Raw genomic sequence first — 162,156 nt, forward strand, 5'->3', positions numbered from 1 at the left:
AATTATAGAGCAGTGATGCGAAAAGCAATCAGCAGAGCCGTGGGCAATGGAGTAAAACTCAAAGGGATGATTCATCATAGCGATGGAGGCAAGCAGTATGAGAGCGAGGTATACAAGAAGTTGTGTAATCGACACGGAATTCTTCAAAGTATGTGCATGTATTCTTACGAGAACCCCTATGCAGAGAAAACAAACGATCTGATAAATAGTGGATACTTGAATTACTGGAAGCCAAAGAAACTTGAAGAATTGAGAAAATGTCAGAAAAAAGCAGTCGCTGACCACAACAAGAAAAGAAGAAAGAAAGTACTCAATGGACTTTCTCCCCTCCAATATAAATCAATGTTGCAAACTCAACCTTCAATAGCATATACCTTGAAATTGAAGCCCAGAAATCCTGAACAACCAAGAAAAAGAGTACCTCAAAATGTAAATAAATTAACAATCCACAAGACAGAATTGTGACAACCAAAATCAGGCAAGGTCATGAAGCGAGAAGCGAGAGACGAGATGCTAGAGCCGAGTTGATAAGATAATTACGAGCGGAAGAGAAGATTTTATCCTCATTACACCTTTTGAAGGATTTGAACGGTGAACAGTTCTTGATTTTTTACTCAATTACCCGATTCCACAATTACTCAATAAGCTTCTAAAATTTTTAGGCAGTATTGAATGGCAATCCATGAACATTCAATTTTTTCAATTAATCAAATACACAATTACTCATTTCCGCAGTTACTCAATTCACCTAAAAATTCTACAATATTTTCTTCGATAGTCAATCCATAGAAAAAAATCTCTTCGTATATCCGAATTATTTAACAACAACTACTCATATGAATAATTTCTTAAAACGAGCGATGCTTCCTGGAATTTTTTCTGCTCTAGCCATATTTACAGGATGCGAAGAAGATCCCATGGTTCCTAGATTTGAAGCAGCTGATGCTACACCGGAAGTAAACTTCACAGCACTGACTTCCGATGGAAGGATTCTTTACTTTGAAGGAGGAAATCTGTCCAATGCTGCGAAAACACTGAACTTGAGTAATCTGGGTTCTGGAGAGCAGATTGTTTCCATAGATTACAGACCAGCTACCGGACAATTATACGGTTTGAGTTCTGCCAGCAGATTGTACCATATCAATGAAAACAGCGGAGTTGCAACTGCTTTAGGACAAGCTTCTTTTAGTCCAGCTTTTCAAGGTGCAAATCCCTCATTGGATTTCAATCCGACAGTTGACCGTATCAGATTGGTTACAGAATCTGGTCAAAACCTGAGACTACATCCAGAACTAGGAACAGTAGTGGCTACAGACGGAAATATCAATGGAGGTTTCAGGCCAAGAATTGGGGCGGTAGCCTATACCAATAGCTTTTCTGGAGCATCTTCTACTATTTTATATGATATAGATTTCGAGCAGGATAAACTTTATCAGCAAGTTCCACCGAATGATGGCGGCCTGGTCGAGGTTGGAAACCTACAGGTGGATTTCGAGGGAGAGGGTGATATGGATATTTTACCTGACAATTCTTTGGCGCTTGCAGTTACAAGATATTTAAACCAAAGCAGACTATACACCATTGATTTATCTTCAGGAAGAGCCAATTGGGTTGGGGTATTTACCGATCCAGTAATCAGCATTTCATTCAAAACAGATCCTATAGCATACGCAGCAGTAGGTGCAACTTTCTACAGATTCAATCCATTAAACCCTAGCAACCAGACTATGGCTCCATTTACTGGTTTGGCCATGGGTGAAACTATAGTAGGATTGGATTATAGACCAATCAATGGGCAGTTATTAGCTATTTCAAATAGAAGTAGACTTTACTCGGTAAACCCTTCGAATGCGGCTTTAAGCCCAATCGGACAAGCTCTAAGCCCTGCAGTTGCTGGGAATTTCGTGGGATTTGATTTCAATCCAACTGTAGATAGAATCAGATTGGTAACAGAGACAGGTCAAAATTTGAGACTACATCCAAGTTTAGGTACAGTAGTAGCAGTAGATGGGTCATTGAATCCTGGCTCTCCATTTGTGACCGGTGCTGCCTATACCAATACTTTTGCTGGTACCACTTCAACAGAACTATTTGTCATTGATAGTCAATCCAATAGATTACTAAAGCAAAGCCCTCCAAATGATGGGGTTTTGGTGGATGTTGGGCCTTTGGGAGTTGATTTTGATGCGGATAATGGCTTTGATATCGGAGGAACAAGTAATTTGGCCTATGCCGTATTAAGAGTTGGAAACGCATCTGCCGTTTACAGAATTAACTTGATGACCGGAGCAGCCACAAAAGTGTCAGACTTGAATTTCAATCCAACAGCTATGGCAGTTGGACAAGGATTCTAATAGAGTTTCGGTAAATCATAGCTCAATCCCCCTTTGCTTACTTTTGGCTTGAATATTCAACCATCTGGAAAGTAGAGGGGGATTTTTATTGGATTTAAGAAATCCAAAGAAAACTCTGTTTTTATCCAATGCACATCGTGCGGGTTCGAACGGTGAACAATGAACTCTGAACAATAACAGGTTTTAATCAATTACTCAGTTACTCAATTCCCCAGTCACTCAATTTTCCATTCCCCCAATAACTAATACCTTTGACAGATAACTCGAAAAGATTCCAATGAACTCTAAACTTTTTGATAGCACATCGGCTGCCCAAGCTGAAAAACTGGGAAGATTGCTGCCCGAGTGGATAGCTGAAATTGAAAGAGAAAAATTGTTCCAATTATTCGTGCCCAAAAGACTTGGCGGTTTGGGTTTGACCCTTTCCCAAGGACTGATGGTGGAGGAGAAATTGGCAAAACTGGACGGGAGCTTGGGTTGGACAGTAACCTTATGTGCTGGCGCACTTTGGTTTGTAGGCTTTTTAGATCAAAAACTGATTGAAGAAACTTTTCCAAACACACAATTATGTTTCGCAGGAAGTGGACATGTAGGCGGGAGAGCGGTTAAAACCGAAAAAGGATACCGCGTTTCCGGTCATTGGACTTATGCATCAGGAGCTTTGCATGCTTCTCACTTGACTGCCAATTGTGAAATATGGGACAATGGAGAGCAGGTAATGAACTCAAACGGAGAGCCATTGATCTATGCTTTTATTTTGAAGAAAGAGGAAGTTAGAATTTTGGACTCTTGGCATTATATGGGAATGATTGCTACCGGAAGTTATGCTTTCAATTGTGAAAATATAGATGTCCCATTTCAAAGGGAGTTTCAAATTTTGCCTGAATCAGCGAGCTTACCTGATCCCATTTTTCAATATCCATTTCTTCAGTTGGCCGAAGCGACTCTGGCTGTCAACATTTTAGGGATCAGCCTGCATTTACAAGAGTTGATCAGGGAGTCCTTTTGGAAAAGAATTGAGAAGAAGCATTTTTCAGAAAACCAGTTGGCTTATGCCAATCAGCTTTTTGAGGATACGGCTGTCCAATTAGGAAAGGTAAAGGTTGCTCTTTATGGGGCAGTGGAGAAATCCTGGTCTGAATTGGAAAGAAATGGAGCAATCAAGGACAATACTTTACAAGAGGTTTCCAAAATGAGTAGAGCATTGGTTCAAGTTGCTAGAACCTGTAATGCAAGTATTTATCCCTTGGCAGGCTTGGAAGCTGCAAAAAGTGATTCCGAACTGAATAGGGTTTGGAGGGATTTCAATACCGTAAGCCAGCATTCCTTATTGACCTTTCCATTTTAAATGAGTAAAAAAGCCAGATTTATAGCCGAATTGGGCTTTTTCTCTCTTAGATTTTATACTTTCAGTTTTCCAGCCTAAGTGCGTCATGAACAAATCACTTTTTGAAATTCAGAAAATAACTCAAAGTCAGAATTTTTTGGAAGAAATATTTTCCAATTGTAATTCAAAAGTTATCCCTAAGAATGAGTTTCTTCTCAAAGCAGGTGAGCATTGTACACATGCCTTTTTTGTAAAAAAGGGCGTATTGAGGCAATTTGTTCTGAGCGAAGAGGGAAAGGAAAGCATTGTGCTTTTTGCATCAGAAAACTGGATTTTAGCTGATAGGGCTAGTACCTATTTTCAGGAGCCATCCGAATTTTATATACAGGCAGTAGAGAGTAGCAAAGTATATTTTTTGGATGAAAAATTTATTCAGGAGCTATCTATGAAAAACACGGATTTTTTCGATTTGAATACCAAGATGCTACACAATCATATTCGTCATCTTCAAAATCGGATCAAACATCTGTTAAGCCTAAACTCCAGAGATAAATATCTACAGTTTGTGAAGCAATATCCGGACTTGTATGGAAGAGTTCCGCAAAGTATGATCGCTTCTTATTTAGGAATGACTCCGGAGACATTGAGCAGAATTCGAAGAGAAGTGAGCCACGAATAACTTAGGTAATTACTTATTTTAGATCAATTTCCGGATTGCTTGCCTGGGCTATTTTTGTATAAAAAAGAAAGGAATACCATGAAAACCAGATCTGTAGAATTAATTACCCAGCCCACTACTCCCCATTTTGTAGGAGATGGATTTAGGGTTCATAATTTCATCCCCAGTCAAGAGGGTTTGAGTATGCAGAGAATGGATCCATTTATCATGCTGGATTATAACTCTCCTCATCATTTTGCTCCTTCAGTCCGTCCGAAAGGTGTGGGAGTACATCCTCATAGGGGTTTTGAGACGGTGACGATTGCTTATAAAGGAAGAATAGCGCATCATGATAGCAGTGGGGGTGGTGGAATAATCGGTGAAGGAGATGTGCAATGGATGACTGCGGGGAGTGGTGTGTTGCATAAAGAATACCACGAAGAAGAATTCAGTAAAAAAGGAGGTCTGTTTCAGATGGTTCAATTGTGGGTAAACCTACCCTCAGAACATAAAATGACCAATCCGGGATATCAGGCAATCAAGAATGATAGCATCCCAAAAGTAAGCAAGGATGAAGGTAGGGTAGAAGTGGAGGTCATTGCCGGAAAGTTTGAGGAAGAGCGAGGAGTTGCTCATACTTTCTCTCCGATTTATCTGTATAATATTAGGATGAAATCCGAGGGGAAATTAGAGTTAGGGTTACCGGAAAACTTCAATACTTCCTTTTTGGTGTTGGAGGGGAAAGTCAAGTTAAATGGTCAAGAGGTGTTGGAACAAAATCAATTAGCCCTGATGAAAAATGAGGAAGGTGTAATTGAGGTACAGGCAATTGAAGACTCATTGGTTTTGCTATTGAGTGGGAAACCCTTGGCAGAGCCTATTGCTGCCCATGGCCCTTTTGTGATGAATACAAGGTCGGAATTGATGCAGGCTTTCCGAGATTTTGAGGCTGGGAAGTTTGGTTATTTGGAATAAAAAATATGGATACCCGTTTTCTTACCAGTATTGACAAAAACACGGCTTATTGTCTGCTAAAAGGATCAGAATCCGGAAGCTTCGGTCTTCGGTCATCGGTCTTCCAACCAGCCAAGCAAGGAAAATAAGGCAACTGGCATGATTGCGGATAATCAGAAAAAAAATATATGTCTTAAAAATCAGTCGTTTAGAATAAAAACTATGTTTGGGCTTTGCAAAAGTTGAGTTTCATCTTACTTTTGCAATCCCAAACAATAAGAATTGTGGGGAATATAGAGGAGTGGCAGAGTGGTCGATTGCGGCGGTCTTGAAAACCGTTGTACCGCGAGGTACCGGGGGTTCGAATCCCTCCTCCTCTGCAAAAGAAAACCAGTTCAAGAAAATGGACTGGTTTTTTTGTTTCTTCATAATCGGAAAATGGTGTGGAGGGATGAGAACCCTTGGGTTTGAAATCGACTGAAAGGAGATTCGCGAGGGGAAGTGCGGCATGCCATGCGGGTATGAGCAATCCCTCCTCCTCTGCATTCAAAAAGCCAGACGAAAGTCTAGCTTTTTTCATTTATAGTGGTCTGCTTTCTCTGGAATCTCCGCTTGATTTTAAGATTTTTATCTGGAGCTGTTTGACTTTAGGGTTTCTAAGACAGAAGTAAAAGCATCATCATCATTCTTTTTGAATTTTAAAATAAATCTAAATTGCAATATTTTTTTCAACGACAAGTTTTGACGCCAAGCCCCATATTTTTGTCTCAGAATTCAATGACAAAGTGGAAAAAAGGGAGAGACATTTGATCGTTTGTGGAAGATATGCAGATGCCTTTCTTTCAAGTTACAGGAATGAATTATCATTTGATTCCTGTATTGTAGTCAATGATTTATTTGAAGGGATTTATCCTCAAAATACGGAGTTTATCTATTTCAAAGAATATAAGCATTTCTCATCCTTAATAGCGAGGAGAAAAATGCCTGAAATTTTAAAAGAAGTATTGAAAACATTGAGGGGTGATATCATCTGCTTTGCAGCTTTGGGTCATGGAAGTGGTACAGGAATTTATCGAGCCATAGGAAATTTCTTCCGGACACTAAATGAACCGGAGAGATTAAAGTTTGTCAGTATCAGGCCATGGGAAACAGAAGGTGATTATGCTGTTTCCCAGGCGAATGAAGCTGTTTTGGAGCATACTGATATGTTCATTCAAATGTCACTTTCTATAAGCAAGGTGAAGCAATATATGAATGCTCGCAATATTGAAGAGGCATATCAAGTAGCTGATAAGTGGGCTGTAAAAATGCTACAGGTTCTTTAAAAGAAAATATTCATTTCAAAAATAAATTTAACATTCATGAAAAATCAAATTGAAATAGCGAAAGTTGAGTTTGTAAAAAAGTACAATAATGAAAAGTCTGTTGAAAGAGCGCTTTCAAGAGCATTGAATGCCTCTGTTCAGCATAACTCTCTTTATGCACCTTCTGTCTCTATGACTGAAAGAAAAGCTGTAAGAAAGGCTTGGATAGAGAAGCTGGTAGAGCTTTCGAAGGAATATCAAAATGGTGCCGATATTGAAACCTTTCATGCACAGGTATTGGAGTTGAGAGATTATATGAATAGAAATTTTTCTGAGTATTTCAGAAATGATGTACATCCTAAATATGGCTATAATCCTGGCTTTAGGATTTCTCATGCACAAAAAAGCTTGTCAGTTTTTCTGAAACACTTGTGGTGTATGGGAATGATTGATACGCCACCCATTTGTCCGGTAGATAGGGTGATTTTGGAAAAAATCGGAAAGAAAGGGAAAAGTGCTGCATGGGGTTATGTCAATACCATGGAAGAGCACAAGGAAAAATTAGGGTTTATTTTTAGTCATATTCAAAAGACTAACAACCCTAATGTTGCTGTAGCTGTTTGGGAACTCTTAGAGTTCCCAAACTAACTAAAGGGCATGCGTTAAACTTGATAATGTCTGATTAAGACAGGAATGTAGGGAGCAAGTATGTGATTGGGTGTATCTGGCCATTTTTCAGTGTTGTATTGTCCAGATATGAATTTCTCAGTTGTAGGAAGGAAATCATATCTTTCTCGAACGGCGTTGAATATATTCTCATTTATGGGATAACTACTCTTTCCTGATGTGGTGGTAATCTCAATATTTTCTCCATTCTCTGAAATTGAAAATGATACTTCACTTTTTCCTCCCAATGTCTTTAGAGTAAGTGAGGTTAAATTGTTATTGATTAACTCCTCCTTTAATCGTGATTTGATTTCTTCGTAACTCATGTTTTTCAAGTTTTTAAAGGATTTAATTTATTGGTTTTTACTATATTATTTGAAATTTCAACTATTCTTTTTTTAAGAGATTCAGGCTTGATCACTTTTACCTGGTTCCCATAAGACAAAATCTCTGAGATTAACTCATGATTGATTTTAAGCTTTAGGCCTATGAGTAGGTTCTCTTCATCTTCTTCAATTATTTCCTGACTTGGGTGAATTGGCATCGACTTGATATAGTTGCCCTGTTCAATGGTAAAGGACAGGTGTATAGTTTCAACAGGTAAATTTTTATCGTTCAGGATACCAAAGACGTTATCATAATAACTTTTCAGATTCAAATCATCAGGTCTTGTAAATTTCCTTCCTGCAAATTCCAGTTCGAAGATCCTATCTAATCCAAAATTTCGAAGTTCATCTTTTTCGTTGAGCCCTATGAGGTACCAAGAGTATTTGATTTCCTTCAAAGCCAAAGGCTTTACTTCCCGAAATTGATCTGTTTTTTTCCATCCTTTGTGATGTTTAAATCTGATGATGGAGTTGCCCTTAATTGCTTTTACCAGTTTGGACAGATGCTCGGTTCCTTCAGCTTTTCTATCATCAAAAAAGACAATTCCCTCAAGTTCACTTGAAAATTGAAAGGCATTGACCATGTTAAAAATGCCAAGCATATTCTTTTTGATGGACGAAGACTCTTCTATATTTTTTTCATAGAGATCAGTCCTTTTGTTACATCGAATATCTATACCATAGGTATCTCTGATAATTTTCAAATCTCTCTGAAAAGTTCTCTTTGAATAAGAGCCCTGAATATCTTTCCTTTCAAACAGTTGAAACATTTTTTCTTGAGCTTTCTCCCAATAAAAGGGACCTAAATTTGAAAGTTCAATGATGGTTGAAAGCCTCTCTGTTACCTCATGTTGTTTCATATCATTATATACTTGCCAAAAAAAGTAAAACAAAATATCAAAAATTTTTCTAACGACAAGATTTGGCGCTAAGTCACTTTATTTTGAGGTTCAATTAAATGGAACCACCTATGCAAAATGACATCTTACTCGCTAAACATGAAAGACTTGAAAGTGCAAGAGCTGAGCTGAAAACCAGATTTTTTGGAATAGATCTGATGATAGACCAAGTAATAGATGGATTAAAGTCTTGGTATTTTTTTCCTGATTTTCAGGTAAGGCCTGTAATTATCAATCTATGGGGAATGACAGGCGTTGGGAAATCTGATTTGATTAAAAGTTTGCCTGAATTATTAGGCTTAGAGGAAAGATTTTATTCATTTGATTGTGGTGAATTGGGACCAAAAGGGATAGGCTCATTGAAAATTATTTTGTCCAATTTGATGGAAACCGGAAAAGGAAATATGAAACCATCAATTCTCCTTTTTGATGAATTTCAGATGATGAAAAGTCTTGGAGACGAGGGGCAAGAACTGTCAATGCCTGAAAGTAGAACGGTATGGCAGATTTTAGACAGTGGCCAGGTTGAACTATTTCAAAATACTGGGCTTGAAGACATATTTGGAATTCCTGTCATTGATTTGAGTAATGCTTTGATATTTGTGGTGGGCAACTTAGATGAGGCATTTTTGGATGCTAAAAGTCAGTCCTCAGACCTTTCTCCGGACCTTTTCTATCAGAGATCAAAAAAGATTAATCTTTCTGATATTAAAAGGGCTTTATCCTATAGGTTTAGATCTGAGCAGATAGCAAGGCTTGGCAATAATCATATTATTTATCCTTCTTTGGATTCGAATGCTTATAAAAAGATCATAGCTGAAGAGCTGCGTAAAATAAAGTGTTGGATATTAGACAAAGTAGGGATTCAGGTTGAATTTGCTGAATCAGTAAATCAATGGTTGTTTGATGAAGGAGTAGTTCCAACTCAAGGTGTTCGGCCACTTAAATCTACTATTCGCTATGCTGTTGAAGACAAGATGTCCAGTTTGTTTTTTGATGCAAAAAATTGCGGGAAGTCAATCAATAGGATTGGGGTTGATTATTTCAATTCGAAATTGGTAGCAAGCTTTTATGAAAATGATGAAAAAGTAGAGGAGAAAGAATATACTGCTACGGAGAAGACTATTCCTCTAAAATCCTCAAAAAACGACGACCAGCAAGCAATTACTGCTGTGCATGAATCTGGGCATGCTATTGTTCTGATGGATTTGACGGGGAAAATCCCAAATCAATTACTTTCAGTCAGTTCTGAATCAGGAGTAGAGGGCTTACTGAATTTTGATTCTGAGTATGTTTTAAGCCCTGAAATGTTAAAAAATAGGATGGCAGTGCTTTTCGGTGGTTTTGAAGCGGAGCGCCTTGTATTTGGTATAGACAAAGTAACAGATGGATCTTCCCATGATATAGAAAGTGCTACGGAACTTGCTATGATTTGTATTAAAAGATATGGATTTGGTAGTGAATTAATCCTGTTTGCAATTTCAAAAGAGGATTTTTGTCATGGTATTCATTCTATAGAAGCTATAGAAGACCGTGTAAAAGAATTTTTGAAAAATGCTCAACAGCAAACTGTTATAATCCTTCAAAGAGAAAAGCGCCTTTTGATGGAAATGGCTGCAATACTTTGTGATAAGCCTTCTTTGACTCCTGAGGAGGTGAAAAAATTGGTTCAGCAATATGGAACAGAGGAAATTAACAATGCTATATCTAAAGAAAGGATTGGATACAGAGAATCTCTTTTGAGGAAGGTGGAAGAAAATAGAAGTACTTATGAAAAGATAAAGCCCAATTTGGACTTATCAGCTAATTAAATTGAAATAGGTATGGGCAAAGAAGAATTGGTTATAAATAGGGAGGAGCTTTATGAGAGGATCTTTGAGGTCGTTCAGGATATTGAAAATGAATTATACGACTTAAATAAATCCGGGGTGTTTTTCGCCCCGGAATTGCACATTGTATTTGAAATCGGTAAAGCATTATTTCGAAATAGAAAAGCTCTTTTTGGTGATGAAAAAATTAATTGGCTTAGAGAAAGAAACTTTGGAAATGGAGGGCCCAGTGATTTAGCTTTTGAATTAAATCCAAAATCAGAATATGTGGTGTTTGAATTTAAAGTAGCAGATAAGTGGAGTAGTTATTTAGGTGATATCCAAAAGCTCCAAAGATTAAAAAACGATGAAAATATCACCTATCATCGTTTTTTCGTTGCTTTGGTAGATTCCTTTCTAGGTAAAGTCGATCCAAGAATTTTAGAGGTTCAAAATCCGTTTGGACTCAAACCGGAATTCAAAAGATCCTTCCCGGTATCTTATTCAGGATACAAATCATCTATGGATTGTACACTGGTGATTTATGAGGTCAAGTAGAACAGAGTTTTTTTGAATGGGCAGAGTTTTGTAAGTCACTTGGATATTTTTGATAATGGTTTATCACTTGGAAGAAGGTAAAGGAAAGAAGAATTTGAAGGGGTTTCTATTGGGCTTTTCCATGAAACACTCGTAACCATTCTCTTTTCTTCGAACGGTAATCTGTTCTATTGAATGATGCATACCTGCAGCCATATGAAGTGACGGCAAGAAGTCTCCAATCAAGTGATCCATTGTATGGATTAATGGTCTAAGGCCCAAAGCTGGAATAACTCCATCGTTAAATATTTTTTCCTGAATATTTTCTTCAAAGGTCAAAAGTATCCCTGTTTCCTCTTTAAATTTTTGAGAGGTAAGATGTAAATGGTTCTTAATAAATTGAAAGTAGGCGTCTGCACTTAAGCAGGGGAATATTAAATGATGAGCGCCAAGATGAGAAAGCTGATTGAGGCTGAGGTGGGGCAGGAGCAATTTTTTAATTTTCCTACTGTCTACCTGCATGGCCTCTTGGAAAAACTGTTCTGGAGAAAGCCCTAAGGATTCGTGGGATTTGGAATAGGCTTCATCTAAAGTTCCGATCACAAAAAATACAGACTGAGAGAAATCCACATGCACTGGAGAAATAGATCTTCTCAGCATTTCATCTAAAAATAGCTTGATTTGTCCCTCATCCATGGTTCGTATATGAGATATAAAATCAGTATAGGTAGTAAAATCATGCAACTTGGATTCGTATAAAATCTTCGCTTCTCTTTTGGAGAAAATGAATTGAGGAGGTTGGGTGTTAATTAAATCAGATCGTTTGATGGCACCAGTATTCATGTTAAGAGGAATATCTCGTTCTTCATAGAAGTCGATACATTCAGTAGATACCAGACCTTTTTCGATTTTAATGCCATCATTAAACCAATTTATAAAATCCATATAAACCTCTTTGACCCGATGCAATTCATATTCCAAGGGATCCATCTCCATTTTCCCTTCACTCAAAAGTTGCCAAATAGGACTATTGCTGGAAGGGATTTCAAATACCTGAATTGGCTTCTCTTGAAATAAGTATTGAATGTCATCGATGATAAAAATGCCATTGACCTGATCATTGATAGTGGAAAGGGTCTTGAGTTTAGACAAGAAGTCGGTGATGCTACCACTTTTTCTGGCACTACATTCAACTAACAGGTTACTTAAATTAATCTCTCGGACTAATTCTTTGATGAAAGAAGTTTTACCCACCCCGCTTGGTCCCCAAAGGTTAATGATCACTGGCCTTTTCTGATTTTCCGGAGAGCAGAACCAAGCTTGAAGTCTTTGAGTGATTTCGAAAGAAAGGCTTCCTGTCCAGGGGAACAGTTTTAACAATTCATATCGAACCTCAGTAAGTTTCTCAATTTTCCGAAAATTGTCATTTTTTCTCATAGCCTGTGGATTTGATTCAGTTTGTTTAAAAAAAGCAGAATCATTTTGCTAATTGCTATGAGTAGCTCAAAATTTTTTCGGGTTTATTTTTCAAGAAATTTTGATGTTTTGGAGGCTGACAGAATTTGAAATTATCAAAATTAATTTTGTAGTTTTAATGAAATTGAAAAATCATGAATTTTGAATCTTTGTCATTTCCTGAACCTTTTGATCCTCATCCTATCAAAGTCAAACTAAATAACGGGAAGTATGCGAATCTTGAAAGTTTTCATCTAAGCTTTACTTATGCCGGATTGTTGGAAGGAACTCCAGGGAAAGAGACCAATCAAATTATTATTGATGAGATTCGAGAATTTAAGGTGTGGGGAAAGAGGAAAATATATTCAACTGTTCCCCGAGAGGAAGACTTGAAAGAAATATTACCCTTATTTTCATATTTTGCTTGGATTTCCTCTTTCGCAACCGCTAAAGATCCCCTTTCTGATGGCTCAGAATTGATAATCCATCGGTTTGAAAAGTCAATGGAGGGAAAGTCTATTCAACTAATGATTCAAAGTGTTGTTGACCAGATTGATTGGGAAAATGAGGCTGAGGATTATCTTTTTTGATTAGAAACTATTGAGTTGTTAAACCGTTTAAGAATGCCTTCAGGAATTGTACTTAAGTTGTGAAAAGAACAAAGTCACATCTATATAACCTTCCGCTAAGGAATAGAGGCTTTTCATATAAGATTTTTTAATGGTTTTACTCATGGACCTTTCTCAAATGCAGGATTAAAATGTAAAGAAGAAAATGTGCAAATCTATGTGAGTTTAAAGTGATCAAATGAATAGTGTTCTAACAATATTTTGCATCTTATATTTATCTGATTGAAAACACTTAAAAAAGTCCTTAATAAAAAAGTTCCTGCTAAAAGAAATTTGGAATCCTCTAAAGATTGATTTAGTTTTTATAGAAAAAAATATTCGAGATGTCATTATTTGAAGAGTCAATTTTAAGGAAATTAAAGGAAATAAATTTTAAGCCTCAGGGAGTTATAGGAGAAGCCCCGTCATCATGGTCTATGGAAATGGGGTTAAAACATGAATTCAGTTTGTCAGACAATATACTCGATAGGGAATCCGTCAGAAAAATTTGTTTAGATATAAATACAGACCCATTAATTGGCTATTTACATGCTATGGCTTGGGGAGGACAAGGAAAAGGGCCAGGTGGAAAAAGTGTGGTAAATCGTGCATGGAATAATAAAGAAATAATTAAAGACAAGTTATATAATCTTAGAAAGGGGAGATCTTCTCGTTTTGAAGCTTACAATCTTTTTTCAGGAAAAAATGAAGTTCCTGGTTTAGGTCCAGCTTATTTCACTAAACTATTGTATTTTTTTTCACCTGAGCCGAATATGTACATCATGGACCAATGGACTACAAAGCCTATTCTTCTATTAACAGGTAAAAATATTATCAGACATACCTCTCAGGGGCCAACAAAATTCAATACTGGTAAGAACTATGAATTATTCTGTTCGATAATTGATTATCTAGCTCCTATAATAGGTGCTCAAAATGGTGATGAAGTTGAGCAGAGACTTTTTTCTGTTGGAAGTATAAAAAAGAAACCTAGAGGAGAATTTAGACAATATGTGTTTGATCTCTGGAACAATCGCCCCAAGTTTAATAGATATCAAGAGAAAATGGTTGATGAATTATTACTAAAAATCAATGAATCTAATTGATAAAATCAGTATACGTTTGGATTTCTTTTAAGATAAGCATCCATATTATTGAGAAACAACTGAAAAGTAGAGCATTTAGATTTAAATTTTCCTATCCACTTTTTTGGTGGAGAATTTCAAAATCAATTACGATTATTTTGTTTTCAACATAATTCAATGTGGCCAAACTGGGCAGAGTTGATTTCGAATTGAGACTTAAAAATGATATTAATCAAAAGTGTCAAAATCTCGAGAAATAACTTCCTTAATCCTAGCAAGATAAAGTGAACAATGACCTTCCTTTTTTGCGGGTTTTATAATTTAAGATTTTGATGAACTATCTTTTAGATAAATGTAAATTTTATACTTTTTTTGATAAAAAAACAATCCCCCAAAATGGAGGATTGCTTTAGATTAAGATTTAATTTTCAAAGATATGGAAGCTCAAAAATCACAATTTGAAGTGATTTCTGCCTCCTATCTCCCGATTAGTTTTTGTACAGTTCATGCTGCAACTCGAATCTATCCAGCATCATGACTTTATGCCAAGCATCTACAAATTGCTTTACAAATAATTCATGACCGTCAGATGCTGCGTAGGCGAGAGATAGAGTTCGCAACTGTGGATTGGAACCAAATACCAAATCAGCACGGGTTGCAGTCCACTTGGTCTTGCCACTCGCCTTGTCCTTTCCTTCAAAGGTTTCCTTCGCATCATCTGCCGGAGTCCATTTGGTGTCTATCGCTAATAGGTTGGTGAAGAAATCATTGCTCAATACTCCAACCTTATCGGTAAATACTCCATGCTTGGAGCCATCGTAATTGGCACCTAATACTCTCAACCCTCCAACCAAGGCTGTCATCTCAGGAGCAGTTAAATCCAATAATTGAGCTCTGTCAATCAACATACGCTCTGTTTCTACAGAATACTTACCTTTTCTGTAGTTGCGGAATCCGTCTAGCATTGGCTCCAATACTGCGATATTATCAACGTCTGTTTGCTCTGCACTGGCATCCATTCTGCCTGGCACAAAAGGAACAGATACCTTCACTCCAGCATCATGGGCAGCTTTCTCTACCGCTGCACAACCTGCCAATACTATTAGGTCGGCCATGGAAATCTTTTTATTTCCGGATTGCTTTCCATTAAAGTCAGATTGAATTTTTCCCAAAGTTTCTAAAACTGAAGCCAATTGCTTAGGATTGTTTACTTCCCAATTTTTCATAGGCTCTAAACGCACTCTTGCTCCATTGGCACCTCCTCTGAAATCAGTTTTTCTGAAAGTAGAAGCAGAAGCCCAAGCAGCACTTACCAAAGCGGAAATGGATTGACCTGAGGCCAAAATGTCCTTTTTCAGTTGAACGATATCCTGCTCATTTACTACTTCATGATCCAATGCTGGAACAGGGTCTTGCCAAATCAATTCCTCTTTTGGAACCTCTGGTCCGATCAAGCGATTTTTTGGACCCATATCTCTGTGAGTTAACTTGTACCAAGCACGGGCAAAAGCATCATCCAGCAAAGTGGAATCTTCTACAAATCGCTCACATATTTTTCGGTATTCCGGATCAGTGATCAAAGCAATATCCGTGGTCATCATCATCAATGGATGACGTACTCCATCCAAATGTGCATCAGGAACAGCATCTGCAGCAGCTCCACCTTTTGGTTTCCAGGCCTTTCCACCTGCAGGGCTGACAGTTTGTTCCCACTCATATTTGAATAGGTTTTCTAAATATTCATTATCCCATCGGGTAGGGTTGGAGGTCCAAGCTCCTTCAATTCCGTTGGTGGTGGTATACTGAGCATTTCCTGTTCCATTGCTGTTGATCCAGCCCAAACCCTGATGCTCTAATTCGGCAGCATTAGGTTCAGGTCCCAAATGGGATTTTGGAGAAGCGCCATGGCTTTTTCCGAAGGCATGTCCCCCTGCGATCAAGGCAACTGTTTCCTCATCATTCATCGCCATTCTGGAGAAAGTAATTCGAATCTCCTGTGCTGCTGAAATAGGATCCATATTTCCAAAAGGTCCTTCTGGATGCACATAGATTAGGGATTGTCTGGATGCTCCTAATGGATTTTCCAAATCATAATCTTCAGTACCTGGCTTTCCTGTCCAGCGCTTGTCTTGGGTGGCCATTTCTGTTTCCGGACCCCAGTATGTGCTATCATCACCTTCCCAAGAGTCCAGTCTTCCTCCTCCGAATCCGAAGGTTTTGAATCCCATTTGCTCCAAAGCGCAGTTACCCGTTAGAATGATTAAATCCGCCCAAGATAATTTTCTGCCGTATTTCTGTTTGATGGGTTCTAAAAGTCGGATAGACTTATCGATGTTTCCATTGTCTTCCCAAGAATTGAGAGGAGCAAAACGGATCAAGCCTTCGCCAGAACCTCCTCGACCATCTGCAACTCTGTAAGTTCCGGCAGCGTGCCAAGCCATACGAACCATCTGGGGACCGTAGTTGCCATAATCAGCTGGCCAAAAATCATGGGAAGTGGTCAGCATTTCTGTGATATCTTTTTTGACAGCAGCCAAATCCAGAGAAGCGAACTCCGATGGATAGTCAAAGTCAGGACCATAAGGATTTGCTTTGGATGATGGGCTGTGAAGCAACTCAACCGGAAGGCGCTTTGGCCACCAGTCAGCATTCATAGGCTTGGTGCCGATTCCACCGCCTATTCTATCGCTTTTGATTTGATTTCTGCCTCCAGAAAAGGGGCATTTGCTTTGTTCAGTCATTTTAAAAATGTTTTATGGGTTTGATATAAATGAAATTCATTTGTACATATTTTTTAACCCCGTAGAAATGATTTTGTTGTCTGTAATTTCCCAAATGGTAGAAGAGTGGGAAGAACGGTATGCGGTGCTACCCTCAAAGGGTTTTCGCTATTCGGGATTTGCAATCCCGAATCCCTATAGCAGGATTTTCAATCCGAAAAAAAATTTTTAAGTAGGATGGGGATATTTCGCCGCAGGTGTATTTCTTTATTTCAACTGTGTTTCTCTAGAGTGCCATACCTACGGCATGGAGATAGGGTAGTGCTCAATTTTGCTACCGAGCTGAAATCCCTACGGGATAAATATCTAGCCGAAGGCATGTCTTAAAAAATATCTTTTAGGTATCTTTTAATTATTTCGCTGAAGGCTTATTTCTTTTATTTCTATTGTATTTCATCCCAATCTTGCTGGCACGGTGATTTTTTTTCCAATGGAATTCCTGCGCCAGCGCTGGGGTGGTTGCGTTTTATTTTTACCCCGAGTTGCACTCGGGCCTGTCCGACACAGGCGGGGCTAATATATTGTCGCTCCTTTGGAGCTTAGATTGGGAGGTTATTTCGCCGCAGGCGTATTTCAATTTATTTCTACCATATTTCTCTAATATATCTCACCGAAGGCTTATCTTAATTATATCTTAAATATTATCTTTTTGGTTTCTTTCAAATATTTCGCCGCAGGCGTATTTCTTTTATTTCAACTGTGTTTCTCTATAGTGCCATACTTACGGCATGGAGATGGTTTTGTGCTCTATTTTGCTACCGAGCTGAAATCCCTACGGGATAAATTTGTTGCCGAAGGCATATCTTAAAAAATATCTTTCCGACAACCTCAGGTTTGGGAATATTTCGCCGCAGGCGTATTTCAATTTATTTCTACCATATTTCTCTAAAATATCTCGCCGCAGGCCTATCTTGATTATATCTTAAAAAATATCTTTCCGACAACCTCAGGTTTGGGAATATCTCGCCGCAGGCGTATTTCTTTTATTTCTACTGTATTTCTCTTAAATATCTCGCCGAAGGCATATCTTAATTATATCATAAAAATATCTTTCCGACAACCTCATGCTTGAGAATATTTCGCCGAAGGCGTATTTCTTTATTTCAATTGTATTTCGTCCAAAATCCCCCATACCCCCTTTATTCAACGAAGTCGTCCTATACTGAATTTACGTTTCCAAAGGGGGATTAGTCTCGTATCTCGCCGCAGGTGTATTTCTTTTATTTCTACTGAATTTCTTCCCAATCTTGCTGGCACGGTGATTTTTTTTTCCAATGGAATCCTTGGGCCAGCGCTAGGATGATTATGGTTCGCATTAATACCCCTGGGCTTCACCCAGGGCTAATAAATTACGCTCCTTTGGAGCTTAGATTGGGAGGTTATTTCGCCGCAGGCGTATTTCAATTTATTTCTACCATATTTCTCTAAAATATCTCGCCGCAGGCATATCTTAAAAATTATCTTTAAGGTATCTTTCAAATATTTCGCCGCAGGCATATTTTTATTTATTTCTACTGTATTTCTCTAGAAGATATTCCCTCTGTATTTATCTTCAACCATTATCATTTTATTACCTTCCTATATCCATTTTGTTAAGTCAATTTTAATTTTTTCCTTTCTTATTATCAGTTAGTTAAGCTTATTCCCTATGTTAATTTTTAACAATTTCAAGGGACAACTCTGATCTAGTTTTGGAAATCAATTCACAAAACTATCAGAATGATGATTCAAAATTTTACCAGCAAGAATTGGATAAAAGGACTTTTATCCACCTTTTTTCTCCTTGCTTTTACTTGGCAAGTGTGGGCTCAGGCCACCAACGCGTCTATCACAGGTGTCGTCAAGGACGATCAGGGGCTACCTTTAATTGGTGCTACGGTGCAGGTTGAAAATCAATCAACGGGTTTCAAGGCTTATTCCATTACTACAGAGTCGGGAGCATTTAATTTTCAGCAACTACCATTGGGCAAACCATACACAGTGACCGTAAGCTTCATTGGATACAATACTAAATCCAGAACAGGATATGAACTAAATCAAGGCGATAGAATCAATTTGGATTTTAAACTTGATATGGGGTCCACGGAGCTTTCAGAAGTGATAGTTTCCGGTAATAATCTGGATAATGAGATTGAAAAACTGGGAGGAATTACCTCCATCAATTCAACTCAGATCAAAAACCTTCCAACTGAGGGAAGAAACTTCACAAACCTGACTGCTTTATCTCCCCTTCAAGGTGGTGGAAATAATAATTTGGCAGGTCAAAGATCCACAGGAACCAATATCACTGTGGACGGAGTAAATGCCAGAAATCAATTAACCAATGGGGAAATAGGGAGAGGCCCCTATACCGTTTCGATAGAGGCAATCCGCGAATTTGAGGTTGTGACTAATAGCTACGATGTTACCCAGGGAAGGCAGGCTGGTGGTGCCCTGAATGCGGTGACGAAAGCAGGTACCAATGAGCTCTCAGGTTCTGCATTTCTTTACCATAGAAATGACCGCTTGGCGAGTCAATTTGATATCAGAGGGAATGATAGAGAACAGGATTTCTACAATTCGCAATGGGGGTTTAGTTTAGGAGGGCCCATTATCAAAAACAAAGCTCATTTCTTCGTGACCTTTGATAGGCAAGATGCTGGAGAACCTGTATTCATTACTGACATTAATTCTGCAGATGATGAAAGAAGACTGGGAGTAACCAGGGATACACTTCAGAAAGCACTGGATATTGTCAGAAGACTTTATGGAGTTTCAGACTTACAGCAGGTAGGAGAGTTTGGAAGAAAAACAGTAGCTAATACCATTTTTGCAAGAGTTGATTGGCAACTCAATGACAGAAATAAATTAACCATTAGGAATAATTATACAGACTGGAAAAATCCTTTGAGTGTGAGTGACAACTCAAATATCAATATAGCTGAGGTTTATGGAGATTTTGAGTCAAGGGAAAATTCATTTTTGGCCTCCTTAAGATCGGTTGTAAATCCAACTACAACCAATGAATTAAAACTCCAATATCAACATGCAGAAAGAGCGTTTTTCCCAAATGCTCAATTACCTGTAAGTAATATTCCTAGAGGTATTGTAAGAATTACCTCTCCATTCCCAACAGAGTCTAATCCTAATGCTACTCAAACCCGAACCTTTCAATTTGGGGGGCAACGATTCATCCCGGAAACCAACCTGGAAAACCAGCTTCACTTGGTAAATACTACCTACATGACCAAAGGAAAATACCAATTGACTTTTGGAACCGATAACATGTTTACCTATCTGGAAACCCTACTTTCAAATGAGCAGAATGGGAGATTTTTCTTTGATAATCTACAGGACCTGGAAAATATGAAGCCAAGTCGTTTTGCGAGAGAAGTACCACTTAAAGGTTTGCCAATTGTCAAGCAAACAGTATTGGATTTATCAGCATTTGCTCAGGTGGAGTTTGAAGCTTTTAAAAATGTCCAAACGGTTTTTGGGATTCGTTATGACGTGACTGCCTTTATGAATGGAGCAGCTTATAATCCTACTTTAGAAAATGAATTGGGTATAGATTCCTCAGTAAAACCAGCAGATTGGAATAATATACAACCTAGGTTGCAAATGACTTGGAATGTAGGCGGGAAAAATAAGGATATCCTGAAATTTGGAGCTGGTCTTTTCTCTGCTCAACCCCATTATTATGCGCAGGTAAACAACATTCAAAACTCAGGAGTAATGCTAGCAGCTGTAGACGTAACAGGAGATTTGGTTCCTACTCCCGATTTCAATAGCTATAGAAATGATCCTTCAACAGTACCGGGAGTACCAGAAGGAGCCCAGACTATTTCCACTATCAATGCTGTTGCTTCTGACTTTCAAGTGCCTAGTACATTCAAGGCTAACTTGAATTACAATAAATATTTGAATGATAGGGTACGGGTAGGTTTAAATTTACTTTATACCAGAACTTTCAATAACTATGTGTACTTAGAAAGAAATTTGGTAGATGAGCCCTATTTCCGACTTTCCTATGAAGCCAATAGGGGAGTTTTTGTACCGGCGAATACCATAACTAACCGGGGTCAAACTGATTGGTTGAATTCCAGAAAAAGTGAAAACCTAGGTCGGGTATTGGAGCTTAATTCAGATGGCTTAGCTTACCAATATGCCCTTGTACTTGATTTAGGTACACGAATAGGGAAAGATGGTTACCTGAATGCTAGCTATACTTTCAATCAAGCAAGAGATAATTCATCCTACAATTGTTGCGTGGCAAATACCTCCACTTTCTTGCCTGTAGTAGATGATTCGAGGGCTTTGAATTGGGCCTATTCTGATTATCACTTCAAAGATAAGCTTGTGATCAATGCTGCTTCCCCAACCTGGAAAGGCTTTGTATTTGGTGCTTCTTTGATTGGAATTGGAGGGACTAGATATAGTTTCCTGGTAACCAATGGGAGTTTGCAGGGTGATTTTCCACTGAATAATGCACTTGCCTATGTTTTTGACCCTAATGATCCTTCGACTCCTGAAAATATCAGGCAAGGGATAAATGGAATCTTGGAAGATCCCAATACCTCAGAATCTACCAAAAAATATTTAAGAGAGTCTTTTGGGAAAGTTGCCGAAAGAAATGGTGGGGAAAACCCCTTCGCTGCAACTTTGGATTTGAGGATATTAAAACAAATTAAAATTATCAATCAGCAAAGACTGGAGCTCTCGGCGGATATTTTCAACTTTGCTAATATGCTTAATAGGGAATGGGGAGTAGATAATAATCTTAGTAGATCAAGAAATTTATTGAGAATACAGGGTTTTGATCAAGCTACACAAAACTACATTTACAATGTGGAAAGTGGAGTAGGAACTCAACCGATCAATGGTACTCCGTGGAGGGTACAAGTAGGACTTAGATATTCATTTTAAAATTTGATGATGAACAAAATACAATTAAGAATCACGGGAGCGATTTTGCTCCCAGTTCTCCTTTTTGCTTGCGAGACAAAAAAAGAAAATGTCGTTGCCGAATTTCAGGAAGAGCCCCTTACTACCATTGCATTTGGCTCTTGCAATAGACAGGATAGAGATCAGCCCCTTTGGGATCCTATCATTTCTCATCAACCTGACTTGTTTATTTGGTTGGGAGATAATATTTATGGGGATACAGATTCGATGCAGGTATTGAAGGCAAAATATGAGCTTCAAAATAGCAATCCAGGTTACCAAAGGCTAAAAGCTCAAAGTCCGATAATAGGAATTTGGGATGATCATGATTTTGGAAGAAATGATGCAGGAACGGAATATCCCCATAAAAAGGAAAGCAGGGATTTGATGTTTGAATTTTTGGACTTACCAAAAAGCAATCCGGCCTGGAATAGAGAGGGTGCTTATAATTCCTTCACTTACGGGCCGAAAGGCAAGCAAGTGAAGGTAATCCTGCTGGATGCTCGTTATTTTAGAGACAGCCTAATAATGGAAGACCGGGTGTATTTACCAAATGAATCCGGCACTGTATTGGGAGAAGAGCAGTGGGCTTGGTTGGAAAATGAGCTTAAGGAAAATCAGGCTCAGGTAACCCTGATTGGTTCGGGGATCCAAATGCTTCCAAGAGATCACCAATTCGAAAAGTGGGCTAATTTTCCATATGAAAGAGAAAGATTGCTGAACATGCTAAAAAAACACCGGGTTCAGGGAGCGATTTTATTAAGTGGAGATCGCCACATCGCTGAAATTTCACAGATTGAATTGGAGGGGATTGAGCATCCTATTTATGAAGTTACCTCTAGTGGGCTAACCCATACATGGAGAGAATATAGAGAAGAACCCAATCGCTACCGGGTAGGAGAAATGATTGCAAAATTAAATTTTGGCATTATTAATCTGGACTGGAAAGAAAAGGAAGTGAATGTCACTTTGGAGGTGAGGGGAAGAGAAGATTCCTTGTTTTTAACACAAAATTTACGTCTTCCATTGTCAATGTGAAGTTGACGTTAATCCAATATTATATTCTTTAGAAGGCATTGAAAATGGGCTAAAATTCCTCCAACTTCAACATATGATTGCGGAAGGAAAGGATTTTGGCCCATTTGATTTTTTGGCAGAAAAGGACGCAGATTTTTCTGCCCGATTTATGGAAGAACTTTTTGTGGAAAAGGGCATAAGCCTCTATCGACCTCCTGAAAAGATTACACCGATTTACCAAATAAAAAGTGGCTTGGTGAAAATTGGAGGGTACTCGGAGGATGGAAGAGAGGTTTGTTACGATGTATTGAAAGAAGGAGAATTTTTTGGGAATTTGAGATATCTGGATGGACAGTTTTCAGAGTTTGCCAAAGTATTGACGCCAGTTTATCTGAGGAAATTTGATTCAGATTATTTCAAGTATTTGATAGTTCACGAACCCGAAGTTTCCGATTGGTTTAATAAACAAGTTGTAAAAAGATGGTGCCGCGCTGAGGAAAGATTATTTGCAATCAGAAGTTTAAGCCCAGAGGAGAGAGTCAATAGGATTTGTAAATATTATAGTCAAGAGATTGTCATCGGTCAGGGGAGAAAAGTCAAAGCGATTCAAGTGATTTCTATTCAGGATATTGCGGATTTGACAGGCTTAACCCGGCAAACAGCTTCCAAAATCTTGAAAAGTATTCAATTATAAGTGAAGTGATTATATTGTTTAATTCCCAGCTATCAGCTATTCGGGATTTGTAATCCCGAATCCCTATTATAGGATTTTCAATCCGATGAAATATTTAAGAAGGATGGGAATATTTCGCCGCAGGCGTATTTCTTTTATTTCTATTGTATTTCATCCAAAAATCCCCCTAACCCCCTTTGATCAATGAAGTCGTCCTATATTGAATTTACGTTTCCAAAGGGGGATTTGTCTCGTATCTCGCCGCAGGTGTATTTCTTTTATTTCTACTGAATTTCTTCCCAATCTTGCTGGCACTGTGATTTTTTTTTTCAATGGAATTCTTGGGCCAGCGCTGGGATGATTATGGTTCGCATTAATACCCCTGGGCTTCACCCAGGGCTAATAAATTACGCTCCTTTGGAGCTTAGATTGGGAGGTTATTTCCCCCAGGCCTTTTTCCAATTATTTCCACCATATTTCTCTAAAATATCTCGCCGAAGGCATATCTTAAAAATTATCTTTTAGGGATCTTTAAATTATTTCGCCGCAGGCGTATTTCTTTTATTTCTACCGTATTTCTTTTATTAAGTATTTCTTTAAAAAATCAAGCTACCCTTGACTCTGAATGTAGGTCATAGGCAGCAACTAATAATTGTCTGCCGGGAGATTCTCCATATCGCTCATAATTATTGATTTCGCCTCTTTTCTCTGCATAAATGGGAAGGTATTTTTCATCCATTTCATCCCAAAAAACCAGCAAGTAAGAATAAGAAATCATACTCTCCCTTCCTTTTTCCATCCAGGTATTAAAAAGTTGTTCATCCAATGCACAGGGATAGTCGGGACTATCAAACATCATAAGCTATTCTTCTAAAATTTTCCGCAAGATAAGCATTCCAAAAATCGGAAAATCTCTTGATGGAACAGAATTTATACAACTTATTAAATCACTTTTCTCCTGGGAAAAGTTGAAAGACAGGATTGATTGTTCTTGCCTGACTCAAATCTTGCATCAACTCTCTGACAATTTCTGGATATTTTTCAGCCAGATTGTATTTCTCCTCTGGGTCAGTTTCCAAATCATATAACTCCAATGCTGCATCTGGATTTTTCTGCAGACCTGTTCTAACTCCCTTCCAATTTCCTTTTCGAATCGCCTGTTTGCCTCCCTGTTCGATAAATTCCCAATACAAATACTCATGTGTATTCTGTTTTCCCTGATTGATGAGTGTAGGGAACATTGACACACCATCTGTTTCCTGATCCAACTGAATTCCCAGCATTGCTGAAAAGGTGGGTAAAAAATCCCAAAATGCTGAAGCATGCTCACTGACTCTCCCTCCCGAAATCACAGAAGGCCATCTCATAATTAAGGGAACTCGAATTCCTCCTTCATTAAGGTCTCTTTTGAATCCCCTGAATGGGCCATTGCTATTAAAAAATTCCGGATCATGCCCTCCTTCCAAATGAGGCCCGTTGTCTGTTGTGAAAATGATCAGCGTATTTTCATCCAGTCCACGCTCTTTCAGTAACTGTACGATTTCTCCTATTTGCAAATCCATTTCCTCCATCATTGCGGTAAATGTTGCTCTGGGGTATGGATTGGACTGATAGCCACCTAAATTCATTTCAGGGCCGTAATCCCCTCCTTTACCAGCTATATGGGCTTTTTCAGGTCCAAATTTCTGATGGTATTTTTCAACTCTTGCATCAGAGGAAGCTGCCAGTTCTGCATGAGGAATGATCAAAGGGATATATAAAAAGAAGGGTTTACCAGAATCTTGCTTCTTGATGAAATTCAATGCCTCTTGATGGATCAGATCTGGAGCATAGGTGTTTTTCTCCGTCCAATCATTGCCTTCCAGAAATAGCTTCTCCCCGTTTTTCCACAAGTATTCTGGATAATAGCGATGAGCCAATCGCTGACAGTTGTATCCGAAAAACTCATCGATCCCTTGGTTTTCGGGTGAGCCACTGCTCTCAGGAAAGCCTAATCCCCATTTGCCGAATGCAGCCGTGGTATAACCTGCTTGTTTGAAAAGTTTGGGAATGGTCATCAAGGAATCCGGAAGTGGATATTGTCCTTCAGGCTGCATTTCTTTATTGCCACGGATTGGAGTATGACCAGTATGTAGTCCTGTCAAAAAAGCTGAACGACTGGGAGCGCAGACAGTAGATCCAGCATAATGTTGGGTAAATAGGATTCCATCCTTTGCCAATTGGTCAATATTGGGAGTTTGGAATTTTTCCTGACCTGTGATTCCCAAGTCTCCATAACCCATGTCATCTGCCAAAATAAAAATAACATTGGGTCTCTTAGATTGAGCAGATGCTAATAAATTAATTAGAAATAGAAAAAGCCAAAAGGATAATTTCTTGCACATAGTTTTTAGAGTATATAATGAAACTATAAAAGATTGAATAATAAGCCTAAACCGCCCGCCACATTTAGATAGTATTTGAACGATTTATACCCCCGCTTGCTCAATTTCACCCCAGCTTTCCTTAAAGATCAAGCTAATTTGTGCTAATTCTTTTCATTAAAACCTAAAGCTTATCAGAATGATATTAGCAAAGGATTTTAAATCAAAAAGAATAAATTGCTTTAACAAACCCAAAATAAATGAGACCACTACTGCTGTTACTAGTGGCTTCAATGATGCTGCATCAAACTTTTGCAATGCAGATTGAGCCTTCCCAAGAGGAGTTTTCGATTGATGTGTTGAATGTCCGGAGGGGATTACTGAGCAACTTTGTCACCAAGGTTGTATCAGATGAAAACAATTTGAAATTTTTCGCGACCGAGGGAGGGATTTCCAAGTTTGACGGATACAACTTCACTGATTTTAGACCTGGAGAGGAATATCCCGGACTGGAAAATGAAAACATAGAAATACTTTTTAAAGATGGGGCCAATAAAATTTGGATTGGCACCAAAGAAGGTGGCCTTTCTGTAATGGATTCCAAGAAAAATACGATTCGAAATATGAATCATGTTTTTTCATCCCTGACCACTAAAAAACTCCGGGTGATCTCAATTCAGCAAGATGGGAACGGCTACATCTGGGCGGGTACCTGGAGTAGTGGCCTATTTGTATTGGACCCTTTAAATGAAAAACTTATCCAGCACTTTGCTACCGACCAGCCTATCTACAATGTTATCCGAGATAAATATGATAATATCTGGTTTATAGCAGGAAAGGAACTTAACAAATTTGATCCTTCAGAAAGTCGAAGAATCAGGTTTCAAACCAAAAACATTTATTTCAATTTAACTGAGGACGTCAAGCGTAATAAGATTTGGCTGGTGGGCAATAAAGGAAAAAATGTTTTCTTGGCAAGTTTTGATTACGAACTCCAAAGTCTTAGCGAGGAGCTTCTGCCCATTCAAGCTACTTATGTTAAAAGTTTGGCCATAGATCAAAAAAATAGAATATGGATAGGAAGTTGGGGGGACGGGCTTTTTATAAGTGATCAGGATGCCAAGAATTTCAGAAAAATCAATACAAATCCTCAGGGTGCAGGTTTTGATAATATTAATTACTCCATCATCGTAAGTATTGATATAGATGAAAATGGGATAGCTTGGTTGGGTACATCTCATGGTGGAGTCCTGATTTTGTATCCGAATAAAGGATTCGAAATCTCAAGAAATGTGGCTTTGGAGAATATCCCGGACCATAATATCACTGCATTTTATAAGGACAGTAAGGGTTTTTTATATAAAGGGACTTTGACAGAAGGTGTCTTTTCCAATCAAGGGAAGTCGAACTTTTCAAGATTGAGTCAAGTCCTTCCCAGCCGAATCAACTGTTTCTTTGAAAAAGGAAATGATATATATGTTGGAACAGGTCAGGGGCTATATATTTTCAGGAATAGAAATTTTGCGCAACCTGAGAGGCACTTCGAAAATCAAAAAATCACCGCAATCCTTGTTGATACGAAAGATAGGCTGTGGTTGGGTACTCAGCAGTTGGGATTGAAAATGATTCATTCAACCAAAAAACTGGATGCTGAAAAATGGATTGTTTTTTCTGAAACCAATGCTGAACATCCTTTGTCCAACAATAGAATAAGCCAGATCAAAGAATCCAAAAACGGGGAGATTTGGATAGGGACTTATTCCGGGATCAATAAGTATGATGAGAAAAGCGGGAACTTCCTTCCGCAAGATAAATTGCTGAGCTCCTCCCTTTCACCCAGTATCATCAATGATTTATACCTGCAAGACAATCTAATTTATTTGGGTACACCGAAAGGACTGATCATTTTAAAGAAAGAAGGTCAGTTGCTGGATTTAGTACATTCATTTGACAGGAAATCAGGTCTTACCAATGATTTTATCTGTGCCTTGGAAGAAGATAGATCCGGAAATCTCTGGATTTCCACCACTACTTCATTGACGAAATATAATCCAGCTCAAAAATCCTTTATCAACTATGACAGAGAAGATGGGGTGATGATTAATTCATTTCACATCGGATCTTCTTTTCAAGATGCAAATGGGCTTTTGTATTTCGGAGGCTCTAATGGTTTGATTTCATTTGACCCATCTAAAATATCTGAAAGTATAGAGGTTCCCGAAGTAGTGTTAACCAAGCTCATTGTCAACAACAAAACTTTGAATGTGGGTGATGAAGTGGATGGGAAGATCATTTTGGAAAACTCTATAGAAAACACGGAGTCAATTGAATTGGATTACAGTCAAAATCACCTTTCACTGATGTTTACCGTGAATGACTATTTAGGAGCAGATAATATTTTTTACTCCTACAAACTGAAAGGACTTCAGGATGAATGGGTGAATCTTGGAGCCAATAATCAAATCAGTTTTACCGGATTAAGATGGGGTGATTATGAATTATTGCTCAGAGCCAGTAGAAATAATCAGGACTGGAGTCCGGAAAGGAGTTTATTCATTCAAATCGACACTCCTCCCTGGCTGACTTGGTGGGCATTTCTAGGGTATTTTCTACTTACTGTCGGAATATTGTTTTTGATTCGTTATGTATCAGCAAGGCAGGCTAGATTGGAAGCTGAGCTTCGCATCATCCAAATTGAAAAAGAAAAGGAGCATGAATTAAGCGAAGCTAAGATTACCTTTTTCACCAATATTTCCCATGAATTCCGCACCCCCTTAACATTGATCCTGAGTCCGATTACAGAGCTTCTCAGCAATTTCGAATTGAAAGAAACGGTAAAAGAAAAACTGCTCTTGGTAGAGTCAAACGGAAAGCGAATGCTGGGTTTGATCAATCAATTACTGGACTTTAGAAAATCCGAACATGGTCTTTTAAAATTGAATCCAACCAGGTCAGATTTTGTAGATTTTGCAAAAGAGGTGTATCTCAGCTTTAAAAGCCTTGCCATCAAAAAGCAAATTAATTACCATTTTGAAAGCGATTTGGATCAGTTGAATTTGGATTTCGATAGATCTCAAATGGAAATTGTCCTTTGTAACCTCCTTTCGAATGCCTTTAAGTACACCAAAGATGGTGGAGAGATTAGTTTGGAGTTGACCAAAAATTCTGATTCAATCAAAGTAAGTGTCAGAGATAATGGAATCGGCATGAGTTATCAGGAGTCTAAACTGGTATTTGATAGATTTTATCAAGTTCAGAATGCAGAGACCTCTAATCTGGTCGGAAGTGGGATTGGATTGGCATTTTCCAAAAATATTGTGGATCTGCATCATGGAAAAATCGACTTGGATTCTGAGCCAGGAGTCGGAACTTGTATTTTCTTCTCCTTACCACTCAATGTAGATCTTTCTGAAATTAAGGAAGAGGCTCCTGATTCTAAAATTGCTACAGAGAAGGTATTAGACTTGGACTTCGAGCATAAAGATGTTCTCAAGATTGATCAGGAAGGGAAAGAAATCAGTATTCTCATTGCTGATGACAATGAAGATATTCGGGTCTATCTGCGATCCCTTCTGAGTGAGGAATACCATATTTGGGAAGCTGAAGATGGGGAGCAGGCTTTGGCTATGATTCAGAAGGAAATGCCAGACTTGGTGATTTCAGATGTGATGATGCCTAAAATGGACGGGATCAAACTCTGTCATGAAATCAAAAATCAAATCAATATTTCCCATATTCCAGTAATCCTATTGACAGCCCGGACATCCATTGCTTACGAAATGGATGGCTTGCAGACAGGTGCAGAGGATTACATTACCAAGCCATTTAATCCCGGTATAGTCAAAACTCGGGTTAAGAATATTCTGGAAAACAGGAAAAAACTTCGGGAATACTTTTTAAATAAAGTTCGCTTTGAACCGGATTCCAAAGAAGTTGTGGAGCATGATTTGGATGCGCAGTTTATTGAAAAAGCCATTTCTTTGGTTAATGCCAATTTACTCAATGAGGAGTTTGGAATTGAAACCATGGTAGATGAACTCTGCATGAGTCAGTCTACTCTCTTTAGAAAAATAAAATCCCTCACAGGCCTATCTATTACTGCATTCATTCGCTCTGTCAAATTGAAAAAAGCGGCTCAATTGATTTTGCAAACAGACTACAAACTCAGTCAGGTTGCCTATGAAGTTGGCTTTAATGATTACAAACACTTCAAGAAATCCTTTCAGCAGCAGTTTGGTTGTCTCCCTTCGGATTACAAATCACTCATTCTCCAAAAAGCCGAATAAAACCCTTTCAAAAGCATCCAATAGGGTGCTTTTTTTAATGATTGAATGATTTGTCCACTGACTTGAATGATTCATACCCCTTATATATGGAGATGAAAATCAAAATTTGGATAAGTTTTAATTAGTAATAACCCAAAATTTTCCTTTCATGGATAGAAATTCTACAGATGATCTCTCAAAGAATAAGAGATCTGGAATAGGGCTTATTTTAAGGAATTGCCTGCTGGTGCTGGGGCTTTTTCTCATAAGCTTCTCAGCAACGATAGCCAGACAGAGTGCCAAATCAGTGTCTGGTACAGTAATCTCAGTATCCGATAATTCTCCTATCCCAGGAGTTGTTGTCTTAGTTAAAGGAACCAATCAGGGAACTGTCACGGATTTGGATGGGAAGTTTTCCATCAATGTGCCTTCATCAGAATCAGTTTTAGTTTTTAGTCTGATAGGATTCAATACTCAAGAAATTCAAGTTGGAAACCAGTCAGTAATCAATTTAGCGTTAGCTGAATCAGAATCCCTCTTGGAAGAAGTGGTTGTTGTTGGCTATGGTGAACAGAAAAAACTCAACTTAACCGGCTCTGTAGAAACAGTGAGGTTTGATGAGGCAGTGAACCAGCCTGTAACCAACTCTGCACAGTTGATGTACGGTAAATTTGCAGGAGTTCAGTTAACTCAGTCCACAGGACTTCCTGGTGCAGATGGATCTGCAATTATCATTCGTGGGATTGGAACTTTCGGTGGAACCAATCCTTTGGTTGTGATTGACAACATCCAATACGAAGGACTAGCGGAATTTAATAATCTAGCTCCATCTGATATTGAAAGTATTTCAGTGCTTAAGGATGCTTCCGCTTCCGCAATTTATGGTGCAAGAGGAGCTAATGGAGTACTAGTTGTGACCACCAAAAAAGGATCCAAGGGTAAATTCTCTGTGGATTACAATAATTACTTTGGAGTTCAGCAAGTTACAGTTGTTCCTGAATATTTGGATGCTGTAAACTATGCATTATTAAAAAATGAGAGAGACCGAAATGTGAATGGTCAAAACTCTCCGATGAGATTTTCTGAAGCTGATATTCAAGCTATCAGAAATGGAACAAATCCTGATCAGTTTGCTAACACCAACTGGGCTGATGTGGCTCTTCGGGATGCACCAATTCAAAATCATTACCTCTCTTTTACAGGAGGAACTGATAGAACTTCATTCAGAGTCTCTCTAGGCTATTTGAACCAGGAAGCAGTAGTAAGAGGAAAGTTTAAATCAGATAGATATAATCTGGGAATTAACCTCTCTGTAAATGCCAATGACTGGTTAACCTTAACCAATGTAACCAATGCTTATTGGTCCAGATTTGTAGGGCCAAGTGGCGGTGCAGGTGCGATTACTGGGGAAACAGGTATCATCAATCAGTTTCAGCGATCTTCCCCAACAGTACCGGTAAGATATTCTAATGGAGAACTGGGTGTAGTTGATGGAGCATATCAAAATGTAAACTTTTCTTACCCAATTAATAATGTTTTGTTAACCGGTAACTTTGGGGACTTTAGTAATGATAATATCAACATCAGTGAGCGAATTGGTTTAAAAGCAAAGATTAGTAAAAAGCTAACTTTTGAAACCAGTGGTAGTGCAATCATCAATTTTGCCAATATTTCGAATTTCCGCCCTACCAATATTTTAAGAGATTGGGAAGGAGAAGTAGTACTTCAAAATGATCTGAACGATCTGAATAATAATCTGAATTTTAATTACAGGTTATTGAATGAGAATATTTTCCGCTATTCAACCAGTCTGAATGAAGTCCATAATTTCGATTTTATGCTGGGTCATTCTGTGATCTATGATAAAGCGGATGGGTTCTCCGGTTCGCTACAGGGCTTCCCATCTGACGCAATTCAGGAATTCAATGGTGGAGGTGTAATCAACCCTTCAGTAAGTGGAGGAGCATCTGAAGAAGCTTGGCAGTCATTTTTTGGAAGAGTGAATTACAATTACAATGAAAAGTATCTTTTTGAAGCTAATGTGAGAAGAGATGGTTCTTCCAAATTTGGTCCAACGAATAGATATGGAACATTCCCTTCTGTATCTGCAGGATGGAATATTGGAAGAGAAGGTTTCTTGGCAGGATCTGAAGTTTTGGCTGATTTGAAATTGAGAGCCAGCTGGGGAATTAGTGGTAATGACCGGATTGGGAATTACATCTATGAGCAAACCTACAACACTGGATTAGATTATCATTTGGGTGTAGATGGCATTGTGCCAGCGGTTGCTTTAACTTCATTGGCCAACCCATTTATTACCTGGGAGACCATCGAACAATTTGATATAGGTGTGGATGCAGCTCTTTTTGCCAATAAATTGAATGTGACGGCAGATTATTTTAAAAGAATAAGCTCTGATATTCTCTATACCAATTTTCCAATTCCAAATACTATTGGAGTAACCAATTTGGCTGCTCAAAATGCAGCAGGCATGGAAAACAGCGGAATTGAATTAGGAATAAATTATAGAGAGACAATTGGGAAATTGAAAATGAATATCTCTGCCAACGTCACGAAGATGGCAGATAATAAGGTGACTGATTTAGGTCCTGGAGGAGAGGAAACCATCAGTGGTAATACGATTATTCGAATCGGAGCTCCTTTCAATTCTTACTTTGGATATCAAGTGCTTGGAGTTTTCCAAACACAAGAGGAGGTTGATAATGCACCACAGCAATTTGGCAGTAACCTGACAAGACCGGGGGACTTGAAATACGCTGATATTTCCGGACCTGATGGAGAGCCAGATGGCGTTGTCAATGCATTTGACAGAACTATCATTGGAAATCCATTCCCGAAATGGATCTATGGTTTCAATGCCGGATTTCAAATGTCTGGTTTTGACCTGAACTTAGTATTTCAAGGAGTAGGAAGAATCGATAGATATTTGGACGGCAATGGTCAAACCCCAATGGAGGGAGACAGAAACAATGCATTAGCCTATTGGATAGACAGATGGACACCTGAAAATCCTTCCGAAACTCTTCCAAGATTAGGAGGGGTGAATAATGCCGTTACTTCCTCTTTCTACGTGCAGGATATGTCTTATTTGAGACTTCGAAATATAGAATTGGGTTATACTTTACCTGCTGATTTTTCGAAAATTGCGCTTTTACAAAAAGCCAGAATCTTCGTGAGTGGTCAGAACTTGTTGACTTTCACCAAAGTCAAAAACTTTGATCCGGAAAGACAAAGAGGTGGTAACACAGATCAAACCACCCCGCTTTACAAAGTCGTTTCCGCAGGTGTCAACTTTAAATTTTAATCGAGATGAAAAAACTCATATATCTAATCAGTATCCTTTTCTTGGCCTCTTGTTCTGAGGATTATCTCGAAAGAGGTTCCTTGACCCAGTTGGCAGAAGGTAATTTCTGGCAAAATGAAAAAGATGCCTTGCTAGGCATCAATGGAGTGTATGAAGTCCTCCAAGATAGAGTGATGTATAGTGGAAATTTAAATGGAGTGGCAGGAATTCCACAACATGACAGCTTCGCTGATAATACATTCAATAATTACAAGTTTGAGGGGCCGGGAAATTTCGTAGAAGGTAGAGCTGATCCTGCTTATGGATTCTTTCTTTCCTTTTGGACTTCTCTTTATAGAGGTATAGCCAGAGCAAATGTGGCTATTGAAAACATTGCTCGAATTCCGGATAGTAATATTAGTGCTTCTTCAAGAGATGCATTGGTAGCTCAGGCAAAATTTTTACGAGCGCTGTTCTATTTCAACTTAGCTGTTTATTTTGAAGATGCTCCACTGATTACTTCGACTCAGACCTTGGAAGAAGCATATGTTCCTAAAAATAGTTATGAAGAACTGAGAGCATTTGTTATTTCAGAATTAAGAGCAGCAGCTGATGCATTGCCTGTGTCCTATCCTCCCTCTCAGTTCGGCTATGCTACCAAAGGTGCAGCACTTTCTCTGTTAGCCCGTTTTGAATTGTATAATCAAAATTATGGGGAGGTAATCAGACTAACTTCTGAAATTATGTCCTTGGGATACCAATTGCATCCGAGCTATGAGCAATTGTTTACAGAGGCAGGCGAGCAGTCAAAGGAAATTATCTTCTCAGTGAGATTTATTCAGGATCAGTCGAATAATGGGGAAACTTTCTCCTCAACCTTCCTGGGTATTCCTAAGGTAAATGTGCAGCCCATGCCAAATTTGGTTAATTCCTATTTGTGCATAGATGGCTTACCTATTTCATCTTCTCCTCTTTATAATCCTCAAAAACGTAAGGAAAATAGAGATCCTAGATTGGGTGCTTCCATCTATTTTGAGGGGGATATTTTCGTGAAATACTTGGATAGACCTTTTAGAGGGAATACAGCCACCAAGTTTGGATTAAAAAAGTATGTAAGAGATGATCAATCTGCAGATGGCATTGCACCATTTAGTCCGGGAGGTCAGGATTTTTATGTAATTCGCTACGCTGATGTGCTCCTAATGCGTGCCGAAGCTTTGGCAGAATCAGGTCAGTTGAGTGAAGTATATCCTCTACTGGATCAAATCAGAACCCGTGCCGGAATGCCTACCGTAACGGATGTAAATGGTACTAGTCTTAGTCAATCTGAATTATTGAATTTGGTCCGATTGGAAAGAAGAGTAGAATTGGCATTTGAAGGATTAAGATTTATGGATGTGAAGAGATTGGGTGAAGTGGAGGCGGCTTATGCTCGCGCCAAAGCTGATCCAGTGGGTCCATATAACCCGCAGTACCGAGGTAGACTTTCTGAAGTTTTTGCAATCCCGCAATCTGAGATAGATGCCAATCCAAATTTGGTTCAAAATCCAGTTTGGAATTAAAAAGTAATAATCAATTCATAGATAGATTGGTCAATCACTCTCACCCGATACTGGGTGGGGGTGTTTACTTGTTCATCCATATACATGAAAAAATTACAGCTCTTAGTAAGCCTAATGCTCTTTTCTTTGATCTGCTGGTCTCAGAGTAGATCACCTGAAGATAGACCAAATATCATAGTCATTTTGACGGATGATCAAGGATATGCAGATGTAGGATTTAATGGTAGCGAGGATATACCTACACCAGGAATTGATAGGATTGCCAGCAATGGCGTGGTTTTCAGTTCTGGTTATGTATCATTCGCCGTATGTGGTCCAAGCAGAGCAGGCTTAATCACAGGTAGGTATCAAGATAGATTTGGCTTTGCCAGAAATCCTCTTTTGGCTCCCAAGGATAGCACCATGGGCTTACCATTGTCGGAGGAAACCATGGCGGATTTGTTGAAAAAAGCAGGATATAGAACTGGCGCTATTGGAAAATGGCATTTGGGAGCACATCCAAGCTTAGTTCCTAATAAAAGAGGATTCGATGAATTCTACGGGTTTCTTTCAGGAGGGCATCAATATTTTCCTGAAAAGTGGGTGCTCAATGACCTCTCAGAAGCCAGAGATCAATGGGATGGATATAAAACCAAGCTTTTAAAGAATGATGAAAGAGTCAATGAGCAAGAATACCTGACAGATGCGCTTTCAAGAGAAGCTTTGAATTTTGTCAATAATAATTCTGATCAACCCTTCTTCTTGTATTTAGCATACAATGCGCCTCATGCGCCCATGCAAGCTACTGAAAAGTATTTAAGCAGGTTTCCTGAAATAAAAGATGAAAAAAGGAGAACCTATGCGGCCATGGTTAGTGCTGTGGATGATGGAGTAGGTGCCTTATTGGATTTGCTAAAAACTCTCAATATAGAAGAGAACACGCTGGTATTTTTCCTTTCAGATAATGGCGGGCCTACCAAAGACAATGGATCAAATAACAAGCCTCTTAGAGGTTTTAAAGGTGATTTCTTTGAAGGTGGAATCAGGGTTCCTTTTGCCTTGCAGTGGAAAGGGCAGGTTCCCTCAGGTAAAAGATATGATTCGCCTATCATCTCATTGGACATCTTCGCAACGGCGGCTTCTTTAGCAAATGTTAAGCCTAAAAATGAGCTAGATGGAGTTGACTTGATTCCTTATTTGACGGGGAATAAGAAAGGGAATCCACATGAGGAACTGTATTGGAGAAACTACAATGCCAATCGCTTTGCCATTCGTTCCGGTGACTCTAAGATGATTATACAGCCCAATCAAAACTTCCTGTTTGATCTTTCCAAAGATTTGTCTGAATCCAAAAATCAATTTTCAATACAAGAGGCTTTGGCTAAAAAGCTATCGGAAAAATTAGAAGCATGGAAAAAGCAATTGATGGATCCTATTTTCTTGGGTCTTTTGGAAGATGAGGAGTATAGCCGCTTGCATCCCGATAGATATACACCGAATAGGAAAATTGAAAACTAAAGAAAACGAACACTTTTAAACTATTAACAATGAATTTACAAAATAGAATAAAGTCCATTCTGGGCCTCTTGTTCCTATTTTTTGCTGGGAATGCAGCTTTGGCAACAGATTATTATTTCCATCCAAAATTGGGAAATGATGCTAATTCCGGGCTTAGTAAGAATCAGGCCTTTCAAAGCCTTGATAGAGTGAAATCTCTGAATCTTCAGGCCGGGGATAGGATTTTGTTGGCCGAAGGACAAACTTTCAACGGAAGCTTGGAAATCATAGGGTTTAAGGGAGAAAAAAATGAGCCCTTGGTGATTAGTAGTTATAGCGAACAGAATAATTCTCCTTCCAAACCAGCAAAGATTGATGCAAAGGGATATTTGAACGGTGTATTAATAGAAAATTCCTCTTTTATCAGGGTTCAGAATTTGGAAATAACGGCTGAAGGTTATGGAAAGATGTCTCCCGAGGGTCAAATGCGGGTAGGAGTACTGATCCTTGCCAATCAAAAAAGAGGAGTGAAAGGGGTAACTTTAGATAGCTTGATAATTTCCAGAGTTTTTTTCGAAGAAAAAGGTATTCAGAGAAGTGCTGAAGAAGTCAAGTCAGCCAATGGAACTCAAAAATATGGTTGGGGAATTCGGGTAATGAATCAATCAGATTCTGAGATGATAGAGGATATTGAGATTTTAAATTCTCATATCTCAGACCTCAGTCATACTGGTATCAAATTAACGGGGAATACTGATCAAAATATCCGCAGAATTACGATAAAAGGGAACACAGTACATAAAACGGGTGGACCTGGAATTCAGATGTCCGGAGTAAAATTTGTTTACGTAGCAGATAATGAAGTAATGTATTCCGGGAGCAATGATGATGGGAGAAAATGGGGAAGAGGAAGCGGTTTATGGACTTGGAGTTCCTCCATGGTATTGATCGAGAAAAATAAATTTATGTACGCTAATGGCCCGGGAGATTCTGCTGGTGCGCACATTGATTTCAACTGTGACAACATTGTGATGCAGTACAACTTCTCAGCCTACAATGCCGGAGGTTTTGCTGAGATCTTGGGGAATAATTACAATTGTGCTTATCGCTACAATATTTCTGTAAATGACGGCCATAGGGTTAAAGGGCAAAATGGGGCTTTTCAAGAGGGTAAAATATTCTGGTTGAGTGGCTATCAAGGAGGTGATAAGGAGAGAAAGGGACCAGTTAATTCTTATTTTTATAATAATACGATTTATGTCAGTGAGGAAATAGTTGCAAAAATTGCGATTGACAATCGTTCCAAAGGGGTGCTAATTGCCAATAATATTTTTCATATTCCTGGAAAGACAGAGCTGGTGGCGGGAGATCAATACAAGCCTGATGATGAGTCGAATAGGGAGTTGGAAGACGTTTTTTTCAAGAATAATCTATTTGTCAAAAATGGTCTTTGGCCTGAAAATGCGCTGATTCAATCAGAAGATGGAATTGTTGGAGATGCTCAATTTAGAGTGCCGGGGGGATTAAATGTAGAAGACTACATTCCTCAAAATGCTGCTGTGGTTCAGAGTGGGGTAAAAGTGCCATTCCTTACAGGAGATGAGTTTGGATTGATTGACGGGCTTCAATTGAGTAAGGACATATTAGGCAATCCGATAATGGAAAATCCTGGAATTGGCGCCATTCAGGTTTTTCCTCAAATGGCTGAAAAGAAAAATGATTAAAAAGAATTTAAGCTTCAATTATATCGAATACCCAAAATGAATTTTATGAAGAATAGGTCTCAAAGCTTTATAGCAATCCTGTTGGGAATGGTTTTTTTCCTCGCATGTCAAGATAAAGAGGTGGATGAAGAAGCTCCATCTAAAAAACCCAACATCGTCTTTATTTACATGGATGATTTGGGATATGGAGATGTAAGTGCTTATAAAGCGGGGAAGCTTCAAACCCCGAATATGGATAAATTAGCCAATGGGGGAGTAAGATTTACTAATGGATATGCCTCTTCTGCTACTTGTACCCCAAGCCGATATGCGATTTTGACAGGTACCTATCCTTGGAGAAATCAGGATGCGAAAATTCTTCCTGGAACAGCTCCTCTTTTGATAGATACGGCTCAATTGACACTGCCTAAAATTTTACAAAATCAAGGATATCATACAGCGGTAATCGGTAAATGGCATTTAGGTCTAGGTCGAGGAAACGTGGATTGGAATCAGCAAATTAAGCCGGGTCCTAATGAGGTGGGGTTTGATTTTTCCCACATCATGGCCGCTACCCAAGATCGAGTACCCACAGTCTATATAGAAAATGGACAAGTGGTTAATTTGGATCCTAATGATCCTATTCAGGTCGATTATGATCAGAACTTTGAAGGAGAACCCACTGCAATCTCCCATCCAGAACTCTTGACTATGAAATGGCATCATGGTCACAATAACAGCATCGTTAATGGAGTGCCTAGAATTGGGTTTATGAAAGGTGGTACAAGTGCCAAATGGAGTGATGTGGATATGGCTGATCATTTTTTGGCTAAGGCTCAAGAATATGTTTTAGAAAAAGCTCAGTCAGACAGTCCATTTTTCTTGTATTATGGATTGCAGCAGCCACACGTGCCAAGGACCCCTCATCCCAGGTTTGAAGGAAAATCAGGCATGGGGCCTAGAGGAGATGTGATTCTGGAAGCGGACTGGGTGATTGGAGAATTCATCAAGACTTTGGAGGAAGCTGGAATTTTGGAAAACACCTTAATTGTTTTCACGAGTGATAATGGGCCTGTACTCAACGATGGATATTACGATGACGCTGTTGAGAAATTAGGCGACCATACTCCAGCAGGACCTTTGAGAGGGGGGAAATATTCTTTATTCGAGGCTGGGACAAGAGTTCCTTTTGTAACTTATTGGAAAGGGAAAATCCAGCCGGGAGTTTCTGATGCTCTGGTTACTCAGATTGATTTGTTGGCATCACTTTCCGCTTTGGTTGGAAGTGAGCAAAGCGCCCCGGATAGCCAGAATTTATTAGATACATTCCTTGGGAAAAGCGAAAAAGAAAGAGATGCTTTTGTATTGGAGGCTACGACCAAAACAGCTTTAAGACAAGGAGATTGGATTATGATACCACCATATCCAGGACCGGCAGTTCAAAATCAGGTCAATATTGAATTGGGAAACTCGAGTGATTATCAATTGTATAATCTCAAGGAGGATCTTGAACAGCAAAACAATTTGGCATCCAGCAATCCTGAAAAGCTGCAGGAAATGATTCGAAAGTATGAGGAAATCAGGGGTTCGAATAATCAAATCCAACAATTAGAGTTAAAGTAATTGATCACCAATCAATAAATAGCCTGGGGAACCGGGCTTTTTTATTTGCTTACGCTCAACTGTTCTTGACACTCATTGATTGAATAGCATTAAGTGCCGTTCCTATTTTTTAAGGATTTGACATACAAATCAGTGCTAAAAAATTCCTACCAGCTACAGTGGCTGGCTTTTGCTTCGAAGCCACCCAAATTTTCTCCTCCTTAAGCAGAAGAAAAACCGGTGAATTAAGCCCTTATTGGCTTTAGCCAAACTCGAAGAAATTGGGCTAATGCCCGGCCGGTATTAATCTCAATTTTTGGAACGGGCTAAAGCGCCGTTCCTATTTTTTTAGGACTGTGAATTCGATCAAGTGAAACCTAGAATTTACATCAGCTATAGATGCTGATTATAGCGTTAAATTCAATTCAAATTTCCTCCTGCTTTAGCTGGAGGAAAACTGGTGAATTGAGCCCTTTTTGGCTTTAGCCAAACTGGAATAATCTGGGCTAAAGCCCGGCTGGTATTAATCTCAATTTTTTTAAGGGTTTGGAGTGGCTTTTCTATTTTTAATGAAGCTATATTCAGTTCAATGCTAAAAAATTTCCACCTGCTTCAGCTGGTGGATAAAGTTTTACAATTATAGCTATTCCCGGCTTTAGCCAAATTTGAAAAAAAAATGCGGACCAACCTGATCCGCATTTTCTAATAAAAACCCTAAATAAACGCTACTGTACTAGTAATCTATGTTGAATTAATTGATGCCCATATTGAATGGAAATCAGGTATAGACCTGGTTTGAGATTTCCCTGCAACTGAATCCCCTGACCATTTGCTTCAATCCTATTTTCAGAAACCCAAATCCTTCCGTACATGTCGGAAATGCTCAAGTTGAACGTACCCTCTTCCTGAAGATTGGGCAGCTGTATGGAAACAGGCTCAAAGCTTTTTACAGGATTTGGATAAACTTTAAAATCTGAAGGGTTAAGTAGGCCCGTTGTAGGTATATCCAACTCAGGCTCTGAATTCAGCATTCTTGCACCCTCTGTTTCATCATCAGAAGGTTTCTCAGAAATAGTAATCTTGTCGAATAGTGGAGCATCATTGGTTTGTGGTCGTAATTCGATTTGGTTAGAACCTGCTTTCAATTCGATCTCTATAGATTTTGTAGCAGGGCTTCCGCCAGCTCCACACCAGGCTCCAGAGCTCGCAAAGCTTACAAATTTGGTTTCTCCATTGATAATCACCCTTGCAGATCGATTAACTGCTGAGATGTAGTCCAGATCCAAAATGTAAGTTCCGGCAGTTCCCACTTCTATATTTTCAAATATTATTGCTCTACTATAGGAGAAACCCATGTTTACCAATGCCCCATTGGAGGCAGTAGGACAGGTAGGAATTGCTGGAGAGCCTTCAAGTCTAGCTTCTTCAGCTTCCAAGGAAATTGGTTTTCGCTTAAAGCTGATTTTGTCAATGAATGGAGCATCAGTTTCAGTTCTGTAAATCTCTACGGTATTGACTCCTTTTTTCAGGTTTACATTTAGCTCATAAGAACTAGGGATTCCATTATTGAAACACCATTCTCCGGATCTAGTAACTTGCTTATACCCCAGAACTTCACCATTGATGAAGATTCTGAACCTTCTGTCAACTGCACTCATGTAGTGAACAGTCAAAACATATTCACCATTTGCTGGAGCAATGACTTGATTGAATTTGATTCCTGAATCAAAGCCTGCTCTGAAGTTTACTTGCTGACCATTAGAGGACTGAGCGCAACTTACTATAATGGCATTTCCCACTAACTCCGCATTCTCAGCTTCGTAATCCATCACAACAAATGAACGGACAACATCAGGATCTTCTTCAGAAGGGTTTTTGCCTTCAGAAGCAATTGCCAGTCGATCTATTTTAAATTTCTGAGTAGAATAAGCTATTGTAATTGAATGAGTGCCCGCTGTAAGGAAGAATGGAAGTGTTTTATCCTCTCCTCCTTCTGAAAAATGGAAAGGCTTCCAGTACCATTCAAAGGCATCATTTTCCAAATGATCCCATTTACGGAAGCGGTCATCATCGACTTTGATCCAAATAGAATTTTCATCTGTGTTCAAAGACTGAATCTTAGCCCAGATTCGATAATGATCCTGTTCTTCTACATCAAAATTGAACACTACCTGACCATTTGTATCAGGTGGAGAGGTTAAAGAGGACTTTGTGGCTTTTGATTCCAAATACTCTCCTGATACAGCATCAGCATTGTTTTCAACATTCCAAGCGTTTCCAAATACTCCTGATTCAGCCTCTAAATAGTAAATTACATCCGTGCTTTTCAAACCCCAAGGATTCGGGTCGACTTGGCAAGACTCTTCTGGGTTGGGCTCTAAATCGACCTCATCACTAGTGGTGATAAGCGCTATCTGATCTAGTTTTAATGCTTGATTAGTAAACTGGAAACTGATTCTATGCTTTCCTGTATTAAAGGAATAGAATCTAGGTAATTGAATCCAAGAGTACTCACTCGAATTCAAACCTCCAATAGTTTCGAATTCTCCATCATTGATTTTTACTGCGATTCCAGTTCCTCCATTGGTGGCTGCTTTTATCCAGATTTTATAGGTTTTGGCCTGTTCTAAATCTAATTCATAATGGAATTGATTTGCAAGCGGAGATTCTCCTTCAAGGGAATTATTTCCTTGGATGAATTTGCCATTGGAAGCGTTTACATCCTCTTTTACCTCCCATTTATTTCCTAAATAAAGTGCGCATTCCGCTTCAAAACTCAAGATCTCAGGATTAATTGGGGTAAAAGGCTCATTCAATCCCTGAAGATTACCATCGGATTCCCAAGTTGCTTCAGGAATCGAAGGAGTAGAAGGATGTGAGAAATAGATCTCCCCAATATTAGTCAGGTTTCCATTTTCATCGGTTAGATCAGCGGACTCCACTGGATTAGATGCATATCTGGCCATTGGCTCGAAATAGGCATATCGTTCTACGTAATCCAAAGATTCCAGATAGGGTAGTGCCAATTTTAGAAATTCCGCTTGTATGGAATTGGTTCTGTTGGGATTTGCATTAAACTCGGTGATCCAAATTGGAAGTCCGTAAATTCTATAGACGTTTTCGAGATAGTTTTTAAAGCGATTAAAAATTGCCTGAGGATCAGCATTCGGAGTATTGGCAGGATTACTTCCCCAATCATACCAGTGTACGGCCACAAAATCGAAGCGTACATCTCTGGCTTTTGCAAGTTCTGCAAATTCCAATAGCCAAGTAGTAGGTCCGTTTTCCCTTGGTGCCGGAGTACCCAAGCGCATTCCGGTTTTCATAAGGTTTTCGTAGTACCCTACTGCCACTTCAGGCTTACATAAATTGTTAAACTGACCGGATTGATCATTGCAATTGTCAGATTCATTGAATCCTAATAAATGGTTGACTTGATCTTTTTCGATCACTCTCTGTAGTCCTGCAGGATTCGTAGCCCCCGCTCCCCATGCCATTGGTACATATTCATAATTAGGTTTGCTGGTATTGGTGTTATTCCATTGGTAAAACCAGCCCGCATTAACTTCCGGTGTAAAGCCACCGGTTCCTTTTTTTACCACCCAGTTCCAAGGCAACACCCGAATGAAACTGACATTATTTTGTAATGCTTCAGGCAGTTCATCAATAACTAGATCATCTGTGGAGGCTACATAAACTTTACTTTTACTAGTTCCATTATTTGCAACCGAAAAAGTGGCCATATACCCTCTTTTTAACACAAATGAAGCAGTCCGATCATTCATGCCATTTGGAATTCCTGCTCCTGAATAAATTTGTTTCTCATAAATGTCTGCATGGTTTCCAGTTTGATTGGATCCGGAATAAATGGTCAGGGCAGGATAGCTTTCAGAAAAAGGCCTGATCAAGGTGCCTTTCTGATAGAATTGATTGATGCGGTAGTTCGAATTCATATGAGCTGGGCCATGATTCACCCAAATCTGAGAAGTCATATCGCTCAAAAACTTATTTGGTTCTATGTTTTCCAGAATTATCCAAGATTGCAAATCCAAGAAGTTGAATAGGGTTTGCGTTCCCACATTTCCTCCTTCTTTGATGAATAAGGTTGATTCTTTGTCCAAACTGATAATGCTTTTTCCAAGGGTAGCATTTACTTCCAGTTGGGAATTGAAAAGTGTAATCCCTATCTCTTTGCAGACAAAGCTGATGTTTTGAGGAATTAAAAGAGCTGCATCCGAAATCAGGAGATTATAAGCAATAGGTTTTCCAGGTTCCAAGGTTCCTGCTTTTGGATTTTTATCCTTGTTCAGATCCAGCTCTCCTTGACAAATCTGATGAGGAGATTTATTGGCACCAGGTAAACAAAAAGGCTTTGCACTCCCGGAATCTTTTCCTTCTGTCTGGCCGGGAGGAGTTGGTGCAGAGGGTCTTTGATTTACTTCCCTCCAGTTTGCTTCGTTGAAGAAATCATTGTTTTCCTCGCCGGTCCAAACCAGATATTTGGACGTCTGTCCACAGGATTGAGCATTACTTTGTATTGATGTTATGGAACAAAGAATTAAAAGGCTCAACCCAATCAGGTAGATTTTTTTCATGATAATCGGGTTTATTGATTTTCTATTCCCGAAGTTATCTTCTTTGATTTCCAGCGCTTTGGGCTATTCCGTCAGGTTCTGGGTGAAATAGGTCAAATGATTTAGGAACTACGCTCCAAGCTCTTGGAGGAAAAGTAGATTGGGTGAATTGGGGTTTTCGAAGTACGATTTACGATGGGTAGAAGGACCTTAATCCTTATGCCATGCCTTTTGTTCAGTGTTAACGATGAACATTGCCCGCTTTCTGAAGGAGGGAAATCTAAACAAATACGCTATTCATCAATTACTCAATTACCCCTTCTAATTAGTCTAATCAATATTCTCCGGTCCAGCTTCCCGAAGAAGTTTATCTTCTATTCTCTTTTTGTCTTCTTCTATCAAGTCAAGCGTCACATTAATTTCGAAGCTAATGAGGATAATCAGAGAAGTAATATATAGCCACAGCATCAAACCAATCAATGTTCCGATAGAACCATAAAGCTTGTTGTAGCTGGCAAAATTATTCAAGTAAAAAGTGAATCCATAAAAAGCTAAAGTAATCAAGAGGCCTGCAATGTTAGCGCCTACTGAAAAGAAATGCCACTTATCATTTATAGCTGGAGCATATCTGAATACAAAGGCCGTCGTGAAGTAAAAAACAGCCAATAGAACCAAAAACTTTAAGCTATTGAATAAGAAAATCAAGAAGTCAGAATTGAATAACTGCATTTCCTCAATTCTTGTGATAACAATTGAGCCCAAAATCATAATTGTGCTGGCGGCGAAAATCGCCAAGACTAAAGCAACCACTATACTGATGGCAATTACCCGGCTTTTGAAAAAACCTCTGCTCTCTTTGGTTTGGTACACAGAGTTGAAAGACATCATCATAGACATCACCCCCTGAGTACTGGCAAATAGTGCGAAAAAGAAACCGATAGATAATAAGCTTTGTCGGGGTTTGGATACAATATCCATAATCGTGGTTTCCAACTGACTGTATATTTCCCCGGGTAAACTCTCCTGCACAAAAAGTAATATATTTTCTGTAGTCACATAGGGGACAAAATCCTGCAAATAAGGAACAAGATTTAATAAAAAAAGCATGGTTGGGAACAAAGCAATCGTAAAGCTGAAAGCCATTGAACCTGCTCTTTCATTGATATCATCTTTTTGAAGCTGCTGGATAAAAATATTTCCTAGGTCGTAGACATTTTTATACGGATCTCCTAGATGGACATTTTTTAAGCTTAACAGCCAATCATCGAATCTTTTACGTGCTTTTTTTATCCTTTTTTTAACCACAGATAAGGAATTCTAAAAATAGGGTTTCAATAAAGCTAATAAATTTTGAGGAGGTCTAGTGGGTTGATGACTTACTTTTTTTAAAAAAGCCAAGGTAGTCCAGCCCTCTGTGATCAGCTCATCGGCCTCATTAAAAACCTGATACTCAAATCTTATTTTCACTCCCGGGAGATGAGGGATCTGGGTTTTGATGGTCAAAAGCTCATCGTATTTACCCGGCTTTAGATAGCGAAAATGGCTTTCTAAAACCGGCATCATAATTCCCTCTTCCTCCATTTGTCTGTAAGAGAAACCCACACTTCTCATAGCTTCCACTCGTGCTACCTCAAAGTACATGGCATAATTGCCATAGTATACATAGCTCATTTGATCTGTTTCGGCATATCTTACCCGGATTTGTGTTTCGGCTTGATACATCTTAAAATATTTTTGCTGCATTCAATGCGGCCTGATATCGTCTGGCATTCGCATTATGCTCTGATAAAGTTTTTGCAAAAGCATGATAGCCTGAGAAATCCTCCTTCGCACAGAAGTATAAATAATCATGGTCTTCATAATTCAGGACAGCATCCAAAGAATTGATGTCTGGAAGATTGATAGGTCCAGGAGGAAGACCTGCATATTTATAGGTGTTGTAAGGGCTTTCAGTTTCTTTGTGGATATTGAGAATTCTCTTGAGAGAGAAGTCTCCCAAGGCAAAAACCAGCGTTGGATCAGCCTGCAAAGGCATATTCAACTTCAAGCGATTGAGATAAACGCCGGCAATTTTTGCTCTTTCATCCTTTTTCTGACTTTCTGCCTGAACAATACTTGCTAAGGTTGAAACTTCCTTCGGATTCAAACCCAATTCTGCTGCTTTCTTTTTTCTTTCATCCGTCCAGAAATCATTATACTCCTTATACATTCTATCGAAAAGGGCTTCCGGAGATGTATTCCACCAAACTTCATAAGTATTGGGGATAAACATGCTCATGATTGTTTCCTCGTTAAAATCGAATTTTCTGATGTAAACAGAGTCTTGGAGTAAGGCTAGAAACTGCTCTTCTTCCAATTCCAAATTGTCGGAAATTTTTTCCGCCAAATCCTCTTTGGTTCGCACATTATTAAAAGTAATTCGAACCGGAGTTTGTCTTCCTGACCTCAACAGTCTCACCAATTCCAGATTCGTCATTCTAGGTTTGATCGTGTAGAGTCCCGGCTTGACTAGTTCCTGATAGCCAAGAACCTTGGCCACAAATGCGAAGCTAACCGCATCATTGATAATTTGATCATCATAGAGCTTATTAGCCACATACTTATAATTGGCATTGCTGGGGATTCTTAGAGCAATGGGTTGATCAGGCTCTGAAAAAGTATTGGGACTGAAGAATACCTGATAGAAATAGAAGGTCATCGAAATTCCCAATACGGAGAAAGTGATGATCAGAATGAGCAGTAATTTTTTCTTTTTGTCGGCGATCATATGGGCAAAAATAGGAAATAGCTTTAAAACGCTAAGTAGAAACTTTCAATGGGTCTATTTTTTCTATCGAACAAAACATGGTTAATGCTTATAGAATTTGAAATTCCTAACTATCTTGTTAAAACATCTTTTTATACCATGATTAAGCGTTTGTATTTCCTTTTGTTTGCCTTGGTTGCAGTTTTTTCCTGCGAAACTCCAAAAACTCCCGATCAGATCTGGGAAGAATCAAAAACTCAAATTTTCAATCCTCAAGGATTATCTTTTCAATCCAAAATGGTTTGGGAAAACCCCAATTTCCATGAATTTGATACTACTTTCAGAAGTTTTGAGGCTAGAAAAATAAAGGATGAATATTTTGACTATGCCTATATAGGAAAGAGAGATAATTATACTTTCGCGTATTTGGGAGGAGTGCTGCAGTCTATTGATCATGAAAAGAAAACTGTGAAAATTACCTCCATTGAGCAAGATTCTCTCAACTTTATCAATACACTACACAATAATAGCTTTCTTTCTTTTTCTCCATTAGGCTTGATGAAAAAAGAAGGTTGGTCCTTTGTAAAAGATACCATTGTTGACAATAAAATCTATTTTGATTACTTACAGATCGAAATGGATACCACGATTGATAAAACAAAAGTATTGCTTGAAAATCACCTTTTTATCAATCCCTCTAATTCTATTCCAGTATGGTATAGCAGACGTTTGTATCATCATGGGAAAAGGAATCAATTGATAGAGATTTACTTTTCTGATTATAAATCTTCTGAAGGAAATGAAGAGTTGACCTTAGAAATTCCGAGCACTTATGTAAGTAAGACGGAGCAGGAATCTGAACCTCAACTGCCTTTGGAGGTAGGGGAAAAGGCTCCTGATTTTGAATTGATTGATATGGAGGGTAATCCTGTCAGATTATCGGAGCTCGAAGGAAAAAGGGTGCTATTGGACTTCTCTATGATAAATTGCGGATGGTGTAAAATTGCAATCAACAAATTCAAAGACGAAGACTTTGCCTTTGACTCAAATTTGGTTCCATTATACATCAATCCGGTTGATAGCAAAGAACTGATGGAAAAATACCTTCGATCTAATTCTATTCCTTTTCCTGTCCTAGTGGGAGCTAGTGAATTGGGCAAATCCTATAAAGTCTCCGGTTATCCTACCTTTTATATTATAGATGAAAACGGGAAAATTGAATTTGTTCAAGTAGGGTTTAGTGATAACTTTATTGATCAACTGAATAGGAAAGAGAACTCCTGATGATCATCCCCGTTACCTGTGCAATAATTTTATTTGAAGGCAAGGTGTTGGCTACACAGCGATCTGAATCCATGAATCTACCAGGACTTTGGGAGTTTCCTGGCGGAAAAGTGGAATCAGGGGAAAGTCCTGAGGACTGCCTGCATAGAGAAATCAAAGAAGAACTGAACATAAAAATTGATTTATGGGATAGATGGGATTTCTCCGAGCATTCCTACCAACCGGGGAAAACCATACAATTGATCCCATTTTTGGCTTCTTACAAAGCAGGCGAATTGATACTTTCAGAGCATGCTGCATTCCGCTGGCTGGGACTAAGTGAACTTTTTGAAGTAAATTGGGCACAAGCTGATATTCCCATTGTGCAGGAACTGAGTAGAAAGTGGGAATCCATTCAAAAGAACTATTAATTTTAAGTATGCCTGCTGAATTTATACGTCTGTACGAAGAGAATCCCGAACCTAAAAAGGTTAAGGAAATAGTGGATATCCTAAGAGATGGAGGAGTAGTAATCTACCCTACGGATACAGTCTATGGTATGGGCTGTGATATTACCAATCAAAGGGCAATTGAACGCATTGCTAAGATCAAAGGGATCAACCCGAAAAAGCATAACTTCTCATTCATTTGCGCTGATTTGAGCGATATTGCTCAATACACTCGAGTGATTACCAAGCCGGTTTTCAAAATGATGAAAAAGGCATTTCCGGGTCCTTTCACCTTTATCTTGGAGGCAAATTCAACAGTTCCGAAAATCCTGCATTCCAATAAAAAAACGGTGGGTATTCGTGTTCCCAATCATAATATTCCCAGAACCTTGGTTCAGGAATTGGGGCAGCCTATTCTTACTACATCCATTCACGACGAAGATGAGGTTGTTGAATATAGCACGGATCCTGAATTGATTTTCGAGAAATATCAGCACTTGGTAGATGTGGTTATTGACGGTGGCTACGGACAAAATGTGGCTTCCACTATTTTGAACTGTACCGGAGATGAAGTGGAAGTAATCAGGGAAGGTCTGGGAAATGTTGAGGACTTATTTTAGAAATCTTTCCTTTTTTTAAATCGGAAAAAGACTTCAATTTCGCTTTCTCATCCTAAAAAAATCATGCGCCAAATTATTGCTGACCTTTTTTATTTGCCCAATCTGGAGTTTTTTTCAGCTATTTCACAATGCGAGACACTTTACATTTCTCCCTTTGATACCTATCAGAGAAAATCATACTTCAACAGAACTCAAATTCTTCTCAGTAATAAAGTAGAGACACTTTCTATCCCGATTGTGGGTAGACGACCTAGGCTTCCATTGGGAGAAATTCAGATTGATTACAATCAAAAATGGCTGGCTGCTCACCTTCGGGGAATCCAAAGTGCCTACGGCAAGGCACCTTTTTTTGAATTTTTTTTTCCATACATCGAAAGTATTTACGAGCAGGAAATCCCCTCTTTATGGGATTTAAATTACAAATTCCTGACAATCTGTCTTAAACTTTTGCAGCTATCTGTCAAAGTGCAGGTGCTTGAAAAAGCTGAGGAAGTGCCAGATGCTTGGGACATAAGAGGTCAAATAAAGCCCTCAGAGCACTTTTCGAACAGAAATTATTATCAGGCAGAGCCTTACACCCAACTTTTTGGCTTAGACTTTGAGCCTAACCTCTCCGTACTGGATTTGCTCCTTTGCGAGGGACCCACAGCAAAAAATTTCCTCTTAAAGTCTGCAAAAAAACAATGAACAATCCTCAAAAGGATTGTGTTTTTAAAACAAATTCGGTAACATACGTACAGGATTATTAAACAATCAGAAAGGAATTAAATGGAAGCAAAATTTTCGAACAGAGTCAAAGAGGTGATCTCTCTCAGTCGCGAAGAAGCTCTTCGCCTGGGACATGATTATATTGGTACGGAGCACCTCTTGTTAGGGATGATTCGTGAGGGGGAAGGTGTAGCTGTTTCCATTCTTAAAAAATTGGGCGTACCATTGGACGAACTTCGGTCGGCGATCGAACGTGCCGTCAAAGGTACAGCAAATCACAATGTGAAGAACATGGCCAATATACCTCTGACCAGACAGTCAGAGAAGGTATTGAAAATAACTTATTTGGAAGCAAAAATCTTTAAGAGCCAATTAATTGGTACAGAGCATTTGTTGCTTTCCATTTTGAGGGATGAAGAAAATATTGCCACACAGATTTTGAACAAGTTTGACATCAATTACGAAGCTGTCAAAGAAATGCTGGAAATGCAGTCTGATCCGGGAATGAGTCCGAGATCAAAAGCTGAAGCAGAAGATTCAGATGATGATGGTTCTAAATTGTTCGGTTCTCCAGGCGGTGGATCAGGCTCTTCTAAAGCCGGTGCGGAAAAATCCCGTACACCAGTTTTAGATAATTTTGGCCGTGATTTGACTAAAATGGCGGAAGATGATAAGCTAGACCCAATTATAGGACGGGAAAAAGAAATAGAGCGTGTTGCACAAATTCTTTCCAGAAGAAAGAAAAACAACCCAATCCTTATAGGTGAACCAGGGGTAGGTAAAACTGCCATCGCAGAGGGCCTTGCCTTGAGAATTGTACAGAAAAAAGTATCTCGTGTCTTATTCAACAAGCGGGTCGTGACTTTGGATTTGGCCTCTTTAGTGGCAGGTACGAAGTATAGAGGTCAGTTTGAGGAGAGAATGAAAGCCGTCATGAACGAGCTTGAAAAGTCTCCAAATGTGATCTTGTTTATCGATGAGCTTCATACTATCGTTGGGGCAGGAGGAGCATCAGGCTCTTTGGATGCTTCCAATATGTTCAAGCCGGCATTAGCCAGAGGAGAAATTCAATGTATAGGAGCTACGACTTTGGATGAATATCGTCAATACATCGAAAAAGATGGTGCTTTGGCGAGAAGATTCCAGATGGTCATGGTAGACGCTACCTCACCGGAAGAGACTGTGCAGATTCTTCATAATATCAAAGACAAGTATGAAGATCATCATAATGTCAACTACACAGAGGAGGCTATTGAGGCATGCGTCAAATTATCTGACCGGTACATCTCTGATAGATTCTTACCTGATAAGGCGATTGATATTCTAGATGAAGCTGGAGCAAGAGTGCACATCAACAACATTCATGTGCCGGAAGATATTCTAAAGCTCGAGGCTGAGGTAGAAGATATCAAAAATGAGAAAAATAGAGTGGTGAAATCTCAGAAGTATGAGGAAGCCGCTCAATTGAGAGATAAAGAGAAGAAACTTCTTGAGCAACTTGAAGTCGCTAAAGTAAGATGGGAAGAAGAAAGTAAGTCCAAAAGATTTACTGTAGACGAGGACAATGTGGCTGAGGTAATTGCCATGATGACCGGAATTCCTGCAAAGCGAATTGCTCAGAATGAAGGAGCGAAATTGCTCAATATGAATGACGAGCTTGCCGGAAAAGTTATCGGGCAGGATGAAGCCATCAAGAAGCTTACGAAAGCTATTCAGAGAACTAGAGTTGGTCTGAAAGATCCTAAAAAGCCAATCGGGTCCTTTATTTTCCTAGGTCCAACCGGTGTGGGTAAAACAGAGTTGGCTAAGATGCTGGCAACCTACCTGTTTGATAAAGAAGATTCATTAATTCGAATTGATATGTCTGAGTATATGGAGAAGTTCTCCGTATCCAGATTGGTAGGGGCACCTCCAGGATACGTTGGATATGAAGAAGGTGGACAATTGACTGAGAAAGTCAGAAGAAAGCCTTATTCAGTAGTCCTTTTGGATGAGATTGAAAAAGCTCACCCAGATGTATTCAATATCTTATTACAAGTATTGGATGACGGTATCCTGACCGATGGATTAGGAAGAAGAGTTGACTTCAGAAATACCATCATCATTATGACATCCAATATTGGTGTCAGAGATCTGAAGGATTTTGGAGCCGGAATTGGTTTTGCCAACAAGGCGAAGCAAGACAACATGGACGAGATTATGAAATCTACCATTCAGTCTGCTTTGAAAAAGGCCTTCAGTCCAGAATTCCTGAATAGATTAGATGATGTGGTAGTATTCAACTCTTTGAACAAAGAGCATATATTCAAAATTATCGACATCTCTTTAGGCAAACTCTTCCACAGAATCACTGATCTAGGATACAAAATTGAATTGACTGAGAAGGCCAAAGAATTCTTGTCCGATAAAGGATATGATCAGCAATATGGTGCAAGACCATTAAACAGAGCTATTCAGAAATATCTGGAAGATGCTGTGGCTGAAGAAATCCTGAAAGGTGATTTGTCAGAAGGAGATATCATCACCGCCGATTATGACGGTGAGGGTTCTGAATTGACTATCACGGTTAAAAAGAAAGAAAAAGCTGAGGAGTAAAAATCCTCTGGATAAATGAAACCCCGATTCTAAATAGGATCGGGGTTTATTTTTGCTATCTGGAAAAGAAGAGTCGGGTAATAAAAATCCCTTGACCATCCTCAGCTCCAGCATTGCTTTCCACTCCTGAAGTCACATAAGTGAGTTTCCATCCCTGAGCAAGCATGCTGTTGATTTTTGAAGCGATTACCGCATCGTTGGAAGCGATATTTTGAAAATTAATACCGGTAGCACTGAAGAAGTTTAATAATTTGGTTTCCTCCAGCTCATTTACTTTGATATCTGCCCGGTCTATTTCTTTTTGTTTACTGGTTTTGCCATCTGTTCTTTCTGTGGTAAACAGGGATGCATCTACCTGTGTCTGACTGTCAATAATTCTGGAACGCCCAAGACCCATGGGAACTATTGATTCCACGACAGTTATAATTTTGAACTCAGAAAATGATGCCTGGCTAGAGACCTCTTGAGCTTTTAAGTTCAAGCAGAAGGCCGCTACTAAAGCGGCTGATAACAATATTTTTTTCATTACTGGTTTATTTAGATAAGGACTTCTACGCCAGTAATTTTAAAATTGTTTTCCAGAAAAAACTATCAGATAGATAAAATAAAAAACAACAAAGCTACACTCAAAATCATGGTCATCACTTTGGCTTTTTCTAGATTTTCTTTGAGAACTTTTCTTTTCCTCAAAACCAAGACTGCCAAGCTCAAGCCGATCATTTGAAGTAGAATAGCTACTCCATTTAAAGGCCCCATAGGAGCTTCCAAAAACTGAAAATTGGTATTGAAAATGGATAGAGTGCCCAATACAATACCTGTTATTCCAAAAATAAATGATCGTTGAAGAAGTACGCCTTCCGGCTGGTCAGTCCATTTCATATTACCTAATTAAGGGAAGCGAAGTTAGAGATTCATGGTGGAAAAAGAATAGGTCATTTCCTAAGATTTAGCTTGAGTGAAAATTCAGCCCTTTTTATGGTCAAAATACTCTTGAATTTCTTTCAAACTCAATGCATTCAGTGTCATCTCTTTGGTCAATCCTCCTTTTCTTCCTACCAAAACTCCATATTTCATATCTGCGTAGCCCTCCATTTCATGGGCATCCGGGTTTATGGATAGCATTACCCCCTGATCCATGGCATAGCGAACCCAGCGCCAATCCAGATCCAATCTCCATGGGTTGGCATTGATTTCTATGACAACCTTATTTTTTGCACAGGCATCAATGATGGTTTTATGATCAATAGGATAACCTTCTCTTCTCAAGAGCAATCTTCCGGTTGGATGCCCAAGGATGGTGGTATATGGATTTTCAATTGCAGTCAGTAATCGTTTTGTTGCTCTTTTGATATCCATATTCAGGATAGAGTGTACCGAGGAAACTATAAAGTCAAAGCTTTTCAGCACATCCTCAGGATAGTCCAAGCTGCCATCTCCTAATATATCTGACTCTATACCTTTGAAGATCTTGAAAGGGGCCAATTCTTTGTTGAGTTGGTCAATTTCCTCATGCTGTTTTTGGACTTTCTCTATTTCCAATCCACCTGCATAGGAAGCTGTTCTGGAATGATCAGAAATTCCCAAATATTCATAGCCCAACTCTTTGCAGTATTCGGCCATCTGTTTGAGACTATGCTTTCCGTCACTATAGGTGGAGTGATTATGAAGAATACCTTTCAGATCTTTCTCCTCTAGAAGAGTTGGAATTTTTTGTTCTTTCGCCAAGCTCACTTCATCATAGCCTTCTCTCATCTCGACTGGGATAAACTGTAGATTTATTTGAGAGAAAAATTCTTCATCGTTTTTGAAGCCATTTTTCGCCAGCTTTTCTGCAATAGTTTCCTTCTCATCCACCAAACTTTTCAAATGTTCAGCGGAGGCGCTGAGAGCATATTTTTTTGATGGGTAATTATTCAGATCGCTAAAATGAATTCCAAAGTTCAGGTCCAAGTCCTTAACTTTTCCTCTCCAAACAAAAGGGCTGGAAAGGCTTTTATCCAATTCAAATGCTTCGATTGCTTTAAATTGAGATTTTGCCTGAGAAATATCTGAGGTGCCTATCAGCCATTCAGCTGAAGCAATGATTTCCATTTTTCGGGCAAAGTCTCCAACTACAGTAATTTCTGATGAATTCAGGCTTTTTTGTAGTTCGCTTGTCAAGGATTCTATGTTCTCTTCAACATCAGCATAAAGCCATTTCCCAGCATTGGATGCCTTGAATTCTAGATTTTGGATAATGGTTTCCTGAGTTTTTTCTCCAAATCCTTTGATTTTAGCCACTTTACCACTTTGGCAGGCCTCCATCAGTTCATGGGTGGAAGTGATGCCTAATTCTTCCCATAGGGTTTTAACTTTCTTAGGACCTAAACCTTTGATTTGCAAAACTTCCAAGATTCCTTCCGGAGTTTTTTCTATCAGTTCATCCAGAGTACTGAAAGTTTCTGTTTCCTTCAAAGAAACAATGGCTTCCAAAATACTTTTTCCCACACCAGGGATTTTCGAAAGCTCACTTTCTGAAATTTCCATGATATCGGCATCCCCTCTTTCCAATGAATTCAGGGCAGATTGATAGCTTCTGATCTTGAAAGGATTTTCATCATGTAGCTCCATTAATTGAATACAGAGCTTAATTTTCTTCAGGATAGTTTTATGGTCCAAAATCTTTTCTTTTTCGTTATACTTATCAGACAAAAGTGCAGAAATATTGTTTCAAATTAAAGCCTGATCAGGTAACTTAAGCTTTTGGACAGATAAGTAGCTGGCTTATGAAAATTGGCAATTATGCAACCATGCTTTTCATAATAAGGGGAATTAGCTGGTATGAATGCAAGGTGAGAGTTCAATTTAAGCTTGCTTCGGTCTTCGGTCTTCGGTCTTCAAATCGGTCAAACAATAAAAATTGGATAACGGGCGTGATTGAGGATAATCAGATTTACTAATATAAATGGAAAGAACATGAACTATTGGATGGTGAAAAGCGAACCAAACTCCTATTCCTGGGAGGATTTTGAAGGAAAAGGGGAAGATGTTTGGGATGGAGTCAGAAACTATCAGGCTAGAAATTACCTTAAAGAAATGGAGGTAGGAGATGCAGTGATGTTCTATCATAGTGGAAAGGAGAAGGCAGTCGTAGGAATAGCTAAAGTATCCGTATCTGCATTTCCCGACCCAAAAGACGAGGCTTGGGTGGCAGTTAACTTAAAGACTCATCAAAAATTAAATAAGCCTGTTACTCTTTCCCAAATCAAATCAGAAGATTCGCTTTCAGAATTACCCATTTTAAAACAAAGCCGATTATCTGTTTTGCCTATGAGTAAGGAAGAGTTTGAAACGATTTTAAAAATGTCAAAATGAAGCAGCTTTTCGTATTTGGTTTAATTCTTTTTTTAGGCTTTAAATCTTTTGCACAAGTGGAATATGTGGCAAGATTTGAAGTAGAGACTGATTTTTTCGATCCTCTTTTTGAAACCATTCCTACAAATCAAGGACTAATTTCTTTCAGGACCCTTTCTAAAAAGGCTTTCAATAACAGAAGGACCTTTCAATATTTTATTTCCGATTCGGAATTGAATACAGATGGGCTGATCGAATTGCCTGTCAGGGATGGTTTTGATATGGTAGGGTTTGATCTGGAAGGCGATTTTTTCCATGTTTTATTTCAAAGAGGTTATTCTACCACCGGTGAACGCTACGTTTTAAGAATAGATTTATCCACTAGAAAGGGCTTTGAATACGGGCTGAGCAACCTTTTGGATATGGAACTCGCTGAGTTTTTGGTTCAAAATAACAGCGTCATTGTAATGGGAGTTGCTGATACCCGGCCTGCTGTTCAGGTATATGACTTGGATGACAAAAGTGTGCATACGCTGCAGGGTATTTATGGAAATGATACCCAAATTCTGCAAATACGAAAAATGCCTGAAATCGAATCATTTCAGGTGGTATTGAGTCGAAAAGGTCAATATAGAGAAAGGGAAATCATTATCAATACCTATGATTTGGAAGGGAATCTTCTGCGGGATATCAAGGTCAATCAATTTGGAGACCCTGATCAGGAAATTATGGAAGCCTTGCTTTTACCGATGCGAGGATATCAGCAGACTATGATTGGATCCTTTGGATTGGAGAGAAGAGATTATTACCAAGGGATGTATTTGATGGATATTAATGAATTCGGGGAGTTTGAAACCAAGCTATACACCTTGGAAGATTTCCCTAATTTTTTCAATTACCTGAATGAAAGGTCTAAAGCTAGAAAAGATCGGGAAGTGATGCGCAATATTGAGAAAAATAGAGTTCCAAGCATTCGTAACGTGTACTCTATCCGACAGGCTATAGAGACTCCAGACGCCTATTATGTTTATTTTGATCACTATAACATTATAAATTCCCGCGGTAATTTCCGCACTCCTTATTCCCCAATGGGAATGTATAGATATGATCGTTTTAATCGGTTTGGTCAGAATATTTTTGACCCTATTTATATGAATAGGCTGGGGTCTCCTCAGTTCAATCAATTGCAACCTGAGTACAGTTACATTTCGGCGCATTTCATTAAGTTAGGCAAAGATGGAAGGGTGATTTGGGATAATGCTGCCACTTTTGATGACCTGAATACTGAAATCCGGATGGCATTTGGGGACATAGCAGTAGTCGGGGATGAATTTTACCATGCCTATGTCCGGGATGATGAAATCCGTTTGGCTTATTTCAAAAATGGGGAGAAAATTTTTGATAATCTGGAGGTTGAAATAGAGTTGATGGACGAGACCCAGCGGATCGCTGAAAATAACATGGAGACTTTAAGCATTTCTCACTGGTTTGGAAGATTTTACTTGCTGACTGGTACTCAGAGGATTCGATATCAGAAGGAAGATGGATCAGGTGCTAGCAAAGAGGTGTTTTTTTTAAGCAAAGTAATGGTCGCTGGGGATTTGTATCAGCCTGAAGAAGGGCAAGAGTAGATTTTCTTTTTATATTTACCCGCAAATCACACCCATGCAAAAACGTCTTGTCTTAGATCAACAGCAAATAGGGATTATTCTCCGCAGATTTTGCCATCAGTTGATTGAAAATCATGATAATTTCGAAAATACAGTCCTGCTGGGATTGCAGCCCAGGGGAAGTATCCTCATGGATCACCTGGCTCCGATTTTGGAAGAGATCTCAGGAGTGAAAGTTCCTTTCGGCTATTTGGACGCCACTTTTCACAGGGACGATTTTCGAAGAAGAGATTTTCCCCTCAAAGCCAACGAAACAAAAATTAATTTCCTGGTAGAGGGTAAAAAAGTCATCCTAGTCGATGATGTATTATACAAAGGACGTTCTGTGAGAGCAGCTATGGATGCTATGATCGCCTTTGGAAGGCCACAGAAAGTAGAACTGATGGTCTTGGTAGATAGGAAACTCACCCGGGACTATCCCATCATGCCAGATTATTATGGCATCAGGGTCAATACACTGGATAGCCAATACGTAGTTGTAGAATGGGCTAATCAGGGACAAGCAGAAAATGCAGTTTGGATCACAGAGAAAGTAAAAAGCTAAGCATGTCACAACTCAGCACCCGTCACCTCTTAGGAATCAAAAATCTCACCCCGGAGGATATTCATTTGATCCTTGAAACTGCCGCAAATTTTAAAGAAGTTATCAATAGGCCTATCAAAAAAGTGCCTTCTCTGCGGGATATCACCATAGCGAATGTCTTTTTTGAAAACTCTACACGAACCCGGCTTTCCTTTGAATTAGCTGAAAAAAGACTTTCTGCTGATGTGATTAATTTCTCCTCCAGTAATAGTTCGGTCAAAAAAGGTGAGTCATTAGTTGATACAGTTAATAATATTCTGTCCATGAAAGTGGATATGGTGGTCATGCGTCATAGCAGCCCCGGTGCACCACATTTTTTATCCAGAAATGTCAATGCCAATATTGTCAATGCGGGGGATGGAACCCATGAGCATCCAACTCAGGCACTATTGGATTCATTTTCTATCCAAGAGAAACTTGGGGATTTGGCCGGGAAGAAAGTTGCAATCATAGGAGATATCCTACATTCAAGAGTAGCGCTATCCAATATTTTCTGTCTGAAAAAACTTGGTGCTGAGGTGATGGTTTGTGGACCTATTACTTTGCTTCCAAAGCATATTGAAAGCTTAGGAGTAAAGGTGGAGTTGGATGTGAAAAAAGCTTTGCAATGGTGCGATGTGGCCAATGTGCTAAGAATTCAATTGGAAAGGCAGCAGATCAAATATTTCCCAAGCTTGAGGGAATATTCATTGTACTATGGAATCAATAAGAAGCTGCTGGAGCAATTGGATAAAGAAATTGTCATTATGCATCCAGGTCCCATTAATAGAGGAGTGGAATTAGCATCTGATGTCGCGGATTCCGAGCATTCCATCATTCTAGAGCAGGTTCAAAATGGAGTTGCTGTTCGAATGGCAGTCCTGTATTTGTTGGCAGGCTCCAGGAGTTAAAAGGTTGAATCAAAAAAACGGCTGTTGCGTATTTCACAACAGCTTTTTTTTTTGATTCTCCTTGCGGAGATAAACTTTTTGATTTCAGCTTTTATTTTTTCCAAACTGCCTGTGAGAGACTTTAAACACTCCACTTTAAATTCCTTCACCGCGAAGCCGCAGAGACCGCTAAGAATTCCGCAAGGATTTTATTGGCATTAATCATTATCTAAAAGTTGCTTTAGGAATGGACCGAGGAGCTTATAAAAAACTAATAACACTTAACTACCAGCTCCCATTCTTCTTCACTTCTTCTAAGCTTTGCGGGAGATTATAAGCCGATATTTTGGTTTTAGAAATTTTGACCCCCATTTTTCTCTGCGCCGCTGCGCCTCTGCGAGAGACTTTAAACACTCCACTTTAAATTCATTCACCGCAAAGCCGCAGAGACCGCTAAGAATTCCGCAAGGATTTTATTGGCATTAACCTTAAACTAAAAGTTAGCTATGGAATGGATCAAGTACCTTATAATTTGTCGGTGCGAGAAATTTTGATCCCCATTATTCTCTGCGCCGCTGCGCCGCTGCGAGAGACTTGCCACTGCAATCTGCCAACAGCCTACTGCAGACTGCCAACTTTTCAGCTTTCAAACTTCTCACTTCATCCTTTCAAAGTCCTCTCCACCTTCCTCCGCCTACATAGAATCCTAATGTAAACCCAAAATACTGATTCAAGGCTTCTCCTATTATATTTCCACTGGTATCTTGCAAATTGCTGACAGGAACGAAATTATATTCAGCTCCCATTCGGAATTTTCCGAGCTCTATACCTGCTCTTACAATCGGCGCCCATTTAAAATCTGCATCTAAATTATCAAAATCAGGGGCTGAAGGTGAGCTTGAGTCAAACTCCACGGCGCTTAGTGTGAAATAACCATACCCCACTCCTATGTAAGGGGCAAAGTTGCTTCCGCCGTTGTTAAAATAATAATCAAAGGTCCCTGAAATAGATGCGTTAGCTGAAACTTCTCCTTGGTATTCTTCGAAATCATTAATGGTGGTAACCTCTTTGGCTAGAGCAGCCACACCGAATCTAAGGCCCACATTCATATTGTTAGCAATATTGATTTTTGGTTCTAAGTTGACCAAAAAACCTAAGCCTCCTCCATCAGGGATTGCGGGCCCCAAGTCTAATCCCATTCTGAATTTCCCAGCTTGCTGACCAAAAGAGGCCTGAGCACTGAAAAGAATTGCTAGTACTATTAAAAGCTTTTTCATCCGTTTATAATTTGTTTTTTAGAGTTCAGATGAAATCCCTGCCTGCGGCAGGCAGGTCGCACATTTTCTCCGAAACCTCTGGGCATCCCAGTTTGTGTCGATTACGTGGTGCTCGATTTCATGAATTCTTGTAGGTTAATTTTGAGTTGAGCTATTGGAATCAAAAAAGGTTCCAAATATTCTAAACTTCAAAGTATTGCATGTAGTTTAGGAGCTAAAATCATTTTTATGCTAACGGTATCGAATTTAATCAAGCGTTACGGGAAACAAAACGCAGTGAATGATATTTCTTTTCATTTGGAAGGTGGTGAAGTGGTTGGTCTTTTAGGGCCTAATGGAGCAGGGAAAAGTACAACCATGAAATGTATAGTGGGCTTATTGAGAAAGACTTCCGGGGAAATTATCATTGGAGGACATGATCATCTTTCTGTAGAGGCTAAGAGGTTTTTTAGCTACATTCCCGAAACCCCCTATGTGTATGATTTATTGACTGTGCGAGAACATTTGCAGTTTATTGCTCAGGCTTACGGGATCAAGGATTGGAAAAGCAGGGGAGAAGAGTTGATGGAAATCTATGACTTGACCGATAAGGCCGATAAGCTGGGAAGGGATTTGTCCAAAGGAATGCGCCAAAAGATATCCATATGCTGCGCCCTTTTACCGGATCCACAGTTGCTGTTTTTCGACGAACCCATGATTGGTTTAGATCCGAAAGCAATAAAAAACACCAAAAAAATATTTAAAGAGCTCAAAGAGGCTGGGAAAACAATATTAGTCAGTACCCATTTGATCGATTCTGTGGAGACGATTGCTGATAGAATCATGATTTTGAAGAATGGAGATATCATCGGCAATGACACTTTGAGCAATTTGAAGCAACAATTCATTCAGGATGAGCAGGGAAGTTTGGAGGATATATTTTTAGAATTGACAAAAGATGAATGAGATCAAATTGCTCCTGAGAAAGGACCTTTTAATCCTGAAGAATAATATCTGGCTGATTCTAAAGAATCCATTGCGATTGCTCCCCTACGGAGGGATGGTTGCCTATTTTTTCTTCATTTACACGATGAGAGTCAGAAGAGGTGCCGAGGAAGGACAAACAGGAATTGAGAATCTTGATGTCGACGGTTTGCCTCAAGTTGACTTTGGACTTCAGAATGTAATAGGTGGAATTACTCTTTTAGCATTGGCATTTCTGATATTCCAGCTATTCAGAGCTACCAAAAAGAATGTTAGTTTTTTCAAAATGGCAGATGTCAATTTATTGTTTACTGCACCAGTAAAACCTGAAAATATCCTGATTTACTACATGGGAAGGTCTATCATACCTTCTTTGGGAGGTAGTATCATTTTTATCATTTATGGGGCTAGTCAATTTGCAGACAAGATTGAGTTTTCCTTTATTAATATTGCCTTCTTAGTGCTTGGTTTTGCCCTCTTTTTCTTTTTAACCTCGCCGATCCGCTTTTTGGTCTATACGCTTCATACCAAATATGGTGTGATGCAATATATCCAAACAGGAGTTATCATTTTGGCAGTCTTATTAGGGTTGGCTATCCTGATTCCAGGATTAATGGCTGAAAAATTCTGGCAGGGCATGTTTGCATGGATTGCCTCCCCTTGGTTTGATTTATTTCCTATAGTAGGTTGGTCCAGAGCGATGATGAGCTATATTTTTAATCAAAACTTGATTACTGCTCTAGCTTTTTTTGGCTTATATCTATTAGCCTACTATGTCATCTTACGCTTAGTGTTGGATACTGCGGGATATTATTATGAGGATGTATTGGAGGCTACCAAATCCAATGAAGAACAGGTAGAAAAGGTAAGAGGGAAAAAAGAGACTCCAGAGTCATCTATGAGCCTGAATACTAAAAAGAAGTTGGCGCTTCCTGATTTTGGGGTAGGGGCCAAAGCACTTTACTGGAGAAATTATGTCCATGCAAGCAGACAGGATTTTCACCCATTGTTTGGATTATGGTCTGTGATTTTAGCTGCCCTTGGGATTGCTTTTGCCATCCTTTCCAACTTTGATTGGTTTTCTCATAAAGTATTGAATGGCTATTTGTTGATGTTAGTCGGGATCAATTTTTTTGCTGGAATAGGAAGAGGCTCTGTTGGTGATCTGAAGAAACCTTATTTCTTTTTAATTCCGGCTTCCTGGTCCTCCAAACTCTGGAATGTCATAAAATTGGACTTGGTACAATTGGGCTTGATCTCCTGGGTATTGATTATTCCTTCTGTTTTGATAGCTGGCTTGGACTGGAAATTGATTTTGTTTTATCCCCTATGCGTATTTTTGGTATACATAGTCGGTTTGACGATCAATATGATTCCCAAAGTAGCATTTGAAGAAGGCTGGGATCAAAAGCTCATTAAACCATTGATGATTGGGGGGATTTTTCTTTTTGGAATTATACCGAGTTTGGTTGTCTCTGTTTTGATTTTCGTTTGGACCCGGCAATTTGTCTGGATGCTTTTTGCATTTACAATAGGGCAAACATTCATCGCAGGGGTTTTAGTCCATGTTTTATTGGATGTGATCAGTAGATTGGAGCTCAAAGAGATTTAGGAGAATTAACGAAACTCTCACCGAATTTTATTTGGTTTTTGATTGTTTGATTCGTGAGAGGGAAGAAAATTCCCTTAATTTTGTAGCTCCAAATGTAACTGAACTATGATTTACAATTCCATCATTGAAACCATCGGTAATACCCCGATGATCCGATTAAACAAACTTGCCAAAGATATCAAAGGTGAAGTGCTGGTGAAGGTTGAATATTTCAACCCGGGCAACTCCATGAAAGATAGAATGGCAATCAAAATGGTGGAGGATGCCGAAAAAGCTGGAATTTTAAAGCCGGGAGGTACAATCATAGAAGGAACTTCCGGAAATACAGGAATGGGCTTGGCCTTGGCTGCTGTTGCGAAAGGTTATAAGTGTATTTTTACCATGGCTGATAAGCAGTCCAAAGAAAAAATCGATATTCTTAAGGCTGTAGGGGCTGAGGTAATCGTATGCCCTACCAATGTTTCTCCAGAGGACCCACGCTCTTATTATTCAGTAGCGAGGAAGCTGAATGCGGATATTCCCAACTCTTTTTATCCAAACCAATACGATAACTTATCCAATACCGCTGCTCACTACGAGACCACCGGTCCTGAGATTTGGAATGATACAGACGGAAAAATCACGCATTATGCGGCTGGGGTTGGTACCGGAGGTTCTATGTGTGGTACAGCTAAATATTTGAAAGAGCAGAATTCTAATATTGTTACCGTGGGGATTGATACTTATGGTTCTGTATTCAAAAAATATAAGGAAACAGGCGTTTTTGATGAGAAGGAAGTATATCCTTATTTGACTGAGGGAATTGGAGAGGATATTTTGCCAAAGAATGTCAACTTCGATATGATTGATCACTTTGTCAAAGTAACTGATAAAGATGCAGCGGTCATGACCAGAAGATTGGCCAGAGAAGAAGGACTTTTTGTCGGATGGTCTTGTGGATCTGCGGTTCATGGAGCTTTGGAATGGGCTAAGGAAAACCTGAAAGAAGGAGATCAAATGGTGATTATTCTACCGGATCATGGAACCCGCTATTTAGGCAAAGTCTATAATGATGATTGGATGAGAAATCACGGTTTCTTGGAAGACAAAACTTACTCCACGGCCAGAGATATTATTTCCAAAAGACCGGCTAGCTATTCTTTGGTATCTGTCAAAAAATCAGATTCTATTAAAGAAGCAATCGGGATGATGAATAAAACAAGTGTATCTCAAATCCCTGTTTTGGATGGAGAGGAAGTAGTAGGGAGTTTGACAGATACCAAGTTGCTTTCCAAAATAATTGATAATCCATCCTTGAAAGATGGAAAAGTGGAAGATGTTATGGAGTCTTCTATGACTTTTGTGGCTGGAGATAGTACACTGGACGTGTTATCTTCCATGATTGAAAAAGAAAAGGCAGTGTTGGTAAGAGATGGAAATGATCAAATTCACATCATTACCAAACACGATATTTTAGAAGCGTTTACTAATTAAGTTTACATTGATTGATCCAAGAAAAGCAGAGCGTCTGCTCAATTCGCCAGTACATTTTGATATTGATCAAGCATTAAAAAGAGGTTGGGAGCTATTTAAAGCCCAACCTTTGATTTTGATCATGTATTTTTTATTGATCATGGTAGTTTCCGTTGGTCCTGCGTTTTATCTGGAGGATTTCTCAACCATTATTAGCTTATTGATAGGCCCACCTTTGACCGCTGGGTTTTATCTGTTGGCGAATAAGATCAGCAGGGGAGAACAGGTAGAATTCAAAGACTGCTTTGATGGATTTAAATTTTGGCTGCCTGTGGTAGGAGTCAATATTATCACTGGGATTATCACAGTCTTGGGAGTTATAGCGCTTATCATTCCCGGTATTTATTTGGGGGTTGCATATACCTTTGCGATGCCATTTGTTTTGTTTGCGGGAACTGAGTTTTGGACCTCTATGGAGTTAAGCAGGAAATTGATCACTAAAATTTGGTGGCGATTTTTCGCTTTTTTAATCCTGATTGTTTTGATCAATATGGTGGGGATCTTATGCTTGGGAGTAGGCTTTTTGGTATCAGGCCCTTTTTCTTACATGGCTATTTATGCCGCATTTGAGGAGTTGACAGGGGATTTATTAGTGGAGGATGATGCAGATCCAACCATCACTCATTAGTCAGAATCATAGCCTCTAATCTATTTCTACATTTTTGACTTAATTCCAGAATGGCAGTTTCAGAAGGCTGGGGAGGGGATATGGCTTCAGAAAAATAGATCCGGACTTTCCCTGGCTTCAAAAGCAGTGAGCCTCTTTTCATGATCTCATCTGCACCTATTACAGCCATGGGAAGAATCGGAATACCAGTTTCAATAGAAAGCCGAAATGCCCCTTTTTGAAAAGGCAGTAAAGTTTGGTCGGTATCATTTCTGGTGCCTTCAGGAGCTACGACTACAGATTTCCCTTTGGATAAAAGATCTACCAGTTTTTTGACGCTTTTTCTTCTAGACTCGGTGGAGGTTCTATCTACCCAAATCGCAAACTTCCCTACTATCCAGCCGAAAATTGGGATTTTGGAAAGTTCTTTTTTTCCTAATGCTTTCAAAGTTTGGGGGATTGCCATAGGAATGACCGGAGCATCTATGAATGAGCGGTGATTAAAAATGAAAATATAGGGTTGCCTGCGGTCAATATGCTCTAAACCTTCTACCTGATAGCTGATCCCTGAAAGAAAGGACCAGATTCCGGCCCAGCTTCGAATAAAAAAGAAAGAAATTCTATCCCCTTTGTCTGAAATCATAACTGGGATCACTATGAATAAACCCAAAATCAGCATGAGCCCAGCAAATAGGATTGCGGCGTAAATGGTATAAATTGTCTGAAAGAACTTGATCATCAGAAATTATCCTTAAATTTGGGTTCGAAAATAATCCTTTAACTCTTTGCTTGCACAGGCCCTGAAGCGTTTCAGGGCTTTTTTCTTGATCCAATTTTGTGAAAAAAATCCAATTCAAAGATTTTTTGAGCAGATGCGACACAATTCAAGTGATTTTTTGACTCCCTTTTCTTGAAATTACAGAAAATCAGTACCTTTGCAGTCCGTTCGGGTGGACGGGGTGGTTTGGCAAGTGCTAAATCGCTGATTCATAACCAAAAACCGCAGTTAATCGGCCCGGTAACTGTCGGCATTTTTAGGGTCATTATTTATTATGTCTAAACAAGATTTTAACTGGGAAAACTTCGAAACCAAAGGATTCGGAGAAGGCTATTCCAAAGCACAACGTGAGGAAATGGCTGCGATGTACGAAGGTACATTGAACGAGATCACTGAGAAAGAAGTGATCAAAGGAACCGTAGTAGGTGTGAACGACAAGGACGTGATCATCAACATTGGTTTCAAATCCGATGGTTTGGTTCCATTGAACGAATTCCGTGACTTGGAGTCCATCAAGCCTGGTGACGAAGTAGAAGTATTCATCGAAGAGCAGGAGAATGCTTTGGGTCAGTTGATCCTTTCCCGTAAAAAAGCAAAAATCGTTCGTGCTTGGCAGGATATCGAGAGCGCATTTGAAAATGATAGCGTAATCGAAGGTCTTGTGAAGAGAAGAACCAAAGGTGGTTTGATCGTAGATATCTACGGTGTAGAAGCCTTCTTGCCAGGTTCTCAGATCGATGTGAAGCCTATCAGAGATTTCGATATCTATGTAGGTAAGAAAATGGAAGTGAAAGTGGTGAAAATCAACCACGCTAACGATAACGTAGTCGTTTCTCACAAAGTCTTGATCGAGAAAGATCTCGAGAAGCAAAAAGCAGAAATCCTCAACAACCTGGAAAAAGGTCAGGTATTGGAAGGTGTGATCAAGAACATGACCAACTTCGGTGTATTCATCGACTTGGGTGGTGTAGATGGTTTACTTCACATTACAGATATTTCTTGGGGACGTATCAACCATCCGGAAGAAGTATTGCAGTTGGATCAGAAAGTACAAATCGTTGTGCTTGACTTTGATGATGACAAGAAGAGAATTTCTTTGGGTATGAAGCAGTTGACTTCTCATCCATGGGATTCTTTGGCAGGCAACTTGGAAGTTGGTTCCAAAGTACAAGGTAAGATTGTAAACGTAGCTGACTACGGTGCATTCTTGGAATTGGCTCCAGGAGTTGAAGGTTTGATTCACGTATCTGAAATGAGCTGGTCTCAGCACTTGAGAAACCCTGCTGATTTCGTGAAAGTTGGAGACGAAATCGAAGCAGTTGTATTGACTTTGGACAAGGACGAAAGAAAAATGTCCCTAGGCATTAAGCAATTGACTGAAGATCCTTGGACTAAGGAAGATATGTCTACCAAGTATGCAGTAGGTACTAAGCACAAAGGTGTGGTTCGTAACTTGACTAACTTCGGTCTATTCTTGGAAATGGAAGAAGGAATCGACGGTTTGGTTCACGTATCTGACCTTTCTTGGACTAAGAAAATCAAGCATCCATCTGAATTCGTAAAAGTAGGAGATGAGCTAGATGTAGCTGTATTGGAATTGGACGTAGAAAACAGAAGATTGGCGCTAGGTCACAAGCAGTTGGAAGAGAACCCATGGGATACTTTCGAAACTGTATTCCCTGTAGGATCTGTGCATAAGTGTACTGTTGTTTCTAAAAACGACAAAGGTGCTGTGCTAGAGCTTCCTTACGGTTTGGAAGGCTTTGCTACTTCTAAAAACTTGGAGAAAGAAGACGGATCTCAAGTTGAGGTTGGTGAGTCTTTGGACTTCAAAGTGACTGAATTCTCTAAGGATGACAAGCGTATTGTCATGTCTCATACAGCAATGTTCCGTGAAGAAGCTAAGCCAGCTAAGAAAGCTGCTTCTTCTAAGAAGAAAGAAGATGCTGCAGACAAGACTCCAGCTGAAAAATCTACTCTAGGTGATTTGGATGCTTTGGCAGAATTGAAAGAGAAAATGGAAGGTGGCAAGAAGTAATTCTTGACCTCTTATAAAACATAAAACGCCGGCTGCAAAGTCGGCGTTTTTTTTTTTGAAAAATTCGTGATTTACCTGTTGAAATAGGCGCTGAAATCAAAGGAGTGAATCCTCAATAGCCAGATAATAAGCAGTTCTACTCCAGGTAAACTTGCTTTCTTTTTTTAGATTCAAATCGGCAAACTTCCTCTAATATCTGTCTTCTCGAGATCGTATATTTTTGGAATGCACAAGTCTCTATTATTCTTACTTTTAATTTGCGATAGAATCAGTCAGTAGATTTAGAGCTGAAAATCAGTGCTTTGAAAAATAAAAAAAGCACCTTCGCTATGAAGGTGCTTGAGTGAGGTCGCGAGCGGATTCGAACCGCTGTACAAGGTTTTGCAGACCTCTGCCTAGCCACTCGGCCACGCGACCATTTGAAATCGGAATGCAAATGTAGGAATTAATGATTCTAGTGCAAAAGCAGTTCTATAATTTTTTGGAAAATGAGCAGGTTCTTCAAAAAATTCAATTCTTATTAGGATTAAAATATTTACGGTTTTTCTTGGTTTTTTGAACTCCTCTAAAATTGATATTTAAGGTATTTATTTATAAAGATTCTAAATAATTTCCAGTCATAGTTTAATCTTTTAAATAATTGAAAATCAGATTATTATATAATATTTAGGATTGATTGATGATTTTTTGCTGTCCATCAACTCTTGTTTGAAAAATAACGCCCGGATACTACCTTTGCAGGGGTTATTGAAAACCGATTAAACTATTTAATTAGCTATAATATGTTATCCAAACGCTCGTTAGTAGGGGTTCGACTGAATTTCCACACGCTGGCAGTGCTGTTTTTCTTACTGATCGGAACGCAGGCATTTGCTGCTGATCCGGCAGTGTCAGATAGTGATGAAGCCGTTGCTGCTGGGAAATCTCTCTTTAATGCGAACTGTAAAACGTGTCACAAGCTTGATCAAAAAGCAATTGGTCCGGCTCTTAGAGGAATCACCGAAAGAAGATCCATCGACTGGGCAAAACGATTCATCAAAAATTCTCAGGCTGTAATTGCTTCAGGAGATGAATATGCGGTGGCTTTGTACGCTGAGTACAACAACACCAACATGCCAGCTCATGAATTCTTATCAGATGGTGACCTTGACAATTTGTTGTCATATATAGAATATGGCGATAAGGTCGATCCAGCCGCTCAGGCAGCTGCAGGCGCAGTTGGTGCTGATGGTGAAGTAGCTGCAGGTGGAGGAGTACCAAGCGAGTATTTGACCATTATTGTAGTGGTATTGGTCATTGTTCTTCTTTTGATCCTGATTGTATTAGGGTTGATCATCTCTGTTTTGACCAAATACATTGATAAGCAGGACTTAGATGAGGATGACAAAGAATTCGTTTCTCAAAAATTCAATTTCGGTAAAGTATTAAAGAGTGATGGCTTTATCATCATTGTAACTGCTTTGGTGGTTGCTTTGGTAGCTAAAACCGCAATCGATGGACTTTATTCTGTGGGTGTGCAGCAAGGATATGCTCCTACCCAGCCAATTGCCTACTCTCACGCGCTACATGCAGGACAATTAGAGATTGCTTGTCAGTATTGCCATACTGGGGTAGAGATTGGTAAATCTGCTAATATTCCTTCTCCAAACATTTGTATGAACTGCCACACCCATGTGCAGAACGTGCAAGGCAAAGAGGGAATCTCTCCAGAAATTCAAAAAATCTACGATGCGGTAGATAATAATAAACCAATTGAATGGGTTCGTGTACACAACTTGCCTGATTTGGCTTACTTCAACCACTCACAGCACGTGAAGGTAGGAGGTATTGAATGCCAGACTTGTCACGGTCCAATCGAAGAAATGGAAGTGGTTTATCAGCACTCTTCTCTTACCATGGGATGGTGTATTGACTGCCACAGACAAACTGAGATTGCTTCTGCAGGCAATGAGTACTATGACAAATTGGTTCAGTTGCACTCTGATTCCAAAGATGCTTTGAAAGTGAAAGACATCGGAGGTTTAGAATGTGCTAAGTGCCACTATTAATTCATTCATTTCGCAAATTCATTCCTAGATCATAAAATGAAGGAAACTAAAAAAACATACTGGAAAGGGCTTGAGCAGCTCAACAACGATCCAGAGTTTGTAAAGCATGCCGACCGGGAATTTCCCGAGCTTCCTTCCGCATTGGGCGAGGATGGCAGTGCTTCCAGAAGGGATTTTCTAAAATTGATGGGATTCAGCTTGGCCGCAGCTTCTTTGGCTGCCTGTGAAGCTCCTGTTCGAAAAGCTATTCCTTATGTGAATAAGCCGGTTGACGTTAACCCTTCCATTCCAAATTATTACGCATCTACTTTTGCTTCCGGAGGTGATTATGCTTCTGTAGTAGTAAAAACAAGAGAAGGTCGTCCTATCAAAATTGATGGAAACGAGCTTTCTCCTATTAATAAAGGTAAGGTAAATGCCATTGTTGAAGCTTCTGTACTTTCTCTTTATGATAAAGAGCGATTGGCAGGACCTTATGCCAACGGTCAAAAAACCGACTGGGCTGCGCTTGATGCTGAAGTAAAAAGCAAACTAGCAAGTGCAGGTTCGGTAAAAATTGTTTCCAATACCATTCTTTCTCCTTCTACTATGAAAGCGATGCAGCAATTTGCTGATGCATTCGGAGGAGCTGAAGTGATCATGTATGATCCACTTTCCAATTATGGTATTACTAAAGCTGCTGAAACCTTCTACGGTGCTGCAGTGCTTCCATCTTATTCTTTTGATAAGGCTAAAACCATCGTTTCCTTCGGAGCTGACTTCCTAGGTACATGGATTTCCCCAATCGAATTTGCTGGACAATATGGTAAAACAAGAAAAATCAGCAAAGAGAAGCCGGAAATGTCCCGTCATTATCAATTTGAGTCTAATTTGACTCTAACTGGTGCGAATGCGGATTACAGAACTCCGATCAAAGCTTCTCAAAGTGGTTTGGCTGTTTTGGCATTATATAATGCCATTGCAAAGAAAGCAGGTGTAGCTCCTGTCTCTGCTCCTGCAGTGGAAGTTGCTCACCTCGACAAAGCAGCTAATGATCTTTGGGCTAGTAGGGGTGCTTCTTTAGTAGTTTCTGGATCTAATGATCCAAATGTTCAAATAGTAATCAACGCAATCAACGAATTGCTTGGAAATAATGGTTCAACAGTAGATTTCTCTTCGCCTGTTTATTTCAGAAAGGGAGACGATGCTAGAATGAACCAATTTGTAAATGAATTGAAAGCTGGACAGGTTGGTGGAGTTATTTTCTACAACTGTAACCCGGTTTACGATCATGCAAGAGGTACTGAAATCGCTGAAGGTATTGCTAAAGCAAGAGTTAGCTTGGCGACCAACGGCACTATGGATGAAACAGCTTCCTTGGTACAGTATATTGCTCCTGATCATCATTATTTGGAGTCTTGGAATGACTTCCAACCTAAGTTGGGTCATTTCTCACTTTCTCAGCCTACAATTTCTCCTTTGTTTGACACTCGTCAGGCTCAGGATTCTTTCTTGACTTGGGCTGGTTCTACAACCAATTATTACGATTTCTTGCAGCAAAACTGGCAGACAGAAATGTATGCCACTGCTGAAAATGCAGGTTCTTTCCAGGAATTCTGGGATAGAGCACTTTTCAATGGAGTATATGCTGTAGAAAAGGCTGGTACTGCTTTAGCTCCTGTTGGAGATGTTGCAAGTGCAGCTGCCGCTGTAGCCAAAGCTTACAACGCAGATAACGCAGGTGCTGAATTGGTGGTTTATTCTAAAGTTGCTATTGGTAATGGTACTTTCGCTAACAACCCTTGGTTGCAGGAAACTCCAGATCCAATCACAAAAGCTACTTGGGATAACTATTTGACTGTTTCTCAGAAATGGGCATCCGAAAACGGAGTGACCATGGTGGAAGAAAACACTAAGAAAGCTTCTATCACAGTCAATGGTAAATCACTTATTCTTCCAATCTTGATCCAACCAGGTCAAGCTGAAGGTACCTTCGGATTGGCTTTAGGATATGGTAGAACAAAAGCAGGTAGAGTTGCCAATGGAGTAGGTGTGAATGCTTACGAACTATTGGATGCTTCTGCAGGCTTTGTGAATTTCGATATTACTTCAGGTGTAGAAGTGGCTGTAACTGGTGATTCTTATAAGATCGCGAGAACTCAGACACACCAGACTTTCATGGGACGTGAAAACGTGATCCAGGAAGCTACTTTAGGGGAGTACAAGGAAAATCCTAAAGCAGGAAGATATGAGCCTGAAATTTATAAGGATGGTGAATTTGTAAAACCATCTAAGATCTCTCTTTGGAGTGGTCATAAATATAGCCAGCATCACTGGGGTCTTGCTATTGACATGAACTCCTGTATAGGATGTTCTGCATGTTCTGTAGCTTGTCAGGTTGAAAACAACGTGGCAGTTGTAGGAAAGCAAGAAGTGTTGAACAGAAGAGAAATGGCTTGGATCAGAATTGACCGCTATTATTCTTCAGATGCTCCGGCTGATGATTTGGATGGAATGGAGAAAGCTTCAGAAAACCCTGAGGTAACCTTCCAGCCTATGATGTGTCAGCAGTGTAACAACGCTCCTTGTGAGACTGTATGCCCGGTAGCTGCGACCACTCACTCCTCTGAAGGATTGAATCAAATGACTTATAACAGATGTATCGGTACAAGATATTGTGCTAACAACTGTCCTTATAAAGTACGTCGATTCAACTGGTTTAAATATCATGATAACAAAGACTTCGCTGGAGTTAATGTTGCTCAAAACGATGATTTGGGTAAGATGGTGTTGAATCCGGACGTGACTGTTCGTGTACGTGGTGTAATGGAAAAATGCTCCATGTGTGTGCAGCGTATCCAAGCTGGTAAATTGGCAGCTAAGCGTGAGAAGCGTAAAATTCAGGATGGAGAAATCAATGTAGCTTGTGCTACAGCTTGTCCTACTGATGCTTTGGTATTTGGTGATATGAATGATCCAAACAGCCGAGTTTCTAAGCTCTTGAAAATCGAAGAAAACACTACTTCAGCATTGAAGGAAGTGAATGAAGAAAGAGCTTATCACGTATTGGAGGAGATCAACGTAAGTCCAAACGTTTGGTACTTCACCAAAATCAGAAATAAAGAGAAAAACGAAGCGTAATCATAATTTTATAAACTATGCAGGTTACTTCATCCGTACGTCAGCCGTTAGTTACCGGAGGCAAAACCTACCATGATGTTACACATGATGTGTCACGTCAGGTGGAGGGCAAACCATCTTTAGCTTGGTTCTTGGCCTTCCTTACAGCTGCAGGCGTGTTGGCTTTAGGATCAATTGCCCTCATTGCCACCCTCTGGGAGGGAATTGGAATGTGGGGTTTGAACAAAACCATCGGTTGGGCTTGGGATATCACCAATTTCGTGTGGTGGGTTGGTATCGGTCACGCCGGTACTTTGATTTCAGCCGTATTGTTACTTTTCAGACAGAAGTGGAGAACATCCATTAACAGAGCTGCTGAAGCGATGACAATTTTCGCGGTTATCTGTGCTGCGATGTTCCCGGTGATTCACATGGGTAGACCTTGGTTAGGTGCTTATTGGGCCCTTCCATTGCCAAATACCTTTGGTTCACTTTGGGTAAACTTCAACTCCCCATTGCTTTGGGACGTGTTTGCGATTTCGACTTATTTCTCTGTATCATTAGTATTCTGGTACATTGGCTTGATTCCTGATTTCGCAACGATCCGTGACAGAGCTACTGGATTGAGAAAAACAATTTATGGTGCGCTTTCATTTGGTTGGGATGGTGCTGCAAAAACTTGGATGAGATACGAATCTGTATCCTTGATTTTGGCAGGTTTGGCTACTCCTTTGGTACTTTCTGTACACACTATCGTATCCTTTGACTTTGCTACTTCAGTTATTCCTGGATGGCATACTACCATCTTCCCTCCATACTTCGTTGCCGGTGCGATTTTCTCCGGTTTCGCGATGGTATTGACCTTGATGATTATTACCAGAAAGGTTTTCAAATTGGAAGATTATATCACCATGGGTCACATTGAATTGATGAATATTGTAATCATCATTACAGGTTCCATCGTGGGTATCGCTTATATCACAGAATTCTTTATCGCTTGGTATTCTGGAGTTGAGGCTGAGCAATATGCATTTATCAACAGAGCTACCGGACCTTACTGGTGGGCTTACTGGTCTATGATGACTTGTAACGTGATTTCTCCTCAACTTTTCTGGTTCAAGAAAATCAGAACTTCCATTGTCGCTACCTTCCTTCTTTCTTTGGTAGTAAACATCGGAATGTGGTTTGAGCGATTTGTAATTATCGTTACTTCCCTACACAGGGATTATCTTCCATCCTCTTGGGCTATGTTCTATCCAACCTGGGCTGATGTGGGAGTATATTTGTTCACCTTCGGATTGTTCTTTACCCTGTTCTTCCTATTTGCGAAGTTTTTCCCGGTAATCAACATGGCTGAGGTAAAGTCAGTATTGAAATCATCATCTGAAAAAGCTGCTAAATAATCATGGAAAGAGATACACATTTTATTCTTGGAGTGTACGAGGACGAAGATGTCCTTCTCCATGCGGTTAAAGAAGTAAGATCCACTGGAGTAAAAATCCATGAAGTTTACTCTCCTTATCCTGTTCACGGATTAGAGCATGTATTAGGCTACAAAAGAAGCAGACTACCTATAGCAGCATTCCTATTTGGAATGTTGGGAACTAGCTTGGCTTTGACCATGCAGTTTTACATGATGAAGTTTGATTGGCCTATGATTATTGGTGGTAAAGACTTTGCAGCTTTCCCTGATTTTATACCTGTTTCCTTCGAAATGACAGTATTACTTGCTGCTTTTGGAATGGTTGGAGTATTTATGGTGAGCTCAAATTTGAAGCCTTGGGCTCAGCCTAGAATTTTCGATGTCAGAATCACTGATGACAAGCATGTGATGGCTATCGACATCGCTAATAACAGTAGCATGGAAGTGGAGAAAATTAAGGAAATCCTTAAGTCCTCAGGTGCTACAGAGGTAAATAATAAAAGTTTTGAATAGTAATTCTGGAAATATGAAGATTGCTAAAACACTAAGTATTTTGGGAGTATCTGCCCTCGCTTTCTTTGGCTGTAGAGCTGGAGGAGACAATCAGGGATTGGAATATGCCCCTCAAATGTATCACTCTGTAGCATATGAGCCTCTTACTCAGATTACTGATGAAGAGCAGGGTAAATGGTTATCTACCCGTGAAGATGAAAAGGGTGAGTTCTTCAACAGTAACGTCTACAATCCTCATAATATGAATATGAGAGAGCCAGTAGAAGGTACTGTTCCAAGAAATAAGAATGGATTTCTGCCTCATAGACTGAAGCAGTTTGAATTGGAAGAAGCAGCTTTGATTGAAAATCCAATTGAGCTTTCTGATCCAATTTTGAAAGAGGGAGAAGTTCTATTTCAGCAATATTGTTCTTCCTGCCATGGTAAAGGTGGAGAAGGTGACGGAAAAGTTGGTGAGATTATCGGTGGTGTGGCTAACCTAAAAGGTGGAGCTTACATCGATCTTCCAGAAGGCCATATTTTCCACGTAATTACCAAAGGTAAAGGTAGAATGGGAGCCCATGGTTCTCAGATTACTACTGAAAACCGATGGAAGATCGTTCACTATGTTAAACAAGTAATTCAGAAGCAGTAATCATGGCTCACGACGTACAGAACTATAATTTGGATCAAAAATTTGATTTCAACGCGGGCATCAAAAAGTCTTTGTTGACTATTTTGGGAATTGGTGCTGCTTTACTTGTAATTGGTATTGTGATGGCAATGGCCGGTGGTGGTCATGCTGAAGAAGGAGCAGAGGCAACAGGCCATGCATTTCACTGGTATGAAAGGTTGTTCGCAAACGTTTGGATCAATAATGTGTATTTCACAGGTATTGCCATCGTTGGTGTTTTCTTCTTTGCTATTCAATATGCAGCTCAAGCAGGTTGGTCAGCTCCTATCACTAGGGTAATGTTATCTTTTGGTAACTGGTTGCCATATGCTGCATTGATTATGATCGCTAGTTTTTTCCTAATGGGACATAATTTGTTCCATTGGTGGCATGCAGAGTTGTTCGATCCTAATTCTCCGGAATATGATTCAATTATCGATGGAAAAGGTGCATTCTTTTTCTGGCCAATGGAAAAAGGAACTTTCCCAATTTTCTACATTGCTAGAATGGTTATCTTCTTCGGATTCTGGGTTTTCTTCTTCAACAAGTTTAAGAAAATAGCTGCAGCGGAAGATCAATTAGGCGGAGATTCTCATTGGTTTAAAATGAGAAGCTGGTCTGCTTATTTCTTGGTTTTCTTTGCGGTTTCTTCTTCTGTTTCCGCATGGGACTGGGTAATGTCAATTGACACTCACTGGTTCTCTACTCTTTTCGGCTGGTATGTGTTTGCATCCTGGTTTGTTGCAGGACTTTCTGCAATCACACTTTTGACTATTTTCTTGAAAGGAAAAGGATATCTGGAAATGGTCAATGAAAACCATATCCATGATCTTGGAAAGTTTGTTTTTGGCTTCTCCATTTTCTGGACTTATTTGTGGTTTTCGCAGTTCCTTTTGATCTATTATGCCAACATACCTGAAGAAACAGTTTACTTTGTTGAGAGACTGTCAAGTGACGTGTATGGACCGTTCATTTTCGTAAACATCGGGATGAACTTTGTCCTTCCATTCTTAGTTTTAATGACAAGAGATGCAAAACGTCATGGAGTCTTCCTTAAGTTAGTTTGTACGCTATTATTGGTTGGTCATTGGGTAGATTTCTTCCTGATGGTTCAGCCGGGTACGCTAGGTCATAATGGAGGAATTGGTTTCATGGAAGTAGGAATGCTTCTCGTATATGGTTCAGCGGTGGCGTTGGTTGTGTTAGGAGGCTTGGCCAAAGGAAATCTTCTTCCTAAAAATCACCCAATGCTTGAGGAGAGCTATCATCATCACATTTAATTAAAGCCGAAAAGATTTAAATATGTACGGATTTCTTATTGCAGTTGGGGTTCTTTTGCTACTATCCATCATCTGGATGGTATATAGAATCCAAACCTTGGTTTCAGTAGTAAAAGGATCAGACAAAAAAATTGCGACAGGCAGTAATAAAGTCAATGCGATCTTATTCGTATTGTTTCTGCTTGGTACAGGAATTTTGATGTTCTGGTATTCTATCAAAGAATTTGATAATTATCAGCTTCCAGTTGCTTCTGAGCACGGTGTGATTACAGATCAATTATTCTGGATTACCATGGCGGTAACCGGAGTCGTTTTTCTGATTACGCACGTTCTTCTGTTTATCTTCCCTTACAAGTATCAGTATAAGGAGAGCAGAAAAGCTACGTTCTATCCTGACAACAACAAGCTTGAAATCATTTGGACTGTTGTTCCGGGGGTAGTTTTGGCTGGTTTGGTTATTTCTGGATGGATGGCTTGGTCTGATATCACTGCTCCTGCGCCTGAAAAAGCTCATGTAATTGAAATCATGGGTTATCAGTTTGCTTGGGATGTAAGGTATGCTGGAAAGGATAATGTTTTGGGAGATTATGATTACAGATTAACTAGTGCTCAAAACTCTCATGGTGTTGATTTCTCTGATAAAAATTCAATCGATGATTTTCCTTCTCCGGTAGTAGTAATTCCGAAGGGAGAGCCAGTATTGTTCAAAATCAGAGCAAGAGATGTGCTTCACTCAGTTTTCGCTCCTCATATGAGATTGAAAATGGATGCAGTGCCGGGTATGCCAACCAGATTTTGGTTTGTGCCAACCAAAACAACTGCTGAAATGAGGGAGGAATTAGGTAATCCTGAGTTTAACTATGAGATCGCTTGTACTGAAATCTGCGGTCGAGGTCACAATGGGATGAGAAAAGTGATAGAGGTGGTAGAGCCAGCGGCCTACCAGAAGTGGTTATCGGAACAGAAATCTTTCATTCAAAATAATCCTGCTTTAGCAAAAGGATTAGAGTCTGATGTGAAAGAACTGGCAGAAATTCAATAAGCGAACAAAAACACAAAATTATAAACTATGGCTACAGCGTCAGTTGCAACTCATGACACGGCCCATGATCATCACGATCACGAGCATCATGATAATTTTGTAACCAAATACATTTTCTCTACTGATCATAAAATGATCGGTAAGCAATTCTTGGTAACAGGTATTTTCTGGGCAATTATTGGTGGATTTCTTTCCATCCTATTCAGATTGCAATTAGGATTTCCTGAAATGAATTTAGAGTTCCTTCGCCCTCTATTGGGTGGATGGATTGATGAATCGGGTGCTTTGGATCCTACCTTCTACCTTGCTTTAGTGACAATGCATGGTACCATCATGGTATTCTTTGTATTGACTGCAGGTTTGAGCGGTACATTCTCCAATTTCCTGATTCCTCTTCAAATTGGAGCTAGAGATATGGCTTCAGGGTTTATGAACATGCTTTCTTACTGGTTCTTCTTCATGTCCAGTGTTATCATGTTTATCTCCCTATTCATTAAAACCGGTCCGGCAGGTGGTGGTTGGGTAGTATACCCTCCTCTATCAGCATTAGAGCAGGCGATTCCTGGTTCTGGATTGGGTATGACTCTATGGTTGATTGCAATGACATTCTTTATTGCTTCGTCTCTACTAGGAGGTATCAACTATATTACAACTGTAATTAACCTTAGAACAAAAGGTATGTCTTTCTCAAGGCTTCCTTTGACTATTTGGGCTTTCTTCCTAACAGCAGTTATTGGATTACTATCTTTCCCTGTATTATTTGCAGCGGCTCTATTGCTAGTGTTTGATAGAAGCTTTGGAACATCCTTTTACTTATCTGACATTTATATCGGTGGTGAAGCGCTACCAAACACAGGTGGTAGCCCAGTATTGTATCAGCACTTGTTCTGGTTCTTAGGTCACCCTGAGGTATATATCGTATTGCTACCTGCATTGGGTATTACTTCTGAAGTTATAGCAACTAACTCCAGAAAGCCAATCTTCGGTTACAAGGCAATGATTATATCCATGTTGGGGATTACCATTCTATCATTTATAGTTTGGGCTCACCACATGTTCGTATCAGGTATGAATCCATTCTTGGGTTCGATCTTTATGTTCTTGACTTTGATTATTGCAGTTCCTTCTGCGGTAAAAGTATTTAACTACTTGACAACATTATGGAGAGGTAATTTGATCTTTACTCCAGCTATGTTGTTCTCAATTGGTTTGGTTTCCTTCTTCATTTCCGGTGGTTTGACTGGTATTTTCTTAGGAAACTCCGCTATTGACATTCAATTGCATGATACATATTTCGTAGTTGCTCACTTCCACTTGGTAATGGGATCTGCCTCCTTCTTTGGATTGCTAGCGGGTGTTTACCACTGGTTCCCTAAGATGTTTGGAAGAATGATGGATGCAAGATTGGGTTATATCCATTTCTGGTTAACATTTGTGGGTGTTTACATGGTATTCTTCCCAATGCACTACATCGGTATTGCTGGATTCCCAAGAAGATACTACAGCTGGACTAACTTTGAGTTTACTAACATGTATACTGATTTGAACATGTTTGTATCTGTAGCAGCTATTATTACCTTCTCAGCCCAGTTTATCTTCCTCTTTAACTTCTTCTACAGCATGTACAGAGGTAGAAAAGCTACGCTTAACCCATGGAGATCTAATACACTTGAGTGGACCACTCCAATTAATCCAGGTCACGGAAACTGGCCAGGAGAAATTCCTACGGTGTACAGATGGCCTTATGATTATTCTAAGCCAGGAGCACCTGAGGATTTCATCCCTCAGACTGTACCTCTTTCCGCGACTCCTGAGTCCAACCTGCCTCACGAGCAAGAGCAAGTGAAGCTTGAAATGGAAATTATGAAAGAGGAATCTGAGGTCTTGGTTGCCAATGAATCTAAACACTAAAAATAAAATTAACAGCTTTCGCCGAACTAGTTTAATTACGGTGATAGCTGTTTATTTCCTGATATTGGTCGGGGGCATAGTTCGGAGCACAGGTTCCGGAATGGGTTGTCCTGATTGGCCGAAATGTTTTGGGAGCGTGATACCACCAACTTCGGTAGATCAGCTCCCAAAAAATTATCAAGAGATTTATCTTGAAAAAAGATTAGCTAAAAACGAACGGTTTGTAGCAACCCTTGAAAAATTAGGCTTTGAAAAAGCAGCTTATCAAGTGGCCAATGATAAATCCATTTTAGTAGAAGAGGAGTTCAATGCTACTAAAACTTGGATTGAATACATCAATCGTCTGATTGGAGTATTGATTGGTTTCTTAATCATTTTCACAGTTTGGAAATCCTTCAAATTGTGGTCGGTAGATAAGTGGATTCCGATACTCTCTATTGCATCCTTGATACTTGTTTTATTTCAGGGATGGATAGGTTCGTTGGTTGTCTCTACCAATTTGCTGATTTGGATGATAACCTTTCATATGATCTTGGCTTTGCTGTTGGTTGGTTTACTTCTGTACATCAATCATAGAGCAGTTGATTTGATTAGGACAAAAGCCGATTTGTTTCAAGTTCCATCTAAACTCAGATGGATTTTGATCCTTGGAATTATCCTGATGTTTGCTCAAGTTATTTTGGGAACTCAGGTGCGAGAACAAATTGATCAGGTTGCCGCTAGTCTGGGAAATATGTTAAGAGAGGAATGGATTGAAAGGTCAGGAATAGAGTTCCTGATTCACAGATCTTTCTCGCTTGTACTATTGGGAGTGCATTTGCTTTATTTCTTTTGGGCGTTTAAATACACCCTTAGAAAGTCCCAGGTAAACTTATGGTCTCAGGTGCTTATCCTATTGATTTTACTTGAAATTGCTTCCGGGATTGGTATGGCATATTTCGGTATTCCCGCCTTTCTTCAGCCTATACACTTATTACTTGGATCTCTGATTGTAGGAGTTCAGTTTATTCTGATTTTGCAGTTGAGAGACCATGTTCAGCTTAAGTTAAATACAAATTGAAAATGAGGACAGTTGGTGTAACTGACCATTCGATAATGGATGTCCTAGTTGGACGTCTGAAAGCCTACTCTGATCTACTGAAATTCAGATTGTCAGCTTTGGTGACTTTCTCTGCAGTCTTTGGTTATATCCTAGGCGATAGAGGAGCAAGCTTTGGCTGGTCTGGCTTTTTGGGATTAGCTTTAGGTGGATTCCTGATTTCAGGTGCCTCAGGCGCTGCTAACGAAATCATGGAGCGGGATTTGGATAAGTTGATGAAGCGAACCCAAAACCGACCTTTACCCTTACAGATTATTTCTCTTAAAGAAGCCTATTGGTTCACCACAATGGTGGCAATAATAGGTGTTTCTTTGCTTTGGATTTTCACTAATCCATTGACCACTTGGTTAGGAATATTAAGCATGGTGCTTTATGTATTTGCTTATACTCCTTTGAAAAAAGTTGGTCCTATCGCAGTATTCGTAGGAGCTATTCCTGGAGCCATGCCCCCTTTATTAGGATGGACTGCAGCTACAGGACAAATTACTTATGAAGCGCTAATTATTTTCGGTATTCAATTTATCTGGCAGTTCCCTCATTTTTGGGCAATTGCTTGGGTAAGTGATGAAGATTATAAGAAAGCAGGCTTTAAGTTGTTGCCAAGCGGTGGAGGACAGGATTTGAATACAGCTATTCAAATCATGATATACACCTTGTTTTTGCTTCCTCTCGGTTTATTGCCAAGCTATTTTGGTTTGACTGGTTTGAATTCCGGGATTGTGGCAACTATCTGTGGCGTATTGTTCTTAGCTCAGACCTTTTCATTAATGAGGGACTGTTCTAGAAAGTCTGCTTTGAAGATCATGTTTGGGTCATTCCTTTATTTGCCAATTGTTCAGATTGCGTATCTATTGGATAAACTACCTTAATGATGGAAAAAGAATTGAAATATGTAGATATGGTTGAACAGCCAATCTCAATGCATCCAAAGAAGTTTGCATTGTGGCTGTTTATGGTTACTGTGGTGATGATTTTTGCTGCTTTGACCAGTGCCTACATCGTACGTCAAGCAGAAGGAAATTGGCTGGATTATGAATTGCCTAATATATTTTGGGTTACTTCTGGAATTGTAGTATTAAGCTCAGTTTTCCTTCATTTTGCTTATATCTCAGCCAAGAAAGATAATATTTCTCAGCTTCGAATAGGTATGGTGGGTGCAGTTGTCCTAGGGCTAGCCTTTTTGGTAGGTCAATGGTATAGCTGGGTTGCTCTGGTAGATAGAGAAGTGTTTTTTGTAGGTAATCCTGCAGGCTCCTTTCTATATGTATTTACCGGATTACACGCCTTACACCTTATTAGCGGTGTGATATTTCTGATTATTGTATTAATTTCGACCTTTAGATATAAAGTTCATTCACAATCAATGAATACTATGGAGATGGCCACTACCTATTGGCATTTCCTCGGAGGTTTGTGGATTTATCTCTTTATGTTTTTGCTATTGAATCATTAAAATTAACCTGGTACAAATAAATTAATTATGTCTGCGCATTCTACTGCAATTGGAGTAAGCTCTAAAAGAGGCGTTTGGGGAGGTGGAAACGAACCTCTTAAAGCCAGCTATGGAAAACTGATGATGTGGTTTTTCTTGCTCTCCGACATCTTTACCTTTGCTGCTTTTTTGATCAGCTACTTAGCAATCCGTGTAAGTTATCCAGCTTATACAGGTCCTGCTGACACCTTTGTAGGATCTAACGAATACTGGCCAGTTCCTGAATTGGTATTCGAAGCTGTTCCATTTCTACATGGAATTCATGCTCCATTGGTTTTCGTAGGTATCATGACTTTCATTTTGATTTCCAGCTCAGTTACCATGGTATTGGCTGTAGAAGCAGGACACAGAAATGATAGAAATGATGTAGTAAAATGGATGCTTTGGACTATGTTGGGTGGTATTACTTTCCTTGCATGTCAGGCATGGGAGTGGAATCACTTTATCCATGGTACAGATGGAGGAACTGTCCTTACTTATGTCAACTCTTTAAATAGACAAGTTACAGAAACTGTCTTTGGGGCAAACTTGGTGGTGAATGAATATGGACCAGCCTCTTTCGCTCAATTGTTTTTCTTCATAACCGGTTTCCATGGTTTTCACGTAACTATTGGTGTTGTACTTCTTTTCCTTTGCTTTTATCAGGCTGCAGTGGGAGTGTATGATAGAAGAGGCCATTATGAAATGGTTGAAAAAATTGGACTTTACTGGCACTTTGTAGACTTGGTATGGGTCTTCGTGTTTACCTTGTTCTATCTAATCTAAGCATTTAAAATTCTTGTAATATGGAAATTCAGGATAACAAGTCAACCTTGGAAGTAACCCCAAGAAATGACGAGAAAATAAAAAAGATCTGGAAAACTGCAGGTATACTTTTAGCGATAACAGTTGCTGAGTTTATCATGGCATTTACTATGGATAGAGGAATTTTGCTTTATGCTTTATTCATCATCCTGACAATCTGGAAAGCCAAGTATATCATGATGGAATTTATGCACTTGGGTGACGAAGTGAAGCCTTTGTTTTACTCTATCATTGTGCCTTTGATCTTCCTAGTTTGGTTATTAATTGCCTTGGCAAAAGAAGGATCAGACATCTTTATGATGCGTTGGTAGAATTCTTTTAAAATAATTAAAAAAAGTAGGTTGGGGTGTGACACTTCAACCTACTTTTTTGTTAAAAGCATATCATGAGAGGATTAAGAATATTACAAGGCTTGGTATTGGTATGTATCTTATTGATACCCGTGCTGATCATCATGTTTTTGAGAGGATTTGGAAACAACGAGTATGATTTGCCAATCTTTTACCAAAATGGGGTAGAGAATCCCTTCCGAGAATGCACCTTTGAGGATAGCACTCAGCACTATATTCCTGAATTTACTTTTGTAAATCAGGATGGGGATAATGTAGGAAGGAAAGACATGGAAGGGAAAATCACTATTGTTGATTTTTTCTTTACTTCTTGCCCAAGTATTTGCCCAGTGATGTCTAAGGAAATGGAACGTGTCAATGATATGTTTCGGGAAGAACCTCGAGTTCAGATCATGTCAATTAGTATTGACCCTGAGTATGATACTCCCGAAATCCTACAAGAATATGCTCAAAAGCACAACGCTACTTCCGATAAATGGCAATTTCTCTCTGGTCCGGTGGATGAGACCTATCAGCTTGCAAGATGTGGTTTTATTTTACCAGCTCTAGACGGCATGGGTGTTCCGGATGATTTCGTGCATAGTGATAAATTTGTACTCGTTGATGAGCTGGGAAGAATCAGAGGATATTATAGTGGCACGAACAGAGAGGACGTAGATTTGTTAATGTTAGAAACCAAAGTCTTATTGCATGGCAACAAGTAATTCCCTGCTTCAAAATGAAGCAAAAGTCAAAAATTGGATCATTGTTATTTCCGTTCTGATCCCCGTAGCCGTAGCTGTTTTGCTATTTATGCCTAGTAAGGTAAATATTGGCGCAGAATGGGTTTATTTTCTACCTCATTTGAATGCAGTAATGAATTCCGCTGCAAGTTTGGCCTTGATTTTAGGGCTTATATTTGTCAAGAAGAAAATGTATTCCTACCATGGAGCGACCATGAGCGTAGCATTTGGATTAGGAGCAATTTTCCTGGTTTCTTACGTGATATATCACGGAGCTGCCGAAAGCACCTCTTTTGGAGGGGAAGGATGGGTTAGACCTGTCTATTATTTCTTACTGATAACCCATATTATTCTGGCTGCAGTGGCACTTTTTCCTATTCTTTTCGCTTATTACTATGGATATACCAACCAAAGGGAAAAGCACAGAAAAGTGGTTAAATTTGCCTATCCGATTTGGTTGTACGTTTCAGTGACAGGTGTAATCGTCTATTTGATGATAAGCCCTTATTATATTCACTGATACTATTGAAAATTGAAAGGAGTTAAGATGAAGAAGTTGAAAACTTTATTATTTACAGTATTGGCATTCTTACTAGTGCAAGTCAATTCTTTTGCGCAATGCGCTATGTGTAGAGCCTCTGTAGAGAATAACGTAAGTAATGGTGATACGAGTATTGGTTCTGGTTTGAATACCGGGATTTTATATCTTTTTGTCATGCCCTATCTCATTGCTACCGTAATAGGTATTCTTTGGTATAGAGCCGCCAAAAAAAGAAAGTCAAAACTCGCACTTAGATAAGCATTTAAAGAAGCAAAGTTTGATCAAGGACTTTGCTTTTTTTATTTTTAGACCAAATGAGCTCAAACGTTCGCAGGCTGATTATCTTGATCAGCAGTTTTTCTCTCCTTGCTGTTTTAATCCTGAATTTCTTTTTCTTTCAAAAAAGTGATGAAGAAAGCTTCATTACTGTGCTGGAAGAAGAAATTCAACAAATTGACAGGGAGTTTGATGAGGATTTTGTCCAAATCTTAATGGTTATCAGACCTGACGAGGAAATTACTTTTGACCGGATCAGTTCTTCGGCAAATAATCATCCATTTTTTATTCTCAATCCTGAAAAGCAGCTATTATTCTGGTCGGATTTCACCTTTACCTTAAACTTTGATCAGGTAGATGAAAACAAAGAGTATCAGCTACTGGAAGATCCTTATGGAAAGTTTTTACTTAAAAACAGAAAGATCAGTCGAAATGGTAAGTCTTATTTGGTGGTTCATGCGTTTCGTCTGGTCTGGCCGGGATCTATTGAAAATGACTATTTAGTAACCGGAGCAAATTCCAGGCTTTTTGGGAATGATAAATTTATCCTAAAACCAATAGGAGAGGAAGCAAATCATCAAGTCAGTAATCTAGCGGGTGTCCCGATTTTCGGGATTGATTTTCAGATCGGCTATCAATCGGCAGGACGGATTTCAAACCCCGCTGTCTTTATCTTTTTCACTTCTATTTTCTTGCTTTATTTTCTGCTCAGTTCAGATTTTGTATTGAAAAAATGGAGGAAAGGAAGAAGATGGCAAGGAGTAGGATATGGGATTCTGGTAGTTTTGGCATTTCGACTGGTTATGCTAATTCTGGGATTTCCCGGAGAGTATTTCAATATTGCCCTTTTTGACCCAAGTTATTATGCCGCGTCCTGGTTAAACCCCAGTTTAGGAGATTTATTAATCAATACGGTTTTTGGAGTGGCTGTATCGGGCATGATTTTATATCAGCTGGTATCTCCTCGTACCCATGAGAAGATTACCATACTTCAAACGAAACAAGAACTGAGAATATTCTTTGGGATAGTTTTCCTGATTTCAGCCTTAGGTTTTTATCTGGTTTGGGAATTACCAAGAGATCTAATTCTAAATTCTCAATGGCCATTGGATATTGAGGCCATCCCTACGTTTGGGATTTTTGAGGGACTGAGCTTTTTGATTGTTTTTCTCTGGTCGGCTATCTATGTGCTATTCTGTCTTTCTCTGGGAAGTTTGTTGTTGGAGCTCAATGCACCCAAGAAAATTTATTTCAAATACCTATTAGTTGCAGGACTTCCCATAGGATTATTAGCTTTATTCTTGTCTACTTGGTTGGGAGTGGCCTGGTTTATACACCTGATCTTCCTCTTTTTGGTTATCAAATTTGAGCTTTTCAGAAATATTTTCAGACTGGGACTTAATACCTTTTTGACTTTTTTCTTTGGCTGTTTGATCACTGCCGGGATTGCGGGTATCAGTACTTTTCAAACAGAAAGAGAGCAATTGATCCAATCCAAAGTTCGCTTTGCCAATCAAAACCTCATAGAAAGCGATGTGATGACTGAATTTTTCTTGGGAGAAATTTTCAGCCGCATTCAATCCGACTTATTCATTCAAAATAGACTGGCAGACCCTTTATTATCCAAAGATCCCATCGAGACTAAAATCAGGCGTATCTATTTGGATAATTACTTTGATCAGTTTGATGTCCGTGTCAGACTGTTTTCTCCCAATGGACAAGACTTAATCAATTCGCCAGATAATAGATCACTCAATAGGCTAAGAGATCAATATGTCAAATCAGACTATGTAACCAGTCTCAAAGGACTCTACTTTATCAGAGGCTCGGAGGGAAATATGGGGAATCAATTTATTGCCTTCATTCCAATTCAGCGCGATGAAAATTTACTCGGGACCTTATTTCTGGAATTGAGGCAACTAAGAGTTCAGCCTGGCTCTGTATATCCTAAATTACTTCTAGATAAAAAATACAGTGAAAAATTAGATCCAGTCAGATTTGATTATGCTATTTTCAGAGAGGGAGAGATCATCCGAAATGCCGGTTCTTTTAACTATTCCAATTCGGATTTGCTGGCAAGACTGGATGAGTCCAAACTGATGGGTTCGGGTATTCATGCCAATGGCTACCATCATTTCGCGGTGTCAAATGGGGAAGAAGTAATTGTGATATCCTCGGAAAACAGGCCTTTTTCCTACTTCTTCGGGAATATATCTCTCTATTTCGTTGTATTCATCTTTTTGACTTTTTTCACCATTTTGACCAATGTACTGATTAAGGGAAGAAAGAATTTTGAGTTTAATTATTCTACCAAGCTTCAGCTTTACCTCAACTTTGCCTTCTTTTTTCCAATTATCATCATTTCCATCATCACAATAGGGCTTTTGGCGAATAGTTACAGGGAGGACTTGGATAGGCAGTATATACAGAAGGCTGCTTTGATTCGTGGGAATCTTTCCAGTTTTCTTGGGGATCGTTCACTTAGTCAGGTAAATCAGGATTTGCTGAATGAGGAGGTTGTCACCTTGGCGAATACTATTGCCGCTGACATTCATTTGTACAATTCAGAAGGCAAGCTGGAGTCCACCAATCGACCTAATATTTTTGATAAAAAATTGCTGGCCCCGAAGATTAATCCGGAAGCTATTTCCGAAATCATTGAAAAAAATCAACTTCAGTTTTTGGCTGAAGAACAGATTGGAAAGCTTAGATACAAGTCTGTTTATTTGGCTATTCCTACTGCCACTGGACAAGGGATTTCCGCGATATTGGGAGTTCCGTTTTTTGAGTCTGAGGCGGAACTGAACACCCTGATTGCAGATGTGTTGAGTAATATTTTCAACACGTTTGTGATTATTTTCATTGTCTTTTTGGTTGTTTCCTTCTTCGTTTCCAAAAACTTGACCTTCCCTTTTAGACTTCTGACCCAAAAGTTGAAAACCACCAACTTGGAGAATAACGAACCTATGCATTGGGATGCAAAGGATGAAATCGGTCTTTTGGTCAATGAATATAACAACATGCTTTTCAAGCTGGAAGCCAGTAAAAAGGTGTTGGCATCTACAGAGAAAGAGTCTGCCTGGAGGGAAATGGCCAAGCAAGTTGCGCATGAAATCAAGAACCCCTTAACTCCTATGAAGCTGACTTTGCAGCATTTGCTGAGATTGGAGGAGGCTGGAAGATTGGATGATTTGCAAAAACTCCGAAAGTCTCTGGAAACCCTCATTCATCAAGTTGATGCCTTAAGTGGAATAGCTTCATCATTCAGCACCTTTGCCAAGATGCCATTGCCAAAAAATGAGCTCATGAACTTTAAAGCGGTGGTAACAAGAGTTTTGGATCTTTTTAAGAATGATGAAAAAGTTGACTTGATTTTCCAGGATGACTCTTACACGGACACTATCCCGATAATGGGGGACGAAAAATTATTTGGTAGGGTGGTTTCTAATTTAATTATCAATGGAGTTCAGGCTGTGGAAGAGGGAAAAACTCCACAGATTAAAGTATGGCTTTGGATGACAGAGCAGGCGGTATTTCTGGAGATTTCTGATAATGGAAAAGGTATACCAGAGGAACTTAGAGACAAGATCTTTATCCCAAATTTCAGTACCAAATCCACCGGTTCAGGATTGGGGCTTGCCATAGCGAAATCTGGAGTGGAAACAGCCGGAGGAAAAATATGGTTTGAAACTGATTTCGGAAAAGGAACTACATTTTACCTAACTTTTCCTATAGCCACATAAGTTGGCTTTTAGTACCTTGTGAGTAAAAGGGTCTGGTTTTCTGATGCGTAGTTGCTTGCTTATACTTCTATTTTTTCTGCTGGGGAATTTTTATTCCAAAGCCCAGCAAATCTGTAGGCAGGTTCCTGTAGCTCAACTTCAAAAAGGGATGGAGTTGGATTCTCTTTCAGGAATTGAAGAAACCATAGTTTTAAAAGATGAAAAAGGCGATATCTATCCTTTCGTATTCGATTTCAGCAAAAATTTTATTAGTATAAAGGAAGACGTAATTCCAGCTACTGATTCCCTAACACTGTGTTATCGCACATTTTCTGTTCGCTTTGACAAACCCATTGCCAGAAGAACCCTTCTCCAAAATTATGATTCTACGGCCAGATTTAGGGACAATAGGGTGATCCAAAATGAGGTTTTGGACATCAGAGAAGAGCTCTTTCCCAGTACAAATTTGTATAAGTCGGGTAGTTTGACTCGGGGTGTTTCTATAGGGAATACGCAGAATGTTTTTGTGAATTCTGCGCTAAACCTTCAACTGGAGGGAGAAATTGCTGAAAACTTGAATATAAGAGCCAGTATTACAGATCAAAATGTTCCATTTCAACCTGAAGGGAATACGCAGCAAATTCAGGATTTTGATAATGTGTTGATTGAGCTGTATAATAATGATTTTCGTTTGGCTGCCGGAGATGTGGTTTTGCAGCAGAGGCAGTCTGAATTTCTTCGTTATTACAAAAACGTTCAAGGTCTTCAGCTGACCACTCAATATAAGATGAAGGGAAATTGGGAGGCAAGTACCCAGGGATTTGCTTCAATTGCTAAAGGAAAGTTCGCTTCTATACAAGTCCCAATATTAGAAGGAGTATTAGGTCCATACCGGTTAAATGGACCTAATAATGAGCGCTTTGTTATAATCATGGCTAATTCAGAGCGGGTGTTTTTAGATGGAAAATTGCTCCAAAGAGGCTTTAATGCCGATTATGTGATTGATTATAATCAGGCTGAAATCACTTTTACTCCAAAAGTTCTCATTACTCAATATTCCAGAGTTCGTGTAGACTTTGAATTTGCAGAGAGAAATTATTCCCGTTCCATAGTTGGCGCTAACCATTTACAAACCAACGGAACAGTAGATTTTTATATGAACTATTATCAGGAGAAGGATAATAGAAACCGTCCCTTATTCACTGATTTCTCTCAAGAGGAATTAGCACTTCTGGCAAGTGTAGGTGATCAGGTTGAAAATGCCAGAATACCGAGGATAGATTCTGTGGCTTTTGATCCCAATCGGATTTTATATGAAAAAATAGTGGAAGAAGATGGACAGGGAAACCCCATTGTATATTACAGGTTTTCGAAGGATCCTGAAAAGGCTTTTTTCGATCTTTCTTTTTCACAAGTTGGCTTTGGAAATGGGGATTATATCAGGACCAATCAGCTATCTAACGGAACGGTTTTCGAATATGTGCCGAGGCTCAATGGTCAGCCACAGGGAAATTATTCCATCGTCAGTCAGTTGCCGGCACCTGATAAAAGAAGCATGTTGACTGCGGGTACCAGAATCAAAATTACTGAACATGAAAAAGTCTATACTGAATTTGCCCTGTCCAGCAGAGATAAAAATCTTTTTTCAACTATTGATAATGAGGATAATCAGGGAATAGCCTGGAAACTTGGCTTAGAATCTTCCAAACGACAAAGCAAACTCTTACCGGGATATGAGTTGAGCGGGAAGACTGAATTTGAATACAATTCCAGCAATTTCAATTTTATAGATCGCTTTCGTTACATAGAGTTTGACCGGGACTGGGGAATTACTCAGGAAGAGCTTAAGAGCGCTGCGGCTGAAAGATTTATTCAAGTCGGGATTTCTGCTACAAAGGATGATTCCAATAGATTTAACTACCTGGTATACCTTAGAAATCGACAGAATGTATTGAACGGAACCCAACACACTGCCAATTGGGATTTCCAAGTAGGAGAGAGGATCAAGATCAGAAATGAATTTTTCAGCCTTCAAAGTGAAAAGTATACCACGAAATCTGAATGGATTAGATATCTCGGAAATATCTCTTACCAATCCAAAATTTTTATGCCTGGCTACCAGTTTTCTTTGGATCAAAATGTCCTTAAGGTCAGCGAAACAGATTCTGTTATTAGCACAGCCATGAATTTCAAAGAGCATTTGATTTTCCTTCAAAACAATGATACGCTCGGAGTAAAGTTTCGATTGGATGCCGCTTGGAGAGAAGATAAAGCTCCTTTTTCAGGAGTATTGGAGAATGATACCAAAGCATTTACTTCTAATTTCACTTTTCAGAAACAATGGAATCAGCACAGCTTGACAAGTACCTTTACCTATAGGGAATTAGCATATTTGCAAAGAGCCTTGCCGAGAGAACTGACAGTCATGGGCAAACTGGATTATATAGGTTCTCTTGGGAAAAATCTCATCAGAAATGAATTGAGTTATGCTATCGGTAACGGCCGGGAATTGCAGAGAGAATTTGTTTTTATTCCTGCCCCGAATGGAGATGGAACCCATACTTGGAGGGACGATAATGGAGATGGGATTCAGCAGTTGAATGAATTTTACATAGCAATCAATCCAGAGGAGAAACAGTATATTAAAATTTTTGTACCTACTGATACCTATATCCAAGCTTACACTTCTCTTTTAAATTATAGAGTTCAGGCAAAATTTCCGGATGAGTGGAAAGAGGCTGGAGGAATTAAATCCTTCCTCCAGCGCTTTTCAAATACCAGTAGCTTAAGTATTGAAAAGAAGGTGACTTCAGAGGATTTTTTGGTTCGGGTCAATCCATTTATCGGAGGAGTACAACGCGAGGATATTCTTTCATTAAGGCAAGTGATTCGAACATCCTTGTTTTTTAACCGGGCATCTGCACTTTATGGATTTGACCTATCCTTGTTTGATTCACAGCTGAAGCAGTTACTCTCGGGAGGCTTTGAAGATTTGATTCAAAAAGACTGGAAGTTGAATACCCGATATAATTTTACAAACAGAACTACTCTTCGAATCCTAGGCTCCACAGGTCAAAGAGTTTCCAGCTCAGACTTTTTATCCAATAGAAATTATCAGATCCAGCAGCGATCCCTTGGCCCCGAGTTTGTTTGGCAGCCCAGTGTCAAATTGAGAATGACGGGTTCTTATGTATTTACAGATAAGGTCAATGAGGCGAATATTGAATTTGAAGAAAAAGCCCAGAACCATCAGGTAGGATTGGATGTGCGATTTGCAAGAGCCATCAAGACCACCTTGAATTTCAATTTGAAGTTGACCCAGATAGATTATAATGGAGTGGTCAATTCTCCAGTGGGGTATGAGATGTTGCAGGCTTTGACTCCTGGAACCAATATTATCTGGAACATGAATTGGCTCCAGAAGATTGGAGAAGGTTTACAGCTAAACATGGTATATGAAGGAAGAAATTCCCAAGGCTTGGATCGCATTGTTCATGTGGGAAGAGTGCAAGTGACGGCACTGTTTTGATAAAAAAATGTAACTTTGCTGGCTCTAGATAGTTGTCATACTAACTATTAAAACACTAACAAAAATGCCCAAAAGCATATTGGTAACAGGAGGAACAAAAGGAATTGGGAAAGCCATCATTCATCGCTTTGCGAAAGAGGGCTTTGACATCGCCACATGTTCCCGAAATCAGGAAGATTTACGTAGATTAAAAGAGGAGTTAGAGTCTAAATTCCCTAAGATAAAGGTCATAGCAGAAGTGGCTGATCTTTCTCAAAAAGATCAAGTGAAGGCTTTTGCTTCCAAAGTCCAAGCCGAATTTCAGCCAGACGTTTTGGTAAATAATACAGGCTTATTTTTACCGGGAGCCATTCACGATGAGCCGGAAGGGAATTTTGAATTGATGATGCATACCAATCTTTTTTCGGCTTATTATTTGACCAGAATTTTTATTGAAGATATGATCCAAAGAAAATCAGGTCATATTTTCAGTATTGGTTCAATCGCAGGGACCACCGCCTATCCTAATGGAGGTAGTTACGCGATTTCCAAATGGGCCATGCTGGGAATGACGAAATGCCTTAGAGAAGAAATGAAACCCCATCAGATTAAAGTAACTTCCATTTTGCCTGGTGCCACTTACACGGCAAGCTGGGAAGGGGTTGATTTACCTATTGAAAGATTTATGAAGCCTGAGGATGTAGCGGAGTCTGTATGGGCTGCTTACAACCTTTCCCCACAATCTGTTGTTGAAGAAATAGTGATTCGCCCACAATTAGGTGATATTTAATCATATGGAGCCATTAATTAAGTCTAGCGATTTATTGTACTGTAATAGTCTTACTTCCTATTCACGTAGAAAAACCATTCCTGTCAAAGTTGGGGATGTATACATAGGTGGGGACAACCCAATAGTGGTACAGTCCATGACCACGGTAGATACCATGGATACTCAAGGGTCTGTTGAGCAATGCATACGTATGATTGAGTCAGGATGCCAACTGATCAGAATCACGGCTCCCAGCATCAAAGAGGCTGAAAATCTTCGAAAGATAAAAAATGAACTCAGAAAGAGAGGTTATCAGACACCCTTGGTAGCTGATATTCATTTTACTCCAAACGCAGCCGAAATAGCAGCAAAAATCGTCGAAAAAGTACGGATCAATCCGGGCAATTATGCCGATAAGAAAAAGTTTGAGGTCATAGAATATACTGACGAAAGTTACCAGGAAGAGCTAGATAGAATCCGTGAACGCTTTTTGCCTTTGGTGAAAATCTGCAAAGAACATGGAACTGCTATGAGAATTGGAACCAATCATGGATCTCTCTCTGACCGGATCATGAGCAGATATGGAGATACTCCCTTAGGCATGGTAGAATCAGCCTTGGAATTTTTAAGAATCTGTGAGGATGAAAATTATCATGATATCGTCATATCCATGAAATCATCCAATACGCAGGTGATGGTGCAGGCATATCGTCTTTTGGTTCAAAAGTTGGAAGAAGGTGGATTTAAGCCTTATCCCTTACACCTAGGAGTAACTGAAGCTGGAGAAGCCGAAGATGGAAGAATCAAGTCAGCTGTTGGAATTGGAGCCTTGCTTGAAGACGGGTTAGGTGACACAGTACGGGTTTCATTGACAGAAGATCCGGAATTTGAAGCTCCGGTAGCCAAAGCTTTGGTAGATCGTTATACCAATAGATCCAGACATCAGGAGATAGATGTGATTCAAGATTATCCAATCAATCCATTCGAGTATACCAAAAGAAGTAGCGCGGAGGTTTACAACTTTGGAGATCATAATGTGCCGAGAGTAATCACAGATATTTCAAGAATAGAAAAGATTACTGAAAAGGAAATGAAGGCAGTTGGTCACTTTTATCTGCCTGAATTAGATAAGTGGAAAATGAATGATCAGGGATGTGACTTCGTCTATTCCGGTTCCAATTCCATTCCTTTTATGCTTCCTAATGGAATGAAGGAAATCCAAAACTTCGAAGTTTGGGATGAAGCTCCTGATCAGAAAAATAAGTTTCCGCTATTTACTTGGGGGAATGTTCAGAGTGCCAGTGTTTTTCATGAAGCATTGAATTTTCTCGAATTGCTGGATACAGAGGTGGAGGAAGCTATTCCATTTTTACAAAACCAAACCAATTGGGTGGTTATTTTAAAGACCAATAACACTCATGCCATGCCGGCATTGAGAGCGGCTTTTGTAAAACTTTTGAAAGTAAATTGTACTATTCCTGTGGTAGTAAAGGTTAGCTACCCAGATCAGTCAGCTGATAAAACCATGCTTTACGCCGCCACTGATGTAGGAGGTTTGTTGGTAGATGGATTGGGAGATGGGATTATGATTTCCTTGGAAAAGGAAGCAGCTCATGAGAGACATGAAATGCTGGAGCAAATTAAGCTACATAATTCAGTTTCTTTTGGAGTCTTACAAGCTGCCAGAACCCGAATGTCTAAGACTGAATATATTTCTTGTCCTTCCTGCGGTCGAACGCTATTTGATCTTCAGGAAACGACGGCTATGATTCGGAAGCGAACAGATCATCTCAAAGGTGTTAAAATCGGAATCATGGGCTGTATCGTAAATGGTCCTGGAGAAATGGCTGATGCAGATTATGGGTATGTAGGTTCAGGAAAAGGGAAGATTACTTTGTATAAAGGAAAAGAAGTGGTCAAGCGATCTGTTCCATCAGAAAAAGCTGTGGATGAACTTATAGAAATCATTCGTGAAGACGGGCAATGGATTGAGCCTGAAACCATCTGATTTCCTGTTAGAAAAGCAAATAAAGATACTGGCATTTGGGTAAACTTATCTTCCCATCAGCGTGTTAACAGTAAAAATCACAAGACTATGTCTGAAAAAAATAAAGTAAAAGAGTTCTTTAAGTTGGGTGAGGTGGGGAATTACTTTATCCGGGTTTTTCAAAAACCAGATCCTAATCAAAAATCAAATTTCAATCTGAGAATGATGCATGGAATTAACAAGATTTCCATCATCATCTTCTTATTTGCCATCATTGTATGGACGATCAAGAGATTGATGTAAATGCATATATAATTTCCTTTGAAGCCTGATTTCAGTTTTGAATCAGGCTTTTTTATTGCCGATGGCGGGAATTCTTCTTTTTTTGAGGTATTTTAGACTCAATCAACCCTCAATAACCTATTCAATTTCATGAAAAAACTATTTACAGTTATCCTGCTTGCATTTCTTTCAGTTCAGGTTTTCGGTCAGCAATTGCAAAATATCAAGTCTAATTATTTTGAATTGCGTGTTTATACAGCTCATGAAGGGAAAATGCCCGATTTAATTAAGCGTTTTCAAAATCATACCATGAAGATTTTTGAGCGCTTAGGGATGGAAAATATAGCCTACTTTCTTCCGGTGGACGAAAGTGAAAATAAGCTTTACTACATCATAGGCTATCCGGATGCAAAATCCAGAGATTTATTATGGCAAAAATTTTCCGCTGATGAGGAATGGCAGGCAGCCTATCAGGAATCAATCAAAGACGGGATTTTGGTAAAAGACATTCAGGAAACTTTTATGGTACTTGCGCCGGGTCTGAATGAAGGTCCTTTGCCTGCTCCAAGTGGGATATTTCAGCTGAGAATTTATCATTGTTTTGATGGAAAGATCAGCGATATCCAGTCCAGATTTAGAAATCACACCCAAGCTTTATTTGAAAAGCAAGGTTTAAAAAATTATCCGTATTTCTTGACAGTTGAGAAGGGAGGCAATCAGCCTAAACTGGTCTATCTCTTGGGACACTCAAATCAGGCGACTTATGAAAAATCCTTTGCTGATTTTGCAAAAGATCCGGCATGGATTAAGGCAAAAGAAGCCTCAGAAAAGAATGGCAAAATAGTGGAAAGAGTGGATGCGGTTTTTTTAAAAACCTTGCCTTTTTCTCCAATGAAATAGAAAAGAAAATCCCGAGCTGAAACTCGGGATTTTTTTATCTTTCTACCTCTCTGAGATTTTCCATTTTTTTATTTCTCAAGAATCCATTGATATCCTCAAAGTGTTCTTTCACTCTTTTATTTCCAAATTCAAATACTTTGGTTACCAAGCCATCCAAGAAATCACGGTCGTGTGAAACCACCACCAATGTACCGTCAAATGCTTTCAATGCATCCTTGATGATGTCTTTGGTTTTCATATCCAAGTGATTGGTTGGTTCATCGAGAATCAATAGGTTGACCGGTTCCAATAATAGTTTGATCATGGCCAATCGGGTCTTTTCCCCACCAGAAAGGACTTTTACCTTTTTGTTGATATCATCTCCTTTGAACATGAAAGCGCCTAATAAGTCCTTGATCTTGGTTCGGATTTCACCTACTGCAATCTGGTCGATTGTTTCGAAGATGGTTAGACCTTCATCCAAAAGGGATGCCTGATTTTGTGCAAAGTATCCAATCAGGGCATTGTGTCCCAGTTCGCATTTTCCTTCAAAGTCAATTTCTCCCATAATGGCTTTGATCATGGTTGATTTACCTTCTCCGTTCTTTCCAACAAAAGCTACTTTCTGTCCTTGTTCAATGGTCATGGAAGCATCCTTGAAAACCACATGATCGCCATATGATTTGCTCATTTCATCCACAATGACTGGATATTTTCCAGATCTTGGAGAAGGAGGAAAGCGAAGCTTTAAAGCAGAAGTGTCTACTTCATCCACTTCCACGAGTTCCAGTTTTTCCAGCATTTTCACACGGGATTGAACTTGCAGGGTCTTGGAATAAGTGCCTTTGAAACGTTCGATGAACTGGGTAGTTTCTGCGATAAATTTCTGCTGCTCTTCGTAATGTTTTTGCTGCTGCTCTCTACGCTCTTTTCTCAATTCTAGGTAGTGAGAATATTTGGCCTTGTAGTCATAAATACGACCCATGGTCACCTCAATGGTTCTGGTCGTAATATTATCTACAAAAGCTCTATCGTGGGAGATCACCACCACAGCCTTGGCCTTAGAAATCAAAAATTCCTCTAGCCATTGAATGGATTCGATATCCAGGTGGTTGGTGGGCTCATCCAATAGAATAAGGTCCGGTTTCTGTAAAAGGATTTTCGCCAGTTCGATTCGCATTCTCCATCCACCCGAGAATTCAGAAGTGGATCTTTGCAAATCATCCCGTTCGAATCCTAGGCCTAAAAGGACCTTCTCTACTTCTGCTTCATAATTGACTTCTTCGATTGCGTAGAATTTTTCGCTTAATTCAGAAACCTGCTCAATCAGCTTATAATATTCTTCGGATTCGTAGTCTGTTCTTACAGTCAGCTCCTCGTTGATTCTTTCGATTTCAGCCTTCATGTCCAAGTAGCTAGCAAAAGCCTTGGCAGTTTCATCCATGACAGAACAGTCATCGCTCGTTAAAAGGTGTTGGGGTAGATAAGCGACCACATACCCTTTTGGGGCTGATACAGCACCTGAAGTAGGTTTGCTTTGACCAGCTATAATTTTGAGCAAAGTGGATTTACCTGCTCCGTTTTTTCCCATCAAGGCAATTTTATCATTCTCATTGATGGCAAAGGAGATATTACTGAAAAGCGCCGTGCCGCCATGCAGAACGGTCACATTGTCTACTGAAATCATAAGGCAAGAAATTGAAGCGGCAAAGGTAAGGAATTAGATGAGAGAATTTTGGAGGTTAGTATAACTTTGATTGGGTTGTCTTTGAACGAAAAATATTTTAGAAATTTCAAAAAAATATCTGACACTTATTTTTTTTTTTAGTTTTAACTATTTTTCCAGTAAGTATTAATCAAATAACATTTAAAATTTATTTTTATGAAAAAAACTATTATTTATAGATTATTGATATTTTTTATATCAATATTTCAAGTAATCGCACAGGAATCTGTGCCAGGAGATTCTTACCCTGAGTTTAGTTGTACTGAATTCAGAACAACTTGCGGACGGAATGCAGTGGCTTGTGGTTTTTCTGAAAGAGAAAGAGTACAAGATGCTGCCCATTGGGAGAACTTTTATTGTGGGAATCCTTAAAAAGAGGAATGACCGGGGAGAATATTCTCTCCGGTCAAACTATTTGATAAATTTAATTTTAAGAAAATGATAAAAGCATTTAAACAGTCTATTGTTCATTCATGGCTTATTTTGTCTATTTCACTTTTTCTCCAAACTCAAGCTGTTGGGCAAAAGATGAATTTTGCTTTTTTATATGAAATGGAATACGCGAGAGACAAGTCTGACTTAACTCAGAAAGAAAAAGAACTGATGGTCTTATGGGTTAACTCTAATAAAAGCTTGTTTCAAAGTTATAATGGATATTTAAGAGATTCAGTTTATCACAGTTATTTAAATATAGCTTCGCAAATTGATAAACTCGGTAAACAAGCCGGAAGTGTAGATATCAACCAGATGTTACAACAAATGGGTCAGTTTCCAACGGCGAAAAACACATATAAAATTTTAAAATCTAGTAATGACCAGAAAATTCTCCAATACAGGAAGCTGTTCAAGACTGATTATTATTTTTCAGAGTCAATTGCCAACTTAAATTGGGTAATAAAAGAGGATACCAAGGATATTTTTGGTTATACCTGCAACCTTGCACTTCTGGATTACTCTGGTAGGAAGTTTTTCGCTTGGTTTACACCGGAAATCCCATTTAATGATGGGCCTTATATTTTTGGGGGATTGCCTGGTTTGATTTTGGAGTTATATGATTCAGATTGTGAATACATCTTTAAATTGGTAGGCATTGAAAAAAGGACCATTGAATTTGAAACCTTATATCCAAAAAATGCCAAAAAGATAGGAAGAGCCCAATACTTTAAGTTGGAAGATGAGTACAGGGAAAATCCATTCAGCCAAATGAGCGAACTTGATGCAAGTAGAGTTTCTCCAAGTGATGCAGCTGAGGTACAAAGAAAACTTAAGTCCTTCAATAACCGTCTTGAAAGAGTGATTGATTGATGTCTGTGAGATTAGTCATTTATTGTTTTTTTTTCTTCTATTTAGCAAGCTTTGAAGGCCATGGTCAAACTTTTGTTTCTGGCAAAATTCAAAACCCCACCAAACCTCAACTTTTAAAAGGTGTCAATATTCTCCTTCAATCAAAAAAAGATTCAGGAATTTTAGCTTTTGCAGTAAGTCAGGAAGATGGTAGTTTTTCTTTAACCATTGATTCTTCCTTGGATAGCATTTGGCTTGTTGCCAAATCCTTAACAATAGAAAATATTGAACTTAAGATTTCAAATGAAACTCAGGTTTTACGGCTTGATGTAAAAGAGAGTGAGCTTGAGATAGAAGAGTTTATACTAGAAGGAATTAAGAGTCCGATTTCCCAAAAAAAGGATACACTTTCCTATGATATTGAATCTTTTAAAAGTCAAAGCGATAAAACACTAATTGATGTACTTCAGCGATTACCTGGTATCGAAATTAACAGCAATGGAACTATCAACTACAAGGGAGAGGCAATTCAAAAATTTTATATCGAAGGACTGGATTTACTGGAGGGAAGGTATAATCTAGCTACTCAAAATATGCCAGTGGATGCTGTAAAATCCGTGGAGGTTTTAGAAAACCATCAGCCTATCAAAATGCTCGAAGAAAGGGAGTTTTCATCTAAATCCTCCATAAATATCAGGTTAAAACGAAAAAATGTGATTCTAGGAAGAGGATATGCTGAGGGTGGATTTCCGGGGATTTGGGATGCTAAAGTAGCACCTATGATTTTTAGCAATGACTTTCAATCAATTGTTAGTTTAGGATTTAATAATGCAGGCAGACTTTTATCAGATGAAATAGAAAATCTGGGATCTGATTCTTTTCAATCAAAAGAAAATTTGCAAAATCAGTGGTTCAGGCCTTCAGGTATTAGAAGAGACTCAGGTTCAGGTGATAGGTTTATTTTTAATAAAAGTACGTTAGCCTCAGTGAATACCATCAAGAAAAGATCGGATAATTTTCATATTAAAACAGCCCTGGATTTTTCCAGTGAGGATTTCAATAACTCTTATCAGGTTCGTAAATCCTACTTTTTAGAATCTGGAAGATTAGATTTTTTAGAATCTGGTTTTTTTAAGGAAAAGAGAGACCATTTCAACCTTAATGTAAATATGATAAAAAATTCTAGTGTGGATTTTTTTTCAAATCAGTTTGGTATAGGGATCTTCAACACAAAATCTATCAGTGACTTGGTTTTTCAAAGCCAAAGTTTAGATCAAAGAATAAAAAGTCCTGATTTTTTAATCTCTAATATTTTCAAAAAGTTAATTGACATAAAATCAGGTATTGTTGACATAAACTCAACCTCTTTCTTTATGGTTCAATCGCCAGAGTTATTGACCAGCCCTCCTTTTTTAGGAATATTGCAGGATAGCAGCATGCAAAGCGGTATGAGTTTTCAAAAAGTTAGATATTTGCTGTATGACTTTAACAATAGCCTGACCCTAAAAGGGTTAAGGTTTTTAAATCTCAGTTCTTCTAGTGCTGTAGGTATTAAGGCCAGGAATTCGAGTTTAGAATCTGCCTCCTTTTTAGGAGACGAATTACTTGGGTTTTCTTTTCAAAATAATTTGACTTTGCAAGAAGTTGCAGGATTGACTTCTGTCTCGTTTGAGAAAAATACTGAAAGTATCAAGGCTAAAGTCATTATTCCTGTGAAATACATACATTATAAATTGCGAGATGTTTTTGAAAATAAAGTGCTTGATGAGGTTAATCAAGTAATTATTGAACCTGAGGCATTTTTAAATTTTGATTTTAACCCTTCATTGAGTTTTAGAAATTTCATTTCGAGAAAGGTTTCAATAGGTAGTTTATATGACCTTTATCCAGGTCAAATTTTCGTGAATTATCAAACAGTACAAGTTAAAGACGCTCCTGTACCTCTAATAAAATCCAATAAGCTATCATTCAGCCAAAACTTCAAGGATCCACTTTATTCTTTATTTCTTAATTCTTCCATTTCATTAGGGTTAAACAGCCGAAACACCCTAATGAAAAGTGAGGTAGAGGATAGTGGCTTAGTTAGATTACGTGCTATTGCTAGAGATAATATTGAGAAATCATTTTCTTGGAATGGGGATGGCAGTAAATATTTCCCCACTGTAAGAACTACCATGGCAATCGGCTCTAGTTATAATTGGATTTTTAGAGAGTTTGCAATTAATGAATCCTTTCAATTTTTAAACTATTATAGATGGAATGGATTTTTAAAAGCAGTTTATAGAAAAGTAGGGAAAGTGAATTTTGAACTAAAATATGATTATTCCTCGATCCGATCTATTGCCGAAGAATCTTTTGATAATTCATTGTTCTTGTCCTCTCCGTCAATTTCTATTTTTGTTTTTCCTGATGATAATCAAAATCTAAAATTAACTTTTGAGGCCTTGGCTATAAACTCAATTTCTGGTTCTTCAAATACCTCAGTCAGTTTTTTGGATTTTGCATACAACTATAAGGTGCCCGAAAAAAAAATAGAGTTTAGTGTGATCGGTGCAAACCTTCTGGGCCAAAATCGATTGACTTCTGTTTCTAATTCTTCTTTCATATTTATAGAGGAATCAAGAGTTTTAAGACCAAGGCAAGTAACTTTTAGGATAGAATATTCCTTTTAAGGTTGGAGTTTTTTTTAAAAAACGGAGGTAGCGAAATAGCACAAAGTAAATAGTGTTATTATTCTTGTTTTTCGCATTTGAATCACTTGTTAAATTATGTTTTTAAGTAGTAAGATTTGATTCAACATTGCAAATCAGGCCAATTATCAAGGCGATTTTTAATTGAGTATTAAATTGGTTTATCTTAATCTAAGGTCAAAAACCTTATCATAAAGAAAAAAACCGCCTCGAGCTCAATCGAAGCGGTTTCAATTTATGGTTTATCGGTCACCCGATAGTAACAATTTATTAAGCGTTCACGCCCAAAACTTTGGCCATAACAGCACCAATTTCGGCTGGAGATTCTGCTACGTGAATTCCGTTTTCTCTCATGATTCTCATTTTGGCTACAGCTGTATCATCTGCTCCTCCAATGATGGCACCTGCGTGTCCCATTCTTCTTCCCGGAGGCGCTGTCTGTCCAGCGATGAAACCTACAACAGGTTTTTTGTTTCCAGTTTCTCTGATCCACTTCGCAGCTTCTGCTTCGTAGTTTCCTCCGATTTCTCCAATCATCACGATAGCATCGGTCTCAGGATCTTCCATGAGCATTTGAACAGCCTGCTTGGTAGAGGTTCCGATAATTGGGTCACCGCCAATACCGATAGCAGTAGACACACCCAAACCTGCTTTGGCAACCTGATCAGCTGCTTCGTAGGTCAAGGTTCCAGATTTAGATACGATACCAATTCTACCTTGCTTGAACACGAAGCCAGGCATGATACCTACTTTTGCTTCTCCTGGAGTGATGACTCCTGGACAGTTTGGTCCGATCAAGATAGCCCCTCTTTCTTTGATATAAGGCTTGGCCTTCATCATATCAGCTACAGGAATGCCTTCCGTGATAGCGATGATTACTTTGATTCCTGCATCAGCTGCTTCCATAATTGCATCAGCTGCGAAAGCAGGTGGAACAAAAATGATAGAGGTATCTGCACCAGTCTTCTGAACAGCTTCTTCTACAGAATTAAACACTGGCTTTTCCAAATGAGTTGAGCCTCCTTTTCCTGGAGTTACGCCACCAACTACATTGGTGCCATACTCGATCATTTGCTGTGCGTGAAAAGAGCCCTCAGATCCGGTGAATCCTTGTACGATTACCTTGGAATTTTTATTGACTAGTACACTCATGCGTCGATTTTTAAAGTTTGGCACAAAAATAAGAGAAACCGACCGCTGACAAAAGAATATATCAACAATATCCACTTTATTTGACATACGGCATCTTTTTCTAATTTAGCCTTTATGAAACTTAACACCCTGAGGTTTCTGCTCTTAATCACCTTTACAGTGATCACTGTAGCCACCCAGGCACAAACATTTAAATTCAATTCTAATCCTAAAGGGGTTCAGCTGCCTGTACAAACGGTTTTGCAGGCTGAGCAGGATACTTTGGGCAGGATATGGTTTTCCACTACAAGAGGTATATTTTTCTCAGATGGCTTTCAAACCTATGAACTACCTGATAGCTTAAAATCACTTTTTGATTATCAAATCAATATCCATAAAGATGAGGATGGAATGATTTGGTTATACAATGACCGAGGCTATGGTAAATTTTTGAAAGGGGGCTATGGAAGTTGGGAAGAAGTCAGTTTCCCTGAAAAGCTGAGAGACAATGATGTTTTTTATATTTTCTTCAGCACTAGAGGGAAGGGCAAGGAAAAGGAGTATGTGCTGGACACCAATTATGAGTTAATATTTTGGAGGGAAGGAGAACAAGCTCATGTTTTCTATAAGAAAAACAAAGACTGGGGAAAATTGGGTCACTTGGGAGGCAGTAGAGACTATCCGATATTTTTTCTTTCAAACTCCACCCTAAGATTTGTCAATGGTAAATTTGATGAATACAACTGGGAAAACTCCATCTTACCCTCACCGCCTGTGATGGTCAAGAAGTCTCCTGAAACAGAAGAATTTTATTTTTTAGGAAGTAATTATTTGGCAAAAGGAGACTCGGAACTTAATGCTTCTGAAATCATTGATTCTAACCTTAAAAAAGATTTTACATTCCTTAGGGATTATTTCGATTTACAGTTTTCCAAAGGGAGCGTTTTCTATTTCTTTAATTCAAATCTGAGAAAACTAAGCTATGGTACCCAGCGATTCTTGGATATTAACATAGAGCCCCTTTTCAGAGTATTTTATATCCATGATTTTTTGATTGACAGAGAAGGAGTTTTGTGGATTGTAACGAGTAGAGGCTTAGTTAATCTCAATAGTTTAGCCTTCCAGACTTACAATGCGCAGGTTTCAGGCTTGTTGAGTGATGAAGTAACTGCCATTTCTAATATTCCCGGAGAGGATTCTTATCTGATTGGATTTAATAACGGGATTCAAAAAGTTTCAAGAAGTGGTATCCAAAATATCTATGTGGACTCCAATTCCGGAGTGATTCCTAATAGTAGAATCGTGAATTTTTCTATTCAAGATGAGAATACAATTTGGTTTTCGGCCAATATTCGGGGAGTAGGAAAATATAATGTGAAGACGGGAAACGTACAGATTTTTCCGCATCCCGAAAAAGAGGGAGTTTCTTCGATATATGCATTTGGTGATTCCTTGATGATCACCACTCCAAAGTCTGTGTATTTAGCTTCCACGAAAGGTAATTTTCAGAATTTGTATTCAAATTCTCTGAAGTCACAGCTGGAAGAAATCATGAATGGCTTCTACCACCTTCGAAAAGCTGGAAAACTATCAGACGGAAGAAAAATAATAATCAGAGCAAGCAGGCTCGTGAATGAGAGAAGAATCATACAGGAAAATGGACTTTTAATTGCCGAGGGATATGATTATCTGGAAACAGAAAATGGGATTTTGTTGGGCACAGAGACTGGTCTGAAAATCATAAAAAATGATACAATCCTTCCTTTTGAAGTGAATGGCAACACTGTTAACCGAGCGGTTTTTTCAATTCTGAAAGACTCAAAAGGAGTGATCTGGCTAGGAACCGATGATGGAATTTTTAAAATAGATCAATTGCAAATCAAGCATTTGAACAGTCAAAATGGATTGGCTGATAATGAGACCAACCGAGGGGCGTTGATAGAAGGGAACCGAGGTTTGATTCTAATTGGAACTTTAGACGGATTTTCCATTTTTAAGCCTGATGAGCAGTTTTTTGCACAGGGGGAACCCAAATTACATTTGAATTCCATTTTCTTGGGTGGAAATCAGATTGAAGAAGGTGCTGAGTTAAAGGTGCCGTATGAGAAAAATACCCTTGAAATTAATTATTCAGCTATTGGATTCAATGAGGAAGATGAATTATGGGTTCACTATAGAGTAATTGGCCTGAATGAAAATTGGGAGATCCTTAAAAATCCTAAATCTTCCAGAATATTCTTGCCCAATCTTCCTGCGGGGGAATATCAGGTTGAAATTAAGGCTTCCTATGAAGGGACCAATTTCTCCGATGCTATCACTACACCAGTTTTCACGGTTTTAAGGCCCTTTTATCTGAGAGCCTGGTTTTTGATAATGCTTGCTCTGTTTCTGGTGGGGGTAGGGTTTTTTATCAATTCATTTTTCGACCAATTGAGAAAATTGGGGGTTTTGGAGAGCGTATTGTCTAAAAAAGATAAAGAAAAAGTGCATGCAGAAGAGCAATTCAAGAATGTATGGGATAGCTCCAAAGATGCCTTGTTGTTGAGTATAGATGGGAAAAAAATAGTTGCTGCAAATCCTTCCTTCGCATTTTTAGTTAAAAAAGCTCCTGAAAATTTAGAGGGAGAAAATCTTCAAGAAATTATTCAAGACACCAAGTTTTTTAAATCTTTCTATAAAACATTGGATCAATTGGATACAATTGGTTTGACCTTCTTGCAGGAGGTGAAGTGGAGTAATCAAAGTCTGGAAATGGAGGTCTATACCAAAGTAATCAATTCTGAGATTCAGGATGGGCGATTGATTTTGACGGTCTTCAGAGATGTGACAATCGAAAGACAGATTGAAAAAAAGCTGACCGAGGCAAAAGAAAAAGCGGAAGAAGCCAATAGATTTAAAACGAGTTTATTGTCCAATGTGAGTCATGAAATCAGAACCCCACTAAATGTGATTTTGGGAGGTACAGAGCATATCATGATGCAATACTCCAAAGACCCTAAATTACTTTCGGAGTTGGATTTGATTCTTCAGAGCGGGGAAAGGTTGCTCACTACTATTTCCTCGATTTTGGATATGGCGAAGATAGAGGCAAATAAAATGCAGGTATCATATTCTTTCTTTGACGTTAAAGCTTTTATATCTGCGATCATGAAACCCTATTTTTCTCATGCGGAACGAAAAGGACTTCAATTAGAACTTGAATTTCTAAAAGATAGAATAGAAGGAAGCTCGGATAAACGTTTTCTGGAAATGATCATCAATAACCTGATCGGAAATGCTATGAAATACACCGAATCAGGTGTGGTAAAAATGACTGTAGATCATGTTGGTGATCATCTGAAAATTGAGATCTTGGATAATGGAGTTGGTATGGAGGAAGATTTCCTACAAAAGGTTTTTGATCCTTTTGAACAGGAGAGTAGTGGAAATCAGAGAAAGTTTGAGGGAACAGGTTTGGGCATGACCATTACCAAAAATCTTTTGGAATTATTGAAAGGAAGTATTCACTTAGAGAGCGCTAAAAATAAAGGGACGAGAGTAATAGTTGAAATTCCATTGTCAGAATCATAATTTTTGTATTTTTCCTAATCTAATCTTAACCGGGATCCAAAGTTTAAATGTTTAGCCTTAAAATTCTCATCGTTGAAGATGACTCAGTCTCAGCTCTTTTGTTGCAAAGGGCTTTGGAGAAAAATAATCACGAAATTATTGGTATAGCAGATACAGGTGAAAAAGCTTTGGACCTGCTCGATGAAAGTCATGCAGATATTGTGATGATGGACATCAATCTTGCAGGTGAACTCGATGGAATCACTACCACAGAGATTATCAATGAAAAATTTGATATACCGGTCGTATACCTCAGCGCCAGTTCAGATGCTGAAACTCTCAATAAAGTTGTCGGTACGAATCCAAGTGCTTATGTGATCAAGCCTTTCAATATCCGTGAACTTAACATGGTAATTGAATTGGCAATCTTTAAAGATCGCAAGGAAAAAGAATTACAAAAGCTGAATAATGAGCTCGAGGAGAAAGTAAGGATGCGGACGGCTGAGCTTTATGAAGCAAATAAAGAGTTGACTAAAGCCCTTGAAAAAGAAAGAGAAATCAATGAATTGAAATCCAGGATTGTCTTAAACGTATCTCATGGGTTTAAAACTCCACTGACTTCTATTTTGAGCTCTGCTCAGCTGCTACAGATGTATGCTGAAAAAGATCATCCGTTCAAGCAAAAAATCGCCAAGCATGCGATGAAAATTGAAAATTCCGTTCGTGCCTTGAACAATCTGCTCACCAGTGTGCTATTCTTTGGAAAGGCTGATGCGAACAAAATGGAGTTCAAGCCTAAAAAGATGTTTCTGGGAGCTTTTGTCAAGGAGTTGCTGGATACGGTTAAAGCCGGTATTGAGAATGATGTGACCATCAAAACAGAATTGGGTGACCTGCCTAAAACCATTGTTTCGGATAGTGAAATTCTATACCAAACCTTCGAGAATTTACTTTCCAATGCTGTCAAATACTCCAAAGATGGAAGCGAAGTTCTATTTAAGCTGGACTATAGAGATGGGCATCTTCACGGGACGGTGGTAGATAATGGAATTGGAATTCCCAAATCAGAACAAAGCCAGCTGTTTGATCGTTTTTTCCGAGCAAAGAACGTGGGCATAGTGGAGGGCTCAGGTTTGGGTCTTTCTATTGTCAAAAAATGTATAGAAGTCATGGGTGGAGAAATAGATTTTTCTAGCGAGGTGAATAAAGGAACTACCTTTGAAGTGAAAATCCCTGTAAAGTAAGATGTTGATTTCAACCGAAAACATTCAATATTCCCATCCGGGCCAAGCTCCTCTTTCTTTTCCTGACATTCATTTAAAAGCAAATGAAGCTCTCCTGGTTCTTGGTAAATCAGGAAGTGGAAAAACAACTTTACTAAATATTTTGGGTGGTTTGCTAAAGCCTCACAGCGGAAGTGTAAGCATTGATGGCGTGGCTCTGAGCTCACTAGAAGGCTCAAATCTAGATCTTTTTAGAGGTAAAAATATCGGTATTGTATTTCAAAAACCTCACTTGTTAGCTCCCTTGACAGTGGAGGAAAACCTTCAAATGGCTCATTATTTTTCCAAGAAAAAGGGGCAGGAAATCAATCGCTTATTGGATGAGTTGGGCATTGGAGAAAAATCCAAGTCTAGAGTTCAAAACCTGAGCGAGGGAGAAGCACAAAGAGTTTCCATTGCAAGAGCATTGGTGAATTCTCCCAAGTTGATTTTGGCAGATGAACCTACCTCAAGCTTGGATGATGAGAACACTTTTAAAGTTTTGAACCTTTTGCAAACTCAAGCAAAAAAAATAGGAGCAGCTTTAATTATAGTGACTCACGATCAACGGGTTAAAGATCATATTCCTCAATTTATTGAAGTCAAAGGCGCATGAATTTATTTCGATTAAGTTGGAAGTATTTGACATTCAGGCCTCCTTCCACTGGATTGAATGTGATTTTATTGGCATTGGGCCTTGCAATTATTACTGTTTTACTGCTCGTTCAGGACCAGTTTGAAAATAAAATGACCAAGGATGCAGAGGGCATAGACCTAGTGGTCGGTGCTAAAGGCAGTCCACTTCAGCTCATTTTATCTGGGGTTTATCATATAGATTTTCCAACAGGGAATATTCCTTTGGAAGAAGCTAAAAAGCTATCAAGAAGTCGCTTGATTAAAAATATCATCCCCCTTGCCCTTGGAGACAATTATAAAGGCTATCGAATAGTAGGGACCAATCATGATTATCTCGGCCTGTTTGAAGCTCAATTTGATCAAGGAAAAGTTTGGGAACAGCCGTATGAGGTGGTAGTAGGTGCTACTGTTGCTTTAAGGGAGGGTCTCAAAGTTGGGGATACATTTGAGAGCAGCCATGGGATCAGCGTTGGTAGTCATGATCATGAGCACGACTATCAAGTTACAGGGATTCTTGCTCCCAGTGGAAATGTCATCGATAGATTGGTTTTGACCTCCATTGAAACGGTCTGGTATACCCATGAAGAAGAGTCTGAGTCAGAAGATGAAAAGGATCATGCCCAGCTTCATCAGGAAGTTTCTAAAACCGGCTTTCCTGAAGGAGATGAAGCAAAGGAGGTTACTTCTCTCTTGATTCAATACAGAAGCCCAATGGCAGCTGTTCAATTGCCTAGAATGATCAATTCAGGCACTTCTATGCAAGCCGCTTCTCCTACTTTTGAAATGGCTAGGTTATTTGAATTGCTGGGTATAGGTGTAAGTTTACTTCAAGGCTTGGCTTTTGTCTTAATTGGTATTTCGGGCTTAGGAATTTTCATAGCGCTTTATAATTCCTTGAAAGAAAGAAAATACGACTTGGCCATACTTAGAGCAATCGGAGCCTCCAGAGGGCAATTGGTATTTTTGATTTTCTTGGAAGGAATCATGCTTACCAGTATTGGAGCTTTAGTTGGGATTCTTTTAGGCCATAGTTTTTTAGCCGTAATTATTTCACAGAATGAACAGGGAGTTGCTGCCTCGCTAGATGCCTGGATTTTCTTAAAAGGAGAACTTTGGATACTTGTTTATGCGTTAGGGGTAGGTATTCTGGCCTCTCTTATTCCTGCGTGGTCAGCTTATCAAACAAGTATTGCAAAACAATTGACAAAGTCATAACTAGCAGCAGAATTAATTAAACCCATGAAATATTTCAAAACCACCCTATTGACAGGATTGCTTTCTTTAGGTTTCGCAGCTTTCACTTACGCGCAAAGCCCAAATGTATGGAAGAGCCTTTCGGAAGTTACCTATAAAATCAGTGAAGACAACTTTGGGGAGCTTTACGTTCCGGTATTCTCTGATAAAGTGAAGCAGCTGGAAGGAAAAGTAGTGGAGGCGGATGGTTACATTATTCCTTTCGAGGGAATGTTCAAGCCAGAGCATATTATTTTGTCCAGTTTACCACTTGCAGAATGCTTTTTTTGTGGTTCTGGTGGACCGGAAACGGTCATGGAAGTAATGCTGAAAACACCTATCAAATACACCTCAAAAAGAGTGAAGGTAAGAGGGAAGTTGACTCTCAATTCCAAGGACCCTGAAAAGTTGATGTATATTTTGAAGGATGCTACCTTGGTAGATTAGAAAAAAAGGAGCCCTGAAAATTTCAGGGCTTTTGTATTAATAGCAGAGCTCCTTTTCCAATTCTTTAAATTTTTCCAGCAAATTAACGGAAATCGGTCCGGGTTTACCATTCCCTATGGTTCTATCATCAATTTGTGTTACCGGTAATAGAACTTTGGTGGTACTACAGATAAAGGCCTCATCTGCTTCCCATACTTCCTGCAGACTGATAGGTCGAATGGTGACCTGACCTGCTATTTTAATTAAATTTTTTCGGGTAATTCCAAGAAGAATATGCTCACTTGGAGTGATTAGCTCACCATCCTTCACAATAAAGAAGTTGCTTCTGGAGCTTTCACTGATAAACCCGTTCATATGATATAATACATCCTCGGCACCTTGCTTCTTCCACTGAGCCGAATGCCATACTGCAAGTGCATAGTTGGTGGTTTTGATGTCAGCTATTGGACGGACATATTCTAAGGTCAAAAGCTTAACTCCCTTTTCATATTTCTCTTCAGATGGGAAAATTAAGGACTCTGCAAAAATGAATAGTTTACCATCAGCGGGAGAAAAGTGGTTGTCCGAAACTCCACCGCTCAAAACCATTCTCAACCCGCCTTGCTCCAAATCATTCTTTTCGATTAATTGCCCGATGATTTGGCGAAGTTCTTCTCTTGAATAATCTAAAGGAAGAAAGGTCTTTTCTGCTGAAGCAGTAAACCTATCCAAGTAATCCTCCAAAAACAGACCTTGATGATTGACTGTTCTGAAGAAATCAAAAATTCCATATCCCCTGATTAAGCCCAAGTCCATTGGATGGATACTTGCAGTTTGAGTATCTATGATTTTTCCGTCAGCGAAGCAAAATGGTTTCATAATTTTTCATTAAGCTCTAAAATTAAGCAACCTATTTTAATATTTTTGCTGTTTGATAATTTCATTTGAATAAGATTATAAAAAGAAAAAATAGTAACTTTACTTAAATTTTAATCAACTCCATGAACAGATTTATTCCTTTTTTGATTATTGTTATCTTTTTTGTCTCCTGTGGTTCAAGCTTAGAGGAGGAAAACTCAGAAATGAGAGCTAAAGTGATTGCCGTTCACGATGAAGTAATGCCAATGATGGGTAAACTGAAGTCCCTCGAAAAGCGGGCTATCAGCGAGGCTTCCGAATTAGAGGCTGAAAATTCCTCGGATTCTCTTAAAATTCAGGAATTAAAAGCCTTGGCTTATGACCTTGAGCAAGCCTATGAAGCCATGTTTGTTTGGATGAGGCAATATGATAATGAGAATGGTGAACGAAACCCAGAAGAGGTGAAAGTTTATTTGGAAGAACAGATGGAAAAAGTGAAAGTGGTGAATGAGAAAATTACCACTGCTCTGAACAAAGCGGATAAAACACTTAAAGACTAAAGGTTTTCAGGCTTTTCAGAAAGAAATTTTTCCACATCTTTTGAGCTGATTACTCCTTCCTCATTTCCCCAGATATTGTATAAATAAGTACTGATTTGGGAGATCTCTAAAGCTGTGAGCTGGGGATTAGCAGGCATGGCTTGGTTATAAGCTTCTCCATTGACAATGATTTCCCCCTTTTGACCATTTTTCATTATCCAGACACTTCTATGAATACTTTCTTTGAAGTAATCTGATTCATTCAAAGGAGGAATAAGTTTCCCCAGCCCCTTACCATCCTTCTGATGACAATTTGCACAGTAATTTTCATAAAGTGCTTTTCCATTTACGGCATATTTCATCACATCTGGATTAGAAATTTGAGCCAGTGTATTATCCTTATCGGATGATTTGGGAGAGCAGGCAAAAGTGGCTAAAAAAAGAATACCTAATAGAACTCTTTTCATGACCCCAGCAATTTTGGAATATCCTTGATCAGGTTATCCACCTGGTCCGATTTGGTACCGTCATAGACGCCTCTGATGTGGCCTTCCTGATCAACCAAAACAAAAGCCCCACTATGTAGAAAACCTCCCGGTTCATTCTGATCTTCCATTGCAGTTGTCAGATAACTTGTCTGGCCGATTTCATAGATTTTTTGAGGTTCTCCCGTTAGGAAATTCCAGGTTTTCGCATTCTCAATCCCTAGTTTTTCCGCATAATCTTTCAGAACCTCCTGAGTATCATAAGTAGGATCAATAGAGTGACTCAATATCTTAAAATTAGGATTGTCTCCAAATGCCTCGTGAACTCGGAGCATTTCTTTTTTCATGATAGGGCATATAGTAGGGCAGCTAGTGAAGAAAAAATCAGCTACATAGACCTTGCCTTTGACATCTTGATTGGAAATTGTATCCCCTTCTTGATTGATAAAAGCAAATTCAGCAATTTGATGGTAAACAGTATCTCCAGCATCATCGACATGCCAATTTCCCAATTTCGGTAATACTTCTTGTGAACTTTCTTCACTGGCAGGTTTACACTGCCAAAATATCCAAACGCTAACTAAAGCCAGTATTCCAATTCCTTTAATCTTCATGGGTGATTAAGATTTTGATCTATATTTTTTATAAAGCCTGATTCCCAACATGAGCAGAATCCCAAGACCTATTAGGCCTGCAATTCCCCAAACCATACTGAGGGTATTTTTTAATACTATCAGGAAAACTATTGCAAAAAGCAACAGGGTAGAGGCTTCATTCCAAAGTCTTAACTGAGTAGAGCTCCATCGGGTTCGTCCTGCTTGAATTTCTTTGAAAAGTTTATGGCACCCCAAATGATAAGTGTAGAGCAAAACCACAAAACCCAATTTGGCATGCATGAATCCAAGTTCAAGGTACCCCATTCTGTAAGTTAAAACCCAAGTACCAAAAATCAGGGTTAAAATGGCAGAAGGCCAAGTGATAATGTACCACAACCTGGAAGCCATTAAGTCCAATTGAGGTTTTAAGATTTCCCGTTCTGCTTCAGGGCGATCCATGGCTTCTGTCTGGTAGATAAAAAGACGCACGATATAGAAAAGTCCTGCAAACCAGGTGACTACAAAAATGATGTGAAGTGCTTTGATATATTCGAAACCCATTGTCAGAATTTTCGGCTAAATTAAGGCCTAATCCTTTTAACCCCTAAAGTTTTTGAAAAGTACTCGAATTCTATACCTTTTGTTAAGTCTGTCTGTTTTGGCTTTGGTAGTATATATTTTAAAAGAAAGCTTCACTCAGCCCGGATTGGATCGATTTGAGGGGAAATTCGAAGAACTTGGCTTTTATAGAAATGAAAATAATACTGGCCCGGTGCTGAGAATTTACGCGATAAAAGTTTTAAACGAGGAAGGCAACTGGATGAGAGAGTTCGCCGAAATGCAGCCACATACCAAATATGGAAAAACACTGGTTTACTTTTTCTCCCCGGAAGCTCCCTCAAAAATTGATCTTACTCCTAAGTATCCCTATTTTCAAGCAAGTTTAGAACCTTTGGTTTTAGCAAGGTTTGAAAAAAGTCCCATGGGCCAAAGTAAATTCCAAGAAGGTTTTTCACAATGAGAAAAAGAAAGTCCTTAACTGAGTTTAAAAAAGGTGTTTTAGCTGGTGATAGAGTAGTTCTCTCCCAAGCAATCACTCTCGTGGAAAGCAATTTGGAAACTGATTCCAAACTTGCAGGAGATTTGGTTCAAGAGCTATTACCCTACGCTGGTAATTCTATTCGGGTGGGGATTACAGGTGTCCCGGGTGTAGGGAAGAGCACGTTCATTGAGTCATTTGGAAAAATGCTCGTTGATAAAGGAAAAAAGGTAGCAGTACTTGCCGTGGATCCGAGTAGCCAAAAAACCAAAGGAAGCATTCTTGGAGATAAAACCAGGATGGAAAAACTAGCTTCAGATAAAAGAGCTTTCATCAGGCCTAGTCCATCAGGGAGTACTTTAGGCGGGGTAAGTTCCAAAACCCGTGAAGCCATGCTGATTTGTGAAGCGGCAGGCTTTGATGTGATTTTGGTCGAAACTGTCGGAGTGGGGCAATCAGAAATTGCCGTGAAAGGCATGGTTGATTTTTTTCTCCTTTTGATGCTTTCAGGAGCAGGAGATGAGCTCCAAGGGATTAAAAAAGGGATCATGGAAATGGCTGATGGGATGCTAATCAATAAAGCAGACGGAGATAACCTGCAACCTGCGAAAAAGGCTAAAGCTACCTATCAAAACGCTTTACACTTATTTCCATTGGGAGAGAATAATTGGTCTCCTAAGGTTCTGATAGGTTCCTCTATTTCTGGTATGGGTTTGCCAGAATGTTGGCAAATGATTGAAGATTTTCAGAGTAAAATGTTGGGTAATGGATTTTGGGAGAAAAATCGGGCCGAGCAAAGACTCAAATGGCTGGATGATAGTATTCAGGCATTGCTGGGCCGAGCATTTTACATGCATCCTGCTATTCAGAAAAAATTGAACGAAGGAAAAAAACAGGTTTTGGAAGGTGACCTAAACCCAATGAATCTTGCTAGAGAATTAACCTCTCATTTTTTGAAAAAATAAAGCCCCGAATTTTTTCGGGGCCAAATCATTTATTTCATCATAAAGCCAGAAGGGCCTCTTCCTACGTCAAAAGTTCTGACAGTGTTTCCTGATTTATCAAGCACAGTTATAGTGCCATTTCCTTGAAAACCATTAGCATTTGCCACATAAATCTCCTCTTTTGAGGAATCAATTCCAATTCCATAGAAGCCTGAACCTTCATACCATTTTGGCTGTAGGCTTGTTCCAAAAAGAGGCAAAACCCCAATTCCGTCCTCGTAGTTTGGCCATCCCGAACTGGTCAATATATATAAGGTATTAGAATTGCTCAGAGCGATTTTTCCGGTAGCATTTGCAATTGGATACCAATTACTGGTAGCTAGAGTAAAGTTATCCAAATGGAAAGTATAGATAACTACCTCATCTGCTTTGGATGAAAACAGATAAATCTTGCCATCAATTTCAAAAAACTGTGATGGGTTTCCTTCTACTTCAATGCTTTTAACCAATTCCTCTTTTTCAGCATCAATCACCTCTACTTTTCCTTCTTCAGAACCCGCAACTAAAATGAATTTCCCGAAGGAAATCAAATCTTCAGGTTTCCTTGAAACGGCGATCTTTTTGGAAACAGTTCCGCCTAAAGTATTTCTAACTACGGCGATGTATGAGCTGGGAGTATTGAAATTAGCATCATAAGGTCCATAATCAGAGATAAAGAGTTTGCCAGAATTGACAGTCAAGGACCTAGGTTGATCCAAATCTGATGTCACTGCTCCCAAACTTTTGAAGTCTCCGGGGTTGACTATTTCCACCTTGCCGGTGTTGGCAACCAGATACATCTTATCATCTTCATTAACCATATCTTCTAATAATCCAGCAAATGGTCGTCCATTGGCTGCTTCGAAAATATCAGGCTTCAATTCATTGGTGCTTGGATTTAGGTGGTAAACTTCTCCATCGTTGCTTCCAAAAGAACCTTCATTCATAATCAAGATTCCTCTGTCATATTCCCCAAGAGGTCTTTCAGGATCATTTCCTATACAGGAAAAAAGGATGAGTAGACTGACAAATACATGTCCTAATTGCAGTAGTTTAGTTTTCATAGTTGAAAGGATATATTAAAATTGATAGATCTTCCAGGCATGGGTCTCAAATAGATAACCTGGTATTGTGTGTTTAATAAATTTTGGATTCTGACTTGTAGAGGAATTTGAATTTTAGAAATACTAAAACCGGTATAGGATATTCCCAGATCTGCTAGGAAGAATGGGGAAAGCGTTCTAGGATTGTCAGCTGTGATTTTTCGCTCTTCTGTGTAATTTGTTTGAGCCTGAATGGAGAATTTTTGAACTTGAGCCTGTAATGATAGTCCGGCTTGATGTCTTGGGGTGTAAGGGAGTTGCTTCCCCAATGAAGGATCATTTTGAGATATCCCGACCAAGGAGACTGCCCGGTTCAAACTATATTGCCATTGCGAAAACCAATCGACTGCTCCAGTTTTGAACTTCAATGAACCCTGATATTCTACTCCATCAGATCTCACTTTTCTGATATTTTGCGGTGACCAAAAGGAACCTTGAGGCAACCAAATAATCCAATTATCTACATTCATGCTGTAGAAAGTCAAACTTTGAGAAAATGAATTCTTTTTCCAATGAAGACCTGATTCGACATTCCAGCTGTTTTCCGGCAATAATTCCGGGTTGCCTCCAGGTGACCAAAATCTGTCGTTTAATGTGGGAACTTTGAAGCCTCTTCCTGCTGAGATTTTTAACTCAAGACTTTGATTTTTATGTTCTAAAAAAGTCCAATCCAAACCAGCCCCCGGAATAAGCGGAACTAGCTGGTCTCCATATCCCAACTGACGTAGATTCAAGGATAAACTCAGTCTGTTTGTAGGGCTATATTTTGCTGATTGGAATATCTCTAATCGCTCATCTATGGCAGCATAAGTACTGAGATCTCCCTTTACTAATGTGATTCTTGCTCCTGAGTGAAAAGAAAGTTGCTCAGTGGGGAAGTAATCCCAGGCTCCTCCCAGGATGAATTGGGATGTATTGTTCTCAATCCCGTTAAAAATGAGTTCCTCCCGAACTAATCCAGATTGAAATGCGAGAGTGCTTTTTTTCTTGAAAATCTCATAATTCATGGACCATCTCAAAGCTTGGTCCTCTTGAAAGTCCTGAGTAGAAGATCCCATGGGAGGCTGGATTTCCCTTTCAGCTTGATGAAGCCAAATGGAGGTTTTCAGTGATTTATTGTCGGAGATTCTCCAATTCAGATCTGTTACAATCCCCTTTTGAATCACTTGGGCATGATCCTGCTCTTGTATTGGAGTACCGGGCAGGGCTAGATTTCGGAATGGGTATTTATTGGCTGCAAACTGATGATAGATTTTACTTTGTAGGGCTAATTTTTTGCCTGAAATGCCCCCTTTGATATTGGTTTGATAATTTCCGAAACTTGAAAATTCCTGAGAAAGTAAGAGGCTAGACTTTTCTTGAAATCCAGCTTGGGACTTCAGGTTTACACTGCCGCCGATTGCTTCATTTCCCAGAAGAGCACCGGATGAACCAAATTGTAAGCTTGCCTGATCAATGGCAAATACGGGTAACAATGAAAAATCACTTTGTCCGAGAGAAGGACTATTGAGGGGGATTCCGTTCCAAAAAACTGCGGTATGTCCAGCCGAACTCCCTCTAAAGGATGGGGAAGCCAACATTCCAGGCCCATAAGAGCGGATAAAAACCGGACTTTGGTCAGCGAGGAGATCAGCCAAGCTCCTGCTTTGGTAAGCTTCTAAGTCTTTTTGGCTCCACTTAATTGATTTCTGACCCTGCCCAAATCGCTCATAGGCAGGGGATATCACTTCAATTTCTTGAAGCCCAACTGTATCGATTTTTTGGATATCAGATCCAAAAAATGTGAATGCCCACACTAATAAAATCATGCCTAATCGAATCAAAGGTTGAATTCGATCCGGGCTTGAAGAGAAATGGGAAGAAATGAAATAAGAGGGTATACCAAACCCAGTAATTGCATGTCTTCTTCGCTTTTCCTCCGAAAGCACAGAATCAATAGAATCAGGCAGGTCTCCTGGCTTGTCTGACTTTCACTGGCCTTCTCAAACCAAAAAATATGGTTCAATGGCTTTGCTTAGCGAAAGCTTTTCAAATTTCTGAGTAAATCAGAAAAGCGCAGACTTACAGTTGCGGGGACAGCTTCGGTATTTCACCGAATTCCCTATTAATCCCTGATCTAAGTTTTAGATCGGGAACCTGTTTCCGATGCAAACATAGAATCATTTCGAATCTGAAAAAAGCAGTTTGAAAACATTTTTTGTAAAGCGACTGATCTTATCCTTACTTTGAACTTTCAAAAATCAGATTCAGGTGAAGCGAATTCTTTTCTGTAAAATTTTTATTCTATTGATTGTCAGTGTTCTATCCTGTCAAAAAAAGCAGGATGATCAGGTTTTTTTAACTGAAAAAATTAGCCTCTCGTATGCACAAGGTTTTGAAATTGAAAAAGGGGATGGCTTTTGGGTTCTTACAGTGACTCAACCATGGACCGGTGCAGAGGAGAGTTTTACCTACTTAGTACTTGAAGAAAATCAAACTCAACCAGAAGGCGAATTTGATGGTATTATCCAATTACCCATCCAACATATTGTCTTGACATCGACAACCCAGATTCCTCATTTGGATCTTTTGGGGCAAACCTCCAAACTCAGAGCCTTCCCTAATCTGGATTTGATTTCATCCCCCAAAGTATGGGAAAGAATTGAGCAAGGGGAAGTACAAGATTTGGGTTCAGCTCCTTCCGCCAATATTGAGTTGATTTTGGATTTAAACCCGGATTGGGTGATGATATCCACTTTGGGGGAGGATTTGAAAAGTTTACAACTGCTAAAAAATGCAGGAATCTCTACTCCGATTAATGGGGAGTATGTAGAGCAGCATCCCTTGGGAAGGGCTGAATGGATCAAATTTACAGGAGTATTACTGGGTGATTATCACAAATCTTTGGAAGTATTTGAGGCTATTGAGAAGGATTATCTAGAGGCTCTGGAATTGGTGAAAGAAATAGAAACTACCAAGCCAACTGTGCTTTCCGGAGTGTTGTATCAAGATATTTGGTATGCTCCCGGGGCGGATAGTTGGGGAGCCAAAATTCTTCAAAATGCAGGAGGAGAGTATATATTTGGTGATAAAAGCGGCACTGGGAGTTTGCAATTGAATTATGAATTTGTATTGGATCAAGCCTTGAATTCTGATTTCTGGATAGGTTCGGCTGATTTTTCTAACTTGGAAGAAATGGGTAGTAATGAGCCCCGATATCGGTCTTTTGCTGCATTTCAGAAAGGGAATGTCTTTACCTATACGGCTAAAAAGGGTCCTAAAGGAGGATTAGAATACTTTGAATTAGGCTATATGCGGCCAGATTGGGTTTTGAAGGATATTATCAAAATCCTTCATCCGGAATTGCTTCCAGATTACGAACTTTATTTCTATACCCGATTGGATGAGAAGTAGCCGAAACAGTTTTCTTTTGATCGTAGCAGTAGTTGTCTTAGTACTGAGCCTTTTTCTGAATATTAGTTTGGGATCTGTTACTATTTCAACTGGAGAATTATTGGACGGTCTTTTTTTTAACAAGTGGGAGAGGGCATCTTTTGAACAAATTATTTTGAATTATCGCTTTCCGAAGGCGATTGTTGCTGTTTTAGCTGGCATTGGACTCAGTATTTCCGGGCTTCAAATGCAAACATTTTTTAGGAATCCATTAGCAGGTCCTTATGTGTTGGGAATAAGTTCCGGGGCAGGTTTTGGGGTTGCCATTTTGATTTTGGCAGGATCAATTTTTGGTTTTGCTTCCACTGCCATCAGTCCTTGGGCCACTGCTTTTGCTGGGACATTGGGAGCTGGGTTGATTTTAGCATTAGTAAGTTTAGTAGCTTGGAGAGTCAAGGATAGCATGACTTTATTGATTGTTGGGATCATGTTTGGAGCTGCGGTTTCTGCTATCATCTCTGTTTTGGCGTTTTTTTCCGGAGCCGAGGCATTGAAACTTTATACCATCTGGTCTTTAGGTAGCTTAGGTGGTTTAGGTTGGAATCAGGTTGGTCTATTATCGTTTGTGGTGTTTCTGGGTTTGATTCCGGTGATATTTTCTATCCGATCTTTCAATGCATCTCTTTTGGGAGAATCTTATGCAGAAAGTATGGGAGTTAATCCAAATAGATTGCGTTGGTTGATGATTGGCAGTACGGGATTACTCGCTGGGGCAATTACGGCTTTTTGCGGTCCTATTGCCTTTGTCGGGATTGCGGTGCCGCATTTGGCCAGGATAGTTTGGAAAACTTCCGATCACAGGATATTATTCCCGGCATCAGGTATTTGTGGGGCTATTTTATTGTTGCTCTGCGATGCAGTAGGGCAGCTTCCAGGTTCTGCTCAAAGCTTGCCAATCAATGCTGTAACTTCCTTGATTGGGGCTCCTTTAGTGATAGGCTTGGTTCTTCGAAAAAACTTCAGCAAAGAGTTCTGATATGAGAAGAGAAGTAATTGTTGGTGCTAATTTGTCTTTGGGTTACCAAACCGGTAAATCCCGTAAAGAAGTGTTGCAAGGAATAAACTTCAAGCTTTTTTCCGGACAACTCACCTGTTTATTGGGCCCTAATGGGGTGGGTAAGTCAACCTTGATCAAAGCGATTATGGGAAGACTTCCCGTTTGGGAAGGATCATTGACTGTTCAAGGCAAATCGATTAATCACTTCACACAGAAAGAACTTGCAAAGAATCTAGCAGTTGTGCTGACAGAGCCTTTTATTCCGGGGAATATGACCGTTACTCAACTAGTCAGCTTGGGCAGAACTCCTTATCTGAAATGGTCTGGATATTTATCAGATTTGGATAAAAAGGCAGTGTACAAGGCGATTGAGGATACAAAAATAGCATACATCCAACATGAGAGGCTTTCCGATCTGTCTGATGGGCAACGCCAAAAGGCTTTTATAGCTAGAGCCCTAGCTCAGGATGCACCGATCATGGTTTTGGACGAACCCACAGCGCATTTAGATTTAGTAAATCGCTACGAGATTATGCAATTGCTCCGTGAGATATCGCTTCAAAAGGGAAAGAGCGTCTTGGTAATTACGCATGATTTGGATATTGCTTTAGAGAGTTCTGATCAGATTTGGTTGATGAACTGCGGAGAGGATCTGGTTAAAGGACTCCCTGAAGACTTGGTGATTTCAGGTAAAATCAATCAATTATTTCCTCAGGAAAAATTCGAGTTCAATACCCAAAGAGGAAGGGTTGAGATTAAAAGCCAGCCTGCGACTTTTAATGTTGAAGGATCTCAGGAATTGATTTTTTGGTTACAAAAGGCCTTGAAAAAGGCGGGAATCTATGAATTGGACGGACAGGTAAGAGTCCAGAATAATCCTTTCTCAATTTTTTTCATGGAAAAGGAATTTGATTCTTTGGAATCATTTATAGATAGTTTAAGGGTTGGTATTAAGTAAGTTATTATCCCTATAGAAAAAGTAGAGAATTGTATTTCTGAATCACTTTTTTTATATATTTGTCACACTAATTATTTGTATGACACAAGAGCAATTCGCAAAATATTCCTTCCTACTTGACCGTACAGCACGAAAGGTCAAGCAGTACGCTCAGCAGCAGTTTAAGCAGGGAGATTTTGATGTGACTGTCGATCAATGGTTAGTTTTGAAAAATTTATCGGAGCATGGCTTACTTAGTCAGACTGAGCTTGCGAATTTGGTGTTCAAAGATCATCCTACTTTGACGCGAATTATCGATTTACTTTGCAAGAAAGGCTATGTTGAGCGAATCCCCCATCCTCAGGACAGACGGAGTTTTCAGCTTCATCTGACGGATTCTGGGGTGGCTAAAGTGACTTCGCTGAGACCAAAAATTCTGGAGATTAGAGAAAAGGCTTGGGAAAATCTAAACGAGAATGATTTTGACGAGTTTAAGAGAATTCTGAATACAATCTATCAGAATTTGGATGGTCAGGTGATGGAAGAATAATAATTAGTGTACTAATAGTATTTATACGAACAATTTGAATTTAAAGGGGTTTTCCCATAAAGTTTATACAAGATGATTCATACTGATATTTGCATCATAGGAGCTGGACCGGTCGGTTTATTCGCAGTATTTGAGGCAGGATTGCTCAAAATGCGATGTCATTTGATTGACGCCCTACCACAAGTAGGTGGTCAGTTATCCGAAATTTATCCTCAGAAACCTATCTATGATATCCCGGGATATCCTGAAGTTAAAGCTCAGGAGCTAGTGGATAACCTGATGGAACAGATCAAGCCATTCTCTCCAACTTTCACTTTGGGAGAAAGAGTGGACCACTTGGATAAGCAGGAAGACGGAAGCTTTGTGGTGACTACCAGCGATAAAACTCATATTCACGCAAAAGTGATCGTGATTGCCGGCGGTTTGGGATGCTTCGAACCAAGAAAGCCTGTTTTGGAGAATTTGGATGCATTTGAGGGAAAGGGAATCACTTATATGGTGAAAAATCCAGAAACCTTCCGTGATAAGAAAGTAGTGCTTGCTGGTGGAGGCGACTCTGCTTTGGACTGGACTATTTTCCTTTCCAATGTTGCGCAAAAAGTAACTTTGGTGCACAGAAATGAGACATTCAGAGGTGCGCCTGATTCTGCTGCGAAAGTATTCGACCTAGCCAATCAGGGTAAAATTGATTTGATCCTTTCGGCTAATTTGAAAGAAGTTGGTGGAAACGGAAAGTTGAACTCAGTGACTTTGGAGGATAAATCCAAAGCTGAAATCAAAATCGACACAGATTATCTTATCCCTCTTTTTGGATTAAGTCCGAAATTGGGTCCAATCGCAGATTGGGGATTATCAATTGATAAGAATGCGATCGAGGTAGATACAAGAGATTATTCTACCGGTGTGGAAAGAATATATGCCATTGGAGATATCAATACCTATCCAGGTAAATTGAAATTGATCCTTTGCGGATTCCACGAGGCTGCTATTATGATGCATTCTGCCTTCAAATATGTTTATCCTGATCAAAAATTGAGCTTTAAATACACTACGGTCAATGGTGTAAACTCATTTTAATGCTATTTTTGCGCCATGGTAAATTTCATTGTAGAAGATAACGACGGTAATCGTCAGCCTGTCGAAGCTCCAGATGACATGGGTTTCAGCCTGATGGAAATTCTAAAAGCATCTGATTATCCTGTATTGGCAACCTGTGGAGGGATGGCTCTTTGTGCTACTTGTCATGTTGAAATTTTGGAAGGAAAAGATGGCTTGGGGGATGCAACTGATGCAGAACTTGACCAGTTGGAAAACCTGCCTGAATATTTTCCAACTTCCAGGCTTGCTTGTCAAATAAGAATTTCTGACGTTTTGGAAGGAGCCGTAATTAAGCTCAGAGGAGAAGACGTCGTCTAGTATATTTATACTCAACTATTCGAAACCACTCAGAAATGAGTGGTTTTTTTTATTAATTTTTTCGGATATTGACTAAAGATTAAACCTAAGTATCATGAGATTTCTTTTATTATTCTTCCTTTTAATCCCTGTAGTAGGCTTTTCTCAAATCACAGACGAACAAAAAATAAATTCTGTCGCAATCAATCAAGTCATCAATGATTATAAAAAGGCAAGAGAAACTGGGGATTCGGTTTTATTAAAATCCATTTTCACAGAAGATATTGATCAATTGGTGTCCAGTGGTGAATGGCGCAATGGGGCAGCTGAAGCAATTTCAGGGATGGTAAAAAGTTCGGTGAATAACCCTGGATCTAGAGTTTTGAAAGTTGAAAAGATTAAGTTTTTGTCCAATGAGGTGGCTATGGTAGACGCGAGGTATCTAATAGATCAAGCGGACGGAACTCAAAGGAAGCTATGGAGCAGCTTTATATTGGTGAAGAAGAAGGGGAAATGGTTGATTTCAGCTATTAGAAATATGGACCCAAGGGATTGATCTGAAATTTTCTTTCAAAAATTTTTCGAGATTTGATGTATCACTTTTTTCAGATACTTCGTATTGAAGTTAGTTTTTAAGCACTATTTATGAAAAGGTATATCGTCATTCTATCGGTTTTAATTTTATCCTCTTGCCAGCTTTTTGAATCTGAAAACAGAGTTTATACGCTGGAGGAATTGGAATTGCTTTATGCTGAAATCAAGCAGATGGCAGAATCCGAAACCTGCAACAATTCAAATGACTGGGGGTATGTTGCCTTAGGGAGTAAACCCTGCGGTGGGCCATGGGAATATATTGCTTATTCCAAGAAAATCAACGTGGATGATTTTTTAAAGAAGGTCAAACAATACAATCAATTGCAGGCTGAAGACAACAAAAGGAATAATCGTTTTTCGGATTGCATGTATGTAGCTGAACCAAAGGGAGTACGTTGTGAAAATGGAAAACCTATTTTGATTTACCAGAACTAATCAAAAAGCTTAACCCCCAGAGTTAATTCCAATTGGATAGGCTGTTGGATTTTTTCCTCTATTTCTTCTTTGATCTCTTTAAAATCCTGATTGTTCAATTCATGGTCAGATAGAATAGTCACAGAAAGGCGTAAAGGGCTAAGGCCTATTACCTTTACATCTCTTAATAAACCATGAGGTATTTCTTTTCCACTCAATTGTTGAATCAGTTGATTTTCCCGAACCATTTCTCTAAAGCTCAAGACTAATGGTGCCGTCACCAAAATTAAAATCCCCACACTGATCAAAATTCCTTTCTTAGCTAGGCGGAATGGACTAAATCCAAGAAGCATAAATGTCAATGCTGCAGCCATTACTATCCCGGCTAAGTTCGTTCCGAGTAACAGGGATGCTCCCCAGAACACATTCCAGTTTCCCCATCCCAATCCTATTCCAGCCACGGCTAAAGGTGGAACTAATGCAACGGAAATTGCAACTCCTGCCAATGTTTTGGCTATTTCTTCTTTGGAGTGAGCATATGCTCCTGCTATCCCTGAAGCCACAGCAATCCCCAAGTCCAATAAATTAGGCCTAATTCGGGCTAATATCTCAGAATTCATGGTTTTGAGCGGAGTAAGCCAAGTGATAAATACAGCAAAAATGATCCCCAAAACCACTCCCCAAAATATGGTGATCAGGCTATTTTTGATGAGAATTTCATCTTGTCTCAAAGCGCCCATAGCCAAGGAAATAATGGGTCCCATCAAGGGTGCCAAGATCATAGCTCCGATTACCACCGGACCTGAATTTCCGAAAAGTCCAAAAGTTGCGATCATGGTGGACAAGGCCATGAGAACCAGATAAGTGGAGGAGGTTTGAGAATTTTGTTTTAATAAAGTGAATAGCTCCTTGAACTCTTCAGAAGTTGCGTGCCTCACCCAAGGAAGGTATCCTTTGGTGAGCTCCATCCTCAATTTTCCCATTGGTAAAGAAGAGACATTGAGCTCTTTCTTCTTATCCTCCTTTTCTTTAGTGGAATCGAAATCCGAGAATATTCTTGCTTTATTTTCGGAAATTCCCAATTCCAGTTTTCCGGATTTATTCTCTTGACCATCCGAAGCGAAAGTAAATTCCTCCTCACTTTCTATAGTCATCTTCTCAGTGGATATATAGCTCAAAAAGTCTGGGATTGCACTTCCTTTAATTGGGAAAAAGAGGTTTTGAAGACCAAAACGAATGATTGAAAAAAGGCTTTTGGGGGCCAAAATAATTACATGCATCAAGCCTTCATTCAATCCTGAATCTTTGATGACTCGTTTGAAAATCAGGTTGCTCTCACAATGCGAAACTGCCAAGATGCCCATGGCAGCAATCTCAATGGTTTTTTCTTCTTCTTTTCCGTAGGTGATTTTATAACTTTTCAATTTTACTCTTCTGAAAAGTTTTAGAAACCTTCGAAATCGTTCTTTTAGGTTTTGAAAAAAGTTATTTTCAAAAGAATCATACAAGATGCTAAGGGATTCTCCGATGACCAGGGAATTCATACACAACTCCCCATTGATTTCAAGTAAATCAAATACCTCTACTTCCTCTGCCTCAAGAAAGTGATTAAATGCTTTTTCTTTGGAAGATGCTACTCCCAAAGTTTTGGCGATTAGGATGAGTTCAGGGTGGGGGAGAAAAGCAATGGATGGACTATTTTCGTTTGCCTCTTCAATAATCTTTTTGCTTTGCTCATCACTGACCCAAAACAAAATGTTATCCTTTGAAGAATAGTCTTGAAGATTAAATTGATCAAATGGAAGATTGGATTGAGGTTGAACTTCCAATTTCTCAAAAAAGGAATTTTGATCTTCCTCAGGAAGATTTTGATCAAAAACTAATACGAAATCCCGCATACTTAAAAATAGCTATTGTTTAGCTGAATACTAGTAGATACTCTAAAAAACAACAGCCCTCCGAGGAGGGCTGCTTATTATTCTTCCAGAAGTTTTTCGAGAATTTTTGTCGCAGCTTCAGAAAGCACTGTTCCCGGGCCAAAAACTGCCGAAACCCCCTTGTCAAAAAGAAATTGATAATCTTTGGCAGGAATTACCCCTCCGGCTACCACCATAATATCCGGTCTGCCAAGTTTTTTCAATGCCTCTATCAATTGGGGAATCAGAGTCTTATGTCCTGCGGCCAGAGAAGAAGCACCTACAATATGCACATCATTTTCTATGGCTTGTTCCGCAACTTCCTCTGGTGTTTGAAATAATGGTCCTATGTCGACGTCAAACCCCAAATCGGCGAAGCCTGTTGCGATGACTTTCGCACCTCTATCATGTCCATCCTGCCCCATTTTGGCTACCATGATTCTTGGTCGCCTTCCTTCCAGTTCGGCGAACTGATCAGAAAGGGCAATTGCTTTTTTAAACGATTCCTGATTTTTCACTTCTGCTGCATAAACACCGGTGATAGATTTGGTTTGGGCCTGATGCCTTCCGAATATTTTCTCCATAGCCATGGAAATTTCCCCTAAAGTCGCTCTTTTTCTCGCTGCATCCACTGCTAGTGCCAAGAGATTTCCGTTTCCACTTTGCGCAGCTTCCGTGATAGCCTCTAATGCACTTTCGACTTCAGATTCGTTTCGTTTGGACTTAATCTGATTGATTCGTTGAATTTGAGATTCTCTTACAGATTGATTGTCTACTTCCAATAGCTCAATCTCAGATTTTTCATCAACCTGATATCTATTTACTCCAACAATGATGTCTTTTCCACTATCTATTCTCGCTTGTTTTTTTGCGGCAGCTTCTTCTATTCTAAGTTTTGGTAACCCTGCTTCTATAGCTTTTGCCATACCACCTAAGCCTTCTACCTCTTCGATCAGCGTCCAGGCTCTTTCCACCAGTTGATCAGTCAGATATTCTACATAATAGGAGCCACCCCAAGGGTCAACCACATCTGTGATTCCTGTTTCTTCCTGCAAAACCAACTGAGTGTTTCTGGCAATTCTTGCTGAGAAATCAGTGGGTAAGGCAATGGCTTCATCCAGCGAGTTGGTGTGTAAAGATTGAGTATGCCCCATAGCTGCACCCAAGGCTTCCACTGCTGTTCTTGTTACATTATTGAAAGGATCTTGCTCTGTCAAGGACCATCCGGATGTTTGACAGTGTGTTCTAAGAGCTAATGATTTTTCATTTTTGGGATTAAACTGCTGGACAATTTTAGCCCAGAGTAACCTGCCTGCTCTCATTTTGGCGATTTCCATGAAATAATTCATTCCGATTGCCCAGAAAAATGAAAGCCTTGGTGCGAAATCGTCAATGTCCAAACCTGCCTTTACTCCGGTTCGCAGGTATTCCAGTCCATCTGCCAAAGTGTAGGCCAGTTCCAAATCGGCAGTTGCGCCAGCCTCCTGCATGTGATAACCTGAGATTGAAATGGAGTTGAATCGAGGCATTTTTTGAGAGGTAAACTCAAAAATATCCGCGATGATTTTCATGCTAGGCTGGGGAGGGTAGATATAGGTGTTTCTCACCATGAACTCTTTCAAAATATCATTTTGAATGGTTCCGCTTAATTTTTCAGGAGAGACGCCTTGTTCTTCAGCGGCGACAATGTAAAATGCCATGATAGGAACCACAGCACCATTCATTGTCATGGAAACTGACATTTGATCCAATGGGATTTGATCAAATAGGATTTTCATATCCTCGACAGAGTCAATGGCAACTCCAGCTTTTCCAACGTCTCCAACTACTCTGGAGTGGTCAGAATCATAACCTCTATGAGTAGCCAAATCAAAGGCCACCGACAGTCCTTTTTGCCCAGCCGCTAAATTTCTTCTATAAAAAGCATTGGATTCTTCTGCTGTTGAGAATCCGGCATATTGTCTAATAGTCCAAGGACGCATCACATACATTGTACTGTAAGGTCCCCTGAGATAAGGCGGGATTCCAGCTACAAAGTCCACATGAGCCAATTTAAGAGTAGCCGGATCGAATGTAGGTGGTACCTGAATTTGTTCAGGAGAATCCCATAAACTCTCAAGAGAGGTGTCATTACCTATAGATGGATTTTTCCAAGAGTTAAAATCTGGTCTCATGAGTGATTTTGGGTTTCTAATAAAGCAGTTGCTCTTGTTTCAATTAATTCACTTTCCTCTTCTGAAAAATCCTTTGCAGGAAGATTATCGATGAGTTTTCCCTGAGCTTTGAATTTATTGGCTCCGATTTTAGAAATCTCTGAATTGCTAACAGCTTCCTGAGTTTTCAGTCGCTGAGCTCGAATTTGTTGGTGGATCTGTCTTTCTTGAAAAGCTTTCTCCCAACCGCCTTCATTTTCTATTTCAGCTATCCTGTTTTGAACAGCATCTTCAATTTGCTTCTGAAGTTTTTCCAAGTAGTAAGAACCAGCTGATGGGTCCATTACTTTATCTAAATAACTTTCCTCTTTCAAAATCGAAGAGATGTTTCTAGCAACCCTTTTTTCCAAGTTACTTGCATCTCTTCCTTGGATGGGTCTGACCCAAATACAATTGCAGCCGCCCAATATCCCTGAAATTGCTTCATAGCTGTCTCTGATTAGGTTGGTATTTTTATCAATCAGGGATTTACTCCAAGTGGAAGTGGATACTAAAAGCTGAAGATTCGATGGGTTTGACTCGATCTCAAATTTCGCCCCAATCATCGCCCAAATCTTTCTTAAGGCTTTCAATTTGGCGATTTCAGGAAAATGGTCTCCGGCTACTGTGGAGTGAATTCCAATTCTTGAAAAGACATCTTGAAGAGTACTTTTCTCATCTGAAATAGAGCTCATGAATTCAATCAATTCGCCAAAACCATAGCTTAGTTCCTGAATTCCTGTTCCACCGCTATTTCTATATCTGGCAAAATTCAGAACTAGTGGAGAAAAGTTAGGGTAGCTTTTCCAATTGTTAAACTCAGAATCGAAATACTTTACTGACTCTGATAACCTAATTTTTGATCCAAATACTTCATCAAATGGAGAGTTCAAAAAACCTCCCTGGAGCTCGGTTGCTGCAAGCTCTATAGTTGAAATGTATTCAAAAAAGGTCTTCCTTACCTCTCGCGGATTTTTTTCAGGAAGAATATAAAGGCTGATATATGGAAGCAGAATATCCTTTAATATTTTCTCCCAGTCCTCATTTCCTGATGCATGGATAATTAAGGCATCGGCTCCATTCTGAAGTACTTCTAATATTTCTTTATTGGCAATGCTGGAATCTGAAGGATAAATGGAAACGGCATTAAACCACAGCCTCGGACTTAATCCGGGGATCTGAGACGGAGGGTGGAAAGTCATCGGTTGAGGATTAGAATCCAAATCCTCGGAATGATAAATAGGTTGCTGGGAGATTTCTCCCCAAACCTTTTTTACCAGGGTTTTTTCAAAATCTTTTCCTTTTAGATCCTGATGGATTTGTTCTAGCCAATCATTTTTACTTTTGACTGGAAATGGATAAAAATCAGGGCGTATCATATTTGGGTTTTGTATTGTAATGAGAAAGGCCTTTGCCTTCATCTTGGTCTCCAAAAATAATTAAATGTGAGGGTAAACCCTAAAACCATAAAATAGATTGACTATCTAAATATAAGTTGTTGAATATCAGAGAAACTTTTGAGTAAATATGGCTTTTAGAAGCAAGTCATTGGCTTTTTCACTAGTAAAAGTTCAATTAGATAATTTTAGGTGAAGTCAAAAAATATTCGAAATAACTTTACTATGCCTAAAATTTAACTTTTTCAACCTAAAATGGATTTTTTATTTAAATGATTTTTGTACAAATTTGACACCCTTGTACGAATCCGTCCGGGTCATTGTTTTTTAGAAACCTTCTCAAATGAGTTCAGAAGCTAGCGCAGTTTGGAATGAATGTTTACGTGTCATAGAACAACACGTGAATGAGCAGAGCTTTTCAACTTGGTTTAAACCGATCAATCCGGTTAAACTAGAAGGGACGAGTCTGACCATTCAGGTCCCCAGTCAATTCTTTTACGAATGGTTGGAAGATAATTACATTCAAGAATTAAAGCTTGCTATCAAAACCGTCTTAGGTCAGGGAGGTAGATTGGAATATGCGGTAGTAGTTGATCGTGGAAATTCTTCCAATCAGCCCTATGTAGTTTCATATCCTCAAGGAAATCACGGGAATAAAAAACAGGGTAATCAAGCTAACTCTGCCACGGAGCAAAAAGTGACGCCTTTCGAGATGCAATCTTTGGGTGCCGAAGCTTTGACTCAAAGCAACCTGAATCCAAATTACACCTTCAATACTTATATAGAAGGCGATTGTAATAGATTGGCTAGATCTGCAGGATTTGCAGTAGCGACAAAACCGGGGATCACCTCTTTCAATCCGCTCATGGTATATGGAGGAGTTGGATTGGGTAAAACGCACTTAGTACAAGCTATTGGGAACGAAATAAAAAACGGTCCTGAGGATAAGTTTGTCCTTTATGTTTCCTCCGAGAAATTCGTGAATCAATTCATGGATTCCATCAAAGACGGGAATGTGAAAAGCTTCACCAACTTCTACATGCAGGTAGATGTGCTGATCATTGATGATATTCAGTTTTTGGCTGGAAAGGATAGAACGCAGGAAATGTTCTTCCACATTTTTAATCACCTGCATCAAAGTAAGAAGCAAATTATCATGACTTCCGATTGTCCTCCAAGAGATTTGAAGGGACTGGAAGAGCGATTGCTTTCGAGATTTAAGTGGGGCTTAACTGCAGATCTGCAGATGCCTGATTTCGAAACGAGAGTTGCGATTATCAGAAGAAAAATGCAGTCAGAGGGAATTTTCATCCCGGATGATGTAGTGGAATATCTGGCTTATACGGTAGATACCAATGTTAGAGAGCTGGAAGGAATTCTAATTTCACTAATTGCACATGCTTCTTTGAATAGAGTAGAAATCAATCTTCAGTTGGCTAAAACCGTGATGAAAAATATCATCAAGGATATAGAAACTGAAGTTGGGATAGATTTTATTCAAAAAACTGTCTCTGAGTATTACAGCATCAATCAAGATGACTTAAAGGCCAAAACCAGGAAAAAAGAAATTGTTGTAGCGAGACAGGTTGCGATGTATTTTTCAAAGGAGTTTACCAACCATTCTTTAAAGTCCATAGGCTATCATTTTGGAGGTAGGGACCACTCTACAGTTATTCATGCTGTTCAGACAGTAAATGATATGATTGAAACGGACAGTACTTTTAGAAATGCTGTCAATGAGCTCAAGAAAAAATTCAAAATGCGCTCTTACTAAGGTTTAGTTTAGAATCTTATCGATAGTTTCCTCAAATTTCCCTAAAGCTGGAATATACCTTTTCTGAATGTTCTCCAAGAATTTACCTTGAGTGTCTATTGGATAAACTGGATTGTATTGAATTCGGTCTATGACCATGTCCAGCCAAACTTTTCCATCATCAATCAAATCTGCATGAAATGCTTCAATAGTAGCATCTCTTGAACCTGAAAAAGGTCCTTTTCCCTGCTTCTCAAAATATTTCTGAATCACCTTCAAAGCCAATTCATGAGTTACCTCAAAACTCATGATCAATTCTCTGGACTGAGAGTCTGTGAGTTTGGCAAAATCAGCCCTGTGGGCAAAATTATTCAAATCTTCTAAGGCTGCTTGATATTCTTTGAAGCAATCTTCGCAGGATTGAGGGAGAGATTTCATAAGTCTTAAGCTTTCTTCAAGATAAAAATTTAATCTGAAAAGGCAGAAAAAATTCAGGAGGGTATTTCCCTCCTGAATTGAAATTATCTAACTGTGTAACTCTGCATGAAGGGTTGTCCATTAGGCGCAACACCCTCGATTAGTAATCTTCCGCTATACTCTTCAAGATATTTTCCTACCGCTTTTGGGTCCTTGGCAGGTTCTCTATTGATTTGAGTAATCACAAACCCATCTCTCAGTCCCAAATCTCTTAAATACCCTCTGGATAAGGCTGATATTTTGATTCCAAACTGAATTCCCAGCCTGTCTTTTTCAATTGTATTTACAGCCTCAAGTCTAGCTCCTAAAAGCTTTGAGCTGTAAAATTCTCTTTTGAGAACTCCAGTGCCTCCTTCCAGATTTTGAAGTGTTAGAGTACCTGTCTTTACTTCGCCATTCCTTATGAAGGTAACCGCCAGTTTATCCCCTGGATAATAATAGGAAAGTGCTTCTTCAAAGCTTCCCATTCCGGTGATAGGCTGATTGCCTAACTGAGTAATCACATCATTTCTCAGAAGTCCCGCTTGGTCTGCTGCACCCTGCTTCACTACATGAGTCACAATCACCCCGTCCAGTGATTTGATTTTCATTTCCTCAGCGAGTTCTGGCGTAATCTCTACCGCGTCAATTCCCGGAATTGCTTTTTGTACTTCTCCATATTGGATCAGGTCATTGGCAACTTTCATGGCAATATCCACCGGAACAGCGAAGCCATATCCGGTATAAGAACCAGTGCGGGAAAGAATGGCAGTATTGATGCCTACTAGCTCTCCTTCCACATTGACAAGTGCTCCTCCTGAGTTTCCTGGGTTAATTGGTGCATCTGTTTGAATAAAACTTTCCAATGGAAAATCTCCACCAAGGATATTGATCTGCCTTTCCTTGGCTGAAACGATTCCTGCCGTGACCGTGGAGGTAAGGTTAAAAGGGTTCCCAACAGCAATTACCCATTCTCCAATTTTGAGGTTTCGGGACGATCCTCTTTTGATAGCGGGAAGATTTTCTCCCTCTATTTTCAGAACAGCGATATCGGTATTTTTATCTGTTCCTACCAGTCTAGCTTGATAAGTTCTCTTCTTATGAACCACCTCAATGGTCTCTGCCCGATCAATTACGTGGTTATTGGTAACAATGTATCCGTCTTGGGAAATTATCACTCCGGAGCCAGTACTTACCTGTTGGGTAGGACCAGTGCCGAAGAAATAATCAAACATGCTATATCTCCTTGGGTCACTTCCTGAAAAATTCTTGATGAATACTACTGACTCAGTACTGTTTTCAGATGCTGTTACAAAAGAAACCGGAGGATTAGTCTGGTAGCTTTGGACAGCTTGAGTATTGTTTCGAGAAGTAAATTGTGTTTGTTCTGTCAGTGGCTCTTTTTGGTCAAAATCATCCCTGCTTGGTTCTGATATTTCCAGAGAAGTCCAGAAAGCAGCTCCTGCCAGACCTGCCAGAAAGGAAATCCCGGTAGTTTTGAGAATATTTTCCATGCCTTTTCTTTTAACAATTTGACGTCCTTTTTCCATTTAGGGTAAGAATATTCACATCTTTTAAGATGGAAATCCCTCAAAAATTTTTCCATTGATTAAAAACTGACGATTTGTACAAGGAAAAGTCTAGGCATCTTGTAATTTTGTCAGCCTATGGATTAAACCTTCCCAAATTTAGAAGGTTGTTTTCCTCAAAAGTAAAACTGAATGAAAGAAGCGAAGCGCGTAGCCATCCTGGGTAGCACCGGCAGTATTGGTACACAAACCCTGGAGGTGATTCGTCAGCATCCCGAGGACTTTGTCGTCGAGGTTCTAACTGCCCAGAATAATTGTGATTTATTGATTACCCAAGCATTGGAGTTTATGCCTAATGCTGTGGTAATCGGCAATGAGTTGAATTATCAGAAAGTGAAGGAAGCACTTCTTCCTCATGATATTAAAGTTTTTGCCGGCCAGAAAGCCATTGCCCAAGTCGTGGAAATGGAGACCATTGATGTGGTGCTTACCGCTTTGGTAGGTTATTCCGGGCTAATCCCTACTGTTAATGCCATTAAGGCTGGAAAGCAAATAGCTTTAGCCAATAAGGAAACTTTGGTGGTGGCGGGAGAAATTATCACCCAACTAGCCAAAGAAAATGGGGTCAATATATATCCTGTAGATTCAGAGCATTCGGCGATTTTCCAATGTTTGGTAGGGGAATTTCATAATCCTATAGAAAAAATCATTCTTACAGCTTCAGGAGGTCCTTTCAGAGGCAAAGACAGGGCTTTTTTAGAAACTGTCACGAAGGCTCAGGCTTTGAAGCATCCAAATTGGGACATGGGAGCGAAAATCACCATTGATTCAGCTTCTTTGATGAATAAGGGCTTGGAGGTGATCGAGGCAAAATGGCTTTTTGGGATTCAGACCGAGCAAATTGAGGTGGTTGTCCATCCTCAAAGCATTGTTCATTCTTTGATTCAATTTGAAGACGGATCTATCAAGGCACAACTTGGTTTGCCTGATATGCGTATTCCCATTCAGTTTGCTTTGAGCTATCCTCACAGATTGAAAAGTGATTTTGAAAGATTTGACTTCCTAAAGTATCCTAATTTGACTTTCGAGCAACCTGATTTAAAGACCTTCAGGAACTTACAGTTGGCTTTTGATGCTTTAGCTAAGGGAGGAAATGCTCCATGTATTCTCAACGCGGCAAATGAAATTGCTGTGGCAGCATTTCTTCAGGATGAAGTAGGATTCTTGGAGATGTCGGACTTGATAGCAGAAACTTTGGAAAAAGCTCATTTCATATCTCACCCGAGCCTGGAAGATTATGTGGATACGGATCAGCAGGCAAGAGAAATTACAGAAACATTAATTAAGCGTAAAGTATAATGGATACATTGATTATGGTGGGCCAATTGCTGCTGGGATTGTCAATCTTGGTAGGCTTACACGAATTGGGTCACTTATTGACTGCCAAAATGTTTGGCATGAGAGTAGAAAAATTTTCTATTGGGTTTCCTCCGAAAATTGCAGGATTCCAATGGGGTGAAACTGAATATTCAATAGGAGCAATTCCTTTGGGTGGTTTTGTGAAAATATCCGGAATGGTGGATGAATCCATGGATACTGCCCAACTTTCCTCAGAGCCACAACCTTGGGAATTTAGAGCAAAGCCGGCTTGGCAAAGACTGATTGTGATGTTGGGCGGGATTATCGTCAATGTGATCACAGGTATAGTCATTTTTGTTTTCCTGGTTTATAATAATGGGGAAACCTATTTTTCCAGAGATCAAGTTGTTGAAAATGGAATCGTAGCTTATGAATATGCAGAGGCAATTGGTTTGCAAACAGGAGATAAAATTCTGGATGTGAATGGGCAACCTTATCAAAGCATCAATGATTTAAGCAGTGGAAATGTTCTATTGAGCGAAAACGGTTTTTACACTGTTGAGCGAAATGGCGAACAGGTCCGGGTTGATATTCCTAAGGGTTTTATAAATACTTTCAATAATGAAGATGCATTTAGCAAGTTCATTTCAGTAAGGTTTCCATTTGAAGTTGGGATGATCGAGCCTGGAAGTGGAGCTGAAGCTGCGGGCTTGAAAGAAGGAGATAAAATTCTTGCTGTAAATGGTGAGTCAATTCAGTATTTCGACGAAATGCAGCTTGCCTTGCAAAATCTGAAAAATGATACTGCTCAATTTGTAGTTCAATCTGAGTCAGCTACAGATACCATGGCAATAGCTGTATCGGACGATGCGCGAATTGGCATTGCAGTCAATCCATTGCTAGAGCCTGTAAGCAGAAAGTTTGGCTTTGGAGAATCATTAGCAAAAGGAACAGAAAGAGCATTTGGAGTAGTAATCTTGAATGCCCGAGCACTTGGTAAAATGTTTACCGGTGAGGTTTCTGCAAAGAATGTCAGTGGTCCGATCGGAATGGCTAAAATTTATGGAGATAAATGGGACTGGACTAAATTCTGGAGTATTACGGGTTTGATATCCATGATCTTGGCATTTATGAACCTTCTGCCTATTCCTGCTTTGGATGGTGGCCATGTAATGTTCTTACTTTACGAAATGGTTTCCGGTAGAGCTCCATCCGATAAGTTTTTGGAAAATGCACAGAAGGTAGGAATGGTAATTCTGCTAGCGCTGATGGTATTTGCCATAGGGAATGATATATTGAAGTTCTTCATTTAAGAAGAGTTTATTTTCTGATTCTAAAGAGGCTGGGTTTTTACCAGCCTTTTTTTGTTGAGGTTAAAGAGGTACTTCAATTTTTTTGGCAGGATAGTGATAGGATGTTGATTTCTACCTTACAGGGAGCTTTTTTTAAAAATACTATCTGATAATCAGCTCTTTAAATCTTTTTGAACTTAATCTTTTTGAAATGAATTTTTAAAGTTATTAGTTTATACAAATTTTTAATTCATGGTAAAATATCTACTAATTGTTCTTGGCTTTTTTTTGAGTCTACAACAATCGAACGGTCAAAATTCCCAAGTAAAAGTATTTGTAAACGGTGCTAATCAAAATTATTCCTTAGCTCCCCAGGGACTGGCAAGTGCCTATAAAGTTCTAAAAGTAATTACTCCGGAAGGGATTGTTTCTTTTTCCCCAACTGAAATTGATGGGTTTGAATTTGAAAATGGAAAAAAATACAGCTCCCTGAAAGAGCGAAATTCAGGTGCCAAACAATTTTTTCAGGTTCTGATAGAAGGAGCTGTTTCTTTAGGTTATTATGAATCAAATTATTATTTAATGTTTGATGAGGAGGCAGTTTTGCTCAGGGAGGATAACAGACTGGCGAGAATGGAACAATCAAGAAGAGAAAAAAGAAAATCCTATTTAGGAGTCTTGCATGTTGCTCTTAGGGGATGTACACCTGATTTTATTGATAAAATAAATAGTACCTCTCTTTCTTATCCTTCTCTTGAAAAATTGTTGGTCTCCTATCATCATTGCAGCGGTAAGAATTACGAAATAATCGGGGAAAAAGAGAAGTATGTAGATTTCGGGGTTTCCGTAGCTTTTGGAGTCAGCAGCTTTTCGGATAATATGATTTCAAATGGAACTGGCGATCAAAGATTTGCTTTTAGGCCAGAAGTGCTTTTAACCATGGATTTCAATAAGCTTTCTCCTAGAATGCGAGCTGAAGTGGGTGTAGGATTTTTTTCAGTAAGGGATAGTTGGATTCACGCTCCGGAGTTAAACCCAGGAGGGCAAAGGGAGCGTTATGAAGAAGAGTTTAGAATCAGAAATATTCAAATTCCGGGATATTTAACCTACCGACTGATTCAAAGACCGAAACAGGACTTGTATTTTGGACTTGGACTAAGTATGAATTTCCTAAAGAAAGAAATGATTTCAGAAGCTTCAGAATATGAATTTATGCAAGATTGGGAGCCATACAGGGTTATCACGAGGCCCAGAGATCCTGTCTTACTCGTCTTAGATCCCATTCGATTTGGAGGAATAGTGAAACTGGGGTTTTCTAAACAAATCAACCAAAAATGGTCTTTTTTTGAACTTCATTATGAGTCTCTTCCAAAGATAGGCACCTTGGACTTCGAAGCTTCAGACGTTAGAAAATATTCAATGAGAGGTTTTTCAGGCAAGGTAGGATTAAGATTTTAATTGAATTTTTTACCTAAGTTTTGAATTTTCTTTTGAATCAATTAAACTTCGGAAATAAAGCCTTTAGTTTAATTTTGATAGAGTTCACTAGTAAAAATTTTTAGAGGCTCAGTAGAGATTTCCAAAGTCGCAGATATTTTAAGTTTTTGATTTTAAAAGATTTTCGATTCAGGTTTTTTTACCCAGGGAAATTAGGACTTTCTTAAACAATTTATGAGTCATCAGTTTATATGCGTTTTCAAATTTACCTAAGGCTTGTAATCCCAGCCTATTTACTAGGGTTGATTCATTTTTCAGCACTGGGTCAGTCAATTACATATGAGGATCTGAAATCTTTCAATTCTAATCAAGAAAAAAACCAAGAATTCATCATACTCAATAACCTGGTGAAGAAAGAGGGAAAAATTATTAGAAACTTTGACTCCAATAAATATGAAGAGATTGTATTTGAAAATGCTGAGGGTTTGAGATCTAGCTTTGATGCCAATCAGATAAAAGGATTTCAACTTTCAAATGGAAGAGTTTTTGAAAGTGTACTAATCCCAGGATCTTCTAAAAGGCAATTTTTACAAAGGCTATTTTCAGGTCAATTAATGAGTCTATATTCTTTCGGAGATAAATACTATGTTTTTAATGGATTAGAAATTTACGAGTTAAGATCAGTTTATGATGAGACTAAGGATATTTCCATTAAAAATCCAAGCAAATATGTGCCTTACTTATATTTATTCTCTACCCTGATGGCTGGGAAGTGTTTTGGTCAAGTATCTCCTATTTTACAGAAAACAAAGCTTACAGAAAACGATTTAGTCATTTTACTGGAAAAATTCCATAAATGTGAGAACTCAGAATACATCACCCACATAGCAAAAATCCCGGCTTTTAAATTAGCGTCCCAAGTAAAATTTGGAGTAAATAGGTCAGGACTAAGGTCAATTCAAAAAGAGGAAGGAAGAAAAGATAGGCTTCAGTTTTTGAGTGGTTACCAAGCTAGCTATAGCTTATTGTTAGAGGAGTTTAGGAGTCTTCCAAGATTCAACTTCCAGATTTCATTTCAAGCAGAAAGGTCCACACAAGAATTAAGGTCGGACTTGGATCATCCAATAGGATTTTTTAAAGGGCAAGAGAAGTTTCAACTTCAGACATTATCAATACCCTTAAGTTTCAATTATGAGGTGTTGAAAAGGCCCAATCAGCAAGTTTACATGGGTATGGGTATCGGTTTTGCTTTTTCTAAATTGACCAGCGATTTTGGGATAATAGAAGTTGATTGGACTAACCAGGATTATCTTTCATTAGTTGAAAAAAGCTTTCTGAATGTGCAAGAAAACAGTGTTTTTTCTCTCACCCAAATTGGATTTAAAAGGAAAGTAAGTCAAAAATTATGGATCCTTTCTGAGCTCCAATTAAGATATCTGCCTAACTATTACTCTTCTACCTTAAACCAATTTGAAAGTACTTACCACAGGCTTGATACGAGTTTACACTTTGGAATCCAGTTTTGATTATGAGAATTATTCATTTTCCCCTCCTCCTCATTGCTTTTATTGTCTTTTCATGTGAAAATGAGAGTCTTTCTCCTCGTATTAATCCCCAATTTGGTATAGCACTTATACAGGAGGTATCCGCCTCAGGGGTACAATTTGGTGCAACTATTTATGAGTTTGGCTCGGAGCCAATCATTGAATATGGTTTCGTTTTCTCTCCTTTAGGAGATCCTAAACTTCACAATGCCGATTTTGTAAGGGGAACAGGTACCCCAGAACGTTATTTTGAGCTTGAGGCAAACAGTAGTTTGGAAAAAGGTCGCACTTATTTCGTAGCGGCCTATCTAAAAACTGAAAATGCTACTCTGTATTCTAAAGAAGTTTCATTTCAAAGTCAAGGCTCAGAGGGTTTTTTAGTAGAATCCGTGGAGTGGCCCTTGTTATTCAAAGGAGTAGAGGAAAGAGTAAGAATAAAGGGAGAAAAATTTAGCTCTATCAAGTCAAATTATTCCGCAGAAATTAACGGAATAAAGATGGATGTAGAACTGATTGACTCCGAAAATTTTGAAATAATTATCCCGGAGGATTTTCATCTCAGGATAGAAGGGCAAAATGTTCCAACTGCGATGAAAGTTAGAATTGCAGGAAAAGAATTTTTTGGGGTATATAATTCTCGATTTGTTGAACCCTCATTTGATCAAGCTGAATTAAAGTCACTTACCTTTACTGATACTTTTCAAATAGAAGGACAAAATCTTTTGTTTGCTCCAATAGAATTAACAGTCGATGGGGTTCCAAGAGATATTATCTCAATTGACTCGGAAAAGTTGACCTTTCAGGCATTCAATGTTTCCAATCCTCCGGCAAATTCAACTAAGAGTCCGGTAATTTCAATGAAAGCCAGAGGGTTATCGTATGAGCTAGGTAAGCTATATACATTAAAGGCTCCAGAGATAGACAATACTTCAGTTCGACTTTCAAAATCTTCGAGGCTGGTTCTAAATGGAAGAAACTTCATCCCATCCGTTGTAAACTTCAATAATTTGATCGATCAATACGGCGAAAAATTTGGCGACTTGATAGGAGCAAGTCCTAACCAAGTCCAGTATGGAATAAGTTTAATTCCCAACAGGAAATTAAATTTAAAAATTAAAAATTTTGACCTGTATTCCAATCCGGTTTCTGTCGAAATTACTGATCCCCTAATTCCATTGAGAAAAGGTCCTAAGGAAATCTCAAATTTTTCCCAAAAGGGGATAGTAATTAGTGATATGGGATATTATATCAATAATACAGGATTGTATGAGTTAGGCTTCGAGTATCCTTTTGCATCTAAAAAGGTTGGAGATGTCCCATTTCCTGAAAATTATTTCTTTGAAAAAATTGACGATAAAATTTTAATCGGTGGAGGCGCCTTCTCCCCGCTTACAATAAGAAAAGAGATTTATTTGTTTGATCCAAAAACGAAACAACTAGAGCAACTTTCAGAGCTTCCAGAAGGTCTTTTAGGATTTAATGTAGTATACAAGGTTGATAATAAGTTATTTTTTGAAAGAGGGGTTCGATTTGAAGGGAGTGGCCAAAGGACTACCCAAGAAAATTGGGTCTTAGATCTAAGCTCGAGTTCATGGACGAGACTATCCGATTCAAGCTGGGGTTTGAATTCAATTGTTAGGTATTTCAATCACAAAAATCAGCTTTACAGTCTTCTTCCTGATGTTCAAAGAGGAATAATTACGTTGGGTAAGAAAAATTTTGTCACGCAAGAATGGGAAATTGTGAGGGAGAATATTGGATTAAGAAGTGGGGCTTTTATTCATCAGCCAGTTCAAATAGGTGATTTTTCTTATTTCATTGATGAAGGAGGAATTGATAGATTGGATTTAAGATCAGGAGAGGTGGATTATTTTCAGGTTAATACTGGAAACCGGCTTAATTCATCTTCCTCCTTTAATCTGGATGAAAAGGCATTTCTAGGAGTTGATTTTTACTTGTATGAATTTGATCCAGCCTATTTGAATAAGTAATAACAAGATTATCCTCAATCATGGAAATAGTGCTATCTTCTTTGCTAAGCTTAATAGGCGCTTCGAATTTGCTTAGAGCATGCATCCGAAGAATTCTGTAACAGGAAAAGTGGGAATACGGGAGATTCTGGATTCTGAACCTTTGCGCTAATAATCGAAGACTGGGTTGGTACCTATCAGGTCCTCGTCTTTTTTTAGGTATCAGAATGAACTTCGCTCCTTTGGAAGTATTATTTTAAAATCAATTACCTATTTAGGCTCATTAGATGGAGCGACAATTTAGAACCCACTCTCTCGAAAAGTTTCAATACCCTACCTACAGACAGCAAGGTAGTAGTAATCGGTGAAAGACTTTATTTTGCACAAAATAATCGATTGGTCGAATTTAACATGACTGATTTGGTTGAAAAAAAAGAAAAATACATTCAAGGGCTGTTAGGTCAGTCTTTGTTTCTGAGAGCGGATAAATTATTTTTCACAGGCGAAGGGGACTGACCGTTCTTATATAGGAATGATGTTGAGTTTATAAACTAAGCACTGACAATCTGACCCCTTCATTCTTTGGCACAGGCATTGAACTTTAAGCGAGTACCTTCGTACATTGGAGGTCTAACTTAAACCAAGTCAAAAAACGACAGTTTAACTGTCAAAATGTCTATATGAGTCAATTCGAAAATTCCTTATTTGATAATCTTATGGTAGGTGAATATGCAGGAGAGGGAGATCTGATCCAATTAATCACCGATGAAGAAGATGATCAAAATGGAAAAGAAATATTAAAGGAAGAAATTCCAATTTTATCTGTTAGAAATACGGTACTTTTTCCTGGCGTGGTCATTCCAATTACTGTTGGAAGACAGCGATCCATCAAACTGGTAAAAAAAGCCCAAAAGGGTGATAAGATGATTGGGGTCTGTGCTCAGATCAATCCTAATAATGATGATCCAGCTTGGGAGGATATTTACCAAGTAGGGACATTGGCCAAAATCATCAAGATGATTGTCCTTCCTGATGGAAATACCACGATTATAATTCAAGGTAAAAAGCGATTTAAAATCAGAGAGCAGGTTACTGATGATCCTTACTTTATCGCTAAAGTGGATTTCCTTGATGAAAACTTCCCAAAAAGCTCCAAGAAAATTCAAGCTCTGGAAGAGTCCCTGAAAGACGCAGCTACCAGAATTCTTCATCTGAATCCAGAAATCCCGAGAGAGGCTCAAGTAGCTTTGGATAATATTGACAATACTCCATTTCTTACTCATTTCCTTTCGTCCAATATCAATGCTCCAGTCGAATCCAAGCAGCGATTATTGGAGATCAATGATGGGGTAGAAAGAGCTACTTTGCTTTTGGAATTCATGATGAAGGATATCCAAATGTTGGAACTGAAATCAGAAATCCAAAAGAAGGTACATACTGATATCGACCAGCAGCAAAGAGACTATTTTTTGCGTCAGCAAATGAAAGTGCTCCAAACTGAACTGGGAGAAGAAGGTCCTGAGAAAGAGGTAGAAGATTTGCGAGCTAGAGGATCCAAGAAAAACTGGCCTGCGGAAGTTGCTAAGCATTTTGAAAAAGAACTGGATAAGATTCTAAGAATTAATCCTTCTGCTGCAGAATACCCAATTGCACTCAACTATGCAGAAACCATGGTGGAATTGCCATGGAATGAGTTTACTCAGGATAATTTTGATTTGAAGCATGCCAAAGAAATTTTGGATGCGGATCACTTTGGTCTTGAGAAAGTCAAGGAAAGAATTATCGAATACTTGGCTGTTTTAAAGTTAAAAAATGATCTCAAAGGCCCCATCCTATGTCTTTACGGACCTCCTGGGGTAGGGAAAACCTCTTTGGGAAAATCCATTGCCGCAGCCTTGGGAAGAAAGTATATCCGGATGTCATTGGGTGGTTTGCATGATGAGGCTGAGATCCGAGGCCACAGAAAGACTTATGTAGGCGCAATGCCAGGTAAGATTATCCAAAACATGAAGAAGGTGAAAATTTCCAACCCTGTTTTCGTTTTGGATGAGATTGACAAGCTTTCATCTGACTTTAGAGGAGATCCAAGTTCAGCTTTCTTGGAGGTATTGGACCCTGAGCAAAACTTCGCCTTCCTTGACAATTATTTGGAAGTGGAATATGACTTGAGCAAGGTTCTGTTTATCGCCACTGCCAACTCATTGGACACCATTCAGCCTGCATTGAGAGATAGAATGGAAATCATTGAAGTAACTGGATATACTCAGGAAGAGAAAGTAGAAATAGCCAAAAGACACTTGGTTCCAAAGCAAAGAAAAGAGCATGGACTTAAAGCCAATCAAATTCGTTTTGACAAAAGTGCTTTGGTGAAGATTATCGAGGATTATACCCGGGAATCAGGGGTTCGTAATCTGGAAAGAGCCATAGGTAAGGTTGTTAGAAATATTGCCAAGTCCATTGCGATGGAAGAGGAGTACGAACCTAAAATCAATGCCGAGGCCGTTCGTAAAATTTTAGGTTCTGAGATGTTTGATAAGGAAACTTATCAAGATAATTCCGTGGCAGGTGTAGTGACTGGTTTGGCTTGGACCAGTGTAGGTGGTGAAATTCTCTTCATTGAATCCAGCTTGAGTAGAGGAAAAGGGAAATTAACCTTATCTGGCCAGTTGGGAGATGTGATGAAGGAATCTGCTATGACTGCTTTATCTTATTTGAAATCTCAGGCAGAGCATTTGGAGATTGATCACAGAGTATTTGATCAATATGATTTGCACATACACGTACCAGCGGGAGCCGTTCCAAAAGATGGACCATCTGCAGGTATCACCATGTTGACTGCAATGGCCTCTGTTTATACCCAAAGAAAAGTGAAGGCGAAAGTAGCCATGACAGGTGAAATCAGTTTGATTGGAAAAGTAATGCCAGTTGGAGGGATCAAAGAGAAAATCTTAGCAGCTAAAAGAGCTGGGATTAAAGAGATTATTCTTTGCAAAAAGAACAAGCGAGATATCGAGGAAATCGACGAGCAGTATATCAAAGGAATAGATTTTCACTTCGTTGATATAGTAAGTGAGGTATTGGACATTGCTTTGCTAAAGTCTAAAGTGGATAAGCCCTTAAGGTTTTCCTTTCAGTCTGATGCTAAAGCTGCTGAATAATTAAGCGGGGAGAAAAAACTCCCCTTTTTAGTTTTCTAAAGAAAACTGATCAAGTTTAAAATTTAAAAAATCACAAGATGGATCAAATTCTTTCTTTAACTCCGAGACAAATCGTCGCTGAGTTAGATAAATATATTATAGGACAAAAGGATGCAAAACGAAATGTAGCCATTGCGCTTCGAAATAGAATTCGAAGAATGATGGTAAAGTCTGACATTCAAAAAGATATTGTTCCAAACAATATTTTGATGATAGGTTCTACTGGTGTAGGTAAGACAGAAATTGCCAGAAGATTGGCAAAAGTTGCTCAAGCTCCTTTTACTAAAGTGGAAGCTTCCAAGTTTACCGAAGTGGGGTATGTCGGTCGTGATGTAGAAAGCATGGTTAGAGATCTGGTGGAGCAGGCCGTTCATTTGGTAAGAGAAGTAAAGAATGAGGCAGTAAAGGCTAAGGCTTCCGAATCAGTGGAAGAAATCATTTTGGATATCCTGATTCCACCCGTTAAAGGTGCAGGTTTTAGAACTGCTCCTGTCATCAATGATCAGGAAGAACCAGGTTCTGATGGAGAGCTCAATGAAAGAACTAGAGAAAGATTCCGTGAAAAACTCAGAAACGGAGATCTAGACGATAGAAAAATAGAAATTAATGTGAAAGCATCTTCCCCGGTAGGAGTAGGAATGATTGGAAACGGAATGATGGATGATGCCAGTATGGCGGGTCTTCAGGACATGATTTCTAACATGATGCCTAAAAAGACCAAAAAGCGAAAGCTTAGCATAGCAGAAGCTAGAAAGGTTTTATTGGAAGAGGAAGTTTCCAAATTGATTGATTTCGATGAGGTAAAGGAGGAAGCTATCAAATTGGCTGAAAACAACGGAATTATTTTCATTGATGAGATCGATAAAATTGCTTCCAAATCAAGCAAGAATGGTGGTGGGCCAGATGTAAGTAGAGAAGGTGTTCAAAGAGACTTATTGCCAATTGTAGAGGGAAGTTCGGTAAACACAAAATATGGAGTAATCAATACAGACCATATTCTATTCATTGCAGCTGGAGCGTTCCACGTGAGTAAACCTTCAGATTTGATTCCTGAACTTCAAGGTAGATTCCCGATTAGAGTGGAATTGAACAGCCTAACCCAAGAAGACTTTTCCAGAATTCTGCGTGAACCCAAAAATGCTTTGACCAAACAATATCAGGCATTATTTGAGGCAGAGCAGGTTTTCCTTGAATTCAACGATGAAGCCATTGAAGAAATAGCACGATTGGCATTTTTGATCAATCAAGAAGTGGAAAATATTGGGGCAAGAAGACTTCACACTGTCATGTCCCATTTACTGAATGACTTCTTGTTTGAGGTTCCGGATACCATAGAAGCTAACTCAAAAATTATGGTTACCAAGGAAATGGTACAGGAGAGATTAAATACTTTGGTGAAAAACCGAGATCTCTCACAATATATTCTGTGATATAGGTTTCTTACCGTTAATTGTAGAAGGGTTTTTATTCAAAACCCTTCTTTTTTTTGATTTAAGGTAAGTTTTCAAAATATTTTAAGATTATAAGTTATTGATATTTAATTGATTACATATTTTTGTTTAAATCATTTTAAAAATTGGGATGATCCTTGTTAGGTAAAAGTGAATCACTTGTTCACCCAATGAGTAAATCACTACTAATTTTAACAGGCCATAGTAAAGGCCTAGGCAGAGCTATACTAGATCATTTTCTGAATAAGGAGGGATTTGATGTTTTGGCAATTTCGAGGACAAAACTTGAAATCGAGGCCTCCAATCTAACCCAAATTTCTTTGGATCTTTCCGAGTTGGAAGTTTTGCAGAAAGAGTTAGACTCTGTCTTTCCCATTGATAACTACGAAGAGTTTATTCTGATCAATAATGCTGGCTGGATAGGCGAAGTCAAGCCTATAGGTAGTTTGCATCCTGCAGAATTACGCACGCAAGTGAATTTGAACCTTTTAGCCCCCATGTTCTTGACCAATTCCTTTATCAAGACTTACAAATTCAATGAGGCTAGAAAACAAGTAATCAATATCAGTTCAGGAGCAGCTAAAAGAGCAGTCTCAGGTTGGGGAGGGTATTGCAGTACCAAAGCTGCTTTGGCTATGTTTACGATGGTCGCAGCCAAAGAGAACAAATCCGATAAATTCCACTTCTACAGTTTAGCTCCTGGAATTGTAGATACTGAGATGCAGGCAGAGATTAGAAATTCTAATGAATCTGATTTTCCGGATATAGAAAAATTCAAAGGATTTAAAGAAAATGGAGATTTAAGCTCTCCTGAAGAAGTAGCAGCAAAAATTGATTTTCTTATTAGCAATCCATCTAAATTTGAGGATGTTATTCAAGATGTGAGAAACTTCTGAAATTTGAGATAAAAAAGGAATTAGGATCTTTTCTTGTTTTTTGGGTAGTCCCAGAAATCTTTTTTTACTGTTTTTGCTTGCATTTCGGCCCAAGAATCTACCAATAAGTTAAAACAGAAAACCCCGGCTGTAGGAAGATTATCTATATATTCTCCCAAATAATCTATAAGGTCATTCAACCCGGGGTTATGACCTACCAAGAAAATGGTTTCTTTTGAATCCTTTTGCATGTGAATATATTTCATCATGACGGAAGGAGAAGCATGATATAGGTTGGGCTCTATTTCAATGATTTCTGGGGAGGCTTCCATTGCTTCCACAATCAGTTTTGCAGTAGCCACCGCCCTTTCAGCGGAGGAGCTTAGGATTAGATCTGGTTTAATCCCTTTCTTTAAGAGCCTCTTTCCCATGATAGGAGCAGCTTTAATTCCTCTTTCCGCCAAGGGTCTATCATGATCGTTTAACCAAGGATTATCCCAAGAAGATTTGGCATGTCGGATCAAAACAATTTTTTTCATATGCTTAAAATAAAAAACGATTATTTTGTTTTTTTTAGACGAATATTTACTTTTAAAGCACTTTCAATTACAATTTATAACAATTTATTATGTTTACCGGAACAGTAAAATTTTACAATGAAGCCAAGGGGTTCGGATTTATCGTGGATGATGAGTCCCAAAGCGATGTCTTCGTACACGCAACCGGATTGGTGGACAAAGTTGCCCAAAATGACAAAGTTACATACGACGTCAAGGATGGCAAAAAAGGACCAAACGCCATCAACGTCAAAAAAGCATAAATGCGTTTTTGAATAATGATGTAAAGGAGCCTCCGTTTTTCGGAGGCTTTTTTGTTTTATCTATTTCGTAAAGCCATTATTATTCTGCTAACATGCTCTTTACCATGTCAATACGTCTGGAAAGTTTGCTTTAATATGGGAAAAATCTGTCAAAGAGGCAGAAAAAATCAAGTGGTACAAGTTTTTCTTATTAGTGGGTGAAAACAACTTAAACCAACAACATCATGAAACTTACAAAATATAATCCGACCAGTACTGAATTTCCAACCACATTCAGTAGCATGTTAGACAGGTTCTTCAATGATAATTTTATCCCAATGAATAAGCAGTTTAATCCCGCTGTGGATATTTCAGAAGATGATAAAAGCTTTGAAATTGAAGTCGCTGTGCCTGGAATGAAAAAATCTGATTTCAATATCGATCTTACCGAAGGAAGATTGACTATTTCAGGAGAGCGAAAAATTGAGGAGAAAAAAGAAGGGAAAAATTATCATAGCATTGAGACTCATTTTGGATCATTTAGCAGATCCTTTTATTTGCCTGAAAATGTATTAAGCGAAAAAATCGAAGCAACATATGTGGATGGAGTCTTAAAGATTTCAATTCCAAAAACAGAAAAAAAGAATTTGAAGTCTGTCATAGAAGTCAAATAATTTGAAGAGCGGGAAAACCCCGCTCTTTATTTTTGAGTTTATTTAAAAGGATGTGAAATGCGGTTAATTCTTGTTAATTTGAGGTTTTAGCCACATCAAAAGGCTTTATTATTGAGCCTTTCATCTTTATAAATTTGTAACAGATATAACACGATAAACTATGAGCAAAAAACAATTCTTTCTTGGGATGCTTTTGGCCTCTTTGATCGGGGGTATTGTAGCATTGGCTGGGGTGAGTTTTTTGATTCAACCTCAAGAAGCTACAAGCTTTGATGAAAAGCAGCAGACCAGTTTTGTTAATTTATTAAACGGTGAAAATTTCACCATTCCCGATGGGATCAATTTTGTGGCATCAGCTGGAATTGTGACCCCGGCTGTGGTCCACGTAAAAAGTACAATTTCTTACGGAGGTACAAGGTCCCAAAGAGATCCAATTCAAGAATTCTTTGGCATTCCTCCAAGGGGTAGACAGGGTGGCCCCGGAATGCAAGCTCCAGTGAGCTCAGGCTCTGGAGTGATTATTTCTGAAGACGGATACATTGTCACTAACAACCATGTGGTCGATGGAGCGAGTCAAATTGATATTTCTTTGGAAAATAATAAGCGTTATGTAGCCAAAGTGATTGGTACAGATCCCACTACGGATTTGGCCCTATTGAAAATTGAGGCTAAGGGACTTCCCTTTGTGAAGTTTGGAGATTCTGATCAAACCAAAATCGGAGAATGGGTACTTGCGGTAGGGAATCCTTTTGACTTGAACTCTACAGTCACAGCGGGAATTATTTCCGCCAAAGCTAGAAATATTGGCATCTTGAGAGATGTGGAAAACAACCTGCAGATTGAATCCTTTATCCAGACAGATGCCGTAGTTAATCCAGGGAACTCAGGAGGGGCTTTGGTAAATTTAGCAGGAGAGCTAATTGGTATTAATACTGCCATTGCATCCAATACAGGAACTTTTGCAGGGTATTCATTTGCCGTTCCAAGTTCTTTGGTGAAAAAGGTTATGGATGACTTGATGCGATACGGGACAGTTCAAAGAGGTCTTTTAGGAGTTAGTATTCAAGATGTTAGCCCTGAATTATCCGACCGATTGAATATAAAATTCCCTGTAGAGCAAGGAGTATATATTGGTGGTGTGAATGAGGGTAGTGGAGGAAAAGAGGCCGGTTTGAAGGCTGGAGATATCATCATTTCAATTGATGGAAGATCGGTGACAAATGTGGCTATGCTTCAGGAAATGGTTGCTAGAAAGCGTCCAGGAGACAAAGTGGAGGTGGAATATATCCGCGATGGCAAGACTTTTAAGACCAATGCGACTTTGAAAAACTTCGAAGGAGATACAAATATTGTCAAAAAGGTAATTCCTAAAACTTATGAGTTTGAAGGCTTGATCTTTGAAAACCTTTCCACTGAACAAAAGGAAAGATTAGGAATATCCGGTGGAGCTTTGATTAATACTGTGGGGGCTCCTAAATGGAGAAGCGCAGGGGCAAGACCTGGATTTATCGTAACATCAATTATTGCCGAAAATGGCCGATATAAAGTAACCGATGCCGAGTCTATTATTTCTACACTCTCCAAATTATCAGGAGAGGAAATTGTTGTCCTCGGTATGTTTAATGACGGTACTGAATACTACTTTGAGGTTGAACTCGAATAGGAATAAAGAAACCTAATCACAAAAAAAGCTCGCTGGATAATTACAGCGAGCTTTTTTAATTTACAAAATGCTTATGCAACTTGAAGTCTCTTGAACTTTGATTTGTCAAATTGAGATTTGGCATATTCTTCATCAATGACCAATTCTTTGATGTCTTCATTAGAAGGAAGTTCATACATAGCATCGGTGATGATTGCTTCACAAATAGAACGAAGTCCTCTTGCACCTAGATTATACTCCACAGCTTTGTCTACAATAAAGTCAAGACCACTTTCTTCAAATACTAGATTTACCCCTTCCATTTCCAAAAGCTTGTGATATTGTTTCACCAATGCATTTTTTGGTTCTGTAAGGATTCTCTTCAGAGCTTCTTTGTGAAGTGGATCTAAATGGGTTAGTACAGGAAGTCTTCCTATCAATTCTGGGATTAAGCCAAAGGCTTTGAGGTCTTGTGCCGTCACATATTGCAAAAGATTTTCTCTGTCCGCCAAGGATACTTCGGAAGCCTTGCTAAAGCCCAATGGCTGAGTGTTGAGACGCTTGGCAATATGTCTGGCAATTCCATCAAACGCACCACCGCAAATGAAGAGAATGTTCTCTGTATTCACGGCGATCATTTTTTGATCTGGATGCTTTCTTCCCCCTTGAGGTGGTACATTGACCACCGTACCTTCCAAAAGCTTGAGCATTGCCTGCTGCACTCCCTCTCCACTGACATCTCTAGTAATAGATGGATTGTCTGATTTTCTGGCGATTTTATCAATCTCATCGATGTAGACAATTCCTCTTTCTGCAGCTTCCACATTATAATCTGCTGCTTGGAGCAGTCGAGTCAGGATGCTTTCTACATCCTCACCTACATATCCAGCTTCAGTCAATACAGTAGCATCAGCAATACAAAAAGGTACCTCTAGAATTCGAGCTAGGGTTTTAGCCAGATAGGTTTTTCCTGTTCCTGTATCTCCAACCATGATGATATTGGATTTTTCAATCTTGATATCATCCTTTTCTACTTTTTGCTGAAGGCGTTTATAGTGATTGTAAACAGCTACAGTTAAAACTTTTTTAGCATCCTCTTGACCAATTACGTATTGATCCAGATAGGAGGTAAGCTCCTTCGGCTTTTTAAGATTAAACTTTGGTTTGGAAGCAGAACTTTTCTTGGTTTTTTCTTCCTCACCAAGAATCATATGTGCTTGCTCGATGCAGAAATTACAGATATGGGCAGAAATACCCGATACCATCAAGTCTACATCTTTTTTGTTTCTACCGCAAAAGGAGCAGGTTACCTGAGCCATTTAATTATTTTTTTACAAGTACTTCATCGATCAAACCGTAGGCTTTAGCTTCAGGAGCTTTCAACCAATAGTCACGATCTGAATCTCTTTCAATTTCTTCGTAGGTTTTTCCTGTATGATTTGCCAGAATTTGGTACAGCTCCTGTCTCATGGAAAGAATTAATTTAAGAGATATTTCCATGTCTTTAGACTGTCCCTGCATTCCTCCAGAAGGCTGGTGAATCATCACTCGGGAATGCTTTAGTGCAGATCTTTTATCCTTCGCACCACCGGCCAGCAAAACTGCACCCATGGAAGCTGCGATTCCGGTACAGATAGTAGCTACATCTGGACCAATGTACTGCATCGTGTCGTAAATGCCTAATCCTGCTGTAACTGAGCCTCCTGGGCTATTGATGTAAAGGAGTACATCTTTTTTGGAATCCACTGATTCCAAAAACAGCAACTGCGCAACAATAATATTGGCAATGTGATCATCTACTCCTGTTCCCAAGAAAATGATTCTGTCCATAATCAATCTTGAAAAGACGTCAATTTCTCTGAAGTTTTGAGGTCTCTCTTCGATCACAGAGCGAGTCATATTCTCGATGTGTTGTGTATACTGGTCAAATGCGGTGCCGCTTACACCTTGATTGTGAATCGCATACTTTCTGAATTCTTCTTTATTGATCATATCTATGTATGTTGTGGTAAACAAAAATAAAAAAAGCCCTTAAATAAGGACTTTTTTATAGAGCTAAAAGCATTTTACTTTTCTAAAAGTTCCTTGAATTGATCAATGCTTATTTCCTTTTCTTTCATGTCTATTTTTTCCTGTACAAATGACAAGACTTTGTCATTCTGCACTGAGGTCAGCATGTTCATATAGTTTTGACCTTCCTCTCCTTTCAGATAGTTGTCTACAAACATATCCATGCTGTCTTCCATTTGAGATCCAAGACCACTCGCTGCGAATTGCTCCCTGATCATCTCTTTGGTTTTAGCAATAACATCTTCGTGCTCCGCCTTAATTTCATTAGCTCTAGCCAACTCATTGGAAACCAAAGACCAAATCAATTGTCTTGCATAGATTGGGAATTCTTTATCAACGTCTTCCTGAGTGACTTTCCCTTCGTTTGCTTTAAGCAACCACTCTTTCAAGAAGTCTTCCGGCAAATCAAGGCTTGCCTTTTCTACCAACACTTTCTTTAATTCTTCCTCGGTGAAAACTTTGGATTCTTTATCGTAATTAGACTGAAGAGTGTCTTTTACTTTAGCCACGAATTCTTCTTCCGACTTAACTTGGTCTGGGCCGAAGATTTTATCAAAAAACTCCTGATCCATTTTCGCCTCTTCAGTTCTGTTGATATTTTTTATAGTGAATGTAAAAGCTCCATTGGCAAATTGCATTTCATCTTCAGAAAAGTCAAAAGCCTCATCCCACTCACCTTTTTTCACGTCTTTAGCGTCAAACTCAACTACTGCATCTTTACCAAGACCGATGAATTTTTTAGCTAATTTTTTACTCAACTTAGAAAGTGGCAAAGAAAGAGTTTTTGTGAAATCTCCTTCAGCAGCTTTCAAGTCTCCATATACATTGTCACCCTCTTCAGAAGTTTCTGGATTGGTGCTGTTTCCATACTGAGATTTTAGGTTCTCTATGGTTTCATTAACCAATTTGTCATCTACCTTGATTGCGTATTTGGTAGCTTTGATTTTCTTATCAAGCGGCAATTCAAAATTCTCGATAAAACCGATTTTGTATTCAAAGTCAAAATCTTTCTGGTTTTTCCAGTCAATTTTCTCCTCAACGTTTTCTACTGGAAGTGGATCACCCAAAACTCTGAAAGTTTGTTCTTTCAGATACTTATTCAAGGAGTCACCCAAAATCCCATTGATTTCTTCCACCAAAACGGAAGTTCCATACATGTTTTTAACCATGGAAATTGGAGCTTTCCCAGGTCTGAAGCCACGAATATTAGCTTTTCTAGCATAATCTTTCAATTTGGCATCTACCTTCGGTTGATAATCTGCTTCTGTTAGCTTAATTTTAATAGAAGCTTGATTTGCTGAGTGCTTGTCTAATGTGATTTCCAAAGCGCTTGTATGTTTATGATGAAGATTAACTAAAAACCCCCAATCTCTTTCCTGTTTGTTGAAACAGTCGAGTGATTGAGGGTTCGGTATGTGTGCGGATGGAGGGACTCGAACCCCCATGCCTCGCGGCGCTAGATCCTAAGTCTAGTGCGTCTACCAATTTCGCCACATCCGCAGTTGAACCAATTCAAATCCGGATATTACATCCCGTTTTCAATTGTGGATGCAAATGTAGGTACTAAAAGATAATTTGCAAATGCTCACCCAAAAAAAAATCTAAAATCATTTCCAAAAATTAAGAGACAGCTTCCATTTTTGTAGTAAATTCCCTCAGTATGATTCAAGTAGATCTCGAAGAAGAGAGAAAAGAAATTTTAAAGCGATATAGAAGAATTCTTCGTCAAGCCAAACCCATCCTGAAGGAAGGGGATGCAAAGCTCATTAAAAGAGCTTTCAATGTATCCCTGGAGGCTCATAAGGATATGAGGAGGAAGTCGGGGGAACCCTATATCTATCATCCATTAGAAGTAGCATTGATCTGTGTGGAAGAAATCGGATTGGGCACCACTTCAATTGTATCTGCCTTATTGCATGATGTGGTAGAAGATACTGATTGGGAGTTAGAAGATATAGACCGGGAGTTTGGACATAAAGTCATGACCATCATAGATGGCTTGACTAAAATCTCTGGAGTATTTGAATATGGAAGCTCTCAGCAAGCTGAGAATTTCAGGAAAATGCTCCTGACCCTTTCAGATGATGTGCGAGTGATTTTGATCAAAATTGCAGATCGTCTGAACAATATGCGGACCTTGGCTAGCATGCCTAGGCATAAGCAATTGAAAATCGCTTCAGAAACAATGTATCTGTACGCCCCACTTGCACACCGATTGGGACTTTATGCGATTAAGTCTGAATTAGAGGACCTTTATCTGAAATATACCGATACAGAGACCTATAAGGACATTGTGAATAAGATCAATGAGTCAAAGTCCTACAGAAATAGGTTCATCAGGTCTTTCATTCAGCCAATCGAGGAAGAGTTGAATCGCCAAGGCTTCTCATTCAGCATTAAGGGCAGACCCAAATCTGTTTTTTCTATCTATAATAAGATGAAAAAGCAGGGGATACCTTTTGAAGAGGTTTATGACTTGTTTGCGGTGCGTATCATTTTGGATAGTGAATTGGAAAGTGAAAAGGCTGATTGCTGGCAGGTATATTCCATTGTTACTGATTTTTACAGGCCTAACCCTGATCGACTTCGAGATTGGATCAGTACTCCTAGATCCAATGGCTACGAGTCCCTTCACACTACTGTAATGAGTAATACAGGGCAGTGGGTGGAAGTACAGATTAGGACTTCCAGAATGGATGAAATTGCTGAAAGAGGATATGCTGCACACTGGAAATACAAGGAGAAAGACAGTAGCGGTAAGGGAAGTTCCGGATTGGATGATTGGATCACCCAGGTTAGGAGCATGCTCGAATCCAATGATGGAAACGCTATTGAATTCATGGATGATTTCCGCGGAAATTTATTTCATGAGGAGGTTTTCGTCTTTACTCCTAAGGGAGACTTGAAAGTGTTGCCTTTCGGTTCAACAGCTTTGGACTTTGCTTTTGAAATCCACACTGAAGTAGGAGCCAGATGTATTGGTGCCAAAGTGAATCAGAAGTTGGTGCCGATCAATCACAAGCTAAAAAATGGAGATCAAGTAGAAATTCTCACCTCTAATAAGCAAAAGCCGACAGAAGATTGGTTGAATAACGTAATGACCTCTCGCGCTAAGGCCAAAATCAAAGATGCGCTGAGAGAGGAGAAGAAATCTGCCATTTTGGATGGAAAAGAGATCATTCAAAGAAAGCTTAAGCAGATGAAGATGGATTTCAATTCAGAGACTGTAGAAAAGTTACGGGCCTTTTTTGAATTGAAAACAGCGAATGAATTTTATTATAGAGTTGGGAAAGGAATAATTGACCCTACCACCATCAAGTCTTTCAAAGATTTCAAAGAAAACCAAAAACTGAAGCATAAGGCGATTCAGGAAAAGGTGAAAGATGAAAGTACTTTCACCAAAGAAATCAAAAGCTTGAAAGGACCTGATCACGATCAGTTGCTGATCGGGGAGGATATGGATGTAGTGGATTATATCCTTGCTAAATGTTGTAATCCTATCCCAGGCGATGATGTTTTTGGATTTGTGACTGTCAATGAAGGAATTAAAATCCATAGAACTTCCTGCCCCAATGCCTTGGAACTCCTTTCCAATCATGGAAATCGAGTGATCAAAGCCCGTTGGACCAGTCAAAAGGAAATTGCGTTTTTAGCAGGTTTACACATTGTCGGCACAGACCGTGTTGGCTTGATCAATGATGTTACTAAGGTGATATCCAATGAATTAAAAGTAAATATGCGGTCAATTACAGTGGATTCAGATGCCGGGATTTTCGAAGGAACAATCAAGCTCTATGTCCACAGCACAGAGCATTTGGATAAATTGATGAAAAATTTGAGTCAGGTAGAGGGAATCATCAAGGTTTCACGCTTTGATTGAACAAATGAATCTTTTCTCCCTATCAAAAGTTATATTTGGAAAAAAAGAAGCCAATGTCTTTGAATACAACTCATTTCGAAGAAGTAAAGAAAATATTTACAGCCTATCTCGAAAATCAAAAGCTCAGGAAGACTCCTGAGCGATATGCGATTTTAGAAGAAATTTATAGCCGAAGCGGGCATTTTGATGTGGAGTCTCTTTACATCAGTATGAAAAATAAGAATTACCGCGTCAGCCGAGCTACTGTTTATAATACCCTGGATCTTTTGGTGGAATGTGACCTAGTGACCAAACATCAATTCGGAAAGAATCTTGCACAGTTTGAAAAATCCTATGGGTACAAGCAACACGACCATTTGATCTGTGTGGACTGTAATCAGGTAATGGAATTTTGTGATCCCCGTATTCAAAATATTCAAAATACCGTAGGGGAGATTTTGGATTTCAAAGTAATGCATCACTCTCTGATTTTGTATGGGAACTGTACCAAGGAAAAATGTGAAAATAGACCCACTAATTAAAAAATGAAATTAACCTATAGAAGCACTCAGGACGAAAAAGCGCATTATTTATACATCCAAGGGGATTTGATTGGGGATGAAGTTGGGCCTAAGCTAGTGGAAGTGGTTTCCGATGCGATTGAAGAGGGTACGAAAAATTTTGTTATTGATCTGAGCGAAGTGAGATATATCAGTTCCTCGGGGATTGGCCTTCTTATTACCATGTTGACCAAAATGCGAAATGTGGGAGGAGAAGTTTATCTAACCTCCCCTTCAGATCATGTTAAAAAGTTGCTGATCATTACCAAATTGAATAACATATTCACTGTTTTTGATTCCGTAGAGGAGTTTCAAAAGAAAAATTAATAGAAATTGAATGCGATATAAAGTCAACCTGTTCACGGGCGGGTTGACTTTTTCTTTTTGGTTCAGGTAATTATTTATCCTAATTCACTTGGTTTTCTTTACTCGAATCGCAAATTTCGCCCTTCAAAAAGACTTTGATTAACCGTTTAGACCGCACATCAAATGAAGATGGATGTACTTCTGGGTCTCCAGTGGGGAGATGAAGGAAAAGGAAAAATTGTAGATGTTTTAGCTCCTGAATATGAAATCGTAGCCCGCTTTCAGGGAGGCCCCAATGCAGGACATACATTGGAGTTTGATGGCATCAAGCATGTTTTACACCAAATTCCTTCAGGAATTTTTAGATCTCAGATTCTTAACATAATTGGAAATGGTGTGGTGCTGGATCCGGTAGTTTTGAAAAAAGAGATAGATGGATTGGGTAAGTTTTCCATCGATTACATGAAAAACTTGGTGATTTCAAAGAAAGCCACCATCATCGTTCCAACCCATAAATTATTGGATGCTGCTTACGAGCAATCCAAAGGAGATAAGAAAATTGGATCTACACTCAAAGGAATTGGTCCAACTTACCAAGATAAAATTGGTAGAACTGCTCTTCGGGTAGGAGATATTCTAAGCCCTGAGTTCAAGGAGAAATATAATACGCTTTTAGAAAAGCATAAGACCACTTTGTCTTTTTATGACTTTCCTTTGGATCAATTGGCTGAAATGGAAAAGCAATTCTTTGACGCGGTTGAATTTTTCAAGACACTCAATCTAATCGATAGTGAGTACGTGGTCAATGAAGCTTTATCAGCCAATAAAAGAATCTTAGCCGAGGGTGCTCAAGGTTCATTACTGGATGTAGACTTTGGCTCTTATCCATTTGTGACTAGCTCTAGTACCATGACCGCAGGAGCGTGTACAGGTTTGGGAGTTGCTCCATCCAAAATTGGAGATGTGTTTGGAATTTTCAAAGCTTATTGCACCCGTGTAGGGAGTGGACCATTCCCAACTGAGTTGTTTGATCAGACTGGGGAGGACATGAGAAAAGAAGGTAATGAATTTGGAAGTACGACCGGGCGTCCGAGAAGATGTGGTTGGTTGGATTTACCGGCTTTGAGATATAGTATCATGATCAATGGAGTTACCCAATTGTTTATGATGAAAGCAGACGTATTGAATATTTTCGAAGAGATCAAAGTTTGTACCCAGTATGAACTTCCAAACGGAGAAAAGATCGATCGTTTGAGCTTTGAAATCACCGATACTGAAGTTAAGCCAGTTTATAAGACCATGAAAGGCTGGAATTGCTCTTTGGAAGACGTAAGGTCTTATGAAGATTTCCCTCAAGAATTGAAAGACTATGTATCTTATCTTGAAAAAGAGCTCCATGTCCCAATCAAATTGGTTTCGGTGGGGCCGGATAGAGTCCAAACCATTATGAGATAAAAATTTTAGCCTCGGATTTTAACCATTCGAGGCTTTTTTCTTTTTGTGCTGAGATCATTTCGTATTTTTAGCAAAATGTGTGGGAGAATGAATTTTAAATTTTTTGCAATCGGTCTGTTAATCTTTTTGAATTTCTTGGTAGGAGTTAAAGCTCAGACAGGATTTCCGTATTGTGAAAGTTTTCAAACGCCAGGCACTCAATCTAAGACCATATTTGGGGGAAATGCTTCTTTGACAGGCGGGGTCCTGCGACTAACGAGTAATTTGAATGATCAGGTAGGTTATGTTTACATTGATGTACCATTTCCATCCATTTACGGGATTAAGGCAGAATTTGAGTACTTTAGTTATGGAGGAACAGGCCAGTTTCTGGCTGATGGTTTGACCATTTTTTTATTTGATGGAGATACACAGAATTTTTCACCAGGCGGATTTGGAGGCTCTTTAGGTTATGCTCCTAGAAATAATGAGTCTGGATTGAGTAATGCCTACATAGGAATTGGCTTTGATGAGTTTGGGAATTTCGGCAACAGTGGAGAGGGAAGGATTGGCAGGTTTTCTAATATTCAGCCTGAAGAAAGAGTGCCAGATGCTATTGTAGTAAGGGGACCAGGAAATGGATTTCAGGGTTATCAGTTTATAGTAGGAAGAAAAACCAATACAACAGGGAATAATAACGATGGACTCAATCCAGGAGCACAATTCCCAATTAGCTCTGGTGGTTCAGGGACTACTAGAGTGACAGATCCTAATCAGCCTGGCTATAGAAAGGTGTTTTTAGAATTAGAACCCAATCCTAATGGAGTAGGTTTTTTTCTCACCTTGAGAATGATGGTTACTACTCAGCCCAATCAACCGAGAATGGTGACCATATTTGATAGGCCTTATGATTTTCCTGCACCGAAAAATCTTAAAATCGGATTTGCAGCTTCTACCGGAGGCTTTACCAATTTTCATGAAATCAGAAATCTTCAAGTTGAAGTGTCTAATGACGATGCTTTGGAAAATCCCATCGGAATAGATTTCGAAGATGTTGCTACTTGTGAGGGACAGGAAAATCAGTTTTTTATTTTGGATCAGGATGTGGTTTTACCTAATGCTGACTCAGAGATTCGCTGTTTGCAATTTTACAGGACAAGGGAGGAAATTCAGGCACAGGCAGACGATATCTGTACTCAGGCAAGATGTTTGGAACAAAACAGATATTTGGTTCTGCCGGAAGGAATTCTGGAAGCAGGAGAAAAAGGAGCCTACACATTTTTCCCAAATGAAGGCTTTGCCGGTCAAGAGGTGACCGTTTTTTATACTATTGGGGATAATTATGGAAAAGCTTCTGAAGGGAATAAAATTACCTTAAGGATACAAGAGTCTCCAGAGCCAGTAAGTTTGGAGGTCATCGGTAAAGAAGTTGTGGAAGGAAGTATCAATAGCTGCCCTGGAGAATCATTGACTTTTGTAGCGAGTGGGAATGAAGATTATACTAGGTACGAATGGTACCTAGATGGGGAATTGATAGTAAATGAAACCTCTGACCAGCTCATTATAAGTGAAGAGGGCATGGTAGAGGTTTGGGCTTACAATAGAAATAATTGTCCGGCTAAATCGGATCCGATTGAGGTGGTATACCCAGAGTATCCGGAATTAATTTTTGATGAATTGGTTGTGGGATGTGTGCCCGGTGAGCCAGTAAATATTTTTGAAGGTTTATCCTCATATGATCCAGAGTCATTTGATTATTTATTGACAGGGAATGGTTTGGAATTGGAAAACGAAGAGATTTTAACTTTAAATCAAAGTGGCACTTACGAAGTCTTTGTGAAGCCTAAAGAATTTGATTGTTATTCTGGTTCCAATCAAGTGGAGGTATTCATTCAGGAGGAAGAACTATTAATTGGTTACGACTTTGTTGTTCAGGGTACAGATATTCGGGGGGATGCAGAAGGTGGTATTTTTCCTGATGATCCTATCCAGTTCACAGATATGTCAGATACAAGAACTATCCGCTGGTCTTGGGATTTCGGCGATGGGGAAACCTCTCAAAATAGAGACCCTGTGCATGTTTTCGGAAAGAAAGGTGAGTTTGAGGTTACTTTAACCTTGACTGATAGGTTTGGCTGTCAAAAAAGCTTGACTAAGGTTATTTCTATTACCAAAAGTTACCGGGTGATGTTTCCGACCGGATTCACTCCGGGTTTAGAGGAAAATAAAACTTACACTCCCAAATACAAGGGGCTGGTCAGTGCAGAACTTTTGATTTTTAATTTGTGGGGGGATTTGATTTTCCAGAGCAATGAATTGAATGGTGCAGGATGGGATGGAACCATCGAGGGGAAATTAGTGGATGCCGGTACATATATCTATCGATTCAATGGTTTTTCTACAGAAGGAGAGCAAGTAAAAGAGAGTGGAAAATTTAAGCTGATCAGATGAGTAAATTTTCGATTTTCGCGGTTTTGTTTTTTCTTGTTTGTTTCTTCTCAAAAGGGCAAGATGTTCAATATTCGCAATTTTATGCCAACCCGTTTTATTTAAATCCAGCTTTTGCCGGCAGTACTGACGAAAGTAGAGTAGGTTTTAATTTTAGAAATCAATGGCCAGCATTAGATCAGAGTTTTTTAGCATCTACAGCCTATGGAGATCATTACTTTGAAAATTTGAATAGTGGGGTAGGTGTTATTATTACAGGGGCAAAAGAGTCCTTTACTCAAAGTCAATGGTATGAAGTGGGTTTGCTTTATAGTTACCGCTTGAAATTATCAGAGAGTACACTCTTTCAGATTGGCTTTCAAGGTAGTTTCACTGGAAGAGATGTATATTTTGATAGAGTCATTTTAGGTACGCAGCTCGATATCAACAGAGGAGTGATTATTGGACAGCCGGGAGATGGATTTGAGGGGGAAAGCAAGCTTCGTTCATTTGATGCCCATACTGGCTTTTTATTTTATGGGAAAAAGTTTTGGATGGGAGGTTCAGCCTTTCATTTATTGGAACCCTCGATTAGTTTTCTTTCAGAAAGTGAAAACACTTTACCTATGAGGTTTGGGGTTCATGGAGGATATAGGTTTGAATTGGCTCCTGGCTATATCAATGAGTATCTGAATAATTATGATCAGGAACGATCTATGGCCATTGCTTTTAATTATAGACAGCAGGGATTGTATAATCAACTGGATATTGGTGCTGAATTTTTCTTTGAGCCATTAATCCTTGGTTTGTGGTACCGAGGTCTTCCAACTAAGTACCAGTTGCCAAATAGTGAGTCTTTAATTGCCTTGGTAGGGATATCCTTGGATTCAGGGATTGAGTTGGGTTACTCTTTTGACTTTTCAGTTTCAAAACTAGGACAATCTGTTTCTGGGGGAGCTCATGAACTTTCATTTAGATATGTATTCACTTCTAATAAAAGGAGGAAAAATAGCTATCCGGCCCTGCCAAGTTTCAGGTTTTAAGCCTTTTTAGCTGAGATTCAGAATATTATACTGATAATTAATACAATTATCTTTTTAATCATTTAATTCTTCGTGGAAATTGACTTTTCAATTCAAAAAATTTTGAAAATTTTTCTGATTCAGAATCAAGAGATTAGATCTGATCTAGCAGTTTTTCTATAGAATCTATTGTATCCTGAAATAATCCCCCGATATTTGCACTCCCAATCGACGCAAACGGCGCGGGGAAAATTGAAAGGCGGAGTGAAAGGAAGTTGCCAGACACTGAGGGGTGTTTGGATCTGGGAAAGCGGGAAGAAAAAGAAAAAACATTTTTTTCAGATTCTTTTTGCAAACGGAAAAACTTCTACTACCTTTGCACTCCTGTTCGGAAGGAACGGGAAAAACAAAAATAAAAAAACGGGGAAAACGAGGCTGTGAGGCGGTTTTTCTGACAGTGTTGCCGAATGCGGTGACGCAAGTTCTTTGAAGTGATGTAAGGCGAAAAAATAATAACCTGAGAAAGAAAGACAGGGAGGCTGGTATATATGCTTTATATATCAGTTGTGTATAGTTAGATAATTTACAATGGAGAGTTTGATCCTGGCTCAGGATGAACGCTAGCGGCAGGCCTAATACATGCAAGTCGAACGGTAGACATCTTTCGGGATGTTGAGAGTGGCGCACGGGTGCGTAACACGTATGCAACCTACCTTTTACAGGGGGATAGCCCGGAGAAATTCGGATTAATACCCCATGGCACTATTGATTGGCATCATGAGATAGTTAAAGATTTATCGGTAAGAGATGGGCATGCGTCTGATTAGCTAG

Annotated in this window: 124 protein-coding genes, 3 tRNA genes, 1 rRNA gene, 1 pseudogene and 1 riboswitch; of the genes and pseudogenes, 95 read left to right on the forward strand and 34 right to left on the reverse strand. The window is 39.1% G+C overall.

The annotated features are described in order from the left end of the window. From BM073_RS18140 to BM073_RS14240, 8 genes and pseudogenes are all read left to right on the forward strand, one after another. Positions 1-465 (forward strand): annotated as a pseudogene (locus BM073_RS18140) (hypothetical protein); the annotation flags it as partial. 371 nt (positions 466-836) lie between these two features. Further along, on the forward strand, positions 837-2,354 hold the full coding sequence (locus BM073_RS14210) for a DUF4394 domain-containing protein (RefSeq protein WP_091655000.1): 1,518 nt from the start codon (positions 837-839) through the stop codon (positions 2,352-2,354). 277 nt (positions 2,355-2,631) lie between these two features. Beyond that, entirely contained in the window at positions 2,632-3,702 is a 1,071-nt protein-coding gene (locus BM073_RS14215; RefSeq protein WP_091655001.1) for an acyl-CoA dehydrogenase family protein, read from the forward strand. Between the two features lie 85 nt (positions 3,703-3,787). Further along, positions 3,788-4,360: a Crp/Fnr family transcriptional regulator gene (locus tag BM073_RS14220; RefSeq protein ID WP_091655002.1), complete on the forward strand. Its 573-nt coding sequence runs from the start codon at positions 3,788-3,790 to the stop codon at positions 4,358-4,360. 78 nt (positions 4,361-4,438) lie between these two features. Then, positions 4,439-5,314, forward strand: coding sequence for a pirin family protein (locus BM073_RS14225; protein ID WP_091655113.1), 876 nt, complete (start codon positions 4,439-4,441; stop codon positions 5,312-5,314). Positions 5,315-5,588: 274 nt separating this feature from the next. Beyond that, a tRNA-Ser gene (locus BM073_RS14230) sits at positions 5,589-5,673 on the forward strand. 405 nt (positions 5,674-6,078) lie between these two features. Beyond that, positions 6,079-6,618, forward strand: coding sequence for a hypothetical protein (locus tag BM073_RS14235; RefSeq protein ID WP_091655003.1), 540 nt, complete (start codon positions 6,079-6,081; stop codon positions 6,616-6,618). Positions 6,619-6,654: 36 nt separating this feature from the next. After that, positions 6,655-7,245, forward strand: coding sequence for a hypothetical protein (locus tag BM073_RS14240; protein WP_091655004.1), 591 nt, complete (start codon positions 6,655-6,657; stop codon positions 7,243-7,245). 14 nt (positions 7,246-7,259) lie between these two features. On the opposite strand, the gene BM073_RS14245 is transcribed toward BM073_RS14240, so the two are convergent. After that, positions 7,260-7,589 carry a hypothetical protein gene (locus BM073_RS14245; RefSeq protein ID WP_091655005.1) on the reverse strand — a complete coding sequence of 110 codons (330 nt, stop codon included), beginning with the start codon at positions 7,587-7,589 and terminating at the stop codon, positions 7,260-7,262. Positions 7,590-7,594: 5 nt separating this feature from the next. Beyond that, on the reverse strand, positions 7,595-8,509 hold the full coding sequence (locus tag BM073_RS14250) for a helix-turn-helix transcriptional regulator (protein ID WP_091655006.1): 915 nt from the start codon (positions 8,507-8,509) through the stop codon (positions 7,595-7,597). 110 nt (positions 8,510-8,619) lie between these two features. On the opposite strand from BM073_RS14250, the gene BM073_RS14255 reads away from it, so the two are divergent. Together BM073_RS14255 and BM073_RS14260 are read left to right on the forward strand one after the other, a co-directional pair. After that, complete coding sequence (locus BM073_RS14255; protein WP_175557923.1) at positions 8,620-10,359, forward strand: ClpB D2-like domain containing protein; 1,740 nt, start codon at positions 8,620-8,622, stop codon at positions 10,357-10,359. 12 nt (positions 10,360-10,371) lie between these two features. Beyond that, positions 10,372-10,914 carry a hypothetical protein gene (locus tag BM073_RS14260; RefSeq protein ID WP_091655008.1) on the forward strand — a complete coding sequence of 181 codons (543 nt, stop codon included), beginning with the start codon at positions 10,372-10,374 and terminating at the stop codon, positions 10,912-10,914. A gap of 63 nt (positions 10,915-10,977) precedes the next feature. On the opposite strand, the gene BM073_RS14265 is transcribed toward BM073_RS14260, so the two are convergent. Next, entirely contained in the window at positions 10,978-12,330 is a 1,353-nt protein-coding gene (locus BM073_RS14265; protein ID WP_091655009.1) for an AAA family ATPase, read from the reverse strand. A gap of 173 nt (positions 12,331-12,503) precedes the next feature. On the opposite strand from BM073_RS14265, the gene BM073_RS14270 reads away from it, so the two are divergent. Together BM073_RS14270 and BM073_RS14275 are read left to right on the forward strand one after the other, a co-directional pair. Beyond that, positions 12,504-12,938: a hypothetical protein gene (locus BM073_RS14270; protein WP_091655010.1), complete on the forward strand. Its 435-nt coding sequence runs from the start codon at positions 12,504-12,506 to the stop codon at positions 12,936-12,938. A 362-nt stretch (positions 12,939-13,300) separates the two neighbouring features. Beyond that, a complete protein-coding gene (locus BM073_RS14275) occupies positions 13,301-14,062 on the forward strand; it encodes an 8-oxoguanine DNA glycosylase OGG fold protein (RefSeq protein WP_091655011.1) in 762 nt (253 codons plus the stop codon). A gap of 467 nt (positions 14,063-14,529) precedes the next feature. Here the strand turns inward: BM073_RS14275 and katG are convergent, their stop codons facing one another. Further along, entirely contained in the window at positions 14,530-16,782 is a 2,253-nt protein-coding gene (gene katG, locus BM073_RS14280) for a catalase/peroxidase HPI (RefSeq protein ID WP_091655012.1), read from the reverse strand. A gap of 1,758 nt (positions 16,783-18,540) precedes the next feature. Here katG and BM073_RS14290 point away from each other — a divergent pair. The 3 genes from BM073_RS14290 (at position 18,541) to BM073_RS14300 (ending at position 23,455) form a co-directional block, all read left to right on the forward strand. Beyond that, positions 18,541-21,726, forward strand: a complete 3,186-nt coding sequence (locus BM073_RS14290) for a TonB-dependent receptor (protein WP_245756431.1) — start codon at positions 18,541-18,543, stop codon at positions 21,724-21,726. A 6-nt stretch (positions 21,727-21,732) separates the two neighbouring features. Continuing rightward, positions 21,733-22,782 carry an alkaline phosphatase D family protein gene (locus BM073_RS14295; RefSeq protein WP_245756432.1) on the forward strand — a complete coding sequence of 350 codons (1,050 nt, stop codon included), beginning with the start codon at positions 21,733-21,735 and terminating at the stop codon, positions 22,780-22,782. Positions 22,783-22,855: 73 nt separating this feature from the next. After that, entirely contained in the window at positions 22,856-23,455 is a 600-nt protein-coding gene (locus BM073_RS14300) for a Crp/Fnr family transcriptional regulator (protein ID WP_091655014.1), read from the forward strand. 583 nt (positions 23,456-24,038) lie between these two features. On the opposite strand, the gene BM073_RS14305 is transcribed toward BM073_RS14300, so the two are convergent. Together BM073_RS14305 and BM073_RS14310 are read right to left on the reverse strand one after the other, a co-directional pair. After that, entirely contained in the window at positions 24,039-24,293 is a 255-nt protein-coding gene (locus BM073_RS14305) for a hypothetical protein (protein WP_317042668.1), read from the reverse strand. Between the two features lie 88 nt (positions 24,294-24,381). Continuing rightward, positions 24,382-25,818, reverse strand: coding sequence for an arylsulfatase (locus BM073_RS14310; protein WP_091655016.1), 1,437 nt, complete (start codon positions 25,816-25,818; stop codon positions 24,382-24,384). Positions 25,819-26,057: 239 nt separating this feature from the next. Between BM073_RS14310 and BM073_RS14315 the strand changes: the two genes are divergently transcribed. The 6 genes from BM073_RS14315 to BM073_RS14340 all read left to right on the forward strand — a co-directional run bounded on the left by BM073_RS14315 (position 26,058) and on the right by BM073_RS14340 (position 39,730). Beyond that, positions 26,058-30,083 (forward strand): two-component regulator propeller domain-containing protein, encoded by a 4,026-nt coding sequence (locus tag BM073_RS14315; RefSeq protein WP_091655017.1) that lies wholly within the window; start codon positions 26,058-26,060, stop codon positions 30,081-30,083. A 148-nt stretch (positions 30,084-30,231) separates the two neighbouring features. Continuing rightward, positions 30,232-33,387, forward strand: a complete 3,156-nt coding sequence (locus tag BM073_RS14320; protein ID WP_091655018.1) for a SusC/RagA family TonB-linked outer membrane protein — start codon at positions 30,232-30,234, stop codon at positions 33,385-33,387. A 5-nt stretch (positions 33,388-33,392) separates the two neighbouring features. Continuing rightward, complete coding sequence (locus BM073_RS14325) at positions 33,393-34,928, forward strand: RagB/SusD family nutrient uptake outer membrane protein (RefSeq protein WP_091655019.1); 1,536 nt, start codon at positions 33,393-33,395, stop codon at positions 34,926-34,928. An 84-nt stretch (positions 34,929-35,012) separates the two neighbouring features. Further along, entirely contained in the window at positions 35,013-36,425 is a 1,413-nt protein-coding gene (locus tag BM073_RS14330; RefSeq protein ID WP_091655020.1) for a sulfatase-like hydrolase/transferase, read from the forward strand. A 29-nt stretch (positions 36,426-36,454) separates the two neighbouring features. Continuing rightward, positions 36,455-38,128 (forward strand): right-handed parallel beta-helix repeat-containing protein, encoded by a 1,674-nt coding sequence (locus tag BM073_RS14335; RefSeq protein ID WP_091655021.1) that lies wholly within the window; start codon positions 36,455-36,457, stop codon positions 38,126-38,128. Positions 38,129-38,173: 45 nt separating this feature from the next. Next, complete coding sequence (locus BM073_RS14340; RefSeq protein WP_217643117.1) at positions 38,174-39,730, forward strand: sulfatase family protein; 1,557 nt, start codon at positions 38,174-38,176, stop codon at positions 39,728-39,730. A 704-nt stretch (positions 39,731-40,434) separates the two neighbouring features. Here BM073_RS14340 and BM073_RS14345 read toward each other — a convergent pair. The 4 genes from BM073_RS14345 to mltG form a co-directional block, all read right to left on the reverse strand. After that, entirely contained in the window at positions 40,435-44,304 is a 3,870-nt protein-coding gene (locus BM073_RS14345) for a glycosyl hydrolase (protein WP_091655023.1), read from the reverse strand. A 309-nt stretch (positions 44,305-44,613) separates the two neighbouring features. Further along, on the reverse strand, positions 44,614-45,588 hold the full coding sequence (locus BM073_RS14350) for a YihY/virulence factor BrkB family protein (protein ID WP_091655024.1): 975 nt from the start codon (positions 45,586-45,588) through the stop codon (positions 44,614-44,616). 12 nt (positions 45,589-45,600) lie between these two features. Continuing rightward, a complete protein-coding gene (locus BM073_RS14355; protein WP_091655025.1) occupies positions 45,601-46,005 on the reverse strand; it encodes an acyl-CoA thioesterase in 405 nt (134 codons plus the stop codon). Between the two features lies 1 nt (position 46,006). Continuing rightward, positions 46,007-47,050, reverse strand: a complete 1,044-nt coding sequence (gene mltG, locus BM073_RS14360; protein WP_091655026.1) for an endolytic transglycosylase MltG — start codon at positions 47,048-47,050, stop codon at positions 46,007-46,009. 84 nt (positions 47,051-47,134) lie between these two features. Here mltG and BM073_RS14365 point away from each other — a divergent pair, with 84 nt between their 5' ends. The 5 genes from BM073_RS14365 (at position 47,135) to BM073_RS14385 (ending at position 52,664) form a co-directional block, all read left to right on the forward strand. Next, positions 47,135-48,313 carry a peroxiredoxin family protein gene (locus BM073_RS14365; RefSeq protein ID WP_175557924.1) on the forward strand — a complete coding sequence of 393 codons (1,179 nt, stop codon included), beginning with the start codon at positions 47,135-47,137 and terminating at the stop codon, positions 48,311-48,313. Then, on the forward strand, positions 48,313-48,723 hold the full coding sequence (locus BM073_RS14370; protein ID WP_175557925.1) for a (deoxy)nucleoside triphosphate pyrophosphohydrolase: 411 nt from the start codon (positions 48,313-48,315) through the stop codon (positions 48,721-48,723). Before BM073_RS14365 ends, BM073_RS14370 begins: the two co-directional genes overlap by 1 nt. Before the next feature lie 8 nt (positions 48,724-48,731). Further along, a complete protein-coding gene (locus BM073_RS14375; RefSeq protein WP_091655028.1) occupies positions 48,732-49,361 on the forward strand; it encodes an L-threonylcarbamoyladenylate synthase in 630 nt (209 codons plus the stop codon). Positions 49,362-49,424: 63 nt separating this feature from the next. Next, positions 49,425-50,048: a WbqC family protein gene (locus BM073_RS14380; RefSeq protein ID WP_091655029.1), complete on the forward strand. Its 624-nt coding sequence runs from the start codon at positions 49,425-49,427 to the stop codon at positions 50,046-50,048. 81 nt (positions 50,049-50,129) lie between these two features. Further along, on the forward strand, positions 50,130-52,664 hold the full coding sequence (locus BM073_RS14385; RefSeq protein WP_091655030.1) for an ATP-dependent Clp protease ATP-binding subunit: 2,535 nt from the start codon (positions 50,130-50,132) through the stop codon (positions 52,662-52,664). Between the two features lie 55 nt (positions 52,665-52,719). On the opposite strand, the gene BM073_RS14390 is transcribed toward BM073_RS14385, so the two are convergent. The 3 genes from BM073_RS14390 to BM073_RS14400 all read right to left on the reverse strand — a co-directional run bounded on the left by BM073_RS14390 (position 52,720) and on the right by BM073_RS14400 (position 55,322). After that, positions 52,720-53,190 carry a hypothetical protein gene (locus tag BM073_RS14390; protein ID WP_175557926.1) on the reverse strand — a complete coding sequence of 157 codons (471 nt, stop codon included), beginning with the start codon at positions 53,188-53,190 and terminating at the stop codon, positions 52,720-52,722. Between the two features lie 65 nt (positions 53,191-53,255). After that, positions 53,256-53,543 carry a hypothetical protein gene (locus BM073_RS14395; RefSeq protein WP_091655031.1) on the reverse strand — a complete coding sequence of 96 codons (288 nt, stop codon included), beginning with the start codon at positions 53,541-53,543 and terminating at the stop codon, positions 53,256-53,258. Between the two features lie 84 nt (positions 53,544-53,627). Next, positions 53,628-55,322, reverse strand: coding sequence for a helix-hairpin-helix domain-containing protein (locus BM073_RS14400; protein WP_456151154.1), 1,695 nt, complete (start codon positions 55,320-55,322; stop codon positions 53,628-53,630). Between the two features lie 297 nt (positions 55,323-55,619). Between BM073_RS14400 and BM073_RS14405 the strand changes: the two genes are divergently transcribed. From BM073_RS14405 to BM073_RS14420, 4 genes are read left to right on the forward strand one after another with little or no spacing between them, the layout of a single operon-like run. Next, entirely contained in the window at positions 55,620-56,018 is a 399-nt protein-coding gene (locus BM073_RS14405; RefSeq protein ID WP_091655032.1) for an EVE domain-containing protein, read from the forward strand. Beyond that, complete coding sequence (locus tag BM073_RS14410; RefSeq protein ID WP_091655033.1) at positions 56,015-57,628, forward strand: hypothetical protein; 1,614 nt, start codon at positions 56,015-56,017, stop codon at positions 57,626-57,628. Before BM073_RS14405 ends, BM073_RS14410 begins: the two co-directional genes overlap by 4 nt. A gap of 34 nt (positions 57,629-57,662) precedes the next feature. Beyond that, positions 57,663-58,211, forward strand: coding sequence for a bifunctional pyr operon transcriptional regulator/uracil phosphoribosyltransferase PyrR (gene pyrR, locus BM073_RS14415; protein WP_091655034.1), 549 nt, complete (start codon positions 57,663-57,665; stop codon positions 58,209-58,211). 2 nt (positions 58,212-58,213) lie between these two features. Next, on the forward strand, positions 58,214-59,140 hold the full coding sequence (locus tag BM073_RS14420; RefSeq protein ID WP_091655035.1) for an aspartate carbamoyltransferase catalytic subunit: 927 nt from the start codon (positions 58,214-58,216) through the stop codon (positions 59,138-59,140). A 647-nt stretch (positions 59,141-59,787) separates the two neighbouring features. On the opposite strand, the gene BM073_RS14425 is transcribed toward BM073_RS14420, so the two are convergent. Continuing rightward, entirely contained in the window at positions 59,788-60,396 is a 609-nt protein-coding gene (locus BM073_RS14425) for an outer membrane beta-barrel protein (RefSeq protein ID WP_091655036.1), read from the reverse strand. Between the two features lie 228 nt (positions 60,397-60,624). Between BM073_RS14425 and BM073_RS14430 the strand changes: the two genes are divergently transcribed. The 4 genes from BM073_RS14430 (at position 60,625) to BM073_RS14445 (ending at position 65,111) form a co-directional block, all read left to right on the forward strand. Continuing rightward, complete coding sequence (locus BM073_RS14430) at positions 60,625-61,341, forward strand: ABC transporter ATP-binding protein (protein ID WP_091655037.1); 717 nt, start codon at positions 60,625-60,627, stop codon at positions 61,339-61,341. Beyond that, positions 61,334-62,971 (forward strand): putative ABC exporter domain-containing protein, encoded by a 1,638-nt coding sequence (locus BM073_RS14435; protein ID WP_091655038.1) that lies wholly within the window; start codon positions 61,334-61,336, stop codon positions 62,969-62,971. The genes BM073_RS14430 and BM073_RS14435 overlap by 8 nt, the downstream gene beginning before the upstream one ends. Before the next feature lie 105 nt (positions 62,972-63,076). Further along, complete coding sequence (locus tag BM073_RS14440) at positions 63,077-64,444, forward strand: pyridoxal-phosphate dependent enzyme (RefSeq protein WP_091655039.1); 1,368 nt, start codon at positions 63,077-63,079, stop codon at positions 64,442-64,444. 7 nt (positions 64,445-64,451) lie between these two features. Next, positions 64,452-65,111, forward strand: coding sequence for a DUF2189 domain-containing protein (locus BM073_RS14445; protein WP_091655040.1), 660 nt, complete (start codon positions 64,452-64,454; stop codon positions 65,109-65,111). Here the strand turns inward: BM073_RS14445 and BM073_RS14450 are convergent. Next, positions 65,101-65,829, reverse strand: a complete 729-nt coding sequence (locus tag BM073_RS14450) for a lysophospholipid acyltransferase family protein (RefSeq protein WP_317042669.1) — start codon at positions 65,827-65,829, stop codon at positions 65,101-65,103. The two genes, BM073_RS14445 and BM073_RS14450, sit on opposite strands and share 11 nt — an antisense overlap. 313 nt (positions 65,830-66,142) lie before the next feature. Here BM073_RS14450 and rpsA point away from each other — a divergent pair, with 313 nt between their 5' ends. Further along, complete coding sequence (gene rpsA, locus BM073_RS14455) at positions 66,143-67,906, forward strand: 30S ribosomal protein S1 (protein ID WP_394344570.1); 1,764 nt, start codon at positions 66,143-66,145, stop codon at positions 67,904-67,906. 346 nt (positions 67,907-68,252) lie between these two features. Here rpsA and BM073_RS14460 read toward each other — a convergent pair. Then, a tRNA-Cys gene (locus tag BM073_RS14460) sits at positions 68,253-68,323 on the reverse strand. 365 nt (positions 68,324-68,688) lie between these two features. On the opposite strand from BM073_RS14460, the gene BM073_RS14465 reads away from it, so the two are divergent. From BM073_RS14465 to BM073_RS14570, 22 genes are all read left to right on the forward strand, one after another. Further along, positions 68,689-69,954, forward strand: coding sequence for a c-type cytochrome (locus BM073_RS14465; protein ID WP_091655042.1), 1,266 nt, complete (start codon positions 68,689-68,691; stop codon positions 69,952-69,954). A 36-nt stretch (positions 69,955-69,990) separates the two neighbouring features. After that, on the forward strand, positions 69,991-73,074 hold the full coding sequence (locus BM073_RS14470; protein WP_091655043.1) for a TAT-variant-translocated molybdopterin oxidoreductase: 3,084 nt from the start codon (positions 69,991-69,993) through the stop codon (positions 73,072-73,074). Between the two features lie 17 nt (positions 73,075-73,091). Continuing rightward, on the forward strand, positions 73,092-74,456 hold the full coding sequence (nrfD, locus tag BM073_RS14475) for an NrfD/PsrC family molybdoenzyme membrane anchor subunit (protein ID WP_091655044.1): 1,365 nt from the start codon (positions 73,092-73,094) through the stop codon (positions 74,454-74,456). Positions 74,457-74,458: 2 nt separating this feature from the next. After that, complete coding sequence (locus BM073_RS14480) at positions 74,459-74,989, forward strand: DUF3341 domain-containing protein (protein ID WP_091655045.1); 531 nt, start codon at positions 74,459-74,461, stop codon at positions 74,987-74,989. A gap of 13 nt (positions 74,990-75,002) precedes the next feature. Then, entirely contained in the window at positions 75,003-75,623 is a 621-nt protein-coding gene (locus BM073_RS14485) for a c-type cytochrome (protein ID WP_091655046.1), read from the forward strand. 2 nt (positions 75,624-75,625) lie between these two features. Continuing rightward, positions 75,626-76,921, forward strand: coding sequence for a quinol:cytochrome C oxidoreductase (locus tag BM073_RS14490; RefSeq protein ID WP_091655047.1), 1,296 nt, complete (start codon positions 75,626-75,628; stop codon positions 76,919-76,921). Between the two features lie 22 nt (positions 76,922-76,943). Continuing rightward, positions 76,944-77,963 carry a cytochrome c oxidase subunit II gene (locus BM073_RS14495; protein WP_091655048.1) on the forward strand — a complete coding sequence of 340 codons (1,020 nt, stop codon included), beginning with the start codon at positions 76,944-76,946 and terminating at the stop codon, positions 77,961-77,963. A gap of 27 nt (positions 77,964-77,990) precedes the next feature. Beyond that, positions 77,991-79,874, forward strand: a complete 1,884-nt coding sequence (locus tag BM073_RS14500) for a cytochrome c oxidase subunit I (protein ID WP_091655049.1) — start codon at positions 77,991-77,993, stop codon at positions 79,872-79,874. Further along, positions 79,858-80,934: a COX15/CtaA family protein gene (locus BM073_RS14505; RefSeq protein ID WP_091655050.1), complete on the forward strand. Its 1,077-nt coding sequence runs from the start codon at positions 79,858-79,860 to the stop codon at positions 80,932-80,934. Before BM073_RS14500 ends, BM073_RS14505 begins: the two co-directional genes overlap by 17 nt. Positions 80,935-80,936: 2 nt before the next feature. Then, positions 80,937-81,842 (forward strand): heme o synthase, encoded by a 906-nt coding sequence (gene cyoE, locus BM073_RS14510; RefSeq protein ID WP_091655051.1) that lies wholly within the window; start codon positions 80,937-80,939, stop codon positions 81,840-81,842. 2 nt (positions 81,843-81,844) lie between these two features. Continuing rightward, on the forward strand, positions 81,845-82,426 hold the full coding sequence (locus BM073_RS14515) for a cytochrome c oxidase subunit 3 (protein WP_091655120.1): 582 nt from the start codon (positions 81,845-81,847) through the stop codon (positions 82,424-82,426). A 27-nt stretch (positions 82,427-82,453) separates the two neighbouring features. Beyond that, a complete protein-coding gene (locus tag BM073_RS14520) occupies positions 82,454-83,230 on the forward strand; it encodes a cytochrome c oxidase subunit 3 (RefSeq protein ID WP_091655052.1) in 777 nt (258 codons plus the stop codon). 20 nt (positions 83,231-83,250) lie between these two features. Further along, complete coding sequence (locus BM073_RS14525; protein WP_091655053.1) at positions 83,251-83,580, forward strand: cytochrome C oxidase subunit IV family protein; 330 nt, start codon at positions 83,251-83,253, stop codon at positions 83,578-83,580. Between the two features lie 74 nt (positions 83,581-83,654). After that, complete coding sequence (locus BM073_RS14530; RefSeq protein ID WP_091655054.1) at positions 83,655-84,323, forward strand: SCO family protein; 669 nt, start codon at positions 83,655-83,657, stop codon at positions 84,321-84,323. Further along, positions 84,310-84,861, forward strand: coding sequence for a DUF420 domain-containing protein (locus tag BM073_RS14535; RefSeq protein ID WP_091655055.1), 552 nt, complete (start codon positions 84,310-84,312; stop codon positions 84,859-84,861). The genes BM073_RS14530 and BM073_RS14535 overlap by 14 nt, the downstream gene beginning before the upstream one ends. 27 nt (positions 84,862-84,888) lie before the next feature. Continuing rightward, positions 84,889-85,140: a CAMCR motif-containing small membrane protein gene (locus BM073_RS14540; RefSeq protein ID WP_091655121.1), complete on the forward strand. Its 252-nt coding sequence runs from the start codon at positions 84,889-84,891 to the stop codon at positions 85,138-85,140. Between the two features lie 56 nt (positions 85,141-85,196). Further along, on the forward strand, positions 85,197-88,901 hold the full coding sequence (locus tag BM073_RS14545; RefSeq protein ID WP_091655056.1) for an ATP-binding protein: 3,705 nt from the start codon (positions 85,197-85,199) through the stop codon (positions 88,899-88,901). Positions 88,902-88,944: 43 nt separating this feature from the next. Beyond that, complete coding sequence (locus BM073_RS14550) at positions 88,945-92,409, forward strand: DUF8818 domain-containing protein (RefSeq protein WP_091655057.1); 3,465 nt, start codon at positions 88,945-88,947, stop codon at positions 92,407-92,409. Between the two features lie 64 nt (positions 92,410-92,473). Next, positions 92,474-93,178 (forward strand): SDR family oxidoreductase, encoded by a 705-nt coding sequence (locus BM073_RS14555; RefSeq protein WP_091655058.1) that lies wholly within the window; start codon positions 92,474-92,476, stop codon positions 93,176-93,178. A gap of 4 nt (positions 93,179-93,182) precedes the next feature. Continuing rightward, positions 93,183-95,165, forward strand: coding sequence for a (E)-4-hydroxy-3-methylbut-2-enyl-diphosphate synthase (ispG, locus tag BM073_RS14560; RefSeq protein ID WP_091655059.1), 1,983 nt, complete (start codon positions 93,183-93,185; stop codon positions 95,163-95,165). A gap of 87 nt (positions 95,166-95,252) precedes the next feature. After that, positions 95,253-95,447 carry a DUF6728 family protein gene (locus BM073_RS14565; protein WP_091655060.1) on the forward strand — a complete coding sequence of 65 codons (195 nt, stop codon included), beginning with the start codon at positions 95,253-95,255 and terminating at the stop codon, positions 95,445-95,447. Between the two features lie 129 nt (positions 95,448-95,576). Next, a complete protein-coding gene (locus tag BM073_RS14570; RefSeq protein WP_091655061.1) occupies positions 95,577-96,326 on the forward strand; it encodes an NIPSNAP family protein in 750 nt (249 codons plus the stop codon). A 34-nt stretch (positions 96,327-96,360) separates the two neighbouring features. Here the strand turns inward: BM073_RS14570 and BM073_RS14575 are convergent, their stop codons facing one another. Continuing rightward, positions 96,361-97,992 (reverse strand): ABC-F family ATP-binding cassette domain-containing protein, encoded by a 1,632-nt coding sequence (locus BM073_RS14575; protein ID WP_091655062.1) that lies wholly within the window; start codon positions 97,990-97,992, stop codon positions 96,361-96,363. Positions 97,993-98,187: 195 nt separating this feature from the next. Here BM073_RS14575 and BM073_RS14580 point away from each other — a divergent pair, with 195 nt between their 5' ends. From BM073_RS14580 to BM073_RS14590, 3 genes are all read left to right on the forward strand, one after another. Continuing rightward, complete coding sequence (locus BM073_RS14580; RefSeq protein ID WP_091655063.1) at positions 98,188-98,403, forward strand: hypothetical protein; 216 nt, start codon at positions 98,188-98,190, stop codon at positions 98,401-98,403. Positions 98,404-98,469: 66 nt separating this feature from the next. After that, a complete protein-coding gene (locus BM073_RS14585) occupies positions 98,470-99,336 on the forward strand; it encodes a GLPGLI family protein (RefSeq protein WP_091655064.1) in 867 nt (288 codons plus the stop codon). A gap of 758 nt (positions 99,337-100,094) precedes the next feature. Then, a complete protein-coding gene (locus tag BM073_RS14590) occupies positions 100,095-101,987 on the forward strand; it encodes a hypothetical protein (RefSeq protein WP_139217503.1) in 1,893 nt (630 codons plus the stop codon). Positions 101,988-102,275: 288 nt separating this feature from the next. Here BM073_RS14590 and sucD read toward each other — a convergent pair whose 3' ends face one another. Beyond that, positions 102,276-103,157: a succinate--CoA ligase subunit alpha gene (gene sucD / locus BM073_RS14595; RefSeq protein ID WP_091655066.1), complete on the reverse strand. Its 882-nt coding sequence runs from the start codon at positions 103,155-103,157 to the stop codon at positions 102,276-102,278. 114 nt (positions 103,158-103,271) lie between these two features. Between sucD and BM073_RS14600 the strand changes: the two genes are divergently transcribed. The 5 genes from BM073_RS14600 to BM073_RS14620 are packed head-to-tail and all read left to right on the forward strand — an operon-like array spanning position 103,272 to position 110,263. Then, positions 103,272-106,706, forward strand: a complete 3,435-nt coding sequence (locus BM073_RS14600; RefSeq protein ID WP_091655067.1) for a sensor histidine kinase — start codon at positions 103,272-103,274, stop codon at positions 106,704-106,706. Positions 106,707-106,753: 47 nt separating this feature from the next. After that, a complete protein-coding gene (locus BM073_RS14605) occupies positions 106,754-107,929 on the forward strand; it encodes a hybrid sensor histidine kinase/response regulator (protein ID WP_091655068.1) in 1,176 nt (391 codons plus the stop codon). 1 nt (position 107,930) lies between these two features. Continuing rightward, positions 107,931-108,563: an ABC transporter ATP-binding protein gene (locus tag BM073_RS14610; RefSeq protein ID WP_091655069.1), complete on the forward strand. Its 633-nt coding sequence runs from the start codon at positions 107,931-107,933 to the stop codon at positions 108,561-108,563. Next, positions 108,560-109,798 carry an ABC transporter permease gene (locus BM073_RS14615; RefSeq protein WP_091655070.1) on the forward strand — a complete coding sequence of 413 codons (1,239 nt, stop codon included), beginning with the start codon at positions 108,560-108,562 and terminating at the stop codon, positions 109,796-109,798. The genes BM073_RS14610 and BM073_RS14615 overlap by 4 nt, the downstream gene beginning before the upstream one ends. Positions 109,799-109,822: 24 nt before the next feature. Continuing rightward, on the forward strand, positions 109,823-110,263 hold the full coding sequence (locus BM073_RS14620) for a hypothetical protein (protein WP_091655071.1): 441 nt from the start codon (positions 109,823-109,825) through the stop codon (positions 110,261-110,263). A gap of 36 nt (positions 110,264-110,299) precedes the next feature. Here the strand turns inward: BM073_RS14620 and BM073_RS14625 are convergent, their stop codons facing one another. Further along, complete coding sequence (locus BM073_RS14625; RefSeq protein ID WP_091655072.1) at positions 110,300-111,121, reverse strand: aminotransferase class IV; 822 nt, start codon at positions 111,119-111,121, stop codon at positions 110,300-110,302. A gap of 122 nt (positions 111,122-111,243) precedes the next feature. Between BM073_RS14625 and BM073_RS14630 the strand changes: the two genes are divergently transcribed. Beyond that, positions 111,244-111,660: a hypothetical protein gene (locus BM073_RS14630; RefSeq protein WP_091655073.1), complete on the forward strand. Its 417-nt coding sequence runs from the start codon at positions 111,244-111,246 to the stop codon at positions 111,658-111,660. Here BM073_RS14630 and BM073_RS14635 read toward each other — a convergent pair. The 3 genes from BM073_RS14635 to BM073_RS14645 are packed head-to-tail and all read right to left on the reverse strand — an operon-like array spanning position 111,657 to position 113,281. Beyond that, the gene (locus tag BM073_RS14635) at positions 111,657-112,106 is read right to left on the reverse strand and encodes a c-type cytochrome (protein WP_091655074.1); all 450 of its coding nucleotides are present in this window, start codon (positions 112,104-112,106) and stop codon (positions 111,657-111,659) included. The two genes, BM073_RS14630 and BM073_RS14635, sit on opposite strands and share 4 nt — an antisense overlap. Beyond that, the gene (locus BM073_RS14640) at positions 112,103-112,738 is read right to left on the reverse strand and encodes an SCO family protein (protein ID WP_091655075.1); all 636 of its coding nucleotides are present in this window, start codon (positions 112,736-112,738) and stop codon (positions 112,103-112,105) included. The genes BM073_RS14635 and BM073_RS14640 overlap by 4 nt, the downstream gene beginning before the upstream one ends. Before the next feature lie 6 nt (positions 112,739-112,744). Further along, positions 112,745-113,281: a CopD family protein gene (locus tag BM073_RS14645; RefSeq protein WP_091655076.1), complete on the reverse strand. Its 537-nt coding sequence runs from the start codon at positions 113,279-113,281 to the stop codon at positions 112,745-112,747. A 52-nt stretch (positions 113,282-113,333) separates the two neighbouring features. Here BM073_RS14645 and BM073_RS14650 point away from each other — a divergent pair, with 52 nt between their 5' ends. Both BM073_RS14650 and meaB read left to right on the forward strand, forming a co-directional pair. Then, positions 113,334-113,741: a hypothetical protein gene (locus BM073_RS14650; protein ID WP_139217504.1), complete on the forward strand. Its 408-nt coding sequence runs from the start codon at positions 113,334-113,336 to the stop codon at positions 113,739-113,741. Next, a complete protein-coding gene (meaB, locus tag BM073_RS14655) occupies positions 113,738-114,724 on the forward strand; it encodes a methylmalonyl Co-A mutase-associated GTPase MeaB (protein WP_091655078.1) in 987 nt (328 codons plus the stop codon). The genes BM073_RS14650 and meaB overlap by 4 nt, the downstream gene beginning before the upstream one ends. Positions 114,725-114,753: 29 nt before the next feature. Here meaB and BM073_RS14660 read toward each other — a convergent pair whose 3' ends face one another. Further along, positions 114,754-115,806: a DUF5074 domain-containing protein gene (locus BM073_RS14660; protein ID WP_091655079.1), complete on the reverse strand. Its 1,053-nt coding sequence runs from the start codon at positions 115,804-115,806 to the stop codon at positions 114,754-114,756. After that, complete coding sequence (locus tag BM073_RS14665; protein WP_139217505.1) at positions 115,803-117,653, reverse strand: TonB-dependent receptor; 1,851 nt, start codon at positions 117,651-117,653, stop codon at positions 115,803-115,805. The genes BM073_RS14660 and BM073_RS14665 overlap by 4 nt, the downstream gene beginning before the upstream one ends. Positions 117,654-117,772: 119 nt before the next feature. Continuing rightward, positions 117,773-118,000: riboswitch (cobalamin riboswitch) on the reverse strand. Between the two features lie 95 nt (positions 118,001-118,095). Here BM073_RS14665 and BM073_RS14670 point away from each other — a divergent pair. The 8 genes from BM073_RS14670 to BM073_RS14705 all read left to right on the forward strand — a co-directional run bounded on the left by BM073_RS14670 (position 118,096) and on the right by BM073_RS14705 (position 124,185). Next, positions 118,096-119,238, forward strand: a complete 1,143-nt coding sequence (locus BM073_RS14670; RefSeq protein ID WP_091655080.1) for an ABC transporter substrate-binding protein — start codon at positions 118,096-118,098, stop codon at positions 119,236-119,238. Beyond that, positions 119,228-120,253, forward strand: coding sequence for an iron chelate uptake ABC transporter family permease subunit (locus BM073_RS14675; RefSeq protein WP_091655081.1), 1,026 nt, complete (start codon positions 119,228-119,230; stop codon positions 120,251-120,253). Before BM073_RS14670 ends, BM073_RS14675 begins: the two co-directional genes overlap by 11 nt. A gap of 1 nt (position 120,254) precedes the next feature. After that, on the forward strand, positions 120,255-121,232 hold the full coding sequence (locus BM073_RS14680) for an ABC transporter ATP-binding protein (protein WP_091655082.1): 978 nt from the start codon (positions 120,255-120,257) through the stop codon (positions 121,230-121,232). A gap of 79 nt (positions 121,233-121,311) precedes the next feature. After that, entirely contained in the window at positions 121,312-121,761 is a 450-nt protein-coding gene (locus BM073_RS14685) for a MarR family winged helix-turn-helix transcriptional regulator (protein ID WP_091655083.1), read from the forward strand. 72 nt (positions 121,762-121,833) lie between these two features. Then, entirely contained in the window at positions 121,834-122,838 is a 1,005-nt protein-coding gene (locus BM073_RS14690) for an NAD(P)/FAD-dependent oxidoreductase (RefSeq protein WP_091655084.1), read from the forward strand. Between the two features lie 15 nt (positions 122,839-122,853). Continuing rightward, the gene (locus tag BM073_RS14695) at positions 122,854-123,177 is read left to right on the forward strand and encodes a 2Fe-2S iron-sulfur cluster-binding protein (protein ID WP_091655085.1); all 324 of its coding nucleotides are present in this window, start codon (positions 122,854-122,856) and stop codon (positions 123,175-123,177) included. A 94-nt stretch (positions 123,178-123,271) separates the two neighbouring features. Further along, positions 123,272-123,712: an SgcJ/EcaC family oxidoreductase gene (locus BM073_RS14700; protein ID WP_091655086.1), complete on the forward strand. Its 441-nt coding sequence runs from the start codon at positions 123,272-123,274 to the stop codon at positions 123,710-123,712. Positions 123,713-123,801: 89 nt separating this feature from the next. Further along, positions 123,802-124,185 carry a hypothetical protein gene (locus tag BM073_RS14705; protein WP_091655087.1) on the forward strand — a complete coding sequence of 128 codons (384 nt, stop codon included), beginning with the start codon at positions 123,802-123,804 and terminating at the stop codon, positions 124,183-124,185. On the opposite strand, the gene BM073_RS14710 is transcribed toward BM073_RS14705, so the two are convergent. The 3 genes from BM073_RS14710 to BM073_RS14720 all read right to left on the reverse strand — a co-directional run bounded on the left by BM073_RS14710 (position 124,182) and on the right by BM073_RS14720 (position 129,651). Further along, the gene (locus tag BM073_RS14710) at positions 124,182-126,062 is read right to left on the reverse strand and encodes a TIGR00341 family protein (protein ID WP_091655088.1); all 1,881 of its coding nucleotides are present in this window, start codon (positions 126,060-126,062) and stop codon (positions 124,182-124,184) included. The genes BM073_RS14705 and BM073_RS14710 overlap by 4 nt on opposite strands. A 77-nt stretch (positions 126,063-126,139) precedes the next feature. Then, the gene (gene scpA, locus BM073_RS14715) at positions 126,140-128,254 is read right to left on the reverse strand and encodes a methylmalonyl-CoA mutase (RefSeq protein ID WP_091655089.1); all 2,115 of its coding nucleotides are present in this window, start codon (positions 128,252-128,254) and stop codon (positions 126,140-126,142) included. Next, on the reverse strand, positions 128,251-129,651 hold the full coding sequence (locus tag BM073_RS14720) for a methylmalonyl-CoA mutase family protein (protein ID WP_175557927.1): 1,401 nt from the start codon (positions 129,649-129,651) through the stop codon (positions 128,251-128,253). Before BM073_RS14720 ends, scpA begins: the two co-directional genes overlap by 4 nt. Before the next feature lie 361 nt (positions 129,652-130,012). Here BM073_RS14720 and dnaA point away from each other — a divergent pair, with 361 nt between their 5' ends. After that, positions 130,013-131,443: a chromosomal replication initiator protein DnaA gene (dnaA, locus tag BM073_RS14725; protein ID WP_091655091.1), complete on the forward strand. Its 1,431-nt coding sequence runs from the start codon at positions 130,013-130,015 to the stop codon at positions 131,441-131,443. A 3-nt stretch (positions 131,444-131,446) separates the two neighbouring features. Here dnaA and BM073_RS14730 read toward each other — a convergent pair whose 3' ends face one another. Both BM073_RS14730 and BM073_RS14735 read right to left on the reverse strand, forming a co-directional pair. Then, positions 131,447-131,860 carry a nucleotidyltransferase substrate binding protein gene (locus tag BM073_RS14730; protein ID WP_091655092.1) on the reverse strand — a complete coding sequence of 138 codons (414 nt, stop codon included), beginning with the start codon at positions 131,858-131,860 and terminating at the stop codon, positions 131,447-131,449. A gap of 83 nt (positions 131,861-131,943) precedes the next feature. Beyond that, positions 131,944-133,428 carry a S1C family serine protease gene (locus tag BM073_RS14735; RefSeq protein WP_407639974.1) on the reverse strand — a complete coding sequence of 495 codons (1,485 nt, stop codon included), beginning with the start codon at positions 133,426-133,428 and terminating at the stop codon, positions 131,944-131,946. A gap of 171 nt (positions 133,429-133,599) precedes the next feature. Here BM073_RS14735 and BM073_RS14740 point away from each other — a divergent pair, with 171 nt between their 5' ends. The 8 genes from BM073_RS14740 (at position 133,600) to BM073_RS14775 (ending at position 146,553) form a co-directional block, all read left to right on the forward strand. Continuing rightward, positions 133,600-134,766: a 1-deoxy-D-xylulose-5-phosphate reductoisomerase gene (locus BM073_RS14740; protein WP_091655093.1), complete on the forward strand. Its 1,167-nt coding sequence runs from the start codon at positions 133,600-133,602 to the stop codon at positions 134,764-134,766. Continuing rightward, on the forward strand, positions 134,766-136,079 hold the full coding sequence (gene rseP / locus BM073_RS14745; RefSeq protein ID WP_091655094.1) for an RIP metalloprotease RseP: 1,314 nt from the start codon (positions 134,766-134,768) through the stop codon (positions 136,077-136,079). The genes BM073_RS14740 and rseP overlap by 1 nt, the downstream gene beginning before the upstream one ends. Positions 136,080-136,310: 231 nt before the next feature. After that, positions 136,311-137,516: a hypothetical protein gene (locus BM073_RS14750; protein ID WP_091655095.1), complete on the forward strand. Its 1,206-nt coding sequence runs from the start codon at positions 136,311-136,313 to the stop codon at positions 137,514-137,516. Between the two features lie 230 nt (positions 137,517-137,746). Next, the gene (locus BM073_RS14755; RefSeq protein WP_091655096.1) at positions 137,747-139,021 is read left to right on the forward strand and encodes a hypothetical protein; all 1,275 of its coding nucleotides are present in this window, start codon (positions 137,747-137,749) and stop codon (positions 139,019-139,021) included. 2 nt (positions 139,022-139,023) lie between these two features. Then, positions 139,024-141,030, forward strand: coding sequence for a Kelch repeat-containing protein (locus BM073_RS14760; protein ID WP_091655097.1), 2,007 nt, complete (start codon positions 139,024-139,026; stop codon positions 141,028-141,030). Between the two features lie 659 nt (positions 141,031-141,689). Further along, complete coding sequence (lon, locus tag BM073_RS14765; RefSeq protein ID WP_091655098.1) at positions 141,690-144,167, forward strand: endopeptidase La; 2,478 nt, start codon at positions 141,690-141,692, stop codon at positions 144,165-144,167. A gap of 77 nt (positions 144,168-144,244) precedes the next feature. Beyond that, the gene (hslU, locus tag BM073_RS14770; RefSeq protein WP_091655099.1) at positions 144,245-145,636 is read left to right on the forward strand and encodes an ATP-dependent protease ATPase subunit HslU; all 1,392 of its coding nucleotides are present in this window, start codon (positions 144,245-144,247) and stop codon (positions 145,634-145,636) included. A 191-nt stretch (positions 145,637-145,827) separates the two neighbouring features. Continuing rightward, entirely contained in the window at positions 145,828-146,553 is a 726-nt protein-coding gene (locus tag BM073_RS14775) for an SDR family NAD(P)-dependent oxidoreductase (protein ID WP_139217506.1), read from the forward strand. A gap of 20 nt (positions 146,554-146,573) precedes the next feature. Here BM073_RS14775 and BM073_RS14780 read toward each other — a convergent pair whose 3' ends face one another. Then, positions 146,574-147,071 (reverse strand): SixA phosphatase family protein, encoded by a 498-nt coding sequence (locus BM073_RS14780; protein WP_091655101.1) that lies wholly within the window; start codon positions 147,069-147,071, stop codon positions 146,574-146,576. Between the two features lie 89 nt (positions 147,072-147,160). Here BM073_RS14780 and BM073_RS14785 point away from each other — a divergent pair, with 89 nt between their 5' ends. The 3 genes from BM073_RS14785 (at position 147,161) to BM073_RS14795 (ending at position 149,668) form a co-directional block, all read left to right on the forward strand. Continuing rightward, complete coding sequence (locus BM073_RS14785; RefSeq protein ID WP_024281570.1) at positions 147,161-147,352, forward strand: cold-shock protein; 192 nt, start codon at positions 147,161-147,163, stop codon at positions 147,350-147,352. A gap of 224 nt (positions 147,353-147,576) precedes the next feature. Further along, positions 147,577-148,005 (forward strand): Hsp20/alpha crystallin family protein, encoded by a 429-nt coding sequence (locus tag BM073_RS14790; protein WP_091655102.1) that lies wholly within the window; start codon positions 147,577-147,579, stop codon positions 148,003-148,005. Between the two features lie 160 nt (positions 148,006-148,165). Then, the gene (locus BM073_RS14795) at positions 148,166-149,668 is read left to right on the forward strand and encodes a S1C family serine protease (RefSeq protein WP_091655103.1); all 1,503 of its coding nucleotides are present in this window, start codon (positions 148,166-148,168) and stop codon (positions 149,666-149,668) included. A gap of 71 nt (positions 149,669-149,739) precedes the next feature. Here BM073_RS14795 and clpX read toward each other — a convergent pair whose 3' ends face one another. From clpX to BM073_RS14815, 4 genes are all read right to left on the reverse strand, one after another. Next, positions 149,740-150,966 (reverse strand): ATP-dependent Clp protease ATP-binding subunit ClpX, encoded by a 1,227-nt coding sequence (gene clpX / locus BM073_RS14800; RefSeq protein ID WP_091655104.1) that lies wholly within the window; start codon positions 150,964-150,966, stop codon positions 149,740-149,742. A 4-nt stretch (positions 150,967-150,970) separates the two neighbouring features. Continuing rightward, positions 150,971-151,639, reverse strand: coding sequence for a ClpP family protease (locus BM073_RS14805; protein WP_091655105.1), 669 nt, complete (start codon positions 151,637-151,639; stop codon positions 150,971-150,973). Positions 151,640-151,713: 74 nt separating this feature from the next. Beyond that, positions 151,714-153,042 (reverse strand): trigger factor, encoded by a 1,329-nt coding sequence (gene tig, locus BM073_RS14810; RefSeq protein WP_091655106.1) that lies wholly within the window; start codon positions 153,040-153,042, stop codon positions 151,714-151,716. A 93-nt stretch (positions 153,043-153,135) separates the two neighbouring features. Beyond that, positions 153,136-153,217 (reverse strand) — tRNA-Leu (locus tag BM073_RS14815). Positions 153,218-153,377: 160 nt separating this feature from the next. On the opposite strand from BM073_RS14815, the gene BM073_RS14820 reads away from it, so the two are divergent. The 7 genes from BM073_RS14820 to BM073_RS14855 form a co-directional block, all read left to right on the forward strand. Continuing rightward, positions 153,378-155,597 carry a RelA/SpoT family protein gene (locus tag BM073_RS14820; RefSeq protein ID WP_091655107.1) on the forward strand — a complete coding sequence of 740 codons (2,220 nt, stop codon included), beginning with the start codon at positions 153,378-153,380 and terminating at the stop codon, positions 155,595-155,597. Positions 155,598-155,650: 53 nt separating this feature from the next. Further along, on the forward strand, positions 155,651-156,118 hold the full coding sequence (locus BM073_RS14825; protein WP_091655124.1) for a Fur family transcriptional regulator: 468 nt from the start codon (positions 155,651-155,653) through the stop codon (positions 156,116-156,118). A gap of 3 nt (positions 156,119-156,121) precedes the next feature. Then, positions 156,122-156,463 carry an STAS domain-containing protein gene (locus BM073_RS14830; protein WP_091655108.1) on the forward strand — a complete coding sequence of 114 codons (342 nt, stop codon included), beginning with the start codon at positions 156,122-156,124 and terminating at the stop codon, positions 156,461-156,463. Between the two features lie 162 nt (positions 156,464-156,625). Further along, positions 156,626-157,897: an adenylosuccinate synthase gene (locus BM073_RS14835; protein ID WP_091655109.1), complete on the forward strand. Its 1,272-nt coding sequence runs from the start codon at positions 156,626-156,628 to the stop codon at positions 157,895-157,897. Positions 157,898-157,984: 87 nt separating this feature from the next. Beyond that, positions 157,985-160,327, forward strand: coding sequence for a PKD domain-containing protein (locus BM073_RS14840; protein ID WP_091655110.1), 2,343 nt, complete (start codon positions 157,985-157,987; stop codon positions 160,325-160,327). Beyond that, on the forward strand, positions 160,324-161,346 hold the full coding sequence (locus BM073_RS14845) for a PorP/SprF family type IX secretion system membrane protein (protein ID WP_091655111.1): 1,023 nt from the start codon (positions 160,324-160,326) through the stop codon (positions 161,344-161,346). Before BM073_RS14840 ends, BM073_RS14845 begins: the two co-directional genes overlap by 4 nt. A 564-nt stretch (positions 161,347-161,910) precedes the next feature. Beyond that, a 16S ribosomal RNA gene (locus tag BM073_RS14855) occupies positions 161,911-162,156 on the forward strand; the annotation flags it as partial.

This window comes from Algoriphagus ornithinivorans (genome assembly GCF_900115305.1).
Classification (GTDB): Bacteria; Bacteroidota; Bacteroidia; order Cytophagales; family Cyclobacteriaceae; genus Algoriphagus; species Algoriphagus ornithinivorans.

What these genes read in the sequence shown, in the direction of transcription:
- BM073_RS14210 (WP_091655000.1), top strand. Translation starts at nt 837, where the DNA reads ATGAATAATTTCTTAAAACGAGCGATGCTTCCTGGAATTTTTTCTGCT.
- BM073_RS14215 (WP_091655001.1), top strand. Translation starts at nt 2,632, where the DNA reads ATGAACTCTAAACTTTTTGATAGCACATCGGCTGCCCAAGCTGAAAAA.
- BM073_RS14220 (WP_091655002.1), top strand. Translation starts at nt 3,788, where the DNA reads ATGAACAAATCACTTTTTGAAATTCAGAAAATAACTCAAAGTCAGAAT.
- BM073_RS14225 (WP_091655113.1), top strand. Translation starts at nt 4,439, where the DNA reads ATGAAAACCAGATCTGTAGAATTAATTACCCAGCCCACTACTCCCCAT.
- BM073_RS14240 (WP_091655004.1), top strand. Translation starts at nt 6,655, where the DNA reads ATGAAAAATCAAATTGAAATAGCGAAAGTTGAGTTTGTAAAAAAGTAC.
- BM073_RS14245 (WP_091655005.1), bottom strand. Translation starts at nt 7,589, where the DNA reads ATGAGTTACGAAGAAATCAAATCACGATTAAAGGAGGAGTTAATCAAT.
- BM073_RS14250 (WP_091655006.1), bottom strand. Translation starts at nt 8,509, where the DNA reads ATGAAACAACATGAGGTAACAGAGAGGCTTTCAACCATCATTGAACTT.
- BM073_RS14255 (WP_175557923.1), top strand. Translation starts at nt 8,620, where the DNA reads ATGCAAAATGACATCTTACTCGCTAAACATGAAAGACTTGAAAGTGCA.
- BM073_RS14260 (WP_091655008.1), top strand. Translation starts at nt 10,372, where the DNA reads ATGGGCAAAGAAGAATTGGTTATAAATAGGGAGGAGCTTTATGAGAGG.
- BM073_RS14265 (WP_091655009.1), bottom strand. Translation starts at nt 12,330, where the DNA reads ATGAGAAAAAATGACAATTTTCGGAAAATTGAGAAACTTACTGAGGTT.
- BM073_RS14270 (WP_091655010.1), top strand. Translation starts at nt 12,504, where the DNA reads ATGAATTTTGAATCTTTGTCATTTCCTGAACCTTTTGATCCTCATCCT.
- BM073_RS14275 (WP_091655011.1), top strand. Translation starts at nt 13,301, where the DNA reads ATGTCATTATTTGAAGAGTCAATTTTAAGGAAATTAAAGGAAATAAAT.
- katG (WP_091655012.1), bottom strand. Translation starts at nt 16,782, where the DNA reads ATGACTGAACAAAGCAAATGCCCCTTTTCTGGAGGCAGAAATCAAATC.
- BM073_RS14290 (WP_245756431.1), top strand. Translation starts at nt 18,541, where the DNA reads ATGATGATTCAAAATTTTACCAGCAAGAATTGGATAAAAGGACTTTTA.
- BM073_RS14295 (WP_245756432.1), top strand. Translation starts at nt 21,733, where the DNA reads ATGATGAACAAAATACAATTAAGAATCACGGGAGCGATTTTGCTCCCA.
- BM073_RS14300 (WP_091655014.1), top strand. Translation starts at nt 22,856, where the DNA reads ATGATTGCGGAAGGAAAGGATTTTGGCCCATTTGATTTTTTGGCAGAA.
- BM073_RS14305 (WP_317042668.1), bottom strand. Translation starts at nt 24,293, where the DNA reads ATGATGTTTGATAGTCCCGACTATCCCTGTGCATTGGATGAACAACTT.
- BM073_RS14310 (WP_091655016.1), bottom strand. Translation starts at nt 25,818, where the DNA reads ATGTGCAAGAAATTATCCTTTTGGCTTTTTCTATTTCTAATTAATTTA.
- BM073_RS14315 (WP_091655017.1), top strand. Translation starts at nt 26,058, where the DNA reads ATGAGACCACTACTGCTGTTACTAGTGGCTTCAATGATGCTGCATCAA.
- BM073_RS14320 (WP_091655018.1), top strand. Translation starts at nt 30,232, where the DNA reads ATGGATAGAAATTCTACAGATGATCTCTCAAAGAATAAGAGATCTGGA.
- BM073_RS14325 (WP_091655019.1), top strand. Translation starts at nt 33,393, where the DNA reads ATGAAAAAACTCATATATCTAATCAGTATCCTTTTCTTGGCCTCTTGT.
- BM073_RS14330 (WP_091655020.1), top strand. Translation starts at nt 35,013, where the DNA reads ATGAAAAAATTACAGCTCTTAGTAAGCCTAATGCTCTTTTCTTTGATC.
- BM073_RS14335 (WP_091655021.1), top strand. Translation starts at nt 36,455, where the DNA reads ATGAATTTACAAAATAGAATAAAGTCCATTCTGGGCCTCTTGTTCCTA.
- BM073_RS14340 (WP_217643117.1), top strand. Translation starts at nt 38,174, where the DNA reads ATGAAGAATAGGTCTCAAAGCTTTATAGCAATCCTGTTGGGAATGGTT.
- BM073_RS14345 (WP_091655023.1), bottom strand. Translation starts at nt 44,304, where the DNA reads ATGAAAAAAATCTACCTGATTGGGTTGAGCCTTTTAATTCTTTGTTCC.
- BM073_RS14355 (WP_091655025.1), bottom strand. Translation starts at nt 46,005, where the DNA reads ATGTATCAAGCCGAAACACAAATCCGGGTAAGATATGCCGAAACAGAT.
- mltG (WP_091655026.1), bottom strand. Translation starts at nt 47,050, where the DNA reads ATGATCGCCGACAAAAAGAAAAAATTACTGCTCATTCTGATCATCACT.
- BM073_RS14365 (WP_175557924.1), top strand. Translation starts at nt 47,135, where the DNA reads ATGCTTATAGAATTTGAAATTCCTAACTATCTTGTTAAAACATCTTTT.
- BM073_RS14370 (WP_175557925.1), top strand. Translation starts at nt 48,313, where the DNA reads ATGATCATCCCCGTTACCTGTGCAATAATTTTATTTGAAGGCAAGGTG.
- BM073_RS14375 (WP_091655028.1), top strand. Translation starts at nt 48,732, where the DNA reads ATGCCTGCTGAATTTATACGTCTGTACGAAGAGAATCCCGAACCTAAA.
- BM073_RS14380 (WP_091655029.1), top strand. Translation starts at nt 49,425, where the DNA reads ATGCGCCAAATTATTGCTGACCTTTTTTATTTGCCCAATCTGGAGTTT.
- BM073_RS14385 (WP_091655030.1), top strand. Translation starts at nt 50,130, where the DNA reads ATGGAAGCAAAATTTTCGAACAGAGTCAAAGAGGTGATCTCTCTCAGT.
- BM073_RS14390 (WP_175557926.1), bottom strand. Translation starts at nt 53,190, where the DNA reads ATGAAAAAAATATTGTTATCAGCCGCTTTAGTAGCGGCCTTCTGCTTG.
- BM073_RS14395 (WP_091655031.1), bottom strand. Translation starts at nt 53,543, where the DNA reads ATGAAATGGACTGACCAGCCGGAAGGCGTACTTCTTCAACGATCATTT.
- BM073_RS14405 (WP_091655032.1), top strand. Translation starts at nt 55,620, where the DNA reads ATGAACTATTGGATGGTGAAAAGCGAACCAAACTCCTATTCCTGGGAG.
- BM073_RS14410 (WP_091655033.1), top strand. Translation starts at nt 56,015, where the DNA reads ATGAAGCAGCTTTTCGTATTTGGTTTAATTCTTTTTTTAGGCTTTAAA.
- pyrR (WP_091655034.1), top strand. Translation starts at nt 57,663, where the DNA reads ATGCAAAAACGTCTTGTCTTAGATCAACAGCAAATAGGGATTATTCTC.
- BM073_RS14420 (WP_091655035.1), top strand. Translation starts at nt 58,214, where the DNA reads ATGTCACAACTCAGCACCCGTCACCTCTTAGGAATCAAAAATCTCACC.
- BM073_RS14425 (WP_091655036.1), bottom strand. Translation starts at nt 60,396, where the DNA reads ATGAAAAAGCTTTTAATAGTACTAGCAATTCTTTTCAGTGCTCAGGCC.
- BM073_RS14430 (WP_091655037.1), top strand. Translation starts at nt 60,625, where the DNA reads ATGCTAACGGTATCGAATTTAATCAAGCGTTACGGGAAACAAAACGCA.
- BM073_RS14435 (WP_091655038.1), top strand. Translation starts at nt 61,334, where the DNA reads ATGAATGAGATCAAATTGCTCCTGAGAAAGGACCTTTTAATCCTGAAG.
- BM073_RS14440 (WP_091655039.1), top strand. Translation starts at nt 63,077, where the DNA reads ATGATTTACAATTCCATCATTGAAACCATCGGTAATACCCCGATGATC.
- BM073_RS14450 (WP_317042669.1), bottom strand. Translation starts at nt 65,829, where the DNA reads ATGATCAAGTTCTTTCAGACAATTTATACCATTTACGCCGCAATCCTA.
- rpsA (WP_394344570.1), top strand. Translation starts at nt 66,143, where the DNA reads ATGTCTAAACAAGATTTTAACTGGGAAAACTTCGAAACCAAAGGATTC.
- BM073_RS14465 (WP_091655042.1), top strand. Translation starts at nt 68,689, where the DNA reads ATGTTATCCAAACGCTCGTTAGTAGGGGTTCGACTGAATTTCCACACG.
- BM073_RS14470 (WP_091655043.1), top strand. Translation starts at nt 69,991, where the DNA reads ATGAAGGAAACTAAAAAAACATACTGGAAAGGGCTTGAGCAGCTCAAC.
- nrfD (WP_091655044.1), top strand. Translation starts at nt 73,092, where the DNA reads ATGCAGGTTACTTCATCCGTACGTCAGCCGTTAGTTACCGGAGGCAAA.
- BM073_RS14480 (WP_091655045.1), top strand. Translation starts at nt 74,459, where the DNA reads ATGGAAAGAGATACACATTTTATTCTTGGAGTGTACGAGGACGAAGAT.
- BM073_RS14485 (WP_091655046.1), top strand. Translation starts at nt 75,003, where the DNA reads ATGAAGATTGCTAAAACACTAAGTATTTTGGGAGTATCTGCCCTCGCT.
- BM073_RS14490 (WP_091655047.1), top strand. Translation starts at nt 75,626, where the DNA reads ATGGCTCACGACGTACAGAACTATAATTTGGATCAAAAATTTGATTTC.
- BM073_RS14495 (WP_091655048.1), top strand. Translation starts at nt 76,944, where the DNA reads ATGTACGGATTTCTTATTGCAGTTGGGGTTCTTTTGCTACTATCCATC.
- BM073_RS14500 (WP_091655049.1), top strand. Translation starts at nt 77,991, where the DNA reads ATGGCTACAGCGTCAGTTGCAACTCATGACACGGCCCATGATCATCAC.
- BM073_RS14505 (WP_091655050.1), top strand. Translation starts at nt 79,858, where the DNA reads ATGAATCTAAACACTAAAAATAAAATTAACAGCTTTCGCCGAACTAGT.
- cyoE (WP_091655051.1), top strand. Translation starts at nt 80,937, where the DNA reads ATGAGGACAGTTGGTGTAACTGACCATTCGATAATGGATGTCCTAGTT.
- BM073_RS14515 (WP_091655120.1), top strand. Translation starts at nt 81,845, where the DNA reads ATGGAAAAAGAATTGAAATATGTAGATATGGTTGAACAGCCAATCTCA.
- BM073_RS14520 (WP_091655052.1), top strand. Translation starts at nt 82,454, where the DNA reads ATGTCTGCGCATTCTACTGCAATTGGAGTAAGCTCTAAAAGAGGCGTT.
- BM073_RS14525 (WP_091655053.1), top strand. Translation starts at nt 83,251, where the DNA reads ATGGAAATTCAGGATAACAAGTCAACCTTGGAAGTAACCCCAAGAAAT.
- BM073_RS14530 (WP_091655054.1), top strand. Translation starts at nt 83,655, where the DNA reads ATGAGAGGATTAAGAATATTACAAGGCTTGGTATTGGTATGTATCTTA.
- BM073_RS14535 (WP_091655055.1), top strand. Translation starts at nt 84,310, where the DNA reads ATGGCAACAAGTAATTCCCTGCTTCAAAATGAAGCAAAAGTCAAAAAT.
- BM073_RS14540 (WP_091655121.1), top strand. Translation starts at nt 84,889, where the DNA reads ATGAAGAAGTTGAAAACTTTATTATTTACAGTATTGGCATTCTTACTA.
- BM073_RS14545 (WP_091655056.1), top strand. Translation starts at nt 85,197, where the DNA reads ATGAGCTCAAACGTTCGCAGGCTGATTATCTTGATCAGCAGTTTTTCT.
- BM073_RS14550 (WP_091655057.1), top strand. Translation starts at nt 88,945, where the DNA reads ATGCGTAGTTGCTTGCTTATACTTCTATTTTTTCTGCTGGGGAATTTT.
- BM073_RS14555 (WP_091655058.1), top strand. Translation starts at nt 92,474, where the DNA reads ATGCCCAAAAGCATATTGGTAACAGGAGGAACAAAAGGAATTGGGAAA.
- ispG (WP_091655059.1), top strand. Translation starts at nt 93,183, where the DNA reads ATGGAGCCATTAATTAAGTCTAGCGATTTATTGTACTGTAATAGTCTT.
- BM073_RS14565 (WP_091655060.1), top strand. Translation starts at nt 95,253, where the DNA reads ATGTCTGAAAAAAATAAAGTAAAAGAGTTCTTTAAGTTGGGTGAGGTG.
- BM073_RS14570 (WP_091655061.1), top strand. Translation starts at nt 95,577, where the DNA reads ATGAAAAAACTATTTACAGTTATCCTGCTTGCATTTCTTTCAGTTCAG.
- BM073_RS14575 (WP_091655062.1), bottom strand. Translation starts at nt 97,992, where the DNA reads ATGATTTCAGTAGACAATGTGACCGTTCTGCATGGCGGCACGGCGCTT.
- BM073_RS14580 (WP_091655063.1), top strand. Translation starts at nt 98,188, where the DNA reads ATGAAAAAAACTATTATTTATAGATTATTGATATTTTTTATATCAATA.
- BM073_RS14585 (WP_091655064.1), top strand. Translation starts at nt 98,470, where the DNA reads ATGATAAAAGCATTTAAACAGTCTATTGTTCATTCATGGCTTATTTTG.
- BM073_RS14590 (WP_139217503.1), top strand. Translation starts at nt 100,095, where the DNA reads ATGATTTTTAGCAATGACTTTCAATCAATTGTTAGTTTAGGATTTAAT.
- sucD (WP_091655066.1), bottom strand. Translation starts at nt 103,157, where the DNA reads ATGAGTGTACTAGTCAATAAAAATTCCAAGGTAATCGTACAAGGATTC.
- BM073_RS14600 (WP_091655067.1), top strand. Translation starts at nt 103,272, where the DNA reads ATGAAACTTAACACCCTGAGGTTTCTGCTCTTAATCACCTTTACAGTG.
- BM073_RS14605 (WP_091655068.1), top strand. Translation starts at nt 106,754, where the DNA reads ATGTTTAGCCTTAAAATTCTCATCGTTGAAGATGACTCAGTCTCAGCT.
- BM073_RS14610 (WP_091655069.1), top strand. Translation starts at nt 107,931, where the DNA reads ATGTTGATTTCAACCGAAAACATTCAATATTCCCATCCGGGCCAAGCT.
- BM073_RS14615 (WP_091655070.1), top strand. Translation starts at nt 108,560, where the DNA reads ATGAATTTATTTCGATTAAGTTGGAAGTATTTGACATTCAGGCCTCCT.
- BM073_RS14620 (WP_091655071.1), top strand. Translation starts at nt 109,823, where the DNA reads ATGAAATATTTCAAAACCACCCTATTGACAGGATTGCTTTCTTTAGGT.
- BM073_RS14625 (WP_091655072.1), bottom strand. Translation starts at nt 111,121, where the DNA reads ATGAAACCATTTTGCTTCGCTGACGGAAAAATCATAGATACTCAAACT.
- BM073_RS14630 (WP_091655073.1), top strand. Translation starts at nt 111,244, where the DNA reads ATGAACAGATTTATTCCTTTTTTGATTATTGTTATCTTTTTTGTCTCC.
- BM073_RS14635 (WP_091655074.1), bottom strand. Translation starts at nt 112,106, where the DNA reads ATGAAAAGAGTTCTATTAGGTATTCTTTTTTTAGCCACTTTTGCCTGC.
- BM073_RS14640 (WP_091655075.1), bottom strand. Translation starts at nt 112,738, where the DNA reads ATGAAGATTAAAGGAATTGGAATACTGGCTTTAGTTAGCGTTTGGATA.
- BM073_RS14645 (WP_091655076.1), bottom strand. Translation starts at nt 113,281, where the DNA reads ATGGGTTTCGAATATATCAAAGCACTTCACATCATTTTTGTAGTCACC.
- meaB (WP_091655078.1), top strand. Translation starts at nt 113,738, where the DNA reads ATGAGAAAAAGAAAGTCCTTAACTGAGTTTAAAAAAGGTGTTTTAGCT.
- BM073_RS14660 (WP_091655079.1), bottom strand. Translation starts at nt 115,806, where the DNA reads ATGAAAACTAAACTACTGCAATTAGGACATGTATTTGTCAGTCTACTC.
- BM073_RS14665 (WP_139217505.1), bottom strand. Translation starts at nt 117,653, where the DNA reads ATGATTTTATTAGTGTGGGCATTCACATTTTTTGGATCTGATATCCAA.
- BM073_RS14675 (WP_091655081.1), top strand. Translation starts at nt 119,228, where the DNA reads ATGAGAAGTAGCCGAAACAGTTTTCTTTTGATCGTAGCAGTAGTTGTC.
- BM073_RS14680 (WP_091655082.1), top strand. Translation starts at nt 120,255, where the DNA reads ATGAGAAGAGAAGTAATTGTTGGTGCTAATTTGTCTTTGGGTTACCAA.
- BM073_RS14685 (WP_091655083.1), top strand. Translation starts at nt 121,312, where the DNA reads ATGACACAAGAGCAATTCGCAAAATATTCCTTCCTACTTGACCGTACA.
- BM073_RS14690 (WP_091655084.1), top strand. Translation starts at nt 121,834, where the DNA reads ATGATTCATACTGATATTTGCATCATAGGAGCTGGACCGGTCGGTTTA.
- BM073_RS14695 (WP_091655085.1), top strand. Translation starts at nt 122,854, where the DNA reads ATGGTAAATTTCATTGTAGAAGATAACGACGGTAATCGTCAGCCTGTC.
- BM073_RS14700 (WP_091655086.1), top strand. Translation starts at nt 123,272, where the DNA reads ATGAGATTTCTTTTATTATTCTTCCTTTTAATCCCTGTAGTAGGCTTT.
- BM073_RS14705 (WP_091655087.1), top strand. Translation starts at nt 123,802, where the DNA reads ATGAAAAGGTATATCGTCATTCTATCGGTTTTAATTTTATCCTCTTGC.
- BM073_RS14710 (WP_091655088.1), bottom strand. Translation starts at nt 126,062, where the DNA reads ATGCGGGATTTCGTATTAGTTTTTGATCAAAATCTTCCTGAGGAAGAT.
- scpA (WP_091655089.1), bottom strand. Translation starts at nt 128,254, where the DNA reads ATGAGACCAGATTTTAACTCTTGGAAAAATCCATCTATAGGTAATGAC.
- BM073_RS14720 (WP_175557927.1), bottom strand. Translation starts at nt 129,651, where the DNA reads ATGATACGCCCTGATTTTTATCCATTTCCAGTCAAAAGTAAAAATGAT.
- dnaA (WP_091655091.1), top strand. Translation starts at nt 130,013, where the DNA reads ATGAGTTCAGAAGCTAGCGCAGTTTGGAATGAATGTTTACGTGTCATA.
- BM073_RS14730 (WP_091655092.1), bottom strand. Translation starts at nt 131,860, where the DNA reads ATGAAATCTCTCCCTCAATCCTGCGAAGATTGCTTCAAAGAATATCAA.
- BM073_RS14735 (WP_407639974.1), bottom strand. Translation starts at nt 133,428, where the DNA reads ATGGAAAAAGGACGTCAAATTGTTAAAAGAAAAGGCATGGAAAATATT.
- BM073_RS14740 (WP_091655093.1), top strand. Translation starts at nt 133,600, where the DNA reads ATGAAAGAAGCGAAGCGCGTAGCCATCCTGGGTAGCACCGGCAGTATT.
- rseP (WP_091655094.1), top strand. Translation starts at nt 134,766, where the DNA reads ATGGATACATTGATTATGGTGGGCCAATTGCTGCTGGGATTGTCAATC.
- BM073_RS14750 (WP_091655095.1), top strand. Translation starts at nt 136,311, where the DNA reads ATGGTAAAATATCTACTAATTGTTCTTGGCTTTTTTTTGAGTCTACAA.
- BM073_RS14755 (WP_091655096.1), top strand. Translation starts at nt 137,747, where the DNA reads ATGCGTTTTCAAATTTACCTAAGGCTTGTAATCCCAGCCTATTTACTA.
- BM073_RS14760 (WP_091655097.1), top strand. Translation starts at nt 139,024, where the DNA reads ATGAGAATTATTCATTTTCCCCTCCTCCTCATTGCTTTTATTGTCTTT.
- lon (WP_091655098.1), top strand. Translation starts at nt 141,690, where the DNA reads ATGAGTCAATTCGAAAATTCCTTATTTGATAATCTTATGGTAGGTGAA.
- hslU (WP_091655099.1), top strand. Translation starts at nt 144,245, where the DNA reads ATGGATCAAATTCTTTCTTTAACTCCGAGACAAATCGTCGCTGAGTTA.
- BM073_RS14775 (WP_139217506.1), top strand. Translation starts at nt 145,828, where the DNA reads ATGAGTAAATCACTACTAATTTTAACAGGCCATAGTAAAGGCCTAGGC.
- BM073_RS14780 (WP_091655101.1), bottom strand. Translation starts at nt 147,071, where the DNA reads ATGAAAAAAATTGTTTTGATCCGACATGCCAAATCTTCTTGGGATAAT.
- BM073_RS14785 (WP_024281570.1), top strand. Translation starts at nt 147,161, where the DNA reads ATGTTTACCGGAACAGTAAAATTTTACAATGAAGCCAAGGGGTTCGGA.
- BM073_RS14790 (WP_091655102.1), top strand. Translation starts at nt 147,577, where the DNA reads ATGAAACTTACAAAATATAATCCGACCAGTACTGAATTTCCAACCACA.
- BM073_RS14795 (WP_091655103.1), top strand. Translation starts at nt 148,166, where the DNA reads ATGAGCAAAAAACAATTCTTTCTTGGGATGCTTTTGGCCTCTTTGATC.
- clpX (WP_091655104.1), bottom strand. Translation starts at nt 150,966, where the DNA reads ATGGCTCAGGTAACCTGCTCCTTTTGCGGTAGAAACAAAAAAGATGTA.
- BM073_RS14805 (WP_091655105.1), bottom strand. Translation starts at nt 151,639, where the DNA reads ATGATCAATAAAGAAGAATTCAGAAAGTATGCGATTCACAATCAAGGT.
- BM073_RS14820 (WP_091655107.1), top strand. Translation starts at nt 153,378, where the DNA reads ATGATTCAAGTAGATCTCGAAGAAGAGAGAAAAGAAATTTTAAAGCGA.
- BM073_RS14825 (WP_091655124.1), top strand. Translation starts at nt 155,651, where the DNA reads ATGTCTTTGAATACAACTCATTTCGAAGAAGTAAAGAAAATATTTACA.
- BM073_RS14830 (WP_091655108.1), top strand. Translation starts at nt 156,122, where the DNA reads ATGAAATTAACCTATAGAAGCACTCAGGACGAAAAAGCGCATTATTTA.
- BM073_RS14835 (WP_091655109.1), top strand. Translation starts at nt 156,626, where the DNA reads ATGAAGATGGATGTACTTCTGGGTCTCCAGTGGGGAGATGAAGGAAAA.
- BM073_RS14840 (WP_091655110.1), top strand. Translation starts at nt 157,985, where the DNA reads ATGAATTTTAAATTTTTTGCAATCGGTCTGTTAATCTTTTTGAATTTC.
- BM073_RS14845 (WP_091655111.1), top strand. Translation starts at nt 160,324, where the DNA reads ATGAGTAAATTTTCGATTTTCGCGGTTTTGTTTTTTCTTGTTTGTTTC.